Annotated in this window: 192 protein-coding genes and 2 tRNA genes (2 of these 194 only partly in view); 112 read left to right on the forward strand and 82 right to left on the reverse strand. The window is 69.5% G+C overall.

Going from position 1 to position 225,571, the window contains the following annotated elements:
• From AC0N04_RS12730 to AC0N04_RS12740, 3 genes are all read left to right on the forward strand, one after another.
• Nucleotides 1–685 carry the 3' portion of a CoA transferase subunit A gene (locus AC0N04_RS12730; protein WP_474282185.1) on the forward strand. The gene continues 17 nt to the left of window position 1, outside the view, so only the last 685 of its 702 coding nucleotides appear in the window; its start codon lies off the left edge, out of view; it ends in the stop codon at nucleotides 683–685.
• A 37-nt stretch (nucleotides 686–722) separates the two neighbouring features.
• Nucleotides 723–1,361 (forward strand): CoA transferase subunit B, encoded by a 639-nt coding sequence (locus AC0N04_RS12735; RefSeq protein ID WP_474282187.1) that lies wholly within the window; start codon nucleotides 723–725, stop codon nucleotides 1,359–1,361.
• 160 nt (nucleotides 1,362–1,521) lie between these two features.
• Nucleotides 1,522–3,366 carry a gamma-glutamyltransferase family protein gene (locus AC0N04_RS12740; protein ID WP_474283062.1) on the forward strand — a complete coding sequence of 615 codons (1,845 nt, stop codon included), beginning with the start codon at nucleotides 1,522–1,524 and terminating at the stop codon, nucleotides 3,364–3,366.
• 68 nt (nucleotides 3,367–3,434) lie between these two features.
• Here AC0N04_RS12740 and AC0N04_RS12745 read toward each other — a convergent pair whose 3' ends face one another.
• Complete coding sequence (locus AC0N04_RS12745) at nucleotides 3,435–4,478, reverse strand: quinone-dependent dihydroorotate dehydrogenase (RefSeq protein ID WP_474282189.1); 1,044 nt, start codon at nucleotides 4,476–4,478, stop codon at nucleotides 3,435–3,437.
• 83 nt (nucleotides 4,479–4,561) lie between these two features.
• Between AC0N04_RS12745 and rpiA the strand changes: the two genes are divergently transcribed.
• Nucleotides 4,562–5,224: a ribose-5-phosphate isomerase RpiA gene (gene rpiA / locus AC0N04_RS12750; protein WP_474282191.1), complete on the forward strand. Its 663-nt coding sequence runs from the start codon at nucleotides 4,562–4,564 to the stop codon at nucleotides 5,222–5,224.
• Between the two features lie 95 nt (nucleotides 5,225–5,319).
• A complete protein-coding gene (locus AC0N04_RS12755; RefSeq protein WP_474282193.1) occupies nucleotides 5,320–5,508 on the forward strand; it encodes a hypothetical protein in 189 nt (62 codons plus the stop codon).
• A gap of 23 nt (nucleotides 5,509–5,531) precedes the next feature.
• Here AC0N04_RS12755 and mnmC read toward each other — a convergent pair whose 3' ends face one another.
• The 4 genes from mnmC to earP all read right to left on the reverse strand — a co-directional run bounded on the left by mnmC (nucleotide 5,532) and on the right by earP (nucleotide 10,343).
• A complete protein-coding gene (mnmC, locus tag AC0N04_RS12760) occupies nucleotides 5,532–7,529 on the reverse strand; it encodes a bifunctional tRNA (5-methylaminomethyl-2-thiouridine)(34)-methyltransferase MnmC2/FAD-dependent 5-carboxymethylaminomethyl-2-thiouridine(34) oxidoreductase MnmC1 (protein ID WP_474282195.1) in 1,998 nt (665 codons plus the stop codon).
• Nucleotides 7,526–8,485: a heme-dependent oxidative N-demethylase subunit alpha family protein gene (locus AC0N04_RS12765; RefSeq protein ID WP_474282197.1), complete on the reverse strand. Its 960-nt coding sequence runs from the start codon at nucleotides 8,483–8,485 to the stop codon at nucleotides 7,526–7,528. Before AC0N04_RS12765 ends, mnmC begins: the two co-directional genes overlap by 4 nt.
• Before the next feature lie 67 nt (nucleotides 8,486–8,552).
• Nucleotides 8,553–9,107: an elongation factor P gene (gene efp, locus AC0N04_RS12770; RefSeq protein WP_474282199.1), complete on the reverse strand. Its 555-nt coding sequence runs from the start codon at nucleotides 9,105–9,107 to the stop codon at nucleotides 8,553–8,555.
• Between the two features lie 162 nt (nucleotides 9,108–9,269).
• A complete protein-coding gene (gene earP / locus AC0N04_RS12775) occupies nucleotides 9,270–10,343 on the reverse strand; it encodes an elongation factor P maturation arginine rhamnosyltransferase EarP (RefSeq protein ID WP_474282201.1) in 1,074 nt (357 codons plus the stop codon).
• A 34-nt stretch (nucleotides 10,344–10,377) separates the two neighbouring features.
• On the opposite strand from earP, the gene uvrC reads away from it, so the two are divergent.
• The 7 genes from uvrC to AC0N04_RS12810 all read left to right on the forward strand — a co-directional run bounded on the left by uvrC (nucleotide 10,378) and on the right by AC0N04_RS12810 (nucleotide 16,423).
• Nucleotides 10,378–12,399, forward strand: coding sequence for an excinuclease ABC subunit UvrC (uvrC, locus tag AC0N04_RS12780; RefSeq protein ID WP_474282203.1), 2,022 nt, complete (start codon nucleotides 10,378–10,380; stop codon nucleotides 12,397–12,399).
• The gene (locus AC0N04_RS12785; protein WP_474282205.1) at nucleotides 12,386–12,925 is read left to right on the forward strand and encodes a hypothetical protein; all 540 of its coding nucleotides are present in this window, start codon (nucleotides 12,386–12,388) and stop codon (nucleotides 12,923–12,925) included. Before uvrC ends, AC0N04_RS12785 begins: the two co-directional genes overlap by 14 nt.
• Nucleotides 12,926–13,012: 87 nt before the next feature.
• A complete protein-coding gene (gene pgsA / locus AC0N04_RS12790; RefSeq protein ID WP_474282207.1) occupies nucleotides 13,013–13,579 on the forward strand; it encodes a CDP-diacylglycerol--glycerol-3-phosphate 3-phosphatidyltransferase in 567 nt (188 codons plus the stop codon).
• Nucleotides 13,580–13,909: 330 nt separating this feature from the next.
• Entirely contained in the window at nucleotides 13,910–14,182 is a 273-nt protein-coding gene (locus tag AC0N04_RS12795) for an HU family DNA-binding protein (protein WP_474282209.1), read from the forward strand.
• A 6-nt stretch (nucleotides 14,183–14,188) separates the two neighbouring features.
• Nucleotides 14,189–14,264 (forward strand) — tRNA-Val (locus AC0N04_RS12800).
• 122 nt (nucleotides 14,265–14,386) lie between these two features.
• Nucleotides 14,387–16,303 (forward strand): SurA N-terminal domain-containing protein, encoded by a 1,917-nt coding sequence (locus tag AC0N04_RS12805; protein WP_474282211.1) that lies wholly within the window; start codon nucleotides 14,387–14,389, stop codon nucleotides 16,301–16,303.
• A 44-nt stretch (nucleotides 16,304–16,347) separates the two neighbouring features.
• Nucleotides 16,348–16,423: transfer RNA gene (locus AC0N04_RS12810), tRNA-His, on the forward strand.
• 79 nt (nucleotides 16,424–16,502) lie between these two features.
• Here the strand turns inward: AC0N04_RS12810 and AC0N04_RS12815 are convergent.
• From AC0N04_RS12815 to AC0N04_RS12825, 3 genes are all read right to left on the reverse strand, one after another.
• Nucleotides 16,503–18,779 carry a sensor histidine kinase gene (locus tag AC0N04_RS12815; protein WP_474282213.1) on the reverse strand — a complete coding sequence of 759 codons (2,277 nt, stop codon included), beginning with the start codon at nucleotides 18,777–18,779 and terminating at the stop codon, nucleotides 16,503–16,505.
• A gap of 22 nt (nucleotides 18,780–18,801) precedes the next feature.
• A complete protein-coding gene (locus AC0N04_RS12820) occupies nucleotides 18,802–19,530 on the reverse strand; it encodes a LuxR C-terminal-related transcriptional regulator (RefSeq protein ID WP_474282215.1) in 729 nt (242 codons plus the stop codon).
• Between the two features lie 130 nt (nucleotides 19,531–19,660).
• On the reverse strand, nucleotides 19,661–20,641 hold the full coding sequence (locus AC0N04_RS12825) for an NADPH:quinone oxidoreductase family protein (protein ID WP_474282217.1): 981 nt from the start codon (nucleotides 20,639–20,641) through the stop codon (nucleotides 19,661–19,663).
• A 111-nt stretch (nucleotides 20,642–20,752) separates the two neighbouring features.
• On the opposite strand from AC0N04_RS12825, the gene surE reads away from it, so the two are divergent.
• The 4 genes from surE to rlmD all read left to right on the forward strand — a co-directional run bounded on the left by surE (nucleotide 20,753) and on the right by rlmD (nucleotide 24,679).
• Complete coding sequence (surE, locus tag AC0N04_RS12830; RefSeq protein WP_474282219.1) at nucleotides 20,753–21,532, forward strand: 5'/3'-nucleotidase SurE; 780 nt, start codon at nucleotides 20,753–20,755, stop codon at nucleotides 21,530–21,532.
• Nucleotides 21,529–22,341, forward strand: coding sequence for a protein-L-isoaspartate(D-aspartate) O-methyltransferase (locus AC0N04_RS12835; protein WP_474282221.1), 813 nt, complete (start codon nucleotides 21,529–21,531; stop codon nucleotides 22,339–22,341). The genes surE and AC0N04_RS12835 overlap by 4 nt, the downstream gene beginning before the upstream one ends.
• A 33-nt stretch (nucleotides 22,342–22,374) precedes the next feature.
• Nucleotides 22,375–23,247, forward strand: coding sequence for a peptidoglycan DD-metalloendopeptidase family protein (locus tag AC0N04_RS12840; protein WP_474282223.1), 873 nt, complete (start codon nucleotides 22,375–22,377; stop codon nucleotides 23,245–23,247).
• A 73-nt stretch (nucleotides 23,248–23,320) separates the two neighbouring features.
• Nucleotides 23,321–24,679, forward strand: a complete 1,359-nt coding sequence (gene rlmD / locus AC0N04_RS12845; protein ID WP_474282225.1) for a 23S rRNA (uracil(1939)-C(5))-methyltransferase RlmD — start codon at nucleotides 23,321–23,323, stop codon at nucleotides 24,677–24,679.
• A gap of 125 nt (nucleotides 24,680–24,804) precedes the next feature.
• Here rlmD and AC0N04_RS12850 read toward each other — a convergent pair whose 3' ends face one another.
• Together AC0N04_RS12850 and AC0N04_RS12855 are read right to left on the reverse strand one after the other, a co-directional pair.
• On the reverse strand, nucleotides 24,805–26,079 hold the full coding sequence (locus tag AC0N04_RS12850; protein ID WP_474282227.1) for an NAD(P)/FAD-dependent oxidoreductase: 1,275 nt from the start codon (nucleotides 26,077–26,079) through the stop codon (nucleotides 24,805–24,807).
• 131 nt (nucleotides 26,080–26,210) lie between these two features.
• Nucleotides 26,211–26,909: a Bax inhibitor-1/YccA family protein gene (locus tag AC0N04_RS12855; RefSeq protein ID WP_474282229.1), complete on the reverse strand. Its 699-nt coding sequence runs from the start codon at nucleotides 26,907–26,909 to the stop codon at nucleotides 26,211–26,213.
• Nucleotides 26,910–27,235: 326 nt separating this feature from the next.
• On the opposite strand from AC0N04_RS12855, the gene carA reads away from it, so the two are divergent.
• From carA to AC0N04_RS12880, 5 genes are all read left to right on the forward strand, one after another.
• On the forward strand, nucleotides 27,236–28,408 hold the full coding sequence (carA, locus tag AC0N04_RS12860) for a glutamine-hydrolyzing carbamoyl-phosphate synthase small subunit (RefSeq protein ID WP_474282231.1): 1,173 nt from the start codon (nucleotides 27,236–27,238) through the stop codon (nucleotides 28,406–28,408).
• A 36-nt stretch (nucleotides 28,409–28,444) separates the two neighbouring features.
• Nucleotides 28,445–29,092 (forward strand): leucine efflux protein LeuE, encoded by a 648-nt coding sequence (gene leuE, locus AC0N04_RS12865; RefSeq protein ID WP_474282233.1) that lies wholly within the window; start codon nucleotides 28,445–28,447, stop codon nucleotides 29,090–29,092.
• Nucleotides 29,093–29,119: 27 nt separating this feature from the next.
• Nucleotides 29,120–32,374, forward strand: coding sequence for a carbamoyl-phosphate synthase large subunit (gene carB, locus AC0N04_RS12870; RefSeq protein ID WP_474282235.1), 3,255 nt, complete (start codon nucleotides 29,120–29,122; stop codon nucleotides 32,372–32,374).
• Nucleotides 32,375–32,506: 132 nt separating this feature from the next.
• On the forward strand, nucleotides 32,507–32,983 hold the full coding sequence (gene greA, locus AC0N04_RS12875; protein WP_474282237.1) for a transcription elongation factor GreA: 477 nt from the start codon (nucleotides 32,507–32,509) through the stop codon (nucleotides 32,981–32,983).
• Between the two features lie 5 nt (nucleotides 32,984–32,988).
• Nucleotides 32,989–33,426 (forward strand): DUF4149 domain-containing protein, encoded by a 438-nt coding sequence (locus tag AC0N04_RS12880; RefSeq protein ID WP_474283063.1) that lies wholly within the window; start codon nucleotides 32,989–32,991, stop codon nucleotides 33,424–33,426.
• Nucleotides 33,427–33,431: 5 nt separating this feature from the next.
• Here the strand turns inward: AC0N04_RS12880 and AC0N04_RS12885 are convergent, their stop codons facing one another.
• Nucleotides 33,432–33,908, reverse strand: coding sequence for a YhbY family RNA-binding protein (locus AC0N04_RS12885; RefSeq protein WP_474283064.1), 477 nt, complete (start codon nucleotides 33,906–33,908; stop codon nucleotides 33,432–33,434).
• A gap of 117 nt (nucleotides 33,909–34,025) precedes the next feature.
• Here AC0N04_RS12885 and AC0N04_RS12890 point away from each other — a divergent pair, with 117 nt between their 5' ends.
• From AC0N04_RS12890 to phoR, 11 genes are all read left to right on the forward strand, one after another.
• Nucleotides 34,026–34,700 (forward strand): RlmE family RNA methyltransferase, encoded by a 675-nt coding sequence (locus AC0N04_RS12890; RefSeq protein WP_474282239.1) that lies wholly within the window; start codon nucleotides 34,026–34,028, stop codon nucleotides 34,698–34,700.
• 199 nt (nucleotides 34,701–34,899) lie between these two features.
• Entirely contained in the window at nucleotides 34,900–36,804 is a 1,905-nt protein-coding gene (gene ftsH / locus AC0N04_RS12895; RefSeq protein WP_474282241.1) for an ATP-dependent zinc metalloprotease FtsH, read from the forward strand.
• A gap of 114 nt (nucleotides 36,805–36,918) precedes the next feature.
• Complete coding sequence (gene folP / locus AC0N04_RS12900; RefSeq protein WP_474282243.1) at nucleotides 36,919–37,770, forward strand: dihydropteroate synthase; 852 nt, start codon at nucleotides 36,919–36,921, stop codon at nucleotides 37,768–37,770.
• 31 nt (nucleotides 37,771–37,801) lie between these two features.
• Nucleotides 37,802–39,136, forward strand: coding sequence for a phosphoglucosamine mutase (gene glmM / locus AC0N04_RS12905; RefSeq protein ID WP_474283066.1), 1,335 nt, complete (start codon nucleotides 37,802–37,804; stop codon nucleotides 39,134–39,136).
• A 189-nt stretch (nucleotides 39,137–39,325) separates the two neighbouring features.
• On the forward strand, nucleotides 39,326–40,366 hold the full coding sequence (pstS, locus tag AC0N04_RS12910) for a phosphate ABC transporter substrate-binding protein PstS (RefSeq protein WP_474282245.1): 1,041 nt from the start codon (nucleotides 39,326–39,328) through the stop codon (nucleotides 40,364–40,366).
• Nucleotides 40,367–40,510: 144 nt separating this feature from the next.
• Nucleotides 40,511–41,488 (forward strand): phosphate ABC transporter permease PstC, encoded by a 978-nt coding sequence (gene pstC, locus AC0N04_RS12915; RefSeq protein WP_474282247.1) that lies wholly within the window; start codon nucleotides 40,511–40,513, stop codon nucleotides 41,486–41,488.
• Between the two features lie 17 nt (nucleotides 41,489–41,505).
• On the forward strand, nucleotides 41,506–42,369 hold the full coding sequence (gene pstA / locus AC0N04_RS12920; protein WP_474282249.1) for a phosphate ABC transporter permease PstA: 864 nt from the start codon (nucleotides 41,506–41,508) through the stop codon (nucleotides 42,367–42,369).
• A 13-nt stretch (nucleotides 42,370–42,382) separates the two neighbouring features.
• Nucleotides 42,383–43,168 (forward strand): phosphate ABC transporter ATP-binding protein PstB, encoded by a 786-nt coding sequence (pstB, locus tag AC0N04_RS12925; RefSeq protein WP_474282251.1) that lies wholly within the window; start codon nucleotides 42,383–42,385, stop codon nucleotides 43,166–43,168.
• A 76-nt stretch (nucleotides 43,169–43,244) separates the two neighbouring features.
• Nucleotides 43,245–43,961, forward strand: coding sequence for a phosphate signaling complex protein PhoU (phoU, locus tag AC0N04_RS12930; protein WP_474282253.1), 717 nt, complete (start codon nucleotides 43,245–43,247; stop codon nucleotides 43,959–43,961).
• 21 nt (nucleotides 43,962–43,982) lie between these two features.
• Nucleotides 43,983–44,684 carry a phosphate regulon transcriptional regulator PhoB gene (gene phoB, locus AC0N04_RS12935; RefSeq protein WP_474282255.1) on the forward strand — a complete coding sequence of 234 codons (702 nt, stop codon included), beginning with the start codon at nucleotides 43,983–43,985 and terminating at the stop codon, nucleotides 44,682–44,684.
• A gap of 25 nt (nucleotides 44,685–44,709) precedes the next feature.
• Nucleotides 44,710–46,062: a phosphate regulon sensor histidine kinase PhoR gene (gene phoR, locus AC0N04_RS12940; RefSeq protein WP_474282257.1), complete on the forward strand. Its 1,353-nt coding sequence runs from the start codon at nucleotides 44,710–44,712 to the stop codon at nucleotides 46,060–46,062.
• On the opposite strand, the gene AC0N04_RS12945 is transcribed toward phoR, so the two are convergent.
• The 4 genes from AC0N04_RS12945 to trxA all read right to left on the reverse strand — a co-directional run bounded on the left by AC0N04_RS12945 (nucleotide 46,050) and on the right by trxA (nucleotide 50,076).
• Nucleotides 46,050–47,723 carry a hypothetical protein gene (locus AC0N04_RS12945; RefSeq protein ID WP_474282259.1) on the reverse strand — a complete coding sequence of 558 codons (1,674 nt, stop codon included), beginning with the start codon at nucleotides 47,721–47,723 and terminating at the stop codon, nucleotides 46,050–46,052. The two genes, phoR and AC0N04_RS12945, sit on opposite strands and share 13 nt — an antisense overlap.
• Nucleotides 47,724–47,827: 104 nt before the next feature.
• Complete coding sequence (locus AC0N04_RS12950) at nucleotides 47,828–48,088, reverse strand: type B 50S ribosomal protein L31 (protein WP_474282261.1); 261 nt, start codon at nucleotides 48,086–48,088, stop codon at nucleotides 47,828–47,830.
• Nucleotides 48,089–48,242: 154 nt separating this feature from the next.
• Complete coding sequence (rho, locus tag AC0N04_RS12955; RefSeq protein WP_474282263.1) at nucleotides 48,243–49,508, reverse strand: transcription termination factor Rho; 1,266 nt, start codon at nucleotides 49,506–49,508, stop codon at nucleotides 48,243–48,245.
• A gap of 238 nt (nucleotides 49,509–49,746) precedes the next feature.
• On the reverse strand, nucleotides 49,747–50,076 hold the full coding sequence (trxA, locus tag AC0N04_RS12960; protein WP_474282265.1) for a thioredoxin TrxA: 330 nt from the start codon (nucleotides 50,074–50,076) through the stop codon (nucleotides 49,747–49,749).
• 131 nt (nucleotides 50,077–50,207) lie between these two features.
• Here trxA and AC0N04_RS12965 point away from each other — a divergent pair, with 131 nt between their 5' ends.
• The 5 genes from AC0N04_RS12965 to AC0N04_RS12985 all read left to right on the forward strand — a co-directional run bounded on the left by AC0N04_RS12965 (nucleotide 50,208) and on the right by AC0N04_RS12985 (nucleotide 61,894).
• Nucleotides 50,208–52,913 carry a PD-(D/E)XK nuclease family protein gene (locus AC0N04_RS12965; RefSeq protein WP_474282267.1) on the forward strand — a complete coding sequence of 902 codons (2,706 nt, stop codon included), beginning with the start codon at nucleotides 50,208–50,210 and terminating at the stop codon, nucleotides 52,911–52,913.
• Nucleotides 52,910–56,257, forward strand: a complete 3,348-nt coding sequence (locus AC0N04_RS12970) for a UvrD-helicase domain-containing protein (RefSeq protein ID WP_474282269.1) — start codon at nucleotides 52,910–52,912, stop codon at nucleotides 56,255–56,257. Before AC0N04_RS12965 ends, AC0N04_RS12970 begins: the two co-directional genes overlap by 4 nt.
• Nucleotides 56,258–56,346: 89 nt before the next feature.
• Complete coding sequence (locus AC0N04_RS12975) at nucleotides 56,347–58,209, forward strand: serine/threonine protein kinase (protein WP_474282271.1); 1,863 nt, start codon at nucleotides 56,347–56,349, stop codon at nucleotides 58,207–58,209.
• Nucleotides 58,206–60,506, forward strand: coding sequence for a protein kinase domain-containing protein (locus tag AC0N04_RS12980; protein WP_474282273.1), 2,301 nt, complete (start codon nucleotides 58,206–58,208; stop codon nucleotides 60,504–60,506). Before AC0N04_RS12975 ends, AC0N04_RS12980 begins: the two co-directional genes overlap by 4 nt.
• 71 nt (nucleotides 60,507–60,577) lie before the next feature.
• Nucleotides 60,578–61,894, forward strand: a complete 1,317-nt coding sequence (locus AC0N04_RS12985) for an MFS transporter (protein ID WP_474282275.1) — start codon at nucleotides 60,578–60,580, stop codon at nucleotides 61,892–61,894.
• A 33-nt stretch (nucleotides 61,895–61,927) separates the two neighbouring features.
• Here the strand turns inward: AC0N04_RS12985 and AC0N04_RS12990 are convergent, their stop codons facing one another.
• Together AC0N04_RS12990 and lexA are read right to left on the reverse strand one after the other, a co-directional pair.
• Nucleotides 61,928–62,254, reverse strand: coding sequence for a helix-hairpin-helix domain-containing protein (locus tag AC0N04_RS12990; RefSeq protein WP_474282277.1), 327 nt, complete (start codon nucleotides 62,252–62,254; stop codon nucleotides 61,928–61,930).
• Between the two features lie 21 nt (nucleotides 62,255–62,275).
• Complete coding sequence (gene lexA, locus AC0N04_RS12995; protein ID WP_474282279.1) at nucleotides 62,276–62,953, reverse strand: transcriptional repressor LexA; 678 nt, start codon at nucleotides 62,951–62,953, stop codon at nucleotides 62,276–62,278.
• 52 nt (nucleotides 62,954–63,005) lie between these two features.
• Here lexA and AC0N04_RS13000 point away from each other — a divergent pair, with 52 nt between their 5' ends.
• Nucleotides 63,006–63,950, forward strand: coding sequence for an asparaginase (locus tag AC0N04_RS13000; protein WP_474282281.1), 945 nt, complete (start codon nucleotides 63,006–63,008; stop codon nucleotides 63,948–63,950).
• Between the two features lie 28 nt (nucleotides 63,951–63,978).
• On the opposite strand, the gene AC0N04_RS13005 is transcribed toward AC0N04_RS13000, so the two are convergent.
• The gene (locus tag AC0N04_RS13005; RefSeq protein WP_474282283.1) at nucleotides 63,979–64,404 is read right to left on the reverse strand and encodes an organic hydroperoxide resistance protein; all 426 of its coding nucleotides are present in this window, start codon (nucleotides 64,402–64,404) and stop codon (nucleotides 63,979–63,981) included.
• A gap of 22 nt (nucleotides 64,405–64,426) precedes the next feature.
• A complete protein-coding gene (locus AC0N04_RS13010; RefSeq protein WP_474282285.1) occupies nucleotides 64,427–64,894 on the reverse strand; it encodes a MarR family winged helix-turn-helix transcriptional regulator in 468 nt (155 codons plus the stop codon).
• A 158-nt stretch (nucleotides 64,895–65,052) separates the two neighbouring features.
• Between AC0N04_RS13010 and argG the strand changes: the two genes are divergently transcribed.
• Nucleotides 65,053–66,402, forward strand: coding sequence for an argininosuccinate synthase (gene argG / locus AC0N04_RS13015; protein WP_474282287.1), 1,350 nt, complete (start codon nucleotides 65,053–65,055; stop codon nucleotides 66,400–66,402).
• 34 nt (nucleotides 66,403–66,436) lie between these two features.
• Here the strand turns inward: argG and AC0N04_RS13020 are convergent, their stop codons facing one another.
• The 11 genes from AC0N04_RS13020 to AC0N04_RS13070 form a co-directional block, all read right to left on the reverse strand.
• Nucleotides 66,437–67,273, reverse strand: a complete 837-nt coding sequence (locus AC0N04_RS13020; RefSeq protein WP_474282289.1) for a DUF2189 domain-containing protein — start codon at nucleotides 67,271–67,273, stop codon at nucleotides 66,437–66,439.
• Nucleotides 67,274–67,350: 77 nt separating this feature from the next.
• Nucleotides 67,351–69,051: an ABC1 kinase family protein gene (locus AC0N04_RS13025; RefSeq protein ID WP_474282291.1), complete on the reverse strand. Its 1,701-nt coding sequence runs from the start codon at nucleotides 69,049–69,051 to the stop codon at nucleotides 67,351–67,353.
• Between the two features lie 36 nt (nucleotides 69,052–69,087).
• The gene (gene lspA, locus AC0N04_RS13030) at nucleotides 69,088–69,612 is read right to left on the reverse strand and encodes a signal peptidase II (protein WP_474282293.1); all 525 of its coding nucleotides are present in this window, start codon (nucleotides 69,610–69,612) and stop codon (nucleotides 69,088–69,090) included.
• A gap of 4 nt (nucleotides 69,613–69,616) precedes the next feature.
• Complete coding sequence (gene ileS, locus AC0N04_RS13035; RefSeq protein WP_474282295.1) at nucleotides 69,617–72,511, reverse strand: isoleucine--tRNA ligase; 2,895 nt, start codon at nucleotides 72,509–72,511, stop codon at nucleotides 69,617–69,619.
• Nucleotides 72,512–72,790: 279 nt separating this feature from the next.
• A complete protein-coding gene (locus AC0N04_RS13040; protein ID WP_474282297.1) occupies nucleotides 72,791–73,756 on the reverse strand; it encodes a bifunctional riboflavin kinase/FAD synthetase in 966 nt (321 codons plus the stop codon).
• A 9-nt stretch (nucleotides 73,757–73,765) separates the two neighbouring features.
• Complete coding sequence (locus AC0N04_RS13045; RefSeq protein ID WP_474282299.1) at nucleotides 73,766–75,580, reverse strand: ATP-binding protein; 1,815 nt, start codon at nucleotides 75,578–75,580, stop codon at nucleotides 73,766–73,768.
• Between the two features lie 68 nt (nucleotides 75,581–75,648).
• Nucleotides 75,649–76,344: a pseudouridine synthase gene (locus AC0N04_RS13050; protein WP_474282301.1), complete on the reverse strand. Its 696-nt coding sequence runs from the start codon at nucleotides 76,342–76,344 to the stop codon at nucleotides 75,649–75,651.
• Nucleotides 76,345–76,383: 39 nt separating this feature from the next.
• Entirely contained in the window at nucleotides 76,384–77,517 is a 1,134-nt protein-coding gene (locus AC0N04_RS13055; RefSeq protein WP_474282303.1) for an acyl-CoA dehydrogenase family protein, read from the reverse strand.
• A 12-nt stretch (nucleotides 77,518–77,529) separates the two neighbouring features.
• Nucleotides 77,530–78,711, reverse strand: a complete 1,182-nt coding sequence (locus tag AC0N04_RS13060; protein ID WP_474282305.1) for an acyl-CoA dehydrogenase family protein — start codon at nucleotides 78,709–78,711, stop codon at nucleotides 77,530–77,532.
• Between the two features lie 106 nt (nucleotides 78,712–78,817).
• A complete protein-coding gene (locus AC0N04_RS13065) occupies nucleotides 78,818–79,435 on the reverse strand; it encodes a DNA-3-methyladenine glycosylase I (protein ID WP_474282307.1) in 618 nt (205 codons plus the stop codon).
• Between the two features lie 14 nt (nucleotides 79,436–79,449).
• The gene (locus AC0N04_RS13070; RefSeq protein WP_474282309.1) at nucleotides 79,450–79,944 is read right to left on the reverse strand and encodes a YajQ family cyclic di-GMP-binding protein; all 495 of its coding nucleotides are present in this window, start codon (nucleotides 79,942–79,944) and stop codon (nucleotides 79,450–79,452) included.
• A 94-nt stretch (nucleotides 79,945–80,038) separates the two neighbouring features.
• Here AC0N04_RS13070 and murB point away from each other — a divergent pair, with 94 nt between their 5' ends.
• On the forward strand, nucleotides 80,039–81,055 hold the full coding sequence (gene murB, locus AC0N04_RS13075; protein ID WP_474282311.1) for a UDP-N-acetylmuramate dehydrogenase: 1,017 nt from the start codon (nucleotides 80,039–80,041) through the stop codon (nucleotides 81,053–81,055).
• Here the strand turns inward: murB and AC0N04_RS13080 are convergent.
• Nucleotides 81,045–83,288 (reverse strand): ATP-binding protein, encoded by a 2,244-nt coding sequence (locus tag AC0N04_RS13080; RefSeq protein ID WP_474282313.1) that lies wholly within the window; start codon nucleotides 83,286–83,288, stop codon nucleotides 81,045–81,047. The two genes, murB and AC0N04_RS13080, sit on opposite strands and share 11 nt — an antisense overlap.
• A 343-nt stretch (nucleotides 83,289–83,631) precedes the next feature.
• On the opposite strand from AC0N04_RS13080, the gene AC0N04_RS13085 reads away from it, so the two are divergent.
• Nucleotides 83,632–85,335 carry a long-chain fatty acid--CoA ligase gene (locus AC0N04_RS13085; protein WP_474282315.1) on the forward strand — a complete coding sequence of 568 codons (1,704 nt, stop codon included), beginning with the start codon at nucleotides 83,632–83,634 and terminating at the stop codon, nucleotides 85,333–85,335.
• Nucleotides 85,336–85,352: 17 nt separating this feature from the next.
• Here the strand turns inward: AC0N04_RS13085 and AC0N04_RS13090 are convergent, their stop codons facing one another.
• The 3 genes from AC0N04_RS13090 to AC0N04_RS13100 form a co-directional block, all read right to left on the reverse strand.
• A complete protein-coding gene (locus tag AC0N04_RS13090; protein ID WP_474282317.1) occupies nucleotides 85,353–85,796 on the reverse strand; it encodes a hypothetical protein in 444 nt (147 codons plus the stop codon).
• Between the two features lie 418 nt (nucleotides 85,797–86,214).
• Complete coding sequence (locus AC0N04_RS13095) at nucleotides 86,215–86,736, reverse strand: hypothetical protein (protein WP_474282319.1); 522 nt, start codon at nucleotides 86,734–86,736, stop codon at nucleotides 86,215–86,217.
• Nucleotides 86,733–87,236: a hypothetical protein gene (locus AC0N04_RS13100; RefSeq protein ID WP_474282321.1), complete on the reverse strand. Its 504-nt coding sequence runs from the start codon at nucleotides 87,234–87,236 to the stop codon at nucleotides 86,733–86,735. The genes AC0N04_RS13095 and AC0N04_RS13100 overlap by 4 nt, the downstream gene beginning before the upstream one ends.
• Nucleotides 87,237–87,671: 435 nt before the next feature.
• On the opposite strand from AC0N04_RS13100, the gene AC0N04_RS13105 reads away from it, so the two are divergent.
• Both AC0N04_RS13105 and AC0N04_RS13110 read left to right on the forward strand, forming a co-directional pair.
• Nucleotides 87,672–87,923, forward strand: coding sequence for a type II toxin-antitoxin system ParD family antitoxin (locus AC0N04_RS13105; protein ID WP_474282323.1), 252 nt, complete (start codon nucleotides 87,672–87,674; stop codon nucleotides 87,921–87,923).
• Nucleotides 87,920–88,237, forward strand: a complete 318-nt coding sequence (locus AC0N04_RS13110) for a type II toxin-antitoxin system RelE/ParE family toxin (protein ID WP_474282325.1) — start codon at nucleotides 87,920–87,922, stop codon at nucleotides 88,235–88,237. The genes AC0N04_RS13105 and AC0N04_RS13110 overlap by 4 nt, the downstream gene beginning before the upstream one ends.
• 228 nt (nucleotides 88,238–88,465) lie before the next feature.
• On the opposite strand, the gene AC0N04_RS13115 is transcribed toward AC0N04_RS13110, so the two are convergent.
• From AC0N04_RS13115 to queF, 10 genes are all read right to left on the reverse strand, one after another.
• Nucleotides 88,466–89,530: a WD40/YVTN/BNR-like repeat-containing protein gene (locus AC0N04_RS13115; RefSeq protein WP_474282327.1), complete on the reverse strand. Its 1,065-nt coding sequence runs from the start codon at nucleotides 89,528–89,530 to the stop codon at nucleotides 88,466–88,468.
• 27 nt (nucleotides 89,531–89,557) lie between these two features.
• Entirely contained in the window at nucleotides 89,558–89,827 is a 270-nt protein-coding gene (locus AC0N04_RS13120; RefSeq protein WP_474282329.1) for a MoaD/ThiS family protein, read from the reverse strand.
• 113 nt (nucleotides 89,828–89,940) lie between these two features.
• The gene (locus tag AC0N04_RS13125) at nucleotides 89,941–92,073 is read right to left on the reverse strand and encodes an ABC-F family ATP-binding cassette domain-containing protein (protein WP_474282331.1); all 2,133 of its coding nucleotides are present in this window, start codon (nucleotides 92,071–92,073) and stop codon (nucleotides 89,941–89,943) included.
• Nucleotides 92,074–92,103: 30 nt separating this feature from the next.
• Nucleotides 92,104–92,991 (reverse strand): 50S ribosomal protein L3 N(5)-glutamine methyltransferase, encoded by an 888-nt coding sequence (gene prmB, locus AC0N04_RS13130; protein ID WP_474282333.1) that lies wholly within the window; start codon nucleotides 92,989–92,991, stop codon nucleotides 92,104–92,106.
• A gap of 7 nt (nucleotides 92,992–92,998) precedes the next feature.
• A complete protein-coding gene (dapE, locus tag AC0N04_RS13135; protein WP_474282335.1) occupies nucleotides 92,999–94,144 on the reverse strand; it encodes a succinyl-diaminopimelate desuccinylase in 1,146 nt (381 codons plus the stop codon).
• A 19-nt stretch (nucleotides 94,145–94,163) separates the two neighbouring features.
• Complete coding sequence (locus tag AC0N04_RS13140) at nucleotides 94,164–95,348, reverse strand: PilT/PilU family type 4a pilus ATPase (protein ID WP_474282337.1); 1,185 nt, start codon at nucleotides 95,346–95,348, stop codon at nucleotides 94,164–94,166.
• Between the two features lie 56 nt (nucleotides 95,349–95,404).
• Entirely contained in the window at nucleotides 95,405–96,226 is an 822-nt protein-coding gene (dapD, locus tag AC0N04_RS13145) for a 2,3,4,5-tetrahydropyridine-2,6-dicarboxylate N-succinyltransferase (RefSeq protein ID WP_474282339.1), read from the reverse strand.
• 29 nt (nucleotides 96,227–96,255) lie between these two features.
• The gene (gene dapC, locus AC0N04_RS13150; RefSeq protein ID WP_474282341.1) at nucleotides 96,256–97,476 is read right to left on the reverse strand and encodes a succinyldiaminopimelate transaminase; all 1,221 of its coding nucleotides are present in this window, start codon (nucleotides 97,474–97,476) and stop codon (nucleotides 96,256–96,258) included.
• Between the two features lie 46 nt (nucleotides 97,477–97,522).
• Nucleotides 97,523–97,951, reverse strand: coding sequence for an SET domain-containing protein (locus AC0N04_RS13155; protein ID WP_474282343.1), 429 nt, complete (start codon nucleotides 97,949–97,951; stop codon nucleotides 97,523–97,525).
• A 19-nt stretch (nucleotides 97,952–97,970) separates the two neighbouring features.
• Entirely contained in the window at nucleotides 97,971–98,462 is a 492-nt protein-coding gene (queF, locus tag AC0N04_RS13160; protein WP_474282345.1) for a preQ(1) synthase, read from the reverse strand.
• A 248-nt stretch (nucleotides 98,463–98,710) separates the two neighbouring features.
• Here queF and smc point away from each other — a divergent pair, with 248 nt between their 5' ends.
• The 6 genes from smc to AC0N04_RS13190 all read left to right on the forward strand — a co-directional run bounded on the left by smc (nucleotide 98,711) and on the right by AC0N04_RS13190 (nucleotide 109,094).
• Nucleotides 98,711–102,226, forward strand: coding sequence for a chromosome segregation protein SMC (gene smc / locus AC0N04_RS13165; RefSeq protein ID WP_474282347.1), 3,516 nt, complete (start codon nucleotides 98,711–98,713; stop codon nucleotides 102,224–102,226).
• A 52-nt stretch (nucleotides 102,227–102,278) separates the two neighbouring features.
• Nucleotides 102,279–103,337: a cell division protein ZipA C-terminal FtsZ-binding domain-containing protein gene (locus AC0N04_RS13170; protein ID WP_474282349.1), complete on the forward strand. Its 1,059-nt coding sequence runs from the start codon at nucleotides 102,279–102,281 to the stop codon at nucleotides 103,335–103,337.
• 218 nt (nucleotides 103,338–103,555) lie between these two features.
• Entirely contained in the window at nucleotides 103,556–104,338 is a 783-nt protein-coding gene (locus tag AC0N04_RS13175) for a hypothetical protein (protein WP_474282351.1), read from the forward strand.
• Nucleotides 104,339–104,377: 39 nt separating this feature from the next.
• Nucleotides 104,378–106,477: an NAD-dependent DNA ligase LigA gene (gene ligA / locus AC0N04_RS13180; RefSeq protein WP_474282353.1), complete on the forward strand. Its 2,100-nt coding sequence runs from the start codon at nucleotides 104,378–104,380 to the stop codon at nucleotides 106,475–106,477.
• Between the two features lie 41 nt (nucleotides 106,478–106,518).
• Entirely contained in the window at nucleotides 106,519–107,073 is a 555-nt protein-coding gene (def, locus tag AC0N04_RS13185; RefSeq protein WP_474282355.1) for a peptide deformylase, read from the forward strand.
• A gap of 98 nt (nucleotides 107,074–107,171) precedes the next feature.
• On the forward strand, nucleotides 107,172–109,094 hold the full coding sequence (locus tag AC0N04_RS13190) for a DUF6600 domain-containing protein (protein ID WP_474282357.1): 1,923 nt from the start codon (nucleotides 107,172–107,174) through the stop codon (nucleotides 109,092–109,094).
• Nucleotides 109,095–109,137: 43 nt separating this feature from the next.
• Here AC0N04_RS13190 and AC0N04_RS13195 read toward each other — a convergent pair whose 3' ends face one another.
• The gene (locus tag AC0N04_RS13195; RefSeq protein ID WP_474282359.1) at nucleotides 109,138–109,821 is read right to left on the reverse strand and encodes an arylesterase; all 684 of its coding nucleotides are present in this window, start codon (nucleotides 109,819–109,821) and stop codon (nucleotides 109,138–109,140) included.
• On the opposite strand from AC0N04_RS13195, the gene AC0N04_RS13200 reads away from it, so the two are divergent.
• Complete coding sequence (locus AC0N04_RS13200; protein ID WP_474282361.1) at nucleotides 109,820–110,494, forward strand: ABC transporter ATP-binding protein; 675 nt, start codon at nucleotides 109,820–109,822, stop codon at nucleotides 110,492–110,494. The genes AC0N04_RS13195 and AC0N04_RS13200 overlap by 2 nt on opposite strands.
• Before the next feature lie 16 nt (nucleotides 110,495–110,510).
• Here AC0N04_RS13200 and AC0N04_RS13205 read toward each other — a convergent pair whose 3' ends face one another.
• The 6 genes from AC0N04_RS13205 to map form a co-directional block, all read right to left on the reverse strand.
• The gene (locus tag AC0N04_RS13205; RefSeq protein WP_474282363.1) at nucleotides 110,511–111,131 is read right to left on the reverse strand and encodes a YitT family protein; all 621 of its coding nucleotides are present in this window, start codon (nucleotides 111,129–111,131) and stop codon (nucleotides 110,511–110,513) included.
• Nucleotides 111,128–111,346: a DUF2788 domain-containing protein gene (locus AC0N04_RS13210; protein WP_474282365.1), complete on the reverse strand. Its 219-nt coding sequence runs from the start codon at nucleotides 111,344–111,346 to the stop codon at nucleotides 111,128–111,130. Before AC0N04_RS13210 ends, AC0N04_RS13205 begins: the two co-directional genes overlap by 4 nt.
• A complete protein-coding gene (locus tag AC0N04_RS13215) occupies nucleotides 111,346–112,143 on the reverse strand; it encodes a DUF2189 domain-containing protein (protein WP_474282367.1) in 798 nt (265 codons plus the stop codon). The genes AC0N04_RS13210 and AC0N04_RS13215 overlap by 1 nt, the downstream gene beginning before the upstream one ends.
• Nucleotides 112,144–112,245: 102 nt before the next feature.
• On the reverse strand, nucleotides 112,246–113,301 hold the full coding sequence (gene mnmH / locus AC0N04_RS13220) for a tRNA 2-selenouridine(34) synthase MnmH (RefSeq protein WP_474282369.1): 1,056 nt from the start codon (nucleotides 113,299–113,301) through the stop codon (nucleotides 112,246–112,248).
• A gap of 10 nt (nucleotides 113,302–113,311) precedes the next feature.
• Nucleotides 113,312–115,924 carry a [protein-PII] uridylyltransferase gene (locus tag AC0N04_RS13225; protein ID WP_474282371.1) on the reverse strand — a complete coding sequence of 871 codons (2,613 nt, stop codon included), beginning with the start codon at nucleotides 115,922–115,924 and terminating at the stop codon, nucleotides 113,312–113,314.
• Complete coding sequence (gene map, locus AC0N04_RS13230; RefSeq protein WP_474282373.1) at nucleotides 115,924–116,727, reverse strand: type I methionyl aminopeptidase; 804 nt, start codon at nucleotides 116,725–116,727, stop codon at nucleotides 115,924–115,926. Before map ends, AC0N04_RS13225 begins: the two co-directional genes overlap by 1 nt.
• A 220-nt stretch (nucleotides 116,728–116,947) precedes the next feature.
• Here map and purL point away from each other — a divergent pair, with 220 nt between their 5' ends.
• Together purL and AC0N04_RS13240 are read left to right on the forward strand one after the other, a co-directional pair.
• Entirely contained in the window at nucleotides 116,948–120,955 is a 4,008-nt protein-coding gene (gene purL / locus AC0N04_RS13235) for a phosphoribosylformylglycinamidine synthase (protein WP_474282375.1), read from the forward strand.
• Between the two features lie 148 nt (nucleotides 120,956–121,103).
• Nucleotides 121,104–121,613, forward strand: a complete 510-nt coding sequence (locus AC0N04_RS13240; protein ID WP_474282377.1) for a DsrE family protein — start codon at nucleotides 121,104–121,106, stop codon at nucleotides 121,611–121,613.
• Nucleotides 121,614–121,658: 45 nt separating this feature from the next.
• Here AC0N04_RS13240 and AC0N04_RS13245 read toward each other — a convergent pair whose 3' ends face one another.
• Nucleotides 121,659–122,522 carry an amidohydrolase family protein gene (locus AC0N04_RS13245; protein ID WP_474282379.1) on the reverse strand — a complete coding sequence of 288 codons (864 nt, stop codon included), beginning with the start codon at nucleotides 122,520–122,522 and terminating at the stop codon, nucleotides 121,659–121,661.
• A 171-nt stretch (nucleotides 122,523–122,693) separates the two neighbouring features.
• Here AC0N04_RS13245 and AC0N04_RS13250 point away from each other — a divergent pair, with 171 nt between their 5' ends.
• The 10 genes from AC0N04_RS13250 (at nucleotide 122,694) to greB (ending at nucleotide 134,017) form a co-directional block, all read left to right on the forward strand.
• Nucleotides 122,694–123,503: a crotonase/enoyl-CoA hydratase family protein gene (locus AC0N04_RS13250; protein WP_474282381.1), complete on the forward strand. Its 810-nt coding sequence runs from the start codon at nucleotides 122,694–122,696 to the stop codon at nucleotides 123,501–123,503.
• Nucleotides 123,500–125,422 carry a feruloyl-CoA synthase gene (locus tag AC0N04_RS13255; RefSeq protein WP_474282383.1) on the forward strand — a complete coding sequence of 641 codons (1,923 nt, stop codon included), beginning with the start codon at nucleotides 123,500–123,502 and terminating at the stop codon, nucleotides 125,420–125,422. Before AC0N04_RS13250 ends, AC0N04_RS13255 begins: the two co-directional genes overlap by 4 nt.
• Before the next feature lie 16 nt (nucleotides 125,423–125,438).
• Nucleotides 125,439–126,203 (forward strand): SDR family NAD(P)-dependent oxidoreductase, encoded by a 765-nt coding sequence (locus tag AC0N04_RS13260; protein ID WP_474282385.1) that lies wholly within the window; start codon nucleotides 125,439–125,441, stop codon nucleotides 126,201–126,203.
• An 85-nt stretch (nucleotides 126,204–126,288) separates the two neighbouring features.
• A complete protein-coding gene (locus AC0N04_RS13265; RefSeq protein WP_474282387.1) occupies nucleotides 126,289–127,428 on the forward strand; it encodes an ABC transporter substrate-binding protein in 1,140 nt (379 codons plus the stop codon).
• 108 nt (nucleotides 127,429–127,536) lie between these two features.
• Nucleotides 127,537–128,574, forward strand: coding sequence for a branched-chain amino acid ABC transporter permease (locus AC0N04_RS13270; RefSeq protein WP_474282389.1), 1,038 nt, complete (start codon nucleotides 127,537–127,539; stop codon nucleotides 128,572–128,574).
• Nucleotides 128,574–130,346: a branched-chain amino acid ABC transporter ATP-binding protein/permease gene (locus tag AC0N04_RS13275; RefSeq protein ID WP_474282391.1), complete on the forward strand. Its 1,773-nt coding sequence runs from the start codon at nucleotides 128,574–128,576 to the stop codon at nucleotides 130,344–130,346. Before AC0N04_RS13270 ends, AC0N04_RS13275 begins: the two co-directional genes overlap by 1 nt.
• A complete protein-coding gene (locus AC0N04_RS13280; protein WP_474282393.1) occupies nucleotides 130,347–131,075 on the forward strand; it encodes an ABC transporter ATP-binding protein in 729 nt (242 codons plus the stop codon).
• A gap of 81 nt (nucleotides 131,076–131,156) precedes the next feature.
• Nucleotides 131,157–132,911, forward strand: a complete 1,755-nt coding sequence (locus tag AC0N04_RS13285) for an acyl-CoA dehydrogenase family protein (RefSeq protein WP_474282395.1) — start codon at nucleotides 131,157–131,159, stop codon at nucleotides 132,909–132,911.
• Nucleotides 132,912–132,919: 8 nt separating this feature from the next.
• Nucleotides 132,920–133,423, forward strand: a complete 504-nt coding sequence (locus AC0N04_RS13290; RefSeq protein ID WP_474282397.1) for a MarR family winged helix-turn-helix transcriptional regulator — start codon at nucleotides 132,920–132,922, stop codon at nucleotides 133,421–133,423.
• Nucleotides 133,424–133,456: 33 nt separating this feature from the next.
• A complete protein-coding gene (gene greB / locus AC0N04_RS13295; protein ID WP_474282399.1) occupies nucleotides 133,457–134,017 on the forward strand; it encodes a transcription elongation factor GreB in 561 nt (186 codons plus the stop codon).
• Between the two features lie 27 nt (nucleotides 134,018–134,044).
• On the opposite strand, the gene AC0N04_RS13300 is transcribed toward greB, so the two are convergent.
• From AC0N04_RS13300 to gmk, 3 genes are all read right to left on the reverse strand, one after another.
• Complete coding sequence (locus AC0N04_RS13300; RefSeq protein WP_474282401.1) at nucleotides 134,045–136,336, reverse strand: RelA/SpoT family protein; 2,292 nt, start codon at nucleotides 136,334–136,336, stop codon at nucleotides 134,045–134,047.
• Nucleotides 136,337–136,422: 86 nt separating this feature from the next.
• Nucleotides 136,423–136,626, reverse strand: coding sequence for a DNA-directed RNA polymerase subunit omega (rpoZ, locus tag AC0N04_RS13305; protein ID WP_474282403.1), 204 nt, complete (start codon nucleotides 136,624–136,626; stop codon nucleotides 136,423–136,425).
• Between the two features lie 33 nt (nucleotides 136,627–136,659).
• Nucleotides 136,660–137,280 carry a guanylate kinase gene (gmk, locus tag AC0N04_RS13310; RefSeq protein ID WP_474282405.1) on the reverse strand — a complete coding sequence of 207 codons (621 nt, stop codon included), beginning with the start codon at nucleotides 137,278–137,280 and terminating at the stop codon, nucleotides 136,660–136,662.
• Between the two features lie 305 nt (nucleotides 137,281–137,585).
• On the opposite strand from gmk, the gene AC0N04_RS13315 reads away from it, so the two are divergent.
• From AC0N04_RS13315 to AC0N04_RS13365, 11 genes are all read left to right on the forward strand, one after another.
• Complete coding sequence (locus tag AC0N04_RS13315; protein WP_474282407.1) at nucleotides 137,586–139,835, forward strand: TonB C-terminal domain-containing protein; 2,250 nt, start codon at nucleotides 137,586–137,588, stop codon at nucleotides 139,833–139,835.
• A gap of 350 nt (nucleotides 139,836–140,185) precedes the next feature.
• A complete protein-coding gene (locus AC0N04_RS13320) occupies nucleotides 140,186–140,998 on the forward strand; it encodes a hypothetical protein (RefSeq protein WP_474282409.1) in 813 nt (270 codons plus the stop codon).
• 83 nt (nucleotides 140,999–141,081) lie between these two features.
• Nucleotides 141,082–142,905: a cytochrome c3 family protein gene (locus tag AC0N04_RS13325; RefSeq protein ID WP_474282411.1), complete on the forward strand. Its 1,824-nt coding sequence runs from the start codon at nucleotides 141,082–141,084 to the stop codon at nucleotides 142,903–142,905.
• 11 nt (nucleotides 142,906–142,916) lie between these two features.
• Nucleotides 142,917–147,524, forward strand: a complete 4,608-nt coding sequence (locus AC0N04_RS13330) for a cytochrome c3 family protein (RefSeq protein WP_474282413.1) — start codon at nucleotides 142,917–142,919, stop codon at nucleotides 147,522–147,524.
• A 133-nt stretch (nucleotides 147,525–147,657) separates the two neighbouring features.
• The gene (locus tag AC0N04_RS13335) at nucleotides 147,658–149,868 is read left to right on the forward strand and encodes an outer membrane protein assembly factor BamD (RefSeq protein WP_474282415.1); all 2,211 of its coding nucleotides are present in this window, start codon (nucleotides 147,658–147,660) and stop codon (nucleotides 149,866–149,868) included.
• A gap of 87 nt (nucleotides 149,869–149,955) precedes the next feature.
• Complete coding sequence (locus AC0N04_RS13340; protein ID WP_474282417.1) at nucleotides 149,956–151,002, forward strand: tetratricopeptide repeat protein; 1,047 nt, start codon at nucleotides 149,956–149,958, stop codon at nucleotides 151,000–151,002.
• A complete protein-coding gene (locus AC0N04_RS13345; RefSeq protein ID WP_474282419.1) occupies nucleotides 150,999–151,505 on the forward strand; it encodes a DUF2844 domain-containing protein in 507 nt (168 codons plus the stop codon). The genes AC0N04_RS13340 and AC0N04_RS13345 overlap by 4 nt, the downstream gene beginning before the upstream one ends.
• A complete protein-coding gene (locus tag AC0N04_RS13350; RefSeq protein ID WP_474282421.1) occupies nucleotides 151,492–152,817 on the forward strand; it encodes a DUF3443 family protein in 1,326 nt (441 codons plus the stop codon). Before AC0N04_RS13345 ends, AC0N04_RS13350 begins: the two co-directional genes overlap by 14 nt.
• Before the next feature lie 140 nt (nucleotides 152,818–152,957).
• A complete protein-coding gene (locus AC0N04_RS13355; protein WP_474282423.1) occupies nucleotides 152,958–154,253 on the forward strand; it encodes an NAD(P)-binding domain-containing protein in 1,296 nt (431 codons plus the stop codon).
• A gap of 133 nt (nucleotides 154,254–154,386) precedes the next feature.
• Nucleotides 154,387–155,589, forward strand: a complete 1,203-nt coding sequence (gene pobA, locus AC0N04_RS13360; protein WP_474282425.1) for a 4-hydroxybenzoate 3-monooxygenase — start codon at nucleotides 154,387–154,389, stop codon at nucleotides 155,587–155,589.
• A gap of 81 nt (nucleotides 155,590–155,670) precedes the next feature.
• The gene (locus AC0N04_RS13365) at nucleotides 155,671–156,708 is read left to right on the forward strand and encodes an isocitrate/isopropylmalate dehydrogenase family protein (protein ID WP_474282427.1); all 1,038 of its coding nucleotides are present in this window, start codon (nucleotides 155,671–155,673) and stop codon (nucleotides 156,706–156,708) included.
• Between the two features lie 75 nt (nucleotides 156,709–156,783).
• Here the strand turns inward: AC0N04_RS13365 and AC0N04_RS13370 are convergent, their stop codons facing one another.
• Entirely contained in the window at nucleotides 156,784–156,981 is a 198-nt protein-coding gene (locus AC0N04_RS13370) for a ribbon-helix-helix protein, CopG family (RefSeq protein ID WP_474282429.1), read from the reverse strand.
• A gap of 218 nt (nucleotides 156,982–157,199) precedes the next feature.
• Between AC0N04_RS13370 and AC0N04_RS13375 the strand changes: the two genes are divergently transcribed.
• The 6 genes from AC0N04_RS13375 to AC0N04_RS13400 are packed head-to-tail and all read left to right on the forward strand — an operon-like array spanning nucleotide 157,200 to nucleotide 164,496.
• Entirely contained in the window at nucleotides 157,200–159,215 is a 2,016-nt protein-coding gene (locus tag AC0N04_RS13375; protein WP_474282431.1) for a proton-conducting transporter transmembrane domain-containing protein, read from the forward strand.
• An 8-nt stretch (nucleotides 159,216–159,223) separates the two neighbouring features.
• Nucleotides 159,224–160,150 (forward strand): respiratory chain complex I subunit 1 family protein, encoded by a 927-nt coding sequence (locus AC0N04_RS13380; protein WP_474282433.1) that lies wholly within the window; start codon nucleotides 159,224–159,226, stop codon nucleotides 160,148–160,150.
• Nucleotides 160,147–160,788 carry a hypothetical protein gene (locus AC0N04_RS13385; RefSeq protein WP_474282435.1) on the forward strand — a complete coding sequence of 214 codons (642 nt, stop codon included), beginning with the start codon at nucleotides 160,147–160,149 and terminating at the stop codon, nucleotides 160,786–160,788. The genes AC0N04_RS13380 and AC0N04_RS13385 overlap by 4 nt, the downstream gene beginning before the upstream one ends.
• Nucleotides 160,785–162,218 (forward strand): complex I subunit 5 family protein, encoded by a 1,434-nt coding sequence (locus tag AC0N04_RS13390; RefSeq protein ID WP_474282437.1) that lies wholly within the window; start codon nucleotides 160,785–160,787, stop codon nucleotides 162,216–162,218. The genes AC0N04_RS13385 and AC0N04_RS13390 overlap by 4 nt, the downstream gene beginning before the upstream one ends.
• A complete protein-coding gene (locus AC0N04_RS13395; protein WP_474282439.1) occupies nucleotides 162,218–163,723 on the forward strand; it encodes a hydrogenase large subunit in 1,506 nt (501 codons plus the stop codon). Before AC0N04_RS13390 ends, AC0N04_RS13395 begins: the two co-directional genes overlap by 1 nt.
• An 11-nt stretch (nucleotides 163,724–163,734) precedes the next feature.
• Complete coding sequence (locus tag AC0N04_RS13400; protein WP_474282441.1) at nucleotides 163,735–164,496, forward strand: NADH-quinone oxidoreductase subunit B family protein; 762 nt, start codon at nucleotides 163,735–163,737, stop codon at nucleotides 164,494–164,496.
• 36 nt (nucleotides 164,497–164,532) lie between these two features.
• On the opposite strand, the gene AC0N04_RS13405 is transcribed toward AC0N04_RS13400, so the two are convergent.
• The 8 genes from AC0N04_RS13405 to AC0N04_RS13440 form a co-directional block, all read right to left on the reverse strand.
• A complete protein-coding gene (locus AC0N04_RS13405; protein WP_474282443.1) occupies nucleotides 164,533–165,063 on the reverse strand; it encodes an NADH-quinone oxidoreductase subunit B family protein in 531 nt (176 codons plus the stop codon).
• Between the two features lie 81 nt (nucleotides 165,064–165,144).
• Nucleotides 165,145–166,689, reverse strand: coding sequence for a hydrogenase large subunit (locus AC0N04_RS13410; protein ID WP_474282445.1), 1,545 nt, complete (start codon nucleotides 166,687–166,689; stop codon nucleotides 165,145–165,147).
• A 4-nt stretch (nucleotides 166,690–166,693) separates the two neighbouring features.
• Nucleotides 166,694–168,157 (reverse strand): hydrogenase 4 subunit F, encoded by a 1,464-nt coding sequence (locus AC0N04_RS13415; RefSeq protein WP_474283067.1) that lies wholly within the window; start codon nucleotides 168,155–168,157, stop codon nucleotides 166,694–166,696.
• 7 nt (nucleotides 168,158–168,164) lie between these two features.
• Nucleotides 168,165–168,824, reverse strand: coding sequence for a formate hydrogenlyase (locus tag AC0N04_RS13420; protein ID WP_474282447.1), 660 nt, complete (start codon nucleotides 168,822–168,824; stop codon nucleotides 168,165–168,167).
• 7 nt (nucleotides 168,825–168,831) lie between these two features.
• Nucleotides 168,832–169,779 carry a respiratory chain complex I subunit 1 family protein gene (locus AC0N04_RS13425; RefSeq protein ID WP_474282449.1) on the reverse strand — a complete coding sequence of 316 codons (948 nt, stop codon included), beginning with the start codon at nucleotides 169,777–169,779 and terminating at the stop codon, nucleotides 168,832–168,834.
• Nucleotides 169,776–171,782, reverse strand: a complete 2,007-nt coding sequence (gene hyfB, locus AC0N04_RS13430) for a hydrogenase 4 subunit B (protein WP_474282451.1) — start codon at nucleotides 171,780–171,782, stop codon at nucleotides 169,776–169,778. Before hyfB ends, AC0N04_RS13425 begins: the two co-directional genes overlap by 4 nt.
• A gap of 37 nt (nucleotides 171,783–171,819) precedes the next feature.
• Nucleotides 171,820–172,053, reverse strand: coding sequence for a ribbon-helix-helix protein, CopG family (locus AC0N04_RS13435; protein WP_474282453.1), 234 nt, complete (start codon nucleotides 172,051–172,053; stop codon nucleotides 171,820–171,822).
• 120 nt (nucleotides 172,054–172,173) lie between these two features.
• Nucleotides 172,174–173,085 carry a YicC/YloC family endoribonuclease gene (locus AC0N04_RS13440; protein ID WP_474282455.1) on the reverse strand — a complete coding sequence of 304 codons (912 nt, stop codon included), beginning with the start codon at nucleotides 173,083–173,085 and terminating at the stop codon, nucleotides 172,174–172,176.
• A gap of 30 nt (nucleotides 173,086–173,115) precedes the next feature.
• Between AC0N04_RS13440 and AC0N04_RS13445 the strand changes: the two genes are divergently transcribed.
• The 8 genes from AC0N04_RS13445 to sixA all read left to right on the forward strand — a co-directional run bounded on the left by AC0N04_RS13445 (nucleotide 173,116) and on the right by sixA (nucleotide 181,538).
• Nucleotides 173,116–174,084, forward strand: a complete 969-nt coding sequence (locus AC0N04_RS13445) for a serine/threonine protein kinase (protein WP_474282457.1) — start codon at nucleotides 173,116–173,118, stop codon at nucleotides 174,082–174,084.
• Nucleotides 174,085–174,115: 31 nt separating this feature from the next.
• On the forward strand, nucleotides 174,116–175,027 hold the full coding sequence (locus AC0N04_RS13450; RefSeq protein WP_474282459.1) for a PP2C family protein-serine/threonine phosphatase: 912 nt from the start codon (nucleotides 174,116–174,118) through the stop codon (nucleotides 175,025–175,027).
• A 70-nt stretch (nucleotides 175,028–175,097) separates the two neighbouring features.
• A complete protein-coding gene (rph, locus tag AC0N04_RS13455; protein ID WP_474282461.1) occupies nucleotides 175,098–175,835 on the forward strand; it encodes a ribonuclease PH in 738 nt (245 codons plus the stop codon).
• A gap of 10 nt (nucleotides 175,836–175,845) precedes the next feature.
• Complete coding sequence (locus AC0N04_RS13460; protein WP_474282463.1) at nucleotides 175,846–176,487, forward strand: non-canonical purine NTP pyrophosphatase; 642 nt, start codon at nucleotides 175,846–175,848, stop codon at nucleotides 176,485–176,487.
• A complete protein-coding gene (hemW, locus tag AC0N04_RS13465) occupies nucleotides 176,484–177,815 on the forward strand; it encodes a radical SAM family heme chaperone HemW (RefSeq protein WP_474282465.1) in 1,332 nt (443 codons plus the stop codon). Before AC0N04_RS13460 ends, hemW begins: the two co-directional genes overlap by 4 nt.
• A 93-nt stretch (nucleotides 177,816–177,908) precedes the next feature.
• Nucleotides 177,909–178,814: a UDP-2,3-diacylglucosamine diphosphatase gene (locus AC0N04_RS13470; protein ID WP_474282467.1), complete on the forward strand. Its 906-nt coding sequence runs from the start codon at nucleotides 177,909–177,911 to the stop codon at nucleotides 178,812–178,814.
• 107 nt (nucleotides 178,815–178,921) lie between these two features.
• Nucleotides 178,922–181,033: a polyphosphate kinase 1 gene (gene ppk1 / locus AC0N04_RS13475; RefSeq protein ID WP_474282469.1), complete on the forward strand. Its 2,112-nt coding sequence runs from the start codon at nucleotides 178,922–178,924 to the stop codon at nucleotides 181,031–181,033.
• Between the two features lie 16 nt (nucleotides 181,034–181,049).
• A complete protein-coding gene (sixA, locus tag AC0N04_RS13480) occupies nucleotides 181,050–181,538 on the forward strand; it encodes a phosphohistidine phosphatase SixA (protein ID WP_474282471.1) in 489 nt (162 codons plus the stop codon).
• 40 nt (nucleotides 181,539–181,578) lie between these two features.
• On the opposite strand, the gene AC0N04_RS13485 is transcribed toward sixA, so the two are convergent.
• Complete coding sequence (locus AC0N04_RS13485; RefSeq protein ID WP_474282474.1) at nucleotides 181,579–182,499, reverse strand: LysR family transcriptional regulator; 921 nt, start codon at nucleotides 182,497–182,499, stop codon at nucleotides 181,579–181,581.
• 144 nt (nucleotides 182,500–182,643) lie between these two features.
• On the opposite strand from AC0N04_RS13485, the gene AC0N04_RS13490 reads away from it, so the two are divergent.
• The gene (locus AC0N04_RS13490; RefSeq protein WP_474282476.1) at nucleotides 182,644–183,534 is read left to right on the forward strand and encodes a sterol desaturase family protein; all 891 of its coding nucleotides are present in this window, start codon (nucleotides 182,644–182,646) and stop codon (nucleotides 183,532–183,534) included.
• A 238-nt stretch (nucleotides 183,535–183,772) separates the two neighbouring features.
• The gene (locus AC0N04_RS13495) at nucleotides 183,773–184,975 is read left to right on the forward strand and encodes an ammonium transporter (protein WP_474282478.1); all 1,203 of its coding nucleotides are present in this window, start codon (nucleotides 183,773–183,775) and stop codon (nucleotides 184,973–184,975) included.
• A 7-nt stretch (nucleotides 184,976–184,982) separates the two neighbouring features.
• Here AC0N04_RS13495 and AC0N04_RS13500 read toward each other — a convergent pair whose 3' ends face one another.
• From AC0N04_RS13500 to AC0N04_RS13510, 3 genes are all read right to left on the reverse strand, one after another.
• Complete coding sequence (locus AC0N04_RS13500; protein ID WP_474282480.1) at nucleotides 184,983–187,187, reverse strand: CHASE domain-containing protein; 2,205 nt, start codon at nucleotides 187,185–187,187, stop codon at nucleotides 184,983–184,985.
• Nucleotides 187,188–187,224: 37 nt separating this feature from the next.
• Complete coding sequence (locus AC0N04_RS13505; protein WP_474282482.1) at nucleotides 187,225–187,587, reverse strand: response regulator transcription factor; 363 nt, start codon at nucleotides 187,585–187,587, stop codon at nucleotides 187,225–187,227.
• Nucleotides 187,588–187,776: 189 nt separating this feature from the next.
• Entirely contained in the window at nucleotides 187,777–189,759 is a 1,983-nt protein-coding gene (locus AC0N04_RS13510; protein ID WP_474282484.1) for a sigma-54-dependent Fis family transcriptional regulator, read from the reverse strand.
• Between the two features lie 311 nt (nucleotides 189,760–190,070).
• Between AC0N04_RS13510 and exaC the strand changes: the two genes are divergently transcribed.
• From exaC to AC0N04_RS13545, 7 genes are all read left to right on the forward strand, one after another.
• Entirely contained in the window at nucleotides 190,071–191,591 is a 1,521-nt protein-coding gene (exaC, locus tag AC0N04_RS13515) for an acetaldehyde dehydrogenase ExaC (RefSeq protein WP_474282486.1), read from the forward strand.
• Between the two features lie 94 nt (nucleotides 191,592–191,685).
• Nucleotides 191,686–192,063 (forward strand): DUF779 domain-containing protein, encoded by a 378-nt coding sequence (locus AC0N04_RS13520; protein ID WP_474282488.1) that lies wholly within the window; start codon nucleotides 191,686–191,688, stop codon nucleotides 192,061–192,063.
• Between the two features lie 108 nt (nucleotides 192,064–192,171).
• Nucleotides 192,172–194,679: a hybrid sensor histidine kinase/response regulator gene (locus AC0N04_RS13525; RefSeq protein ID WP_474282490.1), complete on the forward strand. Its 2,508-nt coding sequence runs from the start codon at nucleotides 192,172–192,174 to the stop codon at nucleotides 194,677–194,679.
• Nucleotides 194,680–194,793: 114 nt separating this feature from the next.
• Nucleotides 194,794–195,501: a riboflavin synthase subunit alpha gene (locus AC0N04_RS13530; RefSeq protein ID WP_474282492.1), complete on the forward strand. Its 708-nt coding sequence runs from the start codon at nucleotides 194,794–194,796 to the stop codon at nucleotides 195,499–195,501.
• Nucleotides 195,502–195,568: 67 nt separating this feature from the next.
• Nucleotides 195,569–197,014: an exodeoxyribonuclease I gene (gene sbcB / locus AC0N04_RS13535; protein ID WP_474282494.1), complete on the forward strand. Its 1,446-nt coding sequence runs from the start codon at nucleotides 195,569–195,571 to the stop codon at nucleotides 197,012–197,014.
• Nucleotides 197,015–197,110: 96 nt separating this feature from the next.
• Nucleotides 197,111–197,803, forward strand: a complete 693-nt coding sequence (locus AC0N04_RS13540) for a DUF6781 family protein (protein WP_474282496.1) — start codon at nucleotides 197,111–197,113, stop codon at nucleotides 197,801–197,803.
• A gap of 134 nt (nucleotides 197,804–197,937) precedes the next feature.
• The gene (locus AC0N04_RS13545; protein ID WP_474282499.1) at nucleotides 197,938–199,059 is read left to right on the forward strand and encodes a beta-ketoacyl-ACP synthase III; all 1,122 of its coding nucleotides are present in this window, start codon (nucleotides 197,938–197,940) and stop codon (nucleotides 199,057–199,059) included.
• 35 nt (nucleotides 199,060–199,094) lie between these two features.
• Here AC0N04_RS13545 and thrH read toward each other — a convergent pair whose 3' ends face one another.
• From thrH to AC0N04_RS13560, 3 genes are all read right to left on the reverse strand, one after another.
• Nucleotides 199,095–199,715 carry a bifunctional phosphoserine phosphatase/homoserine phosphotransferase ThrH gene (gene thrH / locus AC0N04_RS13550; RefSeq protein WP_474282501.1) on the reverse strand — a complete coding sequence of 207 codons (621 nt, stop codon included), beginning with the start codon at nucleotides 199,713–199,715 and terminating at the stop codon, nucleotides 199,095–199,097.
• A gap of 107 nt (nucleotides 199,716–199,822) precedes the next feature.
• Complete coding sequence (locus AC0N04_RS13555) at nucleotides 199,823–202,057, reverse strand: molybdopterin-dependent oxidoreductase (RefSeq protein ID WP_474282503.1); 2,235 nt, start codon at nucleotides 202,055–202,057, stop codon at nucleotides 199,823–199,825.
• Between the two features lie 96 nt (nucleotides 202,058–202,153).
• Nucleotides 202,154–202,642 (reverse strand): thioesterase family protein, encoded by a 489-nt coding sequence (locus AC0N04_RS13560; protein ID WP_474282505.1) that lies wholly within the window; start codon nucleotides 202,640–202,642, stop codon nucleotides 202,154–202,156.
• Nucleotides 202,643–202,828: 186 nt separating this feature from the next.
• Here AC0N04_RS13560 and AC0N04_RS13565 point away from each other — a divergent pair, with 186 nt between their 5' ends.
• From AC0N04_RS13565 to AC0N04_RS13585, 5 genes are all read left to right on the forward strand, one after another.
• Nucleotides 202,829–203,140, forward strand: coding sequence for a hypothetical protein (locus tag AC0N04_RS13565; protein WP_474282507.1), 312 nt, complete (start codon nucleotides 202,829–202,831; stop codon nucleotides 203,138–203,140).
• 140 nt (nucleotides 203,141–203,280) lie between these two features.
• Entirely contained in the window at nucleotides 203,281–204,324 is a 1,044-nt protein-coding gene (locus tag AC0N04_RS13570; protein WP_474282509.1) for an AraC family transcriptional regulator, read from the forward strand.
• Between the two features lie 158 nt (nucleotides 204,325–204,482).
• A complete protein-coding gene (locus AC0N04_RS13575) occupies nucleotides 204,483–205,904 on the forward strand; it encodes a coniferyl aldehyde dehydrogenase (RefSeq protein WP_474282511.1) in 1,422 nt (473 codons plus the stop codon).
• A gap of 8 nt (nucleotides 205,905–205,912) precedes the next feature.
• Nucleotides 205,913–207,562 (forward strand): GMC family oxidoreductase, encoded by a 1,650-nt coding sequence (locus AC0N04_RS13580; RefSeq protein ID WP_474283068.1) that lies wholly within the window; start codon nucleotides 205,913–205,915, stop codon nucleotides 207,560–207,562.
• Between the two features lie 58 nt (nucleotides 207,563–207,620).
• On the forward strand, nucleotides 207,621–208,412 hold the full coding sequence (locus AC0N04_RS13585; RefSeq protein WP_474282513.1) for a heparan-alpha-glucosaminide N-acetyltransferase: 792 nt from the start codon (nucleotides 207,621–207,623) through the stop codon (nucleotides 208,410–208,412).
• A 10-nt stretch (nucleotides 208,413–208,422) separates the two neighbouring features.
• Here AC0N04_RS13585 and AC0N04_RS13590 read toward each other — a convergent pair whose 3' ends face one another.
• On the reverse strand, nucleotides 208,423–208,848 hold the full coding sequence (locus AC0N04_RS13590; protein ID WP_474282515.1) for a hypothetical protein: 426 nt from the start codon (nucleotides 208,846–208,848) through the stop codon (nucleotides 208,423–208,425).
• Nucleotides 208,849–208,937: 89 nt separating this feature from the next.
• Nucleotides 208,938–209,579 carry a hypothetical protein gene (locus AC0N04_RS13595; RefSeq protein WP_474282517.1) on the reverse strand — a complete coding sequence of 214 codons (642 nt, stop codon included), beginning with the start codon at nucleotides 209,577–209,579 and terminating at the stop codon, nucleotides 208,938–208,940.
• 138 nt (nucleotides 209,580–209,717) lie between these two features.
• On the opposite strand from AC0N04_RS13595, the gene rlmB reads away from it, so the two are divergent.
• From rlmB to AC0N04_RS13610, 3 genes are read left to right on the forward strand one after another with little or no spacing between them, the layout of a single operon-like run.
• Nucleotides 209,718–210,488, forward strand: coding sequence for a 23S rRNA (guanosine(2251)-2'-O)-methyltransferase RlmB (gene rlmB / locus AC0N04_RS13600; protein WP_474282519.1), 771 nt, complete (start codon nucleotides 209,718–209,720; stop codon nucleotides 210,486–210,488).
• 55 nt (nucleotides 210,489–210,543) lie between these two features.
• Nucleotides 210,544–211,185 carry a uracil phosphoribosyltransferase gene (gene upp, locus AC0N04_RS13605; protein ID WP_474282521.1) on the forward strand — a complete coding sequence of 214 codons (642 nt, stop codon included), beginning with the start codon at nucleotides 210,544–210,546 and terminating at the stop codon, nucleotides 211,183–211,185.
• The gene (locus tag AC0N04_RS13610) at nucleotides 211,182–211,526 is read left to right on the forward strand and encodes a hypothetical protein (protein ID WP_474282523.1); all 345 of its coding nucleotides are present in this window, start codon (nucleotides 211,182–211,184) and stop codon (nucleotides 211,524–211,526) included. Before upp ends, AC0N04_RS13610 begins: the two co-directional genes overlap by 4 nt.
• 35 nt (nucleotides 211,527–211,561) lie before the next feature.
• Here AC0N04_RS13610 and AC0N04_RS13615 read toward each other — a convergent pair whose 3' ends face one another.
• The 9 genes from AC0N04_RS13615 to AC0N04_RS13655 all read right to left on the reverse strand — a co-directional run bounded on the left by AC0N04_RS13615 (nucleotide 211,562) and on the right by AC0N04_RS13655 (nucleotide 219,045).
• Nucleotides 211,562–212,077 (reverse strand): chromate transporter, encoded by a 516-nt coding sequence (locus AC0N04_RS13615; RefSeq protein WP_474282525.1) that lies wholly within the window; start codon nucleotides 212,075–212,077, stop codon nucleotides 211,562–211,564.
• Nucleotides 212,071–212,688 carry a chromate transporter gene (locus tag AC0N04_RS13620; RefSeq protein WP_474282527.1) on the reverse strand — a complete coding sequence of 206 codons (618 nt, stop codon included), beginning with the start codon at nucleotides 212,686–212,688 and terminating at the stop codon, nucleotides 212,071–212,073. Before AC0N04_RS13620 ends, AC0N04_RS13615 begins: the two co-directional genes overlap by 7 nt.
• A gap of 89 nt (nucleotides 212,689–212,777) precedes the next feature.
• Nucleotides 212,778–213,785, reverse strand: a complete 1,008-nt coding sequence (locus AC0N04_RS13625) for a D-2-hydroxyacid dehydrogenase family protein (RefSeq protein WP_474282529.1) — start codon at nucleotides 213,783–213,785, stop codon at nucleotides 212,778–212,780.
• Between the two features lie 67 nt (nucleotides 213,786–213,852).
• The gene (locus AC0N04_RS13630; protein ID WP_474282531.1) at nucleotides 213,853–214,272 is read right to left on the reverse strand and encodes a hypothetical protein; all 420 of its coding nucleotides are present in this window, start codon (nucleotides 214,270–214,272) and stop codon (nucleotides 213,853–213,855) included.
• Nucleotides 214,250–214,702: a hypothetical protein gene (locus AC0N04_RS13635; protein ID WP_474282533.1), complete on the reverse strand. Its 453-nt coding sequence runs from the start codon at nucleotides 214,700–214,702 to the stop codon at nucleotides 214,250–214,252. The genes AC0N04_RS13630 and AC0N04_RS13635 overlap by 23 nt, the downstream gene beginning before the upstream one ends.
• 123 nt (nucleotides 214,703–214,825) lie before the next feature.
• Nucleotides 214,826–215,464 carry an endonuclease III gene (gene nth, locus AC0N04_RS13640; protein WP_474282535.1) on the reverse strand — a complete coding sequence of 213 codons (639 nt, stop codon included), beginning with the start codon at nucleotides 215,462–215,464 and terminating at the stop codon, nucleotides 214,826–214,828.
• Nucleotides 215,461–216,171 (reverse strand): electron transport complex subunit RsxB, encoded by a 711-nt coding sequence (gene rsxB, locus AC0N04_RS13645; protein WP_474282537.1) that lies wholly within the window; start codon nucleotides 216,169–216,171, stop codon nucleotides 215,461–215,463. Before rsxB ends, nth begins: the two co-directional genes overlap by 4 nt.
• Nucleotides 216,172–216,224: 53 nt before the next feature.
• The gene (locus AC0N04_RS13650; protein WP_474282539.1) at nucleotides 216,225–217,553 is read right to left on the reverse strand and encodes a polyhydroxyalkanoate depolymerase; all 1,329 of its coding nucleotides are present in this window, start codon (nucleotides 217,551–217,553) and stop codon (nucleotides 216,225–216,227) included.
• Between the two features lie 295 nt (nucleotides 217,554–217,848).
• Nucleotides 217,849–219,045, reverse strand: coding sequence for an amino acid aminotransferase (locus AC0N04_RS13655; RefSeq protein ID WP_474282541.1), 1,197 nt, complete (start codon nucleotides 219,043–219,045; stop codon nucleotides 217,849–217,851).
• A gap of 140 nt (nucleotides 219,046–219,185) precedes the next feature.
• On the opposite strand from AC0N04_RS13655, the gene uvrB reads away from it, so the two are divergent.
• From uvrB to hscA, 8 genes are all read left to right on the forward strand, one after another.
• On the forward strand, nucleotides 219,186–221,327 hold the full coding sequence (uvrB, locus tag AC0N04_RS13660; RefSeq protein WP_474282543.1) for an excinuclease ABC subunit UvrB: 2,142 nt from the start codon (nucleotides 219,186–219,188) through the stop codon (nucleotides 221,325–221,327).
• A 236-nt stretch (nucleotides 221,328–221,563) separates the two neighbouring features.
• Entirely contained in the window at nucleotides 221,564–222,097 is a 534-nt protein-coding gene (gene iscR / locus AC0N04_RS13665; RefSeq protein WP_474282545.1) for a Fe-S cluster assembly transcriptional regulator IscR, read from the forward strand.
• A gap of 48 nt (nucleotides 222,098–222,145) precedes the next feature.
• Nucleotides 222,146–223,366, forward strand: coding sequence for an IscS subfamily cysteine desulfurase (locus tag AC0N04_RS13670; RefSeq protein WP_474282547.1), 1,221 nt, complete (start codon nucleotides 222,146–222,148; stop codon nucleotides 223,364–223,366).
• An 86-nt stretch (nucleotides 223,367–223,452) separates the two neighbouring features.
• Entirely contained in the window at nucleotides 223,453–223,848 is a 396-nt protein-coding gene (gene iscU, locus AC0N04_RS13675) for a Fe-S cluster assembly scaffold IscU (protein ID WP_474282549.1), read from the forward strand.
• Nucleotides 223,849–223,852: 4 nt separating this feature from the next.
• On the forward strand, nucleotides 223,853–224,176 hold the full coding sequence (gene iscA / locus AC0N04_RS13680) for an iron-sulfur cluster assembly protein IscA (RefSeq protein WP_474282551.1): 324 nt from the start codon (nucleotides 223,853–223,855) through the stop codon (nucleotides 224,174–224,176).
• 42 nt (nucleotides 224,177–224,218) lie between these two features.
• Complete coding sequence (locus tag AC0N04_RS13685; protein ID WP_474282553.1) at nucleotides 224,219–224,758, forward strand: GNAT family N-acetyltransferase; 540 nt, start codon at nucleotides 224,219–224,221, stop codon at nucleotides 224,756–224,758.
• A complete protein-coding gene (hscB, locus tag AC0N04_RS13690; RefSeq protein ID WP_474282555.1) occupies nucleotides 224,755–225,273 on the forward strand; it encodes a Fe-S protein assembly co-chaperone HscB in 519 nt (172 codons plus the stop codon). The genes AC0N04_RS13685 and hscB overlap by 4 nt, the downstream gene beginning before the upstream one ends.
• A 43-nt stretch (nucleotides 225,274–225,316) precedes the next feature.
• Nucleotides 225,317–225,571 carry the 5' end (the start) of a Fe-S protein assembly chaperone HscA gene (gene hscA, locus AC0N04_RS13695; RefSeq protein ID WP_474282557.1) on the forward strand. It continues 1,602 nt past the right edge of the window, so 255 of the gene's 1,857 nt are visible here — the first part of the coding sequence; the start codon lies at nucleotides 225,317–225,319; the stop codon falls past the right edge of the window.

Below are 225,571 nucleotides of genomic sequence, written 5' to 3' on the forward strand. Positions count from 1 at the left end.
GAGCGCTGCGGCAGCGCTGCACGGCATTGTGCGCGATGGCCAGATGCTGGCCGTGGGCGGTTTCGGCCTGTGTGGCATTCCCGAGGCGCTGATCGACGCGTTGCAGGCGACCGGGGTCAAGGACCTGACGGTGGTGTCGAACAACGCCGGCGTCGACGGCTTCGGCCTGGGCAAGCTGCTCGCGACGCGGCAGATCAGCAAGATGATCTCCAGCTACGTCGGTGAGAACAAGGAGTTCGAGCGCCAGTATCTGGCGGGCGAACTGGCGCTGGATTTCACGCCCCAAGGCACCTTGGCCGAGAAGCTGCGCGCAGGCGGCGCCGGCATTCCGGCGTTCTTCACCAAGACCGGCGTGGGCACCATCGTGGCCGACGGCAAGGAATTGCGCGAGTTCGATGGCGAGACCTACGTGATGGAGCGTTCGCTGGTGCCCGATGTGTCTCTGGTCAAGGCCTACCTGGCCGACAAGAGCGGCAACCTGCAGTTCCGCCGCACGGCGCGCAACTTCAACCCCAACGTGGCGATGGCCGGGCGCATCACGGTGGTCGAGGTCGAGAAGATCGTCGAGACCGGCGAGCTCGATCCGGACCAGGTGCATCTGCCCGGCATCTTCGTGCACCGCATCGTGCTCAACACGACGCCGGAAAAGCGCATCGAGCAACGTACGACCCGCAAGGCCGCCTGACCCGGCCGGACCGCGCAAAGGCACAAGGAGAATCGAGATGGCATGGACCCGCGATGAAATGGCCGCCCGCGCCGCCAAGGAGCTGCAGGATGGCTACTACGTGAACCTGGGCATCGGCCTGCCGACCTTGGTGGCCAACCACGTGCCGTCCGGCATGGAGGTGTGGCTGCAGAGCGAGAACGGCCTGCTGGGCATCGGCCCGTTCCCGACCGACGACCAGGTCGATGCCGACCTGATCAACGCCGGCAAGCAGACTGTCACGACGCTGCCCGGCAGCAGCATCTTCAGCAGCGCGGACAGCTTCGGCATGATCCGCGGCGGCAAGATCAACCTGGCCATCCTGGGCGCGATGCAGGTCAGCGAGAAGGGCGACCTGGCGAACTGGATGATTCCCGGCAAGATGGTCAAAGGCATGGGCGGCGCGATGGATCTGGTCGCCGGCGTGAAGAACGTCGTCGTGCTGATGGAGCATGTCGCCACCAAGAAGGATGGCAGCACCGACCTGAAGATCCTGCCGAGCTGCAGCCTGCCGTTGACCGGCGTCGGCGTGGTCGACCGCATCATCACCGACCTGTGCGTGCTCGACGTCACGCCGCATGGGCTGAAGCTCGTGGAACTGGCGCCGGGCGTCAGCTTCGAGGAAGTCCAGTCCAAGACGGGCGTCGCGCTGCATTGATGGACGCCTTGCGTTGGCGCGGCTCGGTCGTGCCGTTTTGGCGCGGATAGCCGAAGATGCTGCCGAGCGCATGGTCCACCGCGCGCCTGCGCGTTCGCGACGCGACGCTGCAGGACGCAAGTCGGTGAGCGTCGCGCCGTGGCGGGCGCGCCGCAAGGCGATGGCCGCGTGCTCGCGGCCGGTTCGATGGATGGGCCTGCTGGCTTCGACGCTGCTGCTGGCGGCCTGTCAGACGGGTCCGTCGCTCGCCACGGCGCCATCGCCCGCGGTTGTGCTGGCCCAACCCGAAGCCGCCAGCGGCTGGCAGGCCAAGGTCGGGCGGAACTTTGCGCACCAGGCGATCGCGGCGGCCAACCCGCTGGCGGCGCAAGCCGGCCTGCGCATGCTGCGCGAGGGCGGCTCGGCGCTGGATGCGGCGATTGCCGCGCAGATGGTGCTGGCGCTGGTTGAACCGCAGTCCAGCGGCTTGGGCGGCGGCGCGCTGCTGATGCTGTGGGACGGCTCGTCGCTGCAGGCCTGGGATGGCCGGGAGACCGCGCCCGCGGCGGCCACGCCAGCTTTGTTCCTTCACCCCGATGGCACGCCGATGGGGTTCGAAGAGGCGAAGGTGGGCGGACGCTCGGTGGGGGTGCCCGGCGTCGTGCGCATGCTGGAAGCGGCGCACCGCCAGCACGGCCGGCTGCCCTGGGCGCATTTGTTCGAGCCGGCGATCGCGCTGGCCACCCAGGGCTTCGCGGTCAGTCCGCGCCTGCACGGCCTGCTCGACGGGGCGACGGCGCTGCGCGCCAATCCCGCGGCGCGGCGCTATTTCTACCAGCCGGCCGCTGCCGGTGCGCTGCCCCAACCCTGGCCGGTCGGGCACCGCTTGCGCAACCCGGCGCTGGCCGAGGTGCTGAGGCGCATCGCACGCGACGGCTCGGCCGCCTTCTACCAGGGCCCGGTGGCCGCGGCCATCGTGGAGCAGGTGCGGGGCTTTCCCGCGAACCCGGGGGGGATGAGTGCCGCCGACCTGTCGAGCTATCGTCCGGTGCGGCGCGAGGCGCTTTGTGCCGACTGGCACGAGCGCTGGCGCATCTGCGGTTTTCCGCCGCCCTCGTCGGGACAACTGACGATGATGCAGATCCTGGGTCTGCTGGACGCTCTGCCGGCACCAGGCGCCGCCGCGCCCACCCAGCGAACCGTGGAGCGCCTGCGCCGCTACCTCGAGGCCTCGCGGCTGGCCTTTGCCGACCGCGCGCGGTACATCGCGGATCCGGCGTTCGTCGCTGCGCCGGGCGGCGATTGGAGCAGCTTGCTCGCGCCGGCCTACCTGCGCCAGCGTGCCGCCTTGATCGGGCCGCTCAGCAGCGGGATCGCGCTGCCGGGTGTGCCGGCGCCGCTGCGCGCCGCGTGGGCATCCGAGCTGCCGCAGCCCGAGCACGGCACCAGCCACCTGAGCGTGGTCGATGCCCATGGACAGGGGCTGGCGATGACCACCACCATCGAGGGGGCCTTCGGTTCGACGCTGTTGTGCGACGGCGGTACCGGCCTGCCCGGCGGCTTCCTGTTGAACAACGAGTTGACCGATTTCTCGTTCGAGCCGGCCGATCCCCAGGGCCGGCCGGTGGCCAACCGGGTCGAGCCCGGCAAGCGCCCGCGGTCGAGCATGAGCCCGACGCTGATCTTCGACCGGCCGAGCGGGCGGCTGATGATGAGCCTGGGCTCGCCTGGGGGCGCGGCGATCATCCATTTCACGGCCAAGGCGGTGCTGGGCCTGCTGCGCGACGGCCTCGGCCCGCAGCAGGCAGTGGATTTGCCGAACCTGGCCAATTTGAACACCCGCGTCACCTGGGTCGAGCCCGGCCGATTTCCGGCCGCGGTGCTGCAGGGGCTGCGCGAGCGTGGCGAGGTGATCGAGGAGGAGCCCTTGACCAGCGGCCTGCAGGCCTTGTCTTGGGACGAGACCACCCAGCGCTGGCAGGGCGGGGCCGATCCGCGGCGAGAAGGCGTGGTGCTGGGCGATTGACCGCGCTGCCGGCCGCGTGAGGTCGTGGACTCCGCGCTGGCGGGGCAGCGGCCGGGGTCAGCGCGGGGTCAGCGCATCGCGCGCAGAGCCTCGGCCGCTTCGGGCACCAGCGCCGGACCCCGGTAGATCAGGCCGGTGTAGATCTGGACCAGGTCGGCGCCGGCCGCCCGCTTGGACTGCGCATCGGCGCCGCTGAGCACCCCGCCCACGCCGATGATGGCGACGCCGGACCCGAGTTCGGCGCGCAGCGCACGGATCACGCGGTTGCTGGCCTCCAGCACCGGGGCGCCGGACAGGCCCCCGGCTTCGTCGCCATGGGGCAGGCCTTGGACCGCGTCGCGGGCCAGGGTGGTGTTGGTGGCGATCACGCCGTCCAGGCCGTGGCGCGCCACGGTGGCGGCGATCTCGCGCACCTGGTCGGCATCCAGGTCGGGAGCGATCTTCAGGAACATCGGCACGGATCTGCCGTGCAAGCGGGCCAGGGCCTGCCTGCGTTCGACCAGGGCGCCCAGCAGCGCGTCGAGCGCTGCGTCGCTTTGCAGCGCGCGCAGGTTCTTGGTGTTCGGGCTGGAGATGTTGACGCTGACGTAGTCGGCGTGCGGATAGACGCCGTCCAGGCACAACAGGTAATCGTCCACCGCGCGGTCGATCGGCGTGACCGCGTTCTTGCCGATGTTCAGGCCCAGGATGCCGCCGTGGCGCCGAAAGCTGTGGGCACGCTGGACATGAGCCAGGAAGGCGGCCAGGCCCTCGTTGTTGAAGCCCAGCCGGTTGATCAGCGCGTTCTTCTGCGGCAGGCGGAACATGCGCGGTTTGGGGTTGCCGGGCTGGGCCAGCGGCGTGACCGTGCCGACCTCGATGAAGCCGAAGCCCATGGCGCCCAGGCCGTCGACGCAGCGGCCGTTCTTGTCCAGCCCGGCGGCCAGCCCGATGCGGTTGGGAAACGTCAGTCCGGCGACCTTGACCGGGTCGGCGACGCGGGTCTGCGCCCACAGGCATTGCGCCGGCGTGTTCTGCAAGCGGGCGATGCTGTTCAGCGTCAGCTCGTGGGCGGCTTCGGGGTCCAGGCCGAACAGGAAGGGGCGGGTGAGGGCGTAGGGAATCAGGGCCATGGCATCGGAGAAAGAGCGTGGCCGCGATTGTCTCAGGCGCGCGCCGGCGGGCGATGGTCAGCCGCAAGGCGATAATCAGCCGCATGACGCAAGACGAACTCAAGGCCCTGGTCGGGCAGGCCGCGCTGGCCCATGTGGTGCCCGGGACGGTGGTGGGCGTGGGCACCGGCTCGACGGTGAACTGTTTCATCGATGCCCTGGCGACGATGAAGGCGCAGATCGCGGGTGCCGTGTCGAGTTCGGTCAAGAGCACCGAGCGGCTTCGGGCGCACGGCATCCGGGTGCTGGAGGCCAACGAGGTGGAGTCGATCCCGGTCTACATCGATGGCGCGGACGAGATCGATTCGCAAGGCTGCATGATCAAGGGCGGCGGCGCGGCCTTGACGCGCGAGAAGATCGTCGCCGATCTGGCCAGGACCTTCGTCTGCATCGCCGACGAATCGAAGCAGGTCGAGACGCTCGGCGCGTTTCCGCTGCCGGTGGAGGTCATTCCGATGGCCGCCGCCCAGGTGGCACGGCGCTTCGCCAGCGCCTACGGCGGCACGGCCACCGTGCGCGACGGCGTGGTGACCGACAACGGCAACCTGATTCTCGATGTCCGCGGTCTGAAGATCCGCGAGCCGCTGGCGATGGAGACCGAGATCAACCAGTGGCCTGGCGTGGTCACGGTGGGCATCTTCGCCCGCCATCGCGCCGGCCTGTGCCTGCTGGGCACGGCCCAGGGCGTCAAGACGCTGCGCTTCTGAACGGTCCACCCGGCCTCGGGTGTATCGTCCAAGTCCTGCCGGCGGCGTTCGCGTTGCCGTGCGCTGCACTCACTCTCTTTGCAAAGGAGGCCTCCGTGGCCACTCCCAACTATTCCTACGAAAAACGTCAGCGCGAACTGGCCAAGAAGAAAAAGAAGGAGGAGAAGGCGGCGCGCAAGGCGGCGGGGTTGCCTGCGCTGCCCGACGAACCCGAGCAGGCCGGTGAGCACGCCGAACCCGGCTCGGCAGAAGGCACGTCGCAGGGCAGCGCACCGGGCGCCTGATCCTTCCTGCGGCCGCGGTGGGCTCAGCGCCGCGTGCGCTCGGCGCGCCGGAACTGCCGCGACACGAAGCGCGCCGGGTCGATCGCATCGAGCAGGCTGGCGGGCAGCGGCACCGGCGCCCCGGTGATCCAGGCCGCCAGCACCTCCCCCAGCAGCGGCGCCAGCGTGATGCCGCGCGAGCCCAGCGCGGACAGCACGTACAAACCCGATTGGCGGGGCACCTGACGCGGTTGCTCCAGCCGCTGCAAGCCCGCCATCTGCGAGCGGCTCAGCGGGACCGGGCCGACGACGGGCAAGCGGTCGTCGCAGGACAGACGCCACCCGACCCGGCCGCTCAGCAAGGCCAGTTCCTGAAGACCCAAGGAGACCGCGGCACCGGTCAATTCGGTGATCTGGCGCAAGTTCCGATCATGGTCTTGCGCGCGCACCGCGCCCTCGTCGTCGTCGATCTGCGAGGTGGCGCCGCACAGCAGTCCGCCGCCGAGTGACGGCGGCAGGCTCAGCAGGTAGCCGCCGCTGGCCAGCGGGCAGGACGGCCGCGGCAAGCCGGCGCTCGCGACCAGGGCCGGCGGCAGCACGGTGATCTGTCCGCGGCGGCGCTGAAGCGGCCACAGGTCGACCTCCGTCCACGGCGCCAGCAGGCGCGGCAGATCATGGGCGCAGGCCAGGACGACCAGATCGGCCTCGGCGATCACTTCGTCGCAGGCACCGAGGGCCTGCCAACAGCCCATGTCGTCGCGCACCAGGCGCTCCACCGCCTGACGAGTCCGAACCGTCACGCCGGGCGTCGACAGCCACGCCCGTACCAGGGCCGGCGGGCTGACCCAGCCGCCACCGGGATAGAACCAGGGGTCGCTCGTCAGCGTCACCCCGGCGAGCGCCTCGGCCTGCTCCCTCGGCAGGCGCTGGACGTAATCGGCCGGCAGCGCCTGACGCGCCAGCAGATCCTGCATCGCGCCGTCGTCGTCCGATGCACCGCGCAGCAGGCCGCTGACGGCGCCGGGCACCGCGGCATCGGCAGTCAGGGGCGCCAGAAGTTGTTGCGCCCGCCGTGCTGCGGCGCGCAGCAACTGGGCGTGGGCGCCGTCGTTCGGATGCACCACGCCGTGGAACAGGCCGGCCGGATTGCCCGAGGTTTCGCCGGCGACCTGCGCGTGCCGCTCCAGCACCTGCACGCTCAGCCCTTGGGCCGCCAGGGCCCGCGCCGCAGCGGCACCCGCCAGGCCGGCGCCGATCACCAGCGCGCTGCGTGGCCGCGGATGCGCCTGGCGCCCCGGCGGTGCCGGCAGGCGCGGACGAGCCTGCTCCGGTGCCGGCAGGCGGGCCTCGATGCGATCGCGCTTGCTGCCCAGGCCCGGCTTGCGCAGCACCTCGAAGCCCGCGGTGGTCAAGCCGTCGCGAACCGCCCGCGCCACGCTCCAGGTTGCCGCAGTGGCGCCGGCGGCGGCGAGCCGGCCGATGCTGCGGAACAGCCGCGGATCCCACATCGCCGGGTTGCGCGCGGGGGCGAAGCCGTCGAGATAAAAGGCATCGACCTGGGCCACCAGTTCCGCGGGCCAGATCGCCACATCGCCCAGCGCCAGCAGCAGCCGCACGCGGCCTTGGTCGAACTCCAGCGTGTGCAGGTCGGGGGTCAGCGCAGGCCATTGGGCCACCAGCGCGGCGGCCAGTTCGGGCTGTTCGGCCGCGGCATGGACGCGCTGCAGGTCGGCGCGCCGCAGCGGATGCTTTTCGATCGCGAGATAGACCAGTTGGCCGCAGCGCCGGGGGTCCTCGCGCCAGGCCGACCAGGTGGCCAGGAAGTTGTTGCCCAGCCCGAAGCCGGTTTCGAGCACGACGAAGCGGGCCCGCTGCTGCCACCGCTGGGGCAGGCCGTTGCCGCCGAGGAACACTTGTCGTGCCTGGGCCAGGGCGCCGGCCTCGGCATGGTAGACGTCGCCATACGCGGGCGACCAAGGGGTTCCCGGGTGGTCCGGATGGTCCCAGGCCAGTTCGGCCGCCTGCAGCGGGGCAGTCTTCATGCCGATCGGCCGAGGACGGTGGCGCGCTGGGCCAGCCAGTCGAGCAAGGCATCGCGCGGTGCCGCCAGGTCGCGGTAGTTCAGCACGGCCGGGCTCATGCTGGCCAGGGCCGCGTGCACGGCGGTGGCCTGCCCGGTGGACACGATGGCCTCGACCAGCGGACGGCAGTCCACCCGGATCGTGAACACCGCCTGGCCATGCCCGGGCACCGGAAGAAAGGTCTGGCGCTCGGTGCGCCAGAACGTCGACGCGACCAGCGACGCCGGGTCGCCGGCCGTGGGCCAGGCGCTCGGTGCGACGCGCGCCGGGTGGGCATCCAGGGCCGCGCGGTGGGTCAGGCTCCAGACGAAGCGTTCCCAGCGTTGCGGGGCGGTGACCAGGCGCATCAGGTGCTCTCCGGCGCTCAACAGCAGGGCGTTGTCGGCGACCGGGGCATGGATCTCGGCGAAGCCGCGGCCGACCTTGTCCTGCGGCGACCAGTGCGAGGGCAGGCAGACGGCGAGCCAGGGTACGCTGGCGTCGGCGCCGTCGACGACCGCGAAGTCCTCGGCGAAGGCCAGCGACAGCAAGCCGGCGCGGCGCCACGCCGGGGGCAGGCCCTGCAGGCAGGAACCCACGGCCGCCAGGGCCGCCGTGTCGCCGCTGACGCCGCCATCGGCAGCGACCGCCCAGCCCAACGCGATCGCATGCCACGCGCCGTCGGGGCGGATCGCGAAGTGCCTGGGGTGTTCGGCGCCCGCCCGGGTCGCCAGCACGGCCAGCGCGGCTGCGGCGTCGAAGCCGGGGCGCTGCATCAGCGCCTGGTCGGCGGCGGTGTTCAGCACCGCCAGTTTCTCGTGCAGGTGGCGCGCGTCGCGCCGGTTCGGCGTCAGGTGCGGGCTGCCAGGTGTCAGTCGCCTCAGGCCGGGCTGCATCCTGAACGGAGCGCGAACCGCGTGGTCGAAATCGAAGCTCATGGGCGAGAAGAGGCGCCGGGCACAAAAAAGGCACCCGAAGGTGCCGATGATGCCGTGAAAGCGGCGCTCAGACGCGCTTGCGGTATTCGTGCGTGCGAGTGTCGATTTCGATCTTGTCGCCGTTTTCAACGAAGATGGGCACCGAGATCTCGAAGCCGGTGCCGACGATCTTGGCCGGCTTCAGGACCTTGCCCGAGGTGTCGCCCTTGACGGCAGGATCGGTCTCGATTTCGCGCACGACGGTGGTGGGCAGTTCGACCGAGATGGCCTTGCCGTCGTAGAACACCACTTCGACGGTCATGCCGTCTTCGAGGTAGTTCAGCGCGTCGCCCATGTTCTCGGCTTCGATCTCGAACTGGTTGTAGTCGGCGTCCATGAAGGCATACATGGGGTCGGCGAAGTACGAGTAGGTGCAGTCCTTCTTGTCGAGGATGACCAGGTCCATCTTGTCGTCGGCCTTGAAGACCACTTCGGCGCCGGCGCCGTTGAGCAGGTTCTTCATCTTGATGCGGACGGTGGCAGCACCACGGCCGCCGCGGCTGTATTCGGTCTTCAGCACGACCATCGGGTCCTTGCCTTGCATGATCACGTTGCCGGCGCGGAGTTCCTGAGCGAGTTTCATGGTGAGATTCCAGAGTCGGAAGGGGCGGGCGTGGTCGAGCACGCGCTGCCCGGGGTGTTTGGCGGCAAGGCCGCCGGAGGCTGACAGCGGTTGGTCCGTTGGGCCGGGCACCGAGGGCCTCGGTGCCGATGCTGCGGGCCAATTTCTGCAAAGCCTTGAATTTTAACGCTTTTCGATGACGAAATCGAGCAGTTGACTGACCAGATCAGCCTGGACGAGCAAGGCGTCACGCCAGCGCTCGGCGTGGCTTTGCCATTCCACCAGGTCGGGCAGCCGGTCCGGGGCCGTCGCGCCCAGCCCATTCCAGGCCTGCATCCAGGCGCGCACCGCCCGGCCCAGGCTGGAGGGGGCGTCGGCCAGATGGCGGGCAAGGAAGGCTTCCAGCTTGGCGGCATGCACGCCGTCGTGCTGCGGATAGATCTGCCACAGCATCGGCCGGCCGGCCCACTGCGCGCGCACGAACGAATCCTCGCCGCGCACGAGGTTCAGATCGCAGGCGCGCAACAGCCGGTCGTAGGCTGCCTGGCTCAGCCAGGGCAGGGCGTGGCTGCGCAGACCGCGTGGCAGGGTCTGGTCCTGCAGGGCCTCGGTGGCCGCACCGGGCGTGGTCAGCAGCAGCGTCGGCACGCCGCGCAACGACGACAGCAGCGCCGCCAGCGGCACACCGGGGTAGCAGAAGACGCTGACGCAGCGTTCACCCGGCTGGCGCTGAACGCCCAGCGAGGCCAGGGCCGCCTGGCTGTCGAGCGACGCCAGCCTGTCGATCAAGCCCGGCTCGCGCAGCAGGCCTCCAGTGGCGGGCGTGAACCCCGGGTAGAAGAACCATTTCACGAGGCCACGCCCCGGGCCGCTGTTCTGCGGCGAGGCCAGGCGGTGGCTGCGCTCGACATAGGCTTCGGCGCTGAGGTATTCCAGGTTGATCCAGACCGGCGGCCGCGGCCGGGCGGCCATGCGGGCGACGAAGTCGGCCGGCGGGTCGCAGCCAAATGCCTCGACCACCACGTCGGCCGGCGCCAGCGCGGGAGGGGCGGCCGTCCAGTCGATCCGCTCGACGCCGGCATGGCCCGCCGGCGCCATCCACGCCAGCGCCGATGCGTCGTCGACCCACAGCCGCACCTGCTGGCCACGATCGGCCAGTCCGCAAGCCAGTCGCCAGCACACGCCCAGGTCGCCGTGGTTGTCGATCACGCGGCAGAAGACATCCCAGCGAAGCGGTGGGGGAAGGGGTTCGACCATCCGGCGATTATCGAAGCGGCACAATGCCCAGCCGATGGCCTCGCCCGAAACCACCCCGCCCGATGCGGCCGCCGCCGCCGATGCAGCCGACCCGCAGCAGTTGGCAGCAGCCGCCCGCGCCGCGCGCGAGCGGCTGTGGGCCGAGGTGGCGGCGCTGCCCGGGCTGCCGGGCGTCTACCGCTACTTCGATGCGCAGGGCACGGTGCTCTACGTGGGCAAGGCGCGGGACCTGAAGAAGCGTGTCAGCAGCTATTTTCAGAAGGACCTGGGCGGTACCCGCATCGGCCTGATGGTGTCGCGCATCGTGCGCATGGAAACCACGGTGGTACGCACCGAGGCCGAAGCCCTTCTGCTCGAAAACAACCTGATCAAGGCGTTGAACCCGAAGTTCAACATCCTGTTCCGAGACGACAAGAGCTACCCCTACCTGAAGCTGGTCAGCCACCGCTTTCCGCGGGTGGCCTACTACCGCGGGGCGGTCGATCGCACCCATCGCTATTTCGGGCCGTACCCGGGCGCCAACGCGGTGCGCGAGGCGATCGTGCTGATCCAGAAGGTGTTCCGCCTTCGCACCTGCGAGGACACGGTGTTCAACAACCGCTCGCGTCCCTGCCTGCTGTACCAGATCCGGCGCTGCTCGGGGCCGTGCGTCGGATTGATCTCGCCCGACGACTATGCCCGCGACGTGGCCGCCGCCGAGCGCTTTCTGAAAGGCGAGCAGCGCGAGGTGCTGGAGGACCTGCAGCGCCAGATGATGGCCCACGCCGAGGTGCTGGCGTACGAGCAGGCGGCCGAGGTGCGCAACCGCATCTCGGCGCTGGCCGCGGTGCAGCACCAGCAGTCGGTCGACGAGAGCAGCCTGTCGAGCGCCGGGCGCGAGGTGGACATCCTGGCGGTCAAGGTGGCCGGCGGGCGGGCCTGCGTGAACCTGGCCATGGTGAGAGGGGGGCGCCATCTCGGTGACCGCGCCTTCTTTCCGGTCCATGTGGACGACGCCACCGCGGTGGCACTGGACGACGACGCCGTGCCTGCCGATCGGTCCGGCGAGGCGGCCGAGGCGGATCGTCTGGCAGGCGCCGAACGGCAGGTGCTGCAGGCGTTCATCGCCCAGCATTACCTGCAGACGCCGCCGCCGCCCCTGCTGCTCACCAGCCATCCGGTGGATGCCGAACTGTTGCAGGCGCTCGCGGAGCAGACCGGGGTCAAGGTCAGCGCCCAGCACCAACCTCGCGAACAGCGCCGGATCTGGCTGGAGATGGCGATCACCGGATGCGAGCTGGCGCTGGCGCGCCTGTTGGCCGAAGAAGGCTCGCAGCGCGAGCGCACCCGAGCGCTGGTCGACGTCCTGGACCTGGCGGTGGAGGATCTGGATACCTTTCGTGTCGAATGTTTCGACATCAGCCACACGGCTGGCGAGGCCACCCAGGCATCCTGCGTGGTGTTCCAGGACCACAAGATGCAGAACAGCGAATACCGGCGCTTCAACATTGATGGCGTCACCGGCGGAGACGACTATGCGGCGATGCGCCAGGTGCTGACCCGCCGCTACGCCAAGCTGGCGGAGTTGTCGGCCCAGCAAGGCGGTGCGTCCGGGAGCGGGCGGGCACGCCTGCCCGATGTGGTGCTGGTCGACGGCGGTCGGGGCCAGGTCAGCATGGCGCGGGGCGTGTTCGAGGACCTGGGATTGGATCCGTCGTTGATCGTGGGCGTCGAGAAGGGCTTGGGCCGCAAGGTGGGGCTGGAGGAGTTGGTCTTCGCCGACGGCCGCGAGAAGCTGACCTTGCCGCCGGATTCGGCGGCCTTGATGCTGGTCGCGCAGATCCGCGACGAGGCGCATCGCTTCGCGATCACCGGCATGCGGGCCCGGCGGGCCAGCGTGCGCACCGGGGGCAGCAAGCTCGAGGACATCGCCGGCATCGGGCCGAAGAAGCGGGCGCGGCTGTTGCAGCGTTTCGGCGGCGTGCGCGGCGTCGCGGCCGCCAGCGTCGACGACCTGGCCAGCGTCGACGGCATTTCCCGGGAATTGGCCATGGAGATCTACCGTGTCTTGCACTGAACCGAATCCGATGGCGGCCGTGGCGCCACCGTCCCGTGCCGCCGGGGCCTTGACGAGCCGGCGCGCCGGCCTGGCGCTGGCCGCCGCATGCGTGCTGGCCGGCTGCACCAGCAGCGCGGTGCGCACGTCCACCTCGGCGCCACCGCCGGCGGTGGGCGTGCTCACCCGTCCGTCGCCCAGTGCCGCGGCGCGGCCCGCCGCACGCAACTGGGAGGAGTACCGGCTTCGCGCCGCCCGGCAGATGGTGGCGGCCAATCCGCAGATGACTTACACCGGCGAAGTGCCCGAGCCCTTGTTGGCGATCCCGGTGATCGAGATCGAGTTGAAGGCAGACGGCAGCATTGCCCGGCTGCGGGTGCTGCGCCATCCCAGCCAGGCCGACGACACCACCGAGCTGGCACTGAATGCGATTCGGCGTGCAGCGCCCTTCGGCGACGTGACCCGGCTGCCCAAGCCGTGGAAGTTCAACGAAGTCTTTCTGTTCGACGACGACCGCCGCTTCAAGCCGAGAACGCTGGACCGGTGAGGGCGGCCGCTCGGGCCGGCGAGCACGCTGGCGCGGGCGATGTCGAATGGCGCCGGGGCCGCACGAATTCAGAGGCAGAATCGGCCCATGTTCCTCACCATTCCGACGCTGCTGACCTGGGCGCGCATCGTGGCCATCCCGCTGATCGTCGGGGTGTTCTATCTGCCGACCCCCGATGCCACGCGCAACCTCGTTGCCACGGTGCTGTTCGTGGTGGTGGCGCTGACCGACTGGCTCGATGGTTTCCTGGCGCGGCGATTGAATCAGAGTTCGGCGTTCGGCGCGTTCCTGGATCCGGTAGCTGACAAGTTCCTGGTCTGCGCGTCGCTGCTGATCCTGGTGCAGCTCGACCGGGTCAACGCCTTGATCGCGCTGGTCATCATCGGCCGCGAGATCGCCATTTCGGCCCTGCGGGAGTGGATGGCGCAGATCGGCGCATCGCGCAGCGTGGCCGTGCACATGCTGGGCAAGCTGAAGACGACGGTGCAGATGGTGGCCATCCCGTTCCTGCTGTACGACGGACGCCTGTTCTCCTGGATCGATACCCGGCTCTGGGGCACGGCCTTGATCATCGTCGCCTCGGTGCTGACGATCTGGTCGATGGTGTATTACCTTCAGAAGGCCTTGCCGGAAATTCGCGCGAAGGCGCGCTGAGCGTGGCCAGGCTGTGCGCCCGCGTGGCGCGGGCACGGAGTGCGATCGACCGACGGGTCCGGGCCAAGCCGGGGGCGCTTGGCCTCAGCGGCGGAGGCCCGTGGACTCCATCGTCGGCGCGTCATCGCAAGGGTGCGTCGCCGTTGACGAAACACGGGTTTCCAACCCTCTTGGCGATCATTGAAAGTGCCTAGAATCTGCTACTCTGCTTGACACTGCGGGAGCGGCCGGCTGTAATGAAATTTCGGCCCTGGCGGCACCCATGCGCCACCTGGCGCCCATCCACATCCCACCGCAACACCGAGTCCGATTGAGAGAGGGGGTATCTTCGTGAACAAATCAGAGCTGATCGAGCACATTGCCCATCAGGCCGACATCTCCAAGGCCGCCGCCACCCGCGCGCTGGAGGCCGTGATCGGCGGCGTCAAGACGACCTTGAAAAAGGGTGGCAGTGTCTCGATCGTCGGTTTCGGCACTTTTGCCGTGACCAAGCGTGCGGCCCGTACCGGCCGCAATCCGCGCACCGGCGCGGCCATCAAGATCAAGTCGGCCAAGGTGCCGAAATTCCGGCCTGGCAAGGGCCTGAAGGATGCGTTGAACTGATCTTTCGGGTGCTTAGCTCAGTTGGTAGAGCGGCGCCCTTACAAGGCGTAGGTCGGGGGTTCGAGCCCCTCAGCACCCACCATTCGCTGCCGTGCTCGGGGCATTGATTAGAATGCCGCGCGGTGTACGCAGCCCCCGACAAAGGCGAACTCCGGTTCGCCTTTGTCGTTTCTCGGGGCTGTCGCCGGTCCAGAAAGCTGATTCATGTTTGACTTCGTTCGCACGCACAACAAGCTCCTGCAAATCCTGCTGGTGTTGCTGGTCTTTCCGTCGTTCGTGTTCTTCGGCGTCCAGGGCTATTCGCGCTTCGTCGACGCCAGCGCCAAGACGGTGGCCAAGGTCGATGGCGTGGAGATCAATCAGACCGAGCTCGACGCCGCCAACCGCCAGCAGATCGAGCGCATGCGCGAGCAGATGCCCAATGTCGACATGAAGCTGATCGACACGCCCGAGATGAAGCGCCAGACGCTGGATGCCCTGATCCGCGAGCGGGTGCTGCTGACGGCCTCGGTGAAGGACCATCTGGTGACCACCGATCCGCGGCTGCAGCGCCTGTTCGCCACCGATCCTCAGTACGCTGTCGTGCGCAAGCCGGATGGCAGCGTCAACGCCGACATGCTCGCCGCCCAGGGCATGAGTTCGCAGCAATTTGCCGAGCAACTGCGCCAGCAGCTGTCGATGAATCAAGTCCTCGGAGGCATCAGCAATTCGAACCTCAACGGCCAGACGGTCGAGACCACCGCCATCGATGCGTTGCTGGAGCGGCGCGAGGTACAGATCCAGCGTTTCGACGCCAAGGACTACCTGAGCCAGGTGAATCCGACCGACGCCCAGGTTCAGGCCTACTACCAGGCGCACAGCGCGCAATTCCGCTCGCCTGAAAGCGCCACCATCGACTACGTGGTGCTCGACCTCGATGCGTTGAAGAAGCAGGTCACGGTCAGCGACGATGATCTGCGCAAGTACTACGAGGAAAACCAGAGCCGGTACACGACCCCTGAGGAGCGTCGTGCCAGCCACATCCTGATCAATGCGCCCAAGGACGAACCGGCCGCCGAGCGCGCCAAGGCGCGGGCCCGGGCCGAGGCGCTGCTGGCCGAGTTGCGCAAGAACCCGGACGCCTTCGCCGAGCTCGCGAAGAAGAACTCCCAGGACCCGGGTTCGGCGGCGAAGGGGGGGGACCTGGATTACTTCGGCCGCGGGGCCATGGTCAAGCCGTTCGAGGATGCGGCTTTCGCGATGAAGGTGGGCGAGATCAGCAAGGTCGTTGAATCCGACTTCGGCTTTCACATCATCAAGCTGACCGGCATTCGCGGCGGCGAGAAGAAGCCGTTCGAGGCCGTGCGTTCCGACATCCAGGACGAGGTCGCCAGGCAGCTCGCGCAGAAGCGCTATGCCGACGCAGCGGAACAGTTCACCAACATGGTGTACGAGCAATCGGACAGCCTCAAGCCGGTGATCGACAAGCTCAAGTTGACCCCGTTGACGGCCACCGTCCAGCGCACCCCTGCGCCGGGTGCGAAGGGTCCGCTGGCCTCGCCCAAGTTGCTGGCAGCCGTGTTCTCGAACGACGTCCTGAAGAACAAGCGCAACTCGGAGGCGGTCGAGACCGGCCCGAACCAGCTGGTGTCGGCGCGGCTCGAAAGCTACCAGCCCGAACGCTTGCTGCCGCTGGCGGACGTGCGCGCCCAGGTGCTTGAGAGCTTGCGCGCCGAGCAGGCCGCGGCGGCCGCGCGCCAGGCCGGGCAGGCTCGGGTGGCGCAACTGAAGAAGAATCCGTCCGACACGCTGGCGCCTGCGATCACCGTGTCGCGCGCGCAGGCTCAGGGCCTGCCGCGAGCGCTCCTCGGTGCGGTGTTGCAGGCCGACCTGAGCAAGCCCCCGGCGATCCTGGGCGTCGACCTCGGCTCGCAAGGCTTTGCGGTCGCCAAGGTGATGGGCGTGGTCGCGCGCGACGCTGCCGATCCCGATACGGCGCGTGCGCGTCCGTACATCGAGAAGGCCCTCGCCGAAGCGGAGTCGGCCGCGTTTTACGACGCGCTGAAAAAGCGCATGAAGGTCGAGATCAAGTCGGCAGCGCTGGCGGCGGGCGCCGATGCAGCCTCTGGTGCAGACAAGTAAGATCTAAAAGCCTCGTTTCGAGGCTATAATCTTTGGCTTCGGTGGTGGCTGTAGCTCAGTTGGTAGAGTCCCAGATTGTGATTCTGGTCGTCGTGGGTTCGAGTCCCATCAGCCACCCCACCCGATGATGACAAAGGCCTGCATTCGCAGGCCTTTGTGCTTTTGCCACCCGTGTCAGCGCGGTGCTGCCGCGGCTCTCTCAGGCGGGCGGGTGCAGTTGGGGAATCGAAACCTGGCAGACGATGCCGACGGGATCGCGTTCACGCCATTCGACCGAGCCGCCCATCAGTTTGACGCGCTTGCGGATGCCGCCCAGGCCCAGCCCGTGGGACCATTTGACGGGGTTTCGGCCGACGCCGTCATCGCTCAGTTCGATCGTGAACTCGCCTGCGCGCAGCACGCTGGTGATGGTCACGTGCGTGGCGCGCGAATGCGAAATCGCATTGCTGACCAGCTCGCGCAGGATGCGGGTCAGCGAGGACCACTGCACCATGCTCAGCGTGATGTCGACGTCGTAGTCGGTTTTCCATTCCAGGTCGCAATGCACCGCGGCCAGGCGCTGCGTGATGTCGGTCTTCCACTCCGCGGCAGCCAGTGTCAGCGGGTGATTCTTGGCCGCCAGTCCGCGGGTGAGCGTTTTCAGGTCCTGCAAGGTGTGGCGGACATAGTCTTCCATTTCCTTGCTGGGCGACTTGTACATCAGCGTCAGCAACCGTGCGCCGATGTCGTCATGCAGGTCCTGCGCGATGCGCACCCGCTCCTCGGTACGGCCGCGCTCGACGGCGCGGTCATGGGCCAGCGCCCGCATCAACTGCTCGACGATGCGGTCCGCCAGTCGCGCGTCTTCCGGCGTGAACAGGCGCTTGCCGCGCTCGGCAAAGCGCAGCGCCACCATGCCGTCGACGGTGGGCGCATCGACCAGATTGGGCATCGGGACGAGCAGGGTCGCGCCGTTGCCGGTGACCCGGCTGTGGGGGCCTCGCTCGCCGGTGCGCAGGGTTTCTAGCGGCTCGAACACGTTCTGCAGCAGTTCGGTCATCCGTTCGCCGGCGCGCTCGGGTCGGGCCTCGACTTCGCGTGCGATGCGGTAGAGGTGTTCGAACATGCGCTCGGTGGTGAGTGCCCGCGCGCCCATCATCTGGGTCACCAGCCACTGCCGAATCGCTGCATAGGCGCCCAGCGCCAGGAACAGCGACAGCGTCAGCGAGGTGAATTGACTGAACGAGAACACGGCCACGAACAGCAGGTCGACCGACGTGGCCACCGTGCTGATGCCGGCGAGCATGGCGAACTCGCGCATCACATACTGCGAGCGCGCGATGAAGGGCACCAGCAGCACGACCGAAGCCAGGAACACGCTCCAGATCACCGGGCCGGCGAGCGCGATCGGCTGCACCTCGGGCGGCATGTGCTGCATCATCGACACGGCGGTCGTCAACAAGGCCAGCGCGGCGACGGTCACCAGGCAGAATCGTCGCATCACGACCGCAAACGGGTGAACCTGGGTCCGGTAGTACCAGCTCAGCATGCCGACGCACAGCAGGCCCTCGCCCAGCAGAAGCGACTGGCTCCACCACCAGTCGTCGATCAGCCCGGGGCGCAGGGACAACAGGCCGTAGGCCGCAGTGGCCCCCCAGGCCAGCAGCGCGACCCAGCGGCGAATCGGCAGGCGGGTCGGATGCCACGCCGACGCGGTCACGATTGCCGCGCCGGTCAGCGCGTCCAGCAGCGTGCGCAGTTCCGGCTCGCTCGACACCAGCAAGGTCGGAAGGGCCAGCGCGGGCACCGAGGCCACCGCCGACAGCAGCAACTGGGCGGCCTGGGCGTGGGCCATGACCGCGTAGAGCAGGTTCCGACTTTGTGGTTGTACCAGCGGGACGATCCAGCCGACCAGGTACAGCACCATCGCGAAGGCGCACATCAGCCAGAACATCGAGCCGAGGCCGGCATAGCCGCGAGGCGGAGCCGGCACGTCGACACGCCTGCCGTCGCTGAAATAGAGGCTGACCTCTCCCTCGGACAGTGCCTGGGCGGCGAGCTGATGGGCTCGATCCAATCGCTCGCGGGTGGCGTTGTCGGCGATCCAGCGGGTCGAGTGGGATAACGCGATCACATCGAAAGGCGCTTGCTGGCCTTCGCGATTGCCGACGGCCACCAGTTCGCGGCCGAGATAGTCCTTGAGCTCCGGCATCGGCGAGTAGGCCAGTTCCAGATGCCCTGCGGCCGCAGGACGCCAGTCCACCGGCAGGTTGGGATTGTTGGCCATCACCCTGGCCAGCAGGAAGACGGTCAGGCAGCCGATCACCGCCGCCACCAACAGGGCGCGGCGGCGCCATCCGATGCGCGGCGTCGCGCCGGCCAATCCGCTGGAGGTCGCGTCAGCGTCCGTGGCGTCCCAACCCGCCTCGTGCGGGCTGGTGGACGGGCCAGCGTTCAGGGCCGAGCCCCAGGAGGTGTCGGACTGCTCGATGTGCATGCTCGATCGGGCAGTCTCCGGCTCAGACCAGTCCCTGCTTGCTCGCCAGCACGGCAGCTTCCGCCCGGCTGGAGACGTTCAGCTTGCGGTAGATCGCCTTGATGTGGTCGTTGACGGTGAACCACTTGATGCCCATCAGGTTGGCGATTTCCTTGATCGTGAAGCCCTTGCTGAGGTAGGTCAGCACTTCGATCTCACGTGGCGTCAGGTGAGGCAGGTCCAACGGCTTCTCGATCGGCACCGGCGGCTTGCTGGTGGTCTGCGTCGACATGCCGGCCGGTGGCTGCGGCGCCTGGGTGCCGGGACTGAGCCGGAAGTGGGTCAACAGGCGGCGCGCGATGGCGGGCGACAGCGGCGGCTGTCCGAGCACGATCTTGCGCAACTCCTCCACCAGCACCTCGAAGCGGTCTTCCTTGAGCAGGTAGCCGTCGGCGCCGCACTGCAGCGCCGGGAAGAGGTGATCGTCATCGGAGTACAGCGTGGTCACCACCTTGGTGGCCGGGTACTGCGCCAGCTCGGACAGGAACTCCAGGCCGTTGCCGTCGGGCAGCTCCAGGTCGACCAGCATCAGCTTGAAGGGGTCGGTGCCATGCATGCCACCCGGACCGGTGAGCGACACCTGCTTGCGCGCGGTTTCGAGGTCGCCGGCCTCGGTGATGCTGATCGGGTCGCTGAAGCTTTCTCGCAGCACCCGCGACAGGAAGTCCCGGGCGACCGGGTTGTCTTCGAGGATGAGCACTTTGACCGACATGTTGACGCCTCCCACGACTTTGTCCGGCCAGGCCGAACTTATTTCTGATGCTAGCAGGCCGATGGTCTCTGCGGCGGCTCCAGCATAGGGAGTTTGCCGGCGTGTTGCTGGCCTGAGCCGGGCCGCTGACTCAGGCCGGGTTGACCATCACCAGCTTGCCGAGGACATCGCGCTTGGTAATCCGCGCATAGGCTTGCGGCAATTCGCTCATGGGCAGCAGCGTGTCGATCACCGGCTTGATCCGCCCTTGCGCATACCAGCCCGCCAGTTCGGCCAGGGCGGCCGCGCTGGCCTGGGGTTCGCGGCGCACGAAGTCACCCCAGAACACGCCGACCACCGAGGCGCCCTTCAGCAGCGGCAGATTGAAAGGCAGCGCCGGAATGCCGCCGGCGGCAAATCCGACGACCAGGTACCGCCCGCGCCACGCCAGCGAGCGGAAGGCCGGCTCGGCCAGGTCGCCGCCGACCGGGTCATAGACCACATCGGGGCCGCGGCCCTGGGTCAAGGCCTTGAGGGATTCGCGCAGGTTCTCGCGGCTGTAGTTGATCGTGGCGTCGGCACCGATGTCGCGGCAGATGTCGCACTTGGCGTCGGTCGACGCGGCGGCGATGACCCGTGCCCCGGCAGCCTTGGCAATCTGCACGGCGGCCGTGCCGACGCCGCCTGCGGCGCCCAGCACCAGCACCGTCTCTCCGGCGGCGAGGGCGCCGCGGTCGATCAGCGCGTGGTGGGAGGTGCCGTAGGTGAAGGCGAAGGCAGCCGCGTCCTCCATCCGGAACCCGGGCGGCAGCGGCAGCAACTGCGTCGCCTTGACGCAGGCATGGGTGCCGAAGCCTCCGGTGCCGGCGATGGCCGCCACGGCGTCGCCGGGTTTGAACCGGGTGACGTCGGCGCCGACGGCCTCAACATGGCCCGCGAACTCGGCGCCGGGCACGAAGGGCAGCGCCGGCTTGAACTGGTACAGCCCCTGGGTGATCAGCAGATCGGGAAAGTTCAGGCTCGCCGCGCGAATGGCGATTCGCACCTCGTCGGGCTGGGGCTCAGGCGTCGGGGCTTGCTTCCAGACCAGCGCGGACGGGCCGTCGTGGGATTCGCAGTACCAGGCGTGCATGGGTGTCTCCTTGGCGTGCCGATGCCGGGGCGGCGCGGCGATATGGGGACGGATGATAGACAGGCTGCAGCGCGGGACCGTGGAGACGGTGCCCATCCCTACAATGCGCGCATGCGAATCCTGATTGCGAACGACGATGGTTACCTGGCGCCGGGCCTGGCAGCGCTGGTGCAGGCCTGCCAGGGCCTGGGCGAGATCGACGTGATCGCGCCGGAACAGAACGCCAGCGGCACCTCGAATTCGCTCAGCCTGAATCGACCGTTGTCGGTTTACGAAGCCCGCGGCGAGCACGTGAAGGGTTTCCGGTACGTCAACGGCACGCCCTCGGACAGCGTGCACATCGCGTTGACCGGCCTGCTGCCGCAGCGGCCCGACCTGGTGCTTTCTGGCATCAACCAGGGGGCCAACATGGGCGACGACACGCTTTACTCGGGCACGGTCGCCGCAGCCATGGAGGGTTATCTGTTCGGCGTGCCGGCGATCGCGTTTTCGCAGGTCGACAAGGGCTGGGTTCACCTGGATGCGGCGGCCCGCGTGGCCCGGCAAGTGGTGCAGTCACTGGTGCCGATGCTGGCGCAGGGCGCCGGACAGCGGCCCGCGCCCTGGCTGCTGAACGTGAACATTCCGAATCAGGCCGAGGCCGACAAACTGCCTTGGGCGGTCACGCGGCTGGGGCGGCGCCATGCCAGCGAGCCGGTGATCAGGCAACTCAGTCCGCGCGGCGAGACGGTGTACTGGATCGGGCCGGCCGGGGATGCGCGCGAGGCCGGCGAAGGCACCGATTTCCATGCCGTGAGCCACGGACAGGTGTCGATCACCCCGCTGCAGATCGACCTGACGGACCATGCGGCCCTGTCGCGCTGGCAACGGCAACTGGGTCCGGCGGCATGAGCAAACCGCCGCCACGTCCGGCACGGTTTCCTGCGGTCTTGCATCTGGTGGCGCCGACGGCGAGCCGGGGCGCCACGACGCTGCGGCCCCAGCGGCCGGTCGACGAGGCGGCGCGCGACCTGCGGCGCCAGAGCGTGCCGACCGGCCTGGGCTTGGACAGCGCCTCGGTGCGCCGGCGAATGGTCGATCGTCTGCGCCTGGATGGGGTGCGTTGCGAACCTGTGCTGCAGGCGATGGCTTCGCTGGACCGGCATCGTTTCGTCGACACGGCGCTGGCCACCCAGGCCTACGAGGACACCAGCCTGCCGATCGGCCTCGGCCAGACCATCTCCAAGCCTTCGGTCGTGGCCCGCATGATCGAGTGGCTGTTCCTGGGCGAAGGGGCGCGCGAGCGCGGCTCGCTGGGACGGGTGCTGGAGGTCGGCACCGGCTGCGGCTACCAGACGGCCGTGCTGTCACCGCTCGCGAGCCAGGTGGTCTCGATCGAGCGCTTGAATCCGCTGCACGAACTCGCCAAGAAGCATCTGCGCGCGCTGCAGGTGCCGCGCTGCGTGCTGTTGCATGGCGACGGCATGCTGGGCCATGCGCCCCGGGCCCCTTACGACAGCATCATCGCCGCGGCCGGCGGTGATGATCTGCCCCAGGCCTGGCTGGACCAACTGGCCGTGGGCGGACGGATCGTGGCGCCCGCTGCGGCTGCCGGGGGGCGCGGGCAGGTGCTGGTGATCGTCGATCGCCTGCCTCAGGGCCTGCGCCGCACGGTGGGGGAGACGGTGCAGTTCGTCCCCTTAAAATCCGGCATCGATTAATCCTGCATCGACTGAACCAGGGAAACGACCTCCATGACCGAGATCCATCGGCACCGTCCCCGCGCATGGGTGAGCTATCTTGTCCTGTCGACGCTGGTCGGCTGCGCCTCGTCGCCCAACCAGGCCCCGGTCGAGAACCGCGGTACCAGCGCCCACGGGCCGAGCCGTGGCGCCAGCGCAGGCAAGTCCACCGCGGCGACGGCGCCTGCCGAGGCCAAGCCGGGGACCTACATCGTCAAGCCCGGCGACACGCTGATGCGGGTGGGGCTGGAGACCGGGCAGAGCTGGCGCGACATCGCGCGCTGGAACAACATCGACAACGCGAACGTGATCGAGGTCGGCCAGGTCCTGCGCGTCGTGCCGCCTGGCGCGAACGACGTGGCGAGCAAGCCGGTCGCGACGACCCGGGTGGATACGCGGCCACTGGATCCGCACGCCGCTTCCGCCGCCGCCGGCGCGAGCACCGGCGCGGCGAGCAACCCGGCCATCGCGGCCGCGAGTGCGGCGGGGTCGTCGCCCGTGCCGGCGCATCCGGCCGACGAAGGCATCCAATGGGCCTGGCCCGCCGCCGGCCCGGTGATCGGCTCGTTCGACGAGGCGCGTACCAAAGGGTTGGACATCGGAGGCAAGGCGGGCGATCCGGTCTGGGTGGCAGCCGACGGTCGAGTGGTCTATGCAGGATTTCTTCGCGGCTACGGCAATCTGGTGATCGTCAAGCACAACGACACCTTCTTGACTGCGTACGGCCACAACCAGACCTTGTTGGTCAAGGAAGACCAGGCCGTCCGCAAGGGGCAGAAGATCGCCGAGATGGGGTCGACCGACTCGGACAAGGTCGAGTTGCACTTCGAGATTCGGCGCCAGGGCAAGCCGATCGATCCAGCCAAGCTGCTGCCGGCCCGCTGAAAGGCGCTGCCTGCAAACGAAGGCCGCCATCGAGCGGCCTTCGTCGTCTTCGGCCGCCCGATAATCGGGTCCCATGACGATGCATGATGAATGGCTGACGGTCGACTCGCTCGACATCGAGGCCCAAGGCGTGGCCCGCAACAGCGAAGGCAAGGTGGTGTTCATCGAGGGCGCACTGCCGGGGGAGCAGGCGCTGGTCGACGTGGGCCGCAAGAAGAACCAGTGGGAGCAGGCCACGTTGCGCGAGTTGCGCCACGAGAGCTCGCAGCGTGTCCGGCCGGCGTGCCCGCATTTCGGCCTGCACGCCGGTGCCTGCGGTGGCTGCAAGATGCAGCACCTGCAGCCTGCGGCACAGGTGGCGATCAAGCAACGGGTGCTGGAGGACAACCTCGCGCACCTGGGCAAGGTCCGGGCCGAGCAGATGCTGCGGCCGATCGAAGGCCCGGCCTGGGGCTACCGGCTTCGAGCGCGCCTCTCGGTGCGCTACGTGGCCCGCAAGGAAACGGTGCTGGTCGGCTTTCACGAACGCAAGTCGCGTTATGTGGCGGACATGCGTGAATGTCACGTATTGCCTCGCGGAGTCAGTGACCTGTTGATGCCCTTGCGCGACTTGATCGGCTCGATGCAAGCGCGTGATCGCCTGCCTCAGATCGAGTTGGCGATGGGCGATCAGGTCACGGCGTTGGTGCTGCGCCATCTGGAGCCGCTGACGCCGGAGGATACGCAGCGTCTTCGAGACTTCGCGGCCGCCCGGGGCGTGCAGTGGTGGCTGCAGCCCAAGGGTCCGGACACGGTTCACCGGCTGGACGACGAAGGGCCGGAGCTGGCCTATCGCCTGCCCGAGTTCGGCGTCGAGATGCCCTTCAAGCCGACCGATTTCACCCAGGTCAACCACCAGATCAACACCGTGCTGGTCGGCCGGGCCTTGCGGTTGTTGGCGCCCGCGGCGGCTGAGCGGGTGATCGACTGGTTCTGCGGTCTGGGCAATTTCACGCTGCCGCTGGCCACCCGCGCAGGCGAGGTGCTGGGGGTCGAGGGCAGCGAGACGCTGGTCGCCCGGTCGCGCGAGAACGCCGCGCGCAACGGCCTGGCGGCCCGCACCCGCTTCGAGGTCCGCAACCTGTTCGAGATCACCCCCGAGGATTTGCTGGCCTTCGGTGTCGCTGACAAGTGGCTGATCGATCCCCCACGCGAGGGCGCCTTCGCACTGGTCAAGGCACTGGCGGACCTTCATACCCGAGCCGAACCGGGTTGGCGGGCGCCCGAGCGCATCGTCTACGTCAGCTGCAACCCGGCCACGCTGGCCCGCGATGCCGGTCTGCTGGTCCACCTTGCCGGCTACCGCTGCGTGGCGGCTGGTGCCGTCAACATGTTCCCGCACACCGCCCATGTCGAAAGCATGGCGCTCTTTGAGCGACAGGCTTCGGCATAGGCTCACATTGCGTGGCGATGCGATGCCGGTGCCAGCGCACGGCCCTGTTCGAGCGCGTGGCGGGGGTGCCGGTATGACGGACCTGCCACGAACGCTCCGGGCCGCGGTCGGAGCGGGTCAACGGCTCAAGGCAGCAGCATGTTGCGCAGGCCGCGCCAGGTCAGTAGGCTGCCGGGCAGACGGCGTTCGGTCAGGATGTCGCTGAGCTTGTCACGGACCCGGGGGCTCTGGCGCGCGCGCCAGACCATCAGGCTGACCAACCAAGGTCGGCGGTTGAAGCTGGCGGCCTGGCGATAGGTGTCGAAGCGCGGCCGCAGCGCCTCGAGGCGTTGCCGATAGGCTTGCGCCACGGCCTCGTCATGGATCTCGGATGGGCTCGACCGAAGGTCTGCATCCTGCGCCAGCAGGCACTCGGCCGCCGCGATCGCGGTCTCCATGGCCTTGCCGATGCCCTCTCCGGTGAACGAGTAGGTGGCGCCAGCGGCTTCGCCGGTGACCAGCAGACCGGGGCGCGACCATTGCGCTCCCGCCAGATCGCAGCGCAGCGGCGCACCCTTCAACTCACCCAGCATCTCGCCCTCCTTCATCAGGCGCGAGGCCATGGGATCGATGGCCACAAAGGTGTCGAACAGGGCGCGCGAGTTCGGCGGCTTGCGGAGCGGGGGCGCGCCGTCGGGTGTCGCCTGGCGACTGTCGAGCACGCCCACACCGATGTTGAACACCTGTTGCGGCCCCGGAAAGATCCAGCCGTAGCCACCTTTGAGCCGCGGGTGCCAGACGAAACGGAGTTCGCGCAGTTCGTCCGCCAAGCCGGCGTGTCGCACGTAGGTTCGCAGCGCCATGCCACTGGGGCTGCGGCGCTGGCACAGGCCGGCGCCGAGCAGCGCCGTCGGCAAGGCGCCCGTGGCCAGCACGACCCAGCGGGCAGCGATGTCCCGGCGCAAGCCGCCTTGAGTCAGGCTGGCGCCGCACACCCGGCCGGTCGATTCGGTCAGCGGCCGGTCGAATTTCACCGGAGCCGCCATGCGCACGCCGGCCGCGACGGCCGCCTTGCACAGCAGCGCGTCGAGTTCTCGCCGCGGCACGACCGCAAGCTCGCCCTGGACATCGACGAACTGCCCGCTGGGCGCCACGCAACGCGCCGCAGTCGCCGATCGGGCGAGTTGCATCACGGCGTCGTGAACGCCCAGGCGACGCAGCGCGGCGTGGGTGTCGGGCACCAGGCCATCGCCGCAGATTTTGTCGCGCGGGAACGCGTGCGCGTCGATCAGGATCACCCGGCGCCCCGCGCGCGCCAGCACCTGTGCGCAGGCGCTGCCCGCCGGCCCGGCACCGACCACCAGCACGTCGCAGGTGTCGGACAGTTCGCGAAGCGGCAGATTCCAGTCGGGCGTCGTCATTCCGGTAGGGGGCAGGCTGGATCGAGATCAGGAGCCCCATCAGTTCCTGTCACATCGTCCCACGAAAAAGGGGCTCCGCAGAGCCCCAGCCATCGTCCGCGCGCCACCCTTTGCGTGGGCGCGTGACCGCATCAGTTCCGGCGACCGCCGAAGATGCCCAGCAGCATCAGCAGGTTCTGGAAGATGTTGTACAGATCCAGGTAGATCGACAGCGTCGCGGTGATGTAGTTGGTTTCGCCGCCGTCCAGCACGCGCTTGATGTCGTAGACGATGAAGGCCGAGAACAGTCCGATCGCCAGCACCGAGATCGTCAGCATCATCGCGCTCGAGTGCACGAACAGGTTGATGATGCCCGCGGCGATGATCATCAGCAGGCCGATGGTCAGGAACTTGCCCAGGCCGGAAAGATCCCGCTTGGTGACCGTGGCCACGCTGGCCATGCCGAAGAACACCAGCGCCGTGCCGCCGAAGGCCGTCATGATCAAGGTGGGTCCGTTGCTGAAGCCCAGCACGAACGACAGGATCGGCGTCAGCATCATCCCCATGAAGAAGGTGAAGCCCAGCAGCACGGCGACCCCGAGACCGGACTCCTTGGTGCGGTTGATCGCGAAGATGAAGCCCATCGCAACGACCATGAAGACCAGGAAACCCATGCCGCCGGTCATGATGTGCATCAGGCCCGACGTGACACCCACCCATGCTCCCAGGACCGTGGGCAGCATGGACAGCGCGAGCAGCCAATAGGTGTTGCGCAGCACGCGATTGCGCTGTGCGCTCAGCGCGCCGGTGCCGCTCGAAGTACCGGCAAAGGTCGGCAGGCTTTCATTCATGGATGAATCTCCAGAGGTTGCGGATCAAACGGGCCGATGTTCTGCCCGTAAAGCATAGACAGGTCGCGACGCATTCTAGTTCCCTGAGCCGGGCACCCTGGAGGGGGAGGGGCTCGTCGCGCCGTCGCCGCATCGGCACGTGAGGGGGAGGCCATGACAGACACGGTCGTTCGGGTTATACTTGACAGGTTTACCCCTATCTCAAGCCGCTCAGCGAAACTTCGTTTTCGATCTTCCTCGCCAAACCCTGGCATACAGGTCCGCCCCAGTGCGGTGTCCTGGATGAACAAGGGCGTGGGCTGAGCGTGCGAACACCGGAGTTCCTCTTGCTGCCCGTCCTGCCTCCCGCAATCCTTGCACTCGCAGACGGCACGGTCTTTACCGGTACCTCGATCGGCGCTGCCGGTCACACAGTGGGTGAGGTGGTGTTCAACACTGCACTCACCGGCTACCAGGAAATCCTCACCGATCCGAGCTATTGCCGGCAGATCGTCACGCTGACGTATCCGCACATCGGCAACTACGGCGTCAACCCCGAGGATGTCGAGGCCACCAAAGTCCATGCCGCCGGCCTGATCATCAAAGACCTGCCGGTCCGTGTCTCCAATTTCCGCCAGACGCAGACGCTGTCGGATTACCTCCGTGCAGAAGGCACGGTGGCGATCGCCGACATCGATACGCGCCGACTGACCCGGCGGCTGCGTACCTCGGGCGCGCAGAACGGCTGCATTGCCACTTTCGCCGCTGGACACCAAGTCAGCGAGGCCGACAAGGCCGACGCCGTTGCGCGCGCGCGGGCGGCCCCCAGCATGGCGGGGCAGGATCTGGCGCAGGTGGTGACCGTGTCGCAGCCGTTCGAGTGGACTGAAACCGAATGGAAGCTGGCGCGCGATGACGGCACGCCGGGCTACGGTCGCCTCACCGAGCCGAAGTTCCATGTCGTGGCCTATGACTTCGGCGTCAAGCGCAACATCCTGCGGATGTTGGCCGAACGCGGTTGCCGGGTGACGGTGGTGCCGGCGAAGACCTCGGCGGCCGAGGTGCTGAAGTACCGTCCAGACGGCATTTTCCTGTCGAACGGCCCCGGCGACCCGGAGCCCTGCGATTACGCGATCGCCGCGGTGAAGGAATTGATCGAGACCGGTATCCCGACCTTTGGCATCTGCCTGGGGCACCAGATCTTGGCCTTGGCGTCCGGCGCCAAGACCTTCAAGATGAAATTCGGCCATCACGGCGCGAACCATCCGGTCAAGGACCTCGACAGCGGGCGGGTCTCGATCACCAGCCAGAACCACGGATTCGCGGTCGACGAGAAGAGCCTTCCCGCCAATCTGCGACCGACGCATGTCAGCCTGTTCGACGGCACGTTGCAAGGCTTGGCCCGCACCGACAAGCCGGCGTTCTGCTTCCAGGGGCACCCGGAGGCCTCGCCCGGTCCGCACGACATCGCCTACCTGTTCGATCGCTTCACCGGGCTGATGTCGGCCTCGGCACGCTGATTCCCGAACCGCCTCTTGCTGCCCAGTTCCTCAGCCATGCACCCCTTCGGCATCACCGACCTGTGGACCTACGTTCTCGGCACGGTGTTCATCGTGCTGCTGCCCGGACCGAACTCGTTGTTCGTGCTGTCGGTCGCGGCCCGGCGTGGCGTGCGGGCCGGCTACGCCGGCGCGTGCGGGGTGTTTCTCGGCGACGCGGTGTTGATGACGCTGTCGGCACTGGGGGCCGCTTCGCTGCTGCGCATGCTGCCGGCGCTGTTCGTCGGCATCAAGGTGGTGGGTGCCACCTATCTGAGCTGGGTGGGATTGCAACTGCTGCGCGGCGCGCTGCGGCGCTGGCGCGGGCAGGAGGCGGACGCGGCGGCGTCCACGCTGGATTTGAGCCAGCCGTTTCGCAAGGCCTTGATGATCAGCCTGCTGAATCCCAAGGCGATCCTGTTTTTCGTTTCCTTCTTCATCCAGTTCGTCGACCCCGGCTTCGCGCACCCTGGCCTGACCTTTGTCGCGCTCGGCGCGATCGCGCAAACCTTCAGCGCGCTCTACCTCTCCGTGCTGATTTTCTCGGGTGCCCGTCTCGCCCAGGCCTTTGCGGCCCGGCGCCGCACCGCCAGCCTGGTCAGTTCCGGCGTCGGTGCCCTGTTCCTCGGTTTCGGGGCCAAACTGGCCACCGCCAGTCTCAGCTGAGACCCAGATTCCTCTTCGATCCAGACCATGCCAAAGCGTACCGACCTCAAGAGCATCCTCATCATCGGCGCCGGCCCGATCATCATCGGCCAGGCCTGCGAGTTCGACTACTCCGGCGCCCAGGCTTGCAAGGCGCTGCGCGAGGAGGGCTACAAGGTCATCCTGGTGAATTCGAATCCGGCGACGATCATGACCGACCCGGACACGGCCGATGTCACCTACATCGAGCCCATCACCTGGCAGGTGGTCGAGAAGATCATCGCCAAGGAGCGTCCGGACGCGATCCTGCCCACCATGGGCGGCCAGACCGCGCTCAACTGCGCGCTCGACCTGCACAAGCACGGCGTGCTGGCCAAGTACCAGGTCGAGATGATCGGTGCCAACGAGCACGCGATCGAGAAGGCCGAAGACCGCCTGAAGTTCAAGGACGCGATGACCAAGATCGGCCTGGGCTCGGCCAAGTCGGGCATCGCGCACTCGATGGAAGAAGCCTGGGGTGTGCAGAAGAGCATCCACGCCGAGGTCGGCGGCTCGGGCTTTCCGATGGTCATTCGCCCCAGCTTCACGCTCGGTGGCACCGGCGGCGGCATCGCCTACAACCCGGAGGAATTCGAGGAGATCTGCAAGCGCGGCCTCGACCTGTCGCCGACCAACGAGCTGCTGATCGAGGAGTCGCTGATCGGCTGGAAGGAGTACGAGATGGAGGTGGTCCGCGACAAGGCGGACAACTGCATCATCGTCTGTTCGATCGAGAACCTCGACCCGATGGGCATCCACACCGGCGACTCGATCACCGTGGCGCCGGCCCAGACGCTGACGGACAAGGAATACCAGTTGCTGCGCAACGCCTCGATCGCGATCCTGCGCGAGATCGGCGTCGACACCGGCGGCTCGAACGTGCAGTTTTCGATCAACCCGCGCGATGGCCGCATGGTCGTGATCGAGATGAATCCGCGCGTCTCGCGCTCGTCGGCGTTGGCCTCCAAGGCCACCGGCTTCCCGATCGCCAAGATCGCCGCCAAGCTGGCGGTGGGCTACACGCTCGATGAGCTGAAGAACGACATCACCGGCGGCGTGACGCCAGCCTCGTTCGAGCCCAGCATCGACTATGTGGTGACCAAGATTCCGCGCTTCGCGTTCGAGAAATTCCCGGCCGCCGATCCGCACCTGACGACCCAGATGAAGTCGGTGGGCGAGGTGATGGCCATGGGCCGCACCTTCCAGGAGAGCTTCCAGAAGGCGCTGCGCGGCCTGGAGACCGGCATCGACGGCCTGAGCGAGCGCTCCACCGACCGAGACGAGATCGTCGAGGAGATCGGCGAAGCCGGTCCCGAGCGCATCCTTTACGTGGGCGATGCCTTCCGCATCGGCATGAGCCTGGACGAGATCTTTGCCGAGACCGCGATCGACCCCTGGTTCCTGGCGCAGATCGAGCAAATCATCCAGGCCGAGCAGGCCTTGGGAGGGCGCACGCTGGACAGCCTGAGCAAGGATGAAATCGTCTTCCTGAAGCGCAAGGGTTTCTCCGACCGTCGCCTGGCCAAGCTGCTGGCGACGAATCAGCATGCCGTGCGCGAACGGCGCCATGCCATGAACGTGCGTCCGGTCTACAAGCGGGTGGACACCTGCGCGGCCGAGTTCGCGACGCAGACCGCCTACATGTACTCCACCTACGACGAGGAGTGCGAGGCCGACCCCACGGATCGCAAGAAGATCATGGTGCTGGGCGGCGGGCCGAACCGCATCGGCCAGGGCATCGAGTTCGACTACTGCTGCGTGCATGCCGCGCTCGCGATGCGCGAGGACGGCTACGAGACCATCATGGTCAACTGCAACCCGGAGACCGTCTCGACCGACTACGACACCTCCGACCGCCTGTACTTCGAACCGGTGACGCTGGAAGACGTGCTGGAGATCGTCGCCAAGGAAAAGCCGGTCGGCGTGATCGTGCAGTACGGCGGCCAGACGCCGCTGAAGCTGGCGCTGGACCTGGAGCGCGCCGGCGTGCCCATCATCGGCACCACGCCCGACAGCATCGATATCGCCGAGGACCGCGAGCGCTTCCAGCAGTTGCTGCACACGCTGGGGTTGAAGCAGCCGCCCAACCGCACCGCTCGCACCGAGGAGGCGGCGCTGGCGATGGCGCAGGAGATCGGCTACCCGTTGGTGGTGCGCCCGAGCTACGTGCTGGGCGGGCGGGCGATGGAGATCGTCCATGGCGACAAGGATCTGGAGCGCTACATGCGCGAGGCGGTGCGCGTGAGCGAGAAGTCGCCGGTGCTGCTGGACCGGTTCCTGGACGACGCGATCGAGGTCGACGTCGACTGCATTTCCGATGGCGTCGACGTGATGATCGGCGGCATCATGGAGCACGTCGAGCAGGCCGGCGTGCATTCGGGCGATTCGGCCTGTTCGCTGCCGCCGTACTCGCTGTCCAAGTCGCTTCAGGATGAATTGCGTCGCCAGACGGCGGCGATGGCCAGGGCGCTCAAGGTCGTCGGCCTGATGAATGTGCAGTTCGCCATTCAGGGCGAGGGCGACGAATCGGTCGTCTACGTGCTCGAAGTGAACCCGCGCGCCTCGCGCACCGTCCCCTTCGTGTCCAAGGCGACCGGCCAACCGCTGGCCAAGATCGCCGCGCGTTGCATGGCGGGCCAAAGGCTGCAGGACCAGCGAGGCAAGGACGGAAAGGTGCCGCACGAGGTCATTCCGCCGTACTTCAGCGTCAAGGAGGCGGTCTTCCCGTTCAACAAGTTCCCGGGCGTCGATCCGATCCTCGGACCCGAGATGCGCTCCACCGGCGAGGTGATGGGGGTCGCCTACACCTTCGCGGAAGCGATGTTGAAAAGCCAGCTGGGTGCCGGTTCGCGCCTGCCGACCAAGGGTACGGTCGTCATTACGGTCAAGAACAACGACAAGGACCGGGCGGTGAAGATCGCCAGCGAACTGGTCGACCTGGGTTTCAGCGTGGTGGCGACCAAGGGCACCGCTGCGGCGATCGCCGATGCCGGCGTGCCGGTGAAGGTGGTCAACAAGGTCAAGGACGGCCGGCCGCACATCGCCGACCTGATCAAGGCCGGTGACATCCAACTGGTATTCACGACCGTCGATGAAACCCGCACCGCCATCGCCGACTCGCGCTACATCCGTACCGCGGCGCTGGCCAATCGGGTGACCTACTACACCACGATGGCCGGCTGCGAGGCCGTGACGGAAGCCATGAAGCACCAGGACGGCATCCAGGTCCTGTCGCTGCAGGAATTGCACACCGCCCTGGTGTGATGCGCTGCCCTGCGGCGCCGCTTTGGCGCAGCGCGTTTGTGCACTAAACTCCGCGCGAACGATCCGCCGCCCTGATGCTCCCCGACGGGATGCGAGGCGGCGGTTTGCATTTTCAGTTATCCGAAGAAGACCATGAGCACCATTCCCCTGACCAAGCGCGGCGCCGAAAAGCTCAAGGCCGAGTTGCAACGTCTCAAGTCCGTCGAACGCCATGCGGTGATCCAGGCGATCGCCGAGGCGCGTGCGCAAGGTGATTTGTCCGAGAACGCAGAATACGAGGCCGCCAAGGACAAGCAGGGCTTCATCGAGGGCCGCATCCTGGAGATCGAGGGCAAGCTGGCTGCGGCGCAGATCATCGACCCGGCGGCGCTGGACGCGGGCGGCCGCGTCGTGTTCGGCACCACGGTCGATCTGGAAGACGAAGAATCCGGGACTGGCGTGACCTACCAGATCGTCGGTGACGATGAAGCCGACCTGAAGCTCGGCCTGATCTCGATCAGCTCGCCGATCGCGCGCGCCCTGATCGGCAAGGAGACCGGCGACGTGGCGGTGGTGAAGGCGCCAGGCGGCGAACGCAGCTACGAGATCGTCGGCGTTCGCTACCTGTGATCGGCATGCTGCGGAGGCTGGGTCGGCTGGTTCCAAGCCTATGGGCCGGCGTGCTCCTTTGCGTCGCCTTCATCGCGACGCCGGCCCCCTTTGCCGTACTCAGCCCCCACGATGCCGGTCGGGTCGTCTCGCGCATCTTCGTCCAGGAAGCTTGGCTCAGCGTCTTGCTGGGGCTGGTCTTGACGGTGCTGGAGCGTCGTCGCGCCGCCATGGACACCGATGGCACCAAGTCGCAGTTCAGCACCGGCATGGTGCTGGCGTTGGGGGCGGTGTTTTGCACCTTGCTTGGCTATTTCGCGCTGCAGCCGATGATGGAGGCGGCGCGGGCCGGGCAGGGCACGTTGAGCTTCGGCCAGTTGCACGCGATCAGCTTCAGCCTGTTCGGGCTGAAGATGGTGCTGGTGCTGGCCTTGGCGCTGCGGGCGCCGACGCCCGCGACTTGAGCCGGCTACTGGCTCTGCGCCTTCTTCTTGACGCTGACCGTGCGGGCCTTGGCGCGCTTGACCTGGCCGCCTGCAGTGACGCGCTGGTTGCCGTGAACGGTGACCTTCTTGGCCGTCGGCCGATGGGCGCCGCTCTTCGAGAAACTGATCACCTTGACGATCCGCGAACCCGGCTTGCGTTCTCGCGCCTCCGGTTCGACCTTGGGCGGTTGCGGGCGCCACAGCACCAGCAACTTGCCGATGTGCTGAATCGGGGCGGCGTTCAATTCGTCCGCCAGTTGGGCCAGCAGGGCCTCGCGGGCGGCGCGGTCGTCGGAAAAGACCCGGATCTTGATCAGCCCATGGGCATTCAGGGCACCATCGGCTTCCTTGACAATGGCCGGTGTCAGGCCATCGTTGCCGATCATGACCACCGGGTCGAGATGGTGGGCTTCTCCGCGTTTTTCCTTGCGGTCAGCGGGTGTCAATTGAATCGCGGGCATCCGCGTATTATGGCCTGGACACGCCGTCGTGGCCTGCACCTCCCTTCAGCCCCCGGGCGCGGTTCGGCGACAACGCCGGCCCGGCCGCAATGCGTTCCCCGTCGTTCTCCACAGCAGATGAAAATCGATACCAAGAGCAAGAAGGTCAACAAGGCTTGGCTGAACGACCATGTCAACGACCCCTACGTCAGGCAGGCCCAGCGCGAGGGGTACCGCGCTCGCGCGGCCTACAAGCTCAAGGAGATTGACGAGGCCTTTCACCTGATCCAGCCCGGGCAGGTGGTGGTCGACCTGGGGGCGGCGCCCGGGGCCTGGAGCCAGTATCTTCGGCGCCGTTTCGCACCCAAGACGGCCGGCGTCGGCGGTGCTGCCACCGGCGAACTCAACGGCACGATCATCGCGCTGGATCTGCTGGAGTTCGAGCCGATCGACGGCGTCCAGGCGATCCGCGGGGATTTCCGCGAAGAGGCCGTCCTGGCCCAGCTCGAAGCCGCGCTGGGCGGACGCGCGGTGGATCTGGTGGTCTCGGACATGGCACCCAACCTGTCGGGCATCGCCAGCGCTGATGCGGCCCGGATCGAGTTGCTGGTGGAACTGGCGGTCGACTTCGCCCGCGGCCACCTCAAGCCCGAGGGCGCGCTGGTGGCCAAGGTGTTCCATGGCGGGGCCTATGACCCGCTGGTGGCGCTGTTCAAGGCCACGTTCCGGGTGGTCAAGACCATGAAACCCAAATCGTCGCGCGACAAGTCGTCGGAGACCTTTCTGGTGGGCATGGGCCTGCGGCCTCGATGATCTGCGTCAAGCGCGGCCCGGCAACGCCCGGCCGGGGCGGTTCATTAGCCCTTGGCAGCAGGGTGGCGTCGCTCCCGCCCACGTCGGACGGGGTATTGACTGCACTAGAATCAACCCTATATGCATCACTCCGGATGGGCTCGCTTGGACGCGGCCGCGCCGGTGGTCTGCATGACTTGGAACATCTGAAGGAGCCGCGGTGAACAATCAGTGGATTTCGAAGGTCGCCGTCTGGCTGGTGATAGCCCTGTTGCTGTTCACGGTCTTCAAGCAGTTCGACCGGGTGTCGGTGCAGGGCAATCAGGTCAGTTATTCGGATTTCCTCGATCAGGTGCGCAGCAAGCACATCAAGTCGGTGACCATTCAGGAGGGCACCGGCAGCGTCGATATCAGCGCCGTGACCGACGATGGCGGTCGCATCCGTACCACGGGCACCTACCTGGACCGCGGTCTGATGGGCGATCTGTTGAACAACGACGTCAAGTTCGACGTTCACGCACGTGAGGAGCCGTCGCTGCTGACCAGTCTCCTGCTGTCCTGGGGGCCGATGCTGCTGTTGATCGGCGTCTGGGTCTACTTCATGCGCCAGATGCAAGGGGGCGGCAAGGGCGGGGCTTTCAGCTTCGGCAAGTCCAAGGCCAGGATGCTGGATGACGCCAACAACACGACCACCTTCGCCGATGTGGCAGGCTGCGAGGAAGCCAAGGAGGAAGTCAAGGAGTTGGTCGACTTCCTGAAGGATCCGCAGAAGTTCCAGAAGCTGGGCGGTCGCATTCCGCGCGGTGTGCTGCTGGTGGGCCCTCCGGGTACCGGCAAGACCTTGTTGGCCAAGGCGATCGCGGGTGAGGCCAAGGTGCCGTTCTTCAGCATTTCGGGTTCCGACTTCGTCGAGATGTTCGTCGGCGTGGGTGCGGCCCGTGTCCGTGACATGTTCGAGCAAGCCAAGAAGAGTGCGCCCTGCATCATCTTCGTTGACGAAATCGACGCGGTCGGTCGCCATCGGGGTGCCGGACTGGGCGGCGGCAACGACGAGCGCGAGCAGACGCTGAACCAGATGCTGGTCGAGATGGACGGTTTCGAGACCAACCTGGGCGTGATCGTGATGGCGGCCACCAACCGGCCCGACATCCTCGACCCGGCGTTGCTGCGTCCGGGCCGTTTCGACCGTCAGGTCTACGTGACGCTGCCCGATGTGCGTGGGCGCGAGCAGATCCTCAATGTCCACATGCGCAAGGTACCCGTCGGCCAGGACATCAAGGCCGACATCCTGGCACGCGGCACCCCGGGTTTCTCGGGCGCGGATCTGGCGAATCTGGTCAACGAAGCGGCGCTGTTTGCGGCGCGGCGCAATGGTCGGGTGGTGGAGATGCTCGACTTCGAGCGCGCCAAGGACAAGATCATGATGGGCCCGGAGCGCAAGTCCATGGTCATGCCCGAGGAAGAGCGCAAGAACACGGCTTACCACGAGGCGGGTCATGCGTTGGTGGCGCGCCTGATGCCGAAGACCGATCCGGTGCACAAGGTCACCGTGATTCCGCGCGGTCGGGCCCTGGGCGTGACCATGCAGTTGCCTGAAGGTGACCGCTACAGCATGGACAAGGAGCGCATGCTGTCGACGATCTCGGTGCTCTTCGGGGGGCGGATCGCCGAAGAGGTCTTCATGCACCAGATGACCACCGGCGCCAGCAACGACTTCGAGCGGGCAACCCAGATCGCGCGCGACATGGTCACCCGCTACGGCATGACGGACGAGCTGGGCCCGATGGTGTATGCCGAAAACGAGGGGGAGGTTTTCCTCGGGCGCTCGGTGACCAAGACCACGAGCATGTCGGAGGAGACGATGCGCAAGGTCGATGCGGTGATCCGCCGCATCATCGACGAGCAGTACAGCGCGGCGCGCAAGCTGATCGAAGACAACGAAGACAAGATGCACGCGATGGCCAAGGCCTTGCTGGAATGGGAGACCATCGATGCCGATCAGATCGAGGACATCATGACCGGCAAGCCACCCCGCCTGCCCAAGGACTGGACGCCGTCGTCGAACAAGAGCGGCAATGGGCCGACACCCCCGGTCAATCCGGACGGCGCGCCGGCGGCAGCCTGAACGCAGCCGCCGGGACGTGACAGAACGACGGGGCCCAGGGCCCCGTTCTTCATGACTTCTTCGCTCAACCGCGTCGCCGGCCACACAGCGTCGGCGGAGCACCTCAGGGTTCCGATGCATTGGCAAGCCGGTCGATTTCGCCTGGATCTTTCGCGTCCACGGGTGATGGGCATTGTCAATGTCACGCCCGATTCGTTTTCCGATGGCGGGCGGCACGGGGATGCCGCGTCAGCCATGGCACATTGCGAGCGGCTGGTCGCCGAGGGGGCCGACATCCTCGACATCGGCGGCGAATCGACCCGACCGGGCTCGGTGCGGCCGGAGGTCGCGCAAGAGATTCAGCGCGTGCTGCCCGTGGTGCGCCACGCGGTGACGCTGGGCGTGCCGGTGTCGGTCGATACGAGTCGGGTCGAAGTGATCGATGCGGTGCTGCAGGCCGGCGCCGACATCATCAACGATGTCCGTGCGCTCGGTTCGCCCGGTGCGCTGGCGCGCGTCGCGGCCCACGGCAGTGCGGGGGTGTGCCTGATGCACATGCAAGGCGACCCGCACTCGATGCAGATCGCACCGCACTACGCCGACGTGGTGGGTGAGGTCGGCGAGTTCCTGGCCCGGCGGATGGCCGCGGTCCAGGCGGCCGGGATGGCCGAGGAGCGCCTGGCGCTGGATCCGGGGTACGGCTTCGGCAAGACGTCCGATCACAATCTGGCCCTGCTCAAAGGACAGGCTTCGCTGCTGGCGCTGGGGCGGCCGCTGCTGGTCGGCTGGTCTCGCAAGCGCACGCTGGGAGATCTCACCGGCAGGCCGGTCGGCGAGCGGCTGGCGGCTTCGCTGGCGGTGGCCTTGGCCGCCGTCGACAACGGTGCTCGCGTGCTGCGCGTGCACGATGTGGCGGCCACCGTCGACGCCCTCAAGGTCTGGCTGGCCGCAGGCAAGGGCCTTGACCGCGCGCCGCTCGGCGACTGACCCGACGACATCAAGAAGGAACGACAGGACCATGACGCGCACTTATTTCGGAACCGATGGCATTCGCGGCACCGTGGGGCAATTTCCGATCACCGCCGATTTCGCCCTGCGTCTGGGCCATGCCGTGGGACGTGTCCTGCGCCAGGCCGACGCAGGACGGCAGCCGACGGTTCTGATTGGCAAGGACACCCGGATCTCGGGTTACATGCTTGAGTCGGCGCTCGAAGCGGGCTTCGCTTCGGCCGGCGTCAATGTCCTGCTGACCGGCCCGCTGCCGACGCCGGGCGTGGCCTATCTGACGCGGGCCCTGAGGCTGGACCTGGGGGTGGTCATCAGCGCGTCCCACAATGCCTTTCCGGACAACGGCATCAAATTCTTCTCGGCGGCGGGCGAAAAGCTGCCCGATGCCTGGGAAGTGTCCGTCGAGGCGGCGTTGGCGGAGTCGCCGCAATGGGCCGACTCGTCCAGTTTGGGCAAGGCGCGGCGGATCGACGATGCCCGCGGGCGCTACATCGAGTTCTGCAAGAGCACCTTCAGCAACGATCTCTCGCTGAAAGGGCTCAAGATCGTGGTCGATGCCGCCCATGGGGCGGCCTACCACGTCGCACCGGACGTGTTCCACGAGTTGGGTGCCGAGGTCGTGGCCATCGGCTGCAGTCCGAACGGCACCAATATCAACGACGGCTTCGGGGCCACCGCGCCGGCGGCGCTGGTGGCTGCCGTGATGCAGCATCGCGCCGACTACGGCATCGCACTGGACGGGGATGCCGATCGACTGCAATTGGTCGACGAGGCGGGGCGCCTTTACAACGGCGACGAACTCCTCTATCTGATGGCCGCCGATCGGCAGGCCCAGGGGCAGGCTGTTCCCGGCGTCGTCGGCACCTTGATGACCAACATGGCGGTGGAGGCGGCCTTGCGCCGACGCGGCGTCGAGCTGGTGCGCGCCCGGGTGGGCGACCGCTACGTGCTGGAGGAGTTGATTAGGCGGGGATGGCAGTTGGGCGGCGAAGGGTCCGGCCACCTGCTGGCGCTCGATCAACACACCACCGGGGACGGCATTGTCAGCGGCCTGCAGGTGTTGCAGGCCGCGATCCGGGCGAAGCGATCGGTCGCCGAGTTGCTGGACGGCGTGACCCTGTTCCCACAGGTGCTGGTCAATGTCCGGCTGGCCCCGGGGATGGACTGGAAGACCAACCGGCAACTGGCCGAAACCCAATCGGCGGTCGAGCGGGAGCTGGGTTCCGAGGGCAGGGTGCTGATCCGACCCTCGGGGACCGAACCGCTGGTCAGGGTGATGGTGGAGGCTCGCGACGCCCCTACCGCGCAGGCCTGCGCCGACCGCCTCGCGCAATCCTTGCGCTGATGTGACAGGTCCGGGCAAGGCTTTGTGACGGCACCGGGTCGCTCATATGACAGTTCTCACGAAGGAGTGGCGCCCGCGGAGGCGCGGCCACGTGCCGGACAGCCACCCAGGAGTGTCACAGTCGTGTCACAAGACGTCCATACAGTGACGAGCATGCCATTTCACTCCAAGCCTCAGAAAGGTGTGCACATGAGTTTCTCTTCGATTCGCTCGGTTGCCTGCGTCGTGGCCCTGACCGCCGTCAGTGCCGGCGCGTTTGCCCAGGACATGACCGGTGCCGGCTCCAGCTTCGCTGCGCCGATCTACTCCAAGTGGGCCGCCGAATACAACAAGGTCACCGGTGCCCGCCTGAACTATCAATCCATCGGCTCGGGTGCCGGCCTGCAGCAGATCCGCGCCAAGACGGTGGATTTCGGTGCCTCGGACATGCCGCTGACTGACGCCGATCTGGCCAAGGATGGCCTGGTGCAGTTCCCCACGGTGATCGGTGCGGTGGTGCCGGTGGTCAACATCAAGGGCATCGGCCCGGGCAAGATGAAGATGACCGGCGAAGTGCTGGCCGATATCTATCTGGGCAAGATCACCAAATGGAACGATGCCGCCGTGGCTGCGTTGAACCCGGGCTTGGCGCTGCCGAACGCGCCGATCTCGACCGTTCGCCGTGCTGATGGGTCTGGCACCACCTTCATCTTCACCGACTACCTGTCCAAGGTGAACGCCGAGTGGAAGACCAAGGTCGGCGTGGGCACCGCGGTGAATTGGCCCAACGGCGCCGGTGGCAAGGGCAACGAAGGCGTGTCGTCCTTCGTCCAGCGCCTGCCGAACTCGATCGGCTACGTCGAATATGCCTACGCGAAGCAGAACAAGATGGCCTTCGTGATGATGAAGAACCACGCCGGCAACTACGTTCCGCCGGAAGGTGAAAACGTCAAGGCCGCCGCCGCCGATGCCGAGTGGTCCAAGAGCTTCTACCAGATGCTGACGGATCAGCCCGGCAAGCAAGCCTGGCCGATCAGCGGCGCCACCTTCGTCGTGATGCACAAGGTGCAGGACAAGCCGGTCAACGCCGCCAACACGCTGAAGTTCTTCGACTGGTCCTATGCCAACGGCGACAAGGCCGCCATCGATCTGGACTACGTGACGCTGCCGGCGTCGGTCAAGACGATGATCCGCAACGAGTGGACGAGCAGCATCAAGGATGCCTCGGGCAAGTCGATCGCCTTCAAGTAATCGCCCAGCGAAGCCGACCGGCCGGCGCCAGCCCTTCGGGGCGCGCCGGCTTCTTACATGACCGGGCCTGAACTTCTGAACCGAATCCCAGGAACTGCCTTGGCCGCTACACTGCCTGCCACCTCATTCGACAAGTCCGACGCCATGGAGCAAAGTGTCCCCAAGGGTGGCCCGCCGGGGTTCCGCCGGCCTTCGCAGTGGGCCGACACCTTGTTCGCCGTGCTGGCCCATGGCGCGGCTTGGTTGACCTTGGCGCTGATGGTGGGCATTCTGGGCTCGCTGGTCATCGGCGCGGCGCCGGCCATCAAGGAGTTTGGCCTGGGATTCCTGTGGACCAGCGACTGGGATCCGGTGCAGAACAAGTTCGGCGGCCTGGTGATGATTTACGGCACGCTGATGACCTCGCTCATCGCGCTGGTCATCGCCGTTCCGGTCAGTTTCGGCATCGCCCTATTCCTGACCGAATTGTCGCCCGCCTGGCTGAAGCGGCCGCTGGGCACCGCGATCGAATTGCTCGCCGCCGTGCCTTCGATCGTGTACGGCATGTGGGGCCTCCTGGTGTTCAGCCCGGTGCTGTCGACCTACGTGCAGCAGCCGCTGCAGGCGGCGTTTTCCGGCGTGCCGGTGCTGGGCTCGCTGTTTTCCGGGCCGGCCGTCGGGATCGGCCTGCTGTCGGCCGGCATCATCCTGGCCATCATGATCATCCCGTTCATCGCTTCGGTGATGCGCGACGTCTTCGAGGTGACCCCGCCGCTGCTGAAAGAGTCCGCCTATGGCCTGGGCTCGACGACCTGGGAGGTCATGTTCAAGATCGTTCTCCCCTACACCAAGACCGGCGTCGTCGGCGGCATCATGCTGGGCCTGGGACGCGCCCTTGGCGAGACGATGGCCGTGACCTTCGTGATCGGCAACTTCAACCAGTTGAACTCCCTGTCGCTGTTCGAAGCGGCCAACAGTATCACCTCGGCCCTGGCCAACGAGTTTGCCGAAGCCGGCGACGGGCTGCACAAGGCGTCGCTGATGTATTTGGGCCTGGTGTTGTTCTTCATCACCTTCGTGGTGCTGGCGGCCTCGAAGCTGTTGCTGATCCGACTCAAGCGCAACGAAGGGACCCGCTCGTGACCCCCATGCCCCCGACCATGACCCGGAGCTCCGAGGCCAGTCGCCAGGCGATCTTCAGGAAGCGCAAGCGGGTCAACGCCATCGCGTTGACGATGTCGCTGGCCGCGATGGCCTTCGGCCTGTTCTGGCTGCTGTGGATCCTGTTCGAGACCGTTCGCCAGGGCCTGGGCGGCATGAACCTGGCGCTGTTCACCCAGATGACGCCGCCGCCGCAGGACGACACCGGGGGTCTCGCCAACGCGATCTTCGGCTCGCTCACGATGGTGGGCCTGGCCACCTTGATCGGTACGCCGATCGGCCTGTTTGCCGGGATTTATCTCGCCGAGTACGGGCAGAAGACCTGGCTGGGCAGCACCACCCGGTTCATCAACGACATCCTGCTGTCGGCGCCGTCCATCGTGATCGGCCTGTTCATCTATGCGGCGGTCGTGGCCACCTCCAAGAGTTTTTCGGGTTGGGCCGGTTCGCTGGCGCTGGCGCTGATCGTGATTCCGGTCGTGATCCGCACCACCGAAAACATGCTCACGCTGATTCCCAACGCCTTGCGCGAGGCGGCCTACGCGCTGGGCACGCCGAAGTGGAAGGTGATCAACTCCATCACGCTGAAATCGGCGCGCGCGGGGGTGGTCACGGGCATCTTGCTGGCGCTGGCACGCATCACCGGCGAGACGGCCCCGTTGTTGTTCACCGCGCTGTCCAACCAGTTCTGGTCCAGCGACCTGGGCGGTCCGATGGCCAGCCTGCCGGTGACGATATTCAAGTTTGCGATGAGTCCGTATGAGAACTGGCAAAAACTGGCCTGGGCCGGTGTCTTCCTGATCACGATGGGTGTGCTGGTGTTGAACATCCTGGCACGCACCTTCTTGCGCAACAAACACTGATTCGAGAGTCTCCATGGACACCCACGTCGACCTGCCCGTCACCGAGAAGACCAAGCTCTCGGTGCGCAACCTGAATTTCTACTACGGCAGTTTTCACGCGTTGAAGAACATCAACCTCGACATTCCCGAGAAGAAGGTGACCGCCTTCATCGGTCCGTCGGGTTGCGGCAAGTCGACGCTGCTGCGCACCTTCAACCGGATGTTCGAGCTTTATCCCGAGCAACGGGCCGCGGGCGAGATCCTGCTCGATGGCGAGAACCTGCTGACCTCGAAAGACGACATCTCGCTGATCCGGGCCAAGGTCGGCATGGTGTTCCAGAAGCCGACACCGTTTCCGATGTCGATCTACGACAACATCGCGTTCGGCGTGCGCCTGTTCGAAAACCTGTCGCGCATCGAGATGGACGAGCGGGTCGAATGGGCACTGAAGAAGGCCGCGCTGTGGACCGAGGTCAAGGACAAGCTCGGACAAAGCGGCTCGGGGCTCTCCGGTGGCCAGCAGCAGCGGTTGTGCATCGCGCGGGGCATCGCGATCAAGCCCGAGGTGCTGCTGCTCGACGAACCCTGCTCGGCGCTCGATCCGATCTCCACTGGCAAGGTGGAGGAATTGATCGACGAGTTGAAGTCCGACTACACCGTCGTGATCGTCACGCACAACATGCAGCAGGCCGCCCGCAGTTCGGATTACACCGCCTACATGTACCTGGGCGACCTGATCGAGTTCGGCCCCACGCGCGACCTGTTCATGAAGCCGACGAAGAAGGAAACCGAGGACTACATCACCGGTCGATTCGGGTGAGCGAGCAACGGCGTTCCAGGGACCCACTGCACGCCGCATCGCCTTGAACCGATGCGGCGAATCACAGGACACTGACATGACAGAAAAGCACCTTTCCACGCAGTTCGATGCCGAACTCAGCGGCGTTTCCACCCGGGTTCTGGAGATGGGCGGGCTGGTCGAGTCCCAGGTCGCCCAGGCCATCTACGCGCTGACCCATTACAGTGGCGAGACGGCCAGCCAGGTCCTGTCGACGGAAGAGCGGGTGAACCAGCTGGAAGTGCAGATCGACGCCGATCTTTCCGCCATCATCGCCCGGCGCCAGCCGACCGCGCGCGATTTGCGGCTGCTGATCGCGATCTCCAAGACCATCGGCAATCTCGAACGCGTCGGCGACGAAGCGGCACGCATCGCCAGAACCGTCCAGCGCCTGGTCAACACCGGCGTGTTCAATCGCCTGCGCCTGCCGGTGGGCGACGTCTCGTTCGAATCCGATCTTGCCGTGGCCTCGCTGCGCAAGGCATTGGATGCCTTCGCCCGCCTGGACACGGTGCAGGCGCTGGAGGTGATCAAGCAGGACAACCAGATCGACCAGGAGTTCGACGGCCTGATGCGCAAGCTGATCACCTACATGATGGAGGATCCGCGGACGATCTCGGCCAGCATCGATCTGATCTTCGTCGCCAAGGCGATCGAACGGGTCGGCGATCACGCCAAGAACCTCGCCGAACAGATCATCTACATCGTCAAGGGCACGGATGTGCGCCACAACACGGTCGAGGCGGTGGAGTCGGTCGCGCTGCAGCGCAACTGAGCCCGTGAACAGGACGTCGTCATGCCCACCATCCTCGTCGTCGAAGACGAATCTGCGATCGGCGAACTCATCGCCATCAACCTGCGTCATGCCGGTTTCGAAGTGACGCTGGCCGAGAACGCCGACCAGGCCCTGGCCGCGGTGGACGCGGTGCTGCCGGACCTGGTCCTGCTGGACTGGATGCTGCCGGGCTTGTCCGGCGTCGCGCTGGCGCGGCGCTGGCGCGGTGAAGAGCGCACCAAGGAGTTGCCGCTGATCATGCTGACGGCGCGAGCCGACGAGTCCGACAAGGTGTCCGGACTGGATGCCGGCGCCGACGACTACCTGACCAAGCCGTTCTCGACCCAGGAACTGCTGGCGCGGATCCGCGCCGTGCTGCGGCGCCGCATGCCCGAGGCGCTGGACGTGGTCGTCGAGCTGGGGGGCCTCAAGCTGGACCCGTCGACCCGGCGCGTCAGCCGCGAAGGCGTCGAGCTCAAGCTCGGGCCCACTGAATTTCGTCTGCTTCATTTCTTCATGACCCATCCCGAACGGGTCCACAGCCGCGCGCAACTGCTTGACCGCGTCTGGGGCGATCATGTGTTCATCGAGGAGCGCACGGTCGACGTCCATGTCAAGCGGCTGCGCGAAGCCTTGCAGCCGGCAGCCTGTGCCGGCATGGTCGAAACGGTTCGCGGTGCCGGCTACCGGATGACGCGGCAAGTCGCGACCTCCGCCGCCTGACCACCGAGCGCGCTCTCCAAGCCTGATGTTCTGGCTGCTTCCGCGCTCGTTGATGGCGGTGCTCATCACGGCCCTGGGTGCCTGCCTGGGGGCCTGGCTGGGTGGGCGGCACGCCGCCGTCGGCGTCGGTGTCGGTGCCTGCCTGGCGGCCGGGTGGGTCGCGGTGTGGGACGGTCTGCGGGGCAACCGCCTGTTGGCCTGGCTGAGCAGCGCCACCGAGGTCGGTGCGCCGCGGTTGACCGGCTTCTGGGGCGAGACGGGCACCCGTGTCGAACGGGCGCTGCGCCAGCGCGAGCGCGACATCGCGCTCGAGCGCGAGCAACGAGTCCAGTTTCTGGCGGCGATCGAAGCCTCGCCCAACGGCGTGCTGCTGCTGGATGCGAACGAGCAGATCGAGTGGTGCACCGGCGTCGCCGCCGACCACTTGGGGCTGGACCGGGATCGCGACCTGCGCCAGCGCATCACCAACCTGGTTCGCGCACCGGCCTTCGTGGCGCAGCTCCAGGCGCGCCAGTTCGAGCAACCGGTCCAGATTCCCAGTCCCTCGGGTCGCGGCCTGCTGTTGATCCTGGTTCGACCGTACGGTGACGGCCAGTTGCTGGTGCTGACGCAGGACATCACCGAGCGCGAACGCATCGACGCCACCCGGCGCGACTTCGTGGCCAACGTGTCGCACGAGATCCGCACGCCGCTGACCGTGCTGGCGGGCTTCGTCGAGACGATGGAGAACCTGCCGTTGACCGAGGTCGAGCGCCGTCGCGTCGTGAACCTGATGAGCCAGCAGACGCGGCGCATGCAAGGTCTGGTGGGGGATTTGCTGACGCTGGCACGGCTCGAAGGCAGTCCCCGTCCGCCGCTCGACGTCTGGGTACCGTTGGCGCGCATCGCCCAGACCGTTGAAAGCGACGCACGCACCCTGTCGGGAGGACGCCACGCGCTGTCGTTCGATTGGGGCCAGGACGTGGTCCTGGCCGGCAGCGAGGGCGAGCTGACCAGCGCGGTCACGAACCTGGTCAACAACGCGGTTCGCTACACGCCGCAAGGCGGGCAGATCCAGGTCGGTCTGCGGATGCGGCCGGACGGCGGCGCGGAATTGACCGTCAAGGACAACGGTCCGGGTATCGCCGCCGAGCATCTGCCGCGACTGTCCGAGCGGTTTTATCGGGTCGACAGCAGCCGGTCTCGCGACACCGGCGGCACCGGGCTGGGCTTGTCGATCGTCAAGCACGTCGTGCAACGCCACGGCGGCGAACTGCAGATCCGCAGCGAGCTGGGGCGCGGCTCGTGCTTCACGCTGGTGTTGCCGCCAGCGCGGGTCGGCCTGGCGGCGCAGCATGCGGCGCCGGCGCAGGCCGTGTCCGGCACTCAGTCCGGCTGACGCCGGTAGATGCCAATCCGGTCCGCCCGATCGGCCGGGTGGGCCACGACGGTGACCTGCCTCCAACCGGCCGGCGGTGCGGCGGAGTCGCGCGGGTGGAGCGGCATCAACAACACCGGGCAGCGAGAGGCTGCCTCCCCCGTGGCTTGGGCGAGCACCTGGTAGTGGCCGAAGACCTCCAGCGCGGCGACGCTGGACCGGTCCAGGCTGGGCGCCAGCACGCAGCTGCCGAACGGCACCTGCGTGCCGATCAGCGCCACCAGCGGGCGGGGGCTGCGCGCGTAATCGAGCGCCGGCAACCACAAGGTCATCGCCAACAGCCAGGCCAGCGAGACCCCGCTGGCCGGCAGGACCAGACTCTTCCACAGCGGATCGCGATGGCGTGCGGTGCGCCATCGCACCAGGGCCAGCCACGCCACTGTGCCGGCCAGCGCCAGCATCAGCGCCAGCCCCGAGAAACGAGGCTGAAAGCCGGGAGCCAGGCGCTGGATGTTGGCCAGCGGCTGGGCCGGCACGCCGGTCTGCATCGACAGGTAGATGACCCAGCCGGTCACTGCACAGCCGGTGAAGAAGAAGACCGAGAACCAGTCCATCGCCGCGCCGGTACTGCGCTGCAGCGTCGGCAGCGCAAACGCCGCCAAGACCGCCATGCCGGGGGTCGCCAGCATCAGCGCACGGTCCGAGCCGCCCATCGACAGAGTCGCGAGCAGGCCGACCAGCATGACCCAAAGCGGTACCGAGATGTGGCGGTTCACGCCGTGGCGGCGCCAGCGCCACAAGGTCCACAGGACCAGGGGCCAGGCCGGCCAGCAAAACCACACCAGTTCGCGGGCCAGGCTGAACAGGTCGTTGAGCGATCGCGGCGGCGCGATGCGCCAGTGCCAGGCCGACACCAGGCTGGCGCTGGCCGCCGCCAGCACCAGGCCGAAGATCAGCGACACCATCAGGCCCTGAGGGGCCTTGGCGCCGGCATGCCAGCAGCGCAGCGTCGCGAGCAGGCCCAGGATCATCGCCATCGTCGGGGCGCCGCTGAGGGCCATGGCCACCAGCGCGACGCAAACCATCAGCCGTGCCCACCGGCCCCGCGCCGGCGATGCGGCCAGCGCCCACATGAACAAGGCCACCTCGCTGAGCTGCATCAGCTCGGGGGTGGTCTCGTGGCCCAGTTGCAGCATACCCAGCGTCGCCACCTGGGCCAGCACGGCCCCGTCGGCCAAGGCCCGGGCGTAATCGACGGGCCGGGCTTCGCCGCCGAAGGCGAAGGCCACCGGCTGCGCGGCCTCGCTGCGGGCCAGGTGATAAGTGGTGTACCAGACCAGGGCCAGCGTCAGCGCGAGCAGCATCGCGAAGGCCAGGCGTGCCGCCAGCGCCGGTTCGATCATCGGCGACAGTCCTCGGATGAAGGCCGCGCCCAGCCAGTGCGGGAGCAGCGCCGTCTCCGGCGGCAGGCCTCCGAGTGTCGGTGTCAGCCAGGGTGTGCGGTCCCGGGCCAGATTCAGCATCGTGCCGAATGCCGTCAGATCGGCATCTCGCCAAGGGTCGCGACCGAACACGCCGGGCAGGACGTAGGCCGCGCACAGCAGCAACAGCGGGATGCGCGGCAGACGCTGTGCCGCGCGCTGGGTCACGAGGGCGGGGGTGGGCTGAGTCACAGGCGGCATCATGCCAAGCGCAGGCCGGTTCGGTTCAGGGCGTCGCGCGGCTCAGACAAGAAAAAAGGCAGCCAGGGCTGCCTTCGGAAAGTCGGGCAAAACGCTGCCCCAACTTATTTCTTGATGCCGACGCGCGCAAACTTGTTGCGGAACTTCTCGACGCGGCCGCCCAGCGTGTCCACGCTCTTTTGCTGGCCGGTGTAGAACGGGTGCGATTCGCTGGTGGTTTCCAGCTTGAACAGCGGCAGTTCGCGGCCGTCTTCCATCTTCACGCTTTCTTTGGTCGGCGCGCACGAACGCGTGACGAACTTGAAACCGTTGGAGAGGTCGACGAAGCAGACGTCGCGGTAGTTCGGGTGAATGCCTTCTTTCATGGCTGTCTTGCAGCGCGTTCGCGCCGTCCTGTGTCGCTGGTCGAGCCGGGAGCCACGCTGGCCCCATGCACAGCGCACTTTCCGACAGCGGAAAACCGCAGATTATAGCGCAGCGAACCGCGCTCAGGCCCGTGACCGAATCACGGGCCGCGCCTCACCCGCCCCGCCTCATCATGTCGAAGAAGTCGAGGTTGTTCTTGGAGGCCTTCATCTTGTCGAGGATGAACTCCATCGCCTCGATCTCGTCCATCGGGTAGAGCAGCTTGCGGAGAATCCAGGTCTTTTGAAGGATCTCGGGCTTGAGCAGCAATTCTTCGCGCCGCGTACCCGATTTGTTGATCAGGATGGACGGGTAGACACGCTTCTCGGCCATGCGGCGATCGAGGTGGATCTCGCAGTTGCCGGTGCCCTTGAACTCCTCGTAGATCACCTCGTCCATGCGCGAACCGGTGTCGATCAGCGCCGTGCCGATGATGGTCAGCGAACCGCCTTCCTCGACGTTGCGCGCGGCGCCGAAAAAGCGCTTGGGGCGTTGCAGCGCGTTGGCGTCGACACCGCCGGTCAGCACCTTTCCGCTGGACGGCAGTACGTTGTTGTAGGCGCGGGCCAGGCGGGTGATGGAGTCGAGCAGGATCACCACGTCCTTTTTCAGCTCGACCAGGCGCTTGGCGCGCTCGATCACCATCTCGGCCACCTGCACGTGGCGCGCGGCGGGTTCGTCGAAGGTCGAGCTGATGACCTCACCACGCACGGTGCGCAGCATTTCGGTCACTTCTTCCGGGCGCTCGTCGACCAGCAGCACGATCAGGTGCACATCGGGGTGGTTGGCGATGATGGCATGCGCGAGGTGCTGCATCATCACCGTCTTGCCGGTCTTGGGCTGGGCCACCAGCAGCGCGCGCTGGCCCTTGCCGATCGGCGCGATCAGATCGATGATGCGGCCGGTGACGTTTTCTTCGCCCTTGAAGTTGTCACGCTCCAGCTTGAACGCCTCTTTCGGAAAGAGCGGCGTCAAGTTCTCGAACATGATCTTGTGCTTGCACTCCTCGGGCGTCAGGCCGTTCACGCGGTCGACCTTCACCAGCGCGAAATAGCGCTCGCCGTCCTTGGGCACGCGCACTTCGCCTTCCACCAGGTCGCCGGTGTGCAGGTTGAAGCGTCGCACCTGGCTCGGGCTGAGGTAGATGTCGTCGGTCGACGCCATGTAGCTGGAGTCGATCGAGCGCAGGAAGCCGAAGCCATCGGGCAGCACTTCGAGCACGCCGTCGCCGAAGACCTGCTCGCCCGCCTTGGCGCGCTTCTTCATGATCGCGAACATCAGTTCCTGCTTGCGCAGGCGGGCGACGTTGTCGATCTCCAGGGCTTCGCCCATCTCGATCAGCGCCGAGACGTGAAGTGCTTTGAGTTCGGACAGATGCATCTCAAACACCCTTTGGGTGGATGTCAGGCCTTGGCACGCCAGAAGGGCCTGAGGAGTCGCTGTGCCAGGCCTGGGAAGGCCAGCGCAGCGCGTTGGGAAACCGGGTAGGGGATCGGTGGGCCGTGAAACTCACGCGCCGGAGAACCACAAGAACAGGTTCGGGGCGTGGCGGCCTTGGAGCCTTGGTGCTGCAACGGGGCGGCGCTGAAAGCGGCCGCACCCGGTGCGTCAGGCGCAATTATAGATGACTGTCGAGGAATTGGGCCAGCTGTGCCTTGGACAGCGCGCCGACCTTGGTGGCGGCCAGCTCGCCGCCCTTGAACAGCATCAGCGTCGGGATGCCACGGATGCCGAACTTGGCCGGCACGTCGCGGTTGTCGTCGACGTTCATCTTGGCGATCTGAAGGCGGGCACCGTAGTCCTTGGCCGTTTCCTCAAGAATGGGTGCAATCATCTTGCACGGGCCGCACCATTCAGCCCAGTAATCGACCAGCACCGGCTTGTCGGACTTGAGGACGTCGGCCTCGAACGAGGCGTCGGAGATGTGCTTGATCAGGTCGCTGCTCATGGAATGTCCTTGGGGCACGCCGGGGCGTTGTGAAAGGCCGCATACACCCCCAAACGGGGCAGGGCTGCCGAGGCACAATGATTCTGACACAAAGCCCGATTGCCTGCCTTGCCCGCCCTCGTCCTGCTGCCATGACCCTGACTGCCGCGTCCGCCACTGCGCCGTTGGGCGCGACCGTCGTGGCCGGTCCCGAGGGCCTCGCCGGCGAGGCCCTGTGGGCCGATCTGGTCGATCGCCTGGGCGACTGGGCCACCGGCCGCGGGGTGCCGCTGCGCGATGCCGGGTGGCTGCTGCCGTTCTCGGCGCTGCTGCCGCTTGCGCGCAACGCGCTGAGCCGGCGGGCCGGCTGGCAGCCGCGGGTCGAGACCGTCGCGACCTGGGTGCAGCAATCGGCGCCGGCGGCGGCATCGGAGCGGTCCGGCTTCTCGTCCGACCGCGTGACCCAGCGTCTGCAGGCCCAGGCGCTGTTGCGCGGGCAGGCCTGGGGGAGGGCGTGGTCCTTGCGCGACCCCCTGGCGTTCGCGCACGCGGTGTCGGCCGTGGTCGAGGCCGCGCAGGCCTGGCACGCCGCCGCCTGCGCCCGTCCTCCGTCGGAGCGGGCGGCGTGGTGGGCCCGGGCGCGCCGGCAACTGGCGGATGCCGACGCGCCGGCCGCCACCGAGGCGGCCCTGGCCCGCATCGCACTGGAATGGGTGGCTTGCGCGCTGGACGAGGTGGCGCCGCCGACCGATCGCTTGTTCGACGCAGCGGTCAGTGCCTGGATCGGCCTGCGTGCCGGCGGCGTCGACCCCTTGACCCAGTCGCTGCTGGATCACGCAGCCCGGCGCGGCGTGCCGGTGCTGTGGTTCGACCTGGATGGCCCGGTGGACGCCGCGTTCGCCCGGGCCGCGGCGCGGCCGGCGCCGGGTGAATGGGTCTGTGCGGATACCGAAGCCGAGGCCCGCGCGGCGGCGGCCAGCGTGCTGCATGCGTTGCAGGTTCACCCCCAGGGCGTGGTGGCTCTGGTGGCGCAGGATCGCGAGACGGTGCGCCGCACCCGCGCGCTGCTGCAGCGTGCCGAGGTGCCGGTGGTCGACGACACCGGCTGGCGCTTGTCCACCACCCGCGCCGGTGCCAGGGTGGCGGCGCTGCTGCGCGCCGCGCGCAGCCTGCGGGGAGCGCCCGGCAGCGATGCCCAGGATGTCCGCCTGGCCTGGCTCAAGGACGATCGCCTGGGCCTCGCCGAGCCCGATGCGCTGCGGGCGCTGGAGGCGGGTTGGCGAGGCCGGCGCGTGGGCGACGCCGCGGCCGCCCAGGCCCAGAGGCTGTGGCGCCAAGCCGAGGCCCGGCTGGCGGCGCTGCTCGACGAACGCGTGCTGCCCTTGGACCAATGGCTGCACCGACTGGCAAGCTGCTGGCTCGACGACGAGCGCGAGGCGGCGCGCTGGCGCGACGATGCGGCCGGCCGCGCGGTGCTGAGAGTGCTGCGGCTCGAAGCCCCCTGGAATACCGCGCAGGACTGGTGTGCCGTGGCCCGCGCCACGCGTTTCACGCTCGACGAGTTCATCGCCTGGGTCGATTCCGCGCTCGACGACGCCAGCGTGGTGGTCGACAACCCTCCCGAGGCGCGGGTGGTGATCGCGCCGCTGGCCCGCGTCATGCTGCGGCCGTTCGTGGCGGCGGTCTGCCCGGCGGCCGATGAGCTGCGCCTGGGCGCGGTCGACAAGCGTGCCGGCCTGCTGAGCCCGGGCCTGTGTCGCGAGCTGGGCCTGCCCGACGAGGCGATGCAGCAACAACGGCAGACCGCGGCATTCCTGCAGTTGCTGAGCCTGCCCGACGTTTGCCTGGTGCGCCGCCAGGCCGAAGGCGCAGAACTGTTGGGCCCCAGCCCGCTGCTCGAGCGCCTGGTGTTGGCGCGTCGCGAGGCCGGTCAGCGGCCGGCCGAGCTGCCTGCGGTGGAGGCCTACCTGCCGCAGGCGCTGTGGCAAGCCCAGCCGGTGATGCCGCCGCTGCCACGGGCCGGCACGCGCTGGCCCGCGTCGCTGAGCGCCAGCGCGGTGGACGCCTTGCGAACCTGTCCCTACAGGTTTTTCAGCCGCACGCTGCTGGGCCTGGCCGAGGACGACGAACTCGACCAGGTGCCCGACAAGCGCGATTACGGGGTCTGGCTGCATGCGGTGCTGATGCGCTTCCACAGCCAGCGTGCGGCGACGGACGATCCCGGCGACGACCTCGACCGCCTGCGCGCCTGCGCCCGCGAGATCGATGCCGAGCAAGGCCTGGTCGACGGCGAGTTGTTGCCGTTCCAGGCCAGCTTCGAGGCCTTGCTGCCGTCGTATCTGGTGTGGCTGCGCGAGCGCGAAGCCCAGGGCTGGCGTTGGCAACAGGGCGAGGTGGCCTGCGAAGCCCACCCCGCCGAGCTGGCCGGCATGGGCTTGCACGGCCGGCTCGATCGCCTGGATGCGCAGGCCGATGGCCGAGTCCAACTGCTGGACTACAAGACCGGCAGCGCGGCGGGCCTGGAGCAGAAGGTGCGCGAACCGCTGGAGGACACCCAGCTGGCGTTTTATGCGGTGCTGGCCCTGGCCAGCGCCGGAGTGCCCGCGGCGGCGCTTTCGGCGGCCTACCTGGCGCTGGACGAGCGCGATGGCTTGCGTGAGGTCAAGCACCCCGACGTCGCCGTCAGCGCGCGCGCCCTGGTGGCCGGGCTGGCCGGCGAGTTGCAGCGCCTGCGCGCAGGCGAGCCGCTGCAGGCGCTGGGGCGTGGCAGCGCCTGCGATCACTGCGAAGCGCGCGGCCTGTGCCGGCGCGACCACTGGGCCGGGGGCGTCGATGCCCCCGAGGTCGGCCCCGCATGAGCCTGCTGCCGGCCTATCGCGTCGACGGACGGGACGTCGACCGGGATGCGTTCTATGCCCTGGCCTGCGATCCGCACCGCAGCGTCGTGGTCGAAGCCTGCGCTGGCGCGGGCAAGACCTGGATGCTGGTCTCGCGCATGCTTCGCGCGCTGCTCGACGGCGTCGAACCGTCGCAGATCCTGGCCATCACCTTCACGCGCAAGGCGGCCGGGGAGATGCGCGCTCGACTCAACGAATGGCTGCGCGAATTCGCGACACCGGCCTGCAGCGACGAGCGGCGCGAGCGCGAGCTGTGTGCCCGCGGCGTCGATGCCGCGCGGGCCCGTGAACTCGCACCGGCATTGGGCCGCCTGCATGGCCAGATGCTGTCGTGCGGGCGCGGGGTGCAGATTCGCACCTTCCACGCCTGGTTCTCGCAGCTGATGCGCATGGCGCCGCTGGAGGTGCTGGCCGAGATGGGCCTGCAGCCGGCGATGGGCCTGATCGAGGACGTCGAGGAGCTGCGCCCCGACCTGTTCCGCCGATTCCATCGGCAGGTAGCGGCCGACGAGGCCCTCACGCGTGCCTACCTGGCCCTGGTGGCGCGCCACGGGCGCAGCACCGTCGGCCGCTGGCTGGACGCGGCCTGGAACCGCCGCGTCGAGATCGAGCGGGCCGACGCGCACCAGCGCCTGGACGCCGGCATTCCGCCCGCCGCGGCGGTCTTCTCCGATTGCGCCGGGCTGAGCCACCCGCTCCAGTTGCTGGCCCATGCCGACGAGCGGTCGTACATGGCGGCCGTGGCGCGACAGCTCGGCGCCGCCGGCAGCGCCAAATGCCGTGAGGCGGCCGAGCGCCTGCAGGGCGCTTGCGGCCTGGTCGAGGCAGGCGACCTGCCGGCGGCCTATGCCCTGGCGTTCAAGGCCTTGCACACCGACAAGGGCGAACTGCGCAAGCTGCCCGGCGACTGGCCGCAGGCGGCGGCCCTGGCCGATCGCCTGCAGGCGATCGACCTGCGGGTGCGCCAGCACGAGGCCCACGAAGATCACCTGCACATGTGCGCGTTGGCGCGGCAGCTGTTGCGCGAGTTCGCCGCGCTCAAGCAGGCGCGGGCGAGGGTCGATATGTCGGACCTGGAGGGCGTGGCCTTGCGCCTGCTGGGCGATGCGACCTGGTCGGGCTGGATCCAGGAACGCCTCGACGCGCGGCTGAGCCACCTGCTGATCGACGAGTTCCAGGACACCAGCCCGCTGCAATGGCATGCCTTGCTCCCCTGGCTCGCCGCGTATGCCGGCGCCGGTGGGGGCGCCAGCGGCCAGGCGCCGCTGTCGCTGTTCATCGTCGGTGACCCGAAGCAGAGCATCTACCGATTCCGGCGCGCCGAGCCCCGTGTCTTCGAGGCGGCGGCCGACTTCGTGGCCGAGGCGCTGGGCGGCCAACGCCTGGCCTGCGATCACACCCGCCGCAACGCGCCCGGCGTGCTGGCGGCTCTGAACCAGGTCTTCGATCAGGCACAGCGCGAGGGCGCCTTCGGCGGCTTTCGGCCCCACAGCACCGAGGTGACCGACGCTGGCGACGGCGTGTTCCGCCTGCCGCGCGTGGCGCGCCCGTCGGCCATCGCGCGAGCGACCCGCCAGGCTGCCGTTTGGCGCGACAGCCTGACCGAGCCCCGCCATACCGAGCAGGAACACCGTGGCGCCCAGGAGGCGCGCGAGGTGGCGTGCGCGATCCACGAACTGCTGGCGGCGGGCCGCGTGCTGCCCGGGCAGATCCAGGTGCTGGCGCGCCGCCGCAGCGTGCTGGCGCGCTTGTCCGACGCCCTGCGCGCGCTGCATGTGCCGCACGTGCGTCCGGAAGGGCTGACGCTGGCCGACGAACCCGAGGCCAGCGACCTGATCGCGGTGCTGGACTGGCTCGCATCGCCAGCGCATGACTTGTCGCTGGCCCAGGCCCTGAAGAGTCCGCTGTTCGGTGCCAGCGACGACGACCTGCTGGCCCTGGCCGCTGCCGCGATGGGCCGGGGCTGGTGGCCGGCGTTGACCACGCTGGCCCGGTCCGGCGCGGCCTCTGAGGCGCTGCAACGCGCGGCGCCGCTGCTGGCCTCGTGGCAGCAGGCGGCGCGCGAGCTGCCGCCCCACGATCTGCTGGACCGCATCGTTCACGAGGGGGAGGCGGTCGGCAGGATGCTGGCGGCCGCGCCGCCGGAGCGCCGTGCCCATGCCAAGGCCGTGATCGATGCGTTGCTGACCCAGTCGCTGGCGCTGGACGGCGGTCGTTTCGCGACACCGTACGGCGTGGTCCGGGCCTTGCGGTCGCGGCCGCTGAAATCGGCCGCGCCAGCCGACGCGCAGGCGGTGCAGCTGTTGACCGTGCACGGCGCCAAGGGCCTGGAAGCCGACGTGGTGTTTCTGATGGACACCGACCCCGAAGCGCGCCAACCGGAGTCCGGCACGCTGCTGGTGGACTGGCCGGTCGAGTCCGATCACCCGACCCAGGCCGCCTTCGTCGCCCGCCCGGCGCGGATCGCGCCGTCGCTGCTGCCGCTGCACGAGCAGGAAGCCGCGCTGGCGGCGCGCGAGGAACTCAACGGCCTGTACGTTGCGATGACCCGGGCGCGCCGCCGCCTGGTGCTGAGCAGCGTCGCGCCCCATCGCAAAGCCGCTGCCGCGGCGTGGTGGGACCGCATCGAGCCGCTGGCACGCGCCTGGGTGCCCGGCGAGGTCGGCGCCCTGCCGGCCGGCGACCGGTCCGCGTTCCAGGTCGACGACTGGTTCGCCGCCGGCGCGCAGGCCGCGGCGACGCGTGGCCGAACGGATGGGGCGGCCTCGGTGTGGGCCGCGCCGGCGCGCGGCGAATCACGCATCGGCCGGATCGGCGAGGCTTTTCACCGCCTGATGCAGTGGGCCTGCGGCCCCGCCGGGCCGGCTGACAGCGGGTCGGCCGAGGCCTGGCTGGACGCCGCCACGCCCGAGGCCGCTGCCGAGTTCGAGCTCCTGCCGGCCGAGGCCGGCCAGGCCCGCCGGGCCGCCGCGGCGGTGCTGCGTTCAGTGGCGTTCGCGCGCTTCTGGCGCGGTCCCGGGCTGCGCTGGTCGGGCGACGAGGTTCCGCTGGCCTGGCAAGGGAGCTCGCTGCGGGTCGACCGCCTGGTCTGCCTGGACGACGCCGCGGGCACCCCGGTCTGGTGGGTGCTCGACTACAAGTTGGACAGCCGCCCGCAGGACCAGCCGGACCTGTGCGACCAACTGATCCGCTACCAGGCCGCGGTGGCGGCGCTTCAACCCGGCGAGCCCGTGCGTGCCGCGTTCGTCAGCGGCGCGGGCGACGTGATCGAGCTGGCACCGGCGAAGGGCGGCGGCATCGCCTGACACCGAAAAGATCGCACTTTGTGCCCTTGTTCCGTCCATCGCGCCAGCGGCCGGCGCGGTTCAATGGCTTGGCAATCTGCCCCCAGTCCATGAGTCAACCCCAACCGTCCTTCGATCCAGCCGCCCGTCCGGCGGCCGCCGACGCAACGCCGCCTGTCGCCGCGGCCGCCGCGCCGCGGCCGGCGGTGCGCCTGTTCGGCCGATTCCAGCTGCTGCGTCTGCTGGGCAAGAGTGCGCTGACCATGGCCTGGCTGGCGATGGACAGCCGCAGCGAACAGGAATTCATGCTGGTGATGCCACGCCAGCAGCCTGCTGGCGCGGCCCTGGACGCCTGGTTCCAGGCGGCGCGGCATGCCGCACGCCTGAACCACCCGCAGCTGGCGCGGCCGGTCGAGGTGGCCGAGCATGAGCGCTGGCCCTACGCGGCCTACGAGCGAGGCACCCTGGTCACCTGGGCCGAGCGCTTCTCGCGTCAGGGCATCCCGGCCACCGAGCTGGCCACCTGGGCCGCCCAGGCCGCACAGGGCCTGGCTTATGCCCACGAGGCCGGGGTGGCGCACCGCGATTTGCAGCCCTGGCTGCTCGGTGTCGACGACGCAGGCCACGTGGCGATCCTCGGGCTCGATCTGGCCTGTCGCCAGGACGTTGGCGAACCGGCGCCCGACGGCGCGATGGATGCCTTGCGGGCCGTCCGTGACGCTGCCGTCAACGATGTGCTGGCCCTGGGCATCGTGATGCACCACGGCCTGGCCGGTCAGCCTGCGCTGGACCAGCCCGACGTGCTCAAGGTGATGGCGCTGATGCCGCCGGCGGGCCAGGACTTCGTGCGCCTGCCCTGGTCCGTGCCGCGGCCCATCCCGGATCCGCTGCGGGCCATCGTCAATCGCGCGACCGACCGCCAGGTCCGGCAGCGCTACCGCAATGCCCGGACCCTTCAGCACGCGCTCGAAGGCTGGATCAAGACCAGCGCCGACAGCGAGGGCGGCCCGCTGGCCCTGCTGCTCGACCGGCTGCGCTCGGTGGGCGTGTTGCCGGCGCTGCCGGGCGGCGCCGAACGGGTGGCCCATCTGTCGCTGATGGAGCGCGGGCGCACCAGCGAGCTGGCCGAGGCCGTGCTGGGCGACATGGCGCTGACCTTCGAATTGCTGCGCATGGTCAACAGCGCGCAGGTGCGCGGCGCCGCCGTGACCACCGACGGCCCGGTGCTGATGCTGCGCCGGGCGATCGCCCTGCTGGGCCTGGACGGGGTACGCCGCGCGGCCCTCAGCCTGAGGCCCTGGCCGGGTCCGATGAACGAGTCGGCGGCGGCCGAGATGCAGGCCCTGATCCGCCAGGTGCAGCGCGCCGGCCGGGTCGCGACCCGCCTCGCGCCCGCAGGCTATGACGGCGAAGTCGTGTCGCTGATCACGCAGCTGCAAAACCTGGGCCGCCTGGTGGTGCAGTACCACCTGCCCGACGAGGCCGGGCAGATCCGGCGGCTGACCCAGTCCGCCGACAGCCCGGTGGCCGGCGGCCCCGCCGAAGCCGGCATGTCGGCCGAGGCCGCGTCGTTCGCGGTGCTGGGCGCCGACACGGAAGAGATCGGCCTTGCGGTGGCGCGCCATTGGGGGCTGGACGACAGTGTGCTGCACATGATCCGCCGCCTGGCACCCGGCACGCCGGTCCACCATCCCGAGAGCGACAACGATGTCCTGCGTGCCACGGCGAGTTGCGCCAATGATCTGGTCGATGCCAGCGCCTTGCCGGCGCGCCAGGCCGTGGCGGCGGTGCAGGCCGTGGGCCGGCGCTATGCGCGAGCCCTGGGCCTGGCCTTGAACGAGTTTCAGGAGGCCTTGATGGGCGATGCCACCGGCGGTGCGGCGGCCGGGCGGCCGGGCGACGCGCCGACGCCGGCGCGCCGTCCGCCCGCAGGAAAGCCGGTCGCGCCGGCGCGCAGCGAGTCGGCGCCGTGAGCACGGTGACCGCGCGGCGCATCGGCCGCTTCGATTTGCTGAGTCGCCTGGGGCAGGGTGCCCAGGCCACCGTGTGGCGGGCCCACGATCCGACCTTGCAGCGCGACGTGGCGCTCAAGCTGATCCATCCGGCCGCCGATGCCGAGACCTGCGCCTCCTGGCTCAACGAGGCGCGGCTCGCCGGCGCCTTGCAGCATCCGGGCATCGTGCCGGTGTTCGACGTCGGGCAGGAGGGGGCGCAGTCTTACATCGTCAGCGAATGCGTCGCCGGACCGACGTTGGCCGAGCACCTGCGCCTGAACGGCGCGCTGCCGGCGCGCGACGCGGTGCAACTGATGCGCGAGGTGCTCGACGCGCTGGCCGCGGCCCACGCGCGCGGCGTGGTGCACCGGGACTTGAAGCCGTCCAACGTGCTGCTGGGCGAGGACGGCCGGCCGCGGGTGATGGATTTCGGCATCGCCGCGCGCCTGTCGGCAGAGCACGACGGGCGGATCGTCGGCACACCCGGCTACATCTCGCCGGAAGCGGCGGCCGGCCAGGCGCCGTCACCGGCGATGGATGTGTTCGCCGCCGGCATGATGCTGGGGCAGATGCTCACCGGGCGTGCCTGGCGCGACGGCCGCGACCCGATGCAGGCGCTGCAGCGGGCGATCCAGGACGAGGTCCGCTGGCCCGACGGCGAGGGCCCCGAGGTCGACGACGCGCTGCGTTCCATCGTGCTGCGCGCGGCCGCGCGCGCGCCCGACAAGCGCTGGCCCGGCGCGGCGGCGTTCCGCGATGCCCTCGATGGCTGGCTGTCGCCCGGCGCCGACGCGGCGGCCGGCCATGGCACCTTGAACTTCCTGCTGCGCCGGATGCGCCTGAACGGCGACTTCCCGGCGCTCAGCGATGCCGTGCTGCGCATCCAGCGCATCACCTCGTCGGACACCGAAAGCCTGCATGTGCTGTCGGCCGAGATCCTGCGCGACGTGGCGCTGACCCAGCGCCTGCTGCGCCTGGTCAACAGCGCGCAGTTCCGACGCGTCGGTGCCGGCGAGATCAGCACCGTGTCGCGGGCGGCTGCGCTGGTGGGGTTCGGCGGCATCCGCAACATGGCCTTGTCACTGCTGCTGATCGAGCACATGGGCGACCGCGCGCACGCCGATCGCATGAAGGGCTTGTTCCTGGAGGCGCTGCTGACCTCGACGCTGGTCGATCAGCTCACGCCCGCCTCCCGCGAGCGCGAGGAAGCCTTCGTGGCCGGCATGCTGAGCCACCTGGGCCGACTGCTGTGCGAGTACTATTTTCCGCAGGAAGCCGCCCGTGTGCGCAGCCACGCTGACCCCCACGCCGAGCGGGCACAGATCGAGGTGCTGGGCTTGAGCTACGACGCGCTGGGGCAGGGCGTGGCGGCCGTCTGGGACCTGCCCGACAGCCTGCGGCGCCTGATGGCGCCGCCGCAGGGCGAGGTGCCGCAGCGGCACCTCGACGCGCCCGAAGAACAGATGCGCTGGCGTGTGCGCGCCGCCGGCGAACTGGTGCAGGCCTTGATGGCGGGCGATGAACACCGCCACCGGGTGGCCGAGCTGTCGGAGCGCTACGCGCGTCCGCTGGGACTCAGCGCGCAGGCGCTGAGCGACGCGGTGCAGGTGGCCCGCGGGCATCTGGTCGAATTGGCGGCCGGCCTGGGCCTGGCACCGGCCCCGACGGCCCGTGCCCGCCGCCTGCTGGCGACCGAGCCGGCGGTGGTTGCGCCTGCGCTGCCGGCTGCCGCGGCTGCCTCCACCGCGCAGGCGCCGGGTGTCGCCCAGGCTTTGTTGTCGGCGGGTATCGCCGATGTCACGGCCAGCCTGGCGGGCGACAGCTTCAAGCTCAACGAAGTGCTTCGCATCATCCTGGAAACCATGTGGCGCGCGCTGGACTTCCAACGGGTCGTGTTCTGCCTGCGCGATCCGCGCAGCGGCGCGCTGACCGGCCGCCTCGGTCTGGGCGATGGCGTGGAGGCGCTGCGGGCGCGCTTCCGGGTCGAGGCCGGGGCCAGCGTGCCGGCCGACCTGTTCGCGGCGGCCTGCAAGAAGGGGGTCGACACCCTGATCGCCGACGGTTGCGCGGCCAGCCTGGCGCCCCGCCTGCCGGCCTGGTACCGCGAGGCACCGGCACGGGGCTTTCTGCTGCTGCCGATGATGATGAAGTCGGCCCCGTTCGCATTGATCTACGCGGACAGCGAGCGGGCCGATCTGCAACCGTCCGAGCAGGAGTTGACGTTGCTGCGGACGCTGCGAAACCAAGCCGTGATGGCCTTCAAGGCCTCGGCCTGACGGCCTTCGGCGGGGGGGCGTATGGCCCTGGCGTGGCGGCGCGCGCCAGGCGGTCGCGTAAGCTCGCCGCCATGTCCCTGAACCCTGCCGACCCGATCTCGACCCCATCGTCCCGCCTGCGCCTGCGCGACCAGGCCGATTACCTGAAACTGCTGATGGCCCGGCTGGCCGGCACCAGCGCCAACCAGATGCTGATGGTGGCGCTGGGCTGGCAGATGTACGACCTGACGCGCAGCGCCTGGCAACTGGGCCTGGTCGGACTGGTGCAGTTTCTGCCGGCCCTGCTGCTGACCTTGCCGGCCGGCCATCTGGTCGATCACCACGACCGCCGCCGCCTGCTCGCCGCCAGTCTGGGCGTGCAAGCCGTGGTGGCCAGCGTGCTGTGCGGCGCCAGTCTCGGCGACTGGGTCGCGTCGGGCCTGATCCTGGGCTTGTCGGCCGGCCTGGGCATGGCCCGCGCGCTGCAGATGCCGTCGGTGCAGGCGCTGACGCCGTCGCTGGTTCCCGAGGAACTGCTGCCGCGCGCGGTCGCGACCAGCAGTTCGGTGATGCAGGTGGCCATCGTCGCCGGGCCGGCGCTGGGCGGCGTGCTTTACGCGCTCGGGCCGGTGCTCGTGCGATCCGGCGCAGTGTCCGGCGATGCCGCCATGGCGGCGGCCCACCGGGGCGCCGCGTTGGTCTATGCCGTGTCGCTGGGGCTGCTGGTCGCGGCGGTGCTCAGCACCTTGCTGATCCGCGCCAGGCCGCGCGTCCAGCGTGCCGCCGCACCGGGGCTCGACAGCCTGACCGCCGGGATCCGGTTCATCCTGCAGCGGCCGGTCGTGCTGGGCGCGATGTCGCTGGATCTGTTCGCGGTCCTGCTGGGCGGGGCGACGGCCTTGCTGCCCATCTTCGCCAGGGACCTGCTGCACACCGGGCCCGCCGGCTTGGGCCTGCTGCGCTCCGCTCCGGCACTGGGGGCCGTCGGCGTGGGCCTGTGGCTGGCCCGCGCGCCGGTGGAGCGCCGTGCCGGACGATGGTTGATGGGCAGCGTGGCGCTGTTCGGCCTGGCGACGATCGGGTTCGCGCTGGCACGCGAGTTCTGGCTGGCCTTCGGAGCGCTGGCGGTCACCGGGGCCGCGGACATGGTCAATGTCGTGATCCGACAGTCGCTGGTGCAGCTCGAGACCCCGGACGCGATGCGGGGTCGCGTGGGCGCGGTGAACTCGGTGTTCATCGGCGCCAGCAACCAGCTCGGCGAATTCGAATCCGGCGCCACGGCGGCCCTGCTGGGGCCGGTCGGGTCGGTGCTGCTGGGCGGCCTGGGCACGCTGGCGGTGGTGGCGCTGTGGCTGCGCCTGTTCCCGGCGCTGCTGCGGCGCGATGGACTGCGCCCACCGCAGGCGTGAGCACGGCTGCCCGACCATGGGCCGCCGCGCGGGTCAGGCGGGCAGGTCAGGTCCGACCGGCACCTGGCCGTGCAACCGCTTGCGCTCCGGCGTGTAGGCCCACCAGGGCCGCGCCGGCGCGCCGTTCATGAAGTCGACGATGGCCAGGAAGGTGTCGAGCACGCAGGGGTCCTGACGCTTGCCGCTCAGCCGTTCGAGCTGGCGGTACAGCGCGAAGGCGTCGCGGCCGCGCAGGTCGGCGGGTTGCGCGATGCCCAGGCCGCGAAGATCCGCGGCCATGGCCGGGCCGACGTTGGGCAATTGCTCCAGGCGCCGGCAATCGCTAGCCCGGCTGACCTTGGGGCTCTTGATCGTTACCATGGCGTGACCGGGCCTGTCGCGTCAGATCAGCATGTGCTGCCGCACCAGCCCGACGGCGATGCCCTCGATCGAGAAGTCTTCGCGGTCGGGCGGCACCACGATCGGTTCGAAGTCGGGGTTCTCGGGCAGCAACTCGATGCCGTGGCGGCTGCGGTGGAAGCGCTTGACGGTGACTTCGTCATCCAGCCGGGCGACGACGATCTGGCCGTTGCGCGCGTCCGCGGTCTTCTGCACCGCCAGCAGGTCGCCGTCGACGATGCCTGCCCCCTGCATGCTCATGCCCTTGACCTTCAGCAGGTAGTCGGGCTTGCGCGGGAACAGGCTGGCTTCGAGCACGTAGGTCTGGTCGATGTGTTCCTGCGCCAGGATCGGATGACCGGCGGCCACCCGGCCGACCAGCGGCAACGTCAGCTGGGACAGGCTGGGCAGGGGCAGCATGTACTGTTTGCCGCGGGCCTCGTTGAGGGCGCGTAAAGTGCTGGACTGCAGGCGAATGCCGCGCGAGGTGCCGCCGATCAGCTCGATCACGCCCTTGCGCGCCAGGGCCTGCAGATGTTCCTCGGCCGCGTTGGGCGACTTGAAGCCCAGCTCGGCGGCAATTTCAGCCCGCGTGGGCGGTGAGCCGGTGCGGGCGATCGTGCTTTGCACCAGATCCAGGATCTGCTGCTGTCGGGCGGTGAGCTTGGGGCTTTCGATCATGGCGGGCTGAGGTTGCATCCAGTATCTGTATTTTTATCCAGACCTTCGAAAAATGCAAAACAATTCCGGCTTGATCGTCCTCCTCGGCACCGGCGGCACGATTGCGGGGACCGCGCGCGACGCCTCCGACAACGTCGGCTACACCGCGGGCCAGGTCGCCGTGGCCGACCTGGTGAGCGCGCTGCCGGCGCTGCGCGGGCGCGCGCTGGAGGCCGAGCAGGTGGCCCAGCTCAACAGCAAGGACATGGACCACGCGACCTGGCAACGGCTGGCCCGACGGGTGGCGCACCACCTCGCGCGGCCGGAGGTGGCGGGGCTGGTCATCCCGCATGGCACCGACACCCTGGAGGAGACGGCCTGGTTCCTGCAGCGCGTGCTGGCCCCCGCCAAGCCGGTGGTGCTGACCGCCGCGATGCGCCCCGCCAGCTCGCTGCAGGCCGACGGCCCGCAGAACCTGCTGGATGCCGTGACCGTGGCCGGTGTCGCCGGGGCCTGCGGCGTGCTGACCGTGCTGGCCGGCCGGGTGCATGGTCCGACGGAGGTGCGCAAGCTGCATCCCTACCGCGTCGACGCCTTCGGATCGGGCGACGCCGGGCCGCTGGCGGGGGTCGACGAAGGACGGGTGCAGCGCTGGCGCGACTGGCCGGCCGGCGAGCCGTTGGGGCTGGCCTGCGTGGACCGGCCGGTGACGCAATGGCCGCGCGTGGATGTGCTGGCCTGCCATGCCGGTGCCGACGGGGCGCTGGTGGCGGCGGTGCGGGCGCTGGGGGCCCGCGGCATCGTCGTCGAGGGCACCGGCAACGGCTCGGTGCACGTCGAGATGGAGCGCGCGCTGATGGCCGCCCAGGCCGACGGCATCCAGGTGCTGCGGGCCACGCGCTGCCAAGGCGGCAGCGTGGTCGGGGACCCGCCGGGCGCCTTGCCGTCGGCCGGCGCACTCACGCCGGGCAAGGCCCGGGTGGAGTTGCTGCTGCGCCTGCTGGCGGCCTCTCGCTGAGTCCGCTCGGCAGGCCGCCAGGTGCGACTCAGACCACGGTCAGGGTGACGTCGATGTTGCCGCGGGTGGCGTTCGAATAGGGACACACCTGGTGCGCCGCGGCCACCAGGCTCTCGGCGTCGGCACGGGCCATGCCCGGCACGCTGATCGCCATCGCCACCTGGATGCCGAAGCCGGCCGGGATCGGGCCGATGCCGACGTCGGCCGTGATCGACACCTCGTCCGGCAGCTTGATCTTGCGGCCTGCGGCGACGGCCTTCATCGCGCCGATGAAGCAGGCCGAATAGCCGGCCGCGAACATCTGCTCGGGATTGGTGCCCGGGCCGCCCGCGCCGCCCAGTTCGCGCGGTGTGCTGAGGGTCACCACCAGCGCATCGTCCGACGAACGTGCGGTGCCGGTACGGCCGCCGGTGGCGGTGGCATGGGCGGTGTAGAGGACTTTGTCGAGTGCCATGGGAAGGACCTTTCGGGAGCGGTCAGGCCGGAGCCTGGGACAGGTGCTGCCGCAGCGCCGTCAGGCGTTCGGTCAGCTCGGAGATGTCGCCCAGCGAACAGCCGGCGAGCGCCGCCATGCGCTGGGGGACGGTCTTCGCGCGTTGGCGCAGGGCGCGGCCGGTCGGGCTCAGGTACAGCAGCACGCGCCGCTCGTCGCTCGGGTCGCGCTGGCGGCTCAGCAGGCCGCTGCCTTCGAGGCGCTTGAGCAGCGGGGTCAACGTGCCGGAATCGAGGCCCAGCCGGTCGCCCAGCGCCGAGACCGGGATGCCGTCGGATTCCCACAGGGCCAGCATCGCCAGGTACTGCGGGTAGGTCAGACCCAGCGGGTCCAGCAGGGGCTTGTAGGCCCGGGTCATCGACAACGAGGCCGCATACAGCGCGAAGCACAGCTGGCGGTCCAGCGCCAGCCAGGAATCGGCGGGGGACGAGGCGGGCGACGGGTTCGACATGCGCGAATGATCGTTCAAAATTAAATTGCACACAACTTAAATGGTCTTGTGACTCTTGTGGCGGCGGCAGGCCCGCCGCCGGCGCGCGAGGTGCAGCGTGGGGCACGGCGGCGCGCCCCGGCGCGGTACCATTGCAGGTTCCGCGAAAGACCCGAGCCATGACTGCCAGCATCCTTCAGAAACTCCCCGTCGGCGAGCGCGTCGGCATTGCCTTTTCCGGCGGCCTGGACACCAGTGCCGCAGTGCACTGGATGCGAGCCAAGGGCGCGATCCCCTGTGCCTACACGGCCAACCTGGGCCAGCCCGACGAGACCGACTACGACGACATCCCGCGCAAGGCCCTGGCCTACGGTGCCGAGATCGCGCGCCTGATCGATTGCCGCCACCAGCTCGTGGCCGAGGGCATCTCGGCGATCCAGTGCGGCGCCTTCCACATCTCCACCGGCGGCGCCACCTACTTCAACACCACGCCGCTGGGCCGCGCCGTCACCGGCACCGCGCTGGTGGTGGCGATGCGCGACGACGGCGTCAACATCTGGGGCGACGGCAGCACCTACAAGGGCAACGACATCGAGCGCTTCTACCGCTACGGCCTGCTGGCCAATCCGGCGCTGCGCATCTACAAGCCCTGGCTGGACCAGACCTTCATCGACGAGTTGGGCGGCCGCAAGGAGATGAGCGAGTACCTGATCGCCGCCGGCTTCGACTACAAGATGAGCGTCGAGAAGGCCTACTCGACCGACTCCAACATCCTCGGCGCCACGCACGAGGCCAAGGACCTGGAGTTCCTGAACGCCGGCATCAACATCGTCAAGCCCATCATGGGCGTGGCCTTCTGGCGCGACGACGTGGAGGTCAAGCGCGAGACCGTCTCGGTGCGCTTCGAGGAAGGCATTCCGGTCGCGCTGAACGGCCAGACCTTCCCCGACCTGCTGAGCCTGTTCTACAAGGCCAACGAAATCGGCGGCCGCCACGGCCTGGGCATGTGCGACCAGATCGAGAACCGCATCATCGAGGCCAAGAGCCGCGGCATCTACGAAGCCCCGGGCATGGCACTGCTGCACATCGCCTACGAGCGCCTGGTGACCGGCATCCACAACGAGGACACCATCGAGACCTACCGCATGAACGGCCGCAAGCTGGGCCGCCTGCTGTACCAGGGCCGCTGGTTCGATTCGCAGTGCCTGATGCTGCGTGAGACCGCGCAGCGCTGGGTGGCCAGCGCGATCACCGGTGAGGTGACGCTGGAACTTCGCCGCGGCAACGACTACACGATCCTGAACACCGAGAGCCCGAACCTGACCTACCAGCCCGAGCGGCTGAGCATGGAAAAGGTCGAGGGCGCGTTCACGCCGGCCGACCGCATCGGCCAGCTGACCATGCGCAACCTGGACATCCAGGACACGCGCCAGAAGCTGGCGATCTATTCGCAGACCGGCCTGCTGGGCAGCACCAGCACCGGCGTGATGCCCTTGCTGTCGGGCACGACCGACAAGAAGCCCGCCTGATCGGACGGGCGACCCGCGCCAGGACGGCGGTGCCTCAGGGCGAAGGCGCGGCGGGTGGGTCGCCCGCGCCGACCGCCGCCCGGTAGGCATGCCAGGTGGCGTGGCCCGTCACCGGCCCGACCACCAGCAGCCCGGCGAACCAGGGTAGCAGGGCCAGCACCACCAGCGCGGTCAGCAGGAAGCCCCACCACAGCATCACGCCGGGCTGGGTCAGCACCAGCCGAAAGCTGGTCAGCCCGGCGGTGATGGCGTCGGTCTGCCGGTCGAGGATCATCGGGATCGACACCACGCTGACGGCGAAGATCAGCCCCGCGAACAGCGCTCCCACGACCACGTAGGCGACGATGAAGTTCAGGTTGTCGGGGTTCAGCAGCGCGGCCAGCGAGCCCTTGAAATCGGGCATGCCGTCGAAGCTGACCGCGAAGATGATCAGGCTGGCGCGGCCCCACAGCATTTCCAGCACCAGCAGCACGAAGCCGAAGATGCCCAGCGTCCCCATGCGCGCGTCCCAGGCCATCAGCGACTGGCCGAAGTCCGGCCGCAGCCCCGACTCCAGCTGCCGGCTGACGTGGTACAGCCCCAGACACATGAACGGCCCCATCAACAGAAAGCCGGCCGACAGCGCGAGCGTGTAGGCGGGGGCGTTCTCGAACACCGCCAGCAGGGCCCAGCCCATGGCCATGAAGCAGGCGCCGTAGAACAGGCCGATCAGCGGTGCGCGCAGGAAATCGCGCCAACCCAGCGCCAGCCACCGCAACGGCGCACCGAAACCCAGCGGGTTCAGCGGGATCAGGAAGCTGGGCGGGTTGTCGGTGGGCGTCGCCGCCGCGGCGGTGTCTTGTGGAGGGGGCGTCGATGGGTCAGCCTGCATCCGGGATCTCCTTCGCTGCAGGGTAGGTGGCGGGCCTGCCGCCGTCCAGCCGGGCTGACCCTATCCCGGGGCGGCGCTCAGTCGAGATGCCTGCGCGATCGCAGCGTGCTGCGCAGCAACCACAGTCCGCCGCCCACCGCGCCCAGGAAGCCCAGCAGGCCGAAGGCCGGCAGCCCGAACAGCTGCGGCCCGCCGCCCACCGTCATCACGATCGACGAGCCGATGATCAGCGCCGAGATCACCAGCGCCACCGACAGCCGGCTGGCGGCCCGGTCGAGCTGGTCGCCCACCTGCTTGAGGTGGCTGACGTCGATGCCGACGCTGAGCCGGCCGCGGCGCGCGCTGCGCATCAGCCGCGAGACGTCGTGCGGCAATTGCTCGGCGACCTGCAGCAGGCGCTGCACCGAGGCCCAGCCGCGCTGCGCCAGCGCCTTGGGCTGGTAGCGCGAGCGCAGCACCTGGCGCAGGATCGGCAGGGCCTCGGTGGCCATGTGGAAACCCGGATCCAGCGCGCGGCCCATGCCTTCGAGCGAAATGAAGGCCTTGATCAGCAAGGCCAGGTCGGAGGGCAGGGCGAGACGATGGCCGCGCAGGATCGCCGTCACGTCGCTGAGCATCTGCCCCAGGCTCAGGTCGGCCAGCGGCGTGCCGTGGTACTGGTCGACGAAATCCTCGATCTCGACCTCCAGCTGCCCGAGGTTGACGCCGGCCAGCCCCTCGTCGTTGGCGCTGGCCCAGTCCATCAGCACGTCGGCCACCGCCTGCGGGCGCCGCTGCACCAGGCCCAGCAGCAGTTGAAGCAGTTCCTCGCGTCGCCGCGACGACAGCCGTCCGACCATGCCGAAGTCGATGAAGGCGATCCGGTTGTCGCTCAGGTAGAAGACGTTGCCGGGATGCGGGTCGGCATGGAAGAAGCCGTCCTCGACGATCATCTTCAGCACGGCCTGGGCGCCGCGCCGCGCCAGCAGGCTGCGGTCCAGGCCTTCTGCCGCGAGCCGGTCCAGCTCGCCGCCGGGGATGCCCCCGACATGGTCCTGCACATTGACCCGTTCGCTGGTCAGCGCCCAATGCACCTTGGGGATGCTGACGAAGCCCAGCGGCAGCAGGTTGGCGGCGATGCGCTCGGCGTTGTGGCACTCGGCCGCGAGATCGAGCTCGCGGCGCAACGAGCGCCCGAATTCGCGCACCAGGCCTTGCGGCCGGTAGGGCTTGAGCGCGGGCATGCGGCCTTCGGCGATGGCCGCCAGCCGCTCGAGCAGTCGCAGGTCGGCCTCGATGACCTCGCGGATGCCGGGGCGGCGGATCTTGACCACCACCTCGGTGCCGTCCATCAGCTGGGCGCGGTGGACCTGGGCGATCGACGCGGCTGCCAGCGGCTGGTCGTCGAAGCGCGCGAACAGCGTCTCGGGCTCGCCGCCCAGGTCCTCGCGCAACTGGGCCCGCAAGGCTTCCAGCGGCAGCGCCGGCACCTGGCTGTGCAGTTTTTCGAGCTCGGCGATGACGTCGGGGCCCAGCAGGTCGGCACGCCCGGCGAGGATCTGGCCGAGCTTGACGAAGGTCGGTCCGAGTTCCTCCAGCGTCATGCGCAACTGCACCGGGCGCGGCAGCCGGGCGAGGTCGGCCGCGTGCTCGCGGTGCAATCGGTGGCCGGCCTTCTCCAGCGCGTCGGCCCAGCCCAGGCGCTGGACGGTGTCGCCCAGGCCGTGGCGGATCATGACCCCGGCGATGTCGACCAGGCGCCCCAGGTCGCGCGCGGAGAGCAGGGTGTCGAGCAGCATCGGCCCCAGTCTACGACGTGGCGCCTGCGACGCGGTTCAGCCGCGCCGAACGCGACGCAATTCGTCGATGATCAGCCCGATGGCTCCGGCCGTGATGGCGCTGTCGGCGAGGTTGAAGCTGGGGAAGTAGCCGCCCGGGAACATCGGCGCGAGCCAGGCCCAGTGGAACTGCAGGAAATCGACCACGTAGCTGTGGATCAGCCGGTCGATCACGTTGCCCACCGCGCCGCCCAGGATCAGCGCGACCGCGAAGCAGAACAAGGTCTGACCGGCGTGCTTGTCGAGCATCCAGACGATCACCGCCGAGGCGACGCTGCCCAGGCCGATGAAGAACCAGCGCTGCCATCCGGCCGCACCTGCCAGGAACGAGAAGGCCGCGCCGGTGTTGTGCACCCGCACGACGTTGAAGAAGCTGGTGACCATGCGGCTTTCGCCCAGCTCGAAGTTGCCCACGATCAGCACCTTGGTGAACTGGTCGAGCAGGATCACCACCAGCGCCAGGCCCAGCCAGACGGCCAGGCCCGGGCCCTTGCGCGACGCGCGGACACTGCTGCGCGCCATGGCGTCAGGCCACGGTGCGGGTTTCGCCCGCGCCGTACAGGTTGCTGGTGCAGCGGCCGCACAGTCCGGGGTGCGCGGGGTCGGCGTTCACGTCGTCGCGGTAATGCCAGCAGCGCTCGCATTTGGCCGCGGTCGCGGGGCTGACGGCGACCTTCAGCTCGGGCCCGTCTTCCACCGTCACGGCCGAGGTGATGGTGACGAACTTCAGGTCCTCGCCCAGCGAGCGCAGCAGCGCCGCGTCGTCGGCGCCCGCGGTGATGGCGAGCGTGGCCTGCAGCGAGGCGCCGACCTGGCCGGCGCCGCGCAAGGCCTCGATCTCCTTGTTGGCGACGTCGCGGATCGCACGCAGGCGGGTCCACTTGGCCAGCAGCGCTTCGTTGGGCGTGGCGAAGGGCCAGTAGGTCTCGGTGAAGATCGTGCCGCTGCCGCCTTGCCCCTTGGCCGTACCGGCGAACGTGGCCCAGGCCTCCTCGGCGGTGAAGCTGAGGAACGGCGCCATCCAGCGCAGCATCGCGTTCGTGATCTGCCACAGCGCGGTCTGGGCCGAGCGGCGCGCCAGGCTCTTGGGCGCGGTGGTGTAGAGCCGGTCCTTCAGCACGTCCAGGTAGAAGGCGCCCAGGTCTTCCGAGCAATAGACCTGCAGCTTGGCGACCACCGGGTGGAACTCGTAGACGTCGTAGTGCTTCAGGATCTCGGCCTGCAGCTCGGCCGCGCGGGCCAGCGCGTAGCGGTCGATCTCCAGCATCTGCGCCGGCGGCACGGCGTCCACGGCGGGGTCGAAGTCCGACACATTGGCCATCAGGAAGCGCAGCGTGTTGCGGATGCGGCGGTAGCTGTCCACCACGCGGGCCAGGATCTTGTCGTCGCCGGCGATGTCGCCGGAATAGTCGCTGGCAGCCACCCACAGGCGGATGATCTCCGCCCCCAGCTTCTTGAACACCTCCTGAGGGTCCAGCCCGTTGCCCAGCGACTTGCTCATCTTGCGGCCCTGGCTGTCGATCGTGAAGCCGTGGGTCAGCAGGCCCTTGTAGGGCGCGCGGTCGTACAGCGCGCAGCCCAGCAGCAGCGAGCTGTGGAACCAGCCGCGGTGCTGGTCGTGGCCTTCCAGATACAGGTCGGCCTCGGGACCCTGGGCGTGGAAGTTGCCGTTGGCGTACAGGCCGGCATGGCTGCCGCGCAGCACGTGCTGAAAGCTGCTCCCGGAATCGAACCAGACTTCCAGGATGTCGGTGCTCTTGGTGTAGTGCTCGGCATCGGCCGCGCCGAGGATCTGCTCGGTGGTGACGCGGCTCCAGGCCTCCACGCCACCCTGCTCGACGATGTCGGCCGCCTGGTCGAGGATCTCCATGGTGCGCGGGTGCAACTCGCCGGAATCCTTGTGCAGGAAGAACGGCACCGGCACGCCCCAGCTGCGCTGGCGCGAGATGCACCAGTCGGGCCGGTTGGCGATCATGTCGCGCAGGCGGTGGCGGCCGCTCTCGGGGTAGAACGCGGTGTGGTCGATCGCGTCCAGCGCCAGCTGGCGCAGGGTCTTGGGCGCCTTGTCCTTCGTGAAGACACCTTCGCCCTCGTCCATGCGGATGAACCACTGGGCCGCCGCGCGGTAGATCACCGGGGTCTTGTGGCGCCAGCAGTGCGGGTAGCTGTGGGTGATGCGCTCGGTGGCCAGCAGGCGGCCGGCGTTCTTCAGCGTCTCGAGGATGACCGGCACGGCCTTCCAGATGTGCTGGCCGCCGAACAGCGGGAAGTCGGCCGCGTAGGCGCCGTTGCCCTGCACCGGGTTCAGGATCTCGTCGACCGCCATGCCGTGCTTGACGCAGGAGTTGAAGTCGTCCACGCCATAGGCCGGCGAGGAGTGGACGAGGCCGGTGCCGTCGTCGGCGGACACGTAGTCGGCCAGGTAGACCGGCGAGAGGCGCCGGTAGCCGGCGTCCACGTCGAACAGCGGGTGGCGGAACACCAGGCCGCCGAGCTTCTCGCCCTTCGCGGTGGCGATGACCCGGCCTTGCAGCCCGAAGCGCGCCAGGCATTTCTCGACCAGGCTCTCGGCCAGCACCAGGCAGCCGATGGGCGTCTCGACCAGCGCGTAGTCCAGCTCGGGATGGACGTTCAAGGCCTGGTTGGCGGGGAGGGTCCAGGCAGTGGTGGTCCAGATCACCGCGAAGGCGGTCTTGCCAGCCGGCAACGCCGCCAGGCCGAAGGCCGCGGCCAGGCGGGCGGCGTCGTTCGTCTCGAAGGCCACGTCCAGCGTGTCGCTCTGCTTGTCGGCGTATTCGATCTCGAACTCGGCCAGCGACGAGCCGCAGTCGAAGCACCAGTAGACGGGCTTCAGGCCGCGGTAGACGAAGCCGCGCTCGATCACGCGCTTGAAGGCGCGGATCTCCCCCGCCTCGTTGGCCGGGTCCATCGTGCGGTACGGGCGATCCCAGTCGCCGAGCACGCCCAGGCGCTTGAAGTCCTCGCGCTGCTGGGCGATCTGCTCAGTGGCGAAGGCACGGCTGCGGGCCTGCATGTCGTCGCGGCTCAGCTTGCGCCCATGCAGCTTCTCGATCGCGTTCTCGATCGGCAGGCCGTGGCAGTCCCAGCCGGGGATGTACTGCGCGTCGAAGCCGGCGAGCTGCTTCGACTTGACGATCATGTCCTTGAGGATCTTGTTGACCGCATGGCCCATGTGGATCTGGCCGTTGGCGTAGGGCGGGCCGTCGTGCAGCACGAACAGCGGCGCGCCGTGACGGGCGTCGCGCAGGCGCTTGTAGAGGCCGCCGCCGGTGCCGGCGGTGTCGTTCCAGCTCTTGACCCAGCCCGGTTCGCGCTTGGGCAGGTCGCCGCGCATCGGGAAGGACGTGTCAGGCAGGTTCAGCGTGCTGCGGTAGTCGGGGGCGTTGGCGTCGGTGGTCATGGGGCGCGTCAATCAGGGCACCGCGTCGGGTGCGTGTCGGGCGGATTCGCGGGTGCCGGGCGCTGTGTCGGCCAGCGGCGGCGGCGAGCCGGTGGGCCTGCGGACGGGCGTGCCGGCGGCCGCAGGGGGGACGTCTTGGGAGCGCGCGACGTCAGGCGGCGCTCTGAATTCGGTCGCGCGTGGTCTGCCGGCGCGTGCGGGCGTGACCGTGCTGCGCTGCAAGAGACGTGACAAACCGGGTCGACATGGCCGGGATTCTACCGGGCCCGCGCGGGCGCGTTACCGCGGCGCACGGGCCCACCAGGCGCGCGCGTCGACCACGTCCTGGGCGATGCCGGCGCGCAAGGCATCGAGCGACTCGTAGCGGCGCTCGTCGTGCAGCTTGTGCATCAGATCGACCTGCAGGATGCGGGCGTAGCCGCCTTCGAGCGCGATGTGCTCGGGCCAGCGCAGGCAATGCACTTCCAGCAGCACCCTGCCGGCATCCTCGACCGTGGGCCGCACGCCCAGGCTGGCCACGCCCGGCAGCGGCTCCGGCCCCAGTCCATGGACCTGGACCACGAAGATGCCTTGCGCCGCCGGGCGGTGCGACGGAAAGCGCAGGTTCAGCGTGCGAAAGCCCAGGTCGCGGCCCAGCTTGCGGCCGTGCACCACGTGGCCGCTGATGCTGTAGGACCGGCCCAGCAGGCGCGCGGCGCCAGGCATGTCGCCGGTGGCCAGGGCTTCGCGCACGGCCGAGCTGGAGACGCGCAGGCCGTGCACCTCGTAGCTCATCATCCGCGCCACGTCGAATCCCAGCCTGCCGCCAGCGGCATCGAGCAGCGCGTAGTCGCCAGCGCGCTGGGCGCCGAAGCGGAAATCGTCGCCCACCAGCACGTAGCGCGTGGCCAGGCGCTCGACCAGCACCTGCTCGATGAAGTCGGTCGGGCTCATGCCGGCCAGCGCATCGTCGAAGCGCAGCAGCACCACCTCGTCGACGCCGCAGCGCTCCAGCTCGCGCAGCTTGTCGCGCAGCGTGGCGATGCGCAGCGGCGCCAGCTCCGGTCTGCCGGCCTTGGCCGCGAACCAGTCGCGCGGGTGCGGCTCGAAGGTCATCACGCAGCTGCGCAGGCCGCGATGCCGGGCCTCGTTGTTGAGCAGCGCCAGCATGGCCTGGTGGCCGCGGTGAACGCCGTCGAAGTTGCCGATGGTCAGCGCGCAGCCGGCGGCGGTGGGTTGCAGGTGGTGCCCGCGGTGGACTCGCATGGGCGGCGATTATCGCGGCGGTGCGGCTTGCGCCGGCAGGTGCCGTGCCACCGTCGCGGCCAGGCTGTCCATCGTGAACGGCTTGGCGAGGTAATCGTCCATGCCGGCGATCAGGCAGCGCTCGCGGTCGCCGGCGACCGCGTTCGCCGTCAGCGCGATGATGGGCAGGCGCCCCGGCGGGGCCAGGCCGTCGGCCTCGCGCTGGCGCCAGCGTCGGGCCGTGGCCCAGCCGTCGAGCACCGGCATGTGGCAGTCGAGCAGCACCAGGTCGGCCCGGGCCTGGCCGAGGGCGTTCAGCGCCTGCAGGCCATCCTCGGCCACGGTGCAGCGCAGGCCCAGGTGGTTCAGCATGCTGGTGGTCACCAACGCGTTGACCGGGTTGTCTTCCACCACCAGCACGTCGCCTTGAAAGCGCAGCGACGACGCAGCGGCGTCCGCCTCGCCCGGCGAGCCGGGCAGGGCGCACGGCGGCGCCTCGACGGTGAAGACGAAGCAGGCGCCTTCGCCCGGCACGCTGTGCGCGACGACGTCGCCGCCCATCGCACGGGCCAGTTGGCGCGCGATGCTCAGGCCCAGGCCGGCGCCCGAGCGCCGGCGCGCCTCGGGGTCCTGCCCGAAGGCCTCGAACAGCGTGCCGACCCGCTCCGGCGGGATGCCGGCGCCGCTGTCGGTGACGGTGAACTGCAACTGAGCGTCCCGCCCATCCACGCGCAGCCGGACCTGCCCGTGGTCGGTGAACGTGAGCGCGTTGCCCAGCAGCTTGTGCAGGACCTGGCGCACCCGTGTGCCGTCCAGCAGCGCCGCGGCGGGCAGGTCCGGTGGCCGCTCGCAGTGCAGCAGCAGGCCGCGCTCGGCGGCCACGGGCGCCAGGATGCCGATCACGTGGTCGACCAGCGGCGCGACGGCGGTCGGCTGGCGCTGGAGCGCCAGGCGGCCGAACTCGATGCGCGAGATGTCGAGCAGGTCGTCGATCAGCGTCAGCAGATGATCAGCCGATTGCCTCACCATTTCCAGGCGCTCGCGCTGCGCAGGCCGTGGGGCGTCGGTGGCGAGCAGCTGCGTCATGCCCAGGATGCCGTTGAGCGGCGTGCGCAGCTCGTGGCTGACCGTGGCGAGGAAGCGGCTTTTAGTACGATTGGAGTCCTCGGCCGCGGCCTGTGCGCGCTCGCGTTCGCGGGCGATCGCGGCATTCTCGAAGCGCAGCCGCAGCAATTCACGGGTGTGGCCGTGGGCACGCCGGCTCTCGATCCACAAGGTGACCAGGTACAGGCTGCAGCCGCCGACGATCACCGGCGACGAGCGCTGGTAGGGCAGCAGCAGTTCGTGGGCCATCATCGGCAGCAGCACGGCGGCCATGAAGCGCAGGGCATCGCCGAGGTGGCTGGACAGCGTGAACACCCCCACCGAGGCCACGCCCACCAGCCCGGCGATCAACGCGCCGTTCAGCACCGGGTCGCCCGAGGGCAGGAAGATCACCCCGGCCGCACCCCAGCCCAGGCCGTCGACCAGCGTGCCGATCGCGTGCCGCCGATGCTGGGCCTGCACCCGGTCGCGCGGGTCGCGGGCCCGCACATGGGATCGCCAGTCCCAGGTGCGGTACGCCAGCGTCGCCAGCTTGACGCCGAACCAGGCCGCCGCCGTCGCCGTGCCCGCGGTGCCCGAGAACACCCAGGCGATCAAGGCACTGAACAGGATGCCGGCCACCAGGGCCTGCGGCGTTCGCTGGTACAGCGTCAGCAGCCGCTCGGCGTCGATCAGCGCGTCGATGTCGACCGGGTCGGGGGCGGCGGGCGGCGGGGACGGTGCCGGAGAAGGCGGGCGCATCGACGAAGGCTTCAGGGCAGCGGCGGTCGCAACGGGTCAAGCATACGCGCTGTCGGCCCTGTCCGGCGTCAGGCGGGGCTTGCGGGCCAGCCGTCAAGCCAGCACCACTGGCCGGCGGCCAGACCGTCCGGGATCGTCAGCGGGCCGAAGCGGCTGCGGTGCAGCGTCTCGACCCGATTGCCCACTGCGGCCAGCATGCGCTTGACCTGGTGGTACTTGCCCTCGGTCAGCGTCAGGCGCAGATGGTGCTCGTCCACCCGCTCGCAGGCGGCGGCGCGCACCGGCACCGGGTCGTCCTCCAGCACCACGCCGGCCAGCAGCCGCGCCACCTGGGCGTCGTCGAGCGGATGCTTGCAGCCCACCTCGTAGACCTTGGGCACATGGTGCTTGGGCGAGGTGAGCTTGTGGATCAGGCTGCCGTCTTCGGTCAGCAGCAGCAGGCCGGTGGTGTCCTCGTCGAGCCGGCCGATCGGCTGCACGCCCCGCTGGCGCAGCGGCGGCGGCAGCAGGCTCAGCACGCTGGGATGGTGCTTGGGCTTTTGCGAGCACTCGTAGCCGGCGGGCTTGTTCAGCAGTACCAGCGCCTTCTCGTGGTACGGCCAGGGCTTGCCTTCGACGCTCAGCACCAGGCCCTCGGTGGCGAGGTCCTCGTCCGGGTCGTCGAGCACGCGGCCCTCGCATTGCACCAGGCCGGCGTCGACCAGCCCGGCGCACAGGCGGCGGGTGCCGAAGCCTTGGGAAAACAGGATCTGACTCAGTTTCATCGGCCGGATTGTCGGTCCGGGTGGATCCGGCCGCCGGCGTCAGGCGAACACGCCGGCCGTGTCCTGCATCTCGCGGGCCACTTCGCCGAGGTGGTGGGCGGTGTCGCCGAACTGCATCTCCAGCAGGGTCAGTCGCTTGAAGTAGTGGCTGGCCAGGTATTCGTCGGTCACGCCGATGCCGCCGTGCAGCTGGATGCACTGCTGGCCCACGAAGCGCGCCGCCTGGCCGATCTGCACCTTGGCCTGGCTCAGGGCCCGGCGCCGCTGCGGCGCCGGCTCGCCGAGCTTCAGCGTCGCGAAGTAGCTCATCGAACGGGCCAGTTCCAGCTGCATCTTCAGGTCGGCCACGCGGTGGCGCAGCGCCTGGAAGCTGGCCAGCGTGACGCCGAACTGCTTGCGTGTGTTGAGGTACTCGACGGTGATCGCCACCAGCCGGTCCATCAGGCCGACCGCTTCGGCGCAGATCGCCGCCAGGCCCACGTCGACGGCCCGTGCCAGCGCCGCGAAGCCGTCGAGCGTGATCAGGCTCGCCGGCGTGCCGGCCAGGCCCAGCTCGGCGGCACGGGCGCCGTCGTGGGTCGGGTAGCCGCGCACGCTGACCCCGGCGGCGTGGCGCTCGACCAGGAACAGCGCGATGCCGGCTTCATCGCCATCGGCGCCGCCGATCCGCGCTGGCACGATGAAGGCATCGGCCTCGTCGCCGGCCGGCACCACGCTCTTGGCGCCGGTCAGCCGCCAGCCGGCATCGCCGTCGACGGCGCGGGTGGTCACGCGGTTCAGGTGATAACGCGCGGCGCGTTCCTGGTGGGCGAGCACCACCATCGCCTCGGCGCTGGCGATCTTCGGCAGCCACGCGGCCTGCAGCGCCTGCGGCGCGGCCGCCAGCGCCGCGGGGGCGACCAGTGCGGCATGGGCCAGCGGTGCGTTGACCAGGCCGCGCCCCAGCTCCTCCATCACCACCATCGCCTCGACCGCGCCGAAACCCAGGCCGCCCTGGGCCTCGGGCACGGCCAGCGCGGTCAGGCCCAGTTCGGCCAGTTCGGCGTAGACGGCGCGCGTGGCGCCGCCGGCCTTGGCCAGCGCATGGCGGCGCTCGAAGGAGAAGCCCTTGTCCACCCAGCGCGCGACCGCGTCGCGCAGCGAGACCTGATCGTCGGTGAAGTCGAAATCCATGCTCGTGTCTCCTCAGGCGCCCAGCACGGTTTGCGCGACGATGTTGCGCTGCACCTCGTTGCTGCCGCCGTAGATGGTCGTCTTGCGCAGGTTGAAGAAGGTGCTGGCCAGCGGTGCGCAGTGCGCCGCACCGACGTGCTCGCCCTGCCAGCCCGCGTCCATGGCCTCCTGGATGAAGGGCGTCGCGAACGGCCCGGCGGCCTGCATCATCAGTTCGGCATAGCGTTGCTGGATCTCGCTGCCGCGGATCTTGAGCAGGCCCGCCACGTCCAGGCTTTGCTTGCCGCTCTTTTCGGCGCTGAGCACGCGCAGCACCATCATCTCCAGCGCGACGATGTCGACTTCCAGCAGCGCGATCTGGTCGCGGAAACGGGGGTCGTCGAAGACCCCCTCGGCCTTGGCGATGCGCTTGAGCCGTTCCAGCTCGCGCTTGGCCCGGTTCACGTCGGCGATGTTGGTGCGCTCGTGGGCCAGCAGGTGCTTGGCGTAGGTCCAGCCCTTGTTCTCCTCGCCGATCAGGTTCTCGGCCGGCACCTCGACGTTGTCGAAGAACACCTCGTTCACCTCGTGCTCGCCGTCGAGCATGATGATCGGCCGCACCGAGACGCCGGGCGACTTCATGTCGATCAGCAGGAAGGAGATGCCGGTCTGCGGCTTGCCCTCGGTGCTGGTGCGCACCAGGCAGAAGATCCAGTCGCCGTACTGGGCCAGCGTGGTCCAGGTCTTCTGGCCGTTGACGAGGTAGTGGTCACCCTGGCGCACCGCCCGGGTCTTGACCGACGCCAGATCCGAGCCCGAGCCCGGTTCCGAGTAGCCCTGGCTCCACCAGACGTCGCCGCTGGCGATGCCGGGCAGGAAGCGCTGCTGCTGCTCGGGCGAGCCGAAGGCCATGATCACCGGCGCCACCATCACCGGCCCGAACGGCACGATGCGCGGCGCGCCGGCCAGCGCGCATTCTTCCTCGAACAAGTGCTTCTGGATCGCGTTCCAGCCCGGCCCGCCGAAGGCCTTGGGCCAGCCGTAGCCCAGCCAGCCCTGGGCGCCCAGGATGCGGGCCCAGCGCTGCATGTCATCGCGGCTCAGGCGCAGCGCGTGGTGCACCTTGTGGCTGATGTCCGGCGGCAGATGGGCGGCGACCCAGCTGCGGATCTGGTGGCGGAACGCCTCTTCGTCGGCGGTGAAATGCAGGTCCATGGCGGCAGGCTCTCGTCGGCAAGAGGCTGTTTTTAGCACGATCGTTCGATTTTTGCCTGTCGCCACCGCGACAAAACGGCGCGGGGCTAACCCGCAGCCGCTGAGATCAGGGGGCCGGCGGCACGAACCGCAGGCGGGCGGCCTGCGCCGTCGCCCAGGCATGGCAGTCGGGCGCGTGGTCGTTGACCATGCCGCTGGCCTGCATGAAGGCGTGGACGGTGGTCGGGCCCAGCCAGACCCAGCCGTGCTGCTTCAAGGCCTTGGACAAGGCCAGCGATGCCGGCGTCTGGCTCGCCGCTGCCGCGCGGGCCGCCCCGGCGGGCGGCGGGGCGTGTCGCCACAGCAGCGCGCTCAGCGAGCCGCCCGCCTCGCGCCACCGCAGCGCAGCGCGGGCGTTGGTGATCACCGCCTCGCTCTTGCCGCGGTGGCGGATGATGCCTTCGTCCTGCAGCAGGCGCTGCACGTCCTCGTCGCCGAAGCGGCTCAGCGCGGCGACGTCGAAACCGGCGAAGGCGCGGCGGAAGCCTTCGCGGCGCTTCAGGATGGTCAGCCAGGACAGGCCGGACTGGAACAGCTCCAGGCTCAGCAGCTCGAACAGCGCGCGCTCGTCCGCGATCGGCAGGCCCCACTCGCGGTCGTGGTAGTCGCGGTACAGCGCCGAGCCCTCGCACCAGGCGCAGCGGGTCAGACCGTCGGGCACGGTCGGGTCGGGCGGCGCGGTCATCTGGGGGGCCCGCCTCAGTCGCGGAAGTTCTGGTACTTCAGCGGCTGGTCGGCGAAGTCCTTCTTCAGCAGCGCGATGGCCTGCTGCAGGTCGTCGCGGCTCTTGCCGGTGATGCGCACCTCGTCGCCCTGGATGCTGGCCTGGACCTTGAGCTTGCTGTTCTTGACGGCGCCGGTGATCTTCTTGGCCAGCTCGGCCTCGATGCCGGCCTTGATCGTGTAGACCTGCTTGACCTTGTCGCCGCCGATCTTCTCGATCTTGGCGCTCATGTCGAGGTAGTTCACCGTAACGTTCTGCTTGGTCAGCTTGCCGATCAGCACGGTGCTGACCTGCTCGATCTGGAAGTCGCTGTCGCCGATCAGCACGATCTGCTTGTCCTTCTCCTTCAGCTCGACGCTGGCGGCGGTGCCCTTGAAGTCGAAGCGGGTGGCGATCTCCTTCTCGGCGTTGGCCACCGAGTTCTTGATGGCGACCATGTCGGGGTCGAGAACGGCGTCGAAACTGGGCATGGAAATCTCTCTGTGGGGCGCGGGCCGCGAAACGGCGAGTGTGAGGCCGTTTCATGAACCCGGGAAATCGGGTGGAATCGGCGAAAATTCTGCCATGCAGATCGAGACCGGCGTCAGCCTCAAGCCTTTCAACACCTTCGGCCTGCCGGCCACCGCCAGGCACCTGGTGCGGATCGCCTCGGACGCCGACGTGCGCCGGGTGCTGGACCACCCCGAGCTGGGCCGCCTGCCCATCTTCGTGCTGGGTGGCGGCAGCAACGTGATCCTGACCCGCGACATGCCCGAGCTGGTGCTGAAGGTCGAGGTGCCGGGCCTGCGCGTGCTGCGCGAGACGGCCGACGCGGTGATCGTCGAGGCCGGGGCCGGCGAGCGCTGGCACGACCTGGTGGCCTGGACGCTGGCGCAAGGCCTGGGCGGGCTGGAGAACCTGGCGCTGATCCCGGGCACGGTGGGCGCGGCGCCGGTGCAGAACATCGGCGCCTACGGGCTGGAGCTGAAGGACCGCTTCGACTCGCTGGACACGGTCGATCTGGTGACCGGCCGCACCGTGACGCTGCAGGCCGATGCCTGCCACTTCGGCTACCGCGACAGCGTCTTCAAGCAGGGGCTGGCGGGCAAGAGCGTGATCACCCGGGTGCGGCTGCGCCTGCCCAGGCCGTGGCAGCCGGTGCTGGGCTACCTGGACCTGGAGCGCAAGCGGGCCGAGACCGGCATCGCGGCGCCCGACGCGGCGACGATCTTCGACTGGGTCTGCCAGATCCGGCGCGCCAAGCTGCCCGATCCGGCGCTGATCGGCAACGTCGGCAGTTTCTTCAAGAACCCGGTGGTGTCGCCCGAGCAGTGCCGCGACATCATCGGCCGCGATCCGCACGTGGTGCACTACCCGATGGCCGACGGAAGCTTCAAGCTGGCGGCCGGCTGGCTGATCGACGCCTGCGGCTGGAAGGGCAAGGCGATCGGTCAGGCCGGGGTCTACGAGCGCCAGGCGCTGGTGCTGATCAATCGTGGCGGCGCGATCGGCTCCGAGGTGCAGACCCTGTCGCGGGCGATTCAGGAAAGCGTCTACGGCCGCTTCGGCATCCGCCTGGAGCCCGAGCCGGTCATGGTCTGAGCCGGGGCGCGGCTTCCTCCCCGGCGGACGCGGGCTGCGGGTCCGAAGGCGTGCCGATGAGCCCGCGGTCGCGGCACAGCGCCTGCGTGTCGCGCCAGGCGGCCTGCAGGCGGGCGGCCGCATCGCTGCGCTGCGCCGGGGTCAGCGCGGCGGCCTGGCGCTCCAGCGCCGCGCCGAGCTCGGCCAGGCCCTTCAGGCCCAGCACGCGGGCCGCTCCGCCGACGTGATGGGCCCGCTGCGCCAGCGGTCGGGCGTCGCCGTCGGCGAGCGCGTCGCAGAGGGCCGCGAAGCTGCCGTCGAGGTCGTCCAGGAACGCCTCCAGCATCGAGCGATAGCCCTCGGGCGACAGCATCGCCTGCAGATCGGCGATCGAGGCCAGATCCAGCAGCGGCGCCGCGCTGTCCGGCCGGTCGTCCGGATGGAGGCGACGCAGCAGCTGCGCCATGTCGTCCCAGCGGAACGGCTTGGCCAGGAAGTCGTCCATGCCGGCCGCCAGCGCCGCCTTGCGGGTCTGCTGCATGGCGTCGGCGGTCAGCGCGACGATCTTCACCCGTCCCGGCGCGCCGGGACGCGCCCGCAGCGCACGGGCCGCCTGCAGGCCGTCGACGCCGGGCATGTGCACGTCCATCAGGATCAGGTCCGGCAGCTGCTGCGCCGACGCGGCGAGCACCTCGGCGCCGTTCTCGGCGAAGCGCACGCGATGGCCCATGCGGTGCAGCAGCGTGCCCACGTACATGCGGTTGACCGGGTGGTCCTCGGCCACCAGGATGTCCAGCGGCGCCAGCGCCGCCTCGCGGGCCGGCGCGGCGGGGGGCGCCGGCGGCGCGGCGGTGGCCGGCAGGGGCAGCAACGCGAAGAAGCGGCTGCCGGCGCCGGGCTGGCTGGTGACCGTGATGTCGCCGCCCATCAGGCGGGCCAGGTTGCGCGAGATCTCCAGCCCCAGCCCGGTGCCGCCATAGCGGCGCGAGAGGCCGGCATCGCCCTGGCTGAAGCGCTGGAACAGCCGGCCGAGGGTGGCGGCGTCGATGCCGATGCCGGTGTCGGTCACCGTGAAGCTCAGGTCCTGGGACGGCCCGTCGCCGCGCGAGACCGCCAGGCCGATGCGGCCTTGCTCGGTGAACTTGACGGCGTTGGACAGCAGGTTGAACAGCAGCTGCTTGACGCGCCGGCCGTCGGCCAGCACCCAGGTCGGCAGGTCGTCGCCGACCGAGACCGACAGCGCCAGTCCCTTGGCAGCGGCCGGCGGCGCCATGACGGCCTGGACCTCGGCGATCAGGCGCCTCAGGTCCACCGCCGCCGGCTGCAGCTCGACGGTGCCGGATTCCAGCCGCGAGACGTCGAGGATGTCGTCGAGGATGGCCAGCAGGTGCTCGGCCGATTCGCGCGCGGCCCGCAGGCTGCGGACCTGCTCCTGGTCGAGCCGGTCGTCGTCGAGCAGCGCCAGCATGCCCAGCAGGCCGTTGAACGGCGTGCGCAACTCGTGGCTCATCGTGGCCAGGAACGCGGTCTTGGCGAGGTTGGCGCTGTCGGCCGATTCGCGCGCGCGGCGCAGGTGGTCGGCCAGGTCTTCCAGCTCGCTGCCGCGGCGCAGGCTGGCGCGCCACTGCTGCACGACGATCGCCGCGAAGGCCAGCGTCAGCAGGCTCATGAACGCGGTCAGCCCGATGCCGCGGTGGATCTGCTCGCGGATCGCGTCGTTGCGCCGCGCCGTCTGCTCCAGCGCCAGCGCGCTGGCCATCGCCGACAGCGCGTGCACCGGGGCGTGCAGGCCGTCGAGCGCGGCGTGGAGCGTGGCCTGTTGCTCGCGGCTCATTGCGCCGCCGTCGATCAGCGGGCCGGCGCGCTGGACGAACCCGTCGAGCGCCTGCCAGGTGCGCCGCTGCGGGTCCGGCGTCGCGACGACCGTGCCCAGGCGCGCCGGGTCGATCTGCCGGATCCGGCGGGCCAGGCTCTGGAAGTGCGCCCGCAGCGCGTCGCGCTGGCGCGGCGTGGACAGCGGCCGGTCCGGGCCCAGGTCGTCGCGCAAGGCCAGGTAGTCGGTTTCGAGCTGGACGAAGCTCCAGGCCAGGCCGTCGTCCGCCGGGCGCACCGAGCGGCTCAGCAACTGGTACTGCCGCCACTGCACCCAGGCCACCGCGGCGAAGGCCGCCAGCAGCAGGCCGCCGACCAGCACGACCCAGCGCCCGCGCGGGTGGGCGCGCCAGCCGACGACGACGATGCCCGGCCGGCTCACCGCAGGCCGATCTGGCGCCGCCGCCGGCCCGGGCGCAGCCAGGCCTGGTCGCCGACCCCCGGCCCGGCGGCGAGCGGCTGACGGCGGCGGATCGAACCGGGCAAGGGCATGGCAGCGTCGGGCAGGCAGGGTGGAGGCCCGATTTTAGGCGGCGGGGCGCAGGGCGGTCGGCGGGTTGCGCCGCCCTCCGGCGCGGGGCACCGCGCCGGAGGGCCGGAGGGCCGGAGGGCCGGCCCGGCAGCGTCCTGTCGCCAGCGAGACAAGGCCTGCGGGCAGGCACCGATCGCGCGGGGCCGCGGCGCAGGCTAGCCTGTGGGCGATCTTTTCCGAACGAGGACGCGCCATGATTCCCGCCGACCGCCCCCATCTCAAGCACTGGCCCCGCCGCCTGCCCCTCGAACTGGAGGTGCCCCGCACCTCGCTCTGGTTCAACCTGGAGGTCTCGGCCACCCGCTATCCGGACAAGGCGGCCTACGTGTTCTTCGGCCGCAGCCTGAGTTTCAGCGAACTCCACGCCCAGGCCGAGGCGCTGGCCGGCTGGCTGCAGGCGCAGGGCGTGGCCAAGGGCGACCGGGTGGCGCTGTTCCTGCAGAACTGCCCGCAGTTCATCGTCGCGTTCTATGCCGTGATGCGATGCGACGCGGTGGTGGTGCCGGTCAACCCGATGAACCGGGTCGAGGAATTCGGCCATTACATTGCCGACCCGGACACCCGGGTCGTGATCTGCGGGGTCGACGGCGCGGCCATCGTCGCCCAGGCCAACGCGGCGCTGCCGGCCGAACAGCAGCTCAAGGCGATCCTGGCGACCCGCTACGCCGACGCGATGCCCGACACGGTCCCGCCGTCGCTGGCGCCGTCGCCCGCGATGGACGCCTGGCTGCGCGCCGACCCGCCGCTGCCGGACGGGCCGGCCCCGGTCACCCGCTGGCAGCAGGCGCTGGACGCCGGCCTGCGCCCCGCCGGCCCCAGCACCAGCCAGCCCGACGACCTGGCCCTGCTGCCCTACACCTCGGGCACCACCGGCCTGCCCAAGGGCTGCATGCACACCCACCGCACGCTGATGCACAACGCGGTGGGTGGCGGCCTGTTCGGCCAGGCCAGCGCCGAATCGGTGAGCCTGGGCGTGGTGCCGATGTTCCACATCACCGGCATGCTGTACGGCGTGCTCAGCCCGGTCTTCGGCGGCAGCACGGTGGTGGTGATGCCGCGCTGGGATCGCGAACTGGCGGGCCGGATGATCAGCCAGCACCAGGTCACGCACTGGACCTGCATCCCGACCATGATCATCGACCTGTTCGCCAGCCCGAACGTCAAGTCCTTCGACCTGTCCAGCCTGCGCAACCTCAACGGCGGCGGCGCGGCGATGCCGCAGGCCGTGGCCGAGCGCCTGCGCGACGAGTTCGGCCTGACCTTCTGCGAGGGCTACGGCCTGACCGAGACCGCCGCGCCCAGCCACGGCAACCCGCCCGAGCGCGCCAAGCTGCAATGCCTGGGCATGCCGATCTTCGGCGTCGACAGCCGGGTCGTCGACCCGGAGACGCTGAAGGAAATGCCGATCGGCGAGGTGGGCGAGATCGTGACCCGCGGGCCGATGGTGTTCCAGGGCTACTGGAAGCACCCCGAAGCCACCCGCGCCGCCTTCGTGCAGATCGACGGCCACGCCTTCTTCCGCACCGGCGACCTGGGCCGCATGGACGAGGAGGGCTACTTCTTCATCACCGACCGGCTCAAGCGCATGATCAACGCCAGCGGCTTCAAGGTCTGGCCTTCGGAGGTGGAGCTGCTGCTGTACCGCCACCCGGCCGTGGCCGAGGCCTGCGTGATCGGCACCCGCGACGCCTACCGCGGCGAGACCGTCAAGGCCGTGGTCGTGCTGCGCCCCGACGCGGTGGGCAAGGTCACCGAACAGGAGATCATCGCCTGGGCCCACGACCACATGGCGGCCTACAAGGCCCCGCGCCTGGTGCAGTTCGCCGACGCGCTGCCCAAATCAGGCTCCGGCAAGGTGATGTGGCGGTTGCTGCAGGAGAAAGAGGCGGGCGGTTGAGGGCGGCCCGCGACCTGTCATGGGCCGCTTCGGCGTACCCGGCGGGCGATGCAGGCATAGACGATGCACCCCGCCAGCAGCAGCAGGCACAGCCTGACCGCGATCGCAGCCTGGTTGAAGCACACGGCGAACCCTGGGGTGCACGAGGCCTGTCGAAGCGCCTGGGCCAGTGACAGGCCGCCCATGTGTCGAAGCCCAAGCACCGCCAGCAAGAGCATCGCGATCCCGGCTGCGAACGCCACCAACAGGCCCGCCCGCCTATCCAGGGCCAACAGTGCCGCTGCGACGAGCAATGACACGCTGACCAACCCGACCGAGACGCCGGCCACAGCACGGAAGGCGTCGACCAGAAACTCGTTGGCCTGAACCGCCAACTGCGCACCGGCGATGCCAGCGACGAGGGCCAGCGCCGCCAAAACGAGCCGAACTAGGTTAAGCACGTGTTCGCGTTTCGTCCGCATGTCATTTCCTGATTAGTTCGGAATCTGTTCAAGCGATCGAGACTAACTCTAAATTGTTACGAGCCAAGAGTCAAAATGTAAATTAGTACACTTCCACCAATAATTGTTGAAAGAAGATCAAGCAGGGAAATGGGGTTATTCCTTCCGTGTTCTATTTTGTTGCTAATAACTTTTGGAGACATGGAAAGATAACCTAATTTCCGCCACAATATCAATTGTTGAATGAAGTTAACTGTTTGAAAAAATACAAATATTATTATTGTTGTTGGACTTCTTGTGTTTGGCGCAAGCAGAAGCATTAGTGAAAATAATATTATCACCAATTGCAAAGAAGTTGCCGACCGCTTTGTTGGGTAGTAGATCATTTTTCTTTCAAATGAATATGCGGACACATTAAATGTGCCCGCATATTGTTGCGTTAATACATATATACGGGAGGGCAATTTCCTGAGCGGCAATTATCTCCACCAGTATAATCGTATTGCCATCCATTTGAAACGTCGAAATCGCCGCCAAAGGATTCTTGATTACTTGTTTGGGCCGGCGTCATGTCAAAAAGGGCACCGAAACTTTCCTGCCATTGACCTTGCTGCGCAAGGTTGGCCGCATTGTTATAAGCTGCGACCATACCCGCAACCGTACCGCCAATCGCATCAGCAAGAGTCGGAGCATATTCCGTCATGACATAGGATATTGCAGTGCCGGCTGTATATCCTCCCACGAACGCCTGCCCTCCTGCAGTCACCATGAGCGCACCGGTTTCGTAGAGAGCGCCGCTGACTCCTAATGCACCGACGGGTGCGGTCCGAAAGTCCAAATAAATTTCCTCTGGTGTGTAACCTAGAAATCCTCCAATGCCTGCTCCTGGTTTTGAATTTCCAACCCCCATCAGTGGATTTCCAGGAATCGGCTCTAGATAAGATGGGGATGAGTACTTCAAGAAGGTTGCGGTTTTTCAGGTGCGCCTAATGCTATGGCTGAATATACGGACGAGTATCCGAAATATTTGGATACGCGAGCCAGATGTTTTGGGCTAAGCCGGGTGGCGAACAAATTTAATACTAATGGGGTTCGGCCAGAGTCTGCGACGGCGTTTATGTAAAGCTGCGCAAGATCTTGAAGCTCTTTATCGGTTAAATTTGACAGCAATGCATCTGCATCTGTTGAATTCAATTTTGCAAAATTCTGTTCAATTATTTGAGGAAAATTGGCATGAATCGGGCCGCTCCAGTCGCCGTCCATCAACGCTCCCGATTGTATTTTTGATAGTTGCCCAACTAAGACCTGTTTTGAAATATTGTCTGGGGCATTTTCAAACGTATAATATGCGGCGTTTGCTGGCGTTGAAAGAGCAAGAGCTATAAAATAGGCGGCCATAAATTTCAAAAACCAGCTTAATATCGAATTGATCTCAGTATTGTGCAATTTGCGGTAAATCATTTGATTCTCCTTGAGTTTGTATCATCCGATTTATATCGGATAATTAGTGTAATTTAACGATACATGTGCTGGGTATCTTCACTTGTAAAGGTACCCCCTAGATCTTGGTCCATCTTCGGCTGCGGCGAGGCTAGGTTGGTGCGAGCGAAAGGTTGTTCCCCAAGTCAGCGTTGGACGGCAGCTTAGGTGGGGGCCAGATTGGCGCGGCGTTCGTCTAAGCGTCTGCAACTGGCCGAGACTGGCTGGTCGCCGCCCGGCTCAGTGGCGGACCCTGACTCTCGAAAAGCTCGGACGCCAGCCATGACCGACCACCGGCGATCAGGTGGCTGCGAACATGGTTCGGCAAAGGTGAGACAACATGCGCAGGACGGGCGGGTCTTACGCAGGAATCTCGGGCGTCTTGACAACAGTTGCCAATTTGCTCACGATGCCAACATGAGCACCAGCACCATGAACATTGCCCTGCCTGACGCTCTGCGCGCCTTCGTCACCGAGCGGGTCGAGTCCGGGGAATACGGCAATACCAGCGAGTACGTGCGCGAACTGATTCGAAAGGACCAGCGCGAGCAGCGGGTCCAGCGGCTGCGCGCCTTGGTCGAGCACGGCCTGGCCAGCGGCCCGGCAACGGCGGACACGCGTGACGACTGGGCTGAACTGCACGCCATTGCCGACGGCCGAGGCCGGTGAAGCCTGCACTTCTGACGCCGGCGGCCAAGCAGGACCGCCGCGAGGAGGTTCTCTACTACCGCACCCAAGCCGGGGCGCGGGTCGCGAAGAAACTGGTCGAGGCCATGAAGAAGGCGCTGCAGGCGCTCGAGCAGCAGCCTGGGATGGGCTCGCCGGCCATCGGCCAGGAACTCGACATCGACGGGTTGCGCGTCTGGCGCTTGGATGGCTTCCCGCTCTCGTTCTGGTACTTCGAGCGCGCAGATCATGTGCTCGTCGTCCGCCTGGTTGGACAGCGACAGGACCCCGAATACCTCGCCGTCGTGGTCGACTGAGCCCGACCATGTGGCTTTGAGGGCTGCTGCTGGCTTGGTAGACACCTTGAAACCCGACACCGGCGAATGACAGGCCGCAGCCGCCAAGCGACCGATCTTCCCGGCAGCGAGCCGCTTCGCTGCGTCCAACATCATCGTGCCGGCGGTGCTCCACCCGCCCGAGGGCCATCGCCGACGCCGACCCGCGATGGCGTCGCGCGGTGCGCGCGCAAGCCGGCGGCCGGCCGCTCAGCCGAAGCGCACGGCGTAGATCGGCGGCAGCCGCGCGGGCAGCGTCGCCCAGTGGTCTGCGCCGTCGTCGCTGGTCCAGACGCCGCCGGTGGTGCTGCCCATCAGCAGGCTGAGGCCGTCGCCGGCGACCGCCAGGCCATGCCGGTAGACGAGGTCGTAGCAGTCGTGCTGCGGCAGGCCGGCGCGCAGGGTGTCGAAGCTCGCGCCGCCGTCGCGCGTGCGGTGGACCGCCAGCGCGCGGTCGACCGGCACCCGGCACTGGTCCTTGACGGCCGGCACGAACCAGGCGGTCTGCGGATCGGCGGGATGGGCGGCGACCGCGAAGCCGAACGACGACAGCGGCGCGTGGAGCTCGCTCCAGTGCGCGCCGCCGTTGGTGGAGCGGAAGATGCCGTTGTGATGCTGGCACCACAGCACGTCCGGCTGCGCCGCGCAGCGCGCGATGGCGTGCGGATCCTGGATCTCGGGATCGAATGCCTGCTCGGGCGGCATGTAGTCGGCGCGCATGCCGTGCGCGGTCTGCGACCAGGTGGCGCCGCCATCGCGCGTGATCCAGGCGCCGCCGCAGCTCACGCCCACCAGCACGGTGCCGCCGGCGGCCGGGCAGATCGAATGGATGCCGGGGACGTCATAGCCGCCGCCGTTCCATCCCGGCCGCTCGGGGCGGTTCCAGAGCGATTCGTCGAGCTGCCAGCTCCGCGCCTCGTCGGTCGAGCGGAACAGGCCGCCGGGCAGGGTGCCGGCATGCAGCGTGTCGCCGGCCCGCTCCAGCGCCCACACCAGCGAGACCTTCCAGGCCGGCCCGGGGGCGTCCGGGGGTTGCGGCGGAAAGGCCGGCGCGGCCACTTCGTGCCAACGGCCGCCGGCGTCGTCGGAGGCGTGCAGCTTGACGCCGAAATGGCCCAGGTCCAGCGCGGCGAACATGCGCCCCCGGGCGTCGGGCGGCAGCACCATGCTCACCGGGTCGCCGACGAAGTTCGCCCGTTCCACCTGCCAGGCCCCGGCGCGTCGGCGCAGCTCGATCAACCCCTTGCGGGTGGCCACCCAGGCTCGATCATTCATGTCGCTCTCCTTCCAAGCTGCGCCGCCTCAGCCGCCCGTCAGCGCCTGCAGGACGTAGACCTTGTCGCCGGGGGCCAGCGCGTCGTTCAACGCGACGCGATCGACCACCCGGCGACCTTCGATGAACACCGCCACGTGCGGCCTGAGGTGCCCCTGCTCGTCGAGCACGTAGGAGCGCAGGCGCGGATTGAGGGCGAACGCGGCCTCGAACGCCTGCCGCAGCGTGGCGGCCTCGGTGTCGAACGCCGGCGTCTCGGTGAAGCGCTGCAGCTGCGAGGTGAAGGCGACGTGGGCCATGCCGGCGATGATGGGCGGGCACGGCGCGGGCGCAATCGGGCCTATCCCAGGTCCCCCAGGTCCCCCAGGCCCCCCCGGGGCGTCTCCGGGCCCATTCCGCGGCGGACCGGTGGCTAGCCGGCCTCGGCGGTCATCGCCTCGATCTGCTCGTGCAGCGCCAGCCAGCGTTCCTCCAGCATCGCGATCTCGGCGGCGATGTGGTTCAGGCGGCGGCCGGCGTCGGCCAGTTCGGGGCCGCTCAGGCCACCGGTGACGAGGCTGGCCTCGATGTCGGCGCGCTCTGTCGTCAGGCTGGCCGTGCGCTGCTCGTTGGCCTGCAGCTCGGTGCGCAGCGGGCGGGTCCGGGTGGCCAGTTGCTGGCGCGACTGGCCGCTGGCCTTGCGGTCGTCGCGGCGCTTGCCGCTGTCCGCGGGCTTGGCCGTCGGCGGGGCGGGCGGGGCTGACGGCGCGGGCGCCGGCGTCCGGGCCTGGGCTGGCGGCGCGGGAAGCGGCGCCGGCGCGTCCTTGCCTTTGCCGGTCATCGCACGCTGCGCCTCGCGGCTGCGTTCCAGCAGCCATTTCTGGTAGTCGTCCAGGTCGCCTTCGAAGGACTTGACCACGCCGTCGGCCACCAGCCAGAACTCGTCGCAGACCTCGCGCAGCAGCGCGCGGTCGTGGCTGACCAGCATCACCGTGCCTTCGAACTCGTTGAGCGCCATCGACAGCGCCTCGCGGGTCTGCAGGTCCAGGTGGTTGGTCGGCTCGTCCAGCAGCAGCAGGTTGGGGCGCTGCCAGACCAGGCTGCCCAGCACCAGGCGTGCCTTTTCGCCGCCGCTGAGCGTGCCGATGGGCTGGTGCACCATGGCGTCGACAAAGCGGAACTGGCCCAGGAAGTTGCGCAGCTCCTGCTCGCGGCCATCGATGCCGCAGCTCTTGGCCAGCCTCACCATGTGCTGCAGCGGCGTGTCGTCGGCCTGCAGCACGTCCATCTCCTGCTGCGCGAAGTAGCCGATCGCCAGGCCCTTGCCCTCGACCATCGTGCCCGCCAGCGCCGGGTGGGCGTGGGCGATGGTCTTGACCACGGTGGATTTGCCCTGGCCGTTGGCCCCCAGCACGCCGATGCGCTGGCCGGCCAGCACGGTGCGGTTGATGCCGCGCACGATGGCCTTCGGTACGAGCGTCACCTTGCCAGCGGCCGCGGCGCCGGGCCGCCCCAAGCCAAGGCCGCCAGCCCCGTTCCCGGCAGGGAACTCTGCTGGTTCCGGGGGCGTGCCACCGTACTCGGTGGCAGGGGGCACCATGTAACCGCACACGACGTCGGTCATCGCCAGCATCGGGTCGGGCAGGCTCAGCGGCTCGCGGAACTCGAAGCTGAAATCGGCCGAGGTCAGCACCGGCGCGAGCTTTTCCATGCGCTCCAGCGCCTTGACGCGGCTCTGCGCCTGCTTGGCCTTGCTGGCCTTGGCCTTGAAGCGGTCGATGAACTTCTGCAGATGCGCCACGCGTTCCTGCTGCTTCGAATAGGCGGCGGCCTGCTGGCTCATGCGCTCGGCACGCATTTCCTCGAAGGTGGTGTAGTTGCCGCCGTAGCGGGTCAGCTTGGCGTCTTCCAGGTGCAGGGTGACGGTGGTGATCGCGTCCAGGAACTCGCGGTCGTGGCTGATCATCAGCAGCGTGCCGGTGTAGCGCTTGAGCCAGCCTTCCAGCCAGACCAGGGCGTCCAGGTCCAGGTGGTTGGTGGGCTCGTCCAGCAGCATCAGGTCCGACGGGCACATCAGCGCGCGGGCCAGCTGCAGCCGCATGCGCCAGCCGCCGGAGAAGCTGTTGACCGGCGCGTCCAGCTGATCGGTGCGAAAGCCCAGGCCCATCAGCAGCGTCTGCGCGCGGGCCTTGGCGTCGAAGGCGTTGGCCTCTTCCAGCGACAGGTAGGCGTGGGCCATCGCCTCGCCGTCGTCGGCGGCCTCGGCGGCGGCCAGCTCGGCCTGGGCCTCCATCAGGGGCAGGTCGCCCTGCAGCACGAAATCGGTGGCCGAGTCCTCGGTCTCGGGCATGTGCTGGGCCACTTCACCCATGCGCCAGCGCGGCGGGATCTCGAAGTCGCCGGCATCGGCGTGCAGGCGGCCGGCCAGCAGCGCGAACAGGCTGGACTTGCCGGCGCCGTTGCGCCCGACCAGGCCGATCTTCTCGCCCGGGTTCAGGGTGACGGTGGCGTTGTCGAGCACCACCTTGACGCCGCGGCGCAGCGTGAGATTCTTCAGAACGATCATGGGGTCGGTGTCAGGCCACGAGGGGCGGGGTCAGGAAGGCAGCGCGGCCAGCGCCTCGCGGGTGATCAGCAGCACCTGGTCGTCGCCGGCGCTGGTCGGCAGCCACACCACGTCCAGCGTCGGGAAGGCGGCCTCGAAATGGTCGCGCTCGTGGCCGATTTCCAGCACCAGCACGGCGTGCTCGTTCAGGTGGGAGCCGGCCTGGGCGAGCAGCGGACGGATGAAGTCCATGCCGTCCCGGCCGCCTTGCAGGTTGCCCGACAAGGCGATCTCGGGTTCGGCGCGGAACTCGGGCGGCAACGCGGCCATGGCCTGCGCGTTGACGTAGGGCGGGTTGCACAGGATCAGGTCGAAGCGGCGGCCCGCCACCGCGGCCAGGCCGTCGCCCTGGCACAGCGTGATGCGATCGCCCAGGCCGTGGCGCGCCACGTTGAGGGCAGCCACGGCCAGCGCGTCGGCCGACAGGTCGGCGCCGGTGACCCGGACCTCGGGCCAGGCCATCGCGGCCAGCACGGCCAGGCTGCCGTTGCCGGTGCACAGGTCCAGCACCTCGCGGGTCTGCGCGCCGAGCCAGGCGTCGATCGTGCCGTCGGCCAGGCATTCGGCGATCAGCGAGCGCGGCACGATCACGCGTTCGTCCACCGTGAAGGGCACGCCCTGCAGCCAGGCTTCGCCGGTCAGGTAGGCGGCCGGCCGCCGGGTCGCGATGCGCTCGGTGACCAGCGCGTCGGCACGGGCCTGGTCGGCGGCGGCGACGGCGCGGTCGGCCACCTCGTCCAGCGCGTCCAGCGGCTGGCCCAGCGCCCACAGCACCAGCCACGCGGCTTCGTCGAAGGCGTTGGTGGTGCCGTGCCCAAACGAAACGCCCGCCTCGGTCAGGCGGGCGCTGCTGCGCTCGATGAGTTCAAGGACGGTCATCGGGAGGTCATGCCAGCAGCGTTTCCAGCGTGCGCCGGTAGATGTTCTTCAGCGGCTCCACCGCATCGACGGCGACGTGCTCGTCGATCTTGTGGATGCTGGCGTTGACCGGGCCGAACTCGACCACCTGCTCGCAGACCTTGGCGATGAAGCGGCCGTCCGAGGTGCCGCCGGTGGTCGAGAGCTGGGCGGTGACGCCGGTCTCGGCGGCGATCGCCGTTTGAAGCGCCGAGACCAGCGAGCCGACCGGCGTCAGGAAGGGCTCGCCGCCCAGCGTCCAGTCGATGCGCCAGGGCAACTGGTGGCGGTCCAGCACCTGCGCGACGCGGGCCTTCAGGCTCTCGGGCGTGGAGGCGGTGGAGAAGCGGAAGTTGAAATCGACCACCAGCTCGCCCGGAATCACGTTGGTGGCGCCGGTGCCGGCGTGCAGGTTGGAGATCTGCCAGGTGGTGGGTGGGAAGTAGGCGTTGCCCTCGTCCCAGCGCATCGCAGCCAGCTCGGCCAGCGCCGCCGCGGCCAGGTGCACCGGGTTGCGCGCCAGCTGCGGGTAGGCGACATGGCCTTGCACGCCGGTGACGGTGAGCCGGCCCGACAGCGAGCCGCGGCGGCCGTTCTTCAGCATGTCGCCCAGCGTCTGCACCGAGGTCGGCTCGCCGACGATGCAGCAGTCGAGCCGCTCGCCGCGCGCCTGCAGCGCCTGCACCACCTTGGCCGTGCCGTCGATCGACGGCCCCTCTTCGTCGCTGGTCAGCAGAAAGGCCAGCCGGCCGGCGTGACCGGGCTGGGCGCGGACGAATTCCTCGGCCGCCACCACCATCGCCGCGACCGAGGTCTTCATGTCGGCGGCGCCGCGTGCGTACAGCCTGCCGTCGCGGTAGCTGGGCACGAAGGGGTCGCTGTGCCACTGCGCCAGCGGGCCGGTGGGGACGACGTCGGTGTGGCCGGCGAAGACCACCGTCGGGCCGGGACGGGCACCGGCGTGCACCGCCCAGAGGTTGCTGACCCGGAAGGTCTCGGGCCCGAAGGGCAGCGACTCGACCTCGAAGTCCAGCGGCGCCAGCCGCGCGGCGATCAGGGCCTGACAGCCGTGGTCATCGGGCGTGACGGACGGGCGGGCGAGCAAGGCCTCCAGCAGGCGCAGGGTGTCGGACATCGTGGGCAGCAGGCAGGCGTCAGCGGGTGCGGGCGCCGATCACCGGGCGGGCGGCGCGCACCTCCTCGGGGCCGACGTCCAGCGTGATCTCGGTGAACGACGGACTCTCGGGCTCGGGCTTGACCGGCGGCGTGCGCGAGACCGGGGCGCTGTCGTTCTGCAGCCGCCACAGCAGGTTGGTGGGCGAATCGGCGTGGATCAGGCCTTCGTCGCGCGAGACCACGTTCTCGCTGATCAGCTTGGCGATGTCCTGTTCGAAGGTCTGCGAACCTTCGGCGAGCGAGCGCTCCATCGCCTCGCGGACGCCGGCGAAGTCGCCGGCCTCGATCATCTCGGACACCAGCTTGGAGTTCATCAGCACTTCCACCGCCGGCACGCGGCCGCCGGCATTGGCGCGCAGCAGGCGCTGGGAGACGATCGCGCGCATCGCCGCGGCCAGGTCCGACAGCAGGGCGGGGCGCGACTCGGGCGTGTAGAACGACAAGATGCGGCCCAGCGCGTGGTGGCTGTTGTTGGCATGCAGCGTCGCCAGCACCAGCTGGCCCGACAGCGCGTAGGACAGCGTCTGCGACATCGTCTCGCGGTCGCGGATCTCGCCGATCATGATGCAGTCGGGCGCCTGGCGCAGCGCGTTCTTCAGGCCGATGTTGAGCGAGGCGGTGTCGCGTCCGACCTCGCGCTGGTTGACCACCGAGCGCTTGTTGGTGAACAGGAACTCGATCGGATCCTCGATCGTCAGGATGTGGCCCGACAGGTGCTGGTTGCGCCATTCCATCATCGACGCCATCGTCGTGCTCTTGCCGGTGCCGGTGGCGCCCACCATCAGCACCAGGCCGCGCTTTTCCAGCGCCAGCGTCGACAGGATCGGCGGCAGCCGGAGCGAGTCGAGCGCGGGGATCTTGATCGGGATGCAGCGGATCACCGCGGCCAGCGTGGCCCGCTGCTTGAAGGCCGAGAGCCGGAAGCTGCCGACCTTGGGGATGCCCAGCCCGACGTTCAGCTCGCCCTGCTGCTCCAGCTCTTCCATCTGCAGCGGCGTCAGCATCGCCGCCAGCATGGTGCGCGGGTCGGACGGCGACAACGCGTGCTCGGTGATCGGCTGCAGCTGGCCGTTGACCTTCAGCAGCACCGGCGCGTTGGCCGAGATGTAGACATCGGACGCGGCCCGTTCGGCCATCAGGTGCAGCACACGTTCGAGGTTCATCGCAGGCGTCTCCGGCAGGGCGGGCAGGGCGGGATCGGTCGAGGCGGGGCCGGGGCTCAGCCGCGCAGCAACTCGTTGATGCTGGTCTTGGCCCGGGTCTGCGCGTCGACCCGCTTGACGATCACCGCGCAGTACAGGCTGTACTTGCCGTCGCTGGAGGGCAGGTTGCCGCTGACCACCACCGAGCCGGCCGGGATGCGGCCATAGCTGACCTCGCCGGTGGCGCGGTCGTAGATCTTGGTGCTCTGGCCGATGTAGACGCCCATCGAGATCACCGAGTTCTCCTCGACGATCACGCCTTCGACCACTTCCGAGCGCGCCCCGATGAAGCAGTTGTCCTCGATGATGGTGGGGTTGGCCTGCAGCGGCTCCAGCACGCCGCCGATGCCGACGCCGCCCGACAGGTGCACGTTCTTGCCGATCTGCGCGCACGAGCCGACGGTGGCCCAGGTGTCGACCATCGTGCCCGAGTCGACGTAGGCGCCGATGTTGACGTACGAGGGCATCAGCACCACGCCCGGTGCGAGGTAGCTGCCGCGGCGCGCGACGGCCGGCGGCACGACGCGCACGCCGGCGGCGGCGACATCGGATTCCTTCATGTGCGAGAACTTCGCGTCGACCTTGTCGAAGTAGGTCAGGTCGCCCGAGCGCATCACCTTGTTGTCGTTGAGGCGGAAGCTCAGCAGCACGGCCTTCTTGATCCACTGGTGCACCGTCCACTGGCCCACGCCTTCGCGGGTGGCCACGCGCAGCCGGCCGGCGTTCAGGTCGGCGATCACGTGGTTCACCGCGTCGCGCACCTCGCCGTGGGTGCTGGCGTTGATCGTGGTGCGCTGTTCCCAGGCGGTGTCGATGAGCGTTTGCAGTTGTTGGGTCATGGAGGTCTCGGAAGGGCTGAAGAAAGGATTCAGGCGGGCCGGTAGCCGCGGGTGAAGGCGACGATGCGCTCGGCCGCCTCCTGGCATTCGGCCAGGCCGGCCACCAGGGCCATGCGGATGCGGCCCGCACCGGGGTTGCTGCCGTGGGCCTCGCGGGCCAGCAGGCTGCCCGGCAGCACCGCGACATTGTATTGAGCGAGCAGGTCCAGGCTGAAGCGCAGGTCGTCGCCCGGCGCGGTCGCGCCGGCGGCCGCCGGCACGCCGGCCCACAGGTAGAAGCCGGCATCGGGCAGGCGCACGTCCAGCACCTCGGCCAGCATCGGCGTCACCGCAGCGAACTTGGCGCGGTACTGGGCGCGGTTGTCACGCACGTGGGCTTCGTCGTTCCAGGCCGCGATGCTGGCCGCCTGCACGGTCTTGCTCATCGCGCTGCCGTGGTAGGTGCGGTAGAGCAGGAAGGCCTTGAGGATCGCCGCGTCGCCGGCGACGAAGCCCGAGCGCATGCCCGGCACGTTGCTGCGCTTGGACAGGCTGGACAACACGACCAGGTTGCGCAAGTCGCCGCGCCCCAGCGCCTGAGCCGCCTGCAGCGCGCCCAGCGGCGGCTCGTCGCGGAAATAGATCTCGGAGTAGCACTCGTCGCTGGCGATCACGAAGCCGTGGCGGTCGCTCAGCTCGAACAGCGTCTGCCATTCCGACAGGGGCATCACGGCGCCGGTCGGGTTGCCGGGCGAGCAGGCGTAGACCAGCCGGGTGCGGGCCCAGGTGGCGTCGTCGATCTGACCCCAGTCGCAGGCGAAGTTGCGCGCCGGGTCGCTGTTGGCGAAGACCGGCGTGGCGCCGCCCAGCAGCGCCGCGCCCTCGTAGATCTGGTAGAACGGATTGGGGCAGACCACCACCGCGTCGCGTTCGGCCGGATCCAGCACCGTCTGCGCGAGCGAGAACAGCGCCTCGCGCGAGCCGTTGACCGGCAGCACCTGCGTCGTGGCGGCCAGCGTCACGCCGTAGCGACGCGCGATCCAGCCGGCGATGGCCTCGCGCAGCGCGGGCTCGCCGGCCGTGGCCGGGTAGCTCGCCAGGCCGTCCAGGTGGCTGCACAGCGCCTGCTCCAACAGCGCCGGCGCCGGATGGCGCGGCTCGCCGATGCCCAGGCTGATCGGCCGGTAGGCCGGGTTGGGGACGATGCCGCGGGTCAGCTCGCGCAGGCGTTCGAACGGATAGGGATGGAGCTTGCCGAGCAGAGGGTTCATGGCAGGGGGGGCGGTCAGGGGCTGGGCGGGCGGCGTCGCGGCATTGTCACAGCCGGCCGACGCAGCCGGGCGCGCCGCAGCGGCAGGTCAGGCGGCCTTCGTGATGGGTTTCGCCGTAATTGACGGTGATCTCCTCGCCCGGCGCGATCGCCCGCAAGGCGTAGAACTCGATCCGCCCGTCGACGATCCGCAACTGGCCGTTGGGCTGGCAGCTGTGGTTGGTGAAGCGCATCGGGTCGGTGGAGGGCGCGAGGTCCACCGCCTTCTTCGGCGAGATCTCGACGATCATGATGCGTTCCAGCGTGGCCGCGCGGCGCCGCGCCTCGGCCACGGTGATGCTCTGGCCGCGCACCTCGCCGATCTTGCGCCAGCGCGGCACCGCCTCCAGTGCGAAGACGCCGTAGCCGTCGATCTCGCTGCGGCGCACCGCCACGTCGTACTTCTGATAGGGCGGGCGGACGGACAGGCTTCCCATCGCGGCAGGCCGGCGTGGCTCAGCGCAGGCCGCTGGCGTGGGGCAGGTGGGCGGCCGGCACGATCGCGTCGCCCTTCCAGCCCTTCTTGCGGTGTTCGGCCACCACGTTGGTGTAGATGCCGCCGCGCACGTACCAGCGCCCGGTGATGCGGGCATAGCGCGGGCGGGTCACCGCGACGATCTCGCTCAGGATGTCGTTGGTCACCTTCTCGTGGAACGCGCCTTCATTGCGGAAGCTCCACATGTACATCTTCAGGCTCTTGAGCTCGATGCAGGTCTGGTCGGCCACCATGTCGATCGTGAAGTGGGCGAAGTCCGGCTGACCGGTGAGCGGGCAATGGCAGGTGAATTCGGGAATCTGGAACTGGATCAGGTAGTCGCGCTCGGGCGCCGGGTTCGGGAACACCTGCAGTTCCTTGCTCGGCGCGCTCGGCGGCGTGGCCGGGGCGCGGCGCTGGGTCGGAGCGCGGCGGGGCGCGGAGGGCGGGGCGGAGGCAGGGGAGCGGGCCATGGCGGGGACGGGAAGACGCACCGGCAAGGCGGGTGCGAGGGTGGGACGGGAGGCGGCGGAACCGGTCCCTGCGAGCGGCTGCACCCACCCGAAGAAGACCGACCCCGATGGTATCATCCCGGCCACTTCGGCTGCCAAGGGCGGGTCGAAATTGGTAAATAAATCAACGACTTAGAGCGGTTGATCGGGGGCTGTCGGGGCTTTGGCGGCAGCGCCTGGCGCCAGGCCGCCGGTCTTGTCTCTCCCCCATGCGGCTCAACCAGATCAAGCTCTCCGGCTTCAAGTCCTTCGCCGAGCCCACCACCTTCCAGCTGCCGGGACAGCGCGTGGGCGTGGTCGGCCCGAACGGCTGCGGCAAGTCCAACATCATGGACGCGGTGCGCTGGGTGCTGGGCGAATCGAAGGCCAGCGAACTGCGCGGCGAATCGATGCAGGACGTGATCTTCAACGGCTCGGGCAACCGCAAGCCGGCCAGCCGCGCCAGCGTCGAGCTGGTGTTCAGCAACGAAGACGGCCGCGCCGGCGGCTCGTGGAACCAGTACGCCGAGATCGCCGTCAAGCGGGTGCTGACGCGCGACGGCACCAGCAGCTACTACATCAACAACCAGCCGGTGCGGCGCCGCGACGTGCAGGACGTGTTCCTGGGCACCGGCCTGGGGCCGCGCGCCTACGCCATCATCGGCCAGGGCACGATCAGCCGCATCATCGAATCGCGCCCCGAGGAGTTGCGCCTGTTCCTCGAAGAAGCGGCCGGCGTGTCGAAGTACAAGGAGCGCCGACGCGAGACCGAGAACCGGCTGAAGGACACGCGCGAGAACCTGACGCGGGTCGACGACATCCTGCGCGAGCTGAACAGCAACCTGGAGCGCCTGGAGCGTCAGGCGGTGGTGGCGACGCAGTACCGCAGCCTGCAGGAGCAGGGCACGCTCAAGCTGCATCAGCTGTGGTTCCTGAAGCACCGCGACGCGGCGGCCGAGGAGGAGCGGGTCAAGCTCGCGTCGCTGGAAGCCACCAACGCGCTGGAATCCCGCCTGGCCGAACTGCGCCACGTCGAGGCCGAGCTGGAAACCGTGCGCCAGGCGCACTACGCCGCCTCCGACGCGCTGCACGCGAAGCAGGGCGACCTGGCCCAGGCCGCGCTGGAGGTGAGCCGGCTGGAAGAGCGCATCCGCTACGTGGTCGAAGGCCGCCAGCGCGCCCAGGCCCGCCTGGCCGAATTGCAGACCCAGAGCGATCAGTGGGCCGAGCGCCAGGCCGAGGCCGAGGCCGAGCTGGAGACGATCGCCGAGCAGATCGCCGCGGCCGACGAACAGGCCGAGGTGCTGGCCGCCCAGGCCGAGGAAGAACAGGGCCGCGGCCCCGGCTTCGAAGACGCCGTGCGCGCCGCCCAGGGCCGCGCCAACGACCAGCGCGTGCGGGTGGCCCAGGTGCAGCAGCAGATCCAGGTGCTGGCGGCCGAGAGCCGCAACATCGACGAGCAGACCAAGGCGCTGCGCATACGCCGCGAGCGCCTGGCCACCGAGCGCCAGGGCCTGGCCTCGCCCGACATGGACCGTCTCGCTGCGCTGCGCGAGGAAAGCGCCATGGCCGCCGAGGTGCAGGCCGAGGCCGAAGCCCGCCTGGCCGAACTGAACGACGAGGTGCCCGCGCTGGACGAGGCGCGCCGCGTCCAGCAGGACGCGGTGAACCGCGAGTCCGGCAGACAGGCCGACACCACGGCCCGCCTGGAGGCCCTGCGCGCCCTGCAAGAAAAGGTGCAGACCGAAGGCAAGCTGGGACCCTGGCTGGCCAAGCACGGCCTGGACAGCCTGCAAGGCCTGTGGACCAAGATCCACATCGAGAGCGGGTGGGAAGTGGCGTTGGAGTCCGCCCTGCGCGAGCGCCTGAACGCGCTGGAAGTGGGCCGGCTCGACACCGTGCGCGCCTTCGCCGGCGACGCGCCGCCTGCCAAGCTGGCCTTCTATTCGCTGCCGCAAGCGGCGATGGCCAACACCCACCAGACCCTGCCCAAGCTCAGCGACCTGCTGCGCCTGGACGACGCGGGCCTGAAGGCCCTGCTGAACGACTGGCTGGAAGGTGTGTACACCGCCGAGAGCATGGAGCAGGCGCTGGCAAGGCGCGGCCAGCTCACCCACGGCGAAGTCATCATGACCGCGCAGGGCCATGCCGTGTCGCAGTTCGCGGTGAGCTTTTACGCGCCCGACTCCGAGCAGGCCGGCATGCTGGCCCGCGCACAGGAGATTGAAAACCTGGAGCGCCAGAGCCGGGCCCAGGCGCTGATCGCCGACGAAGCGCGGACCGCCCTGGTGCGGGCCGAGGCCGCCTACACCGAGGCCAGCCAGCGTCTGGTGACCGTGCGCCGCGATGCGGCCGAGGCCCAGACCCGCGCCCACCAGCTGCAGGTGCAACTGATGCAGCTGAGCCAACAGGCCGAAGCCGCCAGCACGCGGCGCGGCCAACTGGAAGAAGAACTGGGCGAGATCGATGCGCAGGTGGAAGAGCTCGCCGAGCGGCGCGTCACCGGCGAGGCCCGCTTCGAAGAGCTGGACATGCAGCTGGCCGACACGCAGCAGCGCCATGCCGAGCTGGACGACGCGGTGATCCAGGCCGAGCGCCGGCTGGCCAGCGCCCGCGAGCAGTTACGTGCGCTGGAGCGGCAGGCCCAGGAGGCTCAGTTCCAGTCGCGGGCGCTGGCCGCACGCCGCGGCGAGCTGCAGCGCGCGATCGAGACCGCCGCCGCCCAGGTCAGGGCCAATGCCCAGACCGGCGAGCAGCTGCAGCTCGAACTCGGCGCCTTCAACGACCAGGCCGCGCAGGCCGGTCTGCAGGAAGCGCTGGCGCTCAAGCTGGAGCGCGAGGCGGCGCTGGGGGCTGCCCGCAGCGGCTACGACGAGCTGTCGGCCCAGCTGCGCGCCGCCGACGAGCAACGCCTGAGCTTCGAGCGCAGCCTCGATCCGCTGCGCGAGCAGATCACCAAGCTGCAGCTGGAAGCCCAGGCCGCGCAGCTCGGCGGCGCGCAGTACCAGGAGCAGCTGGCGGCCGCCGAGGTCGACCTGACCGCGCTGGCGCAGAGCATCGCCGACGGCAACGTCAAGCTCTGGGGCCTGCAGGGCGAGATCGACCGCATCCAGCGCGAGATCAACGGGCTGGGGGCCGTCAACCTGGCGGCACTGGACGAGTTGGCCGCGGCGAGCGAGCGCAAGACCTTCCTCGATGCCCAGAACGCCGACCTGAACGACGCGATCAACACGCTGGAAGACGCGATCCACAAGATCGATCTTGAAACCCGCGACCTGTTGATGAACACCTTCAACCAGGTCAACGAGGGCTTCGGCCGCATGTTCCCCACACTGTTCGGCGGCGGTCAGGCCAGGCTGACGATGACCGGCGACGAGGTGCTGGACGCCGGCGTGCTGGTGATGGCCCAGCCGCCGGGCAAGAAGAACAGCACCATCCACCTGCTGTCGGGCGGCGAGAAGGCGCTGACGGCGATCGCGCTGGTGTTCGCGATCTTCCTGCTGAACCCGGCGCCGTTCTGCCTGCTGGACGAGGTCGACGCGCCGCTCGACGACGCCAACACCGAGCGCTATGCGAAGCTGGTGTCCGAGATGTCCAAGGGCACGCAGTTCCTGTTCATCTCGCACAACAAGATCGCGATGGAAATGGCCGAGCAACTGATCGGCGTGACGATGCAGGAGCAGGGCGTCTCGCGCATCGTGGCGGTGGACATGGAAGCCGCCGTCGGCATGGTCGAGGGCGGCTGAACCGCTCGCAGGAGGCTGCAGTGCACGACTCTCTCTCAAAGGAATTTCAGGCATGACTCTCACCGTTGCGCTGGCCATGCTTGCGGGCGTGGTGTTGCTGGGTGTGGTGGTCCATGGCGCCTGGAGTGCGCGCCGCGCCGGCCCGCGCCAGGCCCAGATCGACCCCGGCGACGCGGCCACCAACCGGCTCGAGCCGTCGCTGACGGGGCTGGACGCCGAGGCCGGCGGCCCCGACCACGGTCCGATGGACCTGCCCGACCTGCCGCGCACCGCCGTGCTGGCGCGCCGTGCGGCACGCATCGACGCGCTGATCGACGCCATCGCCACCGCCCGCCCGGAGACGCCGGTCAGCGGCGAGATGGCGCTGCAGCATCTGCCGCCGACCCGCCGCGCCGGCTCCAAGGCCTTTCACATCGAAGGCCTGAACGCCGACACCGGCGACTGGGAACAGCCCCGGCCGGGCCAGCGCTATGGCGAATTCCAGGCGGCGGTGCAACTGGCGAACCGCCATGGGGCGCTCAACGAGATCGAGTACAGCGAGTTCGTGCAGAAGGTGCAGGCCTTCGCCGATGCGCTGGGTGCGATGCCCGACTTCCCCGACATGCTCGACGCGGTCGCCCGGGCCCGCGAGCTGGACGCGTTTTCCAGCCAGCACGACGCGCAGCTGACCGCGATCCTGCGCGCCAACTCGGTGGCCTGGAGCGTGGGCTACCTGCAGCAGGCCGCCGGCCGCCACGGCTTCGTGCCGGGCGTGGTGCCGGGCCGCCTGGTGCTGCCTGCCGCCGAGGAGGGTGCGCCGCCGATGCTGGTGTTGTCGTTCGACCACCAGGCGGCCTTGGCCGAGGATCCGGGCGAGGCGGCGCTGCGTGAGATCACGCTGAGCCTCGACGTGCCGCAAACCCCGGAGAGCGCCGAGCCCTTCGCCGCCTGGCAGGAGTCGACCCGCCGCCTGGCCGAGGACCTGGACGCGACGCTGGTCGACGACCAGGGCCAGCCGATCACGCTCCATGCCTTCGCCGCGATCGGCCAGGAGCTGACCCGCCTGTACCGGGCGTTGGAGTCGCGCGACCTGGCCGCCGGCAGCCAGGCGGCCCGGCGCTTGTTCAGCTGAAGACATGGCGGCTCGGTGATGGGGCCGGCGGTGCGGCCGGTCCGCGTCCGCTCGCCGTCGAGGACGCGCAAACGGTCGCCGGTCTCCTGGCGTGGCGACCGCAGGTGCTCGGTACACTCTCGGCGATGTCCAGTCCCGCAACGCCCCCGTCGAGACAAGTCCTCTTCGAGGGCAGAGATCTACGCGTTCTGTTCGACGCGCGTCCGGGGCCTGCCGTGGTGACGGCATTCAACTGGGTTGGCTATCGCGCTCAGGAAGGGCGTTTCGACGCCGATCACTTGCTGGAACGTCTGGGCTACGCCGCCGTCGGCGTGGTGTCGCTGCGCGACCACTGGTATTGCACGCCTGAATTGGCATCGGCTGCCGCAGCGATCCGCGAGGTCACCAGGCCCTTTTCCCAGCGCGTCGGTTTTGGCTTCAGCATGGGGGCGTACGCCGCGCTGCGCTACGCGAAGCTGCTGGATCTGAGTCATGTGCTGGCGTTCTCGCCGCAGTGGTCCATCGATCCGACCGAAGCGCCTTGGGATTTGCGCTATCGCCGCCACGCGGCCGCCGAGCATCAGGGTATGGGCATTCGCACAGGCGATCTGGGCGGGCGGGCGCACGTGTTCTTTGATCCCTGCTATGAGGTAGATCGACGGCATGTCGAGCGCATTGCCGACGCGGGTGCGGTCCAGCTGGTGCCGATGCGCCATTGCGATCACGACACCATCAAGGTCGTCGCAGGGGCGACATCCATGGCGGCCATCTTTCGTTCGTGCCTCGATGGTGATGAGCGCGCGATGCACGAGTCCGTGCGTCGGAGTCGGCGGGCCAGCCGAGTGTTCCGAAGCGTTCTGCTGGCCCATCGCGGTGCGCGCCGCCTGGCGGTCGGCGACCTGGAACGGGCCCAGACCTGGCTCGCGCTGGCAGAGGCCGCGTCACCGTCGGCCTCCTCCACCGCGGCAGTCCAGCAACTTGCCGCGGGACTGCGCCGCCGGCACGGCACCCTGTCTTCATGACCCTGGGCCGAACTGGCCCGCGATCCCGCCGCCTCAACCATGTTCTCTAGCACGCTTCGCGAAGACGATGCCCGGCGCGCAGCCGAACTGCGCCTGCAGTTGCAGCACCACGCCCACCTCTACTACGTGCTGGATCAGCCCAGCATTCCCGACGCCGAATACGACCGCCTGTTCCGCGAGTTGCAGGCCCTCGAAGCGGCGCATCCCGAGTTGCGCACGCCCGATTCGCCGACCCAGCGGGTGATCGGCACGGTGCTCGACGGCTTTGCGCCGGTGCGCCATGCGGTGCCGATGCTCAGCATCCGCACCGAAACCGACACCACGGCCGGTGGCGCCGAGGCCTTCGACGCCCGGGTGCGGCGCGAGCTGGCGTTGACCGAGGCCGACCCGCCGGTGGTCTACGCCGCCGAGCTGAAGTTCGACGGCCTGGCGATCAACCTGCGCTACGAGCATGGCGTGCTGGTGCAGGCCGCCACCCGGGGCGACGGCGAGACCGGCGAGGACGTGACCCAGAACATCCGCACGATCGGCCAGATCCCGCTCAGGCTGCTTGCCGGCGCCCCGACCGGGCCCGAGGACCTCGCCGTCCTGGAAGTGCGCGGCGAGGTCTACATGCGGCGCGACGACTTCGAGGCGCTGAACGAGCGCCAGCGCGCGCTGATCGCCGCCGGCGCGAAGAACGAGAAGACCTTCGTCAACCCGCGCAATGCCGCGGCCGGCGCGGTGCGCCAGCTCGATCCGGCGATCGCCGCCAAGCGGCCGCTGAGCTTCTTTGCCTACGGCCTGGGCGAGGTGCGGGGCTGGACGGTGCCGGCGACCCACAGCGCGCTGCTGGACGCGCTGGCGGCGATGGGCCTGCCGGTCTGCGCCGACCGCGCGGTGGTACGGGGCGCGGCGGGCCTGGTCGAGTTCCATCAGCGCATGGGCGCGCGACGCGACGCGCTGCCCTTCGACATCGACGGCGTGGTCTACAAGGTCGACGACCGCGCGCTCCAGGAGCGCCTGGGCTTCGTCACGCGCGAGCCGCGCTGGGCGGTGGCGCACAAATATCCGGCGCAGGAAATGATGACGCGGCTGCTGGCGATCGACATCCAGGTCGGCCGCACCGGCAAGCTCACGCCGGTGGCCAAGCTGGAGCCGGTGTTCGTCGGCGGCACGACGGTCAGCAACGCCACCTTGCACAACGAGGACGAAACGCGCCGCAAGGACGTGCGCATCGGCGACACCGTGATCGTGCGCCGAGCGGGCGACGTGATCCCGGAGGTGGTGGGCGTGGTGCTGGAGCGGCGTCCGGCCGAGGTGGGCGAGCCGTTCGACCTGTACCGGCGGCTGGGCGGTCGGTGCCCGGTCTGCGCCAGCCCGATCGAGCGCGAAGAAGGCGAGGCCGACTGGCGCTGCACCGGCGGGCTCACCTGTCCGGCGCAGCGCAAGCAGGCGCTGCTGCACTTCGCCGGCCGCCGCATGATGGACATCGAGGGCCTGGGAGACAAGCTGGTCGATCAACTGGTCGACGCCGGCATCGTGGCCCGCCTGCCCGACCTGTACAAGCTGGGTTTCGTGCACCTGGCGGCGCTCGATCGCATGGGCGACAAGAGCGCACAGAACCTGATCGCGGCGATCGAGAAGAGCAAGGCCACCACGCTGGGGCGCTTCCTGTTCAGCCTGGGCATCCGCCATGTCGGCGAGGCCACCGCCAAGGATCTGGCGCGCCACTTCGGCAGCATCGACCGGCTGATGGACGCCCGTCTCGAAGAGCTGCTGGAGGTGCCCGACGTCGGCCCGGTGGTGGCCGCCAGCGTTCGCCATTTCTTCGACCAGCCGCAGCACCGAGAGGTGGTCGAGCAACTGCGTGCCGTCGGCGTGCACTGGCCGGATGCCCAGGGCACGGCCAGCGACCTGCCGCGGCCGCTGCTGGGCCGCGTGCTGGTGCTGACGGGCACGCTGCCCTCACTCAGCCGCGACGAGGCCAAGGCCTTGATCGAGGCGGCGGGCGGCAAGGTCACCGGTTCGGTGTCGAAGAAGACCGATTACGTGGTCGCCGGCGACGAGGCCGGCAGCAAGCTCGACAAGGCCCGCGAGCTGGGCGTGCCGGTGATCGACGAGGCCGCGTTGCGCACCCTGTTGACCCCCCCGACCTGAGCGGCCGGCACCACCGAGCTCCTGACTGGAAAGCAAACGCCATGGCGATTCGAGAGATCCTGAAAATGGGCGACGCCCGCCTGCTGCGCGTCGCGCCGCCGGTCGAACGCTTCGACACGCCCGAGCTCAAGGCGCTGATCGTCGATCTGTTCGACACCATGGCCCATGCGCACGGCGCGGGCCTCGCGGCGCCGCAGATCGGCGTCGACCTCCAGGTGGTGGTCTTCGGCTTCGACCGGCTCGATCGCTACCCCGACGCTCCCGCCGTGCCGCTGACCGTGTTGATCAATCCGCAACTGACGCCGCTGATGGGCGACGACGGCCAGCCCGAGTGGGAGGACGGCTGGGAAGGCTGCCTCAGCGTGCCGGGCCTGCGCGGCCTGGTGCCTCGCCATCGGCGGCTGCGCTACACCGGGGTCGATCCGCAAGGCCAGCTCATCGATCGCGTGGCGGAGGGCTTCCATGCCAGGGTGGTGCAACACGAATGCGACCACCTGATCGGCCGTCTCTACCCGACCCGGATGCGGGACTTGACCCGGCTGGGTTTCACCGAGGTGCTGTTTCCGGACGCCGCGCCGGCCGACGGCGACGACTGATCCCGGCCAGGCCAGGCCCCGGGTGTGACACGCTTGCTGACATTCCGGCCGTCGGCGCGGCGTGGGGCTGGCGCGTTGAAGGTTCTGGAGGTGTTCGCATGAACCAACGCGTTGATTCCTGGACGGCCTGGTGGCGCGTCCGTCGCTGGTCCGGCCTGGGCTTGGCCATGGTCATGGGCCTGGCGGCTCTGACGGCGTCGGCCCAGGACGACCCGCCGGGCCGGGTGGGCCGCGTGGGCGAGGTCCGGGGCCCGGTCTGGATGCAGAACGGCGGCCAGGGCGAATCGTTCGGCGTCCAGCGCAATCAGCCGGTCACCACCGGCGACCATCTCAGCACCGACCGCGACGGGCGGGTCGAGGTCCAGATCGGATCGACCACGCTGCGCCTGGCCGGCCGCAGCGACCTGCAGGTGCTGGCGCTCGACGACCGCCGGATCGAGGTCTTGCTCAACCGCGGCAGCGTGGCGCTGCGCGTGCGTGAGCCCGAGGCCGCCGCCGAGATCGGCGTGCAGACCGCCGACGGCCGCTTCTCGCCCGCCCGGCCGGGTTTGTTCCGCATCGATCGCGGCGAGCAAAGCAGTTTCGCGGCGGCGCAGGGCAGCGACTTGCAGTTCGATGCAAGGGACAGTGCGCTGACGATCGGCGCGGGCCAGCGTGCCGAGGTCTGGCAGGACCCCACCGACGGACGCACCCATTACAGCTGGGCCCAGCCGTCGAACGACGACTTCGACCGCTGGGCGCGTAGCGACGCAGGCCGCGGCCTGCCGGTGGCCGAACAACAGCACTGGGTGTCGCCGGAAATGACCGGCGTCGGCGACCTGGACGCCTACGGTCAATGGCAGACCAGCGCCGAATACGGCCCGCTGTGGGCGCCGATGGTCGATGCCGGCTGGGCACCCTACCGCTACGGCCACTGGGCCTGGGTCAGTCCCTGGGGCTGGACCTGGGTCGACGACGCGCCGTGGGGCTTCGCCCCGTTCCATTACGGCCGCTGGGTGCTGTGGGGCGGCCGCTGGTGCTGGGCGCCGGGGCGCTACGAGCCCAGACCGGTCTATGCGCCGGCCCTGGTGGCCTGGGTCGGCGGTGGCCAGTTCGGGCTGTCGATGGCGGTGGGTGCCGGGGCGGCGGTGGGCTGGATCGCCCTGGCCCCGGACGAGCCGTATCACCCGACCTACCGGGTGTCCGACCGCTACTGGGACCGGCTCAACCGGCCCGACGAACGTGACCATGATGGCCGAGACTGGCACCGGGACCGCGATGCCCGGCCGCCGACGATGTACCGCAACCAGGCCGTGGTCGGTGGGGTCACGGCCGTTGCCGGCGACGCGTGGAATCAGCGCCGCGCGGTGCCGGTGGGCCGCCAGCGGGCACCGGACGCGGCCGTGATGGGCGAGTTGCGCGCCGGCCGGGCGCAATTCGTTGCCCCTGCGGCACCGAACCTGCCGCGTGGCGCAGGCCGCCCGATGCCGGTGCCGCCCGGTGCCATGCCGGCGCAGCAGCGCCCGCAGCCGGCGCCGTTCCAGCAGCCGGTGGCACCGGCCGCGGTGCCGAACCGGGGCGCGGGTCCGTCCTGGCCGGCCGATGCCCGTCCGGGCGAGCGGGGCCGCGAGCTGCCGGGGCGCAACGACGGGGCCCGGATGCCGGCTCCCGCATCGCAGGTCGCGCCACCGTTCGTGCCGGCGCGGCCGGCACCGCAGCAGGCCCCCGTCCGGACCTGGCCGGCACCGGCGCCCCAGGCGCCGGCTGGCGAGCGCGGGCCGCAGCGTTGGGCGCCTGAGGCTCAACCCGCCGCTCCGTTGCCGGACAGCGTTCGGCCGAACCCCGGCCCGAACCGCAGCGTCGTGCCGGTGGCGCCACCGGCCGCGATGCCGCCGGCTGGCCGTGGCGGTCCCGAGGGCCGGGCGCCGGCCCTGGTCGAGCGGCCCGTGCCGCAGCGGCCGGCGGGCAACCAACCCGCTGACGACGGCCGCCGCGAGAACCCACGAGACGGACGGCCGGAACGGCGTATCGACGTGAATTGACCGGCCGGCGGAGCGGCCGCGACCCGCGGCTGCGGTCGCGGTGTCAGCGCGGCAGCAGCGGCTTGAGCGCCGGCCAGACATTGGCCAGCAGCGTCGGGTGGGCGGCGGCCAGCGGGTGGATGCGGTCGGGCTGGAACAGCGCCGTGGCGTCAGGACGGTCAGCCACGCCCTTCAGCAGAAACGGCACCAGCGCCGCCTTGCGCGTCGCCGCGACCTCGACGAAGCTGCGCGCAAAGTCGTCGCCATACTGCCGGCCGTAGTTGGGCGGCACCTGCATGCCCAGCAGCAGCACCTTGGCCCCGCTGGCCTGCGCGGCGGCGGTCATCGCGAGCAGGTTGTCCCGCGTCGCACGCAGCGGCAGGCCGCGCAGCGCGTCGTTGCCTCCCAGCTCGATCACGACGACGGCCGGGCGCTCGCGCGCCAGCAGCGCCGGCAGGCGGGTGCGCCCACCGGCCGTGGTGTCGCCGCTGATGCTGGCGTTGACGACCCGGACCCGGCGGTGCTCGGCCTGCAGCTTGTTCGCGAGCAAGGCCACCCAGCCGGTGCCACGCGCCAGGCCGTACTCGGCCGACAGGCTGTCGCCCAGCACCAGCAGCGTCGGGCCCGCGGGAGGCGAGCCCGCCACCGGCGAGGCTGCGCCACTCAGGCTACAGTGGGCGCCCAGGGTGAACGCCAGCACGGCCAGCCCCCACTGCCGTCGCACCTGCGCTCCTCTGCCTGTCCTCATGTCTGAACCTCTTCTTGTCGTCGACCATGTCAGCAAGCGCGTCAGCGATGCCACCGGCACGCTGACCATTCTCCACGACATCAGCTTCTCGCTGCAGGCGCGGGAATCGGCCGCCATCGTCGGGGCCTCGGGCTCCGGCAAGAGCACGTTGCTGGCGCTGATGGCCGGGCTGGACGTGCCCAGCGAAGGCACGATCCGGCTGGGCGGACAGGACCTGTTCGCCCTCGACGAGGATGCCCGTGCCGCCTTGCGGGCCAAGCACCTGGGCTTCGTGTTCCAGAGCTTCCAGCTGCTGGGCAACCGCACCGCGCTCGAGAACGTGATGCTGCCGCTGGAACTGGCCGGGTGGCGCGACGCGCGCGCCCAGGCCACCGAGATGCTGCGCCGCGTCGGCCTCGGGCAGCGGCTGCGCCATTACCCGAAGGTGCTGTCCGGCGGCGAGCAACAGCGGGTGGCGCTGGCGCGGGCCTTCGTGGTCCGGCCCGAATTGCTGCTCGCCGACGAGCCCACCGGCAGCCTGGATTTCGCCACCGGCGAGACGGTGATGGAACTGATGTTCGAGCTCAACCGGGAGGCCGGCACGACGCTGGTGCTGGTGACCCACGACCGCGCGATCGCGGCCCGCTGCGACCGCCAACTGCACCTGGAGGCGGGCCGGCTGCTGCCGGCGTGAGCGCGCCGGCCTGCGATCAAAAGGCCATGTAGCGGCCGGGCCGATGGTTGACGGCCAGCGCGAAGTTCATCGCCGCCGCGGCCAGCACCGACAGCGCCAGGCGCTGCGCGTCGATCCAGTGCCAGGACGCGAGCAGGATGCAGCCGTCGATCGCCATCTGAACCGCCCCGGCCCGCCAGCCGAAGCGCTCCTGCAGCCACAGCACCAGCACGTTCAAGCCGCCCAGGCTGGCGCGGTGCCGGAACAGGATGATGAAGCCCGCGCCCACCAGCAGGCCGCCGCCGATGGCGGCGAACAGCGGGTGCACCCACTGCACCACCAGCCAGCGCGGCAGCCACTCGCTCATCAGCGACAGCATCGTCACCGCGATGAAGGTCTTGATCGTGAAGCGCGCGCCCATGCGCTGCCAGGCCAGGGCATAGAACGGCAGGTTGACCACGAACAGCAGTGCGCCGAAGGGCCAGCCGGTGGCGTAATGGGCCAGGAAGGCCAGGCCGACGGTGCCCCCGGTGACCAGGCCGGCCTGGCGCAGTAGCACCAGGCCGACGGCGACGAACAAGGTGCCGGTGAACAGCGCCTGGGCATCGTCGAACAGCGAGTGCGGTGGGGTGGCGGGCTCGGCCGCGGCCGGGTTCATTCGATGACGCCGGCGATGAAGAACTTGATCAGGCCCTTGGCGGCGAAGCCGAGCAGGCCGACGCCCAGGCCCAGGAAGAGCACGAAGGTGCCGAACCGGCCGGCCTTCGATTCACGCGCCAGCTGGATGATGATGAACACCATGTAGAGCATGAAGGCCGTGACGCCGAAGGTCAGGCCGAACCACGAGATCTGCTCTTCCGTGAAGCCGAACATCAGGCGCGCTCCGACCACCCGGAGGTGTCCACCAGGTCACGATAGGCATGCCAGCTGGCATGGGCCAGCCACGGCACGACGATGACCAGGCCGATCAGCATCGACGCCATGCCCAGCCCGGTCAGCGCCAGGATCAGGCCGGCCCACAGGGCCATCGGCAGTGGATGCTCCATCACCACCCGCCAGCTGGTGAACACCGCGGCCAGCACGCTGGCATGGCGGTCCAGCAGCAAAGGCAGCGCGACCACGCTGGAGGCGAACACCGGCGCGGCCAGCACCGCGCCCAGCGCCAGCCAGATCTCGAACAAATGGCCTCGCTCGGCCAGCACCACATGGCGCAGGAAATCCAGCGGCGTGTTGATCGCGACCGGCGCGAAACCGGTGATCAGCGAGGCCGAGGTCATGACCCAGCCCAGGCCGGCGAACGACAGCAGCACGCCGAAGGCCATCAGCCGGCCGTCGTTCGGTTTCCAGGCCGCCAGGGCCGTGCCCAGGCCGGGGGATTCACCGCGCTCCAGGGCCCGGCTGACCGCGTACAGCCCGGTCGCCAGGATCGGCGCGACCAGCAGGAAGGCCGAGAACGCGCCTGCCAGCAGCCAGAAACGGCCGCTCGCCATCACGTAGAGCAGCCCACCGAACAGCGCCAGCGCCAGCCCGTGCAGCAGGCCCGGCACCGGGGCATTCATCAAGTCCGACCAGCCACGGGCCAGCCAGCCCAAGGGCCGAAGCGCGGGAATGCGGCGGACGCCAAAGCTACGGGATTCCTGCAAGGCCTTCTCGGCCATCGGGTTCGGCATGGGGCGCTATCCTGACAGGGGGTGAGGGGAGCCGGCTTGACAAAAAGCAAGTTTGGCGACGGAGCCATGATGCCCGCAATTCGCGCCGGCCTGCGCCGGCGTTCAGCGCAGCAGGCCGGCCGCCGCGGCGGCCAGCGCGGCGGCGTCGCCAGCGTCGAGCTGTAGCACCCGCGCGTGCTCGTGGGCCTGGAAGTGGCCTTGCGTCGAGTGGTCGTACAGCGGGTCGTAGTGCTGCTGGAGCAGTTCGGTCAACATGGCCTGCCATTGGCCCGAGCGGGCCTGGGCCTGCCAGCGGGCCACCGTGGCCTTGCCGCGCAACTCGGTCAGCGTCGCCAGGCGGGTGCACAAGGCCTCGACGTCCTGGGTGAAGAACGCATAATCCTGCAGCAGCAGCGCGCAACGGCCGGCCAGGCTCATCTCGATGCGGACCAGCCGACCCGTTTCGCGCATGGCGGCCAGCAGCGCGTCCGGCACCTGGCGGGCGCCGATGCGCCGGCTTTCGCTTTCGACGTAGACCGGACGGGCCGGGTCCAGTTCGCGCAGCGCCTGCCAGAGCTGGGTCTCGAAGTGCTTTTGCGAGGGCTGGGCGCGGTCGGGCAAGCCGCCCAGCACCGAGCCGCGGTGGCAGGCCAGGGCTTCCAGGTCCAGGGTTTGCGCGCCGGCGGCGTTCAGCGCCTGCAGCAGGCGGGTCTTGCCGCTGCCGGTGCGGCCGCTCAGCACCTGCCACTCGAAGCGGGCCGGCCAGGTGTCGAGTTCGTCGCGCACCCGGGCCCGGAACGCCTTGTAGCCGCCGCTGAGCTGGGTGGTGCGAAAGCCGATCTGCGCCAGCACCAACGACAGGCTGCCCGAGCGCTGCCCGCCGCGCCAGCAATAGACCAGCGGGCGCCAGTCGCGCGGCTGGCCGGCGACGTACCGCTCCAGCGTGTCGGCGATGCGGCGCGACACCAGGGCCGCGCCGAGCTTGCGGGCCTCGAAGGTCGAGACCTGGGTGTAGATCGTGCCGACGCGGGCCCGCTCGGCGTCGTCCAGCACCGGCCAGTTGACGGCGCCGGGCAGGTGGTCTTCGGCGAATTCGGCCGGCGAGCGCACGTCGATCAGCGCATCGAACCGGTCTTCGCCGTCCAGCACCTGCTGGGCGGAGCATTGCGCAAGACTCATCGCCGGTCCGTCAGGAAGTGGCCGCGAGGGCGTCCAGCAGCTCGGTCTCCACCTGCAGCTGCATGCGGGGCTGCTGCAAGGCGGCGCCGCTGACCAGGAAGGTGTCCTCGACCCGCTCGCCCAGCGTCGAAACCTTGGCCAGTTGCAGGCTGATCTGGTGCGCGCCGAGCACCCGTGCGATCGCGTAGAGCAGGCCGGCGCGGTCGCTGGCGCTGACCGACAGCAGCCAGCGCTGGGCGCGTTCGTCCGGGCGCAGCGACACCCGCGGCTTGACCGGGAAGGAGCGCACCCGGCGCGACAGCCGGCCACGCGCCGGCGGCGGCAGCGGGCCCTGGCTGGCCAGCGCGGTGGCGGCCTGAGTCTCGACCAGCGAGATCATGTCGCGGTAGCTGGTCGGACTCTGGTCCGGCATCAGCGGGCTGACCACCTGGAAGGTGTCCAGCGCGTACTGGGCGCGGGTGGTGTGCACCTTGGCGTCCTGGATCGAGAAGCCGGCGCCGTCGAAATAGCCGCAGATGCGGGCGAACAGGTCGGGCCGGTCGGGCGAGTAGACCAGCACCTGCAGGCCTTCGCCGACCGGCGACGGGCGGGCCCGGACGATCGGCTCCCGGCTGTCCAGATGGCGCCACAGCGCTCGCGCGTGCCAGGCGATCTCGGGGGCGTCGTGGCGGGCGAAGTAGCTCAGGTCCAGCGTCTTCCACAGCGCCTGCTCGGTGCCGGGCAGGGCCGAGTGCAGTGCCAGCAGCTGCTGCGCCTCCTGCTTGCGGGCTTCGATCTCGGCGTCGGCGTTGGGCGCGGCACCGCCAAGCGCGCGCAGCGTGTAGCGGAACAGGTCCTCGAGCAGCTTGGCCTTCCAGGCGTTCCAGACCTTGGGGCTGGTGCCACGGATGTCGGCCACGGTCAGCAGGTACAGCGCCGTCAGGCGGCGGGCGTCGCCCATCTCGGCCGCGAACGCCGCGATCACGGCCGGATCGGACAAGTCTTCCTTCTGCGCCACCCGGCTCATCGTCAGGTGGTGGCGGACGATGAATTCGACCAGCGCGCCGTCCTCGCGGCCGATGCCGTGGTCGCGGCAGAAGCGGCGCACCTCGATGCCGCCCAGCTGGGAATGGTCGCCGCCGCGCCCCTTGGCCACGTCGTGGAACAGCGCCGCGATGTACAGCAGCCAGGGCTTGTCCCAGTCGGCGGCCAGCTGCGAGCAGAACGGGTACTCGTGGGTGTGCTCGGGGATGAAGAAGCGGCGCACGTTGCGCAGCACCATCAGGATGTGCTGGTCGACCGTGTAGACGTGGAACAGGTCGTGCTGCATGCGTCCGACGATGCGCCGGAACACCCACAGGTAGCGACCCAGCACCGAGGTCTGGTTCATCAGCCGGAAGGCGTGCGTCTGGCCCTCGGGCTGGCGCAGGATGTCCATGAACAGCTCGCGGTTGATCGGGTCGCGCCGGAACGCCCCGTCCATCAGGTTGCGGGCGTTGTAGAGGGCGCGCAGCGTGCGGGCCGACAAACCCTTGATCCCCGGCGTCTGCTGGTAGACCAGGAAAGTCTCGAGGATCGCGTGCGGGTTGTCGGCGTAGAGATCGTCGCGCACCACCTCCAGCATGCCGGCGCGGTCGAGGAAGCGCGCGTTGATCGGCCGCATCGGCAGGCTTTCCGCGCCGGTGATCCGCTCCTCGATGTTGAGCATCAGGATCTGGTTGAGCTGGGTCACCGCCTTGGCCGCCCAGTAGTAGCGGTGCATCAGCACCTCCGAGGCCCGCTCGGACTTGCTGCTGTGGTAGCCGAAGCTCTCCGCCACGGCGGTCTGCAGGTCGAACACCAGCCGGTCCTCGCGGCGGCCGGCCACCAGGTGCAGCCGGCAGCGGATCAGCTTCAGCGTGCCCTCCTGGCGTTGCAGCTGCTTGACCTCGAACGGCGTGATCAGGCCCTTGGCCGCCAACTCGCTCCAGGTCCGGCCCAGGCCGGCGGCGCGGGCGACCCAGGTCACGACCTGCAGGTCGCGCAGACCGCCCGGGCTTTCCTTGCAGTTCGGCTCCAGCGAGTAGGGCGTGTCTTCGTACTTCACGTGGCGCTGGCGCAGCTCCAGCGTCTTGGCACGGCAGAACGCGGCGGGGTCGAGGACCGCGTCGGTGGCGCGGCGGAACTCGGTGAACAGGCGGCGCGGGCCGGTCAGCAGGCGGCTCTCCAGCAGCGCGGTCTGCACCGTCACGTCGTTGCCGGCTTCGGTGACGCAGTCGGCGACGGTGCGCACCGAGGAGCCGATTTCCAGCCCGATGTCCCAGCAGGCGGTGATGAAGGCCGGCACCGCCTCCTGCGCGGCCTGGGCGGCGGCCGGGCCGTGCGGCAGCAGCACCAGCACGTCGACGTCGGAGTACGGAAACAGCTCGCCGCGGCCGTAGCCACCGACCGCCAGCAGCGCGCCGCCGGCGGGCATGCCCGATTGTTGCCACAGCCGGACGAGCGTCGCGTCGACATGCCGCGCCAGCGAACGCATCAGCTGGTTGGCGCTGGTGGTGGTGGGGCGCGAACTTCGGAAATGATCGAGCAGCGCGGCCTTGCCGTCGCGAAAGGAGGCCCTGAGTTCGGCCACCGTGCGTGGCGCTGACTCCGCTGCGGCCGGCATCAGCCGTTCACGAATGCCGGCACCGGCGGCGTGCCGGCGGACACCGTCAGCACCTCGTAGCCGGTGTCGGTGACGACGATGGTGTGCTCCCACTGGGCCGACAGCGAGCGGTCCTTGGTGACGATGGTCCAGCCGTCGCCCATCTCCTTGATCTCGCGCCGGCCGGCGTTGATCATCGGCTCGATGGTGAAGACCATGCCCGGCACCAGCTCTTCCAGCGTGCCGGGGCGGCCGTAGTGCAGCACCTGGGGTTCCTCGTGGAACTTGCGCCCGATGCCGTGGCCGCAGAACTCGCGCACCACCGAGAAGCCCTGGTTTTCGGCGAAGGTCTGGATCGCGTGGCCGATGTCGCCCAGCCGCGCACCGGGCTTGACCTTCTGGATGCCCTTCCACATCGCGTCGTAGGTGACCTGGCACAGGCGCTTGGCCGCGATCGAGCCTTCGCCGACGATGTACATCCGGCTCGAATCGCCGTGCCAGCCGTCCTTGATGACGGTGACGTCGATGTTGACGATGTCGCCGTTCTTCAGCGCCTTGTCGCCGGGAATGCCGTGGCAGACCTGGTGGTTGATCGAGGTGCAGACCGATTTCGGATACGGCGCGTAGCCCGGCGGGGCATAGTTCAGCGGCGCCGGAATGGCCTTTTGCACGTGGACGATGTGGTCGTGGGCCAGCTTGTCGAGGTGGTCGGTGGTGACGCCGGGCTTGACGTGCTCGGTCAGCATGTCCAGCACTTCGGAGGTCAGCCGGCCGGCGATGCGCATCGCTTCGATGTCGGCCGGGGTCTTGAGGGTCATCGTCATGGGGCGGGATTATGTCTGTGGCGACCGCCGGCGCGACCCGCGCACGGCGCCGGGCAGCGGGAACGGCTGTCGGGCAGCGAAGCGCGCATTGTCCCATCGCATCGTAAAATTCGCCGCTTGCCATGGACTGTCCCTGCCTGCCAGCGGGGTGAATCGGTCCTGGTTTCGCCTTTCGGGCATGCCTTGCCCAGCCCTTGCCGCCGCCTTTCGACGGAACACCATGTCTTCAGCTTCCAAGACCTTGATGCATTTCGAAGGCGGCAACGCCTTGTCCGCTTTCCGTGCCGCTGCGCTGCTGCCGGCGCTGCAGGCGGCCTGCCCCCGCATCGCCGCGGTCAGCGCCCGCCATGTGCACTGGGTGGGGGCGGACACCGAGCTGGACCGGGCCTCGCGCGACAAGCTGGCCGCGCTGCTGGACTATGGCGACGCCTACGCCGGCGAGACCGAGGGCGAACTGGTGCTGGTGATGCCACGCCTGGGCACCGTGTCGCCGTGGGCGTCGAAAGCCACCGACATCGCCCACAACTGCGGCCTGGGCGTTCATCGCATCGAGCGCGTGACCGAATTCCGCCTGTCGCTCAAGGCCGGCCTGCTGGCCGGGTTGACCGGTGCCGGCCGGGCGCTCAGCGACGCCGAGCGGCAGGCCTGTGCCCAACTGCTGCACGACCGCATGACCGAGAGCGTGGCCTTCGAGCGCGAGGCCGCGCGCCACCTGTTCGATGCGCAGCCGGCCGAGCCGCTGGCGCACGTGGACGTGCTGGGCCAGGGCCCGAACGGCGGCAGGAAGGCGCTGGAGAAGGCCAACGTCGAGTTCGGCCTGGCCTTGTCGGACGACGAGATCGACTACCTGGTCAAGGCCTTCACCGGCCTGGCGCGCAACCCCAGCGATGTCGAGCTGATGATGTTCGCGCAGGCCAACTCCGAGCACTGCCGGCACAAGATCTTCAACGCCGAGTTCACGATCGACGGCGAGAAGCAGCCGCTGTCGATGTTCGGCATGATCCGCCACACCGAGAAGCTCAACCCGCAGCACACCATCGTCGCCTACAGCGACAACGCGGCGGTGATGGAAGGCGGCCCGGTCGAGCGCTGGCTGCCGCAGGGCTATACCAACGCCCCGGCCTACGGCGCGCGACACGAGACCACGCACGTGCTGATGAAGGTCGAGACCCACAACCACCCGACCGCGATCTCGCCGTTTCCCGGCGCCTCCACCGGCGCCGGCGGCGAGATCCGCGACGAAGGCGCGACCGGCCGCGGCTCGCGCCCCAAGGTCGGCCTGACCGGCTTCTCGGTCTCGAACCTGCACCTGCCCGGCACCCGCGAGCCCTGGGAGACCACACCCTACGGCAAACCCGAGCACATCGCCAGCGCGCTGCAGATCATGACCGAGGGCCCGCTGGGCGGCGCCGCGTTCAACAACGAGTTCGGCCGCCCCAACCTGGCCGGCTACTTTCGCGTCTACGAGCAGACCGTCGGCGAGCTGCGGCGCGGCTACCACAAGCCCATCATGATCGCCGGCGGCTTGGGGCAGATCAGCGATGGCCAGACGCACAAGCTGCCGTTCGGCGCCGGCACGCTGCTGATCCAGCTCGGCGGGCCCGGCATGCGCATCGGCATGGGCGGCGGCGCCGCCAGCTCGATGGCGGCCGGCACCAACGCTGCGTCGCTCGATTTCGACTCGGTGCAGCGAGGCAACCCCGAGATCCAGCGCCGCGCGCAGGAGGTCATCAACCACTGTTGGGCGCTGGGCGACACCAACCCCATCGTGGCGATCCACGACGTCGGCGCCGGCGGCATCAGCAATGCCTTCCCCGAGCTGGTCGACGGCGCCGGCAAGGGCGCGCGCTTCGATCTGCGCAAGGTGCCGCTGGAAGAGACCGGCCTGGCACCCAAGGAAATCTGGTGCAACGAGAGCCAGGAGCGCTACACGCTGGCGGTGAACCCGGCGCTGCTGCCGTTGTTCGAGCAGATGTGCGAGCGCGAGCGCTGCCCGTTCGCCGTCGTCGGCGTGGCCACCGACGAGCCCGAACTGATCGTCGAGCAGGGCCCTGGCGGCGAACGGGTGATCGACATGCCGATGGAGGTGCTGCTGGGCAAGCCACCCAAGATGCAGCGCGACGTGGCCCGCGTGGCACGCACGCTGCCCCCGATGGACCTGAGCGCGGTGTCGCTGGAACAGGCCGCGCTGGACGTGCTGCGCCACCCCACGGTGGCCAGCAAGCGCTTCCTGGTGACCATCGGCGACCGCACGGTCGGCGGCCTGAACCACCGCGACCAGATGGTCGGCCCGTGGCAGGTGCCGGTGGCCGACTGCGCGGTGACGCTGGCCGACTACGCCGGTTTCCGCGGCGAGGCGATGAGCCTGGGCGAGCGCACGCCGCTGGCCGCGCTGGACGCGCCGGCCTCGGGCCGCATGGCGGTGGCCGAGGCGCTGACCAACCTGCTGGCCGCGCCGTTCGAACTGCAGCGCGTCAAGCTCAGCGCCAACTGGATGGCAGCCTGCGGCGAGCCCGGCGAAGACGCCGCACTGTACGAGACGGTCAAGGCGGTGGGCATGGACCTGTGTCCGGCGCTGGGCATCAGCATTCCGGTGGGCAAGGACAGCCTGTCGATGCGCACCCGCTGGCAGGATGACGGTGAAGCTAAGCAGATCGTGGCGCCGGTCTCGCTGATCGTCACCGCCTTCGCCACGCTGGCCGACGTGCGCGGCACGCTGACGCCGCAACTGCAGGCCGGCGACACCACGCTGATCCTGGTCGATCTGGGCAACGGCAAGGCCCGCATGGGCGGCTCCATCCTGGGCCAGACCCTGCAGCAGTTCGGCCACGAGGTACCGGACCTGGACGACCCGCAGCAGCTCAAGGCCCTGATCGCCGCGGTCAACCAACTGCGCGCCGAGGGCAAGCTGCTGGCCTACCACGATCGCTCGGACGGCGGCCTGTGGGCGGCGGCCTGCGAGATGGCCTTCGCCGGCAAGCGCGGCATCAGCCTGAACGTGGACCTGCTGGTCACCGAGGGCGACGGCATTTCCGACAGCCGTGCCGATGTCGGCGATGCCAAGAACTGGGCCGGCCAGACCCGCGGCCGGCGCGACGAGCTGACGCTCAAGGCCTTGTTCAACGAGGAGCTGGGCGCGCTGATCCAGGTCAGGACGGCTGACCGCGACGCGGTGCTGGGCACGCTGCGCGCCCACGGCCTGGGCAAGCTCAGCCACGTGGTGGGCAAGCCCAACGACAAGGCGGTGGTCGAGGTCTGGCGCGACGCCAAGAGTCAGTTCAGCGCGCCGCTGGCGCAATTGCACCAGGTCTGGGACGAGGTGAGCTGGCGCATCGCGCGCCTGCGCGACAACCCGGCCTGCGCCGACAGCGAGCACGCCGCGGCCGGTGGCGCCGATGGCGGCCTGCATGTCGCGCTCAGCTTCGATCCGACCGACAACGTCGCCGCGCCGTTCATCGGCCGGGCCCGGCCGAAGGTGGCCATCCTGCGCGAGCAGGGCGTCAACAGCCACGTCGAGACCAGCTACGCCTTCGACCAGGCCGGCTTCGAGGCCTACGACGTGCACATGAGCGACCTGCAGACCGGCCGCGCCCGGCTCGACCAGTTCCAGGGCTTCGTCGCCTGCGGCGGTTTCAGCTATGGCGACACGCTGGGCGCCGGCGAGGGCTGGGCCCGCTCGGTGATGTTCAATCCGGCGCTGGCCGACCAGTTCTCGGCCTTCTTCGGCCGCCCCGACACCTTCGCGCTGGGCATTTGCAACGGCTGCCAGATGATGGCGGCGCTGTCGCCCATCATCCCCGGCGCCCGGCACTGGCCCAAGTTCACCCGCAACAAGAGCGAGCAGTTCGAGGCCCGCCTGGCGATGGTGGAGGTGCTGGCGAGCCCGTCGATCTTCTTCGACGGCATGGCCGGCAGCCGCCTGCCGATCGCCGTGGCGCACGGCGAAGGCTATGCCGATTTCTCGCAGCGCGGCGATGCCTCGCGGGTGCAGCGCGCGATGCGCTTCGTCGACGGGCAGGGCGCCGCCACCGAGGTCTACCCCTTCAATCCCAACGGCAGCCCCGACGGCCTGACCTCGGTCACCACCGACGACGGCCGCTTCACCGTGCTGATGCCCCACCCCGAGCGCGTCTTCCGCAACGTGCTGATGAGCTGGACCGAGGGCGACCTCAGCGCGCACAGCCCGTGGATGCGGATGTTCCGCAACGCGCGCAAGCGATTGGGTTGAGGGCGCGGCGGCTGGCCGCCACGGTGGCGGGCGCGCCGGGGGCGGGGGAGTTCACCGGCGGGCTGGGTGGGCCATGACGCTAGCCAAACGGGCCGGCAAGCGGTAAGGTCGCCAGGGTCCTGGGTTCATCACCAACGAAAGGCCCGCCATGCCACGATCTCTGCGTCAAGGACTTGCAGCGGCCGGCTTGGCCGCTGCCGCTGCCCTCGCCGGCCTGCCCGCTCGCGCCGCCGGCTACGACGACCGCGAGGCGCTGCAGGGCATCAAGGACCTCAAGGTGGCGTTCGACGTCACCGCCGGCGACGCGAAGACGCTGCTGGCTCGGCTCAACATCATCGACGAGACCCGTCGTTCGCTGATCCAGCAAGGCGTGACGCCGCATTTCGTCATCGCATTCCGCGGCCCGGCCACCCGGCTGGTGCAAACCGACCTGTCGAAGATCCGGCCCGAAGACCGGGACACCGCGGCCCAGATCGCGGCCAAGCTGAAGGACATGCGCGAGGCCAAGGGCGTCGACGACGTCGAACAGTGCGCGGTCGCGGTGCGCGAGCAAGGGCTCCGGCCGGAAGACGTGGTGCCGTCCGTGAAAGTGGTCGGCAACGCCTGGATTTCCCTGATGGCCTACCAGAGCCGCGGCTACGCCTACATCGCGCCGTGAACCCGCCGGCCGGGGTGCTCCCGCGGGCGGCGTGAGGTGCCTGGTTTAGGCAAAACCCAGCAAGCGCTTGGCGTTTTCCTTCAGGATCAAGGGCTTGACCTTGTCCTTGAAGCCGGCCTCGTCGAAGTCCTTCATCCAGCGCTCCGGGGTGATCAGCGGATAGTCGCTGCCGAACAGCATGCGGTCCTTCAGCAGCGTGTTGGCGTACTGCACCAGCTGGGCCGGGAAATACTTGGGGCTCCAGCCCGACAGGTCGATCCAGACATTGGGCTTGTGCAGCGCCAGGCTCAGCGCCTCGTCCTGCCAAGGCCAGCTGGGGTGGGCGATGACGATCTGGATGTCGGGGAAATCGATCGCGACGTCTTCCAGCAGCATCGGGTTGCTGTTCTGCAGGCGCAGGCCGCCGCCGCAGCGCATGCCCGAGCCGATGCCCGAGTGGCCCGAGTGGAAGATCGCCGGCAGCTTGTGCTCGGCGATCACCTCGTAGAGCGGCCAGGCCATCCTGTCGTAGGGCAGGAAGCCCTGGACCGTGGGGTGGAACTTGAAGCCCTTGACGCCTTCCTCCTCGATCAGCCGGCGGGCCTCGCGGGCGCCCATCCTGCCCTTGTGCGGGTCGATGCTGGCGAAGGCCACCATCATGTCGCTGTTGGCTCGCGCGGCTTCGCAGATCTCCTCGTTGGGGATGCGGCGGCGGCCCAGCTGGCTCTCGCTGTCCACCGTGAACATCACCAGGCCGATCTTCAAGGCCCGGTAGGTGGCCACGGTCTCGGCGATGGTCGGGCGCCGGTCCGAGCCGAAGTACTTGTCCGCGGCGCGGTCGTATTCCTCGCCGTAGCTGTCGAAGGGGTTGCGGCACGACACCTCGGCGTGGGTGTGGATGTCGATGGCGATCAGGTCGGCGTGGTTCATGGTGGCGCTCCGGGTGGCGGGATATTTAGTTAATTATCAAAACTAAATGGGGGCGACGCAAGCGGTGATCCGCCGATCTTGGGGGAGTTCGGACCGTTGTAGGGGTAAGTACCAGCGCCGAGGGAGGTGGTGATTTAGTTAAATACGATAAGTAAATTGCCCAGGCACACCATGACCACCGAGTTCACCCCTGCCACCGGATTGCTGGCGTCGCTGGATCTGTTGCACGTCGAGCAGGCGGGTCCGATCACGCACCTTCGCCTGAATCGCCCGTCCAAGCGCAATGCCATCAACGATACGCTGGTGGCGCAGCTGCACACGGCTTTCCTGAACCTGCCCGACGCCACCCGGGCCGTGGTGCTGAGCGGCGAGGGCGATCATTTCTGCGCCGGGCTGGACCTGTCGGAGCTGGTGGCGCGCGACATCCACGGCGCGGTGCTGCATTCGCGCGGCTGGCACGCGGCCTTCGACGCGATCCAGTTCGGCAAGGTGCCGGTGATCGCGGTGCTGCACGGCGCGGTGGTCGGCGGCGGGCTGGAACTGGCGGCCTCGTGCCACATCCGGGTGGCCGAGGATTCGGCCTACTTCGGCCTGCCCGAGGGCCAGCGCGGCATCTTCGTGGGCGGTGGCGGCTCGGTCCGCATTCCGCGCCTGATGGGCACCGCCCGCATGACTGACATGATGCTCACCGGCCGGGTCTTCGATGCCGACCAGGGCGAGCGCTACGGCGTGGTCAACTACCGCGTCGCGGCCGGCGAGGGCCTGGCCAAGGGCATCGCGCTGGCCGGCAAGATCGCCGGCAACGCGCCGATGACGGCCTTCGCGGTGATGCATGCGCTGCCGCGCATCGTCGAGATGAGCCCGTCCGAAGGTCTGTTCGCCGAATCGCTGATGGCCGCCGCCGCCAGCAACACCCCCGAAGCCCAGGACCGCCTGCGCGCCTTCCTGGAAGGCCGTGCCGGCAAGGTGGTGAAGGAATGAGCGCCGCCGCCAGCCGGGCTGAGGGCTGCGCTGCCGGCGCGCCGTCTGCGCGCTACCGCCACGCGGAAGTCGGCGGCTGCGTCGACGCGACGCTGGAGACCCGTGCCGACGGCACGCAGATCCTGCGCTCGACCGAGGCGCTGCGCTGGTTCCCCGATCGCCTGACCGACGCGCTGGAGCAGTGGGCCGCCGAGGCGCCGGAGCGCACCTTCGTCGCCAAGCGCGACCCGCGGGCGCCCTGGAACGGCGACTGGCGCCGGCTCGGCTATGCCGAGTTCCTGCAGCGCGTGCAGGCGGTGGGCCAGGCGCTGGTGATGCAGGGCCTGTCGGCGGATCGTCCGCTGGCGATCCTGTCGGACAACGATCTCGAGTACCTGACGCTGGCCTTCGGCGCGATGTGGGTCGGCGTGCCCTATGTGCCGGTGTCGTCGGCCTATTCGCTGATCTCGCAGGATTACGGCAAGCTGCGCCACATCCTGGACACCGTGACGCCGGGCATGGTGTTCGCGTCGTCCGCGGCCTACGCCAAGGCCATCGCCGCGGTCGTGCCGGCCGACGTGCCGGTGGTGCTGACCGAAGGCGCGATCGAAGGCCGAACGGTGTTCAGCGTCGAGCAGTTGCTGGCCACCGTGCCCGGCGCGGCGGCCGCGGCGGCGCATGCGCAGGTCGGCCCGGACACGATCGCCAAATTCCTCTTCACCTCGGGGTCGACCAAGCAGCCCAAGGGCGTGATCAACACCCACCGGATGCTCTGCGCCAACCAGCAGATGATCCACCAGTGCCTGAACTTCCTGGCGGCCGAGCCACCGGTGCTGGTCGACTGGCTGCCGTGGAACCACACCTTCGGCGGCAACCACAACGTCGGCATCGCGCTCTACAACGGCGGCACGCTGTACATCGACGGCGGCAAGCCGACGCCCAAGGGCATGGCCGAGACGCTGCGCAACCTGCGCGAGATCTCGCCCACGGTGTACTTCAACGTGCCCAAGGGCTTCGAGGAAATCGCCACCGCGATGGACACCGACCCGCTGCTGCGCAAGACGCTGTTCGCGCGGGTCAAGGCCTTCATGTTCGCGGGCGCCGGGCTGAGCCAGGCGGTCTGGGACAAGCTCGAGGCGCATGCCGAGGCCGAGGTGGGTGAGCGCATCCGCATCATCACCGGCCTGGGCATGACCGAGACCGCGCCGTCGTGCACCTTCGCCGTCGGCACCGATGTGCGCTCCGGCTGGATCGGCCTGCCGGTGCCGGGCGTGGAGGTCAAGCTGGTGGCCGATCGGTCCGGCGATCCGTACGCCAAGACCGAGATCCGCTTCCGCGGCCCGAACGTGATGCCCGGCTACTGGCGTGCGCCCGGCGAGACCAGTGATGCGTTCGACGAGGAAGGCTTCTACAAGACCGGCGACGCGGTGAAGTTCGTCGACCCCGCGCGTCCGGCGCGCGGCCTGATGTTCGACGGGCGCATCGCCGAGGACTTCAAGCTCTCCACCGGCACCTTCGTCAGCGTCGGTCCGCTGCGCGCCAAGGTCATCGCCGCGGGCGACCCCTGCGTGCAGGATGCGGTGGTGACCGGCCTGAATCGCGACGAACTGGGACTGCTGGTCTTTCCCCGCATGGACGAGGTGCGCAAGCTGGCCGGCGTGCATGCCGGCGTGCCGTTCCCGGACGTGCTGCATCAGCCCAGGGTGCGCGCCTTCTTCCAGGACCTGGCCGACCGCCTCTGGGCCGGCGGCACCGGCAGCGCCAACCGGCCGGCGCGCATGCACGTGCTGGCCGAGCCGCCGGCGATCGACAAGGGCGAGGTGACCGACAAGGGCTCGATCAACCAGCGCGCGGTGCTGGCGGCACGCGGCGCACTGGTCGAGGCCTTGTACGAAGGCGGCGAGAGCGACCCCTTCCTGATCCTGCCGCGCAAGCTTTGACACCAAGGAAGCGACCATGAACATCCAAGGACAAGCGGCGATCGTCACCGGCGGCGGCTCCGGCCTCGGCGAGGCGGTGGCCCGCGAACTGGCCCGCCTGGGCGCCCGCGTCAGCGTGCTGGACGTCAACGAGGACGGCGCACGCCGCGTCGCCGCCGAGATCGGCGGCGTGGCGTTGCGCTGCGACATCTGCGACAGCGCTTCGGTCAACGCCGCGCTGGACGCCGGCGAGGCGGCCCATGGCACGGCCCGCATCGTGATGAACATCGCCGGCATCGGCACCGCCAAACGCATCCTGCAGAAGGACGGCTCGCCGGCGCCGCTGGAAGACTTCGAGCGCGTGGTCCGGGTCAACCTGATCGGCAGCTACAACGTCACGCGGCTGGCCGTGGCCCGCATCGCGAAGCTGGACGGGCTGGAGGACGGCGAACGGGGCGTGGTGGTCAACACCGCCTCGGTCGCCGCGTTCGACGGCCAGGTCGGCCAGGAGGCCTATTCCGCGTCCAAGGGCGGCGTGGTGGGCATGACGCTGCCGCTGGCGCGCGATCTGGCCCAGTTCGGTATCCGCGTCTGCACGATCGCTCCCGGCCTGTTCGCCACCCCGCTGATGCAGACCCTGCCCGAGGCGGTGCAGCAGTCGCTGGCCGATTCCATCCCGTTTCCCAAGCGCTTGGGAAAACCCGGGGAGTTCGCCGCGCTGGCAGCGCATATCGTCACGAACTCGCATCTCAACGGCGAGGTGATCCGGCTCGATGGCGCCTTGCGCATGGCACCGCGCTGAGTCGGCGCGGCGCGCCAGCCGGCCCCAGGCCGGCCTTTCACCCACCCCCACCCCCCGTCCGTCTTACCCCCGCAGGAGACCCCCCATGAATCTGACCCCCCGCGCCGTGTTTGCGGCCATCGCCCTCGGCCTGTCGAGCTCGGCCGCACTGGCCGACATCACGATCGGCATCAGCCTGCCGCTGACCGGGCCGGCCTCGGGCCTGGGCATTCCGATGGCCAACGAGATCAAGCTGTGGCCGAAGGAGATCGCCGGCCAGAAGCTCAACGTCATCGTGCTGGACGACGCCACCGACCCGGCCAAGGGCGTCAACAACGCCAAGCGCTTCGTCAGCGAGGACCATGTCGACGTGATCATGGGCTCGGCGGCCACGCCGGTGGCCATTCCGATCGCCGGCGTGGCCGCCGACGCCAAGACGCTGCAGATGATGCTGTCGCCGGCGGCGCTGCCGGCCGGGCAGGACCATTGGTCGTTCCGCCTGCCGCAGGGCAATGCGGTGATGGCGCACGCGATGATCCAGCACATGAAGAAGCTGGGCGTCAAGACCGTGGGCTTCATCGGCTACTCCGACGCCTACGGCGAAGGCTGGCTGCGCGACTTCCAGGACCAGTCCGCGCAGCTGGGCGGCCCGAAGATCATCGCCGTCGAGCGCTTCGAGCGCAAGGACACCAGCGTCACGGCCCAGGCCCTGAAGCTGGTGGCGGCCAATCCCGACGCGATGCTGATCGTGGCCTCGGGCAGCGGTGCGGCGATGCCCGAACTGGCGGTGCTGGACCGCGGCTACAAGGGCAAGATCTACCAGACCCACGCGGCGGCGACGCGCGACCTGATGCGTGTCGGCGGCAAGGCGATGGACGGCACCTACGTCACCTCGGGCCCGGCGGTGATCCCGGAGCAGCTGCCGGCCAGCCACCCGTCGCGGGCCATCGCCCAGAAGTTCGTCGACCATTACGAGGCGGTCTACGGCAAGGGCAACCGCAACCAGTTCGCCGCCCACGCCTTCGATGCCGAGCTGGTGCTCGAGAAGATCGTGCCGGTGGCGCTGAAGCAGGGCAAACCGGGAACGCCGGCCTTCCGCTCTGCGCTGCGCGATGCGATCGAGAACATGGGTCGCACCGTGGTCTCGCACGGCGTGCTGAACTACACCAAGGACAACCACTGGGGCTACACCACCGACACGCCGGTGATCCTGAAGGTGGTCAACGGCGACTGGAAGGTCGAGTAAGCGCGGCGGCGCCTCCGGCGTCGCGCGCCTGCCGCCTGACAGGAACGGGATCCGCGACCGGCTTGCCCGGCGCAGGATCCTCTTTCGCACTCTGAGGTCGATGTCTCCATGGACTTTTCAATCGCGAGCATCCTCGCGCTCGACGGCGTCACCAACGGTTCCGTCTACGCCTTGCTGGCGCTGGCCACGGTGCTGCTGTTCGCCGTCACCCGCGTGATCTTCATCCCGCAGGGCGAATTCGTCGCCTTCGGCGCGCTGACCCTGGCCATGCTGCAGACCGGCGCCGTGCCCGGCACCGTCTGGCTGCTGCTGATCATGGCAGCGGCGGCGGCGCTGGCCGAACTCGGCCATGGGCTGCGCGCGCGCCGGCCCGGGCTCGCGCTGCTGCGCGGCGCCGTGCGCACGCTGGCCTACCCGGTGGCGATCTCGGCGCTGACGATCTGGGCCGCCCCGCGGCAGTTGCCGCTGGTGGCCCAGGCGGCGCTGACGCTGGCCGTGGTCACGCCGCTGGGCGGGCTGATCTACCGGCTGGCCTTCGAGTCGGTGGCCGACGCGAGCGTGCTGGTGCTGCTGATCATCTCGGTCGGGGTGCACTTTGCGCTGACCGGGCTGGGGCTTTACTTCTTCGGTGCCGAGGGCTACCGCAACCCGGCGTTCTGGGACGAACGCTTCACGGTCGGGCCGCTGATGCTGTCGGGGCAGGCGCTGATCGTGTTCGCGGTCTCGATCGCGCTGATCGTGATGCTGTGGCTGTTCTTCGAGCGCTCGCTGTGGGGCAAGGCCTTGCGCGCCACCGCGGTCAATCGCCTGGGCGCGCGGCTGATGGGCATTTCATCGATCGGCGCCGGGCGCCTGAGCTTCACGATGGCGGCCTTCATCGGCGCGCTCTCGGGCCTGTTGATCGGCCCGACCACGACGATCTTCTACGACTCGGGCTTCCTGATCGGCCTGAAGGGCTTCGTCGCGGCAGTCTTCGGCGGCCTGGCCAGCTACCCGATGGCCCTGGTCGGCGCGCTGGGCGTCGGCCTGCTGGAGAGCTTCGGCTCGTTCTGGGCCAGTTCCTTCAAGGAGGTGATCGTGTTCTCGTCGATTCTGCCGGTGCTGCTGTGGCGCTCCATGCGCGATCCGCACAGCGAGGAGCACTGATGGCCTTGCAGCGACCCCGTTTCCTGCTGCCCGCGTTCGCGGCGGCCATGCTGCTGGTGCCGGCGCTGCCGGTGCCCGATTTCTGGATCACCCAGCTCAACTCGATCGGGCTGTTCGCGATCGTCGCGCTGGGCCTGGTGCTGCTGACCGGCGTGGCCGGGCTGACCAGCTTCGGTCAGGCGGCCTTCGTCGGCGTCGGCGCCTACACCTCGGCCTACCTGACGACGGCGATGAGCGTCTCGCCCTGGCTGGCGCTGTTCGCGGGTCTGGCCCTGGCCCTGGTGGTGGCCTTGCTGCTGGGCGCGCTGACGCTGCGGATGTCCGGCCATTACCTGCCGCTGGCAACGATCTGCTGGGGCCTGGCGCTGAACTACGCGATGGCCAACATGGACTTCCTCGGCAAGTACGACGGCCTGCTGGGCGTGCCGCCGCTGAGCATCGCCGGCGTCAGCCTGGGCAGCGGGCGCAAGATCTACCTGCTGATCTGGCTGATCGCGCTGGGCTCGGCCGTGGCGGTCGGCCGGCTGCTCGATTCGCGGCCCGGCCGTGCCATCCGCGCGCTCAAGAGCGGCAGCACGATGGCCGAGGCGATGGGCATCTCCACCTTCCGCTACAAGATGCTGGCCTTCGTGCTGGCGGCCGAACTGGCCGCGCTGTCGGGCTGGCTGTTCGCGCATTTCCAGCGCACCGTGAACCCGTCGCCGTTCAACCTCGGCAAGGGCATCGAGTTCCTGTTCATGGCGGTGCTGGGCGGGGTCGGCCAGGTGTGGGGCGCCTTCACCGGCGCCGCGGTGGTCAAGCTGGTCGAGGACAAGCTGCAGGTGCTGCTGCCGGTGCTGCTGGGCACCAGCGGCAACTTCGAGACCATCGTTTTCGGGCTGGTGCTGATCGTCGTGCTGAAGTACGCGCCGGACGGCCTGTGGACCTTCGTCCAGGGCTGGCTGCCGGCGCCGCAGCGCGTGCGCGACTGGGGCGACGCGCCGGCCTTGCCCAGCCGTCCCCACCCGGCCCGCGGCGAGCCGCTGCTGGAGGTGCGCAAGGTGCGCAAGCAGTTCGGCGGTCTGGTGGCCGTCAACGACATCAGCTTCTCGATCCACGCCGGCGACATCATGGGCCTGATCGGCCCCAACGGCGCCGGCAAATCCACCACCTTCAACCTGATCTCGGGCGTGCTGGCGATGACCGGCGGTGAGGTGCGCCTGCGTGGCCGCGAGGTGGCCGGCCTGTCGTCGCGCGAGATCGCCCGGCTCGGCCTGAGCCGGACCTTCCAGCACGTCAAGATGATTCCGGAGATGACGGTGCTCGAAAACGTCGCGCTGGGCGGCTACCTGCGCAGCGGCAGCGGTGCGGTGCGGGCCATGCTGCGGCTCGACCGCGACGAGGAGCGCCGCCTGTTCGCCGAGGCCGAGCGCCAGCTGGCGCGCATCGGCATGGCCGACAAGATGTTCGAGCTGGCCGGCAACCTGGCGCTGGGGCCGCAGCGGCTGATGGAGATCGCGCGCGCGCTGTGCACCGATCCGTCGCTGCTGCTGCTCGACGAGCCGGCGGCCGGCCTGCGCCTGAAGGAGAAGCAGGCGCTGGCCGAGGTGCTGAAACAGCTGAAGGCCGAAGGCCTGTCGATCCTGCTGGTCGAACACGACATGGACTTCGTCATGGGCCTGGTCGATCACATCGTGGTGATGGAGTTCGGCACCCGGCTGATGGCCGGCACGCCCGCCGAAGTCCAGGCCAGCCCCGAGGTGCGCGCGGCCTATCTCGGCACGGAGCATTGAATGAGCGAAGCGATTCTTTCCGTCCAGGGCCTGCACGCAGGCTACGGCAAGGCCGAGGTGCTGGCCGGCCTGGACCTGGTGCTGCCGCGCGGCGCCGTGGTGACGGTGATCGGCCCCAACGGCGCCGGCAAGTCGACCCTTCTCAATGCCTTGATGGGGGTGCTGCCGTCGCGCGGCAGCATTCGCTTCGACGGCCAGGAACGCGCCGGCAGCACGCTGGAAGAGCGCGTGATGGCCGGCCTGGCGCTGGTGCCCGAGAAGCGCGAGTTGTTCGGCAGCATGTCGGTGCAGGACAACCTGGTGCTCGGCGGCTTCAAGCCGATGCGCCAGCGGGTGCCGAACTGGCGCAGCACGCTCGACGAGGTCTACGCCTTGTTTCCGCGCCTCAAGGAGCGCTGCAGCCAGCAGGCGGGAACGCTCTCGGGCGGCGAGCGCCAGATGCTGGCGGTCGGACGGGCGCTGATGAGCCGGCCCAAGGTGCTGATGCTGGACGAGCCCAGCCTGGGCCTGGCACCGCTGGTGGTGCGCGAGATCTTTCGCACCATCACCCAGCTGCGCGCCACCGGTGTGAGCATCCTGCTGATCGAGCAAAACGCCCGCGCGGCGCTCGAGGTGGCCGATCACGGCTACGTGCTGGAGACCGGCTCGGTGGCGCTGCAGGGTCCCGCGGCCGAACTGGCCAACGACCCGCGCGTGGTCGAGACCTACCTCGGCGCCAAGAAGCACTGAAACCCGTGCGCCAAGACGGTGTCCGGCGGCGACCGGAGCCGCTGGCGTGTCCGAATCGAATTCTGAGCAGGAGCCTGTTCCATGTGGCACTACGAGCCCCCTTTGCGCGACATGCGCTTCGTGATCGACGAGGTGCTGGCGGCGCCTGACGCCTGGCCCGCCATGGCCGGCTTCGAGGACCTCGACGCCGACATGGCGGCGCAGGTGCTCGCCGAGGCCGGGCGTTTCGCCGCCGAGGTGCTGGCGCCGATCAACTCGGCGGCCGATCTGGAAGGCTGTCACTGGCAGGCCGGCGAGGTACGCACGCCGGCCGGCTACCGCGATGCCTACCAGGCCTTCGTGGCGGGCGGCTGGCCGGCGCTGGCCTGTGATCCGGCCTGCGGCGGCCAGGGCCTGCCCCAGTTGCTGAACGCGGCACTGTACGAAATGCTGGCGGGCGCCAACCATGCCTGGACGATGTACCCCGGCCTGCTGCACGGCGCCTACGAATGCCTGCACGCCCATGCCGACGGTTGGCTGCGCGAGACCGTGCTGCCCAAAGTGACCTCGGGCGAATGGCTGTCCACGATGTGCCTGACCGAGGCCCATGCCGGCAGCGACCTCGGTCTGCTGCGCACCCGGGCCGTGCCGCAGGCCGACGGCACGCATGCGCTGACCGGCAGCAAGATCTTCATCTCGGGCGGTGAGCACGACCTCACCGACAACATCGTCCACCTGGTGCTGGCGCGCCTGCCCGAGGCGCCGGCCGGGACCCGGGGCCTGTCGCTGTTCCTGTGCCCGAAGATCCTGCCCGATGGCCGCCGCAATGCGCTGCGTTGCGACGGCATCGAGAAGAAGATGGGGCTCAAGGGCAGCGCCACCTGCAGCATGGGCTTCGACGGCGCCACCGGTTGGCTGCTCGGCGAACCGCACCGGGGCCTGGCGGCGATGTTCCTGATGATGAATGCGGCACGCCTGCACGTGGGCCTGCAGGGGCTGGGGCACCTGGAGGTGTCGACCCAGAACGCGCTGCGCTACGCGGCGGAGCGGCTGCAGTCGCGCGCGCCGCAGCGGCCGGAGGGCATCGCGGCCGGTCCGGCCGACGCCATCCAGCACCACCCGGCCGTGCGGCGCACCCTGTGGATCCTGCAAGCCCGCACCGAGGCCGCCCGGGTGCTGGCCTACTGGACGGCGCAGGCGCTTGACGAGCACGCCGCCCATCCGGACGCGGCGGTGCGTGCGGCCGCGGGCGAGCGCGCGGCCTTGCTGACGCCGGTGGTCAAGGCCTTGCTGACGGACCTGGGCCACCACGGCGCCGACCAGGCGCTGGGCGTCTGGGGCGGACACGGCTACGTGCACGAATGGGGCATCGAGCAGGTGGTGCGCGACAGCCGGATCGCGATGATCTACGAGGGCACGAACGAGATCCAGGCGATCGACCTGGTGTTGCGCAAGGTGCTGCCCGATGGCGGCGCGAAGCTGTCGGCGCTGCTGGACTGGGCGGCGGCGCAGTGCACCGGCGCCATCGACGCGGCCGCGGTGCGTGCCGACCTGGCGCGGCTGCGGCAGGCGGTGGCGAGCTTGCAGGAGGACGCCCGGGCCGATGCCGAGCTGCCCTACCGCGCCGCCGACGACCTGCTGCATGCGTTGGGCGAGGCCTTGCTGGCCTGCGCCTGGGCGCGCATGGACGCGGTGGCGGCCGCGGCGCTGGCGGCCGGGCAGGGCGATGCGGCGTTCTACCAGCGCAAGCGCGCGCTGGCCCGCGTGCAGCGCGATGCGCTGGGCGGCGAGCTGGACCGCCGTCTGGCCGCCGTCCGCGCGGCGCGTGCCGCGTTGCCGTTTCTGCCCGTCTTATGATCGCGCCGATGGGACATCACGACACCGCCGAATCGGGCGCCAATCCTTCGTCGCCACGGGTCCGCGGGCTGGATCAATCGGGCCTCACCCATCTGGTGGGCTATGCCACGACGCGGGCCGCCGTGGCGCTGAAGAAGTCGTTCAGCAAGCACCTCGGGCCGCTCGACCTGAAGGCGGTGGAGTTCTCGATCCTGGTGCTGGTGGACACCAACGGCGAGGTCAACCAGAAGCAGCTCGGCCAGGCGCTGGACGTGTCGGCACCGAACCTGGCGGTGACGCTGGACCGGATGGTCGAGCGCGGCTGGGTGCGGCGCGAGCGCAGCGAGGCCGACCGCCGCGCGCAGCTGGTCCGCCTGACGGCCGCCGGACAGGCGCTGATCCGCCGCGCGCGCGAGATCGGCAAGACGATGGAAGCCGACGCGCTGAAGGTGCTCTCCGCGGCCGAACAGGCCCTGCTGATCGAATTGCTTCAGCGGGTGGCGCAGGGTCGGCGAAGCCGGGCAGGCGAGTAGCAGCGCGGCCCGGTTCCGCTATGCTGCGCGGCGATGAACAAGGCCTTCACGAAAGAGAGCGACGGCGACGATGACGACGACGCCGCGGCGCTGCCGCCGCTGCCGGCGGGCGGCAAGAACTACATCACGCCGGCTGGCTATGCCGCGCTGCGCGCCGAGCTGCTGCAACTGATCGACGAGGAGCGGCCCAAGGTGGTCGAGATCGTCCACTGGGCGGCGTCGAACGGCGATCGATCCGAAAACGGCGATTACCTCTACGGCAAGAAGCGTCTGCGCGAGATCGACCGCCGCATCCGTTTCCTGACCAAGCGCCTGGACATCGCCGAGCTCGCGGACCCGTCGGCCCACCACGGCAGCGACCAGGTCTTCTTCGGCGCCACCGTGACCTACGCCACCGCCCGCGGCGACGAGCGAACGATCACGATCAAGGGCATCGACGAGGTCGACCACCTGGCTGGCGAGGTGAGCTGGGTCTCGCCGATCGCGCGCGCGCTGCTGAAATCGCGGGTCGGCGACGAGGTGTCGCTGATGACGCCCGGCGGCGCCGAAACCCTGGAGGTGCTGGCGGTGCGCTATCCGGCGCCGGCGGGCTGAGCGCGGGTTCGCCGCGCTTGGGCCCGGTCAGGACTTGACGCGCTGGACCTTCAGCACCGTGCTGTTGCGCTTGAGGGTGCGCAGCACGTCGGCCAGGTGGAGGCGGTCGCGCACGCTGATCAGCAGCTTCATCTCGGCAGTGTCGCCGGGCGGCTCGTCGCCCATGTCGATGTGGGTGATGTCGGCTTCGGCGCTGCTGACGGCCTGCGCGACCTGCGCCAGTGCGCCTTTGCCGTTGCGCACCAGCACCTGGATCGCGGCCTCGAAGGCGCGCACCGGCTCCTCCGCCCATTCGACCTGCATCCAGCGCTCCCGGTCGCGCTCGAACAGGCGCTTGGCGGTCTGGCAATCGGCGCAGTGCACCACCAGGCCCTCGCCGCGCCCCAGGTAGCCGACGATCGCGTCGCCCGGAATCGGACGGCAGCAGGTGGCCAGCGAGATCGACGCGCCCTCGGCTCCGTCGATCACCACCAGGCCCTGGGTGGGCGCCGAGTCGTCGGCGGCATAGCGGCCCAGGCTGAGCGTGACGGCGTCGGGCTTCTGGCCTTGCTCGCGCAGCAGCTGCGCGATGCGCTTGGCGACGATGGTCGCGATCTTCTTGCCCAGCCCGATGTCGACCAGCAGCTCGCCCGGCGTGCGGTTGCCGCTCCAGCGCAGCAGCGTCGGCCAGATCGGACTGCCGACCTCGGCCTCCGGTTCGCGCGGCGGCAGGGCCAGGCCTTCGGCGCGCAAGGCCTGGCTGAGCATCTTCTCGCCCAGCGCCTGCGATTCCTCGTGCTCCAGGTTCTTCAGGTAATGGCGGATCTTGGAGCGCGCCCGGCCGGTGCGGACGAAGTTCAGCCAGGCCGGGTTGGGACGCGCGCCCGGTGCGGTCAGCACCTCCACCACGTCGCCCGAGCGCAGCTCGGCGCGCAACGGTGCCGGCTCGCCGTTGATCTTCACGGCGACGCAGTGGTCACCGACGTCCGAGTGGATCGCGTAGGCGAAGTCGACCGGCGTGGCACCCCGGGGCAGCGCCAGGATCTTGCTCATCGGCGTGAACACGTAGACCGCGTCGGGCACCAGATCGATCTTGACGTGCTCCAGGAACTCGGCCGCATCGCGCGTCTCGTGCTGGATGTCGAGCAGCGACTTCAGCCACAGCGCGCCCAGCCGCTGCGCGACGTCGGCCGCGCTGCCCGCACCCTTCTGGCCGACCTTGTAAAGCCAGTGCGCGGCGATGCCGGCCTCGGCCACCGCGTGCATCTCCTCGGTCCGGATCTGGAACTCGATCGCCGTGCCCAGCGGGCTCACCAGCGTCGTGTGCAGCGACTGGTAGCCGTTCGGCTTGGGGATGGCGATGTAATCCTTGAAGCGTCCGGGCACCGGCTTGTACAGCTGGTGCAGCACGCCCAGCGCGAGGTAGCAGTCGGGCAGGGTGGCGACGACGATGCGGAAGCCGAAGATGTCGTTGACCTGCGCAAAGCCGGCGTGCTTCTCGCGCATCTTGCGGTAGATCGAGTAGACCGTCTTCTCGCGCCCGGAGACCTCCACCTTCATCTTGGCGTGCGCAAAGGCCTTGATCACGTCGTCCTGCACCCGCGAGACGATGTCGCGCCGGTAGCCGCGGGCCCTGGACACCGCCTTCTCCAGTGCGGCATGGCGCCACGGGTTGATGTACGAGAAGGACAGTTCCTGCAGTTCGCGGTAGGTTTGGTTCAGGCCCAGGCGGTGGGCGATTGGTGCGTAGATGTCCAGCGTTTCCCGGGCGATGCGGCTGCGCTTGGCCAGCGCCATCGCACCCATCGTGCGCATGTTGTGCAGCCGGTCGGCAAGCTTGATCAGGATGACGCGGACATCGCGCGACATCGCCAGCAGCATCTTGCGGAAGGATTCGGCCTGGCTCTCCTCGCGGGTCGAGAACTGCAGCTTGTCGAGCTTGGTCAAGCCGTCGACCAGTTCGGCCGTCGGTGCGCCGAAGCGCTCGATCAACTCAGGCTTGGTGATGCCGCAATCCTCCATCGCGTCGTGCATCAGCGCCGCCATGATGGCCTGCGCGTCGAGACGCCAGTCGGCCACCAGGCCGGCCACCGCGATCGGGTGCGTGATGTAGGGCTCGCCGCTGGCGCGGAATTGCCCCAGGTGCGCTTCGTCGGCGAACTTGTAGGCGTCGCGGACCTGCTTCAGGTCGGCCTTGCCGAGGTACGCCAGCTTGTCGGAGAGTTCGGCGAAGGAACTGATCTCGGGCACTTTGGCCTGCGCGCCGCCGGGATGGGCCGGACGCGGCCGTCCCTGCAGCGCGGACGGCAGCAACTCGGCGGCGAAGGAACGGATACCCATGGCCCGAATTTAGCCGAGTTCTGTCGCCCTGGAAGCAAAACGGGCGCCTTGCGGCGCCCGTGCGGGGTCGTGTGCGACGGCGACGATCAGGTCGGCACCTTGCGCAGCATCTCGATGCCCACTTCGCCAGCGGCGATCTCGCGCAGCGCGGTCACGCCCGGCTTGTTCTTCGATTCGACCTTGGGCGCGTGGCCCTGGCTCAGCATGCGCGCGCGGTAGGTCGCTGCCAGCACCAGCTGGAAGCGGTTCGGGATCTTGGTCAGGCAGTCTTCAACGGTGATGCGGGCCATGGGGATCCTGGTCAGTGTGAAAGGGGCAGCAGCTCAAACGAGATTCAGTGCACTGAACACCGCCGACTTGGCGCGGCGCTGTGCCGCGTACTTCAGCCGCTGCGAATGCACGACGGTTTTCAGATCGAAAAGCGCCGTTTCGAACAAGCTGTTGATTATAACGTAGTCGAAGTGCCGGGCCTGGGCGACCTCCTGGTGCGCATTGACCATGCGCACTGCGATCACCTCGGGGCGGTCTTCCCCGCGGCGCTTGAGGCGCTGTTCGAGCTCGTTCCAGCTCGGCGGCAGGATGAAGATCAGCACCGCGAACGGGAACAGGCGCTTGATCTGCAGCGCTCCCTGCCAGTCGATCTCCAGCACCACGTCCTCGCCCGCCATCAAGCGGGCCTCGATGCCCACGCGCGAGGTGCCGTAGCAGTTGCCGTGGACTTCGGCCCACTCGAAGAATTCGCCGCGCTCGGCCATGGCCTTGAAGTCGTCCAGGCTGACGAACAGGTACTCGCGTCCGTGCTGTTCCTGGCCCCGCGGCGCCCGGGTGGTGTGGGAGATCGACACGCCCAGGTGCGAATCGAGTTCCAGCAAAGCGTTGACGAGGCTGGACTTGCCAGCACCGCTGGGCGCGGCCACGACGAAGAGGTTGCCCGGTGTTTCCATGCGTACGAATCGTTGACGGGTGAGCCCGCCGGAGAGCCGTCGGGTCACCGGAGGTGAGCGGTCGCGGCAGTCTATCAGCGCCACCCCCGGCAGCGCAGCCGACCCGAGCCAAGGCAGGCCGCCGCGGCAACGTTCAGACGCATGGATGTTGCCGGTTGCAAAGGAACACGAGTTCGAGATTGCAGGGCGTCAAGAATGGTCTAGCATCGCCGCGCTGTCCGCGTGACGGGCGTTCGTCCTGGACAGTTCGCTGGCATCGGCTTGCACAGCGCCCCTCTCTTGACCGTACCAACGAGCCCACCTGTTTGAGCGACCCGGATTCCAGATCTTCTACGGCGCGCTTGAACGCGGCAGGGCCGTTTTCCTCGCAGCGAGCCTTGCGCACCGTCCGGCGCAGGCAGGTGCGTCGCCAGCGTGAGCGTCGCCGGGTCGCGCTGGCGGTGACCGTGTCGCTGGCGGCGCATGGCCTGCTGCTGCTCCTGCATTTCGACAGCCAGGGTTGGGGTCTGCCTGGCCTGCAACTGCCCTGGCGGGCACAGCGCACGGGCGAGGCCGATTTGAGCATCGTTCTGGCGCCGGCACCGGCACCGCAGCCGACCGTCCCACCGGCGTCGACAAGAGGGGCGACGGCTCCCCGTACCCACCTGCCGGACACGCGCACCGCACCGCGGCCGCCAGCGCCCAGGGCGCCAGTGAACACCGGTTCGGTCGCGCCGCCGGACCCCCAGCGTGCCGAGCGCATGGAGGCCGCGCTGCAGGATGCGCGCCAGGCGCTCGCGAAGCAGCAGGCGGCCCAGCAAGCCGTGGCCGAGCAGGCCGCGCAACAAGCAGCCATTCGCCAGGCCGCGGCGCAACGGGCCGCAGCAGCCGAGCAAGCCGCGCAGCAGGAAGCGGCACGGGTGCTCGAGGCGCAACGGGCTGCGCAGCAGGAAGCAGCGCGCCAGGCGGCCGCGGAGCAGGCCGCGAAGCAGGAAGCGGCGCGGGCGCTCGCGGCGCAGCAAGCAGTGCAGCAAGCAGCCCGACAAGCGGCGCAGCAGGAGGCGGCACGGCAGGCCGAGGCGCAACGGGCCGCGCAGCAGGAAGCAGCGCGCCAGGCGGCTGCGGAGCAGGCCGCGAGACAGGAAGCGGCGAGGGTGCTCGCAGCCCAACAGGCGGCGCAACAAGCAGCCCAGCAAGCGGCGCAGCAGGAGGCGGCGCGGCAGGCCGAGGCGCAACGAGCCGTGCAGCAGGAAGCAGCGCGCCAGGCGGCTGCGGAGCAGGCCGCGAAGCAGGAAGCGGTACGGGTGCTCGCGGCCCAACAAGCGGCTCAACAAGCGGCGCAGTTGGCGCAGCAGCAGGAGGCGGCGCGGCAGGCCGAGGCGCAACGAGCCGTGCAGCAGGAAGCAGCGCGCCAGGCGGCTGCGGAGCAGGCCGCGAAGCAGGAAGCTGCACGGGTGCTCGCGGCCCAACAAGCGGCTCAACAAGCGGCCCAACAAGCGGCGCAGTTGGCGCAGCAGCAGGAGGCGGCACGGCAGGCTGAGGCGCAACGGGCTGCACAGCAGGAGGCAGCGCGCCAGGCGGCTGCGGAGCAGGCCGCGAAGCAGGAGGCAGCGCGCCAGGCGGCTGCGGAGCAGGCCGCGAGACAGGAAGCGGCGCGGGCGCTCGCGGCCCAACAGGCGGCTCAACAAGCGGCGCAGTTGGCGCAGCAGCAGGAGGCGGCACGGCAGGCCGAGGCGCAACGAGCCGCACAGCAGGAAGCAGCACGCCAGGCGGCTGCGGAGCAGGCCGCGAGACAGGAAGCGGCGCGGGCGCTCGCGGCCCAACAAGCGGCTCAACAAGCGGCGCAGTTGGCGCAGCAGCAGGAGGCGGCACGGCAGGCCGAGGCGCAACGGGCTGCACAGCAGGAAGCAGCGCGCCAGGCGGCTGCGGAGCAGGCCGCGAAGCAGGAAGCGGCGAGGGTGCTCGCAGCCCAACAGGCGGCGCAGCAGGCGGCCGCGGAGCAGGCTGCGAAACAGGAAGCGGCACGGGCGCTCGCCGCGCAGCAAGTCGCCCAGTTGGCGGCGCAGCAGGAGGCGGCAAGGCAGGCCGAGGCGCAGCGGGCAGCGCAGCAGGAGGCGGCGCGGCAGGAGGCGGCGCGGCAGGCCGCCGCGCGTTCCGCGCCGCCGCCCGGCGTCACCTTCCCGGCCGTGCGGGCCGCGCCCGAGCCGCCGTCCGAGCGGCGGCATACCTTGTTTGGCCGGACGGATCCGGACGTGGACCTGATGATGTACGCGGAAGGCTGGCGCCAGCGCATCGAGCTGAATGCGGCCCTGGCGGAATTCCACGACGCCCGGTCCCGGCCTCATGTGGATCCGATCGTCACGGTGGCGTTGCGCAGCGACGGCAGCGTCGAGTCGGTGGTGCTGACCCGCTCCAGCGGCGTGCCGGAGATCGACGAGGCGATCCGCCGCATCGTGCAGAAACTGGGCCCGTACAGCCCGTTTCCGCCGGACCTGGCCAGCGACTACGACGTGGTCGAGATTCGCCGCGTGTGGACCCTGGACACCGCGGTTCGGCTGTTCCCCGCGCCACGCTGAGGCGCCGCCACCGCGGCGAGCGGGGAGATGCGCCTCGCGATGGACGTCGTTTCACACTGCTTTACAAAAATATGAATGGAGGTAAACCACTGAAACATCCTGTACTTGCGCCGCGTGGTGCGGGGTTGCTACGCGACAATGGACCGCGGCTTCGATAACGGCACGGCGATGCCGGATCGGGCGGGATGGCATCGCGCTTTCCCGGCTGTCATCCCCCTGTTCTCTGCATGACCCTGGCGTCAGGGCCAAACCCGTATTCAGTGACCTCTGCTTCCTCGTCTCCACCGACTCGCGCCGCCGATGCGCGCCCTGGCCCGCGCGGCCTGCGTCGCGTCCCGCGCGATGTGCTGATGTACCTCACGCTGGCCGCGCTGGTGCTGGGCGCCTGGCGCTTCTCACGTCTGGGCCTGTTCCAGCCGGGCGACCGGGTGGGCTACTGGATCGGCGTCACCGGCGGCGTGATGATGCTGCTGTTGCTGCTGTACCCGATGCGCAAATACCTGCGCTTCATGCGTTCCTGGGGCAAGGTCAAGTGGTGGTTCGTCGTCCACATGATCCTGGGCATCGGCGGTCCCTGGCTGATCCTGATCCATTCCGCGTTCCACCTGCGGTCGGTCAACGCCACCGTGGCGATGGTCAGCATGCTGGTGGTTGCGGGCAGCGGGGTGGTCGGGCGCTTTCTCTACCTGCGCATCCATCGCGGACTGCACGGCGAGCGCAACAACCTGTCCGAACTGCAGCAGCGTGCCGGGCTGGTCGAGGGCGAGATGACCTCGAGCTTCCGCTTCGCCCCCGAGGTCGCGGCGCGCCTGCTGGCCTTCGAGGCGCACGCGCTGGACGGCGGCACGAGCTGGGCCGCCACGCTGAAGCGCTTCGTGTCGCTGCCGGTGCGCCAGTTGATCGTGCAGCGGCAATGCGTGCGCGAACTCGACGCCAAGCTGCTGGCGCTGGCGCGCGAGGGCCGGTGGACGCCCGAGCAGCACAAGCGCCGCGTGCGCCAGGCGCACGCGCTGACCCGCCAGTACCTGCAAGGCGTGGTGCGGGTGGCGCAGTTCACCACCTATGTGCGGCTGTTCGCGCTGTGGCATGTCGCGCACGTGCCCTTCGTGTACCTGCTGGTGATCACGGCCTGCTTCCACGTTTTCGCGGTGCACGCGTACTGACCATGGCAGGCCGCCGATCGCACCCCGTTCCGCAGCGAGCGGCCCGTTGTCGAGAAGCGGCGGGCGGATCTCGCTGGTGGCTGGTGCTGGCCTGGTGGATCGCGATGCTGCTGCCCGGCGCGTTCGCGCAGGCTGAGGGGCTGGAGGCCGCGCTGGCGCCCGGCAAGCTCTCCCAGGCGCATATCAAGCAGGAGGCCGACTGCGAGAAGTGCCACGTCCGGTTCGATCGCAATGCCCAGGACCGCCTGTGCGCCGACTGCCACAAGGACGTCGGGCAGGACTTGCGCAACAAGTCGGGCTTGCACGGCAAGATGAAGCCCCAGGCCTGCCGGACCTGCCACACCGAGCACAAAGGGCGCGACGCGCACATCGCGGCGTTCGACAAGAATCGCTTCGAGCACACCGCCACGAATTTCAATCTGCACGGCGCGCACCAGAGCGTCGAGTGCCAGAAGTGCCACCTGCCGGGCAAGGGCTTCCGCATCGCGGCCCGGGACTGCGTCAGCTGTCACCGCAAGGACGACAAGCACAAGGGCTCGCTGGGCCCGGCCTGCTCCGACTGCCACAGCGACACGAAGTGGAAGGACGTCCGCTTCGACCACAGCACGACCCGCTTCCCGCTCACCGGCAAGCACGGCCCGGTGGCGTGCGCCGATTGCCACAAGGCCGGCGTCCCGTTCAAGGAAGCGCCGCAGGCCTGCGTCGCCTGCCACCGCAAGGACGACAAGCACAAGGCGCATTTCGGCGACAAGTGCGAGACCTGCCATACCGCCGAGGGGTGGAAGAGCGTCAAGTTCAACCACGATGCCGACACCCGCTATGCCCTCGTGGGACGGCACCGTGCGGCGAAATGCGAGAGTTGCCACACCGGCTTCGTCTACCGCGACAAGCTGGCCACCGCCTGCGTCGAATGCCACAAGAAGGACGACAAGCACCAGGGTTCGCTGGGCAAGGACTGCGCCAGCTGCCACACCGAGCGCGGCTGGAAGGAGCAGGTCAGGTTCCAGCACGACAAGTCGGATTTCCCGCTGCGCGGCAAGCATGCGACGACGGAGTGCAAGGCCTGCCACAAGTCGGCGGTCTTCAAGGAAGCGCCGACCGCCTGCGTCGAATGCCACCGCAAGGACGACAAGCACAAGGGTTCGCTCGGCCCGTCCTGCGAGCAGTGCCACGGCCCGGCGGACTGGAAGAAGAGCAGCTTCGACCACGCGAAGTCGCGCTTTCCGCTGCGCGGCAAGCACCAGAAGGCCGAGTGCGGCGACTGCCACAAGACCACGAATTTCAAGGACACCAAGACCGACTGCATCGCCTGCCATCAGAAGGATGACAAGCACGAGGGTCAGGAGGGCACGTCCTGCGCCCAGTGCCACGACGAGCAGGGCTGGAAGCCGGCGCCGCGCTTCGACCACGGCCTGATGCAGTTCCCGCTGCTGGGCAAGCACACCGACGTCAAGTGCAAAGCCTGCCACCTGGGCCTGCGCTTCAAGGATGCGAAGCAGGACTGCGTGGCCTGCCATGTCAAGGACGACAAGCACAAGCAGACGCTGGGCACCGAGTGCGGCCAGTGCCACAACGCGCGGGGTTGGAAGGGCTGGAATTTCGATCACGACCGGCGCACCCATTTCGCGCTCGACGGCAAGCACCAGGGACTCGCCTGTGCGGCCTGCCACACCCAGCCGGTGCAGGGTCCGCCGCGCGTGTCGTCGCAATGCGTGAGTTGCCATGCCAAGGACGACGTTCACGACGGCAGCTATGGCCGCCAGTGCCAGCAGTGCCATCTGACCAGTTCGTTTCACACGCTCAAGTCGACGCTCGAGCGTCGGACGAGCGGCGGCGCTGCTGCGTCTGCGCCCGCGTTGCCGGCGCCGGCCCCGGGGCCGGCCGCCTTGCCAGGATCCAAGCCATGAGGGACCGTGCCATGCAACACCGCCTGCGTCTTCTGCTGTGCAGCCTGTGGCGTACCTTCGTTCCCGGGTTGTTGGGCGCGGCGATGCTGGCCGGCCTGGTGCTGGGGGCGCCCGTCGCGCGGGCGCAGCAGTCGGCCACGTTCGACCACATGTCCACCGCCTTCCCGCTCCAGGGAGCCCACGAGCAGGTGCGCTGCGAAAGCTGCCACATCAAGGGCATCTTCAAGGGCACGCCCAAGGTCTGCGCGGACTGCCACCAGCCCAACAACGTCCGTGGCGCACTGGCCAAGCCGTTCAACCACATCCAGACCAACGACGCCTGCGACACCTGCCACACCGTGGCCGCGTTCACCGGCGGGCGATTCAGCCACGTGGGCGCGACGCCGGGCGACTGCGCCAGCTGCCACAACGGCATCCGGGCATCCGGCAAGCCCGCCAACCACATCCAGACCGCGCTGTCGTGCGACGCCTGCCATGCCACCAGCGCGTTCGCGCCGGTGCGCCGCTTCGACCACCAGGCGCTGGGCGGCGACCTGACCACCTGTGCGCAGTGCCACGACGGCCGCATCGCCAAGGGCCTGCCGGCCAACCATGTGCCGACGCCCAACCCGAACCGTTGCGGCAACTGCCACGTGGCGTCGACCCAGACCGGATTCACGAGCTTCGCCGGCGGCCAGATGGACCACACCGGCATCAGCAGCGGCTGTGCCACCTGCCACGGGCCGTCGATCAATGGCGGCAGTTTCGCCGGCATCAGCCGCATCGTGGTGATGCCCCCGACCTCGCCGGTCGGCCCCAGCTCGCACCTGCCGACCTCGACCACTTGCGAGGCCTGCCACCTGGCCAGCACGCCGGCGGCGCTGGTGCCCGGCAACGCGGCGCTGCAGCCGCCGGGGACCGCGTTCGCGACCCCGGCGCCCAGCCCGGCGCAGATCCACGCCGGCGTGACCGGAGGCTGTTCGAGCTGCCACGACACCCAGGCCCAGTGGATGGGCATGAGCGCCTATCCGATCGCCCCGACCCAGGTCGTTCCCAACGCGGCCTACGTCGGCTTCCAGACCCGGCCGCGTCCGACCTCGGGCGTGTTCAACGTCGCCGACGCGGCGCACCCCGCCTCGGGCGATTGTTCGACCTGCCACTACAGCACCGCGGCGTTCACGGCCGCCGACAAGCCGGCCAACCACATCCCCTACGCGGCCGGTGCGGCCTGTTCCGCCTGCCATACCGGTGGCGATTTCGTGTCGCACCCGACGCTGACCAACATCCATGCCAACGGGCAGAGCACCAGCAGCAACTGCGCGCAGTGCCACGGCGCGGCGGCGGCGGGTTTCGCGATTCCGGCGGCGAACTTCAGCATCGTCGGGCTGCCGGCCAACCACGTGCCGACCAGCGCGTCGTGCGAGACCTGCCACGTCGGGCCGGGCTCGAGCATCACGGCGACGCCGGTGGTCGACGGGGCGAAGTTCTCGGGCTCGCTGATGAGCCACAGCGGGATCAGCACGAACTGCGTGGCCTGCCACGGGCCGACCATCACCGGCGGCAGCTTCGTCGGGGTGAGCAAGATCGTGGTGATGCCGGCGACGGCGCCGATGGGGGTGAGTTCGCACATCCCGTCGTCGACCACCTGCGAGTCCTGCCATCTGGGTTCGACGCCGGCCGGCCTGGTGGCGGCCTCGGCGACGAAATCGGCACCGGGCACCGCGTTCGCGACGCCGGCGCCGACGACCGCGCAGATCCACGCGGGCATCACCAGCGGCTGCACGAGTTGCCACGAGGCGAATTCGGTCTGGATGGGGATGACGGCCTACCCGATCTCGCCGACGGTGTTGACGCCGGGGGCGCAGTACACCGGCTTCCAGACCCGGCCGCGCGCGGCGGGCGGCACCTACAACGTGGCCGACGCGGCGCACCCGGGCAGCGGCGACTGCGTCCAGTGCCACAGCGGGACGAGCTACTTCCTGGCCACGGTCAAGCCGGCCAACCACATTCCCTATTCGGCCACGGCGCAGTGCACGGCCTGTCACACCAATCCCGACTACTCGGTGCTGCCGACGCTGACCAACATCCACGCCAACGCGCAGAGCACCAGCAGCAACTGCGCGCAGTGCCACGGCGCGGCGGCGGCGGGCTTCGCGATTCCGGCGGCGAACTTCAGCATCGTCGGGCTGCCGGCCAACCACGTGCCGACCAGCGCGTCGTGCGAGACCTGCCACGTCGGGCCGGGCTCGAGCATCACGGCGACGCCGGTGGTCGACGGGGCGAAGTTCTCGGGCTCGCTGATGAGCCACAGCGGGATCAGCACGAACTGCGTGGCCTGCCACGGGCCGACCATCACCGGCGGCAGCTTCGTCGGGGTGAGCAAGATCGTGGTGATGCCGGCGACGGCGCCGATGGGGGTGAGTTCGCACATCCCGTCGTCGACCACCTGCGAGTCCTGCCACCTGGGCACGACACCCGCGGCGATGGTGCCGGCATCGGCCACGAAATCGCCTCCGGGGACGGCCTTCGCGACGCCGGCGCCGACGACCGCGCAGATCCACGCGGGCATCACCGGCGGCTGCTCGACCTGCCATGAGTCGAACTCGGTCTGGATGGGGATGACGGCCTACCCGATCTCGCCGACGGTGCTGACGCCGGGGGCGCAGTACATCGGCTTCCAGACCCGGCCGCGCGCGGCGGCAGGCACCTACAACGTGGCCGACGCGGCGCACCCGGCCAGCGGCGACTGCGCGCAATGCCACTTCAGCACTGCCGCCTTCACCGCGACGGACAAGCCGGCCAACCACATTCCGTACGCGGCCAGCGCGCAATGCACGGCCTGCCACACCAACCCCGACTACTCGGTGCACCCGACGCTGACCAACATCCATGCCAACGCGCAGAGCACCAGCAGCAACTGCGCGCAGTGCCACGGCGCGGCGGCGGCGGGCTTCGCGATTCCGGCGGCGAACTTCAGCATCGTCGGGCTGCCGGCCAACCACGTGCCGACCAGCGCGTCGTGCGAGACCTGCCACGTCGGGCCGGGCTCGAGCATCACGGCGACGCCGGTGGTCGACGGGGCGAAGTTCTCGGGCTCGCTGATGAGCCACAGCGGGATCAGCACGAACTGCGTGGCCTGCCACGGGCCGACCATCACCGGCGGCAGCTTCGTCGGGGTGAGCAAGATCGTGGTGATGCCGGCGACGGCGCCGATGGGGGTGAGTTCGCACATCCCGTCGTCGACCACCTGCGAGTCCTGCCACCTGGGCACGACACCCTCGGCCATGGTGCCGGCATCGGCCACGAAATCGCCTCCGGGGACGGCCTTCGCGACGCCGGCGCCGACGACCGCGCAGATCCACGCGGGCATCACCAGCGGCTGCTCGACCTGCCATGAGTCGAACTCGGTCTGGATGGGGATGACGGCCTACCCGATCTCGCCGGCGGTGCTGACCCAGGGCGCGCAGTACACCGGCTTCCAGACCCGGCCGCGCGCGGCGGCAGGCACCTACAACGTGGCGGATGCATCGCACCCGGCCAGCGGCGACTGCGCGCAATGCCACAGCGGGACGAACTACTTCACCGGCGAGGCCAAGCCGGCCGGCCACATCCCGACCTCGCAAGCCTGCGCCACCTGCCATGCCGTGGCAGGCGATTACTCGGTCGCCGGCCTGACCACCAACATGACCGCGTTGCACACCGGCATCACCAGCGGCTGCATCAGCTGCCACTCGGCCGGTGCGGGGGCCGGGCCGTTCGCCGGTTGCGCGACCCAGGCCGGCTGTGCCGCGCCGCCGCCGTTGACCTACCAGCCCAAGGTGACGCCGCTGTTGGCCGGTGGATCGCCGAACGCGCCGTCCTCGTCCACCCACGTGCCTGCGGTGGGCATCGCCTGCGAGCTGTGCCATTCGCCGACCGTCTTCACCTCGTTTGCCGGCATGAACATGAAGGGCAACACCGCGGCGCACAACGCGGTCGGGTCGGCCACCTGCGAGAGCTGCCATGAATACCAGTACGTCTGGTACGGCGTGACCATCAAGACCACCGGGTCCGCCAGCCACCATGGCCGCACGCCCGGGCAGGACTGCACCGCCTGCCACAACCGGACCTACTCGCAGTTCAGCAATGCGGCCCGGCTGCGGCCGGTGATGCGCGGTGCGGTCAACGGCGCCGTGCCCCGGTTGCTGCCCGACGCCACCGGCCTGCCGGCAGCGGCGCTGGGCTTCGACCACCGGGGCGTGCTGCCCGGCCAGTGCCAGACCTGCCACAACGGCCAGGCCGCCAACGGCCTGCCGGCCAGCCACCTGAAGAGCCGGGCCTCCTGCGACGCGTGCCACCGCACGACCGCGTGGACGCCGGCGCAGTTCAGTCACCAGGGTGTGCTGCCGGGCCAGTGCCAGACCTGTCACGACGGCCGCCAGGCCACCGGCAAGTCCGCCGGCCATTTCGTGACGCCGCGGCCCTGCGACACCTGCCATCAGAGCCTGGCCTGGGTGCCGGTCAACTACTCGCACCTGTCGCCGCTGTACAGCCCGCAACCCGACAAGACGAGCTGCGTCAGCTGCCACGTCACCAATGGCGAAATCATTCCCCGGATGCTTCGCGGCGGGGTTCGGCCCAAGCCGGTGCCCGGGCATTGATGGCCATGCCGATGAACGCGCTGATGGACACGCCGATGCGGGACGGCGCCGCCGTGGATGGGGGTGACCAGGTGCCGAGCGCCTGGCTGCGAGGCAGGGATTCGAGCGCCGGCGGCGCCAGGTGGATGCAAGCATGACCGACCGCAACAACCGACTTTGGCAGGGACTGACCTGTGCCGCGCTGGTCTGGGCAGCACCGTGCCTGCAGGCACAGACCCTGGACGAGATCACCGTGCAGGCCGCGGGCCGGGTGAACGTGGTCCGGGTGACCTTCAACGCCGCGGTGCGCGTGCTGCGCCAGAGCCCCGGCAGTTCGGCCGCGCCCGGCAGCCTGTACCGGATCGACCTGGAGCTGGTGGCCGCCGACGACGCGGTGGCTCGCCAGACGATCGAGGAATCGCGCCGCGTGGTCGCGGGCGAGGGCACGCCCGAGTTCACCGTCCTCTACCAGCCGCCGCGCGGCGGACGCAGCGGCCAGTTGACACTGCAGCTGAGCGCGCCGCGGGGACTCCGGGTGATCCAGGGACCGTCGTCGCGGACGATCGACATCGTGTTCCAGGACGCACCGTCCGCCGCGGCACCGGCGCCGGCGGCACGGGCGTCCGAGCAGGCCGGGATCGTGGCGACGGCAGCCAGCGCGCCGACCGTCGCCGACCCCGCGGTGCAGGCCGAGGTGGAGCGGCAGGCCGCCGACCTGTTCAAGCGCGCCCAGGACGCGATGGCCACCCAGCAGTTCGAAGTGGCGATCGGCAGCCTGAATCAATTGCTGCGCCTGCCGCCCAACGCCCAGTCGCAGCAGGCGCAGGAGTTGATCGGCAACGCCTGGGACCAGGCCGGCGACCCGCGCCGTGCCGCGATCGAATACCGCCTCTACCTGAAGTTGTATCCGCAAGGCGAGGGCGCGGCCCGCGTCTCGCAGCGCCTGGCCGCCGCTGGCACCGCCGCGCCGGTGGCCGCCGCAGCGGCAGCGGCCGCCAACGCGGCCGCGACTCCGACCCCGACGCCGTCGCGCCGCGTGGCCGACAAGGGCACCCGCTACACCGGCAGCATCGCGCAGTACTACTACGGCGGCAAGGCGCGCAGCCAGTCGCTGGTGAACCTGGCGACCGGGATCGACCAGTCCACGCTGACCAACACCACCGAATCGGCGGTGATCACCAGCCTGGACCTGGGCGCGCGCTATCTGAGCCCCGAGTCCGACACCCACGTCGTGTTTCGCGGCACCGGCTCGACCAACCTGCTGTCGACCTCCCACAGCGCCAGCCTGCTCAACGCCGCCTACGTGGACTACAAGCGCACCGACAACGGCCTGGCGCTGCGGCTGGGCCGGCAGTCGCCGATCAGCGGCGGTCTGCTCGGGTTCTTCGACGGCCTGTCGCTCAGCTACCCTTTCAAGCAGAAGTTCAAGTTCGACCTGATGGGCGGCGTGCCGGCCAACCCGCTGATGTCGATTCCCTCCGAGCGGCTGCTGGCCGCGATGGTCGAGGGCGACGGCCTGTTCGACAACTGGGGCGGCAACGTCTACTTCACCGACCAGTCGACCCAGGGCATCAGCAACCGGCGTGCGCTGGGCACCGAAGTGCGCTATTCGAACGATCGCGTGTCGGCCTACTCGCTGATCGACTACGACACCTTGTTCAAGAAGGTCAACGCGTTCTCGCTGCAGGGCTCGGTCCAGGCCCCCAGCCAGACCACGCTGACGCTGCTGCTGGACTCGCGCAACGCGCCGTCGCTGCAGCTCTCCAATGCCTTGATCAGTTCCGGCGCCGCCTCGCTCAAGACCCTGTTGCAGATGGAGTCGCTGGACCAGGTGCGCGCAGCGGCGCTGGCCACCACGGCCGAGGCGAAGCAGGCGATGTTCAGCCTGTCGCGCCCGATCAGCGAGAAATGGCAGCTGTCCACCGACCTGCGCTACAGCGCCATCGGCGCGCTGCCGGCGGTGGGCAATTTCGAAGCCACGCCGGCCACCGGCGCCCAGTACGGCCTGACCGTGCAGCTGACCGGCTCGAACCTGTACTCGTCGCGCGACATCAACAACATCAACCTCAGCCTGCTGTCGTCGCCGACCTTCAAGGGCGAGCAGATCTCGTACAACAACCTCACCGGCTGGCACAACAACGACTTCACGCTGGAGCCGTCGATCCGGCTCTACACCCAGTCCGACAACCAGGGCATCCGGCTGTGGCGCATCACGCCCGGCCTGCGGGCCTCGTACCGCCTGTCGCGGCGCGCCAGCGTGCTGGGCGAATCCATCCTCGAGCACTCCACCACCAGCGGTCCGGTCAACCATGACACGACGAATTCGATCTTCTTCTACGTGGGTTACCGCTATGACCTGTTCTGAGCGCTCGCTGACCGGCCGCGTCGTTCCGGGGCACGCGAAGGCTTCCAGGCACGGGGAGGCCGCCCGGAGCCACGTCGGGGGCCTGCGATGAGCGGGCCGACCTCCGACGGTGCCGCGCCGCGGGCCTTGCGCTGGGTGGCGGTCGGCCTGCTGGCCCTGCTGCTGGCAGCGGCAGCGTGGTACGCGGTGTCGCTGCAGCGCCGCGCCGCGCCGCCGGCCGTGGCCGGTGCCCCCGGTGTCGCGACTTCGGCCACCGCCCCGGCGAGCGCCGCGCGCCTGGCCCTCAGCGACGAGCAGCTGCAGCGCATGGTCGAGCAGGCCGGCGCGGCGGTGAAGAAGGACCCGCGCGACGCCGTGTCGTGGGCGATGCTGGCCCATTCGTACGACATGCTGGGCAAGTTCGCCGAGTCGAGCAAGGCCTATGCGCAGCTGGCCCAGCTGCGGCCCAAGGATGCCCAGGTGCTGGTCGACTACGCCGACGCGCTGGCGGTGGCCCAGGGCCGCAGCATGCAGGGCGAACCGAGCCGGCTGGTCGATCGCGCGCTGGCGCTCGATCCCAACAACCTCAAGGCCCTGATGCTGGCCGGCGCGGCCGCGCTGGAGCGCAAGGATGATGCCCAGGCCTTGGCGCACTGGCAGCGCGCGCGCGGCCTGTCCGCGGATCCGCAGTTCAGGCAGCAGATCGATGCCGGGATCGCCGCGGCGCAGGCCGGCACCAAAGGGGGAACGGTCGTGGCCGCTCCGGTGTCGCCGCTGCCGGCCCCATCGGCCTCGGCCGGGGTCGCCGTGGCGGCCACGGTGTCGGGCCGCGTGAGCCTGGCCGACGATCTGGTGGGCACGCTGCCGGCCAGCGCCACGGTGTTCATCTTTGCCCGGCCGCTGCAGGGCTCGCGCATGCCGGTGGCGGTGCTGCGCAAGCACGTCAGCGACCTGCCGATCGACTTCACCCTCGACGATTCGATGGCGATGGTGAAGGGCATGGGCTTGTCCAAGGTGCCCGCCGTGGTGATCGGGGCGCTGGTGTCCCGGCGCGGCGACGTGGTGCCCCAGCCCGGCGACGTGCAAGGCCTGTCCGCACCGGTGCCGGTGGGCAGCCGCGACGTGCGGCTGGAGCTCAGCGAGGTGCTGAAGTGAGCGCCCGGCGCGACGGCATGGCGGGCGGCGCGGGCCGTTCCCTGCGCGCCGGCTTGTTGCTGGCGGGCGCGCTGTGCGCGACGGCGCCGGCCTGGGCCGTCCTGGGCGGCGACGCGGCCAGCGTGATGGGCGATCAACTTCGCCTGCAGGGGGGACGTCGGCAGGCGCTGGCGGTGCCCGCGGTGGTGCCGGTCGCGCCGGTCGAGTTGACGCTGGCCGACGGCTCCACGATCCGCGAATTCATCTCGCCGGCGGGCGTCGTGTTTGCCGTCAGCTGGCGCACCCGGTTCCGGCCGGACCTGGCCGCCTTGTTCGGCGCCTACGCGCCCGATTTCGCGGTGGCCGCCCGCGCGGCCATGCGCACCCCGGGTCTCAAGCGCAACCTGGTGCTGACGCAGGGCGACCTGGTGGTGCACAGCGCGATCCGCGCGGGCTGGTTCGTCGGCCAGGCCCATGCGGTGTCGCTGGTTCCTCAAGGGGTGGTGGTCGATGCGCTGCGCTGATCTCTGCAAGGCGCTGCTGTGCGCGGCGCTGCTGGCGCTAGGCGGCTGCGGCGGCGGCAATTCGTCCGTCACCACCGTGATCGGCGGCGCCGGTGCCGGGGTGGTGGCGCTCGACACGCCCACCGGCCCCAACACCACCGAGATCGTCGTGGACTCGGGACCGGCCAGCGGATTCTCGGCCGGCGCGACCAACGTGGCCTACGTGACGGTCACGGTCTGCGCGCCGGGATCGGCGACGGCCTGCACGACGATCGACCATGTGGCGCTGGACACCGGCTCCTACGGCCTGCGCCTGTTCAAGAGCGCGGTGGGCAGCCTGGGCCTGCCGCCGATCACGCTGCCGGCCGATCCGGTCGCCGGCACGCCGGCCGGCACCGCGGTGGAGTGCTACCCCTTCGTGCTGGGCGCCTTGTGGGGTCCGCTGGCTCGCGCCGACCTGCAGATCCAGGGCGAGCTGGCCGGCAGCTTGCCGATCCAGGTGATCGACGACGGCAACCCGCCCGGCTACGCCGCGCCGGCGGGCTGCGGTTCCGTCGCCACCGGAGGGCTGCTCAATTCGGTGTCGGCCCTGCAGGCCAACGGCGTGCTGGGCGTGGGCATGGTCGCCTACGATTGCGGGCAGGCGTGCGCGGCCGGCAATTACGCCAGCGGCCACCTGTATTACGTCTGCCCGGACCCGGCCGGCACCGCGTGCGTGCCGGCGGCGATTCCGATCGCCCAGCAGGTGCAGAACCCGGTGGCCCATTTTCCGGTCGACAACAACGGCACCGTGATCGCGTTGCCGGCGCTGCCCGATCTGGGGGCCGCGGCGGTTCGGGGCCGCCTGGTGTTCGGCATCGGCACGCAGAGCAACAACCAGATTCCGGTCGGTGCGCAGATGTACTTCGTCGACCCGAACCCGGCCCATGCGAGTTACCTCAGCCTGACCACCGCGGTCGATGGCGGCAGCTATGGCGACAGCTACATCGACAGCGGATCGAACGCCTATTTCTTCGACGATCCGACGATCCCGCTGGGCTGCAAGAGCTCCGGCGGCGTCACCAGCGGCGGCTGGTACTGCCCACCGGCGGTCCGCCCCTTCACCGCGACGCTGACCGATGCCTACGGCGCGAGCGGGCCGGTGGCCTTCTCGGTGGCCAATGCCGACGCGCTGTTCGCCACCTCCAGCGTGGCGTTCGCGAATCTGGCCGGCGCCGTCAACCAGGGCTCCGGGACTTTCGTCTGGGGCCTGCCGTTCTTTTACGGCCGCACGGTGATGACCTCGATCTGGGGCCAGCCGCTGTCGCCCAACGGGCCATGGAACGCCTTCTGACCGGGCCGCCGTCCACCGCCCGCCGCGGCCTTTGCGGCCGCGGCGCGGTGGGCGGACACAGGCACTGACAGCTCGACACGTTCAGACGGCCCGCGGTCACATCGGCCGGCACCAGCCACGCCTATACTGACCCCGTCAAGATGAGTTATCACCTGCTGTATCCCGCGCTGGCCCTGCTGGCGCTGCTGACCTACCTGTACCGCCACCGGCGCGCCGAGAAGGCCCACCGGGCTGACCTGGAGGAAGCCGTCGCGGCCGGCCTGGCCGAGCCGATGTCGCTGCATCCGGTCATCGATCCGAACCGTTGCATCGGCTCGGGTTCGTGCGCGGTGGCCTGCCCGGAAGAGGCTATCGGCATCATCAAGGGCAAGGCCGTGCTGACCAACGGGGCGGCCTGCATCGGCCACGGCGCCTGCCTGCTGGCCTGCCCGATGGAGGCGATCAAGCTGGTGTTCGGCACCGAGCGCCGCGGCGTCGAGATTCCGAGCGTCGACCCCAGCTTCGAGAGCAACGTGCCAGGGCTGTTCGTGGCCGGCGAGCTGGGCGGCATGGGGCTGATCCGCAAGGCGGCCGAGCAGGGGCGCCAGGCGATGGAATCGATCAAGCGCCGTTCCGTTCCGGTCGAGGCCGATTACGACGTGATCATCGTCGGCGGCGGGCCGGCCGGCATTTCGGCGGGCCTGTCGGCGATCCAGCATGGCCTGCGCTATCGGCTGATCGAGCAGGAAGACTCGCTCGGCGGCGCGGTCTACCACTACCCCCGCAACAAGATCGCGATGACGGCGCCGGTCAAGCTGGCGCTGATCGGCTCGGTCAAGATGGGCGAGATCCAGAAGGAAAAGCTGCTGGAGTTCTGGAACGACGTGGTCGCCAAGACCGGCCTGCAACTGTCCTTCCGCGAACGCATGGAGCAGATCGCGCCGCAGCGCGACGGCAGCTTCGAGGTCGTCACCACCCGCGGCCGCTACAAGGCCAGGTCGGTGTTGCTGGCGATCGGGCGGCGCGGTTCGCCCCGCAAGCTGGATGTGCCGGGCGAGGAGTCCTCCAAGGTGGTGTACCGCCTGATCGATGCCGAGCAATACCGTGGCCAGGCGGTGCTGGTGGTGGGCGGCGGCGACAGTGCGCTGGAGGCGGCCCTGGCGCTGGCGGAGCAGCCAGGCACGAACGTCACGCTGAGTTACCGCGGCGACGCCTTTGCCCGCGTCAAGGCCAAGAACCGCCAGCGGCTGGAAGCGCAGGCTGCGGCCGGCCGGCTGCGCGTCGCGCTGAGCACCCAGGTCGTCTCGATCGAGCGCGAACGGGTCTCGCTGCGAGGCGAGGGCGGGGTCGAGACGCTGCCCAACCAGGCCGTGATCATCTGCGCTGGCGGCGTGTTGCCGACCCGGCTGCTGCAGGACATCGGGATCGAGTTCGAGACCAAGTACGGCACGGCCTGAGCGCGGATTCGAGCGACGCCATGCCGCGGGCGCATAGCTAGTAGTCGGCTCGCCGGGCTTGAATCCGGCCGGCGATCCTGTCGACAATCGAGGCCGGCCGCCCCGGCCCGCACACCCTCAGGAGACAAGATCCATGGCAACGCAGCGCGTTCAGGTCGCGATCATCGGCGCCGGCCCCTCGGGGCTGCTGCTGGGGCAGTTGTTGCACAAGGCCGGCATCGAAGCCGTGATCCTGGAGCGCCAGACCGGCGACTACGTGCTGGGCCGCATCCGTGCCGGCATCCTCGAACAGGTGACGATCGACCTGATGGACGAAGCCGGCGTCGGCACCCGCATGCACCAGGAGGGCCTGGTGCACCACGGTTTCGACATGCTGTTCGGCGGCCAGCGCCACCGTGTCGATCTGGCTGGCCTGACCGGCGGCCAGCATGTGATGGTGTACGGCCAGACGGAGCTGACGCGCGACCTGATGCAGGCGCGCGCCGACGCCGGTCTGCCCACCGTCTACGAGGCCAGGCACGTCACCGTGCACGACTTCGACACCGCCACGCCGCGCGTGCGCTACGAGAAGGACGGCCAGCACCACGAGATCGTCTGCGACTTCATCGCGGGCTGCGACGGCTTCCACGGCGTCTGCCGCGCCAGCGTGCCGCGCGGCGCGATCAGCGAGTACGAAAAGGTCTACCCCTTCGGCTGGCTGGGCCTGCTGTCGGACACGCCGCCGGTGCACGACGAGCTCATCTACGTCAGCAGCGCGCGCGGCTTCAGCCTGTGCTCGCAGCGCAGCCACACCCGCAGCCGCTACTACCTGCAGGTGCCGCTGACCGACAAGATCGAGGAGTGGACCGACGAGGCGTTCTGGCAGGAGCTGCGCCTGCGCCTGGACGAAGAAGGGCGCGACAAGCTGGTGACCGGGCCCTCGATCGAGAAGAGCATCGCGCCGCTGCGCAGCTTCGTCACCGAGCCGCTGCGCTTCGGCCGCCTGTTCCTCGCCGGCGACGCCGGCCACATCGTGCCGCCCACCGGCGCCAAGGGCCTGAACCTCGCAGCCACCGACGTGAAGTACCTTTCCAGCGCCCTGGTCGAGTACTACGCCGAGAAGACCGAGGCCGGCATCGACGCCTATTCCGGCCGCTGCCTGCGCCGCATCTGGCGTGCCGAGCGCTTCTCGTGGTGGTTCACCCAGCTGATGCACCGATTCCCGGACGACGGCCCCATCGTCGACAAGCTCAAGTCCGCCGAACTGGATTACCTGATGCACTCGGACAGCGGCCTGAAGACCATCGCCGAGAACTACGTCGGCCTGCCGCTGGACTTCGGCGACGCGCCGCGCTGAGCGCCCGCCGCGGCGCGCCCGGGCCGCGGCGGCGAACGCGCGCACAATGCGTCGCACCTGAAGCTACGAGAGTGCCTGGCCATGCTGAATCCGTCCCCCATTCCTGCCACCTTGATCGCCGGCGACGGGATCGGCCCCGAGATCGTCGATGCCACGCTGGCGGCGCTGGAGGCCTTGAAGGCGCCCTTCGAGTGGGACCGTCAGGCGGCCGGGCTCCACGGCATCAAGGTGGCGGGCGACCCGCTGCCGCAGGCGACGCTGGACAGCATCCGCCGGACCCGCCTGGCCTTGAAGGGACCGCTGGAGACGCCATCGGGCGGCGGCTACCGGTCGTCGAATGTTCGCCTGCGCGAGGAGTTCGGGCTGTACGCCAACCTGCGGCCGGCACGCACGATCATTCCAGGCGGCCGCTTCGACAAGATCGACCTGGTGGTGGTGCGCGAGAACCTCGAAGGCCTATACATCGGCCACGAGCACTACGTGCAGATCGATGACGATCCGCATGCGGTGGCGATGGCCACCGGGATCAACACCCGCGCCGGCAGCCGGCGCCTGCTGGAGTTCGCGTTCGAGCACGCGGTGGCCACCGGCCGCAAGAAGGTGACGATCGTGCACAAGGCCAACATCATGAAGGCGCTGACCGGCATCTTCCTGGAGACCGGGCTGGACCTGTACGAGCGCCGCTACAAGGGTCGCTTCGAGCTGGACACCGTCATCATCGACGCCTGCGCGATGAAGCTGGTGCTCAACCCGTGGCAATTCGACATGCTGGTGACGACCAACCTGTTCGGCGACATCCTGTCGGACCTGGTCGCCGGCCTGGTCGGCGGGCTGGGCATGGCGCCGGGCGCCAACATCGGCGCCGATGCGGCGATCTTCGAGGCCGTGCATGGTTCGGCGCCCGACATCGCGGGCAAGGGCATCGCCAATCCCACGGCGCTGCTGCTGGCGGCCGCGATGATGCTGGACCACGTCAGGCTCGGCGACTTGGCGACCCGCCTGCGCCAGGCACTGGACGCGACCTTGAACCTCGACAAGGTGCGCACCGGCGACCTCGGCGGCAGCGCCAGCACCGCGGCGTTCACCAAGGCGCTGGTGAGCCGCATCGCGAACGGCTGACCGGCCGCACCGGCGCGGCGCCGCACGCCGCGCGCGTCTCGTTCAGCGAGCCTCGTTCGTCGACCTGACGCCCCGTCAGCGCGGGGCGGGCAGGCCTTCGTCCTCGTCCACGCCGCTGGGCACGAAGCCGACGCCGTGCTGCGCCAGATAGTCGCGGATCAGACGCCGGACCACCTGGGAAGGTGTGACGTCCTGACGCGCGCACAGCGCCTCGAAGGCTTTCTTCTTCGCCGGGTCGACCAGCACCGTCAGGCGCGCCGTCTTGAGTTCCATGTCATCTCCACGAGTTCCTGAGTATGTCACTCGCATTATCATAGGAGTATCATTCAGAGCAAGTTTGATGGCATGGTCGGCACAGCGGCTCGCTGCTGCGCCCACCTCGTTCTGGAGCGTTTGACCTTGGCTGGCTTCGATCACGTCCGCATGCGCCCGGGGGCCTCGCCGCCCCGGTCGGCGGACGCGCGGCGGGTCGCGTCGCGGGGGCCGCGACGATGACGCCGCTGATCGCCGCGGTCGTCGTGCTGCTGCTCGGCGCCGGTGGCTGCCTGCTGCCGCTGCGCAATGCCGGCCGCGCGGGCATCGGCGTGCTGTCGCAGGGCCTCGCCACGGCGCTGGTGCTGTCCACGGCCGCCCCGGTGCTGTTCGGCGGCGCGCCGCTGGCGGGGGAACTGGCCTGGTCCTACCCGGTGGGCATGCTGCGGGTGCGGCTGGACGCGCTGGGGGCGTTCTTCCTGCTCTGGTCGATGCCGATGACCTTGCTCGGCAGCGTCTACGCCGTCGGGTATCTGCGGCCCTTTTTCGACTCGAAACGGCACGTCGGCCTGCATTACGCGCTGCTGAACCTGACCTCGCTGTCCTTCGTGCTGGTCTACACCGGCGACCACGCGCTGGTGTTCCTGCTGGGCTGGGAGATCGCCGCGCTGGCCGCGTGGCTGCTGGTGATCTGGGACTACACCAACCAGAAGGTGCGTTTCGCCGGCTTCAACTACCTGGTTTCGACCCACATCGGGCTGATCTTCCTGGTGACGGCGTTCATGATCCTGTACGCGCGCACCGGCTCCTGGGAACTCGGCAGCTTCGGCGCGTGGCTGAGCAGCCATCCCGGATCGGAGCGCAACCTCGTCTTCCTGCTGCTGGTCACGAGTTTCGGCCTGAAGTCGGCGTTTTTCCCCTTCCATTCCTGGCTGCCGCGCGCTCATGCGGCCGCCCCGGCGAACGTGTCGGCGCTGATGTCGGGCGTCATCCACAAGGCCGGCCTGTACGCGCTGCTGCGCTTCGTCTTCCTGATCGGTCGCCCCGACGAGTGGATGGGCTGGTTCCTGATCGGGTTTTCGGCCTTGTCGGCGGTGATCGGCGCGCTCTACACCGTCGGCCAACGCGACCTGAAACGCCTGCTGGGCTATTCGTCGACCGAGAACGTCGGCATCGCTGGCATCGGCTTCGGCGTGGGCTGCCTGGGGCTGGCCTGGGGCAACACCGCGCTGGTGGTGCTGGGCTTCGCGGGCGGCCTGCTGCATGTCCTGAACCACGCGCTGTTCAAGTGCCAGCTCTTCTACGCCGCCGGCGCGGTGTACCAGGCCACGCACACGGTGGACATCGAGAAGCTCGGCGGCCTGGCGCGCCTGATGCCGTGGACGGCGCTGAGCTTCCTGCTCGGCGGGGTCGCGATGGCGGCGCTGCCGCCGCTCAACGGCTTCACCAGCGAATTCGTCATCTACTCGGGCTTGTTCACCGGCGAGCCGCTCGCCGCCGGGGCCAAGGCAGCGCTGTGCGCCGCAGGCACGGTGCTGGCCTTCGTGGGCGCGGTCTCGGCCCTGAGCATCACGCGGGCCTTCGGCGGGGTGTTCCTCGGCCGCCCGCGCGAGGTCCGTTCCGGCGCCGCTGCCGAGGCGAGCCGCTGGATGCTGTGGCCGGTGGGGCTGCACGCGCTGGGCGGGATCGTGCTGGGCGTGCTGCCGGGCCTGGGATTCCTGCTGGTGCGCGGGCCCGCCGCGCTGGCGCTGGCGGCCCTGCCGGCGCCGGGCCACGACGTGCTGCAGCCGGTGGCCGATAGCCTGGCGCGCATCGGCATGATCTCGGGCGGGCTGGCCTTGGCGATCGGCGGGCTGGTCGCCTGGCGAGGGTGGGCGGCCCGCCGGCCGACGGGCCGCGCCGCGCCGACCGGCCCGACCTGGGCTTGCGGCTACGCCGCGGCCGGCCCGCGCATGCAGTACACCGGGTCCAGCTTCTCGTCGGATTTCCAGACTCGGTTCAGCGGCGTGATGCCAACCTTGCGGCGCCAGAAGGCGCCGAGGGGCTATTTCCCGGACGACAGCTACCTGATCACCGACTGCGTCGACGCCGTCGAGCGCCGGCTGTTTTCGGTGATCAAGCATGGCGACGCCTCGGCCGGCGAGTTGTCGAGCCGGCTGCGCGAGGACGATCCCCGCCTGGCCTTCGCGGCGGCGCTGGCCGCGATCGTGCTGGTGTCCGGCCTGGTGGTGCTGGCCGGCGGTCCGCTGCCTTGAGGCTCACGATGACCGCGCTGCTGACGCTGCTCCACCTGCTGATCGCGCTCGCCATGCCAATCGTGCTGGTCGGCCTGGTCAACCGCACCAAATCGCTGTGGGCCGGGCGGCGGGGTCCGGGCCTGCTGCAGTCGGGCTGGGACCTGCTGCGCCTGCTGCGCAAGCGGCCGATCTACAGCACGGTCGGTTCGCCGCTGTTGCGTGCCGGGGCCTGGGTGGTGCTGGCCTCGTCGCTGCTGGCGGCGCTGATCGCCCCCATCCTGGGTGATTTCGCGCCACTGCAGTTCAGCCGCGACTTCATCGTCTTCGCCTACGCGCTCGGGCTGGCGCGCCTGCTCCTGATGCTGTCGGCGCTCGACGTCGGCAGCTCGTTCGAGGCGATGGGCGCGGCGCGGGAAGCCTCGTTCACCGCCTTCGCCGAGCCGGCGCTGTTCCTGCTGGTGGGGTCGGCCACCGTCGTCACCGGCCAGACCGACCTGGCCGGCCTGATCGGCCAGTGGCACCACGCGAGCAGCTTCCCCTGGCTGGCGCTGCCGGCGGTCGCGGTGCTCTTCGTGCTGCTCCAGGTCGAGGCCTCGCGCGGGCCGGTGGACGATCCGGCAACCCACCTGGAGCTGACGATGGTGCACGAGGTGATGATCCTCGACCACAGCGGCCCGGAGCTGGCGGCGATGCAGTACGGCGCGGCGCTGAAGATGACGATCTACGCCGGCCTGATCGCGGCGCTGCTGAACCCCTTCGACCCGTTCGCGCAGCCGGCGGCGTGCGTGCTGGCGTCGCTGGCGATCATGGCGGCGGTCGCGGTGGCGGTGGGCTGCGTCGAATCGCTGGTGGCCCGGCTGCGCCTGCGTCGGGTGCCGGCCTACCTGATGCTGACGTCGGCCGCCGCCGCGCTCTGCCTGGGCGCCGCCGGCTGGTGGGCGAGGGCGGCATGACGCTGCCGCTGATCGCCTTCCTGGTGGCCGCCATCATTCCGGTCTTCTTCGGCAAGATCCGGTCGGCCCCGTTCTGGCTGAGCGCGCAGGCTGCCGCGCTGGCCTGGAACGTGGCGCAGCGCGGCGACCCGTCCTTGCACACCTATGTGGCGCTGGTCGAGGTGTTGGTCATGCGGGCGCTGGTCGCGCCGCGCCTGCTGAGGCATGCGATCCTGCGGCGCCGCGAACCTCACCTCGACCTGATGCCGTCGAACCTGTTCACCTGGGCCATCGCGATCGCGCTGGCGGTGCTGGCGTTCGAGTTCGCGGCCCCCGCCATGACCGACCGGCAGGCCCTGACGCTGGGCGTCGTCGGCACGACGGTGGCGGTGGCGCTGCTGCTGTTGTCGACCAACGCGTCCGCGGTGGCCCAGCTGGTGGCCGTGCTGTTCATGGAGAACGGCCTGGCGCTGTTCGAGTCGCTGTTGCCCGAACCCTGGCCCTTGCCGGTGCATGGCGCGCTGAGCGGCATCTACCTGCTGACCGTGGGCGTGGGCGTGTGGCTGATCGCCACGCCGGAGCGGGCCGCCATGGCCGCGCCGGACGGTCCGGGCGGCCCGGGCGGCCTGGGTGACGGCGGGCCGGAGGACCGTCCGTGAGCGAGCTCGCCGCAGGCACGCTGCGCGGCGCGCCGGGGCGGCCGGTGGGCCGGCGCTGGGTCGGCCCGGCGCTGGTGGGGCTGGCCGCGCTGGCCCTGCTGGGCTGGGTGGCGGTGTTCGCGCGCACGCCGCTTTCCGGGCTGCCGCGGTACTTTGGCGGGCGCTATTTCGTCCTCGATGCGACGTCGATGCTGTTTCTGCTGATCGTCAACGGCGTCTTCCTCGGCATCAGCGTGTACATGTCGTCGCGGGTCAGCAACTCGCGCGTGCTGGCGGACAAGCTGCTGCCGCGCGCCGCGCTGACGCTGGCGTTCATGGTGGCGATGAACCTGGGCGTGCTGGCCAACAACCTGTTGCTGCTGTGGGCGTTCATCGAGCTGACCACCTTATGCGCCGCGCCGCTGGTGGCCCAGGGGGGCGCGCCGGCGCCCCGGCGGGTCGCCTGGCACTACCTGCTGTACTCCAACATGTCGCTGGCGCTGACCTTCCTGGGCATCATGTGCCTGACGCGGTCGGCCCATCTCCACGGCCTGGAGATCCGCTTCGCGCTGGACGAGATGGCCCAGGGCATCGCGTCCACCGATGACAGCTGGCAGCGCCTGGGTCTGGCGTTGATGTTGTTCGGGCTGGGCAGCAAGCTCGGCCTGGCGCCGCTGTATGGCTGGATGCCCGAGACCTACGAGGCCGCTCCGACCAGCACCAGCGCGCTGCTGGCGGCGGTGCAGTTCAACGTCAGCGTGGTGGCGGTGTTCCGCATCCTGCAGGTGTTCCGCGGCCACGACACCTCGTTCGTTTCGCGCGAGCTGCTGATCATGGGCTGCCTGTCGCTCACCGTGGCCGCGGTGCAGGTGATGGCGGCGTCCAGCTACAAGCGGCTGATCGCCTACGCCTGCGTCAGTTCGTCGGGCGTCATCGCGATCGGGCTGTCGGTCGGCAAGGCGGCGGCCTATGGCGTGTTGCTGTACGTCGTCAGCAGCGCCTTCGTCAAGGCGCTGCTGTTTCTCACCGCGGGCCGAATGCGCGCGGTCTACCACTCCAACGAGGTCAAGGTGCTGAGCGGCGTGATTCGCGTGCTGCCGTTCTCCGGCCTGCTGTTCGCGGTCGGCATCTTCGCGCTGCTGGGATTTCCGCCGTTCGGCGGCTTCATGGCCGAGATGCTGATCCTGTCGGGCATCGTGCAGGTCGGCAACCTGATGGCCTTCACGCTGATGTGCACGATGCTGACGATCATCTTCGTCGCCACCGGCCGCTCGATCTTCCCGATGATCTGGGGGCCGTCGGACCGGTGCGGCCCGCAGGTCCGCGAGACCTGGGTCACCGCGCTGCCCAAGCTGGGCTTCGTCATCGTGCTGGTGCTGCTCGGCGTCTACACGCCGGCGCCCATCAGCGCCTTGCTGGTGCAGGTCGCCCAGTCCCTCGGAGGTCCCTGATGGCGCCGCTGGAACCGATCGTCATGGTGGGGCCTCGCGACGAGGTCTTGCTCGAACTGGGTGCCTGGGTCCGGCAACTGGCCCGGGGCCTGGAGGAGGGCGGGCGCCTGGTCACGCTGTTCGGGCGCGGGCCGGCCGGTGGCCGCGGCAATGACGAGGTGCTGACCACCGCGGTGCTGCAATCGGCGGACGGCCGGCTGCGGGTGCTGCGCGGCCGTGGCCGGCGCGGGGAGCCGTTCGCGTCGCTCACGCCGCGGCATCCGGCGGCGCAGATGTTCGAGCGCGAGCTGTGGGAGCAGACCGGGCTGGTGCCCCAGGGCCACCCCTGGCTCAAGCCGGTGCGCTACCAGGGCCAACGCCAGCAGACTTTCGACCAGCATCCGTTCTTCACGGTGCGCGGCCAGGAGGTGCATGAGGTCGGCGTCGGACCGATCCACGCCAGCGTCATCGAGCCCGGCCACTTCCGCTTCATGTGCCACGGCGAACAGGTGCATCACCTGGAACTGCAACTCGGCTACCAGCACCGGGACGTCGAGACCTTGCTGCTGGCCCGCCCGGCATGGGCGCTGGCGCCGCAGGTCGAATCGATCGTCGGCGACAGCGCCGTCGCGTATGCCTGGGGCTATTGCGCTGCGGTGGAGGCCTTGACGGGGACGCCGGTCAGCGCGACCGCCGAGCTGACCCGCGCGGTGGCGCTGGAGCTGGAGCGGGTGGCCATGCACCTGGCGACGCTGGCCGGGATGGCGACCGACATCGCCTTCCTCCAGGGCGGCGCGAGTTACGGGCGCTTGCGCACCGCGGTCATCAACGCCTCGATGCGGGTGTGCGGCAGCCGCTTCGGCCGCGGCTGGCTGCGGCCGGGCGGCGTGCGGCACCGCATCACCGAGGCGCTGCGCCTCGATCTGCGGAGCACGCTGGACGCCTTTGCCAAGGACATGGCCGAGGTCAACGACCTGATGCTGAATGCCCGCAGCGTGCGGTCGCGCCTGCAGGGGGTGGGGGTCGTGAGCCGCCAGACGGCGCTGGACCTCGGCCTGGTCGGCCTGGCCGCGCGCGCCAGCGGGGTGGCGGTCGACACGCGCGCGAGCCTGCCGGGCGCGTCGTATGTTGCGCGGCCGATCGCGACCGTCACCGAGGAGGCGGGCGACTGTTGGGCCCGCCTGCGGCTGAGGATGCGCGAGATCGACGCCAGCGTGCACTGGCTGGGCGCGGCGCTCGACGCGATGGCGGACGACCCCGATGGCGCCGCGCAGGCGACGCCGACGCCGGCGGCCGGCCCGCTGTCGCCCGACACGCTGTGCGTCTCGGTGCGCGAGGGCGTCCGGGGCCCGGTGGTGCAGGCGCTGGAGACGGGGCCCGATGGCGCGCTGTTGCATTACAAGGCGCAGGACCCGTCGCTGCAGAACTGGTTCGGCCTGGCGATGGCGATGCGCGGCACCGAGATTTCCGACTTCCCGATCTGCAACAAGAGTTTCGATCTCTCTTATTGCGGAAACGACCTGTAGGACCGCCCACCGTGTTCAAGTCGATCCGAGTCCGCGTCTCGCAGGGCACGCAGTACATCGCCGATCCGCGCCAGGCCCGGCCGGCCGGCCTGCGCGGCAAGCCGGTGATCGGCAGCCAGACCTGCGAGGCCGGCTGCCAGGCCTGCGCGACGGCCTGCCCGACCCAGGCCATCGCGCTGGCGCCCGGTGTCGACCCGGTGCGCATCGACCTCGGGCGCTGCGTCCTGTGCGGCGACTGTGCGCCCGTCTGCCCCAGCGGCAAGCTCTCGTTCAACGGCGAGGTCCGGCTGGCCGCCACCGACCGGTCCGGCCTGGTGCTCAGTGCTGCGCGGCCGGCGCCCGATCCGGTCGCCGTGTCGGCGGCATTGCGCGCACGCTTCGGCCGCTCGCTGAAGCTGCGCTCGGTGTCCGCCGGCGGCTGCAACGGCTGCGAGCTCGAAGTCAACGCCTTGTCGAACGTGAACTTCGATATCGGCCGCTACGGCATCGACATCGTGGCCTCGCCGCGCCATGCCGATGGCCTGGTGCTGACCGGCCCGATCACCCGCAACATGGCCGAGGCACTGCAAGGCTGCTGGGACGCAATGGCCGAGCCCAAGCTGGTGATTGCGGTCGGCGCCTGCGCGATTTCCGCAGGCGTGTTCGAACCTTCCCCGGCCATCGACCGGGACTTCCTGGAGCGGTTCAAGCCGACGCTGTACGTGCCGGGCTGCCCGCCGCACCCGCTGACCTTCGTCTGCGGTGTGCTGGACCTGCTCGGCATGCCGAGCTGAGGCAGGCGTGGGGCCGACGCCCGGTCGGCCGATCGATCAGCGCTGCGCGGCCTGGTCGGGTCGCCGCCGCACCGCGCTGAGGATGCCGCGCAGGATGTCCAGTGGCGGGGGCGGGCAGCCGGGCACGGCCCGGTCGACCGGGATCACCTGGTCGACCGGGCCGCAGCTCGCATAGCTCTGGCCGAAGAGGCCGCCGGTACAGCCGCAGTCGCCCACCGCGATCACCAGCCTGGGCTCGGGCGTGGCGTCATAGGTGCGCCGCAAGGCCAGGGCCATGTGGCGCGAGACCGGCCCGGTCACCAGCAGCAGGTCGGCATGGCGCGGGCTGGCGACGAACTTGATGCCCAGTCCCTCGATGTTGTAGTAGGGGTTGTTGAGCGCGTGGATCTCCAGCTCGCAGCCATTGCAGGAGCCGGCGTCGACTTGGCGGATCGCCAGGGCGCGGCCCAGGATGTCGAGCAGGTCCTGGTGGATGCGCTCGATCGCCGCGCTGTCGCCCTCCGCCAGGTCGGGCGCCGGCTCGGTGACGATGCCGGTCCGTGCGATCTGCCTGAGGAGCTGCCACATGTCAGTGCCTGCCGATGCGACGCGACACCGCGCTGCGCCCACCCGGGGGGCGGTGGGCGAGAGGGACTTGGCGGGTGTTCATCAGAGGTCGTGGCCTGAGTAGCTCAGGTTGAAGGACTTGTTGATCAGCGGGAAATCGGGAACGATGTTGCCGATCACGGCGTGCTCCAGCACTGGCCAATTCTGCCAGGACGGGTCGTGGCAATGGCAGCGTGCGATGCGCCCGTCGGCCGCGATGTCCAGCGCGACCAGGATCTCGCCGCGCCACCCCTCGACCCACCCGGCGCCGATCGCGCGCCCGGCCGTCGGCCGCAGGTCGGTGCGAAGCTCGCCGGGGGGCAGCCCGGCGCACAGCGCGCGGATCAGGCGCAGCGATTCCAGTACCTCGTCGAAGCGCACCGACACCCGCGCCGCCACGTCGCCGTCGCGATGGGCGGCGCGCACCACCTGCAGGCGATCGTAGGGCGCCCAGGCGGGCTCGCAACGCAGGTCGAGCGCCTGGCCGCTGGCACGGCCGGCCAGGCCGGTCAGGCCCAGCTGGGCGGCGAGCTCGGGCGTCACCCGCCCGGTGGCGAGGAACCGGTCCTGCAGCCCGGCATGTTCGTCGTAGAGGCTGCGCAGCGTGCGGACCTCGTGCTCGACCGCATCGCACTGGCGCTGCAGCCGGTCGCGCAGCGCCGGTGACAGATCGGCCGCGACGCCGCCGGGCACGATGGCATCCATCATCAAGCGGTGCCCGAAGGCCTGCGCCGACAGCCGCTGCCAGTCTTCGCGCAGCCGCGAAAACTGCGCCAGCCCGAAGGCCAGTGCGGCGTCGTTGGCCAGGGCGCCGAGGTCGCCCAGGTGGTTCGCCACCCGTTCGCGTTCCAGCAGCAGGGCGCGCAGCCAGGCGGCGCGCGGCGGAATCTCGCGTCGCCACGCCGATTCGAGGGCCATGCAGTAGGCCCAGGCGTAGGCCACCGTCGAGTCCCCCGAGACGCGCCCGGCGAGCCGGTGTGCCTGCAGCGGCGCCAGCTCGGTGAAGCGCCGCTCGATGCCCTTGTGCACATAGCCCAGATGCGCCTCCAGGCGCAGCACTTTCTCGCCGACCACCGAAAAGCGGAAGTGGCCCGGCTCGATGATGCCGGCATGCACCGGACCGACGGCGATCTCGTGCACGCCATCGCCCTCGACGCGGACGAAGGGATGGTCGGCCGGTATTGCGTCCTGCTCCGCCGGTGCCGGCGCGCCGCCCGGCTGGAGGGGCCGCGGCCCGGGGCCCCACAAGCCGTGATCGAGCCAGGGGCGGGTGTCCGCGGCGCCGAGGGCCTGCACGCCGCCGAGGTCGGCTGCGGCGCGCTGCATGCGCGCCGCGCACGCAAACACCGGCGACAGATCCGGATAGCCGGCGTCGGCACCGGGCAGCTCCAGCCAGACCAGGCCCTCCGCCAGCGCGAGGGCGGCGAAGACCGCGCTGCCCCCGGCGGCCGGCGGGTGCGCGGCGCTCCACAGCGAGACCAGGCGGCCGCCCTGGTCGGCCACCTGGCGCGCCGCTGCGCTCCAGCGGGCCGCATCGACGCTGGCGTGCCAGATCGGCAGCGGCGCGGGCAGCGGCGTCAGTTCGAATTCGAAGTCCGGTGGTGCCACGGCGTCAGGTCCCCAGCAGCGCAGCCGCCTGCCGATACCAGGCGTCCAGGTAGGGCGGGATGTACAGGCCCAGCATCAGTCCCAGCGCCAGGTGCAGGAAGACCGGCACCAGCGCCGGCGGATGCGCCAGCGGTTTGACGTTCGTGTCGCCGAACACCATCGGCTGCACCCGGCTGAAGACGGACGCGAAGGCCACCCCGAGCGCGATCAGCAGGAAGGGAGTCGCCCAAGGGTGATCCCGCATCGCCGTCGTCACGATCAGGAATTCGCTGGCGAAGACGCCGAAGGGCGGCATCCCCAGGATCGCCAGCGCTCCCAGCATCAGGCCCCAGGCGACCGTGGGGCTGACCTTGATCAGGCCGCGGATGCCGTCCATGATCTGCGTGCCGGCCTTCTGCGTGGCGTGCCCCACGGCGAAGAAGATGCCCGACTTGATCAGCGAATGGACCGTCATGTGCAGCAGCCCGGCGTAGCTGGCGATCGGGCCGCCCATGCCGAAGGCGAAGGTCATCATGCCCATGTGCTCGATCGACGAGTACGCGAACATGCGCTTGACGTCCCGCTGGCGGATCAGGAAGAACACCGCCGCCACCACCGACAACAGCCCGAAGCCCATCATCAGGCGGCTGGACAGCAGGCTGCCCTGCAACGCGCCGTCGGTCAGCACCTTGCAGCGCAGCACGGCATACAGCGCGACGTTCAGCAGCAGGCCCGACAGCACCGCCGACACCGGGGTCGGCCCTTCGGCATGGGCGTCGGGCAGCCAGTTGTGGACCGGCACCAGGCCGACCTTGGTGCCGTAGCCGATGAACAGGAACGCGAAGGCCAGCGTGATGATGTCGGGATCGAGCTGCGCCTTGACCGCATTCAGGTTCGTCCACAGCAGCGCTCCCCCCTCGGGGTCGATGACCTTGGCGGCGGCCATGTAGAGCAGCACGGTGCCGAACAGTGCCTGGGCGATGCCCACGCCGCACAGGATGAAGTATTTCCAGGCCGCCTCCAGGCTGGCCGGCGTGCGGTAGACGCTGACCAGCAGGACGGTGGTCAGCGTCGCCGCCTCCATCGCCACCCAGAGCAGCCCCAGGTTGTTGGTCGTCAGCGCCAGCAGCATCGTGAAGCTGAACAGCTGGTACATGCTGTGATACAGCCGCAGGCGCGGCGGCGTCATCTTGCCGTGGTCGCGCTCGATGCGCATGTAGGGGCGCGAGAAGATCGAGGTGGTCAGGCCGACGAAGGCGGTCAGCGTGACGAGGAAGACGTTCAACGGGTCGATGTAGAACTCGCGGTCCCACAGCAGCAGCGGCCCGTCGCGGCCGATCTGGACGGTCAGCGCGCAGGCGGCGACGAAGGTGCCGAGGCTGAACGCCACGTTGACGTCGCGCGCCCGGTCGCGGTGGCCGACGAGGGCCAGCACGGCACCCCCGGCCAGCGGGCAGGCGAGCAGGAAGGCCAGTGCGTTCAGGTCGATGCCCACCTCAATCGTCCTTCAGCTTTTCGAGGTGGCGGATGTCCAGGCTGTCGAACTGCTCGCGGATCTGGAACATGAACACGCCCAGGATCAGCACGCCGACCAGCACGTCCAGCGCGATGCCGAGTTCCACCACCATCGGCATGCCGTAGGTGGCCGCCGTGGCGGCGAAGAACAGGCCGTTCTCCATCGCCAGGAACGCGATCACCTGGGGCACGGCCTTGGCGCGGGTGATCATCATCAGGAACGACATCAGCACGCAGGCCAGCGCGATGCCCAGCGTGCCGCTGGCCAGCGCCGACGAGAGGTGCGCGATCGGGATCGCCAGATTGAACGAGAAGATCACGACGCCGATGCCGATCAGCATCACGGTCGGGATGTTGATCAGGGTCTCGACCTCCCCGCGCATGCCCAGGCGCTCGATCACCCGGTGCAGCAGGTAGGGGATCAGCAGCACCTTGAGCAGCAGGGTGAGAGCGGCCGACAGGTACAGATGCTGCTGGTGGGTGACGTAGCCGACCACGGCCGTGGCCAGGGCCAGCGTCGCGCCCTGCATCGTGAACAGGTGAATCAGCGACAGGATCCGGCGCTGCGCCATCATCGCGAAGGCCAGCATCAGCAGCACCGCGCCGAGCAGGTTCACGAGCTGGGTCAGCAAGCTGCTCATGGCGGGCTCAGCGGGCGAGCAGCAGGTGGACCAGCATGCCGATCACCGCCAGCAGGAAGGCGGTGGCGAGGAACTCGGGGACGCGGAAGATGCGCATCTTCGCGCTCAGCGTCTCGAGCACTGCCAGCAGGAAGCCGCCGATCGCGAGCTTGAAGACCAGCGCGGGCAGCGCCAGCAGCATCGCTTCGGGCGCCTGGGCCTCGGCCACGCCCCAGGGAAAGAACAGCGCCAGCCCGATGCAGGAATACGCGAACAGCTTCAGGCTCGCGGCCCATTCGAGCAGGGCCAGGTGGCGGCCCGAGTATTCCAGGATCAGCGCCTCGTGCAGCATGGTCAGCTCGAGGTGCGTGGCCGGGTTGTCGACCGGCACGCGCGCGTTCTCGGCCAGCGACACCATCGTGAAGGCGACGCCAGCGAACGCCAGGCCGGGATAGATGGCGAAGTCGCGGTGCGCCAGGGTCTCGACGATGGTGGCGAGCGAGGTCGATTTCGAGATCAGCGAGGCGGAAAAAAGCACCATCAGCAGCGCCGGCTCGGCCAGGAACCCGACCAGCATTTCGCGCCGCGCGCCCATCGTCCCGAAGGCCGTGCCGACATCCATCGCGGCCAACGAGATGAAGACGCGCGCCAGTGCGAACAGGCCGACCAGAGCGATCGCGTCGGCGGCCGGCGCCAGCGGCAGGTCGGTCGACAGCGTGGGGATGATGGCGCAGGCCAGCACCATGCAGCCGAACTTGACGTAGGGCGCGCTCCGGAACAGCGCCGAGGCATGCTCGGCGACCATCGACTCCTTGTTGAACAGCTTGTGCAGCACCCGGTAGGGTTGCCACAGGCTGGGGGCCGACTTGTTCTGCAGCCAGGCACGCCACTGGTTCACCCAGCCCGTCAGCAGCGGCGCCAGGGCGATCGCGATCACGATCTCCAGCAGTTGCGACAGAAAGCTGGCAAAGCTCATCGCATCACCGCGAGCAGGGTGATCACCAGCGTCAGGAAGCTGTACATCAGGTACACCGAGATGCGGCCCTGCTGCAGCAGGCTCATCAGCCGCGCGAGGTAGTTCGCCAGGTGGGTCAGCGGGACGTAGAGCCAGCGCCAGAAATGGTCCTCGACCACGACGCGGTAGCGGGGTTGCGCATCAAAGGGGCTCGGCAGTTCGCGCCGCATCACGAAGAAGGGCTCGAAGATCTGGCGGATCGGCTGGCCGAAGCCTTCGGCCGTGTCCTGCATGCGGGCCGTGCCCCAGGGGAAGCCGCAGGCCCACGGCAGGCCGCGCCGCAGGCGGCCGTGGTACAGCCAGCGCACCAGCAGAAAGGCCAGCGCGCAACAGCCCAGGATGCCCAGCAGGAAGATCACCGGGCCATAGCTCGCCTGCGCCGGGCCGTTGGGCGCCAGCAGCCAGCCGCTGGCGGACACCCGCGCCCCCAGGCCGGCGTGCACGAGTTGCTCGGTCACCGGGTCGATCAGCCGGATGAACGGCACCGGCAGCAGGCCGAGCGCCAGGCAGCCGAGCGCCAACCACACCATGCCGGCGCGCTCCCACAGGCCTGCGTCGTGGGCCTGGCCGAGTTTGTCCTCGCGCGGCTGGCCGAGGAAGATCACGCCGAAGAACTTGACCATGGTGTAGCCGGCCAGCGCCGCCACCAGCGCGATCAGCGCCGCGACGACCGGGATCAGCATGGTCAGCAGCGGCACCGGCAGGCTCGGTGCGAACAGGAAGCTCTGCAGCAGCAGCCATTCAGACGCGAAGCCCGCCAGCGGCGGCAGCCCGGCGCTGGCGAGCACGCCCAGCAGCGTCAGCCAGCCGACCCAGGGCATCGTGCGGATCAGGCCGCCGAGCTTGCCCAGGTTGCGCTCGGAGGTGGCGTGCAGCACGCTGCCGGTGCCGAGGAAGAGCAGGCTTTTGAAGCAGGCGTGGCTGGCCACGTGGTACAGCGTGGCAGTCAGCGCCAGCGCGGCCATCGGCCGCATGTCGTAGCCCGAAAAGATCAGCGTCAGGCCCATGCCGACGAACAGCAGGCCCATGTTCTCGATCGACGAGTAGGCCAGCAGCCGCTTCATGTCGGTCTGCACCGACGCGAACACGACGCCGAACAAGGCCGTGGCCAGGCCGATCGCCAGCAGCAGGCCGCCCCACCACCACAAGCGCAGGTGAAGCAGGTCCAGCGACACCCGCAGCAGGCCGTAGATGGCGGTGTTGAGCATCACGCCGCTCATCAGCGCGGAGACCGGCGACGGCGCCGCCGGATGCGCCTCCGGCAGCCAGACGTGCAGCGGCAGCACGCCCGCCTTGGCGCCAAAGCCGAACACCGCCAGCAGGAAGCCGACCGAGGCCCAGAACGGCCCCAGCGCCTGCGCGCGCAGGTTGGCGAAGGTGTAGTCGCCGGTGTCGGCCTGCAGCACCCCGAAACACAGCAGGATCGCGATCGCGCCGATGCGCGCCATCGTGATGTACAGGTAGCCGGCGCTGCGGACTTCCGGAATGCGGTGGTTGGCGGTGACGAGGAAGAACGACGCCAAGGCCATGGTTTCCCACAGCACCATGAACGAGTAGGCGTCGTCGGCGAGCACGACGCCGACCATGCTGACCAGGAAGAGGTGGTACTCGAGGCACAGCAATCCGGGCGGCGTGCCTTCGCCCTGGCGGAAGTAGCCTGCCGCGAAGACCGAGATCCCGGCCGACGCGGCGCCGATGACCATCAGGAAGTACGCCGACAGGCTGTCGAGCCGCAGATGGAACGGCAGCGACGGCAGGCCGATCGGCAGGACGGCCACCTCCGGGGTGCCCATCAGGCCGGCCAGCGCCAGCGCGAACAGCGCCAGCCCCAGCAGCCCCCCGAGCGGGAACAGCCCGTGGGCGACCCAGCCGAGCCGGCGCAGCGAGAGCACACCGGCGACGCTGACGAGCAACCACCCCGCCATCACGACGAGGATCCCGTCGAGCGGCAGCCAGGGCGTCATGGGCGCGCCGTGGATTGGGCAAGCGATCCGGGTGCCGTCAACGGGACCTCCGGGCCGGCGCCGCAGGTCGCCTGGCGGACTTCGACGGCGCCGGCGGTTCGTCGTCGGTGCCGGCGGGCAGGTACTCGACGCCGTGCTGCACCAGGTAGTCGCGGATCATCTGGCGAACCACTTGCGACGCGCTGCGGTCCTGCAGTGCGCACAGCCGCTCGAACGCGGCCTTCTTGTTCGGGTCGATGAGCAGCGTCAGGCGTGCGGTTTTGAGCTCCATGATCCCTGCGCAGTCGGTTCAGTGGCACATCTGACGCACATACTACGCCAACGGCCTGCGAAGATCGACGTTTTCGTCGCGCGCGGCGATGCAGGGGAGAGGGTGGACCCCCTCGAGTCCTCACTCGATGTTCTGCACCTGCTCGCGCATCTGCTCGATCAGCACCTTCATCTCGACCGAGATCCCGGTCAATTCCAGCGCCGCCGATTTCGAGCCCAGGGTGTTGGCCTCGCGGTGCAGTTCCTGGATCAGGAAGTCCAGCCGCTTGCCCAGTTCACCGCCGGAGCGGAGCAGCCGATCGATCTCGTCCAGGTGGGCCGTCAGCCGGGACAGTTCCTCGGCCACGTCGATGCGGATCGCGAACGCGGCCGCTTCCCCCAGCGCGCGGTCGCGCGCGGCGTCGGCCGAGACGGTCTGACCGGCGCCGGCCTGGCTCAGCGCTTCGTGCCAGCGCTCCAGAAAGCGCTCCTGCTGCCGCTTCACCACCGCCGGCACCAGCGGCGCCGCCTGCGCCGCCAGTTCGCGCAGCTTGACGATGCGCTCGATCAGGATCTGCACCAGGCGCTCGCCTTCGCGGGCGCGGGCTTCCTTCAGCCCGTCCAGGCCGCTGCGAGCCGCCTGCAACGCCAGTTCGTCCAGCGGCGTCGCGTCGGCATGGGCCGACCCGCCGCGGCACCAGTTCAGCACTTCGTGCACCGACAGCGGCTGGGCCTTGGGCAGCCAGCCTGTGATCGAGGCTTCCAGCCGGGCCAGCCGGTTCAACTGCTCGGAGCTGGGATGCGGCACGGCATCGTCGCCGCCGCGGCCCAGGCTGGCGCGCACCTCGACCTTGCCGCGCCGCAGTCCGGCCACCAGCAGCTCGCGCATCGCGGGCTCGATCTGGCGGAGTTCGTCGGGCAGACGGAAGGCGATGTCGAGGAAGCGGCTGTTGACCGTGCGGAACTCCACGGTCACGCCGGCGGCCGGGGTCGAACCCTCGGAGACGGGGGTCGCAGTGGCGCTGGCGAACCCGGTCATGCTGTAAACTGGCATGAAGCTTTTGCAGGAAGCAAAACCCCGATTATGTCAAAGCCCAAACCTTCCCCGTTGCCCGCGGGCACCGTGGTCGGTGGCTACCAGATCATCAAGAAACTGGCAGCCGGCGGGTTCGGCGTGGTCTACCTCGCCGAAGACGAGACGCGCCACCTGGTGGCACTCAAGGAATACCTGCCGGCCTCGCTGGCCGAGCGATCGCCCGGCGAGCTCATTCCCCGCGTCCGGCCCGAGAAGCAGCCGCTCTACCGCCTGGGCCTGAAGAGCTTCTTCGAAGAAGGCCGCTCGCTGGCGCAGATCTCGCACGCCAGCGTCGTGTCGGTGCTGAACTTCTTCCGCGAGAACGAGACCGTCTACATGGTGATGAACTACCTGCAGGGCGACACCTTGCAGGATTTCATCGTCACCGCCCGCGACCTCAAGCGCGAGAAGGTCTTCCGCGAGTCCACGATCCGAAGCCTGTTCGACGAAATCCTGCGCGGCCTGCGCATCGTCCACCAGCACAAGATGCTGCACCTGGACATCAAACCGGCCAACATCTTCATCACCAACGACAACAAGGCCGTGCTGCTCGATTTCGGCGCGGCGCGCGAGGTGCTGTCCAAGGAGGGCAACTTCATCCGGCCGATGTACACGCCCGGTTTTGCCGCGCCCGAGATGTACCGCCGCGACGGCTCGCTGGGGCCCTGGACCGACATCTACGCCATCGGCGCCTGCATCTACGCCTGCATGCAGGGCTACCCGCCCAACGACGCGCCCCAGCGCATCGACAAGGACCGCCTGCCGCTGACGCTCTCGCGCATGCGAAACACCTACTCCGACAACCTGATCGAAGTGGCCGAATGGTGCATGTCGCTCGACCCGCTGTCCCGCCCTCAAAGCGTATTTGCCCTGCAAAAGGAGCTTTCTCGGGAGACCGAACGGCGCTATACCTCGCTAAGCTTCACCGAACGATTGAAGCTGCAGATCGAAAACCTGAAATCCGGCAGCCGGGGCTGAGCCCGGCCGGACTTGCCAAGACACGATCGCGATGAGGTTCTCCGTCTACCAGGTCAGCCGCAAGGGCGGCCGCGAAAACAACGAAGACCGCATGGGCTATTGCTACACGCGGGATTCGGGCCTGTTCGCGCTGGCCGACGGCATGGGCGGCCATCCCGAAGGCGAGGTGGCGGCGCAGCTGGCCTTGCAGACCCTGGCCTCGACCTTCCAGCGCGAGGCCAAGCCGGCGCTGAAGAACCCGATCAAGTTCCTCCAGGACGCCATCCTGGCCGGCCACCACCAGTTGCTGCGCTATGCCACCGAGAAGGGCCTCGTGGACACGCCGCGCACGACCGTCGTGGCCTGCGTGATCCAGGGCCGTTCCGCCTACTGGGCCCATTGCGGCGATTCGCGCCTCTACCTGGTGCGCGACGGCAAGCTGGCGGCGCGTACCCGCGACCATTCCTACACCGAGCTGCAGCAGTCGCTCGCCCAGGTGGTGCCGATCGACGCGCGCTTCAACCGCTCGGTGCTGTTCACCTGCCTGGGCAGTCCCGGCAAGCCGGTGGTCGACACCGCCGGGCCCACCGTGATGCAGCCGGGCGACCGCGTGCTGGTGTGCTCGGACGGGCTGTGGAGCTCGCTGCCCGACGACGACATCGTCAAGCTGCTGGTCACCCGACCGCTGTCCGACGCGGTGCCGGAAATGGTCGAGCAGGCCCTGCGCAACGGCGGCGCCCACAGCGACAATGTCACGGTGCTGGCGGTGGAGTGGGAAGCGGCCGAAGACCAGGACAGCAGTGCCGGCATCTCCACCCGCAGCCTCGGCGAAGAGGTGTTCGCCTCCACCATCCAGGCCAGCTTCACCGATGGGCTGCAGGCCGATCTCGACGAGGCCGAGATCGAGCGCTCGATCCGCGAAATCAACGAGGCGATCCGTCGCTCGTCGTCGCGGCGAAGCTGAGCATCGCCGCCCCCCCTTCCACCAACGGGCCCCCGGGCCCGTTGGCCATTTTCAAGACAGGACCTCGCTCATGAGCTTTCAACGCACCCAGAACCGGGCCGCCAACGCGCTGCGCCCCTTGCGCATCACCCGCGGCTACACCTGCCACGCCGAGGGCTCGGTGCTGATCGAGTTCGGCCAGACGCGGGTGCTCTGCACCGCCTCGGTGGAGGAACGCGTGCCGCCGCACAAGAAGGGCAGCGGCGAAGGCTGGGTGACCGCCGAGTACGGCATGCTGCCGCGCGCCACCCACACCCGCAGCGACCGCGAGGCCGCGCGCGGCAAGCAGAGCGGCCGCACGCAGGAGATCCAGCGCCTGATCGGCCGCTCCTTGCGCTGCGTGTTCGATCTCCGGCTTCTCGGCGAACGCACCATCACGCTCGACTGCGACGTGCTGCAGGCCGATGGCGGCACCCGCACCGCCGCGATCACCGGTGCCTTCGTGGCCGCCCAGGATGCGGTCCAGACGCTGCTGGCCAGCGGCAAGCTCGCGGCCTCGCCCATCGTCGACCAGGTCGCGGCGGTCTCGGTGGGCATCGTCGACGGCACGCCGCTGCTGGACCTGGAATACGTCGAGGATGCCGCCTGCGACACCGACATGAACGTCGTGATGACCGGCTCGGGCGGCTTCGTCGAGGTCCAGGGCACGGCCGAGGGCGCCGCCTTCAGCCGCGACGAGATGAACCAGCTGCTGCAACTCGCCAGCGACGGCATCGCCACGCTGGTGGCTGAGCAGCGGGCGGCCCTGGCGCTGCCGCTTTCCCGTTGAGGGGGCCGGCATGAGGCTGGTGCTGGCGTCGAACAATGCCAAGAAGCTTGCCGAGCTGCAGGCCCTGCTGGGCGTGCTGCCGATCGAGCTGGTGAACCAAGGATCGCTGGGTGTGGCCGAGGCCGAGGAACCGCACCCCACCTTCATCGAGAACGCGCTGGCCAAGGCGCGCCATGCCGCGCAGTGCACCGGCCTGCCCGCCATCGCCGACGATTCCGGCCTGTGCGTCGACGCGCTCGGCGGTCAGCCCGGTGTGCAAAGTGCCGTCTATGCGCTGTGCGAGGTGCCCACCGGGACGGCGCGCGAGGCCCGCCGCGCGTGCCAGGACGAGGCCAACAACCGGCTGCTGCTGAGTCGACTGCAAGGCGTGTCCGACCGTCGGGCCGCCTTCGTCTGCGCGCTGGTGGCGCTGCGTTCGGCAGACGATCCCGAGCCGCTGATCGCCTTCGGCCGCTGGGACGGCACGATACTGCCAGCGCCGCAGGGGCAGGGCGGTTTCGGCTACGACCCGCTGATGTACATCGCCGCGCTGCAGTCCACCGTGGCATCGCTGCCCTCGGCGGTGAAGAACGCCCAGAGCCACCGCGCGCTGGCCGTCGCGCAGATGATCCCGCTGATGCGCAAGGCCTGGCATCTGGGCGCTGCGGCATGAGTCCCGCCCCGCCGCCCGGGGAACCGGGGTCACCGTCCCCCACGGCGGCGGCGAATCCGGCCAGCGTCGAGCACTACCTGCGTCCGGGCACGCTGCAACTGCCCTCGCTGCCTCCGCTGTCGGTCTACGTCCACCTGCCGTGGTGCCTCAAGAAATGCCCCTATTGCGACTTCAACTCGCACGCCTTGCCATCGGCTGAAGGGCCGGTTGCCGTGCCGGTGTCGTTGCCGGGGCAGGCGGCGGTGGCCCGGTCCGGTCGCGGCACCGGCCGGCGCGATCTGCCCGAGGCGCGCTACCTCGACGCCCTGCGCGCCGATCTGGAGGCCAGCCTGCCGCTGGTCTGGGGCCGGCCGGTGCACACCGTCTTCATCGGCGGCGGCACGCCCAGCCTGTTCTCGCCCGAAGGCATCGCCCGGCTGCTGAGCGACCTGCGTTCGCTGCTGCCGCTGCAACCCGGCTGCGAGGTGACGCTGGAGGCCAACCCCGGCACCTTCGAGACCGATCGTTTCCAGGCCTATCGCGCCGCTGGCGTGACGCGGCTGTCGATCGGCGTCCAGAGCTTCAACGACGCCCACTTGGCCGCGCTGGGCCGGGTCCACGACCGCGCGCAGGCGCTGGCCGCCGTGGCCGAGGCCGCGGCCAGCTTCGAGACCTTCAACCTCGACCTGATGTATGCGCTGCCCGGCCAGACGCTGGTGCAGATGGAGGACGACCTGCGCACCGCGCTGGCGTTCCAGCCGCCGCACCTGTCGCTCTACCACCTGACGCTGGAGCCGAACACCGAATTCGCGCGCCGCCCGCCGGTGCTGCCGGACGAGGACACCAGTGCCGACATGCTCGATCGCCTGGTCGAGCTGACCGGTCAGGCCGGCCTGCGGCGCTACGAGGTATCGGCCTTCGCGCGGGCCGGTCACGCGGCCCGCCACAACCTGAACTACTGGCAGTTCGGCGACTACCTGGGCCTGGGCGCCGGGGCGCACGGCAAGCTCAGCTTCCCGCACCGGGTGGTCAGGCAAGTCAAGTGGCGCGAGCCCGAGACCTACATGCGCCAGGCGCTGGCCGGCTCGGCGATGTCGAACCACGAGGAGGTCGCGCGCCAGGCCTTGCCCTTCGAATTCATGCTCAACGCCCTCCGGCTGCGCGATGGCTTCGACGAGTCGCTGTTCGGCGATCGCACCGGCCTGCCGCCGTCGGCGCTGGCGCGCGGGGTGAAGCAGGCGATCGAGCGCGGCCTGCTGGAAGCCGAGGGCGACCTCGGCCGGCGGCGGTTGAGGCCTACGGCGCGCGGATTCGACTTCCTCAGCGACCTGCAGGGCTTGTTTCTCTGAGCACGGCCGGACCTGGCGCGCTGCGCCCGGTTTCACCGATCCGTCACGGACAGGTCATGCGCGGGTCACCGGGAGCCGCCACGATGCGGGCTCATGCAAGAAGCCCCCGCGACGTCCGACACTTCCGCATCGGTGCCCGACGAGGCGCTCCAGCACTACCGCACGATCTGGATCTCGGACATCCACCTCGGCACCCCCGGCTGCCAGGCCGAGGCGCTGTTGGACTTTCTGCGGCTCACCGAATGCGAGACGCTGTTCCTGGTCGGCGACATCATCGACGGCTGGCAGCTGCGCCGCAGCTGGTACTGGCCGCAGGCGCACAACGACGTGCTGCAGAAGTTGCTGCGCAAGGCGCGCAAAGGCACGCGGGTGATCTTCGTCCCGGGCAACCACGACGAGTTCGCGCGCAAGTACCTGGGCCACAGCTTCGGCGGCGTCGAGGTGGCCGAGGAATGGCTGCACACCACGGCCGATGGCCGGCGGCTGTGGATCACCCACGGCGATCTGTTCGACGGCGTGATCCAGTGCGCCAAATGGCTGGCTTACGTGGGCGACAGCCTGTACGAGTTCACGCTGCGGCTCAATCGCTACCTGAACCATCTGCGGGCCAAGTTCGGCCTGCCGTACTGGAGCCTGTCGAAGTACCTGAAGCTCAAGGTCAAGCGGGCGGTCAGCTACGTCAGCGATTTCGAGGTGGCGGTCGCCCGCGAGGCGCGCAAGCGCGGCGTGCAAGGTGTCGTCTGCGGTCACATCCACCATGCCGAGATGCGCGAGATCGACGGCATCCTGTATGCCAACGACGGCGACTGGGTGGAGAGCCTGACGGCGCTGGTCGAGCATCCGGACGGCCAGCTGGCGATCCTCGACTGGTCACACCAGGCGCGCCGCATCAGTGTGCCCGCCGCGGCCATGCCGGCCGCCGGGGCGGCGGCTCCGGTGGGGCGGCCCGGTCCGGCCGAAGCCGGCCTGCTGGCCCGCCTGAGCCTGCCCTGGCGCTGACGCCGGCTGCGGCAGGGGCGGCCTATGATCGCTCCAGCCTTGCCCGCTTGGCCGGGGGGCGGCGGTCTGTCACCGCCTCGTCATGATGCTTACATAAACTTCCGCTAATGACCTCTGAGCCGGACAAGCCCGCCGTGGGCCTCGCGCTGCTGAACCGCGAGCAGACGATTCTCGAATTCAACCGGCGCGTGCTCGCGCAGGCCCGCCGCAGCGACGTGCCCCTGCTGGAGCGGCTGCGCTACATCACCATCGTCTCGTCGAACCTCGACGAGTTCTTCGAGGTCCGCTTCGCCGACACGCTGGAGGCGGCGCGCGCCAATGACAGCGATGCCACCCGGGCCGATCTGGCGGCGGTGGCGGCCCAGGCGCACGCGATCATCGACGAGCAGTACGCGCTGTTCAACGACGAGCTGACGCCGGCGCTGATGCGCCAGGGCCTGGTCGTGATCAACCATGCCGAGCGCAGCCCGGCGCAGCGGCGCTGGGTCGACCGCTTCTTCGAGCGCGAGGTGCGACCACTGCTGATGCCGGTCGGGCTGGACCCGTCCCACCCGTTCCCGCAGGTGGCAAACAAGTCGCTGAATTTCATCGTGCGCCTGAGCGGCCGCGACGCCTTCGGGCGCGAGAACACGATCGCGATCGTCAAGGTACCGCGGGTGCTGCCGCGGGTGATCCGCCTGCCGGCCGAGGTCTGCGAGCCGGGCCAGCAAGGCTTCGTGCTGCTGTCCAGCGTGATCCGGGCGCACCTGGAGCGGCTGTTTCCGGGGCGCAGCGTCGAGTCGTTCTCGCAGTTCCGCGTCACCCGCGACTCCGACCTGGACGTGGACGAGGAAGAGGTCACCAACCTGCGCCAGGCGCTGCGGACCGGCCTGACCACGCGCCATTTCGGCCAGGCGATCCGGCTGGAGGTGGTGCGCAGCTGCCCGGAGGCCTTGTGGCGCTTTCTGCTGGAGCAGTTCAAGCTGCCCGAGGCGGCGCTGTACCGCGTCAACGGTCCGGTCAACCTGGTGCGGCTGAACCAACTGATCGACCAGGCCGACGACCTGCCCGGGTCGCGGCTGCGCTTCCTGCCGCACGAGCCGGTCTGGCCGGTCGACACGATCGGCCGCGACGCTTCGTTCTTCGACACCTTGCGCCAGCGTGACATCCTGCTGCACCACCCGTTCGAGAGCTTCGATCCGGTGATCGAGTTCCTGCGCCAGGCGGTGGAGGACCCGGACGTGCTGGCGATCCGCCAGACGATCTACCGCACCGGCGCGCAATCGGTGCTGATGGACCTGCTGATCGAGGCGGCGCGGCGCGGCAAGGAAGTCATGGCCGTGGTCGAGCTGAAGGCCCGCTTCGACGAGGAGGCCAACATCAACTGGGCCGAGCGGCTGGAGGCGGTGGGCGCGCAGGTGGTCTACGGCATCGTCGGCCTGAAGACCCATGCCAAGCTGCTGCTGGTGACGCGCCGCGAGACCACGCCGCGCGGCAAGGTCAGCCTGCGCCGCTACGTGCACCTGTCCACCGGCAACTACAACCCCAGGACCGCGCGCCTGTACACCGACGTGGGCTACCTGACCGCCGATCCCGGCATCACCGCCGACGCCGACGGCGTCTTCCAGCAGATCGCCAGCCTGACCCGGGTGCGCCCGCCGCAGCACCTGCTCACTGCGCCCTTCGTGCTGCATCGCCGGCTGGTGCGCCACTGCGCCCAGGTGGCGGCGGCGGCGCGCGCCGGCCGGCCGGCGCGCATCGTCGCCAAGTTCAACGCGCTGACCGACCCGGCGCTGATCGAAGCCCTGCAGCAGGCCTCGCAGGCCGGCGTGCAGATCGACCTGATCGTGCGCGGCGCCTGCATGCTGCCGCCGGGGGTGCCGGGGCTGACCGAGAACATCCGCGTGCGTTCGGTGGTCGGCCGTTTTCTCGAACATTCGCGGGTGATGTATTTCCGCTGGGGCCCCGGCGACGCCGACGAGGTGCTGTATTTGTCGAGCGCCGACTGGATGAGCCGCAACATGTTCCGCCGCGTCGAGCTGGCCTGGCCGGTCCGCGATGCGGCCTTGCGCCAGCGCGTGATCGACGAATGCCTGGTGCCTTATCTGCACGACACACGCGACGCCTGGACGCTGCAGCCCGACGGCCATTACACCCGCATCAGCCAGCAGGGCATCAGCGCCCAGCAGGCCTTGATGGCGCATTTCGGTGCCCGGCGCGGCCGCGGCAGCGAAGCTTGAGATGGCGGGACCGACGATGGATCTGATCCTCTGGCGCCATGCCGACGCGGAAGAACTGTCCGCCGGCATCGACGACCCCGCCCGTGGCCTGACGCCCAAGGGCCTCAAGCAGGCCCGCCGGGTGGCCGATTGGCTGAACCGCTTCCTGCCCGAGGGCACGCGGGTGCTGTCCAGCCCGGCGCTGCGGGCTCAGCAGACCGCCGAAGCGCTCGGCCGCAAGTTCAAGCTGCTGGAGGCCTTGGCGCCCGACGGCACCGTGGGCGGACTGCTGGCCGCCGCGCGCTGGCCCGATGCGCGTGAACCGGTGCTGGTCGTGGGCCATCAGCCCACCTTGGGTCTGGCCGCGGCCTACCTGATGACCGGTGCCCGCCTGGCCGGCCACCACGAGGCCGAACTGATGCCGTGGGCGATCAAGAAGGGCGGCGTCTGGTGGCTGCGGCACCGCCCGCGCGAGGAACGCGGCGAGGTCGTGCTGGTGGCCGTGCGCTCGCCCGAGCAGATCTGAGGCGGGCGCCCGGCCGCGTGAGCACCCGGTCGCGCGCCGTTCATGCGCCTGCTGCCGACGGCGGCCGGGTGTCCCCTCCGGGCAGGCGCCGCACGATCAGATCGGCCATCGGCGAGGGCGTGCGGCCTCGCAGCGTCACGATGCTCATGGAGGCGCCCAGCGGTGGCAATTCGGGCACGGTCAGCGCCACCATGCGCGCTTGCGCGACCTCGTGGGCGACGACCGCATGGGTCGCCGCCAGCACGGTGTCGGTGTTCAGCACCACCTCGATGAGAAGCTCGGCGTTGTCGCATTCGATGGCCAGCGGCAGCGGCGCGTTCGCAGCCAACCCCAGCAAGGCCGCCAGCGTATCGCGCACCGCCTGCGGCAGCCGCACCGAAGCGACGCCGTGGGACCACAAGGTCGACAGCGCCACCGCGCCGCCGCCTGCCAACGGGTGGCCGGCTCGGACAAAGAAGCCGCCGGCCTCGTGCCGGAACGGGCGGACGAACAAGGCCGGGTCGGGCGGGATGTCGCGGGTATCGGCCACCAGGAATTCGATGTCCTCGTCGCGCAAGCGCCGGGCCAGGCGCGCCCAGTTGCCGACCTCGACGCGCAGGTGAACGGCAGGATGGCTGCGTCGCAGATCGATCAGCAAGTCGCTCAGGAAGGTGGCGGCGGCGTACGGGCCAACCCCGAACGCCGTGTCGCCCAGCACGCGCTCGCGGTACAGGTCGACGTCGCGGCTCAGGCAGCGGCTGTCGAACACCAGGCGCCGGGCGCGCTCGATCACGAACTCGCCGGCCGGCGTCGGCAAGACCTCCAGCGTGCCGCGGTCGAACAGGCGCAGGCCGAACTCGGCCTCGGCCGCCTGGATGCTGCGGCTCAGCGCCGGCTGGCTCAGATGCAGGTGTTCGGCGGCACGGGCGAAGTTGCGCTTGTCGGCCAGGGCCACGAGGTGGGTGAGGCGTCGAAGGTTCATGGGCCGATCAATGCATGCAGTGCATTGATTTTTAGCCGACTATGCATTGGACGTGATCGGGGTCTTCACCCACCATTCGCTCGGCACAAGAACCGAGACCGAAGGCATTCAGGCCTCAAAGGTCAAACGACTGGAGACATCGCGATGAACCTGACCCAGAACCTGCTGCTGAGCGCCATCTTCCTCGGCTTCGCGGCGGTCGAATTCTTCTCGGGCCGCTACCGGACTTTTCGAGCCACGCCGGACGACAACAAGCTCGACGCCGCGATGCTGCTGGCCTTGCTGGCCGTGGTGCAACCGCTGGTGTTCGGGTTGGTCGGCAGGCTGTGCGCCTGGGCGATGCCCGAAGCGCATGGCGCCTGGGCACAGTGGCCCTGGTGGGCGATGGCGGGCGTCTTCCTGGTGGGCGACGACTTGACCCAGTACGCATGGCACCGTGCATCGCACACGCCGTTGCTGTGGCCACTGCACCGTGCCCACCACACGGCGCACTACATGAGCGTGCGCGTCACCTACCGCAACAATTTCTTCTACTACCTGATGATGCCGGGCCTGTGGATCTCCGGCGTGCTGATCTACCTCGGCCTGGGCGGCGTCTACCTCGTCTACATCGTGGTCAAGCTGACGGTGATCCTGGGGGCGCATGCCGCCGTTCCGTGGGACCGGGCGCTGTACCGCCACCGGGCATTGCACCCACTGGCCTGGATCGTGGAGCGCACGGTGTCCACGCCCGCCACGCACTGGGCGCACCACGCGCTGACCAACGGTGACGGCATCGGTCACTACAAGGGCAATTTCGGCAACCTGCTGTTCGTCTGGGACCTGATCTTCGGCACCGCGAAGATCACGCGCCGCTATCCGGCCCAGGTGGGTTTGCAGGACGACCTGCTGTTCGGCAAGGAACGCTGGTTCGTCGAGATGTTCTACCCGCTGCTCCAGTCCCGCCGCCCCCATTCCGCGCTGGCGGCGGGCGGGCGGGCGTTCGCCGAAAACGAGGTCGACCCCGCGCGTGACCCGGCTGCGGTCGAGGCATGACCCCAACGAGGTCGGGCGCCACCGTTCGCCGCCGGACCGACCGATCCTCGCCGCGCTGAATGCACCAATAGATTGCATCAAATGATCAAAGTGGTGCATTGACGATGATGTCCGGTGCATCACGGCCGGCATCCTGAGCTTTGAGCGCACCGAAGACGGCATGTCACTTGCTTTCGTGGTGCGCTTTGGCGCGGCTTGGTGCGTGGCACCGTGACGCGCAGCTCACAGGAGACGATGCATGGATCAGGTCAAGCAAGGCAGTGATGCCTTGTTCATTTTGTTGGGCGCCATCATGGTGCTGGCGATGCACGCGGGCTTCGCCTTTCTGGAATTGGGCACGGTGCGCAAGAAGAACCAGGTCAATGCCCTGGTCAAGATCCTGGTCGATTTCTCGATCTCGACGATCGCCTATTTCTTCGTCGGCTACACCGTGGCCTATGGCGTCAGCTTCTTCAGCGGCGCCGAGGTGCTGGCGGCGAAGAACGGCTTCGAGCTGGTGCGCTTCTTCTTCCTGCTGACCTTCGCCGCCGCGATCCCGGCGATCGTCTCGGGCGGCATCGCCGAGCGCGCACGCTTCATGCCGCAGCTGATGGCCACGGCGGTGATCGTCGGTCTGATCTACCCGTTGTTCGAGGGCGCGGCATGGGGGGGGCGATTCGGCTTCCAGGCCTGGCTCCAGGCCGCGGCCGGTGCCGAGTTCCACGACTTCGCCGGCAGCGTGGTGGTGCATGCCGTGGGCGGCTGGATCGGCCTGGCGGCGGTGCTGTTGCTGGGGGCGCGCGCCAACCGCTACCGCAAGGACGGGGCGATCAGCGCGCATCCGCCGTCGAGCATCCCGTTTCTGGCACTGGGCGCGTGGATCCTGACCGTGGGCTGGTTCGGCTTCAACGTGATGAGTGCGCAGACCATCGACAAGATCTCCGGCCTGGTGGCGGTGAACTCGCTGATGGCCATGGTCGGCGGCACGCTGGTGGCGGTCGTGCTGGGCAAGAACGACCCCGGCTTCGCCTACAACGGTCCGCTCGCCGGGCTGGTGGCCGTGTGCGCCGGTTCCGACCTGATGCACCCGGTGGGCGCGCTGGTGGTGGGCGGCGTGGCCGGGGCGATCTTCGTCAGCCTGTTCACGCTGACCCAGAACAAGTGGAAGATCGACGACGTGCTGGGAGTCTGGCCGCTGCACGGCCTGTGCGGCGCCTGGGGCGGCGTGGCCTGCGGCATCTTCGGGCAGACGGCGCTGGGCGGTCGCGGCGGCGTCACGCTGGCGGCGCAGCTGATCGGCACCGCCGCCGGGGTGGCTTGGGCGCTGTTCGGCGGGCTGGTGGTCTACGGCACGATCAAGGCCCTGCTCGGCCTGCGCCTGTCGCCCGAGGAGGAATACGAAGGGGCGGACCTGTCCATCCACCGCATCGGCGCGACGCCCGATCGGGACGTGAGCTGGTAAGCCGGCCTCAGGTGGCGCCGGCGGGCGCCACGTCCGGTGGCGGCGCGGCGGCGCGCAGGTCGGCCTCGTCCAGCGCCGGCAACAGCGGCAGCCACAGCGTCAGCGTGGTGCCGATGTCCGGCTGGCTGTGCAGGCTGACCTCGCCCCCGTGCAAGGCCATCACCTCGCGCGTGATGGCCAGGCCCAGTCCGGCGCCCAGGATGTGGCCCGACGGGTCGGCGCGGTAAAAGCGTTCGAATGCCCGGGCGCATTGCTCGGCGTCCATGCCGATGCCGTGGTCGGTGACCCGCAGGCCCACCCAGGGCACCTGGTCGCGCAGTTCACGAAGGGTGTCCAGCGTGATCGGGCTGCCGTCGGGCGAGTACTTGACGGCGTTCGACAACGCGTTGACCAGCGCCTGCCGCAGCTTGGCGGCGTCGGCCAGGGCCCACAGCGCGGCCGGGCCGAGCGCCAGCGTGATGCGCGACGGCTGGTCGGGCTGCAGCATCGACTCGGCGGCGGTTTCGGCCACTTCGCGCAGGTCGCAGCGTTCGCGCACGAAGTCATGGTCGCCGCGGGCGTCGATGCGCGCCAGGTCCAGCAGTTCGTCGACCAGGTGCTTGAGCACGCCGGCCTGGCGGTGCACGATCTGGCTGACCTTGATGCGGCGCGCCTCGGGCAGGTCCGGTTCGAGCAGCAATTCGGAGAAGCCGTAGACGCTCGCCAGCGGCGTGCGCAACTCGTGGGCGGCCGTGGTCAGGAACTCGCCTTTGAGCCGATCCACCTCGGATTCCCGCGTCACGTCGCTGAAGTAGTAAACCCGCTGACGCGCGTCCTCGCGCTGGCTGCGCTGCAGCACCCGCCGCGGCGGCCCGGCCAGACGCAGCGTGACGTCGCCCGGCGCCAGCGGCGGCATCGCGGCGCCGTCGGTGGCGAGGCCGGCGAGCCAGGCGTCCACCGCGGCTTCGCTCAGGCCCAGCAATTCCAGCGGCTGCAGGCCGAACAGGCGGCTGAACGCCGGGTTGGTGAAGACCAGCCGGGCGACCCCCGCGGCGTCGCGCTCGAACACCAGCACGCCATCGGGCGACAGGCTGCTGACCGCGTCCAGCCACAGCGTGCGCGAGCGCACCTCGTCCGATCGCTGCAGCACCTCGCCCTCGGCTTGGCGCCGGCGGCGGATCAGCAGGCCCACCATGCCGACCAGCAGCAGGTTGATCGTCACGCCCGCACCGGCCACCAGCGTTGGCTGCAGCATGTCGGGCGCGGCGCTGGCGCCCAAGCTGCGATAGACCACGGTCCATTCGCGGCCGCCGAAGCTCAGCGAGCGCTGCCGCTGCAGGGCGTCGGGCCGGGCGGCCTCGGCACCGGCGGCCTCGCTGTCGTAGAACAGATTGCCGGGCGCGGCCTGGACGCCGTCGTGAAGCTGGAACGCGATGTCCCGGCGATCGGCGGGCTCCAGCACCGCCATCAGGTCGCCGACCCGCACCGGCGCGTAGACCCAGCCCCACAGCGCCGCGCGGCGTGCGGCGTCCGAATCCGGCCGCGCGCCGCCGCGGTAGACCGGCAGAAAGACCAGGAAGCCGTTCTGGTCCCGCTGGCCGGCGTCCTGCACCAGCCGCAGGATGCCGGTGGTGGCCATCTGCCCGCTGTCGCGCGCGCGTGACATCGCGGCGCGCCGGGTCGACTCCGACAGCATGTCGAAGCCGAAGGCGCGGCGGTTGCGCGCGTCGAACGGTTCCAGATAGACGACGCTGCTGTAGGTGTCGCGCCAGCCGGGCGGCCAGACGCGGTAGTCGGCGAAGCCGTCGGCACGGACGGCCTGCTGGTGGGCCGCCAGTTGCTCCGGCGCGATCAGCTCGCTCAGCCCCAGCCCTTGGACACCGGGAAAGTGCGTGGGCATGTCCAGCGAATCGACGAAGCGGTGCCAGGCGGCGCGCGACACCTGGCCCTGGTCGGCATCGAACAGCGCGGCGCCGCCGCGCAGCATCGCCTCGCAGCCCGCGACGCGGCGCATCAACCGGGCATGCAGTTGGTCGGCGCGCTGCTCGAAGCGGGCACGGGCCTCGTGGCGTGCCTGCCGCAGCGACACGCGCCAGGCCACCAGCGTCAGCGCGAAGGCCGCAGCCAGCGCCACCCAGAGCAGGGCCGGCTGGGCCAGCCACTGCGCCAGGCTGCCGTCGCGCGCGGGCCGGTGGTCAGCCCGAGCGAGGTCGCGCGGTGGGGTGGCGTCCATGCGGTGGGGCTCGGCTGGGGAGCGCGCGGCCCAGACCTCAGATCGTGCGCCGCACGACCTGCAGCAGCTGGCGCGGGCTGAAGGGCTTGACCAGATAGTCGTCGGCGCCGGCGTTCAGGCCGGCCATGCGGTCCGCCGCCTGGCTCCGCGCAGACAACATGATGATCCTGGTGTTCCGGCGTGCCGGGTCGGCCTTGATGCGCCGACAGACGCCCAGCCCGTCGACCGAGCCGGGCATCATCACGTCCAGCAGCATCAGGTCGGGCGACACCTGCGCGGCCATCGCCAGCGCCGAATCGCCGTCCTCGGCCTCGTGGATCTCATAGTCGCCCAGTTCCAGGCTCATGCGGATGAGCTCGCGGAGGTCGGGCTGGTCTTCGACGATCAGGATGCGCTTCATGAAGGGTCGACGGCAGGGCCTTGCCGGGGGGCTGCCGATCCGGGGCGGCGGTGAATCATGCGCGAGGCCGAGGGCCTGCACCTGTACCGACTGTAGCGAGCGTCGCCGGATCCGAGGCGCGCAACTGAGGGGTCGCACCGGGCCATCTCCGGCGATGGCCGGCGCGTGGGCGGCAGCGCGCCGCGGCCGTCAGCCGCCCGCCCTGGGCTGCGCGCGCATGCGGCGGTAGAGCGTGTTGCGGCTGATGCCCAGGCGCCGCGCCGCTTCCGACAGATTGCCCTGCGCCTCGGCCACCGCGCGTTCGACGCTGCGCTGCTCGACCGCCCGCAGGCTGCCGGGCTCGGCCTCGGCCGCCGCCGGCTGGGCCGCCAGCGCGCCGCGCAGGTCTTCGGCCAGGTCGTCGGGCAGGTGCTGCCAGTCGATCGCGTCGTCGCCCGGGTCCATCAGCGCGCAGGCGGTGCGCAGCGCGTTGGCCAGCTGGCGCAGGTTGCCGGGCCAGGCGTAGCCGGCCATGCGCAAGGCCAGCTCCGGCGTCAGCGCGACGCGCCGCTGCGGGTTCAGCTCGGCCAGCAGCCGCTCGATCAGCGCCGGCAGATCCTGGCGCTCGCGCAGCGGCGGCAGTTGCAGGGTCAGGCCGTTGATGCGGTAGTACAGGTCTTCGCGGAAGCGGCCGGCCTTCATTTCCTCGCGCAAGGGCCGGTGGGTGGCGCAGACCAGCTGGATGTCCACCGCCACCGGCTTGCCGCCGCCCAGCGGCAGCACCTGGCGTTCCTGCAGCACGCGCAGCAGGCGGCCCTGCATCGCCAGCGGCATGTCGCCGATCTCGTCCAGGAACAGCGTGCCGCCATCGGCCTCGCGGATGCGGCCCGGCGCGCCGTCGCGGCTCGCGCCGGTGAATGCCCCCGGCCGGTAGCCGAACAGCTCGGCCTCGATCAGCGATTCGGGCAGCGCGGCGCAGTTCACCGCCACCAGCGGCTGTCGGCGCCGCGGCCCGCTGGCATGCACGGCGCGCGCAAACACCTCCTTGCCGACGCCGGACTCGCCCTGCAGCAGCAGCGCGATCGGCTTGTCCAGCACCCGGCGCGCCCGCTCCAGCGCGCTGCGCAGCGCGGCATCGCCCGTGTCCAGGGCCGCCAGTGCATCCTGCGCTGGGGCGCCGGCGCCCGGCCGCGCGGCGGCCAGCGCGGGCGGCGGTGCGTCGCCGCGCGGTGCCGGCGCGGCGGCCATCGTGATGCTCTGGCGCCCGGGCTCGGCGCGCAGCCACAGCGCCCGGCCATCGCGGGTCTGGACGGCCACCGGCGGGTGGCCGGGGCGGCACCACAGCTCGGACAAGGTGTCGACGCGCAGGTCCAGCAGCTCGTCGACCTGGCGCGCACCGATGTCCGACCAGCCGATGCCCAGCGAGCTCAGCGCGGCGTGGTTGGCGCCGACGATCCAGCCGTCCTCGGACAAGGCCAGCAGGCTCTCGGTGAGCGTGGACACGCCTTCCGGCTGGGCGTGCAGGCGCAGCCGGAAGCCGGCGGCATGGCGGGTCTCGAACAACCGGTGCTCGATCATGCGCACCGCCGATCGCACCAGCCCCAGCGTGTGGCGGTGGAAGCCGCGGTGGTCGCCCGACAGGTCGAGCGCGCCGAGCAGGCGGCCCGACGGATCGTGGATCGGCGCGGCGGCACAGGTCAGGAAGGCGTTGCGCTCCAGGTAATGCTCGCCGGCATGGATCACCAGTGGCTGGCCTTCGGCCAGCACGGTGCCGATCGCGTTGGTGCCGCGCCAGCGTTCATGCCAGGTCGCTCCGGGGCGCAGTGCGACGCGCTCGGCGCGGCCCACGAAGCCGGCGTCGCCCAAGGCGTGCAGCAGCATGCCCTGGGCATCAGCCAGGATCACCATGCTGTCGGTGTCGCGGGTCTGCTCGTAGAGAAACTCCATCACCGGCCGGGCGTGCGCGACCAGCTCGCGGTGCAGCTCGAGCGCGCGGGCCAGTTGCGGGGCCGACGCGTGGGGCGCACCGGGAGGGCGGCCACCGGGGACCAGGCCGGCTTCGGCGCTGCGCTGCCATGACCGGGCCAGCGTGCTGCCCACCAGTTCTGCTGAAACCTCGCCATGGCTGTTCAACTGGCGGCGCGCCTCGCGCACGGTGGCGAGCGGAAGGACGGGGCTGAGGGCTTGGTGCATATCGGTTTTTGCTCCGCTTTGAATCACCTATGCAAACTCGTTCATGAGGGTCGACGCGAGGGCTTGCGAGGCGATTCGAGGGTTTCAGCAGAAAAAAGGGGGCTGGTTGTTCCGTTGGGTGACAGCTGTGACGCGACACCTGCCGTTGGGACACATCAACGCAGGATTTGGACCTGTTTTCAGCCGGGACGCGGCCGGTTCCGGCACAAGCCGGGCTGGCACGGCGCGTGCGATGGGCTGTCCGTGCTGCCGGGCCGACGCGCTGCCCGAAGGCCATTCACGCTCACCCACGCATGCATTAGGAGACAACCATGCTGTATGCCCATCCCGGCGCCGCCGGCGCCCCCGTCGCCTTCAAGGCCAAGTACGACAACTTCATCGGCGGCAAGTTCGTGGCCCCGGTGAACGGCCAGTACTTTGATGTCATCTCGCCGATCAGCGGCAAGGTCTACACCCAGTGCGCGCGCTCGAACGAGGCCGACATCAACCTGGCGCTGGACGCCGCGCACGCCGCCAAGGACGGCTGGGCCGCCACGCCGGCCGCCACCCGTGCCAACATCCTGCTGAAGATCGCCGACCGCATCGAAGCCAACCTCGAGAAGCTGGCCTACGCCGAGACCGTGGACAACGGCAAGCCGATCCGCGAGACGCTGAACGCCGACATCCCGCTGACCGTCGACCACTTCCGCTATTTCGCCGGCTGCCTGCGGGCGCAGGAAGGCGCGCTGTCGGAGATCGACGGCAACACCATCGCCTACCACTTCCACGAACCGCTGGGCGTCGTCGGCCAGATCATTCCGTGGAACTTCCCGATCCTGATGGCCGCCTGGAAGCTGGCCCCCGCGCTGGGCGCCGGCAACTGCGTCGTGCTCAAGCCTGCCGAATCGACCCCGGTCAGCATCCTGGTGCTGGTGGAACTGATCGCCGACCTGCTGCCGCCGGGCGTGCTCAACATCGTCAACGGCTATGGCCGTGAAGCCGGCATGCCGCTGGCCCAGAGCAAGCGCATCGCCAAGATCGCCTTCACCGGCTCGACCGCGACCGGCCGCGTGATCGCGCAGGCGGCGGCCAGCAACCTGATTCCGGCCACGCTGGAGCTGGGCGGCAAGAGCCCCAACATCTTCTTCGACGACGTGATGGCGGCCGACGACGCCTTCCTCGACAAGGCGATCGAAGGCATGGTGCTGTTCGCCTTCAACCAGGGCGAGGTCTGCACCTGCCCGAGCCGCGCGCTGATCCAGGAATCGATGTACGACCGCTTCATCGAGAAGGTCCTCAAGCGCGTCGCCGCGATCAAGCAGGGCGACCCGCTCGACACCGACACCATGATGGGCGCGCAGGCCTCGGCGATGCAGCAGGACAAGATCCTCTCGTACCTGGAACTGGGCAAGCAGGAAGGCGCGCAAGTGCTGATCGGCGGCTCGGCCGCCAAGATGAGCGGCGACCTGGCCGGCGGCTACTACATCCAGCCCACGCTGTTCAAGGGCAACAACCAGATGCGCATCTTCCGCGAAGAGATCTTCGGCCCGGTGCTGGCCGTGACCACCTTCAAGGACGACAAGGAAGCCCTGGCCATCGCCAACGACACGCCTTACGGCCTGGGCGCCGGCGTCTGGACCCGCGACGGCAGCCGCGCCTACCATTTCGGCCGCCAGATCCAGGCCGGCCGGGTGTGGACCAACTGCTACCACGCCTACCCGGCGCACGCGGCCTTCGGCGGCTACAAGGAATCGGGCATCGGCCGCGAAACCCACAAGGTCATGCTGGACCACTACCAGCAGACCAAGAACCTGCTGGTCAGCTACGATCCGAACAAGCTCGGCTTCTTCTGATCGCGGCGCCTCGGCGTCATGCAGCGAAGGGCGGCCCAGGCCGCCCTTTTTCATGCCGGCGAGGCGCTTGTCTCCACTCGCCAAGGAAGCCCCCATGGACCCCGTGCAACGCGTCACCGCCACCGAGGCGGCGCTGGCCCTGATCGAGCGCCTGCGCCAGTGCCACGGCGCGATCTTCTTCTACCAGTCGCACGGTTGCTGCGACGGCAGCACGCCGATGTGCTTCGCGCCCGGCGAGATGAACCTGAACAGCAGCGACCTGCTGTTCGGCGAGGTCGGCGGCGTGCCGTTCTACGCCAGCCGCACCCAGGCAGAGTACCTGCAAGGCACGCAGATCATCCTCGACGTGGGGCAGGGCAGCCTGGGCACCTTCTCGCTCGAGGACGCCGAAGGCCTGCATTTCAAGGCCCGCACCCGGCTGTGGACGGACGACGAGGCGGCGCAGCTGCTGCGTCAGCCGCTGGGCGGCTGACCACGGGGCGCGGCGCCCCGCGGCGCGGGCGCTCGGATCGGGCGACGGGTTGGGGCATAGTAGCGGCCTACGCCCCGCCGGGGCGCCGCGCGTGGTCTGCCCTCCGACATGCCTCCTCAGAGCAACTCGCCCACCGGGGCGCCGGGCCTGCCGCCGGGCCACGAGTCCGGGGAGCGGCATGCGGCCAACCTGCTGGCGCAGTCCCAGGCCGCGGTCGGCGTCGTGACCTGGATGTGGACGGTCGCCGAGCCACAGGCCGAGTGGTACGGCGACATGTCGGTCCTGCTCGGATTGCCGCCTGGCAGCTTCGGCGGCCGATTCCCCGAGTTCCTGGCATGCCTGCATCCCGACGACGCCGAGCCCTCGCGGCAGCGCCTGATCGCGTGCCTGCGCGGCCAGAGCTCCGGCTACCGGGCCGAGGAGCGCGTGATCTGGCCCGACGGCAGCGTGCACTGGCTGGAGACGCACGGCAGCGCCTTGGTGGGGGAGGACGGCAAGATCGAGCGGCTGATCGGGGTCGCGATGGACGCCACGGCGCGCCGCCAGGCCGACGACCTGAAGCTGGCCAGCGCGCAACGCTTTCGCCAACTGATCGATGATGCGCCGGTGGCGATCGGCGTGTCGCGCGGCGATGACGTGGTCTACGGCAACCCGAGTTTTCTGCGCCTGTTCGGCCTGCCGAATCTGGCGGCGGCGGGGCGGCTGCGCGTGCTGGACCTGATCGCACCGGCGGACCGCGCGGCCATGGTCGCCCGCACCCGGCAGCGCGAGGCCGGCCTGGCGGTCGACGATCGTTACGAGGTGATGGCCTGCCGCAGCGACGGGGTCGCATTCGAGTGCCAGGTGTCGGTCACCAGCATCGGGCTGGATAGCGAGCAGGAGACGCTCGTCTTCCTCGAAGACATCTCGGCGCGACGGCGGGCGGAGCGCGCGCTCCGGTCGCTCAACGCCGAACTGGAGCAGCGGGTCGCCGAGCGCACCTTGGCGCTCGAGGCGAGCAACCAGGCCCTGCTTTCGGCCCGCGACGAGGCGCAGGCGGCGACCCGTGCCAAGGGCGACTTCCTGGCCAACATGAGCCACGAGATCCGCACCCCGATGAACGCCATCCTTGGCCTGGCCGGCCTGGCGCTGCGGGGCGACGGAACGGACTCGAAGTGCCGTACCTACCTGCTCCACATCCAGAGCGCGGCGCAATCGCTGCTGGGGATCGTCAACGACATTTTGGATTTCTCGAAGCTCGAGGCCGGCAAGCTGGCGATCGAGGCGAGGCCGTTTGCGTTGCAGGAATTGCTGGATCGGGTCACCGCGATCGTCGGCCTGGCGGCGTCGCAGAAAGGGCTGGCGTTTCTGCTCGACACCGGCGCAGACGTGCCGCCGCAGCTGGTGGGCGATCCGCTGCGCCTCGGCCAGGTGCTGCTCAACCTCTGCGGCAACGCGGTCAAGTTCACCGAGCGCGGAGACATCGTCGTGACCACGGCCCGCGTCGGGCCGGCCGATCCAGGCCGGGTGAGCCTGCGCTTCACCGTGCGCGACACCGGGCCGGGCCTGACTCCTGCGCAGTGCGCGCTGCTGTTTCAACCGTTCGAGCAACTGGACCCCAGCACCACCCGGCGCCATGGCGGCACCGGACTGGGCCTGGCCATCAGCAGGCAACTGGTGGAGCGCATGGGTGGGCAGATCGGCGTCAGCAGCACGCCGGGCGAGGGCAGCGAGTTCCATGTCACGCTGAGCCTGGGGTGCGCCGAAACCGGCGCCGTGCGGGTCGCGCCGGACCCCGACCGGCCGACGCCGCCGCGCTCCGGTCGCCCGCCCGATCTGGCAGGCGAGGCGGCGAGCGACCTGCAGGGCCGGCGCATCCTGCTCGCCGAAGACAATGAATTGAATCGGCTGGTGGCGGTGGACTTGCTGGTCGACGTGGCCGGGGCCCAGGTCGACGTGGTCACCGATGGCGTGCAGGCCATCGAGCGGGCCCGCACCGGCGCGTACGACCTGATCCTGATGGACGTGCAAATGCCCGGGGTGGACGGCTACGAGGCCACCCGCCGCATCCGCGAGGCGCCCGGCGGGGCCCGCGTGCCTATCCTGGCGATGACAGCGCACGCGATGCCGCGCGACCGGGATCTGTGCCTGGCGGCGGGCATGGACGACGTGGTCGTCAAGCCCTTCGAGCCCGCGGAGCTGTTCGCCAGGATGTCGTTCTGGTTGTCGCACGACCGGGCGACCCCGCGCTGCGCCGCGCGGGGGGCCGCCGGCGCAGCGCAGGCGCCGATCGATTTCGAGCTGGGCCTGCGCCACTGCATGGGACGGGCGGACCTGTATCGCCGGGTGATGCGCTCGTTTCAAGAGACGCACGGCGCCGACGCCCAGCGCCTGAAGGAGGCGCTCGCCCGCGCCGATCTGGAGGCGGTGTCGCGCCTGGCCCATTCGGTGGTGTCGGTAGCCGGCGCGATCGGGGCCGGCACCTTGGCCGGCGTGGCCAGCCGCCTGGAGGTGGCGGCCGGTCAGGCGGCGTTCGACGCCTGCGCGTGCCTGGCGCAGGAGTTCGCGCAGGCGCACGCGGTGGCGCTGGAGGCGTTGCGTGGCTGGCGCGAGCCCGACGCCGCGTCGCCACCGTAGCGCCCAGGTCGGCGCGCCGGCGCGACAATCGGCGCTTTCATCCACCCGAAGGCCCGGATCCGGTGCGTCGCACGGCGCACCGCGCATCGGCGGCCGTCGCCAGCCCAGCTCCCCATGTTCACCGGCATTGTTCAAGGCGTGGCCACCGTCGCCCGCATCACCGACCGCCCCGGCCTGCGCAGCTTCACGCTGCAGTTCCCGCCCGGCTTCGCGCACGAGCTGGCGATCGGCGCCAGCGTGGCCTGCGACGGCGTCTGCCTGACCGTCACCACACTGCACGGCGGCGACGCGGCCGACTTCGACGTGATGCAGCAAAGCCTCAGCCTGACCACGCTGGGCCAGCTCAAGCCCGGCAGCCGCATCAACGTCGAGCGCGCCGCGAAAGACGGCGCCGAGATCGGCGGCCACCCGCTGTCGGGCCATGTGGATGTCACCGCCACCGTCGCCGCCATCCGCCAGCCCGAGAACAACCACGTGATCCGCGTGGCCGTGCCGGCGCCGTGGATGCGCTACGTCTTCGCCAAGGGCTACATCGCCCTCAACGGTGCCAGCCTGACCGTGGCCGACGTGAACAAGACGGAGGGCTGGTTCGAGGTCTGGCTGATCCCCGAAACCCTGCGCATGACCACCTTCGGCGACAAGCAGCCCGGTGACCCGCTGAACATCGAGATCGAACGCGCCACCCAGGTCTTCGTCGACACCGTGCGCGACGCGCTGGACGAACGCCTGGGCCCGCTGCTGCCCGCGCTGGAAAAGCTGCTGGCCCAGCAAGGCCAGGGGCTGGACGCACTGGCCGCGCCGGTGCCGCGGCCCGGCTCCTGAGCGCGGCGTCCAGGTGACCGTAGTCTGGCGGCCACGGTCAGGTCAAGGCCTGGGGTATCGTGACCCCATGGCCGATTTCAGCTTCTTCTGGCACGACTACGAAACCTTTGGCCGGGTGCCGCGGCGCGACCGACCGGCGCAGTTTGCCGGGGTGCGCACCAATGCCGACCTGGACGAGGTGGAAGCGCCGGTGATGCTGTATTGCCGGCCGGCGCCGGACACGCTGCCCGATCCGGAATCCTGCCTGCTGACCGGCATCCTGCCGCAGCACTGCCTGGAGCGCGGCGTGATCGAGGACGCGTTCGCGCAGGCCATCGCGCAGGCGCTGTCGCGGCCCGGCACGGTGGGCGTGGGCTACAACTCGATCCGCTTCGACGACGAGGTCACGCGCCACCTGTTCTGGCGCAACCTGATCGACCCGTATGCGCGCGAATACAAGAACGGTTGCGGCCGCTGGGACCTGCTGGACACCGTGCGCTGCATGTACGCGCTGCGGCCGGAAGGCTTGCAGTGGCCCACGCATGACGATGGCCGGCCCTCGTTCAAGCTCGAACACCTGACGGTGGCCAACGGCCTGGTGCACGAAGCGGCGCACGACGCCTTGTCGGACGTGCGCGCCACCATCGCGCTGGCCCGCCAGATCAAGGCAGCACAGCCCCGGCTGTGGGACTTCTGCCTGAAGCTGCGCAGCAAGCAGGCGGTGTGGGCCGAGATCGAGTCCGCACAGCGCCAGGGCCGGCCGTTTCTGCACATCTCGGGCATGTACGGGCCCGAGCGCGGGTGCCTGGCCGTGGTGTGGCCGCTGGCGCCGCACCCCAGCAACCGCAACGAGCTGATCGTGTGGGACCTGGCGCAGGACCCGAGCGAGTTGTTCACGCTGAACGCGGCGGCGATCCGCGAGCGGCTGTTCACTCGCAGCGAGGATCTGCCCGAAGGCGTCACCCGGCTGCCGCTCAAGACCATCCACGTCAACAAGTCGCCGGTGGTGATCGCCAACCTCAAGACGCTGTCGCCCGAGATGGCCGAGCGCTGGGGCGTCGATTGGGCGGCGGTGCAGCGCCACGCCGAACTGGCGGCGCAGCGGGGGGCGGCGATGGCCGGCATCTGGCCCGAGGTGTTCGAACGCCCGGCCCCGGATCGCGCCAGCGACGTCGACGAAGACCTGTACGGCGGATTCCTCGACGACCCGGACCGCCGCCGGCTCGACCGCTTGCACCGCCTGCCGCCCGACGACCCCGCGCTGCGCGGCGCCAGCTTCGACGACCCGCGGCTGGAGGAGCTGGTCTTCCGCTGGCGCGCCCGGAACTTCCCGGCCACGCTCGGCGCCGACGAGGCGCAGCGCTGGGCGGCGCTGCGCCGGGGCCGGCTGATCGACGGGGAGGGCGGCGGTCTGAGCCTGGCGGCCTTCCAGCAGCGGCTGGCCGAGCTGGGCGACGGCGCCGACGAGCGCGCCCGCGGCCTGCTGGCGGGTCTGGCCGATTACGCACGCCAGTTGAACGCTGCGCTGGACTGAAGCGGCGCTGGCGGTTACGCTGCAGCAAGGCTGTCGGCACCGCGCGGGCCTGCGGTGCCGGCAGAGCGAACATCCATCCCTTGACGAGGAGAGACCATGCTGAAATCGGGTATCGACCAGGACGCGTTGATCGAGAAATTCGCCACCGCCAGCGCAAAGCAGACGGCGCAGCTGAAGGCCGCGGTGACCCAGGCCACTCTGGGCGCGCTGCAGGGGCGCGAGATGAGCCTGAAGAACATCCGCGGCGTGGTCAAGTCGGTGACCGAGGCGGCCAGCGCCGGCACGGCGCAGAACGTGCTGCCCAAGATCGACGTCGAGAAGATGCTCGATTCGGCGGTGGCCGGCATCGACCAGGCGCTGCTGAAGGCGGTGGAAGCCAACCGCATGGCGCTGACGAGCTTCGTCGACCAGGGCGTGAGCCTGAAGGAAAAACACCTGAAGAAGGCGATGGCCGATCTGGAGCAGCTCGAAGACACGATGTTCGCCGCGGTGCGCAAGGCGGCCGGCTCCGCCAGCGACGGCCTGGCCGGCCCGTGGCAGCAGGTGATGGAGAAGTTCCAGGTCGGCGGCTCGCAGGCTGGCCTGCAGGCCAACGCGACGGTGGAGCAGGTCACTGCCCAGATGCAGAAGGCGCTGCGTGATGGCCGCGCAGTCGGCATGAAGGCGGCCGAGGCGCTCGCCGACAGCTACACCGCGCTGGTCAGCGGCGTGCTGATCGGCATGTCCGAGGCCTTCCAGCAAGCCGCTCCCGCAGCGGCCAAGCCGGCCGCCGCGCGCAAGCGGAGCTGAGGCGGCGCCGGGCCGCGGCCTGGCGACCGGCGCCTGCCGGCCCCGGTCTGGAGAGGCCCCTCGGTTTTTCCGGAGGGGCGGCACCGGGCGGTCTGCCTACACTGGCGGATCGCCATTTTTTTTCGGACCCCCTCATGACCCGAGTCGTCATCAGCGGCACTGGCCTGTACCAGCCGCCCCACGTCATCACCAACGCCGAACTGGTCGAGGCCTTCAACGCCTACGCCGCGCTGCAGAACGAGAAGAACGCCGCGGCCATCGCGGCGGGCGAGATCGCGGCGATGACGCCGTCCAGCGTCGAGTTCATCGAGAAGGCCTCGGGCATCAAGCAGCGCTACGTGATCGAGAAATCCGGCGTGCTGGACCCGACCCGCATGTACCCGCGCTTCCAGGCCCGGCCGGACGATCAGTTGTCGCTGATGGCCGAGATCGCCGCCGACGCCGCCAACAAGGCGCTGGCCGCCGCCGGCAAGACCGGCGCCGACGTGGACGCGGTGCTGTGCGCCTCGGCCAACATGCAGCGTGCCTACCCGGCGATGGCGGTGGAGATCCAGCAGGCCATCGGCGCGCGCGGCTACGGTTTCGACATGAACGTGGCGTGTTCGTCGGCCACCTTCGCGATCGAGCAGGCGGTCAATGCGGTCAAGGCCGGCACCGCCCGGTGCGTGCTGGTGGTGAACCCCGAGATCACCTCGGCCCACCTGGAATGGCGCGACCGCGACTGCCATTTCATCTTTGGCGATGTCTGCACCGCCACGATCGTCGAGGCCGCCGACACCGCCACCTCGGCCGACCGCTGGGAGGTGCTGGGCACCAAGCTGGTGACCCAGTTCTCGAACGCGATCCGCAACAACTTCGGCTTCATGAACCGCGCCGAGGACAGCGACCCGCTGGCCCGCGACAAGACCTTCCGCCAGGAGGGCCGCAAGGTGTTCAAGGAAGTGGTGCCGATGGCCGCGGCCCACATCGAGGCCCACCTGCAGGCGCTGCGCTTCGAGCCGACGGCGGTGCGCCGCTTCTGGCTGCACCAGGCCAACCTGGGCATGAACCAGCTGGTGCTGAAGAAGCTGGTGGGGCGCGAGGTGGGTGACGACATCGCGCCGTTGATCCTCGACGACTACGCCAACACCGCGTCGGCCGGCTCCATCATCGCCTTCCACCACCACCGGGCCGACCTGCAGGCCGGCGACCTGGGGGTGATCTGCTCCTTCGGCGCCGGCTATTCGATCGGCAGCGTGGTGGCGCGCAAGCTCTGAGCAACCGTCGGCGCGCCCGCAGCGGCAATGCCGCGTCAGGCCTGGGCGAGGGCGCGCGCGGCTGCCGCGTCGATCGAGGCGCGCAGCGTCGGATAGTCGCGGTGCACCGGAAACTGCGGGAACTGGGCGACGATGGATTCGGGCGGGTGGATGAAGAAGCCGGCATCGGCTGCACCCAGCATGCCGGTGTCGTTGTACGAATCGCCGGCGGCGAAGACCTGGAAGTTCAGGCTCTTCAGCGCGTTGACGGCATGGCGCTTCTGGTCGGGCTGGCGCAGCCGGTAGTCCTGTACGAAGCCGGCCTCGTCCACCACCAGCTTGTGGCAGAACAGGGTCGGACGGCCGAGCTGCTGCATCAGCGGGTCCGCGAATTCGTAGAAGGTGTCCGAGAGGATGATCACCTGGTAGCGCTGGCGCAGGCCGTCCAGGAAGGCCTGGGCGCCTTCCAACGGGCTCATGCCGGCGATCACCTGCTGGATGTCGGCCAGCTTCAGGCCGTGCCGAGCCAGCAGCGCGATGCGAAAACGCATCAACTTGTCGTAATCGGGTTCGTCGCGGGTGGTGCGCGAGAACTCCTGGATGCCGGTGCGCTTGGAAAACTCGATCCAGATCTCGGGGACGAGGACGCCTTCGAGGTCGAGGCAGACGACTTGCATGAGGAAGCTCCGGAGGGGCCCGCTCGGACCCGGGGTCATGCGGCGTGGGGCGGCCGCGAACGGCGCGCATGGTACCCCACCGCCGGTGCGCCCTCCCATGCCGGGGCTCAGGCGGCGGCGATGGAGACGGCCACGCCGGACAGCACCGCGTTGCCCGACAACGGGTCCCTCAGCCGCTCGTCCAGCACGGCGTTCAGGTTGACGCCGGGCCGCTCGGCCGCAAGCCCCAGCCGCGCGCCGGGCAGGTCATGGCCCCAGCCATGCGGCAGGCTGACGACGCCGGGCGGCACGGTGTCGCTCAGCTCGACCGGCGCGGTGAGCTGCCGGCCTTCGCGCAGGCGGATGCAGGCCGGCTGGCCGTCGGCCAGCGCGAGCCGGGCCGCGTCCTCGGGGTGCATCAGCAGTGTGCAGCGCTCCGGGCCCTTGGCCAGCAGCGGCAGGTTGTGCATCCAGCTGTTGTTGCTGCGCACGTCGCGCCGCCCGATCAGGCTGAACGCGGGGGCGGGTTCGTGCAGCGCTGCCAGTGCGCGGGGCAGGTCGGCCAGCAGCAGCGCCGGCGCGAGCTCGATGCGGCCGCTGGGCGTGCGCAGCAGCTCGGGAAGGCGCGGCTTCAGCGGTCCCAGGTCGATGCCGTCGGGGGCGGCCCGCAGGCGGTCCAGGCTCAGGCCGTCCGGGCGCTGGCCGAAGCTATCGCCGTAGGGACCGCTGCGCAGCGCCAGGTCGAGCAGCCGGTCGGGCCCGCGGCGTGGGGCCAGCGCGGCGATCAGTGCGGGCGCCGCGTCGTCGCCGACCTGGCGGCGCAGTTCTTCGGCCAGCAGCGCGTCGTCCAGGGCCAGCACGTCGGTGTCGGCGCCGCGGCCCTGGACGATGGCCAGCAGCGTCAGCAGGCTTTGCCACTCGGCCGGGTGGCCGTCCGCTGGCGGCAGCACCGGCGGGCTGTAGCGCGCGTGGTTGCGGTGGCTGAGCTGGGTGAACGAGATGTCGTAGTGGCTCTCCTCCAGCGGCGACAGGCCGGGCAGGATCACGTCGGCGTGGCGGCTGGTCTCGTTGAGGTAGATGTCCAGGCTGAGCATGAAATCCAGTCCGTCCAGCGCCGCGGCCAGGCGCGGGCCGCCGGGGGCCGACAGCACGGGGTTGCTGGCCACGGTGATCAGCGCCCGCACCTGGCCGACGCCGGGGGTCTCGATCTCCTCGGCCAGCAGCGTCATCGGCAGCTCGCCGAAGACCTCGGGCACGCCGCTGACGCGGCTCGCGTGGCGGCCGGTGACCACGCCGCGGCCGGTGCCGGGCCGGCCCAGGGTGTTGGCGGCAAAGGCAGCGGCCTGCGGGAACATCGCGCCGCCGGGGCAGTCGAGGTGGCCGGTCAGCAGGTTGAGCACGTCGATCAGCCAGGACGCCAGCGTGCCGAAGGCCTGGGTGCAGGTGCCGATGCGGCCGTAGACGCAGGCGCGCTCGGCGCCGGCCAGCTCGCGGGCCAGGCGGCGGACGGTGTCGGCCGGCACGCCGCAGCGCGCGGCCACGGCCTCGGGGCTGAAGGGCGCGACCGCGTCGCGCACCGCGTCCACGCCCACCGTCCAGTCGGTCAGGCGGCCGAGGCGGACCCGGTCTTCGGCGAACAGCGTGTGCACCATCGCGGCCAGCAGGAAGACGTCGGCGCCCGGACGGATCGGGTGGTGCTCGTCGGCCACCTGGGCGGTCTCGCTGCGGCGCGGATCGATCACCACCAGCCGGCCGCCGCGCTCGCGCAAGGCCTTGGCCTTGGCGCGGAAATCGGGCACGGTCCACAGGCTGCCGTTGCTGACCATCGGGTTGGCGCCCAGCACCAGCAGCCAGTCGCAGCGTTCGATGTCGGGCACCGCGACGCTGAGCCAGTGGCCGAACATCAGTCCGCTCTGCAACTGCTTGGGCATCTGGTCCAGCGTCGAGGCCGAATAGATGTTCTTCGACCCCAGGCCCCGGGCCAGGCGGGCGAAGTACAGCAACAGCCCCATCTTGTGCGCGGCCGGGTTGCCGACCGCCAGCGCCACCGCGTCACGCCCATGCGCGGTCAGGATGGGCGTGAGCCGGCGCTCGACCTCGGCGTAGGCCTGGTCCCAGGTGGCGGGCTCGAAATGGTCGCCGCGGCGGATCAGCGGCGTGCGCAGGCGGTCCGGGTCTTCGTGCAGCTCTCCCAGGGCCACGCCCTTGGGGCACAGGTAGCCGGCGCTGAAGACATCGTCCTGCGCGCCGCGGATGCGCGTCACCCGGCCCTCGCTGACCTGGATCTCCAGGCCGCAGCAGGCTTCGCACAAGGGACAGATGCGGCGATGTCGGGTGCCGGGCAGGGCAGGGGAGGTGGGCATGGGCAGGACTCCGCAGGGAGGCGCCATCTTCGCGCGGGCGGCCAAGCAGCGGGGTCGCTTTGGCGACGCCGCACCCCTGGGATCTTCCCGGGGGGCTCAGCTGATGATGTACGCCGCGGCGGCGGTCGCGATCAGCGTGCCTTCATGGTTGACCAGTTGCATTCGGGTGGCCCCGACACGCCCGCCCAGCCGGGTGACCTCGCCGCTGGCGACGAAGTGCCGGCCCTGGCCCTGGCGCAGGTAGTCCACCCGCAGATCGATGGTGCCGATCCGGCCGAAGCGGTGCGTGAGCTGCTCGGTGGTTTCGTCCGGGTGCTTGGCGGCCATCGCCAGCATCAGCGCCAGGCCGCCGACGGTGTCGAGCGCGGTGGCGATCACGCCACCGTGCAGCCGGCCGTGCAAGGCGTGGCCGATCAGATCGGGCCGCATCTCCAGCCGCAGCGCCGGCGCGTCGGGCTGCAGGCTGGCCACCGTCATGCCCAGCGTCTGGTTGAAGCAGATGCGGTGTTCGAACAGGTCGGTCAGCGTGGCGTCCAGCCGGGCCTGTTCTTCGGCGCTGCGGCTGGGGGGAGTCAAGGTGTTCATGGCGCAAGCATACGTGGTGGCTCCGGTCGGTCGGGTCCGGCGGGCGGCCCTAATCCTGGCCTCATCGGCGCTTCATCCAGGGTTCATCGGGAACGCCTAGCCTGCGTCCCATGCGCCTGCCTGCCCGCTCGACCTCGCTTGCTCCTTCCGCCCGGCCCGTTGCGGCGGATCGTTCGCCGCGCCGACATGGGTAAGAACGAGTCGTCCGGCAGCGGCCTGTCGGCGCACATCCTGCCGACCTCGTCGACGATGATCGGCGTGTGCATGACGGTGTTGTCCATCGGACACCTGGGTCGCAGCACCGAGATCCACCACCTGGTCGACAAGCTGCTGGCGATGGACGCGCTGGTGTTCCTGTTCAGCGCAGTGCTGTCCTTCGTGTCGATGCGCTCGCCGCACGCCAGCGCGAAGAAGGAATCGCTGGCCGAGTCGGTCTTCATCACCGGGCTGGGCCTGCTGGCCCTGGGTGCGGTGGTGCTGGCGTTCGCGATCGCCTGAGCGCGGGCACGCCGCCTCGGGGGCTTGCGCCATTGCGGCGGGCGTGCGGGCCGCCTAGCATCGCGGACCACGGACGCCGGGCTTCTTGCCCGCGAGCCGCTCCCGATGTCCCCGACCGCCTGCGAATCCCCGTCGTCGCGATGAACAACCTGATCCGTGCCGCCGCACTGACCGGCTACCCGGCCCTCGCCGCCTCGCTGGGGCTGGACGTGGACCGGCAACTGCGGCGGGTGGGTTTGTCGCCCGCGTCGCTGGCCGACCCCGATGGCCTCATCCCGTACGGCGCGATGATCGATCTGCTGGAGCGCGCCGCCGCCGACGCCGGCTGCGGCGACTTCGGCCTGCGGCTGTCGCAGCGCCAGGGGCTGGACACGCTCGGGCCGATGGCGGTGGTGATCGAGCATTCGGCCACGGTGGGCCAGGCGATCGCGATGGCGTCGCGCTACATGTACGTGCACAGCCCGGCGATCCGGCTGCAGGCCGAGCCGGTGCCGGGGCGCGCGGACGCGGTGGACCTGTGCTACGCGATCGACCTGCCGGGCGCCAAGGCATCGGTCCAGGCCGTCGAGCTGGCGCTGGGTCTGATCGTGCAGGGCTTGCGCCAGCTGGGGCGGGGCGAGATCCGGCTGCATCAGGTGATGCTGCCGCACCCGCGCTGCGGCCCGGCCGCCAGCTATGCCCGGCTGCTGCACGAACGCTGCCACTTCGACCAGCCGCGGGCCGCGGTGCGGCTGGCGGCCGCGGACCTGGACCGCGCGATGCCGCAAAGCAGCGCGATGATGCGCGCGCTGGCGCAGACCTACATGGACACGCGTTTCGCGGCGCCGCAGCGGGCCTTTTCCGACCGGGTCCGCCTGCTGGTGCAGCAGTTGCTCGGCACCGGGCGGGCGTCGCATGCGGTGGTGGCCCAGATGCTGGCGATCCATCCGCGCACCATGCAACGCCGGCTCGGCGAAGAGGGGCTGACCTTCGAACAGCTGAAGGACGGATTGCGCCGCAGCCTGTTCGAGGAGCTGGTGGCGCGGCCGGACGCGCCGTCGATGGCCCAGCTGGCCGCGCGGCTGGACTACGCCGAGGCGTCGGCGTTGACGCGCAGTTGCCGGCGCTGGTTCGGGGTGTCGCCGACGGCCTTCCGCCAGGCTCGGCTCGCCGCCGGCGCCGGTCTCTCGAGTGCCGCCTCCTGAGCGCGGGCCGCGCCCTCTAGGGGCTTTCCTGTTGTGTCGCCAAAAGTCAACAATATGACCGCCATGGGTAACATCGATCCGGCCGCGCCGCGGGATGCTGTCGGTCGCGCCGGGCCTGCGTGTCGGCCGCCGGATCACTCACCGCAAGGAACCCCGTCATGGACCAAGCCGAGCCCCTTCTGCGATCGACCCTCGAGGCGGTTCTCGAACGCCAGCGCGCCGCCTACCTGGCGCATCCGGTGCCCACGCTGGCCGAGCGCCAGGCCGACCTGCGCACGCTGCAGCGCTTCATCCGCGATCACAAGGACGCCTTGTGCGACGCGATCAGCGCCGACTACGGCCACCGCTCGCGTCACGAGAGCCTGCTGGCCGAGATCTTTCCGGCGATCGATGGGGTGGATCATGTGATCGGCAAGCTGCGCGGCTGGATGAAGCCTCAGCGCCGCGGCGTCGATCTGCGCAATTTCTTCGGCGCCCGCAACCGCGTGATTCCGCAGCCGCTGGGCGTGGTCGGCGTGATCGTGCCCTGGAACTTCCCCGTCAACCTGAGCCTGGTGCCGCTGACCTACATCTTTGCGGCGGGCAACCGGGCGATGGTCAAGATGAGCGAGAACTCGCGCCACCTGGCCGCGTTGCTGATCGAGAAGATGCCGGCCTACTTCCCGCCGGAGAAGCTGCAGTTCTTCGACGAGACCGGCGGTGTGGGCATCGAGTTTTCGAAGCTCGGGTTCGACCACCTGCTGTTCACCGGCTCGGGCCAGACCGGGCGCTCGGTGATGGCGGCCGCCGCGCAGAACCTGTGCCCGGTGACGCTGGAGCTGGGGGGCAAGTCGCCGGCGATCGTCTGCGACGATTTCCCGCTGCGTACCGCGGCCGAGCGCATCCTGTTCGTCAAATGCCTGAACGCCGGCCAGATCTGCACCACCGTCGACCATGCGTGGCTGCCGCAGTCGCGGATCGCCGAGTTCGTGCAGCTGGCGCGCGAGATCGTGCCGGCGCGCTATCCGACGCTGGCCTCGCCCGATTACACCTCGATCATCGATCCGCGCGCGTTCGACCGCCTGCTCGCCGCGCTGGACGACGCCCGCGAGCGCGGCGCCACGCTGATCCCGCTGCTGCCGGGGCCGGCCTTCGACCGCGCCAGCCGCAAGATCGCGCCGCACCTGGTGCTGGACGCGCCGGCGGATTGCGAACTGCTGCAGCGCGAGATCTTCGGTCCGATCCTGCCGCTGCGCGCCTATACCGCGCTCGATCAGGTGGTGGCCCGGATCAACGCCGGGCCGCGGCCGCTGGCGATCTATCCGTTCAGCAACGACCCGCAGCGGGTGCAGTCGCTGCTGGACCGGGTGATGTCGGGCGGCGTGTCGGTCAACGACGCGCTGTTCCATGTGGCGCAGCACGACCTGCCGTTTGGCGGGGTCGGCGCCTCCGGCATGGGCCATTACCACGGGCAGGAGGGCTTCATCACCTTTTCCAAGCTGCGGCCGGTGTTCTACCAGGCGCGCTTCAGCGGCATGAAATTCCTGGCGCCGCCGTACGGCAAGCTGGCCGACGCGATGCTGAAATTCCTCACCCGGTGAACGCGGCCATGGAGTTCGACCATGTCATCGTCGGCGGCGGCTCCGCCGGCTGCGTGCTGGCGGGGCGGCTGTCGGAGGATCCCTCGGTCCGCGTGTGCCTGCTGGAGGCCGGTCCACCCGACCGCAGCGTGTTCATCCACGCCCCGCTGGGCTTCGCCGCCAGCGCGCCGTTCGGCCTGAACGCCTCGCGCTTCGAGTCGGTGCCGCAGCCCGGGCTTCATGGTCGCCGGGCGTTCCAGCCGCGCGGCAGGACGCTGGGCGGCAGCAGTTCGGTCAACGCGATGGTCTACACCCGCGGCCATGCCAGCGACTACGACCACTGGGCCGCGCTGGGCAACGCCGGCTGGGACTACGCCAGCGTGCTGCCGCTGTTCAAGCGCTCGGAGCATTGCGAGTGCTTGGGCGCGAGCGCCTATCGCGGCGTCGGCGGTCCGCTCAACGTTGCGGCCTTGCGCAACCCGAGTCCGATCAACGAGGCCTTTCTGCGCGCCTGCGAAGCCGCCGGCATCGCGCGCACGCCGGATTACAACGGCGCCCGTCAGGAGGGCTGCTTCCTGGCCCAGGTGACGCAGAAGGACGGCGAACGCTGCAGCGCAGCCAAGGCCTATCTGACGCCGCACCTGGGGCGTCCGAACCTGACGGTGCTGACCCGGGCGCAGGCCGAGAAGATCGTCTTCGACGGGCGCCGGGCCACCGGCGTGCAGGTCCGCGTCGGCGGCACCCGGCGGGTGATCGCGGCGCGGCGCGAGGTGCTGCTGAGCGGCGGCGCGTTCGGCTCGCCGCAGCTGCTGATGCTGTCGGGCGTGGGGCGGGGAGCCGACCTGCAGCGCTGGGGCATTCCGGTCGTCCATGAGCTGGCCGGGGTCGGACAGAACCTGCAGGACCACGTCACCGCCACCTTCATCTGGCGGTCGGCCGATCGCGACGCGACGCTGGGCATGTCGGCCCGCGGGGCGGCGAATCTGCTGAACGGCGTGCGCGAGTGGCGGGCCCGGCGGACCGGGCTGATCACGACCAACGTCGCCGAGTCGGGGGCGTTCTTCCGGACTCGGCCGGAACTCGCGGTGCCGGACATCCAGCTCGCGCTGGTGGTGGCGATGGTCGACGATCACAACCGCAAGATGCACCTCGGCCACGGCTACAGCCTGCACATCACGCTGGCGCGGCCACGCAGCCGTGGCCAGGTCACGCTGGCGAGCACCGATGCGGCGGATTCGCTGCAGATCGATCCGCGCTATTTCAGCGATCCGGCCGACATGGCGACGCTGCTCGACGCGACCCGCCAATCGCTGCGCCTGATGGCCCATCCGGCGCTGGACCGTTACCGCGGGCCCTTGCTCTATCCGGTCGATGCCAACGATCCGGTGGCGCTCGAGCGGGACATCCGCCGCTCGGCCGACACCGAGTACCACCCCTGCAGCACCTGCAAGATGGGGCCGGCGGACGATCCGGACGCGGTCGTCGACGCCGAGTTGCGGGTGCACGGCGTCGAGGGCCTGCGGGTGGTCGACGCGTCCATCATGCCGACCCTGATCGGCGGCAACACCAATGCGCCGACGATGATGATCGCTGAGAAGGCGGCCGAGCTGATCCGCGGCCGCGGCAGCTCCGCAAGCACCCTCCTGGGCGCGCCGGACGAGCCGGTGACCTCGGCCTGACGGACCATACCAGCCGGCCGGTATGGTCGCTGCGCGGGCCTGGGTTATCGTGCACGCCGTGTCGACCGTCCCTCCTGCACCGTATCAGCAACCCACGGCGGCGTCGCGCTTCGAGCGACTCGACGCCTTGCGCGGCGCGGCCATCGTCTGGATGGCCTGCTTTCATTTCAGCTTCGACCTGAACCACGCGGGGTTGCTGAAGCCGCCGCAGCAGTTCCTGTCGGATCCGTTCTGGACCCGACAGCGGGTGTGCATCGTCAGCCTGTTCCTGGTCTGCGCTGGCGTGGGCCAGGCGGTCGCGCTGGCCGGTGGGCAGGGCTGGCCGCGCTTCTGGCAGCGCTGGATGCGCGTGGCGCTGTGCGCGGTGCTGGTGTCGGCGGGCTCGGCGCTGATGTTTCCGCAGAGCTGGATCAGCTTCGGCGTGCTGCACGGCATCGCGCTGATGCTGCTGCTGGTGCGCTGGGGCGCAGGCCCGCTGCTGCGCCGCTGGCCGAGCGACGGCGCGGTCGTGCAGGGCGTGCTATGGGGGGCGGGCGCGCTGGCCTGGGCCGCGCCGCACCTGTGGGCGTCGGCGGTCTTCAATGGCCGCTGGCTGAACTGGACCGGCCTGGTCACGCGCCTGCCCTACACCGAAGACTATGTGCCCGTCCTGCCCTGGTTGACGCCGGTGCTGTGGGGTGTCGCGGCCGGCCTGTGGCTGCTGTCGCACCGGCGCGCCTGGCTGGCCGGGCCGCTGCCGCGGCGCTTGCGGCCGCTGGCGGTGCTGGGCCGATGGTCGCTGAGCTTCTACATGATCCATCAGCCGGTGCTGATCGGCCTGCTCACGGCCTGGCTGGCCCTGGCGCGCTGAGGCTCTGCCGTCAGCCTGCCTGGCCCAGCAGCCAGCCCCGCGCGCCCAGCGAGTCTTGCAGGCGCCGGCCGCCTTCGCTGTAGTGCAGCTCGGTGCCGGGTCCTGCACCCAGTTCCGGCAGCAGCCGGTGCAGCCAGGCGCGGGCCTGGTGCAGATCCGCCACCTCCAGGTCCAGGCGGCGGTACGCGACATGCCGGAAACCGTCGGCAGCGACCTCGCCCAGCGAACCGCCGGCGCTGATCAGGCTGCCCAGGCCCTGGGCGTCGAGCGCCTCTGCAAGCGCGGCCTCCAGCGCAGCCTCCCGCTCGTCGATCCGGTCCTTCGAGGGCAGCTTCAGGTACAGGAAATCCGGCCCCGATGACCGCACCGCATCCGTCGTTGGCGCGGTGGGAAGGCGGTCGGACGGCGTGGACGGCAGCGGGGGCAGGGGAGGCATGGCAAGTCGGGCTGCGGTGCGCCGCTCAGGCCGCGGCCCCCGCAGTGTCGCAGACCTGCCCGCGCCCTGCACGGACCGGCAGCGGGGCCTCAGTCGGTGGCAGCGTCGGCTGCGGCCGGCGGCTGGACCAGCACGCGGGTGGCGAACAGCTCGATCGCGGTGGCCGCCACCTGCCGCGTATCCCACAACGCATAGGCGCCCACGCCCACCGCGCCGGCGACGGGAATCCAGCGCGACAGGCCCTCGCTGGCGATGCGCCTCGCCAACCGCGTGCCCAGGCGTGCAGCCAGCAATTGAAGGGCGCGCAGCGACGCGGTCTGGACCAGCGATCGATCGCCAGCGCGCACCACCAGATCACGCACCAGCCGACCGCTGGAGTGGCGGAACAGGCAGTACAGCACCTCCTCCCGCGTCAGCGCACGCTGATGGCCGTGCAGCGCGGCGATGTCGGCCACCAGTCGGGCCTGAATGCGCCACACCGCGGTGATCTCGGGCAGCACCGTCAGCCAGCCCAGCGGCCCGACAGGCAGCGCCAGCGCGCCGGCGGTCAAGGCGGCCCGGCCGCCGGCCCAGCGCAGCAGGCGCCGGCTGTCGGCCTCGGGCTGCCGGCTGGGTTGCCGGCCGGAGCGCGGCAGGTCGCCGAGCGCGTCCAGCACCGCACGGCCGACCGCGCTGGCTGGATCGAAGGCGGCGGAAGAACCCGCAGGCGGGCGTCGTCGACGAGAGGCCATGGCTCGCAGATGGGGCCGACCGGGCAGGGTGCAAGAGTCGCTTCGGCCGGTCCGCGCCAGCTGGTAGGCTCCAGCCCTGGCCGACGCGATCGCAGCGGCCCTCTTTACCGCGTTGCCGGCGGTGGCCGGCCCCCTGCCATGACCCATCGAGTCCTGTTCGGCTTTCACGCCGTCACCGTGCGCCTGAAGACGGCGCCGTCCTCTGTCATCGAGATCCACATCGACCGTTCGCGCCGCGACGCCCGGATGCGGGGCTTCGCCGAGCGTGCGCGCGAACAGGGCGTGAAACTGGTGGACAGCGACGACGCGCGGTTGACCCGGCTGGCCGGCAGCCCTCGCCACCAGGGGGTCGTGGCACGCGTCGAGCCGCTGGCGCTGACCCACTCGCTCGACGAGGTGCTGGAAGGCGTGGAAGCCGCCCGCCTGGCTGCGCCGCTGGTGCTGGTGCTCGACGGCGTCACCGACCCGCACAACCTCGGTGCCTGCCTGCGGGTGGCCGACGGCGCCGGCGCCCAGGCGGTGGTGGCGCCCAAGGACCATGCGGTCGGGCTGAACGCGACGGTGGCCAAGGTGGCCTCGGGCGCGGCCGAGACCGTGCCCTACCTGATGGTGACCAATCTGGCGCGCAGCCTGGGCGAGATGAAGGAGCGCGGCATCCGCATCATCGGCACCAGCGACGACGCCCCGCACACCCTCTACGAGGCCGATCTGAGCGGTCCGGTGGCGCTGGTGCTGGGGGCCGAAGGCACCGGCATGCGCCAGTTGACCCGCAAGACCTGCGACGAGCTGGTCAGCATCCCGATGGCCGGCGCGGTGGAAAGCCTCAACGTGTCGGTGGCGGCAGCCGTGTGCCTGTACGAGGCGCACCGCCAGCGCGCTGCCGCGGCCGCAACCGCAGCCGGATCCTGAGCCGGCTGGCTACACTGCCGACACCGTTTTCGCCCCCCCCCCCCCCCTCAACACCATGCCTGTCATCGCCGTTCAGCACCCACTGGTGCGCCACAAGGTCGGTCTGCTGCGCGAAGCGGCCATCTCGACCAAGAAGTTTCGCGAACTGACCGGCGAGCTGGCCCGCTTGCTGGCCTACGAGGCGACAGCCGACTTTCCTCTGGGCAGCACGCGGATCGAGTGCTGGAGCGGCCCGCTGGACATCGAACAGATCGCGGGCCGCAAGGTCACCGTGGTGCCGATCCTGCGTGCCGGCCTGGGCATGCTCGACGGCGTGCTGGACATGATCCCGAACGCCAAGGTCAGCGTGGTGGGCCTGGCCCGCAACCACGAGACCCTGCAGCCCGAGCAGTACTTCGACAAGTTCGTCGGCCACCTCGACGAGCGCACCGCGCTGATCATCGATCCGATGCTCGCCACCGCCGGATCGATGATCGCCACCGTCGACCTGCTCAAGCGCCGCGGCTGCAAGGACATCCGGGCCCTGGTCCTGGTGGCGGCGCCCGAAGGCATCCGCGCGTTGACGGCTGCCCATCCCGAGGTGCGCTGCTGGACGGCGTCGATCGACAGCCATCTCAACGAGCAGGGCTACATCATCCCGGGCCTGGGCGATGCCGGTGACAAGATCTTTGGCACCAAGGACGACCACACGCTATGAAGCTCTTCACCTTTGCCGCACTGGGCACCGCCGCCGCGCTGGCGCTGCTGGCCGGCTGCACCCAGGAAAAGCAGAACCAGATCCATCGCGAAATCCAGAACTGGACCGGCACCAACGGTGTGCTCGAGGTCTACGACGGGGGCAAGCTGATCAAGCGCTTTCTCAAGGTCGACAAGCTGTCCACCGCGCTGGGCACCGACGACCGCTCGCCGCGCACCTACCGCTTCGGCTACGGCGTGCTCGACGAGAACCTCAACGGCACGGTCGACGACGGCGAAAAGCGGGTGTATTTCGAGGTCGGAGACAACACCCACTACCTGTTCTTCGAGAACCCGCACTGAACGCCATCGGCGCGTGCTGCGGGTCGCCGGCCGATTCAGGCGTAGCCCAGCGCGCCTGCGACGGCGCCGGCGGCGATCATCCACAGCGGATGGAGCCGGGTCCGCCAGGTCAGAAGCACGCTGGAGGCCACCAGCGCCAGCGCGACCGGCTGCCGGGCCACCGGTTCGGCCAGCAGCCAGCCGCTGGAGACGATCAGCCCGAGCGTGATCGGGGCCATGCCCGAGACGAAGGCCTTCACGCCGCGGGTGTTGCGGTGTTGGGCGCCCCAGCGCGTGACGAGCAGGGTCAGCGCGGTGCTGGGCAGCAGCATGCCGGCCATCGCGGCCAGCGCACCGGCCAGGCCGGCCACGTTGAAGCCGACCACCGCGACAAACAGCAGATTGGGCCCGGGCGCGGCCTGCGCCAACGCGACCGAACCGGTGAAGTCGGTCGCGCTGAGCCAGCCGCGCTCGACGACGACGAAGCGCTGCAGGTCGGGTACGGTCGCGATGGCGCCGCCGATCGCCAGCAGCGACAGCATCAGGCAATGCAGGAACAGGCCGATCAGCATCGGTCGGCACGCACGGCGTCGGGTTCGCGCCCCAGTTGCCACCAGGCCAGGACACACGAGACGGCACCCAGGCCCAGGATCACGCCGACCAACGGCCAGCGCAGCCACGCCACGCACAGCGCGGCGCCCAGCGCGATCGGGGCCCACAGGCGGCGTCCCAGCGGATTGCGGCGCAGCGTGGGCAGCAGCTTGAAGCCCATCGCCAGGATCAGGCCGGCCGACACGGCCCCCATGCCGCGCACCGCGCCGGCCACCTGGGGCACGTCGGCCACGCCGCGATAGGCGGCGGCCAGCGCCAGCACCACGCTCATCGGCACCGCCACCATGCCCAGCACCGCGACCACCGCGCCCCGCAGGCCGAAGTGCCGGTCGCCGACCATCAGCGCCAGGTTCACCACGTTCGGTCCGGGCAGCACCTGGCCGATCGACAGCAGTTCGGCAAACTCGGGCTGGGTCAGCCAGCGCAGGCGGTCCACCAGTTCGCGCTGAGCGATCGGGAGCACGCCGCCGAAGCCCATCATCGACAGGCGGGCGAAGGCGAGGAACAGGGCACGCAGCGAATCGGGCCGCTGGCAGGCGGCCGCGGCAGGAGGCGGGGCGGTGGCGGGCATGGGCAGGAGGTGGGTGGGCCGGCCGGTCGATGCTCGAGCTGGCCGCGGCGGCACGGGCGCCGGGAGCCGCTGGTGGCGTCGGGCGCTGCTCAGCGCAGCACTTTCAGCGCGTCCGGATTGACGATGTGGGTGGGCGTGCCGTTGACGAAGTTGACGACATTGTCGAACGCCGCGCCGAAGTACAGCTCGTAGCTGTCCTGCTCGACATAGCCGATGTGCGGCGTGCAGATCGCGTTCTCCAGTCGCAGCAGCGGATGCCCCTGCAGGATCGGCTCGGTCTCGAAGACGTCGACCGCGGCCATGCCGGGACGGCCGCGGTTGAGCGCGGCGACCAGGGCCGAATCCTCCACCAGCTCGGCGCGCGAGGTGTTGACGAACAGCGATGTCGGCTTCATGCGGGCGAGGTCGCTCGCCGTCACCAGGTGCAGCGTCCGGTCGCCCAGGCGCAAGTGCACGCTCAGCACGTCGCTCAGCTCGAACAGCTCCTCGCGGCTTTCGAACACCTGGTAGCCATCCTGCCGGGCGCGCTGGCGGCTGTCGTCGCCGGACCAGATCCGCACGTCCATGCCGAAGGCCTTGCCGTAGCCGGCCACCAGCGCGCCGATCTTGCCGTAGCCCCAGATCCCGAGCAGCTTGCCACGCAGCTGCATGCCGATGCCGAAATTGGGCGGCATGGATTGGGACTTCAGCCCCGACTGCTGCCAGGCGCCGTGCTTGAGGTTGCCCACGTACTGCGGCAGCCGGCGCATCGCGGCCATGATCAGTGCCCAGGTCAGCTCGGCGGGGGCGTGGGGGGCACCGACGCCCTCGGCCACGGCGATGCCCAGCCGGGTGCAGGTCTCGACGTCGATGTGGGGCCCGACCCGGCCGGTCTGCGCGATCAGCCGCAATCGCGGCAGCTTTTCGAGCAACTGGCGCGTGAACTGGGTGCGCTCGCGGATCGCCACCAGCACCTCGGCATCGCGCAGGCGCACCGACAGCTGGCCCAGGCCCTTGACGGTGTTGGTGAAGACCTTGGCGTTCAGATCGGTGAGCTTGGCGGCGCAGCGCAGCTTGCGCACCGCGTCCTGATAGTCGTCGAGGATGATGATGTTCACCCCTCGATTTTGCACTGCCGGCGCGGGGCCGGCCGGCCGCCGGCACGGCGGTTGTGACCGGGTGTGCCTAGCGCCAGAGGCCCGGCTCGTGCCCGCCGGGGGCGGCACCGCGCTCCCAGGGTTCGATCACGGCGGGCTGGGTGGGCATGCCGCCGCTCAGGCCGAACGCATCGGGGAAGATGCCGTCGAGTCCGCGGTACAGCTCGGCGCGCAGCCGGCGCGTCACGCCGTCGTTGCGCTGCAGCGCGCTGAGCACCGGGCCGCGCAGCAGCCACAGGTCGAGCGGGTCGCAGGCCAGGCGCACCTTGTCGCGCAGCCACTGGCCCTTGCGGTCGCTGAGGCCTTCCACCGCACGCATGAACAGCAGCTTCATGTCGACGAACGCGCGGCGGGCCGCGATGCGGGCCTGGCGGTCTGCGGGCAGGCCCGCATCGGTGCGGTCGTCGCCCTGCGTGGCCGCGAACTCAGGACGCTTGGCGTGATCCATGGCGTGCGCTGCTCGGGGCGGTGCCGGCGCCATGGGCGCCGAGCGGGAAGTGGCGGTTGACCGTGGCCAGGCGCAGGTCGGCCTGGCTCTGGCCGACGTGGCGTGCGATCAGGCTGTAGAGCTCGGCGCGCAGGTGCCACAGCTCGCGCAACGAGCGGGCGTGCCCGGCGCGCTGGCGCAGGTCGGTGGCGCCTGCGACGTCCAGGTCCTGCATCGTGCTGACGAAATCGGCGCAGGCCTGGTCAAGCGCGCTGGTGGACGCGGGTTCGGCGCGTCCGGTGCGCAGCCAGCGCCACAGGCCGTGCCAGACCGGCTCGGCCTGTCCCCACGGCGCCGGCGGCCGGACTTCCACGCGGGGGCAGGCCAGGGTGCTGGTGGGCGCCGACGGCCCCCGCCGCCACCAACGGCGGATCAGGCGGGATGAGCTCATGCGAGCTTCATCGGACGAACGGGCGCTGAACATGAGCGCGATTGTTGGCCGCGCCGTCGCCGGCAAACCCCCGAAAAGCGCGACTGCGCCCCGGCAGTTTGCCGCCGGGCGTTCACAGGATCGTCACGCCGGCGGTGTCTTGGGCTGGAAGTCGCACAGCGACGCGACCCGGCAGACCGCGCAGCGCGGCTTGCGGGCCTGGCACACATAGCGGCCGTGCAGGATCAGCCAGTGGTGCGCATCGACGCGGTAGGCGGCCGGCACGCGACGCAGCAAGGCTTGCTCCACCTCCAGCGGCGTGCGGCCCGGCGCCAGGCCGGTGCGGTTGCCGACGCGGAAGAGGTGGGTGTCGACAGCCATCGTCGCCTCGCCGAACGCCACGTTGAGCACCACGTTGGCGGTCTTGCGCCCGACCCCGGGCAGCGCTTCGAGCGCCTCGCGCCGGGCGGGGACCCGGCCGCCATGCTGCTCGACCAGGCGGCGGCAGGTTTCGACCAGGTTGCGCGCCTTGGTGCGGTACAGGCCGATGGTGCGGATGTAGGCTTCCACGCCGTCCACCCCCAGCGCCAGCATCTTGCCCGGCGTGGGTGCCGCGGCGAACAGCGACCGGGTCGCCTTGTTGACGCTGACGTCGGTGGCCTGAGCCGACAGCAGCACCGCCGCCAGCAACTCGAAGACACTGGTGAACTGCAGTTCGGTCTCGGGGTGCGGGTTGGCGGCCTTGAGCGTGGCGAAAAAGGCCTCGACCTGCGCATCGGTCATGGGGCGTCCTCGTCGGGCGGCTCGCGCTGGGCGCGGGCACGCGCCATCGCGGCCTCGATCACCGCGCGCTTGCGTTCGATCACGGCCGGGTCGGTGTGCAGGGTCTGGTTTTCCAGGTCGGCCAGCTTGTGGGCCGCCTTGGCGGCGAGGCGCTCGTCGTTCTCGCGCCGGTCGCGCAGCACGCGCATCTGGCGCAAGGTATAGCGTTCACGCGCCTGGTCGGCCTGTGCCGGGCTCCACGCCGCCCAACCGGTCAGCGCGCCGGTGACCGGCTCCATGCGGATGCAATCGACCGGGCAGGCCGGCACGCACAGCTCGCAGCCGGTGCAGTCCGCCTCGACGATGGTGTGCATGCGCTTGGAGGCACCCAGGATGCAATCGACCGGGCAGGCCTTGATGCACAGCGTGCAGCCGATGCACCAGTCCTCGTCGATCACCGCGACTGCGCGCGGGCCCTCGTGGCCGTTGACCGGGTTCAGCGGGATCACCGGGCGACCAGTCAGCGCCGACAGGCGGGCAATGCCTTGCGCACCGCCAGGCGGGCATTGGTTGATCGCCGCCTCGCCGGCAGCGATCGCCGTGGCGTAGGCGTGGCAATCCGGGTAGCCGCAGCGGGTGCATTGGGTCTGCGGCAGTGCAGCGTCCAGGCGCTGGGCCAGCGCGGCCGTCGCGGCGTCGGTCGGGGCGATGGGGGGATCGGCATTCACCGGGCCGATTATCCCGTGGCGCGCGCGGACAGCGCGCCATCCCCATCCGCGCGTCAGGCTCGTGGGGTCTTGCGCACGCCGCGCTTGCCGGCCGCCGCGGAGGGCCGGGCGCTGGCGGCGGGGACGTTCAGGATTTCACCGGGCTGGTTGAAACGCTTGATGAAGGCCCGGATCTCGGGATAGACCTTCTCGCGCCAGCGGCGTCCCGAGAAGATGCCGTAATGGCCGGCGCCCGCGACGTCATAGTGGAACTGGCGTCCCTTGACGATGCCGGTGCACAGGTCGTGCGCTGCACGCGTCTGGCCCGAGCCGGAAATGTCGTCGAGTTCGCCCTCGACCGTCAGCAGGGCCGTGGTGGTGATGTCCTGCGGCCGCACCGTGGTGCCGTCCACCACCCAGGTCCCGTTGACCAGCGCGAAATCCTGGAACACGGTCCTGATGGTTTCGAGGTAGTACTCGGCCGGCATGTCCAGCACGGCGTTGTACTCATCGTAGAACTGGCGGTGCGACTCGGCGCTGTCGTCGTCGCCGCGGATCAGGTCGCGGAAATAGTCGTAGTGCGAGCTGAGGTGGCGGTCCGGGTTCATCGCGACGAAGCCGGTGTGCTGCAGGAAGCCCGGGTAGACGGGCCGCCCGGCGCCGGGGAAGTTCTGCGGCACGCGGTAGATGACGTTGTTCTCGAACCAGGAGAAGCTCTTGTTCATCGCCAGGTTGTTGACCGCGGTCGGCGATTTGCGGGCATCGATCGGGCCGCCCATCATCGTCATCGTGCGCGGGGTGAACTCCCCGTGCGTGGCCAGCAGCGAAATGGCGGCCAGCACCGGCACCGTCGGCTGACAGACCGAGATCACGTTGACTTCGGGGCCGATGTGGCGGATGAACTCCTGCACATAGGCGACGTAATCGTTGAGGTGGAACGGCCCGACCTCGACGGGGACCATCCGGGCATCGGTCCAGTCGGTGATGTAGACCTTGTGATCCTGAAGCAGGCACTTGACGGTGTCGCGCAGCAGCGTCGAATGGTGGCCTGACAGCGGCGCCACCACCAGCACGACCGGATGCTGCTTCATGTCGGCCAACGCGGTCGGATCGTCGGTGAAGCGCTTGAACCGGATCAGCCGGCAGAACGGCTTGTCGATCGCCACCTGTTCCTGGACCGCCACATCGACGCCATCGACCCGAACGGTACGGATGCCGAACTCGGGCTTCTCGTATTCCTTGGCCAGGCGGTGCATCAGGTCCAGGCCGGCCGAGACCCGCTGCGCCATCGGTGTGTGCGTGAACGGCGACAGAGGGTGGCTGTACAGCTTGGCCGACGCGCTGGCGAATTCGGAAAACGGCGCCATCAGCGCACGCTGGGTTTCGTAAAGCTGATACAGCATGTGAAGGTCTCCGGAAGCGGCTTGATGGATGTCAAGCAGTGCCGAATGATGCTACGGCATTGCTGATCGGACGCTGACATCCACCCACGAATTGTGCACCGCAGCATGATTATCAATCATACGTATTGGCCCGCACAGGGGGGACCCTGATTGGGCGACGGCCGCACACCGGGCAATCGCGCGAAATGCCCGGTGCTTGTGGCCTGTTTGCCGACGTCGGCCGCCGAAAGGTCGAGGCAGGCGCGGCCATCGGGCGGGCGGCGCGCCTCCCGGCGGTCGCCCGTGCCGGGTGGTGTCAGATCACCTTGGCGATGCAGTCGGCGACGTAACCGATGTTCTTGTCGTTCAGCGCGGCCACACAGATGCGGCCCGAATCGACGCCGTAGACGCCGAACTCGCTGCGCAGCCGCTCCATCTGCGGCTTGGTCAGCCCGGAATAGCTGAACATGCCGCGCTGGGTGTTGATGAAGCCCATGTCGCGGGTCACACCGGCCGCCTTCAAGCGTTCCACCAGCGCGCCACGCATCGCCTTGATGCGGTTGCGCATGCCGGCCAGTTCCTGTTCCCACTGGGCCCGCAGCGCCGGGGTGGTCAGCACCGTGGCGACGACCTGGGCGCCATGGGTCGGCGGGTTGGAGTAGTTGGTCCGGATGACGATCTTCAGTTGGCTCAGCACCCGGGCGGCTTCCTCCTTGCTCTCGCAGACCACGCTCAGCGCGCCCACGCGCTCGCCATAGAGAGAAAAGCTCTTGGAGAACGAGGTCGAGACGAAGAAATCGATGCCGGCCGCGACGAACTGGCCGATCACCGCGCCGTCTTCGGCGATGCCGTCGCCGAAGCCCTGGTAGGCCATGTCCAGGAACGCGACCAGCTTGCGTGCCTTGACCACGGCGATCACCTGGTCCCATTGCGCGGCGCTGATGTCGTAGCCGGTCGGGTTGTGGCAGCACGCGTGCAACACCACCACGGTGCCGGCGGCGGCCTCGTCCAGGCAGGCCAGCATGGCATCGAAATTCACGCCCAGCTTGTCCGCGTCGTAGTAGGGATAGGTCTCGACGGTGAAGCCGGCGTTCGTGAACAGCGCGCGGTGGTTCTCCCAGCTCGGATCGCTGATCAGCACCTTGGCGCCGGGGTTGACCTTCTTCAGGAAGTCCGCGCCGACCTTCAGGCCGCCCGTGCCGCCCAGCGCTTGCACCGTGGCCACGCGGCCCGCTGCCACGAGTGGGCTGCCGTCGCCGAAGACCAGGCCTTGCACGGCCTTGTCGTAGGCAGCGATGCCGTCGATGGGCAGGTAGCCGCGGGCCCGCGAGGCCTCGATCAGTTGCTGTTCGGCCGCCTTCACGCAGGCCAGCAGCGGCAGCTTGCCGTTCTCGTCGGTGTACACGCCCACGCCCAGGTTGACCTTGGCGGGGTTGGTGTCGGCGTTGAATTGTTCGTTGAGCCCGAGGATCGGGTCGCGCGGTGCCATTTCGACGGCGGCGAAAATCGACATGGGGGAGGTGTCCTGTGTGTCGGTGGGGGCGTGAGGCCAGCCGGCGCATCCCGGTCGGATGCGCTACGCTGTCAGGTTCGCCCGGTTGCAGCGACGCTGCCGGGCCCCGCGATTTTAAGCGTTGAACAGGGAATCACCCGATGTCAGATCTTCCGGCCGTCGAAACAACCCTCCCGCCGGACGCCGAGGCCGCCGGCCGGTTCGTCAGTTTTCCGGATTCGCCTTTCCAGCTGTTCCAGCCCTATCCGCCGGCGGGCGACCAACCCGCCGCGATCGATCAACTGGTCGAGGGCGTGGAGGACGGCCTGGCCTTCCAGACCCTGCTGGGTGTGACCGGCTCGGGCAAGACCTTCACGATGGCCAACGTGATCGCCCGGCTGGGGCGCCCGGCGATCGTGTTCGCGCCCAACAAGACGCTGGCGGCCCAGCTCTACAGCGAGTTCCGCGAATTCTTTCCGAAGAACGCGGTCGAGTACTTCGTCAGCTATTACGACTACTACCAGCCCGAGGCCTACGTGCCGCAGCGCGACCTGTTCATCGAGAAGGACAGCGCGATCAACGAGCACATCGAGCAGATGCGGCTGTCGGCCACCAAAAGCGTGCTGGAGCGGCGCGACACCATCGTCGTGGCCTCGGTCAGCGCGATCTACGGCATCGGCAAGCCCGAGGACTACACGCAGATGCGCTTCATCCTGCGGGGCGGCGACAGGATCGGCCAGCGCGACGTGATCGCCCAACTGGTGCGCATGCAGTACAGCCGCAACGACATGGATTTTTCGCGCGGCTCGTTCCGGGTGCGCGGCGACACCATCGACGTGTTTCCGGCCGAACATTCCGAACTGGCGGTGCGCATCGAGCTGTTCGACGACGAGATCGAGAGCTTGTCGCTGCTGGACCCGCTGACCGGGCAGGTGCGTCAGAAGGTGCCGCGCTTCACGATCTATCCGGCCAGCCACTACGTCACCCCGCGGGAACAGGTGCTGGCGGCGATCGAGACGATCAAGGTCGAGTTGCGCGAGCGGGTGGCCCAGTTCGTCAAGGAGGGCAAGCTGGTCGAGGCCCAGCGCATCGAGCAGCGCACCCGCTTCGACCTGGAGATGCTGCAGGAGGTGGGCCACTGCAAGGGCATCGAGAACTACACCCGTCACCTCAGCGGCGCCAAGCCCGGCGACCCGCCGCCGACCATGGTCGACTACATGCCCAAGGACGCGGTGATGTTCCTGGACGAAAGCCACGTGCTGATCGGCCAGTTCGGCGGCATGTACAACGGCGACAAGGCCCGCAAGACCACGCTGGTCGAATACGGTTTCCGGCTGCCCAGCGCGCTGGACAACCGGCCGCTGAAGTTCGATGAGTTCGAGCGCCGGATGCGCCAGTGCGTGTTCGTCTCGGCCACCCCCGCCGACTACGAAAAGACCCATGCCGGCCAGGTGGTCGAGCAACTGGTGCGTCCGACCGGACTGGTCGATCCGGAGGTCGAGGTGCGCCCGGCCACGCACCAGGTCGACGACGTGCTGCAGGAGATCCGCCAGACCGTGCTGGCCGGCGAGCGGGTGCTGATCACCACGCTGACCAAGCGCATGGCCGAGCAGCTCACCGACTACCTGACCGAGAACGGCGTCAAGGTGCGCTATCTGCACTCCGACATCGACACGGTCGAGCGGGTCGAAATCCTGCGCGACCTGCGCCTGGGCACGTTCGACGTGCTGGTGGGCATCAACCTGCTGCGCGAGGGGCTGGACATTCCCGAGGTCTCGCTGGTGGCGATCCTCGATGCCGACAAGGAAGGCTTTCTGCGCTCCGAGCGCAGCCTCGTGCAGACCATCGGCCGGGCGGCCCGCAACGTCAACGGTCGCGCCCTCCTGTACGCCGACAGGATCACCGATTCAATGAAGCGTGCGATCGACGAGACCGCGCGCCGCCGCGCCAAGCAGACGGCGTTCAACCTGGCCCACGGCATCACGCCGCGCGGCATCCTGAAGCAGGTCCGCGACCTGATCGACGGCGTGGTGTCCGACAAGACCGCCAAGGACGATCTGCGGCTGGCGCAGCAGGCGGCCGAGGTCGAGGGGTTGAGCGAGAAGGACCTGGCCAAGCGCATCAAGCAACTGGAAAAACAGATGCTTGAACACGCCCGCAACCTGGAGTTCGAGAAGGCCGCCCGTTTGCGCGATCAATTGGCCTTGTTGCGCGAGCAGGCTTTCGGCGGCGGCGGCGCCCATGATCGCAACGTGCTGCCGCCCGCGCCCGCGCCCGCGCCGGAGCGCAAGGCGGCGCGGTGACGGTGGCGCAAGGCGGGAGGGCTGCGGACGACGACGGTCAAGGCCTCTCGCCAGGGAACCTTTCCGACCCATACTTGACTAAAAGACTCGGTCTCGCCTATAATTGAGCAAATTAGTCGGGATCATTCGCTCGGGGCGGCGTGGGTCCATGGGACCCTGTTCGACCCCAGGCGGGCGGGGATCTCCCACCAGGAGATCTTGCGACAGGTTGCGACCCGATTTGACAGGAGAGTCTCATGCGTTTGACCACCAAAGGCCGCTTCGCGGTCACGGCCATGATCGATTTGGCGCTGCGCTCGAACAACGGGCCGGTGGCGCTGGCCGCCATCAGCCAGCGGCAGCAGATTTCCCTGTCGTACCTGGAGCAGTTGTTCGGCAAGCTGCGCCGGCACGAACTGGTCGAGAGCACCCGGGGTCCCGGGGGCGGCTATTCGCTGGGCCGCAAGGCCGACGAAATCAGCGTCGCCGACATCATCGTGGCGGTCGACGAGCCGATCGACGCCACGGGTTGCGGCGGCAAGGAGAATTGCATGGGCGATGACGCCGGCCGCTGCATGACCCACGAACTGTGGACCAACCTGAACGCGAAGATGATCGAATATCTCGATTCGATCTCGTTGCGCAAGCTGGTCGACGATCAGCTCGCGAAGGGCGTGTCGATCGAGGAGGCGCCGATCAAGCGCGCGATCTCCAGCGTGCCGGTGGTCAAGCCGATCAAGGTCACCGCGCCGAACTCGGTCTTTGCGCTCGGCAACGCCTTTTCCAAGTAATCCGGCCTGGCGCCGCCGCGCGGCGCCACATGACATCAGATCCGCATCATGGACATGACCCCGCACTTTCCGATCTACATGGACTACGGCGCGACCACCCCGGTGGATCCGCGCGTGGTCGACGCCATGATTCCCTGGTTGCGCGAGCACTTCGGCAATCCGGCATCGCGCAGCCATGCCTGGGGCTGGGAGGCCGAAGAGGCGGTCGAGAAGGCGAGGGCGGAGGTCGCCGAGCTGATCGGCGCGGACCCGCGCGAAATCGTCTGGACCTCCGGGGCCACCGAATCGAACAACCTGGCGATCAAGGGCGCGGCGCATTTCTACAAGGACAAGGGGCGTCACCTGATCACCGTGAAGACCGAGCACAAGGCGGTGCTCGACACGATGCGGGAGCTCGAACGCCAGGGCTTCGAGGTCACCTATCTGGATGTTCAGCCCGACGGCCTGCTGGATTTCGAGGCCTTCAAGGCGGCGATCCGGCCCGACACCATCCTGGCCTCGGTGATGTTCGTCAACAACGAGATCGGGGTCATCCAGGACGTCGCCGCGCTGGGCGCGCTGTGTCGCGAGCGCGGCGTGATCTTCCACGTCGATGCGGCGCAGGCCACCGGCAAGGTGGCGATCGACATGCGCGCGCTGCCGGTCGACCTGCTGAGCCTGGCCTCTCACAAGACCTACGGCCCCAAGGGCATCGGTGCGCTTTACGTGCGCCGCAAGCCTCGGGTGCGCCTGGAGGCGCAGATGCACGGCGGCGGTCATGAGCGCGGCCTGCGCTCGGGCACGCTGCCCACCCACCAGTGTGTCGGCATGGGCGAGGCCTTTCGCATCGCCCGTCTGGAGATGGCGTCCGAACAGGTTCGCATCCAGGCGCTACACGACAAGCTGGTGGCCGGGTTGTCGGCGATCGAGCAGACCTTCATCAACGGCGATCTGGTGCGCCGCGTGCCGCACAACCTGAACATCTCGTTCAACTTCGTCGAGGGCGAATCGCTGATCATGGGTGTCAAGGGCCTGGCGGTGTCGTCCGGTTCAGCCTGCACCTCGGCCAGCCTGGAACCCAGCTACGTTCTGCGCGCGCTCGGCCGTAGCGACGAGCTGGCCCATTCCAGCCTGCGCATGACGATCGGCCGCTTCACGACCGAAGAGGAGATCGATTACGCGATCGCGACCTTGACCGATCGGGTGGCCCGGCTGCGCGAGCTCTCGCCGCTGTGGGACATGTACCGGGACGGCATCGACATCTCGGCGATTCAGTGGGCTGCGCACTGACGCGACGCCGCGGTGCCTGCAGGGTCGCCTGGCGCGACGTCATGCAGGCCTTCCCCGCGGCCTGGACAACAGCATAGGAGTTAGCCATGGCATACAGCGACAAGGTCATCGACCACTACGAAAATCCGCGCAACGTGGGTGCCTTCGACAAGGCCGACGAATCGGTCGGCACCGGCATGGTCGGCGCGCCGGCCTGCGGTGACGTGATGAAGCTGCAGATCAAGGTCAACGCCGCCACCGGGTTGATCGAAGACGCCCGCTTCAAGACCTATGGCTGCGGCTCGGCGATCGCGTCGAGTTCGCTGGTGACCGAATGGGTCAAGGGCAAGACGCTGGATCAGGCGCTGACGATCAAGAACACCCAGATCGCCGAGGAACTGGCGCTGCCGCCGGTGAAGATCCATTGCTCGATCCTGGCCGAAGATGCGATCAAGGCGGCAGTGGACGACTACAAGTCCCGTCACGAAACCAAGGCGAATTGAGGCGATGGCTGTCACCCTGACCGAGGCGGCGGCCCGCCATGTGACCCGTTACCTGGCACGGCGCGGCAAGGGTGTCGGCGTGCGTCTGGGGGTGAAGACCACCGGCTGTTCCGGCATGGCCTACAAGCTGGAGTACGCTGACGACGTCGCACCGGAAGACGTGGTCTTCGAGGATCACGGCGTGAAGGTGCTGGTCGACCCCAAGAGCCTGCCGTACCTGGATGGCACCGAACTGGATTTCGTTCGCGAAGGCCTGAACGAAGGCTTCAAGTTCCACAACCCGCGCGAGAAGGACCGCTGCGGTTGTGGCGAGTCGTTCCGGGTCTGAGCGAGCCGTCCGGCGCTTCGCCGACAATCACGGGTTGAACCCATGCCCCAGGGCGCGGTGCTGAGAGGCCGCGCTTTTTTATTGCCCCTGACCATGAACGACGCCATCCAGATCCGTCCAGAGCGGGCCGACCACCCTCAGGTCGGGCCGCTGCTGGCGGCGCTGGACGCCTATCTGGCGGCGCTGTATGCGCCCGAAGACAACCACATTCTGGACGTTCCGGCCTTGCTGCAGCCGGAGGTGGACTTCCTGGTGGCGTCGCGCGCGGGGCGCGTGATCGGGTGCGGCGCGAGCCTGCGACGCGCCGCAGAGGCGGACACGGCCGATCTGCCCTACGGCGAAATCAAGCGCATGTACGTCCGGCCGGAGCAGCGTGGCCAGCGCATTGCCGAGCATCTGCTGAACGCGCTGGAACAACGCCTGAAGACCCAAGGCCTGACGCTCGCGACCTTGGAGACCGGGCGCGATCAGACCGAGGCGATCCGTTTGTACGAGCGCTGCGGCTATCGGCGTCGGGGACCGTTCGGCGGCTATCCGGACAACGGCTTGTCGGTTTTCTTCCAAAAGCGGCTGGCGGCATGAACCTGCACGACGACGACTTCACCTTGCTGGGCCTGCCGCGCCGCTTCGCGCTGGACCGTCCGCAACTGGACCAGCGCTGGCGCGAGTTGCAGGCGCAGGTGCATCCCGACAAATTCGCGGCCGAAGGCGCGGCGGCCCAGCGGGTGGCGATGCAGTGGGCCGTCCGCGTCAACGAAGCCTACCAGCGGTTGAAGGAGCCGTTGACCCGAGCCCGCTACCTGTGCGAGTTGGGCGGTGCCCAGATCGACGCAGAGCGCAACACCGCCATGCCGGCGGCCTTCCTGATGCAGCAGATGACCTGGCGCGAAGCGCTGGACGACGCCCGAGGGGTGGCGGCGGTGGAAGCGCTGGACGACGAGATCGCATCTTATGAAGCCGGCCTGTTTCGCGAGGTCGGTCGGCTGCTGGACGAACGCGGCGATCCGGCCGGCGCAGCCGAGCAGGTGCGCGCGCTGATGTTCGTCCACCGCTTTCGCACCGACATCGAACGGCGCCTGGAGGCGCTGGACACCTGACCCCCACGGGCCGATTCGACTGCCCGCACTATCTTCATTCCCCATGGCACTGCTCCAGATCTCCGAACCCGGCCAGGCGCCGGACCCGCACCAGCGCCGCATCGCGGTGGGCATCGACCTGGGCACGACCAATTCGCTGGTGGCCTCCATGCGGCACGGGGTGCCGGAGTGCCTGCCCGACGGGCAAGGACGCGTGATCCTGCCGTCGATCGTGCGGTACCTGGAAGACGGCGGCCGCCAGATCGGCTGGGAGGCTGCGGCCGCCCAGGCCGACGATCCTGAAAACACCTTGGCGTCG

This window comes from Ideonella sp. sgz306126, assembly GCF_056032705.1.

What these genes read in the sequence shown, in the direction of transcription:
- AC0N04_RS13435 (WP_474282453.1), bottom strand. Translation starts at nt 172,053, where the DNA reads ATGGAGCTCAAAACCGCACGCCTGACGCTGCTCATCGACCCGAACAAG.
- AC0N04_RS13265 (WP_474282387.1), top strand. Translation starts at nt 126,289, where the DNA reads ATGAATCTGACCCCCCGCGCCGTGTTTGCGGCCATCGCCCTCGGCCTG.
- AC0N04_RS12975 (WP_474282271.1), top strand. Translation starts at nt 56,347, where the DNA reads ATGAGTCAACCCCAACCGTCCTTCGATCCAGCCGCCCGTCCGGCGGCC.
- AC0N04_RS13385 (WP_474282435.1), top strand. Translation starts at nt 160,147, where the DNA reads ATGACGCTGCCGCTGATCGCCTTCCTGGTGGCCGCCATCATTCCGGTC.
- ppk1 (WP_474282469.1), top strand. Translation starts at nt 178,922, where the DNA reads ATGACCTCTGAGCCGGACAAGCCCGCCGTGGGCCTCGCGCTGCTGAAC.
- AC0N04_RS13575 (WP_474282511.1), top strand. Translation starts at nt 204,483, where the DNA reads ATGGACCAAGCCGAGCCCCTTCTGCGATCGACCCTCGAGGCGGTTCTC.
- AC0N04_RS12885 (WP_474283064.1), bottom strand. Translation starts at nt 33,908, where the DNA reads ATGCCCGCGATTCAATTGACACCCGCTGACCGCAAGGAAAAACGCGGA.
- AC0N04_RS13540 (WP_474282496.1), top strand. Translation starts at nt 197,111, where the DNA reads ATGCTGAAATCGGGTATCGACCAGGACGCGTTGATCGAGAAATTCGCC.
- AC0N04_RS13140 (WP_474282337.1), bottom strand. Translation starts at nt 95,348, where the DNA reads ATGAACCTCGAACGTGTGCTGCACCTGATGGCCGAACGGGCCGCGTCC.
- AC0N04_RS12735 (WP_474282187.1), top strand. Translation starts at nt 723, where the DNA reads ATGGCATGGACCCGCGATGAAATGGCCGCCCGCGCCGCCAAGGAGCTG.
- AC0N04_RS13245 (WP_474282379.1), bottom strand. Translation starts at nt 122,522, where the DNA reads ATGAACCACGCCGACCTGATCGCCATCGACATCCACACCCACGCCGAG.
- AC0N04_RS13610 (WP_474282523.1), top strand. Translation starts at nt 211,182, where the DNA reads ATGAAGCTCTTCACCTTTGCCGCACTGGGCACCGCCGCCGCGCTGGCG.
- dapE (WP_474282335.1), bottom strand. Translation starts at nt 94,144, where the DNA reads ATGTCCGACACCCTGCGCCTGCTGGAGGCCTTGCTCGCCCGCCCGTCC.
- uvrB (WP_474282543.1), top strand. Translation starts at nt 219,186, where the DNA reads ATGTCAGATCTTCCGGCCGTCGAAACAACCCTCCCGCCGGACGCCGAG.
- AC0N04_RS13375 (WP_474282431.1), top strand. Translation starts at nt 157,200, where the DNA reads ATGACGCCGCTGATCGCCGCGGTCGTCGTGCTGCTGCTCGGCGCCGGT.
- gmk (WP_474282405.1), bottom strand. Translation starts at nt 137,280, where the DNA reads ATGGAAACACCGGGCAACCTCTTCGTCGTGGCCGCGCCCAGCGGTGCT.
- AC0N04_RS13290 (WP_474282397.1), top strand. Translation starts at nt 132,920, where the DNA reads ATGGGACATCACGACACCGCCGAATCGGGCGCCAATCCTTCGTCGCCA.
- rpoZ (WP_474282403.1), bottom strand. Translation starts at nt 136,626, where the DNA reads ATGGCCCGCATCACCGTTGAAGACTGCCTGACCAAGATCCCGAACCGC.
- hyfB (WP_474282451.1), bottom strand. Translation starts at nt 171,782, where the DNA reads ATGACGCCCTGGCTGCCGCTCGACGGGATCCTCGTCGTGATGGCGGGG.
- AC0N04_RS13090 (WP_474282317.1), bottom strand. Translation starts at nt 85,796, where the DNA reads ATGCGGACGAAACGCGAACACGTGCTTAACCTAGTTCGGCTCGTTTTG.
- rpiA (WP_474282191.1), top strand. Translation starts at nt 4,562, where the DNA reads ATGACGCAAGACGAACTCAAGGCCCTGGTCGGGCAGGCCGCGCTGGCC.
- pstB (WP_474282251.1), top strand. Translation starts at nt 42,383, where the DNA reads ATGGACACCCACGTCGACCTGCCCGTCACCGAGAAGACCAAGCTCTCG.
- AC0N04_RS13020 (WP_474282289.1), bottom strand. Translation starts at nt 67,273, where the DNA reads ATGCAGGCTGACCCATCGACGCCCCCTCCACAAGACACCGCCGCGGCG.
- AC0N04_RS13275 (WP_474282391.1), top strand. Translation starts at nt 128,574, where the DNA reads ATGGCCTTGCAGCGACCCCGTTTCCTGCTGCCCGCGTTCGCGGCGGCC.
- pobA (WP_474282425.1), top strand. Translation starts at nt 154,387, where the DNA reads ATGGCAACGCAGCGCGTTCAGGTCGCGATCATCGGCGCCGGCCCCTCG.
- earP (WP_474282201.1), bottom strand. Translation starts at nt 10,343, where the DNA reads ATGGTCGAACCCCTTCCCCCACCGCTTCGCTGGGATGTCTTCTGCCGC.
- AC0N04_RS13630 (WP_474282531.1), bottom strand. Translation starts at nt 214,272, where the DNA reads ATGGATCACGCCAAGCGTCCTGAGTTCGCGGCCACGCAGGGCGACGAC.
- AC0N04_RS12835 (WP_474282221.1), top strand. Translation starts at nt 21,529, where the DNA reads ATGAGCAAACCGCCGCCACGTCCGGCACGGTTTCCTGCGGTCTTGCAT.
- greA (WP_474282237.1), top strand. Translation starts at nt 32,507, where the DNA reads ATGAGCACCATTCCCCTGACCAAGCGCGGCGCCGAAAAGCTCAAGGCC.
- exaC (WP_474282486.1), top strand. Translation starts at nt 190,071, where the DNA reads ATGCTGTATGCCCATCCCGGCGCCGCCGGCGCCCCCGTCGCCTTCAAG.
- AC0N04_RS12815 (WP_474282213.1), bottom strand. Translation starts at nt 18,779, where the DNA reads ATGCACATCGAGCAGTCCGACACCTCCTGGGGCTCGGCCCTGAACGCT.
- AC0N04_RS13260 (WP_474282385.1), top strand. Translation starts at nt 125,439, where the DNA reads ATGAACATCCAAGGACAAGCGGCGATCGTCACCGGCGGCGGCTCCGGC.
- lexA (WP_474282279.1), bottom strand. Translation starts at nt 62,953, where the DNA reads ATGATCGAAAGCCCCAAGCTCACCGCCCGACAGCAGCAGATCCTGGAT.
- AC0N04_RS13450 (WP_474282459.1), top strand. Translation starts at nt 174,116, where the DNA reads ATGAGGTTCTCCGTCTACCAGGTCAGCCGCAAGGGCGGCCGCGAAAAC.
- AC0N04_RS13590 (WP_474282515.1), bottom strand. Translation starts at nt 208,848, where the DNA reads ATGCCTCCCCTGCCCCCGCTGCCGTCCACGCCGTCCGACCGCCTTCCC.
- AC0N04_RS13545 (WP_474282499.1), top strand. Translation starts at nt 197,938, where the DNA reads ATGACCCGAGTCGTCATCAGCGGCACTGGCCTGTACCAGCCGCCCCAC.
- AC0N04_RS13205 (WP_474282363.1), bottom strand. Translation starts at nt 111,131, where the DNA reads ATGAACCCGGCCGCGGCCGAGCCCGCCACCCCACCGCACTCGCTGTTC.
- dapC (WP_474282341.1), bottom strand. Translation starts at nt 97,476, where the DNA reads ATGAACCCTCTGCTCGGCAAGCTCCATCCCTATCCGTTCGAACGCCTG.
- AC0N04_RS13495 (WP_474282478.1), top strand. Translation starts at nt 183,773, where the DNA reads ATGGATCAGGTCAAGCAAGGCAGTGATGCCTTGTTCATTTTGTTGGGC.
- rho (WP_474282263.1), bottom strand. Translation starts at nt 49,508, where the DNA reads ATGCATCTGTCCGAACTCAAAGCACTTCACGTCTCGGCGCTGATCGAG.
- AC0N04_RS13510 (WP_474282484.1), bottom strand. Translation starts at nt 189,759, where the DNA reads ATGCACCAAGCCCTCAGCCCCGTCCTTCCGCTCGCCACCGTGCGCGAG.
- AC0N04_RS12855 (WP_474282229.1), bottom strand. Translation starts at nt 26,909, where the DNA reads ATGAATGAAAGCCTGCCGACCTTTGCCGGTACTTCGAGCGGCACCGGC.
- iscU (WP_474282549.1), top strand. Translation starts at nt 223,453, where the DNA reads ATGGCATACAGCGACAAGGTCATCGACCACTACGAAAATCCGCGCAAC.
- AC0N04_RS13045 (WP_474282299.1), bottom strand. Translation starts at nt 75,580, where the DNA reads ATGCGCCCGCCTTCTCCGGCACCGTCCCCGCCGCCCGCCGCCCCCGAC.
- AC0N04_RS13300 (WP_474282401.1), bottom strand. Translation starts at nt 136,336, where the DNA reads ATGGGTATCCGTTCCTTCGCCGCCGAGTTGCTGCCGTCCGCGCTGCAG.
- AC0N04_RS13595 (WP_474282517.1), bottom strand. Translation starts at nt 209,579, where the DNA reads ATGGCCTCTCGTCGACGACGCCCGCCTGCGGGTTCTTCCGCCGCCTTC.
- AC0N04_RS13105 (WP_474282323.1), top strand. Translation starts at nt 87,672, where the DNA reads ATGAGCACCAGCACCATGAACATTGCCCTGCCTGACGCTCTGCGCGCC.
- AC0N04_RS13365 (WP_474282427.1), top strand. Translation starts at nt 155,671, where the DNA reads ATGCTGAATCCGTCCCCCATTCCTGCCACCTTGATCGCCGGCGACGGG.
- uvrC (WP_474282203.1), top strand. Translation starts at nt 10,378, where the DNA reads ATGGCCTCGCCCGAAACCACCCCGCCCGATGCGGCCGCCGCCGCCGAT.
- AC0N04_RS12765 (WP_474282197.1), bottom strand. Translation starts at nt 8,485, where the DNA reads ATGAGCTTCGATTTCGACCACGCGGTTCGCGCTCCGTTCAGGATGCAG.
- AC0N04_RS12820 (WP_474282215.1), bottom strand. Translation starts at nt 19,530, where the DNA reads ATGTCGGTCAAAGTGCTCATCCTCGAAGACAACCCGGTCGCCCGGGAC.
- AC0N04_RS13350 (WP_474282421.1), top strand. Translation starts at nt 151,492, where the DNA reads ATGCGCTGCGCTGATCTCTGCAAGGCGCTGCTGTGCGCGGCGCTGCTG.
- rlmD (WP_474282225.1), top strand. Translation starts at nt 23,321, where the DNA reads ATGACGATGCATGATGAATGGCTGACGGTCGACTCGCTCGACATCGAG.
- AC0N04_RS13485 (WP_474282474.1), bottom strand. Translation starts at nt 182,499, where the DNA reads ATGAACCTTCGACGCCTCACCCACCTCGTGGCCCTGGCCGACAAGCGC.
- AC0N04_RS13460 (WP_474282463.1), top strand. Translation starts at nt 175,846, where the DNA reads ATGAGGCTGGTGCTGGCGTCGAACAATGCCAAGAAGCTTGCCGAGCTG.
- AC0N04_RS13340 (WP_474282417.1), top strand. Translation starts at nt 149,956, where the DNA reads ATGAGCGGGCCGACCTCCGACGGTGCCGCGCCGCGGGCCTTGCGCTGG.
- AC0N04_RS13380 (WP_474282433.1), top strand. Translation starts at nt 159,224, where the DNA reads ATGACCGCGCTGCTGACGCTGCTCCACCTGCTGATCGCGCTCGCCATG.
- AC0N04_RS12840 (WP_474282223.1), top strand. Translation starts at nt 22,375, where the DNA reads ATGACCGAGATCCATCGGCACCGTCCCCGCGCATGGGTGAGCTATCTT.
- murB (WP_474282311.1), top strand. Translation starts at nt 80,039, where the DNA reads ATGCAGATCGAGACCGGCGTCAGCCTCAAGCCTTTCAACACCTTCGGC.
- AC0N04_RS13120 (WP_474282329.1), bottom strand. Translation starts at nt 89,827, where the DNA reads ATGGCCCACGTCGCCTTCACCTCGCAGCTGCAGCGCTTCACCGAGACG.
- AC0N04_RS13370 (WP_474282429.1), bottom strand. Translation starts at nt 156,981, where the DNA reads ATGGAACTCAAGACGGCGCGCCTGACGGTGCTGGTCGACCCGGCGAAG.
- AC0N04_RS13125 (WP_474282331.1), bottom strand. Translation starts at nt 92,073, where the DNA reads ATGATCGTTCTGAAGAATCTCACGCTGCGCCGCGGCGTCAAGGTGGTG.
- AC0N04_RS13490 (WP_474282476.1), top strand. Translation starts at nt 182,644, where the DNA reads ATGAACCTGACCCAGAACCTGCTGCTGAGCGCCATCTTCCTCGGCTTC.
- pstA (WP_474282249.1), top strand. Translation starts at nt 41,506, where the DNA reads ATGACCCGGAGCTCCGAGGCCAGTCGCCAGGCGATCTTCAGGAAGCGC.
- AC0N04_RS13650 (WP_474282539.1), bottom strand. Translation starts at nt 217,553, where the DNA reads ATGCTGTATCAGCTTTACGAAACCCAGCGTGCGCTGATGGCGCCGTTT.
- AC0N04_RS13010 (WP_474282285.1), bottom strand. Translation starts at nt 64,894, where the DNA reads ATGTCGAACCCGTCGCCCGCCTCGTCCCCCGCCGATTCCTGGCTGGCG.
- AC0N04_RS13570 (WP_474282509.1), top strand. Translation starts at nt 203,281, where the DNA reads ATGAACAACCTGATCCGTGCCGCCGCACTGACCGGCTACCCGGCCCTC.
- AC0N04_RS13405 (WP_474282443.1), bottom strand. Translation starts at nt 165,063, where the DNA reads ATGTGGCAGCTCCTCAGGCAGATCGCACGGACCGGCATCGTCACCGAG.
- AC0N04_RS13000 (WP_474282281.1), top strand. Translation starts at nt 63,006, where the DNA reads ATGCAAAACAATTCCGGCTTGATCGTCCTCCTCGGCACCGGCGGCACG.
- phoR (WP_474282257.1), top strand. Translation starts at nt 44,710, where the DNA reads ATGTTCTGGCTGCTTCCGCGCTCGTTGATGGCGGTGCTCATCACGGCC.
- AC0N04_RS13190 (WP_474282357.1), top strand. Translation starts at nt 107,172, where the DNA reads ATGAACCAACGCGTTGATTCCTGGACGGCCTGGTGGCGCGTCCGTCGC.
- AC0N04_RS13440 (WP_474282455.1), bottom strand. Translation starts at nt 173,085, where the DNA reads ATGCCAGTTTACAGCATGACCGGGTTCGCCAGCGCCACTGCGACCCCC.
- AC0N04_RS12850 (WP_474282227.1), bottom strand. Translation starts at nt 26,079, where the DNA reads ATGACGACGCCCGACTGGAATCTGCCGCTTCGCGAACTGTCCGACACC.
- AC0N04_RS13670 (WP_474282547.1), top strand. Translation starts at nt 222,146, where the DNA reads ATGGACATGACCCCGCACTTTCCGATCTACATGGACTACGGCGCGACC.
- AC0N04_RS13250 (WP_474282381.1), top strand. Translation starts at nt 122,694, where the DNA reads ATGACCACCGAGTTCACCCCTGCCACCGGATTGCTGGCGTCGCTGGAT.
- smc (WP_474282347.1), top strand. Translation starts at nt 98,711, where the DNA reads ATGCGGCTCAACCAGATCAAGCTCTCCGGCTTCAAGTCCTTCGCCGAG.
- AC0N04_RS12805 (WP_474282211.1), top strand. Translation starts at nt 14,387, where the DNA reads ATGTTTGACTTCGTTCGCACGCACAACAAGCTCCTGCAAATCCTGCTG.
- AC0N04_RS12880 (WP_474283063.1), top strand. Translation starts at nt 32,989, where the DNA reads ATGCTGCGGAGGCTGGGTCGGCTGGTTCCAAGCCTATGGGCCGGCGTG.
- upp (WP_474282521.1), top strand. Translation starts at nt 210,544, where the DNA reads ATGCCTGTCATCGCCGTTCAGCACCCACTGGTGCGCCACAAGGTCGGT.
- AC0N04_RS13215 (WP_474282367.1), bottom strand. Translation starts at nt 112,143, where the DNA reads ATGCCGAACCCGATGGCCGAGAAGGCCTTGCAGGAATCCCGTAGCTTT.
- AC0N04_RS13335 (WP_474282415.1), top strand. Translation starts at nt 147,658, where the DNA reads ATGACCGACCGCAACAACCGACTTTGGCAGGGACTGACCTGTGCCGCG.
- AC0N04_RS13620 (WP_474282527.1), bottom strand. Translation starts at nt 212,688, where the DNA reads ATGCCCGCCACCGCCCCGCCTCCTGCCGCGGCCGCCTGCCAGCGGCCC.
- AC0N04_RS13445 (WP_474282457.1), top strand. Translation starts at nt 173,116, where the DNA reads ATGTCAAAGCCCAAACCTTCCCCGTTGCCCGCGGGCACCGTGGTCGGT.
- AC0N04_RS13280 (WP_474282393.1), top strand. Translation starts at nt 130,347, where the DNA reads ATGAGCGAAGCGATTCTTTCCGTCCAGGGCCTGCACGCAGGCTACGGC.
- map (WP_474282373.1), bottom strand. Translation starts at nt 116,727, where the DNA reads ATGACGATGACCCTCAAGACCCCGGCCGACATCGAAGCGATGCGCATC.
- sixA (WP_474282471.1), top strand. Translation starts at nt 181,050, where the DNA reads ATGGATCTGATCCTCTGGCGCCATGCCGACGCGGAAGAACTGTCCGCC.
- iscR (WP_474282545.1), top strand. Translation starts at nt 221,564, where the DNA reads ATGCGTTTGACCACCAAAGGCCGCTTCGCGGTCACGGCCATGATCGAT.
- AC0N04_RS13615 (WP_474282525.1), bottom strand. Translation starts at nt 212,077, where the DNA reads ATGCTGATCGGCCTGTTCCTGCATTGCCTGATGCTGTCGCTGCTGGCG.
- purL (WP_474282375.1), top strand. Translation starts at nt 116,948, where the DNA reads ATGTCTTCAGCTTCCAAGACCTTGATGCATTTCGAAGGCGGCAACGCC.
- pstC (WP_474282247.1), top strand. Translation starts at nt 40,511, where the DNA reads ATGGAGCAAAGTGTCCCCAAGGGTGGCCCGCCGGGGTTCCGCCGGCCT.
- AC0N04_RS13005 (WP_474282283.1), bottom strand. Translation starts at nt 64,404, where the DNA reads ATGGCACTCGACAAAGTCCTCTACACCGCCCATGCCACCGCCACCGGC.
- hscB (WP_474282555.1), top strand. Translation starts at nt 224,755, where the DNA reads ATGAACCTGCACGACGACGACTTCACCTTGCTGGGCCTGCCGCGCCGC.
- AC0N04_RS13040 (WP_474282297.1), bottom strand. Translation starts at nt 73,756, where the DNA reads ATGCGAGTCCACCGCGGGCACCACCTGCAACCCACCGCCGCCGGCTGC.
- AC0N04_RS13170 (WP_474282349.1), top strand. Translation starts at nt 102,279, where the DNA reads ATGACTCTCACCGTTGCGCTGGCCATGCTTGCGGGCGTGGTGTTGCTG.
- AC0N04_RS13255 (WP_474282383.1), top strand. Translation starts at nt 123,500, where the DNA reads ATGAGCGCCGCCGCCAGCCGGGCTGAGGGCTGCGCTGCCGGCGCGCCG.
- AC0N04_RS12990 (WP_474282277.1), bottom strand. Translation starts at nt 62,254, where the DNA reads ATGGTAACGATCAAGAGCCCCAAGGTCAGCCGGGCTAGCGATTGCCGG.
- AC0N04_RS13420 (WP_474282447.1), bottom strand. Translation starts at nt 168,824, where the DNA reads ATGAGCAGCTTGCTGACCCAGCTCGTGAACCTGCTCGGCGCGGTGCTG.
- lspA (WP_474282293.1), bottom strand. Translation starts at nt 69,612, where the DNA reads ATGGCGCGCAGCAGTGTCCGCGCGTCGCGCAAGGGCCCGGGCCTGGCC.
- AC0N04_RS13195 (WP_474282359.1), bottom strand. Translation starts at nt 109,821, where the DNA reads ATGAGGACAGGCAGAGGAGCGCAGGTGCGACGGCAGTGGGGGCTGGCC.
- AC0N04_RS12965 (WP_474282267.1), top strand. Translation starts at nt 50,208, where the DNA reads ATGACCCTGACTGCCGCGTCCGCCACTGCGCCGTTGGGCGCGACCGTC.
- iscA (WP_474282551.1), top strand. Translation starts at nt 223,853, where the DNA reads ATGGCTGTCACCCTGACCGAGGCGGCGGCCCGCCATGTGACCCGTTAC.
- sbcB (WP_474282494.1), top strand. Translation starts at nt 195,569, where the DNA reads ATGGCCGATTTCAGCTTCTTCTGGCACGACTACGAAACCTTTGGCCGG.
- ligA (WP_474282353.1), top strand. Translation starts at nt 104,378, where the DNA reads ATGTTCTCTAGCACGCTTCGCGAAGACGATGCCCGGCGCGCAGCCGAA.
- thrH (WP_474282501.1), bottom strand. Translation starts at nt 199,715, where the DNA reads ATGCAAGTCGTCTGCCTCGACCTCGAAGGCGTCCTCGTCCCCGAGATC.
- surE (WP_474282219.1), top strand. Translation starts at nt 20,753, where the DNA reads ATGCGAATCCTGATTGCGAACGACGATGGTTACCTGGCGCCGGGCCTG.
- AC0N04_RS12740 (WP_474283062.1), top strand. Translation starts at nt 1,522, where the DNA reads ATGGCCGCGTGCTCGCGGCCGGTTCGATGGATGGGCCTGCTGGCTTCG.
- AC0N04_RS13685 (WP_474282553.1), top strand. Translation starts at nt 224,219, where the DNA reads ATGCCCCAGGGCGCGGTGCTGAGAGGCCGCGCTTTTTTATTGCCCCTG.
- AC0N04_RS13115 (WP_474282327.1), bottom strand. Translation starts at nt 89,530, where the DNA reads ATGAATGATCGAGCCTGGGTGGCCACCCGCAAGGGGTTGATCGAGCTG.
- nth (WP_474282535.1), bottom strand. Translation starts at nt 215,464, where the DNA reads ATGACCGATGCGCAGGTCGAGGCCTTTTTCGCCACGCTCAAGGCCGCC.
- AC0N04_RS13525 (WP_474282490.1), top strand. Translation starts at nt 192,172, where the DNA reads ATGCCTCCTCAGAGCAACTCGCCCACCGGGGCGCCGGGCCTGCCGCCG.
- AC0N04_RS13500 (WP_474282480.1), bottom strand. Translation starts at nt 187,187, where the DNA reads ATGGACGCCACCCCACCGCGCGACCTCGCTCGGGCTGACCACCGGCCC.
- hemW (WP_474282465.1), top strand. Translation starts at nt 176,484, where the DNA reads ATGAGTCCCGCCCCGCCGCCCGGGGAACCGGGGTCACCGTCCCCCACG.
- argG (WP_474282287.1), top strand. Translation starts at nt 65,053, where the DNA reads ATGACTGCCAGCATCCTTCAGAAACTCCCCGTCGGCGAGCGCGTCGGC.
- AC0N04_RS13070 (WP_474282309.1), bottom strand. Translation starts at nt 79,944, where the DNA reads ATGCCCAGTTTCGACGCCGTTCTCGACCCCGACATGGTCGCCATCAAG.
- efp (WP_474282199.1), bottom strand. Translation starts at nt 9,107, where the DNA reads ATGAAACTCGCTCAGGAACTCCGCGCCGGCAACGTGATCATGCAAGGC.
- AC0N04_RS12945 (WP_474282259.1), bottom strand. Translation starts at nt 47,723, where the DNA reads ATGCCGCCTGTGACTCAGCCCACCCCCGCCCTCGTGACCCAGCGCGCG.
- AC0N04_RS13285 (WP_474282395.1), top strand. Translation starts at nt 131,157, where the DNA reads ATGTGGCACTACGAGCCCCCTTTGCGCGACATGCGCTTCGTGATCGAC.
- phoB (WP_474282255.1), top strand. Translation starts at nt 43,983, where the DNA reads ATGCCCACCATCCTCGTCGTCGAAGACGAATCTGCGATCGGCGAACTC.
- rlmB (WP_474282519.1), top strand. Translation starts at nt 209,718, where the DNA reads ATGACCCATCGAGTCCTGTTCGGCTTTCACGCCGTCACCGTGCGCCTG.
- phoU (WP_474282253.1), top strand. Translation starts at nt 43,245, where the DNA reads ATGACAGAAAAGCACCTTTCCACGCAGTTCGATGCCGAACTCAGCGGC.
- leuE (WP_474282233.1), top strand. Translation starts at nt 28,445, where the DNA reads ATGCACCCCTTCGGCATCACCGACCTGTGGACCTACGTTCTCGGCACG.
- AC0N04_RS13580 (WP_474283068.1), top strand. Translation starts at nt 205,913, where the DNA reads ATGGAGTTCGACCATGTCATCGTCGGCGGCGGCTCCGCCGGCTGCGTG.
- pstS (WP_474282245.1), top strand. Translation starts at nt 39,326, where the DNA reads ATGAGTTTCTCTTCGATTCGCTCGGTTGCCTGCGTCGTGGCCCTGACC.
- AC0N04_RS13425 (WP_474282449.1), bottom strand. Translation starts at nt 169,779, where the DNA reads ATGAGCTTTGCCAGCTTTCTGTCGCAACTGCTGGAGATCGTGATCGCG.
- AC0N04_RS13395 (WP_474282439.1), top strand. Translation starts at nt 162,218, where the DNA reads ATGGCGCCGCTGGAACCGATCGTCATGGTGGGGCCTCGCGACGAGGTC.
- AC0N04_RS12890 (WP_474282239.1), top strand. Translation starts at nt 34,026, where the DNA reads ATGAAAATCGATACCAAGAGCAAGAAGGTCAACAAGGCTTGGCTGAAC.
- AC0N04_RS13530 (WP_474282492.1), top strand. Translation starts at nt 194,794, where the DNA reads ATGTTCACCGGCATTGTTCAAGGCGTGGCCACCGTCGCCCGCATCACC.
- glmM (WP_474283066.1), top strand. Translation starts at nt 37,802, where the DNA reads ATGACGCGCACTTATTTCGGAACCGATGGCATTCGCGGCACCGTGGGG.
- queF (WP_474282345.1), bottom strand. Translation starts at nt 98,462, where the DNA reads ATGGCCCGCTCCCCTGCCTCCGCCCCGCCCTCCGCGCCCCGCCGCGCT.
- mnmH (WP_474282369.1), bottom strand. Translation starts at nt 113,301, where the DNA reads ATGAGTCTTGCGCAATGCTCCGCCCAGCAGGTGCTGGACGGCGAAGAC.
- AC0N04_RS13320 (WP_474282409.1), top strand. Translation starts at nt 140,186, where the DNA reads ATGTACCTCACGCTGGCCGCGCTGGTGCTGGGCGCCTGGCGCTTCTCA.
- AC0N04_RS12970 (WP_474282269.1), top strand. Translation starts at nt 52,910, where the DNA reads ATGAGCCTGCTGCCGGCCTATCGCGTCGACGGACGGGACGTCGACCGG.
- AC0N04_RS13635 (WP_474282533.1), bottom strand. Translation starts at nt 214,702, where the DNA reads ATGAGCTCATCCCGCCTGATCCGCCGTTGGTGGCGGCGGGGGCCGTCG.
- pgsA (WP_474282207.1), top strand. Translation starts at nt 13,013, where the DNA reads ATGTTCCTCACCATTCCGACGCTGCTGACCTGGGCGCGCATCGTGGCC.
- rph (WP_474282461.1), top strand. Translation starts at nt 175,098, where the DNA reads ATGAGCTTTCAACGCACCCAGAACCGGGCCGCCAACGCGCTGCGCCCC.
- AC0N04_RS13270 (WP_474282389.1), top strand. Translation starts at nt 127,537, where the DNA reads ATGGACTTTTCAATCGCGAGCATCCTCGCGCTCGACGGCGTCACCAAC.
- AC0N04_RS13470 (WP_474282467.1), top strand. Translation starts at nt 177,909, where the DNA reads ATGCAAGAAGCCCCCGCGACGTCCGACACTTCCGCATCGGTGCCCGAC.
- AC0N04_RS13520 (WP_474282488.1), top strand. Translation starts at nt 191,686, where the DNA reads ATGGACCCCGTGCAACGCGTCACCGCCACCGAGGCGGCGCTGGCCCTG.
- AC0N04_RS13050 (WP_474282301.1), bottom strand. Translation starts at nt 76,344, where the DNA reads ATGAAACTGAGTCAGATCCTGTTTTCCCAAGGCTTCGGCACCCGCCGC.
- AC0N04_RS12985 (WP_474282275.1), top strand. Translation starts at nt 60,578, where the DNA reads ATGTCCCTGAACCCTGCCGACCCGATCTCGACCCCATCGTCCCGCCTG.
- AC0N04_RS13555 (WP_474282503.1), bottom strand. Translation starts at nt 202,057, where the DNA reads ATGCCCACCTCCCCTGCCCTGCCCGGCACCCGACATCGCCGCATCTGT.
- AC0N04_RS13210 (WP_474282365.1), bottom strand. Translation starts at nt 111,346, where the DNA reads ATGTTCGGCTTCACGGAAGAGCAGATCTCGTGGTTCGGCCTGACCTTC.
- AC0N04_RS13100 (WP_474282321.1), bottom strand. Translation starts at nt 87,236, where the DNA reads ATGATTTACCGCAAATTGCACAATACTGAGATCAATTCGATATTAAGC.
- carB (WP_474282235.1), top strand. Translation starts at nt 29,120, where the DNA reads ATGCCAAAGCGTACCGACCTCAAGAGCATCCTCATCATCGGCGCCGGC.
- AC0N04_RS13505 (WP_474282482.1), bottom strand. Translation starts at nt 187,587, where the DNA reads ATGAAGCGCATCCTGATCGTCGAAGACCAGCCCGACCTCCGCGAGCTC.
- AC0N04_RS13355 (WP_474282423.1), top strand. Translation starts at nt 152,958, where the DNA reads ATGAGTTATCACCTGCTGTATCCCGCGCTGGCCCTGCTGGCGCTGCTG.
- mnmC (WP_474282195.1), bottom strand. Translation starts at nt 7,529, where the DNA reads ATGAAGACTGCCCCGCTGCAGGCGGCCGAACTGGCCTGGGACCATCCG.
- AC0N04_RS12745 (WP_474282189.1), bottom strand. Translation starts at nt 4,478, where the DNA reads ATGGCCCTGATTCCCTACGCCCTCACCCGCCCCTTCCTGTTCGGCCTG.
- greB (WP_474282399.1), top strand. Translation starts at nt 133,457, where the DNA reads ATGAACAAGGCCTTCACGAAAGAGAGCGACGGCGACGATGACGACGAC.
- AC0N04_RS13085 (WP_474282315.1), top strand. Translation starts at nt 83,632, where the DNA reads ATGATTCCCGCCGACCGCCCCCATCTCAAGCACTGGCCCCGCCGCCTG.
- trxA (WP_474282265.1), bottom strand. Translation starts at nt 50,076, where the DNA reads ATGAGCAGCGACCTGATCAAGCACATCTCCGACGCCTCGTTCGAGGCC.
- AC0N04_RS13330 (WP_474282413.1), top strand. Translation starts at nt 142,917, where the DNA reads ATGCAACACCGCCTGCGTCTTCTGCTGTGCAGCCTGTGGCGTACCTTC.
- dapD (WP_474282339.1), bottom strand. Translation starts at nt 96,226, where the DNA reads ATGACCCAACAACTGCAAACGCTCATCGACACCGCCTGGGAACAGCGC.
- AC0N04_RS12950 (WP_474282261.1), bottom strand. Translation starts at nt 48,088, where the DNA reads ATGAAAGAAGGCATTCACCCGAACTACCGCGACGTCTGCTTCGTCGAC.
- ileS (WP_474282295.1), bottom strand. Translation starts at nt 72,511, where the DNA reads ATGACCACCGACGCCAACGCCCCCGACTACCGCAGCACGCTGAACCTG.
- AC0N04_RS13200 (WP_474282361.1), top strand. Translation starts at nt 109,820, where the DNA reads ATGTCTGAACCTCTTCTTGTCGTCGACCATGTCAGCAAGCGCGTCAGC.
- AC0N04_RS13240 (WP_474282377.1), top strand. Translation starts at nt 121,104, where the DNA reads ATGCCACGATCTCTGCGTCAAGGACTTGCAGCGGCCGGCTTGGCCGCT.
- folP (WP_474282243.1), top strand. Translation starts at nt 36,919, where the DNA reads ATGCATTGGCAAGCCGGTCGATTTCGCCTGGATCTTTCGCGTCCACGG.
- AC0N04_RS13055 (WP_474282303.1), bottom strand. Translation starts at nt 77,517, where the DNA reads ATGGATTTCGACTTCACCGACGATCAGGTCTCGCTGCGCGACGCGGTC.
- AC0N04_RS13025 (WP_474282291.1), bottom strand. Translation starts at nt 69,051, where the DNA reads ATGCTGCTCGACACCCTGCTCTCCGCGCGCGACCTGGGGCGCCTGGTC.
- AC0N04_RS13655 (WP_474282541.1), bottom strand. Translation starts at nt 219,045, where the DNA reads ATGTCGATTTTCGCCGCCGTCGAAATGGCACCGCGCGACCCGATCCTC.
- AC0N04_RS13060 (WP_474282305.1), bottom strand. Translation starts at nt 78,711, where the DNA reads ATGGACCTGCATTTCACCGCCGACGAAGAGGCGTTCCGCCACCAGATC.
- AC0N04_RS13155 (WP_474282343.1), bottom strand. Translation starts at nt 97,951, where the DNA reads ATGGGAAGCCTGTCCGTCCGCCCGCCCTATCAGAAGTACGACGTGGCG.
- AC0N04_RS13065 (WP_474282307.1), bottom strand. Translation starts at nt 79,435, where the DNA reads ATGACCGCGCCGCCCGACCCGACCGTGCCCGACGGTCTGACCCGCTGC.
- def (WP_474282355.1), top strand. Translation starts at nt 106,519, where the DNA reads ATGGCGATTCGAGAGATCCTGAAAATGGGCGACGCCCGCCTGCTGCGC.
- AC0N04_RS12825 (WP_474282217.1), bottom strand. Translation starts at nt 20,641, where the DNA reads ATGCACGCCTGGTACTGCGAATCCCACGACGGCCCGTCCGCGCTGGTC.
- AC0N04_RS13560 (WP_474282505.1), bottom strand. Translation starts at nt 202,642, where the DNA reads ATGAACACCTTGACTCCCCCCAGCCGCAGCGCCGAAGAACAGGCCCGG.
- AC0N04_RS13565 (WP_474282507.1), top strand. Translation starts at nt 202,829, where the DNA reads ATGGGTAAGAACGAGTCGTCCGGCAGCGGCCTGTCGGCGCACATCCTG.
- prmB (WP_474282333.1), bottom strand. Translation starts at nt 92,991, where the DNA reads ATGACCGTCCTTGAACTCATCGAGCGCAGCAGCGCCCGCCTGACCGAG.
- AC0N04_RS13225 (WP_474282371.1), bottom strand. Translation starts at nt 115,924, where the DNA reads ATGCCGGCCGCAGCGGAGTCAGCGCCACGCACGGTGGCCGAACTCAGG.